This window comes from Bosea sp. 29B (assembly GCF_902506165.1).
Classification (GTDB): Bacteria; Pseudomonadota; Alphaproteobacteria; order Rhizobiales; family Beijerinckiaceae; genus Allobosea.
In genome coordinates this window covers 4,176,360-4,400,513 of record NZ_LR733817.1, presented here as the reverse complement: position 1 = coordinate 4,400,513, position 224,154 = coordinate 4,176,360, and the positions used below count along the sequence as shown (strand labels likewise).

The 224,154-nt window shown below is 67.1% G+C and carries 217 protein-coding genes, 1 tRNA gene and 1 pseudogene (2 of these 219 running past the window's edge); 105 read left to right on the top strand and 114 right to left on the bottom strand.

The window, feature by feature from the left end; all coding sequences use genetic code 11:
• The 8 genes from allE to nrdR all read right to left on the bottom strand — a co-directional run.
• A protein-coding gene (gene allE, locus GV161_RS21390) for a (S)-ureidoglycine aminohydrolase (RefSeq protein WP_152014196.1) crosses the window boundary here: on the bottom strand, positions 1 to 230 show its 5' portion. It extends 571 nt beyond the left edge of the window; only the first 230 of its 801 coding nucleotides appear in the window; the start codon lies at positions 228 to 230; its stop codon lies beyond the left edge, outside the window.
• Positions 231 to 271: 41 nt separating this feature from the next.
• A complete protein-coding gene (locus GV161_RS21385; protein WP_244624042.1) occupies positions 272 to 1,474 on the bottom strand; it encodes an MFS transporter in 1,203 nt (400 codons plus the stop codon).
• Between the two features lie 36 nt (positions 1,475 to 1,510).
• Positions 1,511 to 2,506 carry a thiamine-phosphate kinase gene (gene thiL, locus GV161_RS21380; RefSeq protein ID WP_152014195.1) on the bottom strand — a complete coding sequence of 332 codons (996 nt, stop codon included), beginning with the start codon at positions 2,504 to 2,506 and terminating at the stop codon, positions 1,511 to 1,513.
• Positions 2,507 to 2,514: 8 nt separating this feature from the next.
• Complete coding sequence (gene nusB, locus GV161_RS21375) at positions 2,515 to 2,982, bottom strand: transcription antitermination factor NusB (protein ID WP_091830088.1); 468 nt, start codon at positions 2,980 to 2,982, stop codon at positions 2,515 to 2,517.
• Complete coding sequence (gene ribH / locus GV161_RS21370; protein WP_152014194.1) at positions 2,979 to 3,476, bottom strand: 6,7-dimethyl-8-ribityllumazine synthase; 498 nt, start codon at positions 3,474 to 3,476, stop codon at positions 2,979 to 2,981. Before ribH ends, nusB begins: the two co-directional genes overlap by 4 nt.
• 119 nt (positions 3,477 to 3,595) lie before the next feature.
• Positions 3,596 to 4,243 carry a riboflavin synthase gene (locus GV161_RS21365; protein ID WP_152014193.1) on the bottom strand — a complete coding sequence of 216 codons (648 nt, stop codon included), beginning with the start codon at positions 4,241 to 4,243 and terminating at the stop codon, positions 3,596 to 3,598.
• Positions 4,243 to 5,373 (bottom strand): bifunctional diaminohydroxyphosphoribosylaminopyrimidine deaminase/5-amino-6-(5-phosphoribosylamino)uracil reductase RibD, encoded by a 1,131-nt coding sequence (gene ribD / locus GV161_RS21360; RefSeq protein WP_193219532.1) that lies wholly within the window; start codon positions 5,371 to 5,373, stop codon positions 4,243 to 4,245. Before ribD ends, GV161_RS21365 begins: the two co-directional genes overlap by 1 nt.
• Positions 5,366 to 5,863 (bottom strand): transcriptional regulator NrdR, encoded by a 498-nt coding sequence (nrdR, locus tag GV161_RS21355; protein ID WP_152014191.1) that lies wholly within the window; start codon positions 5,861 to 5,863, stop codon positions 5,366 to 5,368. Before nrdR ends, ribD begins: the two co-directional genes overlap by 8 nt.
• A gap of 261 nt (positions 5,864 to 6,124) precedes the next feature.
• Here nrdR and GV161_RS21350 point away from each other — a divergent pair, with 261 nt between their 5' ends.
• Positions 6,125 to 7,075: a hypothetical protein gene (locus tag GV161_RS21350; RefSeq protein ID WP_152014190.1), complete on the top strand. Its 951-nt coding sequence runs from the start codon at positions 6,125 to 6,127 to the stop codon at positions 7,073 to 7,075.
• 23 nt (positions 7,076 to 7,098) lie between these two features.
• On the opposite strand, the gene glyA is transcribed toward GV161_RS21350, so the two are convergent.
• Positions 7,099 to 8,397 (bottom strand): serine hydroxymethyltransferase, encoded by a 1,299-nt coding sequence (glyA, locus tag GV161_RS21345; RefSeq protein WP_152014189.1) that lies wholly within the window; start codon positions 8,395 to 8,397, stop codon positions 7,099 to 7,101.
• A 95-nt stretch (positions 8,398 to 8,492) separates the two neighbouring features.
• On the bottom strand, positions 8,493 to 8,939 hold the full coding sequence (locus tag GV161_RS21340; protein ID WP_152014188.1) for a helix-turn-helix domain-containing protein: 447 nt from the start codon (positions 8,937 to 8,939) through the stop codon (positions 8,493 to 8,495).
• Positions 8,940 to 9,006: 67 nt separating this feature from the next.
• On the opposite strand from GV161_RS21340, the gene GV161_RS21335 reads away from it, so the two are divergent.
• The gene (locus tag GV161_RS21335) at positions 9,007 to 10,215 is read left to right on the top strand and encodes an MFS transporter (RefSeq protein WP_152014187.1); all 1,209 of its coding nucleotides are present in this window, start codon (positions 9,007 to 9,009) and stop codon (positions 10,213 to 10,215) included.
• Positions 10,216 to 10,437: 222 nt separating this feature from the next.
• Entirely contained in the window at positions 10,438 to 11,631 is a 1,194-nt protein-coding gene (nhaA, locus tag GV161_RS21330; protein ID WP_244624102.1) for a Na+/H+ antiporter NhaA, read from the top strand.
• 193 nt (positions 11,632 to 11,824) lie between these two features.
• Here the strand turns inward: nhaA and GV161_RS21325 are convergent, their stop codons facing one another.
• Positions 11,825 to 12,478: a GntR family transcriptional regulator gene (locus tag GV161_RS21325; RefSeq protein ID WP_244624101.1), complete on the bottom strand. Its 654-nt coding sequence runs from the start codon at positions 12,476 to 12,478 to the stop codon at positions 11,825 to 11,827.
• Positions 12,479 to 12,617: 139 nt separating this feature from the next.
• Between GV161_RS21325 and GV161_RS21320 the strand changes: the two genes are divergently transcribed.
• The 3 genes from GV161_RS21320 to GV161_RS21310 all read left to right on the top strand — a co-directional run bounded on the left by GV161_RS21320 (position 12,618) and on the right by GV161_RS21310 (position 15,140).
• Entirely contained in the window at positions 12,618 to 13,592 is a 975-nt protein-coding gene (locus GV161_RS21320; protein WP_152014186.1) for a tripartite tricarboxylate transporter substrate binding protein, read from the top strand.
• Between the two features lie 48 nt (positions 13,593 to 13,640).
• Positions 13,641 to 14,744, top strand: coding sequence for an isocitrate/isopropylmalate dehydrogenase family protein (locus tag GV161_RS21315; RefSeq protein WP_152014185.1), 1,104 nt, complete (start codon positions 13,641 to 13,643; stop codon positions 14,742 to 14,744).
• A gap of 111 nt (positions 14,745 to 14,855) precedes the next feature.
• The gene (locus GV161_RS21310) at positions 14,856 to 15,140 is read left to right on the top strand and encodes a hypothetical protein (RefSeq protein WP_152014184.1); all 285 of its coding nucleotides are present in this window, start codon (positions 14,856 to 14,858) and stop codon (positions 15,138 to 15,140) included.
• Between the two features lie 75 nt (positions 15,141 to 15,215).
• Here the strand turns inward: GV161_RS21310 and GV161_RS21305 are convergent, their stop codons facing one another.
• From GV161_RS21305 to GV161_RS21285, 5 genes are all read right to left on the bottom strand, one after another.
• The gene (locus GV161_RS21305; protein ID WP_152014183.1) at positions 15,216 to 16,457 is read right to left on the bottom strand and encodes a L,D-transpeptidase family protein; all 1,242 of its coding nucleotides are present in this window, start codon (positions 16,455 to 16,457) and stop codon (positions 15,216 to 15,218) included.
• Positions 16,458 to 16,744: 287 nt separating this feature from the next.
• Positions 16,745 to 17,257, bottom strand: coding sequence for a winged helix DNA-binding protein (locus GV161_RS21300; RefSeq protein WP_057192211.1), 513 nt, complete (start codon positions 17,255 to 17,257; stop codon positions 16,745 to 16,747).
• 206 nt (positions 17,258 to 17,463) lie between these two features.
• Positions 17,464 to 17,904 carry a DUF6163 family protein gene (locus GV161_RS21295; RefSeq protein ID WP_152014182.1) on the bottom strand — a complete coding sequence of 147 codons (441 nt, stop codon included), beginning with the start codon at positions 17,902 to 17,904 and terminating at the stop codon, positions 17,464 to 17,466.
• A 1-nt stretch (position 17,905) separates the two neighbouring features.
• Positions 17,906 to 18,961 (bottom strand): enoyl-CoA hydratase/isomerase family protein, encoded by a 1,056-nt coding sequence (locus GV161_RS21290; protein ID WP_152014181.1) that lies wholly within the window; start codon positions 18,959 to 18,961, stop codon positions 17,906 to 17,908.
• Between the two features lie 86 nt (positions 18,962 to 19,047).
• The gene (locus GV161_RS21285) at positions 19,048 to 19,398 is read right to left on the bottom strand and encodes a hypothetical protein (protein ID WP_152014180.1); all 351 of its coding nucleotides are present in this window, start codon (positions 19,396 to 19,398) and stop codon (positions 19,048 to 19,050) included.
• A gap of 158 nt (positions 19,399 to 19,556) precedes the next feature.
• Here GV161_RS21285 and hemB point away from each other — a divergent pair, with 158 nt between their 5' ends.
• Positions 19,557 to 20,603, top strand: a complete 1,047-nt coding sequence (gene hemB, locus GV161_RS21280) for a porphobilinogen synthase (protein WP_152014179.1) — start codon at positions 19,557 to 19,559, stop codon at positions 20,601 to 20,603.
• 1 nt (position 20,604) lies between these two features.
• On the opposite strand, the gene GV161_RS21275 is transcribed toward hemB, so the two are convergent.
• The gene (locus tag GV161_RS21275; RefSeq protein ID WP_152014178.1) at positions 20,605 to 21,342 is read right to left on the bottom strand and encodes a class I SAM-dependent methyltransferase; all 738 of its coding nucleotides are present in this window, start codon (positions 21,340 to 21,342) and stop codon (positions 20,605 to 20,607) included.
• A 152-nt stretch (positions 21,343 to 21,494) separates the two neighbouring features.
• Between GV161_RS21275 and GV161_RS21270 the strand changes: the two genes are divergently transcribed.
• The gene (locus GV161_RS21270) at positions 21,495 to 22,826 is read left to right on the top strand and encodes a branched-chain amino acid ABC transporter permease (RefSeq protein WP_159650340.1); all 1,332 of its coding nucleotides are present in this window, start codon (positions 21,495 to 21,497) and stop codon (positions 22,824 to 22,826) included.
• A 20-nt stretch (positions 22,827 to 22,846) separates the two neighbouring features.
• Positions 22,847 to 24,091 (top strand): threonine ammonia-lyase, encoded by a 1,245-nt coding sequence (locus tag GV161_RS21265; protein ID WP_152014176.1) that lies wholly within the window; start codon positions 22,847 to 22,849, stop codon positions 24,089 to 24,091.
• 9 nt (positions 24,092 to 24,100) lie between these two features.
• On the opposite strand, the gene GV161_RS21260 is transcribed toward GV161_RS21265, so the two are convergent.
• Both GV161_RS21260 and GV161_RS21255 read right to left on the bottom strand, forming a co-directional pair.
• On the bottom strand, positions 24,101 to 24,400 hold the full coding sequence (locus tag GV161_RS21260; RefSeq protein WP_152014175.1) for a type II toxin-antitoxin system RelE/ParE family toxin: 300 nt from the start codon (positions 24,398 to 24,400) through the stop codon (positions 24,101 to 24,103).
• Between the two features lie 6 nt (positions 24,401 to 24,406).
• Positions 24,407 to 24,664 (bottom strand): type II toxin-antitoxin system ParD family antitoxin, encoded by a 258-nt coding sequence (locus GV161_RS21255; protein WP_152014174.1) that lies wholly within the window; start codon positions 24,662 to 24,664, stop codon positions 24,407 to 24,409.
• A gap of 190 nt (positions 24,665 to 24,854) precedes the next feature.
• On the opposite strand from GV161_RS21255, the gene GV161_RS21250 reads away from it, so the two are divergent.
• Positions 24,855 to 25,328 (top strand): RDD family protein, encoded by a 474-nt coding sequence (locus GV161_RS21250; RefSeq protein WP_152014173.1) that lies wholly within the window; start codon positions 24,855 to 24,857, stop codon positions 25,326 to 25,328.
• A gap of 114 nt (positions 25,329 to 25,442) precedes the next feature.
• Here GV161_RS21250 and GV161_RS21245 read toward each other — a convergent pair whose 3' ends face one another.
• The gene (locus tag GV161_RS21245; RefSeq protein WP_152014172.1) at positions 25,443 to 26,273 is read right to left on the bottom strand and encodes a class I SAM-dependent methyltransferase; all 831 of its coding nucleotides are present in this window, start codon (positions 26,271 to 26,273) and stop codon (positions 25,443 to 25,445) included.
• Positions 26,274 to 26,438: 165 nt separating this feature from the next.
• Between GV161_RS21245 and GV161_RS21240 the strand changes: the two genes are divergently transcribed.
• The 8 genes from GV161_RS21240 (at position 26,439) to GV161_RS21205 (ending at position 33,068) form a co-directional block, all read left to right on the top strand.
• Positions 26,439 to 27,185, top strand: coding sequence for an arginyltransferase (locus tag GV161_RS21240; protein WP_152014171.1), 747 nt, complete (start codon positions 26,439 to 26,441; stop codon positions 27,183 to 27,185).
• Between the two features lie 224 nt (positions 27,186 to 27,409).
• Positions 27,410 to 28,057, top strand: a complete 648-nt coding sequence (locus GV161_RS21235) for an RraA family protein (RefSeq protein WP_092158727.1) — start codon at positions 27,410 to 27,412, stop codon at positions 28,055 to 28,057.
• Positions 28,057 to 28,374: a UxaA family hydrolase gene (locus tag GV161_RS21230; RefSeq protein WP_152014170.1), complete on the top strand. Its 318-nt coding sequence runs from the start codon at positions 28,057 to 28,059 to the stop codon at positions 28,372 to 28,374. Before GV161_RS21235 ends, GV161_RS21230 begins: the two co-directional genes overlap by 1 nt.
• Positions 28,371 to 29,570, top strand: coding sequence for a UxaA family hydrolase (locus GV161_RS21225; RefSeq protein ID WP_152014169.1), 1,200 nt, complete (start codon positions 28,371 to 28,373; stop codon positions 29,568 to 29,570). Before GV161_RS21230 ends, GV161_RS21225 begins: the two co-directional genes overlap by 4 nt.
• An 84-nt stretch (positions 29,571 to 29,654) precedes the next feature.
• Positions 29,655 to 30,017 carry a peptidoglycan-binding domain-containing protein gene (locus GV161_RS21220; RefSeq protein ID WP_152014168.1) on the top strand — a complete coding sequence of 121 codons (363 nt, stop codon included), beginning with the start codon at positions 29,655 to 29,657 and terminating at the stop codon, positions 30,015 to 30,017.
• Positions 30,018 to 30,071: 54 nt separating this feature from the next.
• Positions 30,072 to 30,998, top strand: coding sequence for a hypothetical protein (locus GV161_RS21215; RefSeq protein ID WP_152014167.1), 927 nt, complete (start codon positions 30,072 to 30,074; stop codon positions 30,996 to 30,998).
• A gap of 357 nt (positions 30,999 to 31,355) precedes the next feature.
• Positions 31,356 to 32,375: a DUF2336 domain-containing protein gene (locus tag GV161_RS21210; RefSeq protein WP_152014166.1), complete on the top strand. Its 1,020-nt coding sequence runs from the start codon at positions 31,356 to 31,358 to the stop codon at positions 32,373 to 32,375.
• Positions 32,376 to 32,462: 87 nt separating this feature from the next.
• Positions 32,463 to 33,068 (top strand): outer membrane beta-barrel protein, encoded by a 606-nt coding sequence (locus tag GV161_RS21205; protein ID WP_159650339.1) that lies wholly within the window; start codon positions 32,463 to 32,465, stop codon positions 33,066 to 33,068.
• Positions 33,069 to 33,176: 108 nt separating this feature from the next.
• Here the strand turns inward: GV161_RS21205 and GV161_RS21200 are convergent, their stop codons facing one another.
• The gene (locus GV161_RS21200; protein ID WP_152014912.1) at positions 33,177 to 33,467 is read right to left on the bottom strand and encodes a helix-turn-helix domain-containing protein; all 291 of its coding nucleotides are present in this window, start codon (positions 33,465 to 33,467) and stop codon (positions 33,177 to 33,179) included.
• A gap of 219 nt (positions 33,468 to 33,686) precedes the next feature.
• Between GV161_RS21200 and GV161_RS21195 the strand changes: the two genes are divergently transcribed.
• Entirely contained in the window at positions 33,687 to 34,094 is a 408-nt protein-coding gene (locus GV161_RS21195; protein WP_152014164.1) for a DoxX family protein, read from the top strand.
• A 185-nt stretch (positions 34,095 to 34,279) separates the two neighbouring features.
• Here GV161_RS21195 and parC read toward each other — a convergent pair whose 3' ends face one another.
• The 3 genes from parC to GV161_RS21180 form a co-directional block, all read right to left on the bottom strand.
• Positions 34,280 to 36,526: a DNA topoisomerase IV subunit A gene (gene parC / locus GV161_RS21190; RefSeq protein ID WP_152014163.1), complete on the bottom strand. Its 2,247-nt coding sequence runs from the start codon at positions 36,524 to 36,526 to the stop codon at positions 34,280 to 34,282.
• 157 nt (positions 36,527 to 36,683) lie between these two features.
• Entirely contained in the window at positions 36,684 to 37,412 is a 729-nt protein-coding gene (gene recO / locus GV161_RS21185) for a DNA repair protein RecO (protein WP_152014162.1), read from the bottom strand.
• A 158-nt stretch (positions 37,413 to 37,570) separates the two neighbouring features.
• The gene (locus tag GV161_RS21180; RefSeq protein WP_152014161.1) at positions 37,571 to 37,954 is read right to left on the bottom strand and encodes a tautomerase family protein; all 384 of its coding nucleotides are present in this window, start codon (positions 37,952 to 37,954) and stop codon (positions 37,571 to 37,573) included.
• 117 nt (positions 37,955 to 38,071) lie between these two features.
• Between GV161_RS21180 and GV161_RS21175 the strand changes: the two genes are divergently transcribed.
• Positions 38,072 to 38,914, top strand: a complete 843-nt coding sequence (locus GV161_RS21175; protein ID WP_152014160.1) for a LysR family transcriptional regulator — start codon at positions 38,072 to 38,074, stop codon at positions 38,912 to 38,914.
• 118 nt (positions 38,915 to 39,032) lie between these two features.
• On the opposite strand, the gene GV161_RS21170 is transcribed toward GV161_RS21175, so the two are convergent.
• Positions 39,033 to 41,240: a bifunctional (p)ppGpp synthetase/guanosine-3',5'-bis(diphosphate) 3'-pyrophosphohydrolase gene (locus GV161_RS21170; RefSeq protein ID WP_152014911.1), complete on the bottom strand. Its 2,208-nt coding sequence runs from the start codon at positions 41,238 to 41,240 to the stop codon at positions 39,033 to 39,035.
• A gap of 157 nt (positions 41,241 to 41,397) precedes the next feature.
• Positions 41,398 to 41,787, bottom strand: a complete 390-nt coding sequence (rpoZ, locus tag GV161_RS21165; protein ID WP_057192190.1) for a DNA-directed RNA polymerase subunit omega — start codon at positions 41,785 to 41,787, stop codon at positions 41,398 to 41,400.
• A 157-nt stretch (positions 41,788 to 41,944) separates the two neighbouring features.
• Between rpoZ and GV161_RS21160 the strand changes: the two genes are divergently transcribed.
• Positions 41,945 to 42,388, top strand: coding sequence for a GFA family protein (locus GV161_RS21160; RefSeq protein ID WP_244624100.1), 444 nt, complete (start codon positions 41,945 to 41,947; stop codon positions 42,386 to 42,388).
• 8 nt (positions 42,389 to 42,396) lie between these two features.
• Here GV161_RS21160 and GV161_RS21155 read toward each other — a convergent pair whose 3' ends face one another.
• Positions 42,397 to 44,103 (bottom strand): ATP-binding protein, encoded by a 1,707-nt coding sequence (locus GV161_RS21155; RefSeq protein WP_152014159.1) that lies wholly within the window; start codon positions 44,101 to 44,103, stop codon positions 42,397 to 42,399.
• Between the two features lie 203 nt (positions 44,104 to 44,306).
• Between GV161_RS21155 and GV161_RS21150 the strand changes: the two genes are divergently transcribed.
• Both GV161_RS21150 and acpS read left to right on the top strand, forming a co-directional pair.
• Positions 44,307 to 45,059, top strand: coding sequence for a pyridoxine 5'-phosphate synthase (locus tag GV161_RS21150; protein ID WP_152014158.1), 753 nt, complete (start codon positions 44,307 to 44,309; stop codon positions 45,057 to 45,059).
• Between the two features lie 9 nt (positions 45,060 to 45,068).
• Complete coding sequence (acpS, locus tag GV161_RS21145; RefSeq protein WP_100963071.1) at positions 45,069 to 45,473, top strand: holo-ACP synthase; 405 nt, start codon at positions 45,069 to 45,071, stop codon at positions 45,471 to 45,473.
• Between the two features lie 36 nt (positions 45,474 to 45,509).
• Here the strand turns inward: acpS and aqpZ are convergent, their stop codons facing one another.
• On the bottom strand, positions 45,510 to 46,220 hold the full coding sequence (gene aqpZ / locus GV161_RS21140) for an aquaporin Z (protein ID WP_152014157.1): 711 nt from the start codon (positions 46,218 to 46,220) through the stop codon (positions 45,510 to 45,512).
• A gap of 382 nt (positions 46,221 to 46,602) precedes the next feature.
• Here aqpZ and lepB point away from each other — a divergent pair, with 382 nt between their 5' ends.
• The 6 genes from lepB (at position 46,603) to GV161_RS21110 (ending at position 51,083) form a co-directional block, all read left to right on the top strand.
• The gene (gene lepB, locus GV161_RS21135) at positions 46,603 to 47,367 is read left to right on the top strand and encodes a signal peptidase I (protein WP_152014156.1); all 765 of its coding nucleotides are present in this window, start codon (positions 46,603 to 46,605) and stop codon (positions 47,365 to 47,367) included.
• The gene (rnc, locus tag GV161_RS21130) at positions 47,364 to 48,095 is read left to right on the top strand and encodes a ribonuclease III (protein WP_244624041.1); all 732 of its coding nucleotides are present in this window, start codon (positions 47,364 to 47,366) and stop codon (positions 48,093 to 48,095) included. The genes lepB and rnc overlap by 4 nt, the downstream gene beginning before the upstream one ends.
• Positions 48,088 to 48,999, top strand: coding sequence for a GTPase Era (era, locus tag GV161_RS21125; protein ID WP_152014154.1), 912 nt, complete (start codon positions 48,088 to 48,090; stop codon positions 48,997 to 48,999). The genes rnc and era overlap by 8 nt, the downstream gene beginning before the upstream one ends.
• Before the next feature lie 177 nt (positions 49,000 to 49,176).
• Positions 49,177 to 49,791 carry an NYN domain-containing protein gene (locus tag GV161_RS21120; RefSeq protein WP_152014153.1) on the top strand — a complete coding sequence of 205 codons (615 nt, stop codon included), beginning with the start codon at positions 49,177 to 49,179 and terminating at the stop codon, positions 49,789 to 49,791.
• Between the two features lie 118 nt (positions 49,792 to 49,909).
• Positions 49,910 to 50,632 (top strand): superoxide dismutase, encoded by a 723-nt coding sequence (locus GV161_RS21115; protein WP_152014152.1) that lies wholly within the window; start codon positions 49,910 to 49,912, stop codon positions 50,630 to 50,632.
• Positions 50,633 to 50,693: 61 nt separating this feature from the next.
• On the top strand, positions 50,694 to 51,083 hold the full coding sequence (locus tag GV161_RS21110; protein ID WP_152014151.1) for a nuclear transport factor 2 family protein: 390 nt from the start codon (positions 50,694 to 50,696) through the stop codon (positions 51,081 to 51,083).
• A 15-nt stretch (positions 51,084 to 51,098) separates the two neighbouring features.
• Here the strand turns inward: GV161_RS21110 and smpB are convergent, their stop codons facing one another.
• Together smpB and dapA are read right to left on the bottom strand one after the other, a co-directional pair.
• Positions 51,099 to 51,572, bottom strand: coding sequence for an SsrA-binding protein SmpB (gene smpB / locus GV161_RS21105; protein WP_110492638.1), 474 nt, complete (start codon positions 51,570 to 51,572; stop codon positions 51,099 to 51,101).
• Positions 51,573 to 51,624: 52 nt separating this feature from the next.
• Positions 51,625 to 52,518, bottom strand: a complete 894-nt coding sequence (dapA, locus tag GV161_RS21100; RefSeq protein ID WP_152014150.1) for a 4-hydroxy-tetrahydrodipicolinate synthase — start codon at positions 52,516 to 52,518, stop codon at positions 51,625 to 51,627.
• Positions 52,519 to 52,698: 180 nt separating this feature from the next.
• Here dapA and GV161_RS21095 point away from each other — a divergent pair, with 180 nt between their 5' ends.
• The 5 genes from GV161_RS21095 (at position 52,699) to GV161_RS21075 (ending at position 59,114) form a co-directional block, all read left to right on the top strand.
• The gene (locus GV161_RS21095) at positions 52,699 to 54,837 is read left to right on the top strand and encodes a lytic transglycosylase domain-containing protein (RefSeq protein WP_210253494.1); all 2,139 of its coding nucleotides are present in this window, start codon (positions 52,699 to 52,701) and stop codon (positions 54,835 to 54,837) included.
• Between the two features lie 359 nt (positions 54,838 to 55,196).
• Positions 55,197 to 56,357: an amidohydrolase gene (locus tag GV161_RS21090; protein WP_152014148.1), complete on the top strand. Its 1,161-nt coding sequence runs from the start codon at positions 55,197 to 55,199 to the stop codon at positions 56,355 to 56,357.
• Positions 56,354 to 57,649, top strand: coding sequence for an MFS transporter (locus GV161_RS21085; protein ID WP_152014147.1), 1,296 nt, complete (start codon positions 56,354 to 56,356; stop codon positions 57,647 to 57,649). Before GV161_RS21090 ends, GV161_RS21085 begins: the two co-directional genes overlap by 4 nt.
• Before the next feature lie 110 nt (positions 57,650 to 57,759).
• Positions 57,760 to 58,131, top strand: coding sequence for a MarR family transcriptional regulator (locus GV161_RS21080; RefSeq protein ID WP_152014146.1), 372 nt, complete (start codon positions 57,760 to 57,762; stop codon positions 58,129 to 58,131).
• Positions 58,132 to 58,226: 95 nt separating this feature from the next.
• Positions 58,227 to 59,114 (top strand): alpha/beta hydrolase, encoded by an 888-nt coding sequence (locus tag GV161_RS21075; protein WP_152014145.1) that lies wholly within the window; start codon positions 58,227 to 58,229, stop codon positions 59,112 to 59,114.
• Positions 59,115 to 59,122: 8 nt separating this feature from the next.
• Here GV161_RS21075 and GV161_RS21070 read toward each other — a convergent pair whose 3' ends face one another.
• From GV161_RS21070 to GV161_RS21040, 7 genes are all read right to left on the bottom strand, one after another.
• Entirely contained in the window at positions 59,123 to 60,136 is a 1,014-nt protein-coding gene (locus tag GV161_RS21070; protein WP_152014144.1) for a hypothetical protein, read from the bottom strand.
• Positions 60,137 to 60,146: 10 nt separating this feature from the next.
• Positions 60,147 to 62,483, bottom strand: a complete 2,337-nt coding sequence (locus GV161_RS21065) for an OmpA family protein (protein ID WP_152014143.1) — start codon at positions 62,481 to 62,483, stop codon at positions 60,147 to 60,149.
• 210 nt (positions 62,484 to 62,693) lie between these two features.
• The gene (locus GV161_RS21060) at positions 62,694 to 64,085 is read right to left on the bottom strand and encodes a porin (RefSeq protein ID WP_152014142.1); all 1,392 of its coding nucleotides are present in this window, start codon (positions 64,083 to 64,085) and stop codon (positions 62,694 to 62,696) included.
• 515 nt (positions 64,086 to 64,600) lie between these two features.
• Positions 64,601 to 68,866, bottom strand: coding sequence for a translocation/assembly module TamB domain-containing protein (locus tag GV161_RS21055; protein WP_152014141.1), 4,266 nt, complete (start codon positions 68,864 to 68,866; stop codon positions 64,601 to 64,603).
• A gap of 275 nt (positions 68,867 to 69,141) precedes the next feature.
• Positions 69,142 to 71,112, bottom strand: coding sequence for an autotransporter assembly complex family protein (locus tag GV161_RS21050; protein ID WP_244624040.1), 1,971 nt, complete (start codon positions 71,110 to 71,112; stop codon positions 69,142 to 69,144).
• A 209-nt stretch (positions 71,113 to 71,321) separates the two neighbouring features.
• A complete protein-coding gene (locus tag GV161_RS21045; RefSeq protein WP_152014139.1) occupies positions 71,322 to 72,089 on the bottom strand; it encodes a fumarylacetoacetate hydrolase family protein in 768 nt (255 codons plus the stop codon).
• Positions 72,090 to 72,189: 100 nt separating this feature from the next.
• Positions 72,190 to 73,074 carry a DMT family transporter gene (locus tag GV161_RS21040; RefSeq protein ID WP_152014138.1) on the bottom strand — a complete coding sequence of 295 codons (885 nt, stop codon included), beginning with the start codon at positions 73,072 to 73,074 and terminating at the stop codon, positions 72,190 to 72,192.
• Positions 73,075 to 73,265: 191 nt separating this feature from the next.
• On the opposite strand from GV161_RS21040, the gene GV161_RS21035 reads away from it, so the two are divergent.
• Entirely contained in the window at positions 73,266 to 74,123 is an 858-nt protein-coding gene (locus GV161_RS21035) for a YihY/virulence factor BrkB family protein (protein ID WP_152014137.1), read from the top strand.
• A 19-nt stretch (positions 74,124 to 74,142) separates the two neighbouring features.
• Here the strand turns inward: GV161_RS21035 and GV161_RS21030 are convergent, their stop codons facing one another.
• Positions 74,143 to 75,009: a LytTR family DNA-binding domain-containing protein gene (locus GV161_RS21030; RefSeq protein ID WP_159650337.1), complete on the bottom strand. Its 867-nt coding sequence runs from the start codon at positions 75,007 to 75,009 to the stop codon at positions 74,143 to 74,145.
• 76 nt (positions 75,010 to 75,085) lie between these two features.
• Between GV161_RS21030 and GV161_RS21025 the strand changes: the two genes are divergently transcribed.
• Positions 75,086 to 76,321 (top strand): acyltransferase family protein, encoded by a 1,236-nt coding sequence (locus GV161_RS21025; RefSeq protein WP_152014135.1) that lies wholly within the window; start codon positions 75,086 to 75,088, stop codon positions 76,319 to 76,321.
• Here the strand turns inward: GV161_RS21025 and ccrA are convergent.
• Together ccrA and ubiG are read right to left on the bottom strand one after the other, a co-directional pair.
• Complete coding sequence (gene ccrA / locus GV161_RS21020) at positions 76,288 to 77,562, bottom strand: crotonyl-CoA carboxylase/reductase (RefSeq protein WP_152014134.1); 1,275 nt, start codon at positions 77,560 to 77,562, stop codon at positions 76,288 to 76,290. The two genes, GV161_RS21025 and ccrA, sit on opposite strands and share 34 nt — an antisense overlap.
• A 252-nt stretch (positions 77,563 to 77,814) precedes the next feature.
• A complete protein-coding gene (gene ubiG / locus GV161_RS21015; RefSeq protein ID WP_152014133.1) occupies positions 77,815 to 78,567 on the bottom strand; it encodes a bifunctional 2-polyprenyl-6-hydroxyphenol methylase/3-demethylubiquinol 3-O-methyltransferase UbiG in 753 nt (250 codons plus the stop codon).
• A gap of 149 nt (positions 78,568 to 78,716) precedes the next feature.
• Here ubiG and GV161_RS21010 point away from each other — a divergent pair, with 149 nt between their 5' ends.
• Positions 78,717 to 79,955 carry an aspartate kinase gene (locus GV161_RS21010; RefSeq protein WP_152014132.1) on the top strand — a complete coding sequence of 413 codons (1,239 nt, stop codon included), beginning with the start codon at positions 78,717 to 78,719 and terminating at the stop codon, positions 79,953 to 79,955.
• A gap of 135 nt (positions 79,956 to 80,090) precedes the next feature.
• Complete coding sequence (locus tag GV161_RS21005) at positions 80,091 to 80,465, top strand: hypothetical protein (protein WP_152014131.1); 375 nt, start codon at positions 80,091 to 80,093, stop codon at positions 80,463 to 80,465.
• A 57-nt stretch (positions 80,466 to 80,522) separates the two neighbouring features.
• Here the strand turns inward: GV161_RS21005 and GV161_RS21000 are convergent, their stop codons facing one another.
• Together GV161_RS21000 and GV161_RS20995 are read right to left on the bottom strand one after the other, a co-directional pair.
• Entirely contained in the window at positions 80,523 to 82,112 is a 1,590-nt protein-coding gene (locus tag GV161_RS21000) for a CYTH and CHAD domain-containing protein (RefSeq protein ID WP_244624098.1), read from the bottom strand.
• A gap of 115 nt (positions 82,113 to 82,227) precedes the next feature.
• Positions 82,228 to 83,022 (bottom strand): phytanoyl-CoA dioxygenase family protein, encoded by a 795-nt coding sequence (locus GV161_RS20995; RefSeq protein ID WP_152014129.1) that lies wholly within the window; start codon positions 83,020 to 83,022, stop codon positions 82,228 to 82,230.
• A gap of 294 nt (positions 83,023 to 83,316) precedes the next feature.
• On the opposite strand from GV161_RS20995, the gene GV161_RS20990 reads away from it, so the two are divergent.
• The 8 genes from GV161_RS20990 (at position 83,317) to GV161_RS20955 (ending at position 91,361) form a co-directional block, all read left to right on the top strand.
• Entirely contained in the window at positions 83,317 to 84,057 is a 741-nt protein-coding gene (locus tag GV161_RS20990) for a metallophosphoesterase family protein (protein ID WP_152014128.1), read from the top strand.
• 8 nt (positions 84,058 to 84,065) lie between these two features.
• Entirely contained in the window at positions 84,066 to 85,466 is a 1,401-nt protein-coding gene (locus GV161_RS20985; protein ID WP_152014127.1) for a bifunctional serine/threonine-protein kinase/universal stress protein, read from the top strand.
• The gene (locus GV161_RS20980) at positions 85,463 to 86,554 is read left to right on the top strand and encodes a phosphotransferase family protein (RefSeq protein WP_244624039.1); all 1,092 of its coding nucleotides are present in this window, start codon (positions 85,463 to 85,465) and stop codon (positions 86,552 to 86,554) included. Before GV161_RS20985 ends, GV161_RS20980 begins: the two co-directional genes overlap by 4 nt.
• 151 nt (positions 86,555 to 86,705) lie before the next feature.
• Positions 86,706 to 87,977: an acyl-CoA dehydrogenase family protein gene (locus tag GV161_RS20975; protein WP_152014126.1), complete on the top strand. Its 1,272-nt coding sequence runs from the start codon at positions 86,706 to 86,708 to the stop codon at positions 87,975 to 87,977.
• A 249-nt stretch (positions 87,978 to 88,226) separates the two neighbouring features.
• Complete coding sequence (locus tag GV161_RS20970; protein WP_201303038.1) at positions 88,227 to 89,612, top strand: beta-propeller fold lactonase family protein; 1,386 nt, start codon at positions 88,227 to 88,229, stop codon at positions 89,610 to 89,612.
• Positions 89,613 to 89,624: 12 nt separating this feature from the next.
• The gene (locus tag GV161_RS20965) at positions 89,625 to 90,080 is read left to right on the top strand and encodes a DUF305 domain-containing protein (RefSeq protein WP_201303037.1); all 456 of its coding nucleotides are present in this window, start codon (positions 89,625 to 89,627) and stop codon (positions 90,078 to 90,080) included.
• Position 90,081: 1 nt separating this feature from the next.
• Positions 90,082 to 90,597 carry a sigma-70 family RNA polymerase sigma factor gene (locus tag GV161_RS20960; protein WP_152014125.1) on the top strand — a complete coding sequence of 172 codons (516 nt, stop codon included), beginning with the start codon at positions 90,082 to 90,084 and terminating at the stop codon, positions 90,595 to 90,597.
• Positions 90,597 to 91,361, top strand: coding sequence for an anti-sigma factor (locus tag GV161_RS20955; protein ID WP_152014124.1), 765 nt, complete (start codon positions 90,597 to 90,599; stop codon positions 91,359 to 91,361). Before GV161_RS20960 ends, GV161_RS20955 begins: the two co-directional genes overlap by 1 nt.
• 67 nt (positions 91,362 to 91,428) lie before the next feature.
• Here the strand turns inward: GV161_RS20955 and GV161_RS20950 are convergent, their stop codons facing one another.
• The 7 genes from GV161_RS20950 to GV161_RS20920 all read right to left on the bottom strand — a co-directional run bounded on the left by GV161_RS20950 (position 91,429) and on the right by GV161_RS20920 (position 98,570).
• Entirely contained in the window at positions 91,429 to 92,139 is a 711-nt protein-coding gene (locus GV161_RS20950) for a DUF3108 domain-containing protein (protein ID WP_152014123.1), read from the bottom strand.
• Between the two features lie 585 nt (positions 92,140 to 92,724).
• Positions 92,725 to 93,507 (bottom strand): amino acid ABC transporter ATP-binding protein, encoded by a 783-nt coding sequence (locus GV161_RS20945; protein ID WP_152014122.1) that lies wholly within the window; start codon positions 93,505 to 93,507, stop codon positions 92,725 to 92,727.
• 86 nt (positions 93,508 to 93,593) lie between these two features.
• A complete protein-coding gene (locus GV161_RS20940; RefSeq protein WP_201303036.1) occupies positions 93,594 to 94,271 on the bottom strand; it encodes an amino acid ABC transporter permease in 678 nt (225 codons plus the stop codon).
• A gap of 10 nt (positions 94,272 to 94,281) precedes the next feature.
• Positions 94,282 to 94,947 (bottom strand): amino acid ABC transporter permease, encoded by a 666-nt coding sequence (locus GV161_RS20935; RefSeq protein ID WP_152014905.1) that lies wholly within the window; start codon positions 94,945 to 94,947, stop codon positions 94,282 to 94,284.
• Positions 94,948 to 95,029: 82 nt separating this feature from the next.
• Positions 95,030 to 95,968 (bottom strand): transporter substrate-binding domain-containing protein, encoded by a 939-nt coding sequence (locus tag GV161_RS20930; protein ID WP_244624038.1) that lies wholly within the window; start codon positions 95,966 to 95,968, stop codon positions 95,030 to 95,032.
• A gap of 139 nt (positions 95,969 to 96,107) precedes the next feature.
• Entirely contained in the window at positions 96,108 to 97,250 is a 1,143-nt protein-coding gene (gene thrC / locus GV161_RS20925; protein ID WP_152014121.1) for a threonine synthase, read from the bottom strand.
• A 552-nt stretch (positions 97,251 to 97,802) separates the two neighbouring features.
• Positions 97,803 to 98,570, bottom strand: coding sequence for an ATP-grasp domain-containing protein (locus GV161_RS20920; RefSeq protein ID WP_159650335.1), 768 nt, complete (start codon positions 98,568 to 98,570; stop codon positions 97,803 to 97,805).
• 539 nt (positions 98,571 to 99,109) lie between these two features.
• On the opposite strand from GV161_RS20920, the gene GV161_RS20915 reads away from it, so the two are divergent.
• From GV161_RS20915 to GV161_RS20905, 3 genes are all read left to right on the top strand, one after another.
• Positions 99,110 to 100,408, top strand: a complete 1,299-nt coding sequence (locus GV161_RS20915) for a GNAT family N-acetyltransferase (protein ID WP_152014119.1) — start codon at positions 99,110 to 99,112, stop codon at positions 100,406 to 100,408.
• Between the two features lie 384 nt (positions 100,409 to 100,792).
• Positions 100,793 to 101,545 carry a phage Gp37/Gp68 family protein gene (locus tag GV161_RS20910; protein WP_152014118.1) on the top strand — a complete coding sequence of 251 codons (753 nt, stop codon included), beginning with the start codon at positions 100,793 to 100,795 and terminating at the stop codon, positions 101,543 to 101,545.
• Complete coding sequence (locus GV161_RS20905; RefSeq protein ID WP_152014117.1) at positions 101,542 to 102,477, top strand: three-Cys-motif partner protein TcmP; 936 nt, start codon at positions 101,542 to 101,544, stop codon at positions 102,475 to 102,477. The genes GV161_RS20910 and GV161_RS20905 overlap by 4 nt, the downstream gene beginning before the upstream one ends.
• Before the next feature lie 54 nt (positions 102,478 to 102,531).
• On the opposite strand, the gene GV161_RS20900 is transcribed toward GV161_RS20905, so the two are convergent.
• The 3 genes from GV161_RS20900 to GV161_RS20890 form a co-directional block, all read right to left on the bottom strand.
• Positions 102,532 to 105,714: a multidrug efflux RND transporter permease subunit gene (locus GV161_RS20900; protein ID WP_152014116.1), complete on the bottom strand. Its 3,183-nt coding sequence runs from the start codon at positions 105,712 to 105,714 to the stop codon at positions 102,532 to 102,534.
• 81 nt (positions 105,715 to 105,795) lie between these two features.
• A complete protein-coding gene (locus GV161_RS20895) occupies positions 105,796 to 107,013 on the bottom strand; it encodes an efflux RND transporter periplasmic adaptor subunit (RefSeq protein WP_152014115.1) in 1,218 nt (405 codons plus the stop codon).
• A 51-nt stretch (positions 107,014 to 107,064) separates the two neighbouring features.
• Complete coding sequence (locus GV161_RS20890; protein WP_152014114.1) at positions 107,065 to 107,901, bottom strand: alpha/beta hydrolase fold domain-containing protein; 837 nt, start codon at positions 107,899 to 107,901, stop codon at positions 107,065 to 107,067.
• A gap of 128 nt (positions 107,902 to 108,029) precedes the next feature.
• Between GV161_RS20890 and GV161_RS20885 the strand changes: the two genes are divergently transcribed.
• Together GV161_RS20885 and GV161_RS20880 are read left to right on the top strand one after the other, a co-directional pair.
• Complete coding sequence (locus tag GV161_RS20885; protein ID WP_152014113.1) at positions 108,030 to 109,010, top strand: LysR family transcriptional regulator; 981 nt, start codon at positions 108,030 to 108,032, stop codon at positions 109,008 to 109,010.
• A gap of 109 nt (positions 109,011 to 109,119) precedes the next feature.
• Positions 109,120 to 110,406, top strand: coding sequence for an amidase (locus GV161_RS20880; protein WP_152014112.1), 1,287 nt, complete (start codon positions 109,120 to 109,122; stop codon positions 110,404 to 110,406).
• A gap of 130 nt (positions 110,407 to 110,536) precedes the next feature.
• On the opposite strand, the gene pyrC is transcribed toward GV161_RS20880, so the two are convergent.
• Positions 110,537 to 111,631 (bottom strand): dihydroorotase, encoded by a 1,095-nt coding sequence (gene pyrC, locus GV161_RS20875; protein ID WP_152014111.1) that lies wholly within the window; start codon positions 111,629 to 111,631, stop codon positions 110,537 to 110,539.
• A 238-nt stretch (positions 111,632 to 111,869) separates the two neighbouring features.
• Here pyrC and GV161_RS20870 point away from each other — a divergent pair, with 238 nt between their 5' ends.
• Positions 111,870 to 112,580: an orotate phosphoribosyltransferase gene (locus GV161_RS20870; RefSeq protein WP_057192133.1), complete on the top strand. Its 711-nt coding sequence runs from the start codon at positions 111,870 to 111,872 to the stop codon at positions 112,578 to 112,580.
• 30 nt (positions 112,581 to 112,610) lie between these two features.
• Here GV161_RS20870 and GV161_RS20865 read toward each other — a convergent pair whose 3' ends face one another.
• Together GV161_RS20865 and GV161_RS20860 are read right to left on the bottom strand one after the other, a co-directional pair.
• Positions 112,611 to 113,684, bottom strand: a complete 1,074-nt coding sequence (locus tag GV161_RS20865) for an ABC transporter substrate-binding protein (RefSeq protein ID WP_152014110.1) — start codon at positions 113,682 to 113,684, stop codon at positions 112,611 to 112,613.
• A gap of 116 nt (positions 113,685 to 113,800) precedes the next feature.
• On the bottom strand, positions 113,801 to 114,238 hold the full coding sequence (locus GV161_RS20860) for a MarR family transcriptional regulator (RefSeq protein ID WP_152014109.1): 438 nt from the start codon (positions 114,236 to 114,238) through the stop codon (positions 113,801 to 113,803).
• A gap of 167 nt (positions 114,239 to 114,405) precedes the next feature.
• Between GV161_RS20860 and GV161_RS20855 the strand changes: the two genes are divergently transcribed.
• Both GV161_RS20855 and GV161_RS20850 read left to right on the top strand, forming a co-directional pair.
• The gene (locus tag GV161_RS20855) at positions 114,406 to 115,986 is read left to right on the top strand and encodes an FAD-dependent monooxygenase (RefSeq protein ID WP_152014108.1); all 1,581 of its coding nucleotides are present in this window, start codon (positions 114,406 to 114,408) and stop codon (positions 115,984 to 115,986) included.
• Positions 115,983 to 116,345, top strand: coding sequence for a hypothetical protein (locus GV161_RS20850; RefSeq protein WP_152014107.1), 363 nt, complete (start codon positions 115,983 to 115,985; stop codon positions 116,343 to 116,345). The genes GV161_RS20855 and GV161_RS20850 overlap by 4 nt, the downstream gene beginning before the upstream one ends.
• Here the strand turns inward: GV161_RS20850 and GV161_RS20845 are convergent.
• The 9 genes from GV161_RS20845 to GV161_RS20805 all read right to left on the bottom strand — a co-directional run bounded on the left by GV161_RS20845 (position 116,342) and on the right by GV161_RS20805 (position 126,598).
• A complete protein-coding gene (locus tag GV161_RS20845) occupies positions 116,342 to 117,130 on the bottom strand; it encodes an enoyl-CoA hydratase-related protein (RefSeq protein WP_152014106.1) in 789 nt (262 codons plus the stop codon). The two genes, GV161_RS20850 and GV161_RS20845, sit on opposite strands and share 4 nt — an antisense overlap.
• Positions 117,131 to 117,163: 33 nt before the next feature.
• Entirely contained in the window at positions 117,164 to 118,396 is a 1,233-nt protein-coding gene (locus GV161_RS20840; RefSeq protein ID WP_152014105.1) for an AMP-binding protein, read from the bottom strand.
• A gap of 9 nt (positions 118,397 to 118,405) precedes the next feature.
• Positions 118,406 to 119,197, bottom strand: coding sequence for an ABC transporter ATP-binding protein (locus GV161_RS20835; protein ID WP_152014104.1), 792 nt, complete (start codon positions 119,195 to 119,197; stop codon positions 118,406 to 118,408).
• Between the two features lie 52 nt (positions 119,198 to 119,249).
• A complete protein-coding gene (locus tag GV161_RS20830) occupies positions 119,250 to 120,512 on the bottom strand; it encodes an ABC transporter substrate-binding protein (RefSeq protein ID WP_159650334.1) in 1,263 nt (420 codons plus the stop codon).
• A gap of 37 nt (positions 120,513 to 120,549) precedes the next feature.
• Entirely contained in the window at positions 120,550 to 121,623 is a 1,074-nt protein-coding gene (locus tag GV161_RS20825; RefSeq protein WP_152014102.1) for a branched-chain amino acid ABC transporter permease, read from the bottom strand.
• 4 nt (positions 121,624 to 121,627) lie between these two features.
• Positions 121,628 to 122,515 (bottom strand): branched-chain amino acid ABC transporter permease, encoded by an 888-nt coding sequence (locus GV161_RS20820; protein ID WP_152014101.1) that lies wholly within the window; start codon positions 122,513 to 122,515, stop codon positions 121,628 to 121,630.
• Entirely contained in the window at positions 122,515 to 124,467 is a 1,953-nt protein-coding gene (locus GV161_RS20815; RefSeq protein ID WP_152014100.1) for an AMP-binding protein, read from the bottom strand. The genes GV161_RS20820 and GV161_RS20815 overlap by 1 nt, the downstream gene beginning before the upstream one ends.
• On the bottom strand, positions 124,464 to 125,303 hold the full coding sequence (locus GV161_RS20810; RefSeq protein WP_152014099.1) for an ABC transporter ATP-binding protein: 840 nt from the start codon (positions 125,301 to 125,303) through the stop codon (positions 124,464 to 124,466). The genes GV161_RS20815 and GV161_RS20810 overlap by 4 nt, the downstream gene beginning before the upstream one ends.
• Positions 125,304 to 125,635: 332 nt before the next feature.
• On the bottom strand, positions 125,636 to 126,598 hold the full coding sequence (locus GV161_RS20805; RefSeq protein WP_152014098.1) for a nitronate monooxygenase family protein: 963 nt from the start codon (positions 126,596 to 126,598) through the stop codon (positions 125,636 to 125,638).
• Between the two features lie 337 nt (positions 126,599 to 126,935).
• Here GV161_RS20805 and GV161_RS20800 point away from each other — a divergent pair, with 337 nt between their 5' ends.
• A complete protein-coding gene (locus GV161_RS20800) occupies positions 126,936 to 127,670 on the top strand; it encodes a TetR/AcrR family transcriptional regulator (protein ID WP_152014097.1) in 735 nt (244 codons plus the stop codon).
• Between the two features lie 9 nt (positions 127,671 to 127,679).
• On the opposite strand, the gene GV161_RS20795 is transcribed toward GV161_RS20800, so the two are convergent.
• Both GV161_RS20795 and GV161_RS20790 read right to left on the bottom strand, forming a co-directional pair.
• Entirely contained in the window at positions 127,680 to 128,564 is an 885-nt protein-coding gene (locus tag GV161_RS20795; protein ID WP_152014096.1) for an SDR family oxidoreductase, read from the bottom strand.
• Positions 128,557 to 129,810: an acyl-CoA dehydrogenase family protein gene (locus tag GV161_RS20790; protein ID WP_152014095.1), complete on the bottom strand. Its 1,254-nt coding sequence runs from the start codon at positions 129,808 to 129,810 to the stop codon at positions 128,557 to 128,559. Before GV161_RS20790 ends, GV161_RS20795 begins: the two co-directional genes overlap by 8 nt.
• 207 nt (positions 129,811 to 130,017) lie before the next feature.
• On the opposite strand from GV161_RS20790, the gene GV161_RS20785 reads away from it, so the two are divergent.
• The 12 genes from GV161_RS20785 (at position 130,018) to GV161_RS20730 (ending at position 142,976) form a co-directional block, all read left to right on the top strand.
• The gene (locus GV161_RS20785; RefSeq protein ID WP_152014094.1) at positions 130,018 to 130,800 is read left to right on the top strand and encodes an enoyl-CoA hydratase-related protein; all 783 of its coding nucleotides are present in this window, start codon (positions 130,018 to 130,020) and stop codon (positions 130,798 to 130,800) included.
• Positions 130,801 to 130,805: 5 nt separating this feature from the next.
• Positions 130,806 to 132,629, top strand: a complete 1,824-nt coding sequence (locus GV161_RS20780) for an acyclic terpene utilization AtuA family protein (protein ID WP_152014903.1) — start codon at positions 130,806 to 130,808, stop codon at positions 132,627 to 132,629.
• On the top strand, positions 132,629 to 134,125 hold the full coding sequence (locus GV161_RS20775) for a biotin carboxylase N-terminal domain-containing protein (protein ID WP_152014093.1): 1,497 nt from the start codon (positions 132,629 to 132,631) through the stop codon (positions 134,123 to 134,125). The genes GV161_RS20780 and GV161_RS20775 overlap by 1 nt, the downstream gene beginning before the upstream one ends.
• A 2-nt stretch (positions 134,126 to 134,127) precedes the next feature.
• Positions 134,128 to 134,625, top strand: a complete 498-nt coding sequence (locus GV161_RS20770; protein ID WP_152014092.1) for an acetyl-CoA carboxylase biotin carboxyl carrier protein subunit — start codon at positions 134,128 to 134,130, stop codon at positions 134,623 to 134,625.
• Between the two features lie 4 nt (positions 134,626 to 134,629).
• Complete coding sequence (locus GV161_RS20765) at positions 134,630 to 136,237, top strand: carboxyl transferase domain-containing protein (RefSeq protein ID WP_152014091.1); 1,608 nt, start codon at positions 134,630 to 134,632, stop codon at positions 136,235 to 136,237.
• A 5-nt stretch (positions 136,238 to 136,242) separates the two neighbouring features.
• Entirely contained in the window at positions 136,243 to 136,857 is a 615-nt protein-coding gene (locus GV161_RS20760; protein WP_159650333.1) for a 2-hydroxychromene-2-carboxylate isomerase, read from the top strand.
• Positions 136,854 to 137,537 carry a transglutaminase-like domain-containing protein gene (locus GV161_RS20755; protein ID WP_152014089.1) on the top strand — a complete coding sequence of 228 codons (684 nt, stop codon included), beginning with the start codon at positions 136,854 to 136,856 and terminating at the stop codon, positions 137,535 to 137,537. Before GV161_RS20760 ends, GV161_RS20755 begins: the two co-directional genes overlap by 4 nt.
• Positions 137,538 to 137,957: 420 nt before the next feature.
• Positions 137,958 to 139,679 (top strand): Na/Pi cotransporter family protein, encoded by a 1,722-nt coding sequence (locus tag GV161_RS20750; protein WP_152014088.1) that lies wholly within the window; start codon positions 137,958 to 137,960, stop codon positions 139,677 to 139,679.
• An 81-nt stretch (positions 139,680 to 139,760) separates the two neighbouring features.
• Positions 139,761 to 140,696, top strand: coding sequence for a LysR family transcriptional regulator (locus tag GV161_RS20745; protein WP_152014087.1), 936 nt, complete (start codon positions 139,761 to 139,763; stop codon positions 140,694 to 140,696).
• A gap of 144 nt (positions 140,697 to 140,840) precedes the next feature.
• On the top strand, positions 140,841 to 141,551 hold the full coding sequence (locus tag GV161_RS20740) for an SDR family oxidoreductase (protein ID WP_152014086.1): 711 nt from the start codon (positions 140,841 to 140,843) through the stop codon (positions 141,549 to 141,551).
• A 29-nt stretch (positions 141,552 to 141,580) separates the two neighbouring features.
• The gene (locus GV161_RS20735) at positions 141,581 to 141,811 is read left to right on the top strand and encodes a 4-oxalocrotonate tautomerase family protein (RefSeq protein WP_152014085.1); all 231 of its coding nucleotides are present in this window, start codon (positions 141,581 to 141,583) and stop codon (positions 141,809 to 141,811) included.
• A gap of 109 nt (positions 141,812 to 141,920) precedes the next feature.
• The gene (locus tag GV161_RS20730; protein ID WP_152014084.1) at positions 141,921 to 142,976 is read left to right on the top strand and encodes a nitronate monooxygenase family protein; all 1,056 of its coding nucleotides are present in this window, start codon (positions 141,921 to 141,923) and stop codon (positions 142,974 to 142,976) included.
• A 19-nt stretch (positions 142,977 to 142,995) separates the two neighbouring features.
• On the opposite strand, the gene GV161_RS20725 is transcribed toward GV161_RS20730, so the two are convergent.
• The 6 genes from GV161_RS20725 to gcl all read right to left on the bottom strand — a co-directional run bounded on the left by GV161_RS20725 (position 142,996) and on the right by gcl (position 150,244).
• Positions 142,996 to 143,685: a DUF2161 family putative PD-(D/E)XK-type phosphodiesterase gene (locus tag GV161_RS20725; protein ID WP_152014083.1), complete on the bottom strand. Its 690-nt coding sequence runs from the start codon at positions 143,683 to 143,685 to the stop codon at positions 142,996 to 142,998.
• 99 nt (positions 143,686 to 143,784) lie between these two features.
• A complete protein-coding gene (locus tag GV161_RS20720; RefSeq protein ID WP_152014082.1) occupies positions 143,785 to 145,413 on the bottom strand; it encodes an aromatic amino acid ammonia-lyase in 1,629 nt (542 codons plus the stop codon).
• A gap of 14 nt (positions 145,414 to 145,427) precedes the next feature.
• A complete protein-coding gene (locus GV161_RS20715) occupies positions 145,428 to 146,708 on the bottom strand; it encodes an allantoate amidohydrolase (RefSeq protein ID WP_152014081.1) in 1,281 nt (426 codons plus the stop codon).
• A gap of 40 nt (positions 146,709 to 146,748) precedes the next feature.
• Positions 146,749 to 147,642, bottom strand: a complete 894-nt coding sequence (gene glxR, locus GV161_RS20710; protein ID WP_152014080.1) for a 2-hydroxy-3-oxopropionate reductase — start codon at positions 147,640 to 147,642, stop codon at positions 146,749 to 146,751.
• A 23-nt stretch (positions 147,643 to 147,665) separates the two neighbouring features.
• Positions 147,666 to 148,445 (bottom strand): hydroxypyruvate isomerase, encoded by a 780-nt coding sequence (gene hyi / locus GV161_RS20705; RefSeq protein WP_152014079.1) that lies wholly within the window; start codon positions 148,443 to 148,445, stop codon positions 147,666 to 147,668.
• Between the two features lie 23 nt (positions 148,446 to 148,468).
• Positions 148,469 to 150,244, bottom strand: a complete 1,776-nt coding sequence (gene gcl, locus GV161_RS20700; RefSeq protein ID WP_152014078.1) for a glyoxylate carboligase — start codon at positions 150,242 to 150,244, stop codon at positions 148,469 to 148,471.
• 145 nt (positions 150,245 to 150,389) lie between these two features.
• Here gcl and GV161_RS20695 point away from each other — a divergent pair, with 145 nt between their 5' ends.
• Complete coding sequence (locus tag GV161_RS20695; RefSeq protein ID WP_152014077.1) at positions 150,390 to 151,268, top strand: LysR substrate-binding domain-containing protein; 879 nt, start codon at positions 150,390 to 150,392, stop codon at positions 151,266 to 151,268.
• Positions 151,269 to 151,275: 7 nt separating this feature from the next.
• Here the strand turns inward: GV161_RS20695 and GV161_RS20690 are convergent.
• From GV161_RS20690 to GV161_RS20655, 8 genes and pseudogenes are all read right to left on the bottom strand, one after another.
• Positions 151,276 to 151,487, bottom strand: a pseudogene (locus GV161_RS20690) (2-oxo-4-hydroxy-4-carboxy-5-ureidoimidazoline decarboxylase); the annotation flags it as partial.
• 1 nt (position 151,488) lies between these two features.
• A partial coding sequence (locus tag GV161_RS20685; protein WP_159741853.1) for a transposase occupies positions 151,489 to 151,649 on the bottom strand: 161 nt, incomplete at its 3' end.
• A 33-nt stretch (positions 151,650 to 151,682) separates the two neighbouring features.
• Positions 151,683 to 151,958: a hypothetical protein gene (locus GV161_RS20680; protein ID WP_152017455.1), complete on the bottom strand. Its 276-nt coding sequence runs from the start codon at positions 151,956 to 151,958 to the stop codon at positions 151,683 to 151,685.
• 101 nt (positions 151,959 to 152,059) lie between these two features.
• The gene (locus GV161_RS20675) at positions 152,060 to 152,956 is read right to left on the bottom strand and encodes a DMT family transporter (protein WP_152017454.1); all 897 of its coding nucleotides are present in this window, start codon (positions 152,954 to 152,956) and stop codon (positions 152,060 to 152,062) included.
• Complete coding sequence (locus tag GV161_RS20670; RefSeq protein WP_159650332.1) at positions 152,953 to 153,606, bottom strand: methyltransferase domain-containing protein; 654 nt, start codon at positions 153,604 to 153,606, stop codon at positions 152,953 to 152,955. The genes GV161_RS20675 and GV161_RS20670 overlap by 4 nt, the downstream gene beginning before the upstream one ends.
• On the bottom strand, positions 153,603 to 154,457 hold the full coding sequence (locus GV161_RS20665; RefSeq protein ID WP_152017452.1) for an AraC family transcriptional regulator: 855 nt from the start codon (positions 154,455 to 154,457) through the stop codon (positions 153,603 to 153,605). The genes GV161_RS20670 and GV161_RS20665 overlap by 4 nt, the downstream gene beginning before the upstream one ends.
• 457 nt (positions 154,458 to 154,914) lie before the next feature.
• Positions 154,915 to 156,825 (bottom strand): ABC transporter ATP-binding protein/permease, encoded by a 1,911-nt coding sequence (locus tag GV161_RS20660; RefSeq protein ID WP_152017451.1) that lies wholly within the window; start codon positions 156,823 to 156,825, stop codon positions 154,915 to 154,917.
• 243 nt (positions 156,826 to 157,068) lie between these two features.
• Positions 157,069 to 157,698: a nucleoside triphosphate hydrolase gene (locus GV161_RS20655; RefSeq protein ID WP_152017558.1), complete on the bottom strand. Its 630-nt coding sequence runs from the start codon at positions 157,696 to 157,698 to the stop codon at positions 157,069 to 157,071.
• Positions 157,699 to 157,858: 160 nt separating this feature from the next.
• Between GV161_RS20655 and GV161_RS20650 the strand changes: the two genes are divergently transcribed.
• The gene (locus tag GV161_RS20650; protein ID WP_152017450.1) at positions 157,859 to 158,206 is read left to right on the top strand and encodes a hypothetical protein; all 348 of its coding nucleotides are present in this window, start codon (positions 157,859 to 157,861) and stop codon (positions 158,204 to 158,206) included.
• Positions 158,207 to 158,353: 147 nt separating this feature from the next.
• Here the strand turns inward: GV161_RS20650 and cimA are convergent, their stop codons facing one another.
• Positions 158,354 to 160,009, bottom strand: coding sequence for a citramalate synthase (gene cimA, locus GV161_RS20645; RefSeq protein ID WP_152017449.1), 1,656 nt, complete (start codon positions 160,007 to 160,009; stop codon positions 158,354 to 158,356).
• Positions 160,010 to 160,211: 202 nt separating this feature from the next.
• Complete coding sequence (gene cysS / locus GV161_RS20640; protein ID WP_152017448.1) at positions 160,212 to 161,681, bottom strand: cysteine--tRNA ligase; 1,470 nt, start codon at positions 161,679 to 161,681, stop codon at positions 160,212 to 160,214.
• 383 nt (positions 161,682 to 162,064) lie between these two features.
• Between cysS and GV161_RS20635 the strand changes: the two genes are divergently transcribed.
• Positions 162,065 to 162,394, top strand: coding sequence for a hypothetical protein (locus GV161_RS20635; RefSeq protein ID WP_152017447.1), 330 nt, complete (start codon positions 162,065 to 162,067; stop codon positions 162,392 to 162,394).
• Between the two features lie 6 nt (positions 162,395 to 162,400).
• On the opposite strand, the gene GV161_RS20630 is transcribed toward GV161_RS20635, so the two are convergent.
• Both GV161_RS20630 and GV161_RS20625 read right to left on the bottom strand, forming a co-directional pair.
• The gene (locus GV161_RS20630) at positions 162,401 to 163,096 is read right to left on the bottom strand and encodes a hypothetical protein (RefSeq protein WP_244624284.1); all 696 of its coding nucleotides are present in this window, start codon (positions 163,094 to 163,096) and stop codon (positions 162,401 to 162,403) included.
• Complete coding sequence (locus GV161_RS20625) at positions 163,084 to 163,599, bottom strand: CreA family protein (protein WP_152017446.1); 516 nt, start codon at positions 163,597 to 163,599, stop codon at positions 163,084 to 163,086. The genes GV161_RS20630 and GV161_RS20625 overlap by 13 nt, the downstream gene beginning before the upstream one ends.
• 223 nt (positions 163,600 to 163,822) lie before the next feature.
• Between GV161_RS20625 and GV161_RS20620 the strand changes: the two genes are divergently transcribed.
• Positions 163,823 to 164,389: a GNAT family N-acetyltransferase gene (locus tag GV161_RS20620; RefSeq protein WP_159650331.1), complete on the top strand. Its 567-nt coding sequence runs from the start codon at positions 163,823 to 163,825 to the stop codon at positions 164,387 to 164,389.
• On the opposite strand, the gene GV161_RS20615 is transcribed toward GV161_RS20620, so the two are convergent.
• Genes GV161_RS20615 through GV161_RS20605 form a run of 3 tightly spaced genes read right to left on the bottom strand, consistent with a single transcriptional unit; the run spans position 164,359 to position 166,714 of the window.
• A complete protein-coding gene (locus GV161_RS20615) occupies positions 164,359 to 164,892 on the bottom strand; it encodes a hypothetical protein (protein ID WP_152017444.1) in 534 nt (177 codons plus the stop codon). The two genes, GV161_RS20620 and GV161_RS20615, sit on opposite strands and share 31 nt — an antisense overlap.
• 35 nt (positions 164,893 to 164,927) lie before the next feature.
• A complete protein-coding gene (locus GV161_RS20610) occupies positions 164,928 to 165,149 on the bottom strand; it encodes a DUF2783 domain-containing protein (protein ID WP_152017443.1) in 222 nt (73 codons plus the stop codon).
• Complete coding sequence (locus GV161_RS20605; protein ID WP_152017442.1) at positions 165,146 to 166,714, bottom strand: FAD-dependent oxidoreductase; 1,569 nt, start codon at positions 166,712 to 166,714, stop codon at positions 165,146 to 165,148. Before GV161_RS20605 ends, GV161_RS20610 begins: the two co-directional genes overlap by 4 nt.
• Positions 166,715 to 166,761: 47 nt before the next feature.
• Between GV161_RS20605 and GV161_RS20600 the strand changes: the two genes are divergently transcribed.
• A complete protein-coding gene (locus tag GV161_RS20600) occupies positions 166,762 to 167,043 on the top strand; it encodes a type II toxin-antitoxin system RelE/ParE family toxin (RefSeq protein ID WP_152017441.1) in 282 nt (93 codons plus the stop codon).
• Between the two features lie 12 nt (positions 167,044 to 167,055).
• Positions 167,056 to 167,337: a HigA family addiction module antitoxin gene (locus GV161_RS20595; RefSeq protein WP_152017440.1), complete on the top strand. Its 282-nt coding sequence runs from the start codon at positions 167,056 to 167,058 to the stop codon at positions 167,335 to 167,337.
• A gap of 5 nt (positions 167,338 to 167,342) precedes the next feature.
• Here the strand turns inward: GV161_RS20595 and GV161_RS20590 are convergent, their stop codons facing one another.
• Positions 167,343 to 168,302, bottom strand: a complete 960-nt coding sequence (locus GV161_RS20590) for an MBL fold metallo-hydrolase (RefSeq protein WP_152017439.1) — start codon at positions 168,300 to 168,302, stop codon at positions 167,343 to 167,345.
• 145 nt (positions 168,303 to 168,447) lie between these two features.
• A complete protein-coding gene (locus GV161_RS20585) occupies positions 168,448 to 169,461 on the bottom strand; it encodes a fumarylacetoacetate hydrolase family protein (protein ID WP_152017438.1) in 1,014 nt (337 codons plus the stop codon).
• Positions 169,462 to 169,523: 62 nt separating this feature from the next.
• Here GV161_RS20585 and dctP point away from each other — a divergent pair, with 62 nt between their 5' ends.
• From dctP to GV161_RS20570, 3 genes are all read left to right on the top strand, one after another.
• Positions 169,524 to 170,609 carry a TRAP transporter substrate-binding protein DctP gene (dctP, locus tag GV161_RS20580; protein ID WP_152017437.1) on the top strand — a complete coding sequence of 362 codons (1,086 nt, stop codon included), beginning with the start codon at positions 169,524 to 169,526 and terminating at the stop codon, positions 170,607 to 170,609.
• A gap of 249 nt (positions 170,610 to 170,858) precedes the next feature.
• Positions 170,859 to 171,347: a MarR family winged helix-turn-helix transcriptional regulator gene (locus tag GV161_RS20575; RefSeq protein ID WP_152017436.1), complete on the top strand. Its 489-nt coding sequence runs from the start codon at positions 170,859 to 170,861 to the stop codon at positions 171,345 to 171,347.
• Positions 171,348 to 171,620: 273 nt separating this feature from the next.
• Positions 171,621 to 172,757 carry a DUF2865 domain-containing protein gene (locus GV161_RS20570; protein WP_159650330.1) on the top strand — a complete coding sequence of 379 codons (1,137 nt, stop codon included), beginning with the start codon at positions 171,621 to 171,623 and terminating at the stop codon, positions 172,755 to 172,757.
• Between the two features lie 10 nt (positions 172,758 to 172,767).
• On the opposite strand, the gene GV161_RS20565 is transcribed toward GV161_RS20570, so the two are convergent.
• Positions 172,768 to 173,397, bottom strand: a complete 630-nt coding sequence (locus GV161_RS20565; protein WP_152017434.1) for an HAD hydrolase-like protein — start codon at positions 173,395 to 173,397, stop codon at positions 172,768 to 172,770.
• A gap of 283 nt (positions 173,398 to 173,680) precedes the next feature.
• Between GV161_RS20565 and GV161_RS20560 the strand changes: the two genes are divergently transcribed.
• The 3 genes from GV161_RS20560 to GV161_RS20550 all read left to right on the top strand — a co-directional run bounded on the left by GV161_RS20560 (position 173,681) and on the right by GV161_RS20550 (position 177,625).
• On the top strand, positions 173,681 to 175,006 hold the full coding sequence (locus GV161_RS20560; protein ID WP_152017433.1) for an MFS transporter: 1,326 nt from the start codon (positions 173,681 to 173,683) through the stop codon (positions 175,004 to 175,006).
• A gap of 106 nt (positions 175,007 to 175,112) precedes the next feature.
• Complete coding sequence (locus tag GV161_RS20555; RefSeq protein WP_152017432.1) at positions 175,113 to 176,009, top strand: DUF3313 domain-containing protein; 897 nt, start codon at positions 175,113 to 175,115, stop codon at positions 176,007 to 176,009.
• Between the two features lie 182 nt (positions 176,010 to 176,191).
• A complete protein-coding gene (locus GV161_RS20550; protein WP_152017431.1) occupies positions 176,192 to 177,625 on the top strand; it encodes an aldehyde dehydrogenase family protein in 1,434 nt (477 codons plus the stop codon).
• 172 nt (positions 177,626 to 177,797) lie between these two features.
• On the opposite strand, the gene gltX is transcribed toward GV161_RS20550, so the two are convergent.
• Positions 177,798 to 179,138: a glutamate--tRNA ligase gene (gltX, locus tag GV161_RS20545; RefSeq protein WP_152017430.1), complete on the bottom strand. Its 1,341-nt coding sequence runs from the start codon at positions 179,136 to 179,138 to the stop codon at positions 177,798 to 177,800.
• A gap of 137 nt (positions 179,139 to 179,275) precedes the next feature.
• Between gltX and GV161_RS20540 the strand changes: the two genes are divergently transcribed.
• Complete coding sequence (locus GV161_RS20540) at positions 179,276 to 180,055, top strand: hypothetical protein (protein WP_152017429.1); 780 nt, start codon at positions 179,276 to 179,278, stop codon at positions 180,053 to 180,055.
• Between the two features lie 8 nt (positions 180,056 to 180,063).
• Here the strand turns inward: GV161_RS20540 and GV161_RS20535 are convergent, their stop codons facing one another.
• Together GV161_RS20535 and GV161_RS20530 are read right to left on the bottom strand one after the other, a co-directional pair.
• Positions 180,064 to 181,803, bottom strand: coding sequence for an NAD+ synthase (locus GV161_RS20535; RefSeq protein WP_152017428.1), 1,740 nt, complete (start codon positions 181,801 to 181,803; stop codon positions 180,064 to 180,066).
• A 78-nt stretch (positions 181,804 to 181,881) separates the two neighbouring features.
• Positions 181,882 to 182,175, bottom strand: a complete 294-nt coding sequence (locus GV161_RS20530; protein ID WP_152017427.1) for a Dabb family protein — start codon at positions 182,173 to 182,175, stop codon at positions 181,882 to 181,884.
• A 170-nt stretch (positions 182,176 to 182,345) separates the two neighbouring features.
• On the opposite strand from GV161_RS20530, the gene GV161_RS20525 reads away from it, so the two are divergent.
• The gene (locus GV161_RS20525; protein WP_152017426.1) at positions 182,346 to 183,218 is read left to right on the top strand and encodes an outer membrane beta-barrel protein; all 873 of its coding nucleotides are present in this window, start codon (positions 182,346 to 182,348) and stop codon (positions 183,216 to 183,218) included.
• 72 nt (positions 183,219 to 183,290) lie between these two features.
• Here the strand turns inward: GV161_RS20525 and GV161_RS20520 are convergent, their stop codons facing one another.
• On the bottom strand, positions 183,291 to 184,676 hold the full coding sequence (locus GV161_RS20520) for a 3-deoxy-7-phosphoheptulonate synthase class II (RefSeq protein WP_152017425.1): 1,386 nt from the start codon (positions 184,674 to 184,676) through the stop codon (positions 183,291 to 183,293).
• A 256-nt stretch (positions 184,677 to 184,932) separates the two neighbouring features.
• Between GV161_RS20520 and GV161_RS20515 the strand changes: the two genes are divergently transcribed.
• Together GV161_RS20515 and GV161_RS20510 are read left to right on the top strand one after the other, a co-directional pair.
• Positions 184,933 to 185,322 (top strand): RidA family protein, encoded by a 390-nt coding sequence (locus GV161_RS20515; RefSeq protein ID WP_152017424.1) that lies wholly within the window; start codon positions 184,933 to 184,935, stop codon positions 185,320 to 185,322.
• Between the two features lie 148 nt (positions 185,323 to 185,470).
• Positions 185,471 to 186,508 carry an esterase gene (locus GV161_RS20510; RefSeq protein WP_152017423.1) on the top strand — a complete coding sequence of 346 codons (1,038 nt, stop codon included), beginning with the start codon at positions 185,471 to 185,473 and terminating at the stop codon, positions 186,506 to 186,508.
• On the opposite strand, the gene GV161_RS20505 is transcribed toward GV161_RS20510, so the two are convergent.
• Positions 186,432 to 187,403, bottom strand: a complete 972-nt coding sequence (locus tag GV161_RS20505) for a LysR family transcriptional regulator (RefSeq protein WP_152017422.1) — start codon at positions 187,401 to 187,403, stop codon at positions 186,432 to 186,434. The two genes, GV161_RS20510 and GV161_RS20505, sit on opposite strands and share 77 nt — an antisense overlap.
• A 98-nt stretch (positions 187,404 to 187,501) precedes the next feature.
• On the opposite strand from GV161_RS20505, the gene GV161_RS20500 reads away from it, so the two are divergent.
• On the top strand, positions 187,502 to 187,717 hold the full coding sequence (locus GV161_RS20500; protein WP_152017421.1) for a hypothetical protein: 216 nt from the start codon (positions 187,502 to 187,504) through the stop codon (positions 187,715 to 187,717).
• Between the two features lie 6 nt (positions 187,718 to 187,723).
• On the opposite strand, the gene gor is transcribed toward GV161_RS20500, so the two are convergent.
• Together gor and GV161_RS20490 are read right to left on the bottom strand one after the other, a co-directional pair.
• Positions 187,724 to 189,097 carry a glutathione-disulfide reductase gene (gene gor, locus GV161_RS20495; RefSeq protein ID WP_152017420.1) on the bottom strand — a complete coding sequence of 458 codons (1,374 nt, stop codon included), beginning with the start codon at positions 189,095 to 189,097 and terminating at the stop codon, positions 187,724 to 187,726.
• Positions 189,090 to 190,265: an O-antigen ligase family protein gene (locus GV161_RS20490; RefSeq protein WP_159650329.1), complete on the bottom strand. Its 1,176-nt coding sequence runs from the start codon at positions 190,263 to 190,265 to the stop codon at positions 189,090 to 189,092. Before GV161_RS20490 ends, gor begins: the two co-directional genes overlap by 8 nt.
• Positions 190,266 to 190,764: 499 nt before the next feature.
• Here GV161_RS20490 and GV161_RS20485 point away from each other — a divergent pair, with 499 nt between their 5' ends.
• From GV161_RS20485 to GV161_RS20475, 3 genes are all read left to right on the top strand, one after another.
• Positions 190,765 to 191,649 carry a tripartite tricarboxylate transporter substrate binding protein gene (locus tag GV161_RS20485; RefSeq protein WP_244624310.1) on the top strand — a complete coding sequence of 295 codons (885 nt, stop codon included), beginning with the start codon at positions 190,765 to 190,767 and terminating at the stop codon, positions 191,647 to 191,649.
• A gap of 101 nt (positions 191,650 to 191,750) precedes the next feature.
• A complete protein-coding gene (locus tag GV161_RS20480) occupies positions 191,751 to 192,230 on the top strand; it encodes a tripartite tricarboxylate transporter TctB family protein (protein ID WP_091830757.1) in 480 nt (159 codons plus the stop codon).
• Positions 192,231 to 192,249: 19 nt separating this feature from the next.
• Positions 192,250 to 193,749: a tripartite tricarboxylate transporter permease gene (locus GV161_RS20475; protein ID WP_152017417.1), complete on the top strand. Its 1,500-nt coding sequence runs from the start codon at positions 192,250 to 192,252 to the stop codon at positions 193,747 to 193,749.
• Between the two features lie 83 nt (positions 193,750 to 193,832).
• On the opposite strand, the gene GV161_RS20470 is transcribed toward GV161_RS20475, so the two are convergent.
• The 4 genes from GV161_RS20470 to GV161_RS20455 form a co-directional block, all read right to left on the bottom strand.
• Positions 193,833 to 194,327: a DUF2059 domain-containing protein gene (locus tag GV161_RS20470; RefSeq protein WP_152017416.1), complete on the bottom strand. Its 495-nt coding sequence runs from the start codon at positions 194,325 to 194,327 to the stop codon at positions 193,833 to 193,835.
• A gap of 156 nt (positions 194,328 to 194,483) precedes the next feature.
• On the bottom strand, positions 194,484 to 195,194 hold the full coding sequence (gene rpiA / locus GV161_RS20465) for a ribose-5-phosphate isomerase RpiA (RefSeq protein ID WP_152017415.1): 711 nt from the start codon (positions 195,192 to 195,194) through the stop codon (positions 194,484 to 194,486).
• A complete protein-coding gene (locus GV161_RS20460; RefSeq protein ID WP_152017414.1) occupies positions 195,191 to 196,642 on the bottom strand; it encodes an NAD-dependent succinate-semialdehyde dehydrogenase in 1,452 nt (483 codons plus the stop codon). Before GV161_RS20460 ends, rpiA begins: the two co-directional genes overlap by 4 nt.
• Before the next feature lie 131 nt (positions 196,643 to 196,773).
• Positions 196,774 to 197,118, bottom strand: coding sequence for a hypothetical protein (locus tag GV161_RS20455; protein ID WP_244624308.1), 345 nt, complete (start codon positions 197,116 to 197,118; stop codon positions 196,774 to 196,776).
• 235 nt (positions 197,119 to 197,353) lie between these two features.
• On the opposite strand from GV161_RS20455, the gene gph reads away from it, so the two are divergent.
• The 5 genes from gph to GV161_RS20430 all read left to right on the top strand — a co-directional run bounded on the left by gph (position 197,354) and on the right by GV161_RS20430 (position 201,443).
• Positions 197,354 to 198,052: a phosphoglycolate phosphatase gene (gene gph, locus GV161_RS20450; RefSeq protein WP_152017413.1), complete on the top strand. Its 699-nt coding sequence runs from the start codon at positions 197,354 to 197,356 to the stop codon at positions 198,050 to 198,052.
• Positions 198,053 to 198,088: 36 nt separating this feature from the next.
• Positions 198,089 to 198,163 (top strand) — tRNA-Val (locus GV161_RS20445).
• A gap of 185 nt (positions 198,164 to 198,348) precedes the next feature.
• A complete protein-coding gene (locus GV161_RS20440; protein WP_152017412.1) occupies positions 198,349 to 199,746 on the top strand; it encodes a patatin-like phospholipase family protein in 1,398 nt (465 codons plus the stop codon).
• A 134-nt stretch (positions 199,747 to 199,880) separates the two neighbouring features.
• Complete coding sequence (locus GV161_RS20435; RefSeq protein ID WP_152017411.1) at positions 199,881 to 200,627, top strand: alpha/beta hydrolase; 747 nt, start codon at positions 199,881 to 199,883, stop codon at positions 200,625 to 200,627.
• A gap of 132 nt (positions 200,628 to 200,759) precedes the next feature.
• Positions 200,760 to 201,443, top strand: coding sequence for a DUF374 domain-containing protein (locus GV161_RS20430; RefSeq protein WP_152017410.1), 684 nt, complete (start codon positions 200,760 to 200,762; stop codon positions 201,441 to 201,443).
• A 25-nt stretch (positions 201,444 to 201,468) separates the two neighbouring features.
• Here the strand turns inward: GV161_RS20430 and GV161_RS20425 are convergent, their stop codons facing one another.
• Entirely contained in the window at positions 201,469 to 202,137 is a 669-nt protein-coding gene (locus GV161_RS20425) for an EipA family protein (RefSeq protein WP_159650328.1), read from the bottom strand.
• Positions 202,138 to 202,347: 210 nt separating this feature from the next.
• Between GV161_RS20425 and GV161_RS20420 the strand changes: the two genes are divergently transcribed.
• Positions 202,348 to 203,685, top strand: a complete 1,338-nt coding sequence (locus GV161_RS20420) for a HAMP domain-containing sensor histidine kinase (RefSeq protein ID WP_159650327.1) — start codon at positions 202,348 to 202,350, stop codon at positions 203,683 to 203,685.
• A gap of 9 nt (positions 203,686 to 203,694) precedes the next feature.
• Here GV161_RS20420 and GV161_RS20415 read toward each other — a convergent pair whose 3' ends face one another.
• The 4 genes from GV161_RS20415 to GV161_RS20400 form a co-directional block, all read right to left on the bottom strand.
• A complete protein-coding gene (locus GV161_RS20415; RefSeq protein ID WP_091830781.1) occupies positions 203,695 to 204,378 on the bottom strand; it encodes a response regulator transcription factor in 684 nt (227 codons plus the stop codon).
• A gap of 146 nt (positions 204,379 to 204,524) precedes the next feature.
• Complete coding sequence (locus tag GV161_RS20410; RefSeq protein ID WP_152017408.1) at positions 204,525 to 205,157, bottom strand: outer membrane protein; 633 nt, start codon at positions 205,155 to 205,157, stop codon at positions 204,525 to 204,527.
• A 186-nt stretch (positions 205,158 to 205,343) separates the two neighbouring features.
• A complete protein-coding gene (locus tag GV161_RS20405) occupies positions 205,344 to 205,604 on the bottom strand; it encodes a hypothetical protein (protein WP_152017407.1) in 261 nt (86 codons plus the stop codon).
• Between the two features lie 117 nt (positions 205,605 to 205,721).
• The gene (locus GV161_RS20400; RefSeq protein WP_152017406.1) at positions 205,722 to 206,102 is read right to left on the bottom strand and encodes a hypothetical protein; all 381 of its coding nucleotides are present in this window, start codon (positions 206,100 to 206,102) and stop codon (positions 205,722 to 205,724) included.
• 196 nt (positions 206,103 to 206,298) lie between these two features.
• Here GV161_RS20400 and GV161_RS20395 point away from each other — a divergent pair, with 196 nt between their 5' ends.
• Positions 206,299 to 206,877, top strand: coding sequence for a L,D-transpeptidase (locus GV161_RS20395; protein ID WP_152017405.1), 579 nt, complete (start codon positions 206,299 to 206,301; stop codon positions 206,875 to 206,877).
• Positions 206,878 to 206,974: 97 nt separating this feature from the next.
• On the opposite strand, the gene GV161_RS20390 is transcribed toward GV161_RS20395, so the two are convergent.
• Positions 206,975 to 207,277, bottom strand: a complete 303-nt coding sequence (locus GV161_RS20390) for a hypothetical protein (RefSeq protein WP_152017404.1) — start codon at positions 207,275 to 207,277, stop codon at positions 206,975 to 206,977.
• Complete coding sequence (locus tag GV161_RS20385; RefSeq protein WP_152017403.1) at positions 207,274 to 207,639, bottom strand: DUF971 domain-containing protein; 366 nt, start codon at positions 207,637 to 207,639, stop codon at positions 207,274 to 207,276. The genes GV161_RS20390 and GV161_RS20385 overlap by 4 nt, the downstream gene beginning before the upstream one ends.
• 168 nt (positions 207,640 to 207,807) lie before the next feature.
• Here GV161_RS20385 and moaA point away from each other — a divergent pair, with 168 nt between their 5' ends.
• Positions 207,808 to 208,809, top strand: coding sequence for a GTP 3',8-cyclase MoaA (gene moaA, locus GV161_RS20380; protein WP_152017555.1), 1,002 nt, complete (start codon positions 207,808 to 207,810; stop codon positions 208,807 to 208,809).
• Between the two features lie 105 nt (positions 208,810 to 208,914).
• Here the strand turns inward: moaA and GV161_RS20375 are convergent, their stop codons facing one another.
• Positions 208,915 to 209,880, bottom strand: a complete 966-nt coding sequence (locus tag GV161_RS20375; protein ID WP_152017402.1) for a helix-turn-helix domain-containing protein — start codon at positions 209,878 to 209,880, stop codon at positions 208,915 to 208,917.
• Between the two features lie 123 nt (positions 209,881 to 210,003).
• Here GV161_RS20375 and GV161_RS20370 point away from each other — a divergent pair, with 123 nt between their 5' ends.
• Together GV161_RS20370 and GV161_RS20365 are read left to right on the top strand one after the other, a co-directional pair.
• On the top strand, positions 210,004 to 210,411 hold the full coding sequence (locus GV161_RS20370; protein WP_152017401.1) for an MAPEG family protein: 408 nt from the start codon (positions 210,004 to 210,006) through the stop codon (positions 210,409 to 210,411).
• Between the two features lie 44 nt (positions 210,412 to 210,455).
• Positions 210,456 to 211,397, top strand: a complete 942-nt coding sequence (locus GV161_RS20365; RefSeq protein WP_152017400.1) for a cysteine synthase family protein — start codon at positions 210,456 to 210,458, stop codon at positions 211,395 to 211,397.
• 27 nt (positions 211,398 to 211,424) lie between these two features.
• Here GV161_RS20365 and GV161_RS20360 read toward each other — a convergent pair whose 3' ends face one another.
• Genes GV161_RS20360 through GV161_RS20345 form a run of 4 tightly spaced genes read right to left on the bottom strand, consistent with a single transcriptional unit; the run spans position 211,425 to position 214,042 of the window.
• A complete protein-coding gene (locus GV161_RS20360) occupies positions 211,425 to 212,066 on the bottom strand; it encodes a CDP-alcohol phosphatidyltransferase family protein (protein ID WP_152017399.1) in 642 nt (213 codons plus the stop codon).
• Complete coding sequence (locus tag GV161_RS20355; protein WP_152017398.1) at positions 212,053 to 212,460, bottom strand: hypothetical protein; 408 nt, start codon at positions 212,458 to 212,460, stop codon at positions 212,053 to 212,055. The genes GV161_RS20360 and GV161_RS20355 overlap by 14 nt, the downstream gene beginning before the upstream one ends.
• Positions 212,457 to 213,407 (bottom strand): phosphatidate cytidylyltransferase, encoded by a 951-nt coding sequence (locus GV161_RS20350; RefSeq protein ID WP_152017397.1) that lies wholly within the window; start codon positions 213,405 to 213,407, stop codon positions 212,457 to 212,459. Before GV161_RS20350 ends, GV161_RS20355 begins: the two co-directional genes overlap by 4 nt.
• Positions 213,404 to 214,042 (bottom strand): lysophospholipid acyltransferase family protein, encoded by a 639-nt coding sequence (locus GV161_RS20345; RefSeq protein ID WP_152017396.1) that lies wholly within the window; start codon positions 214,040 to 214,042, stop codon positions 213,404 to 213,406. The genes GV161_RS20350 and GV161_RS20345 overlap by 4 nt, the downstream gene beginning before the upstream one ends.
• Before the next feature lie 230 nt (positions 214,043 to 214,272).
• Between GV161_RS20345 and GV161_RS20340 the strand changes: the two genes are divergently transcribed.
• From GV161_RS20340 to GV161_RS20325, 4 genes are all read left to right on the top strand, one after another.
• Entirely contained in the window at positions 214,273 to 214,671 is a 399-nt protein-coding gene (locus GV161_RS20340; RefSeq protein WP_159650326.1) for a cyclic nucleotide-binding domain-containing protein, read from the top strand.
• A gap of 251 nt (positions 214,672 to 214,922) precedes the next feature.
• Positions 214,923 to 216,104, top strand: coding sequence for an extracellular solute-binding protein (locus GV161_RS20335; RefSeq protein ID WP_152017394.1), 1,182 nt, complete (start codon positions 214,923 to 214,925; stop codon positions 216,102 to 216,104).
• Between the two features lies 1 nt (position 216,105).
• Positions 216,106 to 217,128, top strand: a complete 1,023-nt coding sequence (locus tag GV161_RS20330) for a Gfo/Idh/MocA family oxidoreductase (protein WP_152017393.1) — start codon at positions 216,106 to 216,108, stop codon at positions 217,126 to 217,128.
• Positions 217,125 to 218,129 carry a Gfo/Idh/MocA family oxidoreductase gene (locus GV161_RS20325; RefSeq protein WP_152017392.1) on the top strand — a complete coding sequence of 335 codons (1,005 nt, stop codon included), beginning with the start codon at positions 217,125 to 217,127 and terminating at the stop codon, positions 218,127 to 218,129. Before GV161_RS20330 ends, GV161_RS20325 begins: the two co-directional genes overlap by 4 nt.
• Here GV161_RS20325 and GV161_RS20320 read toward each other — a convergent pair whose 3' ends face one another.
• Positions 218,130 to 219,890, bottom strand: coding sequence for a methyl-accepting chemotaxis protein (locus tag GV161_RS20320; RefSeq protein WP_159650325.1), 1,761 nt, complete (start codon positions 219,888 to 219,890; stop codon positions 218,130 to 218,132).
• Between the two features lie 441 nt (positions 219,891 to 220,331).
• Here GV161_RS20320 and solA point away from each other — a divergent pair, with 441 nt between their 5' ends.
• The 4 genes from solA to GV161_RS20300 all read left to right on the top strand — a co-directional run.
• Positions 220,332 to 221,471: an N-methyl-L-tryptophan oxidase gene (gene solA / locus GV161_RS20315; protein WP_152017390.1), complete on the top strand. Its 1,140-nt coding sequence runs from the start codon at positions 220,332 to 220,334 to the stop codon at positions 221,469 to 221,471.
• Positions 221,472 to 221,551: 80 nt separating this feature from the next.
• Positions 221,552 to 222,454 (top strand): DMT family transporter, encoded by a 903-nt coding sequence (locus GV161_RS20310; protein ID WP_152017389.1) that lies wholly within the window; start codon positions 221,552 to 221,554, stop codon positions 222,452 to 222,454.
• Positions 222,451 to 223,626: a multidrug effflux MFS transporter gene (locus GV161_RS20305; protein ID WP_152017388.1), complete on the top strand. Its 1,176-nt coding sequence runs from the start codon at positions 222,451 to 222,453 to the stop codon at positions 223,624 to 223,626. Before GV161_RS20310 ends, GV161_RS20305 begins: the two co-directional genes overlap by 4 nt.
• A gap of 109 nt (positions 223,627 to 223,735) precedes the next feature.
• Positions 223,736 to 224,154 carry the 5' portion of a TRAP transporter small permease subunit gene (locus GV161_RS20300; RefSeq protein ID WP_193219606.1) on the top strand. It continues 181 nt past the right edge of the window, so 419 of the gene's 600 nt are visible here — the first part of the coding sequence; it begins with the start codon at positions 223,736 to 223,738; the stop codon falls past the right edge of the window.

Below are 224,154 nucleotides of genomic sequence, written 5' to 3'. Positions count from 1 at the left end.
GCGAGCGTGCCGCCGCCGGGCTCGATCTCGAGCACATACTGCGCGAACTGAGCCCCCAGCACCGGGGCAGCGAGAATGCGCGCAATCGTCTTCTCGAAATGCGGTAGCCGGCTGACCAGCACGCCCTCCGGCGGCATGAAGGCGTAGTTTCTCTGCACGACGCCGCGGTTGTGACCGATCGCGCCCGCGACGGGGCGACCGGCGAACTGGGGAAGCTGGTGGGGACGCATGCGAGATCTCCTGCTGGCCGGCTCGGCCTACCCAGCAAGGATCACGACGCCACGCGCCTCTGCAAGCCTTGCCAGGCGACCAGCGCCAGCGCGATCGCGACCGGCGGGAAGACCAGCCAGTTAACGCTGGTCCAGCCGCCGGCGCTGAGCAAGCCTCCGGAGGAGAAGGAGGCGATCGCGACCGAGCCGAAGACGAGGAAATCATTGGCGGCCTGGACCTTGACCCGCTCCTCGGGGCGGTAGCAGTCGGTCACCAGCGCGGTCGCGCCGATGAAGCCGAAATTCCAGCCGATCCCGAGCAGGATGAGCGCGATCCAGAAGTGCGCGACGCTGAGGCCGGAGAGCCCGACGATCGCCGCGACCGCGGTCAGCAAGAGGCCGGCGGCCGTGACCTTCTCCTTGCCGAACCGCGCGATCAGGCGGCCGGTGAGGAAGCTCGGCCCATACATGGCGAGCACATGCCACTGGATGCCGAGCGCCGCGTCGCCGACGCTATGGCCGCAGGCGACCATAGCGATCGGCGCGGCGGTCATGACGAAGCTCATCAGCCCGTAGGCGACGAGCGCCGCGATCACCGAGGCGATGAACTTGGGCTGACGCATGATCTCGGGAAGCGGCCGGCCACCACCGGACTTCGCCTCCTTCACCGGCGGCGCGCGCAGCGCCAGCACGACGCCGATGGCTAGGAGAGCGAGCACGCCCTGGGCCAGGAAGCTCGCGGCAAAGGGCGCGGCCGGCGTCAGGTCGCGTGTCCAATAGACCGATTGCGGGCCGACCACTCCGGCGATCAGGCCGCCGATCATCACCCAGGAGATGGCGCGCGGCCGGAAACCCTCGCTCGCCGTATCGGCGGCGGCGAAGCGATAGCTCTGGACGTAGGAGCTGTAGAGCCCGCACAGAAAGGTGCCGAGGCAGAACAGCCAGAACAACCGCTCGGCCGCACCGGCCGCGGCGATACTGGCGCCGACAGCACCAATCAGCGCGCCGATGACATAGCCGTTGCGGCGGCCGAGCCGGCGCATCAGGAACGCTGCCGGAATGACGCCAGTGGCCAGACCTAGCTGCATCAGGCTGACCGGGACGGTGGCGAAGGCCTGGTTCGCGACCAGCTGCGAGCCGACGATGCCGCCGAGCGAGATCACGATCGCCGGGCTCGCACCGCCGAGCGCCTGGGCACCGGCGAGCACCAGCGCATTGCGCCTGGCGAGCGTATCGCCGTCCATCACCGGAACATGCTGGTTCATCGCAGCCGCCGCCCTTCGCGGCCGCGCGGCCGCCTTCTAAAAATGAGCGAAGGAGCCGCGTACGAAGCTTCGCGGTCGGCCCGCTTCGGTATAGCGCACGCTCCCCGCCTCGGTGGAGACGCGCCCGATGCGCGCGAGGCTGAGCCCCGCCGCCTCGGCGGCAGCAACCATAGAAGGAAATTCTCCTTCCGGGATCGCACAGAGAATTTCGTAGTCGTCACCGCCGGTCCAGGCCAGTTCCGCCAGTGCGGGATCGGCCATGACGGCAGAGCGGGCCGCGGGCGAGAGCGGCACGGCGTCGAGATCGATCTCGGCGCCGACTTTCGAGGCTGCCAGCAGCTTGGCGAGATCGCCGACAAGACCGTCGGAGATGTCCATCGCGGCCGATGCATGGGCCTGCAGGGCAGCGGCGAGCGCGGTCCGTGGCTGCGGGTGCAGATAGCGGTCGGCGAGGAAGGCGCGATCGATTTCGGAAAGCTTGGCCACCCAGGTGGGCCGATCCGGCCCATGCGCCTTCAGGCCGAGCGCGCCATCGCCGATCGTGCCGGTGACGGCGACGATGTCACCCGGCCTGGCGCCGGAGCGCAGCACCATGCGGCCGGCGGGAACGCTGCCGAAGGCAGTAATCGAGAGGGTCAGCGGGCCGGTGGTCGAGACCGTGTCGCCACCGATCAGCGGACAATCGCCCTCGCCCGCCATGGCGCCGAGCCCCTGTGCGAAGCTGGCGAGCCATCCTTCCGTCCAGCCCTTGGGCAGAGCGAGCGTCAGCACGAAGCCGTCGGGTTTCGCGCCCTTGGCCGCCAAATCGGAGAGATTGACGCCGAGTGCCTTGCGCCCGATGGAGGCCGGCGGATCGTCGGCGAAGAAGTGCACGCCGGCGACGAGCGCATCGGCGGTGACGACGAGCTCGTAGCCGCGCGCCGGGCGCAGCAGGGCCGCATCGTCGATCAGGCCTAGTCCCGCGTGGCCGGCGATCGGCGCGAAATAGCGGGCGATCAGCTCGAATTCGCCGGGAGACTGGGGTCCGGCCACGGCGCCGCTCACGCCGCCGGAGCGTCGAATTCCTCGGCGCGGACGTCGCGGGCCATCCTGTCGAGCACCGCGTTGACCATGCCGACCTCGTCGCCTTCGTAGAAGGAGCGGGCGACCGCGACATATTCCGAGATCACGGCACGGCCCGGCACGTCCTTGCGGAAGGCGAGCTCATAAGCGCCGGCGCGCAGAATGGCGCGTACCACCGCCTCGACGCGCTTCAGCGGCCAGCCGGAGGCGAGGAGATCGTCGACGGAACGGTCGACCAGACGCTGCTCACGGACGACGCCACCAAGCAGATCGCGGAAGAAAGCGATCTCGGCCTTGGGGAGCTCGATGTCCTCGACTTCCTTGCCGATCCAGAAAGCCTCGAACTCGGCCATGGCCTCGACCACGCCGCGTCCACCGACCTCCATCTCGTAGAGCGCCTGCACCGCCGACAGCCGGGCGCCGCGGCGCATCTCGGATCGGCTCATTTCGACTCCTCCGCCAGCGAGCGCTTGTAACGCAGCACCGCGAGCGCAGCTTCCGCCGCGCCGCCGCCCTTGTCCATCTCGCTGCGGTTGGCGCGGGCCCAAGCCTGCGCCTCGTTCTCGACGGTGAGGATGCCGTTGCCGAGCGGCAGGGCGAAGGCGACCGAAAGGTCCATCAGCGCGCGCGAGCTCTCGCCGGCGACGATGTCGTAATGGCCGGTCTCGCCGCGGATGACGGTGCCGAGCGCGACGACGGCCTCATAAGGGTCGACCGCCTCGTCGGCGGCGCGCAGGCCGATGACGATGGCAGAGGGGATTTCGAGCGCACCGGGAACGGTCACGACATCGACGCGGCAGCCGGCCTTCTCGAGCACGGCGGTCGCGCCGGCGAGCAGTTCGTCGGCCAGGCCGTCGTAGAAGCGGGCCTCAACCACGAGCACACGGGCATCGTCGAGCGGAGCGGCTGAGGCAGCCGAAGATTGCCGGGATCCGGCCATGGCGTCTTCCTTATGCAAGAGATGGTGCCCGTGAATATCCAAGCACCAAAGCCCTCATCCTGAGGAGCTGTTTCGACAGAAACGGCTCCTCAGGATGAGGGCTGAGCGTTGGGCCGGCTTTAGCCCCCCGGACGCGCCTCCGCAAGCCGCGCGGCATACCGCGCCATCAGATCGACCTCGACATGGACGCCGTCCCCCTTCCGGCGCTCACCCCAGGTTGTGACGCTGAAGGAGTGCGGGATCAGCAGCACGGTGAAGACGTCGTCCTCGACCGTGTTGACGGTCAGCGATGTCCCGTCGAGGCAGATCGAGCCCTTGGCCGCGATGAAGCGGGCGAGCCCCTGCGGGGCGCGGATGTGAAAGCGGGCCGTCGCACCCCAGGGCTCGCTCGGATCGGGGGCGATCTCATCGATCTTGAGGATGGTGCCGACGCCATCGACATGGCCGGTGACGAGATGGCCGCCGAGCTCGTCGCCCATCTTGAGCGAGCGCTCTAGGTTGATCTTCGTACCAGACGTCCACGCGCCGACGGATGTCTTCGCCAGGGTCTCAGCGGCCGCCTCGACCTGGAAGAGGCAGCCGGGTTCGCCATCCTCGCGCGGCTTGAGAGCCGTCACGGTCAGGCAGACGCCGGCACAGGCGATCGAGGCGCCGAGCTCGATGCCCGAAGCCTCCCACGGACAGGAAATATCGAACTGCTTCAGGCTCGGGCCCTTGGTCTGCGCGCGGGTGACGGTGCCGATGGCGGTGACGATGCCGGTGAACATCAGGCGATCCTCGTGAAAACTTCGAAACGGTCGCAGCCGACCTCTCCGGCTTCGATGACGGCGTAGATTTCGGGATCGGCGAGCAAAGCCGCAAGCCCTGGCCGAACAGCGACGATGCCCTCGGCTCCGAGCGGCTTCGGCGAGGTCGAGACGATGACCTCGTCGGCGAGGCCCTGCAGCGCCAATTGCTCGCCGATCGTCGGGCCGCCTTCGGAGAAGACACGCGTGATGCCGCGCGTCGCCAGCAGACGCAGCGCCTCGCGTAAGTCGAGATGACCATCGGCGCCGCGGGAGACACGCATGACCTCGACGCCGGCAGCGACGAGCTTCTCCTCGGCCGCGACCGGCGCATCCTCGGCGGCGATCACCCAGAGCGGCACGGTCGCCGCTCCCTGCACCAGCTTGGCGGTCAGCGGCAGGCGGAGCGATGAATCGAGCACGACGCGGATCGGCGAGCGGACTTCAAGCCCGGGCAGGCGCACGGTCAGCAAGGGATCGTCGGCAAGGACGCTGCCGATGCCGAGCATGATCGCATCATGGCTCGCGCGCAGGCGGTGCACCCATTCGCCGGACTCAGGGCATGAAATGGCGAGCCTTGCGCCCCCTGCCCCGCCGGCAAAACCGTCGGACGTGCGCGCGATCTTGAAGGTCACCATCGGCCGCCCCTCCGTCACCCGCAGGACATGGCCGCGATGGCTGCGCTGCGCCTGGTCTTCCAGCACGCCGGTCACGACCTCCAGTCCCGCCATGCGCAGCAGGGCATGGCCGAGGCCGGCGATCTGCGGGTTGGGGTCGGACATGGCCGAGACGACGCGCCGGACGCCGGCAAGCAAGGTGCGCTCGACGCACGGCGTGCCACCACGGACGGTGCGGTGCGAGCAGGGCTCCAGCGTGACATAGAGCGTGCCGCCGCTCGCCGCCGCACCAGCTTGCTCGAAGGCCATCGCCTCGCCATGCGGACGGCCGCCCGGCTGTGTGTGGCCCTCGCCGACGATCACCGGACCGTCCGAACCATCGCGCACGACGACGGCGCCGACGCTGGGATTCGGCCAGGTCCGGCCGAGCCCGCGCGCGCCGAGCTCCAGCGCCCGCGCCATGAAGGCGCGGTCGATCGCGTCCTGGTCAGGCATCGTCGCGGGCAGGCGCCGGCTTGGTCGCGGGCTCGACTTCATCGCCGCCGAGCTGGCCCAGAAGCTCCTCGAAATCGCGGGCTTCGCGGAAATTCCGGTAGACCGAAGCGAAGCGGACATAGGCGACGTCGTCGAGCGATTTCAGCCCCTCCATCACCAGCTCACCGATGGCCGAGCTCTGGATCTCGCCCTCGCCGGAGCTTTCGAGCTGGCGGACGATGCCGTTGACCATGCGCTCGATCCGCTCGGGCGCCACGGAGCGCTTGCGCAGCGCCACCTCGATCGAGGTCTGCAGCTTGTCACGGTCGAACACGGTGCGCCGGCCCGAGCGCTTGACCACGGTGAGCTCGCGCAGCTGGACGCGCTCGAAGGTGGTGAAGCGGCCGCCGCAATCGGGGCAGACGCGTCGGCGCCGGATCGAGGCGTGGTCGTCGGTCGGCCGCGAATCCTTCACCTGGGTATCGAGCGAGCCGCAATAGGGACAACGCATGAATGGGCCTCGAGGTTGACTTGAGGGACGATAGCGCCCGCGGCCCTTCATTGCCCCAGCCATGCCGTCGCAGGCCAGCGAAAAACGACCAGCCGGCGGCAAGGGAGCAAGCACGAGATCGCATGACGCTCCGGCACCGGATCGCAGCCCTCGCCAGAAAATGACGCCGGACGATTTGCCTTGCCCATGGCAGGATACCGTTCTGCGACCAGCCTGCGCCTGCCTGCCGATCCCCATCGCCTGCCAATCGGAGTTTCGCAGATGTCCAATGACACTACCGGCGACGCCTTCGGCGGCCTGGTCGTCCTGGCCTTCGACCTTCTCGACAGCGAGATCCAAAGGTCTCCCGAACGCCTCGCCGAGATCCTCAAGAGCCCGGTCGTGCTTTCGACGGCCCAGAAGGGACTGCTCAGCTTCGCGAACGCGAAACTCAAGAGCCAGACGACGCAGCTCTCGTCCGAGGACATCCAGAAGCTCCGCTCGATCGGCGACGACGTCCTGTCCAAGGCGGCGGACGAGTATTTCAAGCAGATCAAGAAGTCGTCGGCGTACAAATCGCTCGAAAAGCAGCTCGATGCCTTCAAGGAGGCGGCCAGCTCGTCGGCACTCGGCGTCTGGGTCGACCAGCACAAGGGCATCGTCTATGTCGTCGGCGCGGCGCTCGCGCTCGGAGCAGGTGCGGCCCTCTTCGTCACCAAGCCGAACAACGGTGCGGTGACGCTCGGCCTGCAGCAGCTGGAGAAGCTGAAATTCGAGGTCGTCAAGCTCGGCGCGCTCAAGCTCGGCGTCGGCGGCATCGTCTTCGACCCGACCGCCGAGCTGGTCGGCGCCAAGCTGACCGGCAAGCTGAAATGGGACCGGCTGAAGCTCGATCTTTCGCTTCAGGTGGTGACCAAGTCGGCTGCGATCGAGAAAGTCGAAGGCGAGGTCATGGTCCAGTATGGCTCGTTCGAGCTCAGCGGCATCGTCAAGAAGGACGTCGCCAAGCCGACGGTCGACCTCAATCTCAAGCTGAGCGCGACCGATGACCGTTTCAACGTCTCGGTCGCGGCGCAGGTCAAGGACGGCCAGTTCGGTGGCAGCGCCTCGGCCGGCTACAAAATCACCAAGGGGCTGGATCTCAACGCCGAACTCAGCCGGACCAACCGGGGCGATGCGCCCGGCGGCCCGGAGAACCTGTTCATGATCAAGCTGACCGGGACGTTTCCCTGAGGGGCGCCCCGGCCGCCTCCCGCTCAGTAGATCGGGAAGCGCGCGGTCAGCTCGTGGGCCTTGGCCTTGACCGCCTGCTCGACGGCGGCGTTGCCCTCCTCGCCATTGGCGGCGAGGCCGTCGAGCACCTCGGCGATCAATTCGCCGACCTTCTTGAACTCGGCGACGCCGAAGCCGCGCGAGGTCGCTGCCGGGGTGCCCAGGCGGATGCCGGAGGTGACCATCGGCTTCTCCGGATCGAAGGGGATGCCGTTCTTGTTGCAGGTGATGTGGGCGCGCCCGAGCGCGGCCTCGGCGGCCTTGCCAGTGACCTTCTTCGAGCGCAGGTCGACCAGCATCAGATGGTTGTCGGTGCCGCCGGTGACGAGGTCGAAGCCCTTGCTCTTCAGGGTCTCGGCCAGCGCCTTGGCGTTGGCGACGACGGCATGGGCGTAGCTCTTGAACTCCGGCTGCAGCGCCTCGTGGAACGAGACCGCCTTGGCGGCGATGACGTGCATCAGCGGACCGCCCTGCAGGCCCGGGAACACCGCCGAGTTGATCTTCTTCGCGATCGCCTCGTCATTGGTCAGCACCATGCCGCCGCGCGGGCCGCGCAGCGTCTTGTGCGTGGTGGTGGTGACGACATGGGCGTGCGGGAACGGCGAGGGATGCGCGCCGCCAGCGACCAGCCCGGCGAAATGGGCGATGTCGACCATGAAATAGGCGCCGACCTTGTCGGCGATCTCGCGGAAGCGGGCAAAGTCCCAGTGGCGGGCATAGGCCGAGCCACCGGCGACGATGATCTTCGGCTTGTTCTCGACGGCGAGGCGCTCCATCGCGTCATAGTCGATGATCTGGTCGACGACGCAGACGCCATAGGGCACGACCTTGAACCACTTGCCCGACTGGTTGACCGGGGCGCCGTGAGTGAGGTGGCCGCCGGCAGCAAGATCGAGGCCCATGAAGGTGTCGCCGGGCTGCATCAGCGCCATGAACACGGCCTGGTTGGCCTGCGAGCCCGAATTCGGCTGGACATTGGCGAACTGGCAGTCGAACAGGCGGCAGGCGCGCTCGATCGCGAGCTTCTCGGCGATGTCGACGAACTGGCAACCGCCGTAATAGCGCCGGCCCGGATAGCCCTCGGCGTATTTGTTGGTCATCACCGAGCCTTGAGCCTCGAGCACCGCCTGCGAGACGATGTTCTCCGAGGCGATCAGCTCGATCTCGTCGCGCTGGCGACCGAGCTCGAGCTCGATGGCACGGGCGATCTCGGGATCGACATCGGCAAGGCCGGCGCCGAAGAAGGAGTTGGAGAGGTGCTTGTCGCGCGCGGCTTCGGTCATATCCGGCTCCTAAGAATGCGGCGGCCGATCGCGGCCGATCCCCGCGCGGTCCCTATCACGCAGAGTGAGGCTGTCCAAGCGCTAGATGGACGCGGCTAAGGAGCTGCCCGGCGCGCGCCCGAACGACGGACGGAGGGGCGGTAGACGAGCTTCCGGCGCGAGGCAGCCTGCATCAGCTTGCGGAAGGTCGGGCACTCCAGATGCGAGGGTGCGGGACAGTCGGCGACATGGCGCAGGATGTCCCGCAGCGTGCGCAATTCGATCATCTGCCGCTGCAGCTCATCCGCTCTGGTGCGCAACTGATCTCGCGGAATATCGGGCCTGCCGTCGCGGCCGAACATGCCGGCGATCTCCTCCAACGAGAAGCCGGCCGCCTTGCCCATGGCGATCAGCGACAGCTTCAGCAGCACATCGGCGTCGAACTGCCGCCTGAGGCCCCGCCGCCAGAGCGAGGCGATCAGGCCGATCTCCTCGTAATAGCGCAGGGTCGAGGGCGCGACGCCCGAGCGTTCGGCGACCTCGCCGATATCGAGAAAAGTCATGCTTGACCTCAAGTCGACTTGAATTCGTACGCTCTGCCGAAAAGTTCATTTCGGCAAGAGGACCATCATGGAAGCTGTTCTCGTTTCAAGGCAAATTCCGGTTTGGCAGGATCGGCGCGCCATCGCTCTGCTGATGGCGGCATCACTCACCACCATGGCGAACGCGACGATCGCTCCGGCCCTGCCCGGGCTGGAACGGCTGTTCGCCGGCGACCCCAACGCCGCGCTGCTGACACGGCTCCTGGTACCGGCGCCCTCGCTCAGCGTCGCGCTCATTGCCCCGCTCGCCGGGATCGCCGCCGACAGGATCGGACGGCGCCGGCTGCTCTTGTTCGGCGTGATCCTGTTCGTGCTGTCGGGCTGCGCCGGGCTCGTCCTGCCCGATCTTCCGACGATCTTCGCCAGCCGGCTCGTCTTGGGGGTGGCAGTCGCCCTGATCATGACGGCGCAGACGGCGCTGATCGGCGACTATTTCACCGGCGACGACCGCAATGCCCTGACCGGCCTGCAGATCTCGGCGCGCAATCTCGGCGGCCTCGTCTTCATCCTCACCGCCGGATGGGTCGCGACGATCTCGCCGCGGCTGCCCTTCGCGATCTACGGGCTGGCCGCCGCCTTCCTGCCGCTGATGTGGCTGGTCATCGTCGACCCGCCGAGGCTCGCGCAGGCCAGCGGCGCGAAACTGGCAGGCGATCGCGGCGATTACCACCGCTGGCTACTACCGCTCGCCTTGCTGGTGCTGCTGCAGGGCACGACCAACATGATCTTCTTCATCATGCCGACGCAGCTGTCCTTCTTTCTCGACGCGCAGGGCTATGACAGCGCGATCATGACCGGCTCGGCGCTGGGCGTGCTGATGCTGTCGGGCGGTGGTTGCGCATTGCTCTACCCCCGAATCCAGCGCGCTGTCGGCTATGCCGGCATTTTCGCGCTCGGTTATGGCGCGATGGCACTGGGCTTCCTCATGCTGCTATTCGCTTCGACCACCCCTGCGATCTTCGCTGCGGTCGCCGCGATCGGCGCGGGTTATGCGCTGGTCTCGCCGAGCTTCGTCGCGTTGGCTCTCAACCTCGCACCGGGGCAGAAGCGCGGGCTCGCCGGCGGCATCCTGACCGCCTCGATCTTCATCGGCCAGTTCTGCTCGCCGCTGCTCAGCACGCCGGTGATCGCCGGGTTCGGTTACGCCAATCTGTTCGCCGGCACTGCTGGGTTGCTCGCGATCATGACCGTCACGGCCGCGCTGACCGGTGGTGCGGGCTGGCTGCGCCGGCGATAGTGCGGCGATATGGAGTGCCACCCCGCCCGCACTCTGCTTTATTCACAACCCGAAGCAGCCGACTCGCCCCTTTGGCGCAATCCTCGGCTGCAATCGAAACGACATCGGGGTGTCGCAGCAGCCGGGTGAAACGGAAACCCGCGGAAGGAGGACGGCGTGGCGCAGCAGACGGACGAGATCGAAGCTCACCATCCCGACTGGCCGCCCAAGCGCCGCTCGCCCCTGCACGCCTTCCTCGAAAGCGGAGCCGCTGCCGGTGTCCTGCTGGTCTTTTCCGCGGCGCTTGCGCTGATCATCGCCAATTCGGCGCTCGGCCCGGTCTATTTCAAGCTGCTGGAGGCGAAGGTCGCCGGCCTCTCCGTCCTGCACTGGATCAACGATGCGCTGATGGCGCTGTTCTTCCTGCTCGTCGGGCTGGAGATCAAGCGCGAGTTCATCGAAGGCCAGCTCGCGACCTGGAGCCGGCGCGCTTTGCCGGCGCTGGCAGCGCTGGGCGGCATGATCGCGCCGGCCTTGATCTATGCCACGCTCGCCCGCAGCGACCCGGAAGCCTTGCGTGGCTGGGCGATCCCCGCCGCCACCGACATCGCATTTGCGCTCGGCGTGCTCGCCATCCTCGGCTCGCGCGTGCCGGTCTCGCTCAAGATCTTCCTGACCGCGCTCGCCATTCTCGACGATCTCGGCGCGATCCTGATCATCGCCCTGTTCTATTCCGGCGATCTCTCGCTGCCGATGCTGGCTGGCGCCGCCGCCTGCCTCGCAATCCTGATCGCGCTCAACCTGCGCGGCGTCCGCCTGCTGCCGCTCTACCTCGCCATCGGCGCCCTGCTCTGGTTCTTCGTCCTGAAATCCGGCATCCACGCTACGCTCGCCGGCGTCGCGCTGGCGCTGACCATTCCGCTCGGCGGCCATGGCAAGGAGAGCGACGAGCCCGAGCATTCGCCGCTGCACACGCTGGAGCACCGGCTGCATCCCTGGTCATCCTATTTCATCGTGCCGGTCTTCGGCTTCGCCAATGCCGGCGTCTCGATCGCCGGCATGTCGCCCTCGCTCCTGCTGACGCCGGTGCCGCTCGGCATCGTGCTCGGGCTTTTCCTCGGCAAGCAGATCGGCGTCTTCGGCTTCGCCTGGCTCGCGGTGCGGCTCGGTCTCGGCACCATGCCGGCCAAGGCGACATGGGCGCAGCTCTACGGCGTCTCGCTGCTTTGCGGCATCGGCTTCACGATGAGCCTGTTCATCGGGGCGCTGGCCTTCGCGAACAGCGCCGCGCTCAACGACGCCACCAAGATCGGCGTGCTCGCCGGCTCGGCGCTGTCGGCGGTGATCGGCTATGTCGTGCTCCATCTCGCCGGCCGGCATCTGGTCAAGGAGGACGAGCTCGTCCCCGCGATCGCCCGGCAGAAGCAGACCCGCTGAGAAGCGCCCCGGCGATCACACAATCGTCGCAGCTGCGGCGGAACCATGGCGAGCCGACTGCGTTACCTTCACAGCTGTGGAGGCGGCAATGGGCTTCAGTCTTCTGGAAATCTCGATCGTGATGGCGTGCATATCGCTGCTCGGCTTCCTGATCGCCGATAACCTGGCCTGATCCGAGCCTACTGCAGGCGAGTCAGCTCGCCTGCACCAGCCGCCGTAGCCGTTCGCGGCCGGCCGCTCTGATGTGATCGCGGGCGGCAGCCTCCGCCCTGTTCGGATCGCGAGCTTCGATCGCCGAGACGATGGCGTCATGCTCGGCATGCGCCTGCCCCGCCCGATCTGCATCAAGCAATGTCGAGGAGCCGAGCAGCGCACGCGCATCGCGCAACGCGTTCAGGGCCTTCAGCAGATAGCGGTTATGTGCGGCGCCATAGAGCGCCGAATGGAAGCGCTCATTGTGACGCGCCAGCTCCTGCGGGTGGGTGAGCAGCCCAGCCTCGATCGCGTGCAGATCACGCAGCAACGCGACATCGCCCTCGGAGGCGTGACGCGCGGCGAAGGCAGCGACGGTTCCCTCCAGCACCTCGCGCATCGCATAAAGCTCGGATACCGCCTGATGGTCGAGCGTCATGACGACGAGCGTGCGCGAATCGCGGGTGAAGAAGCCCTCGGCCTCGAGCCGGCGCACGGCCTCGCGCAAGGGCGTGCGGCTCATTTCCAGGCGAGCGGCGAGATCCTCCTCGCGCAGGCGCATGCCCGGCTTGAGCTCGCCGGTATCGATCGCCTCGCGCAGACGGGCATAGGCCTGGCCCGCAAGCGAGCGCACCGGCTGGACATCGGCGAACACCGTCAAACTGCGCCCTCTCCCATTCCTCCAGGCCGGATGCCGTGATCGCCCGGCGCTGCGCCGAAATCAACGCTTGCCCGTGCGACCAAATTCAGCATACTTCGGTATACTGAAAAATCAAAACAACGTGGGAGGCTTCATGCCGCACCGGTTTCCAACGCTCCTGCTCGCAGCCGCATTGGCCGTGCTGCCGGCCATCGCCGCAAAAGCGCAGGACTGGCCGAGCAAGCCGATCACCATGGTCGTACCCTATGCCGCCGGTGGCGGCACCGACGTGATCGCGCGGGCGGTGGCGCAGAAGCTGCAGGATCGGCTCGGGGTCGGCGTCGTCGTCGAGAACCGCGCCGGCGCCGGCGGCAATCTCGGCACCACGGCCGCGGCGCAGGCTCCTGCCGACGGCTATACGGTGCTGATCAGCAATATCGGCCCGATGGCGGTCAATCCGAGCCTGTTCAAGAACCTGAAGCATGATCCGGCCGAGGTGCTGGAGCCGGTGACGCTGATCGCCAAGGCGCCGCTGCTCGTGCTGGTGCATCCTTCGGTCAAGGCCAATTCGGCCGCCGAGCTGATCGCGCTCGCCAAGGCGCAGCCGGAAGGGCTGACCTACGGAACGGCCGGCCACGGCTCGGCCAACCACATCGCCACTGCCCTGTTCGAGCTGATGGCAGGCGTCAAGCTGAAGCACGCCCCCTATCGGGGCGCCGGCCCGGCGCTGAACGACCTGCTGGGCGGGCATATCCCGATGATGTTCGCGACGCTGCCCTCGGCGATCGGCCATGTGAATGGCGGCGGCCTCAAGGCGCTCGCCGTCACCACGGCCGAGCGAGCGCCCGCCTTGCCGCAGGTGCCGACGCTCGCGGAAGCCGGCGTGTCCGGCTACGAGGCGAGCGGCTGGTACGGCGTCTTCGTGCGCAAGGGCACGGCGCAGGCGATCATCGACAGACTGCGCAGCGAGGTCGCGACCATCATCAACCTGCCAGAGGTGCGCCGGAACCTCGAGCTCGAAGGTGCCCAGCCGATCGGCAATACGCCGGCCGAGTTCGCCGCCTTCGTCAAGGCCGAGCGCGAAAAGTGGTCGAAGGTCGTCGCCGAGGCCGACATCAAGATCGAGTGACGCCTCCTCGCTCCCTTTCCCTTCCATGACATCCGGACCGACGCCGACATGACCGACGCGACATCCCCTGCCCTGCGCCTGCTCGTTCTCGAAGGCGACGGCATCGGCCCCGAGATCGCGGCGGCGACCTGCAAGGTGCTCGACGCCGCGAGCAAGCTCTTCGGCTTCGGGCTCGCCTATGAGCGGGCGGAGATCGGTTTCGCTGCGCTGAAGAACCAGGGCACGACCTTCCCCGAGACCGTGCTGGAAGCGGCAAAGCGGGCGGACGGCGTCATCCTCGGCCCGGTCTCGCACAACGAGTATCCGCCGGCCGAGAAGGGTGGGCTCAACCCATCCGGCCAGTTGCGCAAGCGGCTCGACCTCTACGCCAATATCCGCCCGGCCCGCTCGCGCGACGGTTTCGCACCGCGCTGCGGCAAGCCGCTCGACCTCGTCATGGTGCGCGAGAACACCGAAGGCTTCTACTCCGACCGCTCGATGCATCTTGGCCCCGGCGAGATCATGCCGACGCCGGACCTTGCCATGTCGTTCCGCAAGGTGACGCGGCAGGCGTCCCTGCGCATCGCCGAGAGCGCCTTTGCGCTCGCCCGCCAGCGCCGGCGCAAGGTCACGGCCGTGCACAAGGCCAATGTGCTGCGCATCTCCGACGGGCTCTTCCTGGAATGCGTGCGCTCGGTGGCCGAGCGTTATCCCGATGTCGAGTACGAGGAGAAGATCATCGATGCGATGGCAGCGCTGCTGGTGCGCGACGCCAGCGTCTTCGACGTGATCGTCACCACCAACATGTTCGGCGACATCCTCTCCGACCAGGCTTCGGAGATTTCCGGCAGCCTCGGCCTCGCCGCTTCGCTCAATGCCGGCGAGGGTCACGCGGTGGCGCAGGCGCAGCACGGCTCGGCGCCTGATATCGCGGGTCGCGACCTCGCCAACCCGGCCTCGCTGATCGGCTCGGCCGCGATGCTGCTCGCCTGGCTCGGCGAGCGGCGGCAGGCCCCCGCCCTGCTCCAGGCAGCGCAAGCGATCGAGCGGGCGATCGACCTGACGATCAAGGCGCCGGAGCTGCGCACGCGCGATCTCGGTGGTCCACTCGGAACGAGGGCTTTCGCGAGCTGTGTCGCCGCTAATCTCGCCGAAGCGGCGAAGGCGGGCTGACACCGGCGCCACCGGTCACTCTCAGGTGATCACGACGGAGCAGGAACGCATTCGCTGCTGGCGCATTGACAGGACGCGCCCTCAGCTTCGGGGCGCGGCCGGAGCCTTCAGATGCCGACTGCCGATCATTCCGTCGCCTCGATCAGGCAGCTCGCCTCCGACTTCCAGAAATGGCCTTCCCCGCAAACAGCCAAAGCGCTCGCGCAGATCGCGAAGCAGGCCAGTGCGTCCTCCGGGGAGCTCGCTCCCCATTTCGAACGCATTCACCTCGCCGCCACCGATCTGCTCAAGCCGGGAGCCAAGCCCGACCCGACCTATGCCGCGCTGCGGCGGGCGGTGGCGATCCTCGACACGGTCACGAAGGTCAAGCGACAGGCCGAAGGCGGGCTGCAATAGCCTGCCACACAAGCAAAAAAGCTCCCGGCTTTCGCCGGGAGCTCGCAACGACGAGGGCCTTGGCCGCAGCCGGGCTCAGATGTCCTGGTCGCCCTGCAGGGCAGCAACCGCCGCCGGGCCGAGACCGTCCTTGTTGTAGATGTCGTCGCGGAACTGCACGCCGCCATCCGGGGTGGCCCAGGCGGTGATGTAGACCCAGTAGCATGGCACCGGATTGGCGATACGAGCGTTGACGCGCTCGCCCGAGGCGATGGTCTCGTCAATCTTCGCGCGATCCCAGCCGGGCGTCTCCTTGAGCAGGAAGGCGATGTAGTCGCGCACGTTCTGGACGCGGATGCAGCCGGAGGAGACGAAGCGATAATCGTCGCCGAAGATGCCCTTCGACGGCGTGTCGTGCATGTAGACGCCGTGCGGGCTCGGGATGTTGATGCGCACGAAACCAAGAGAGTTGAACTCGCCGCCCGGATCCTGGCGGAAGGTGTAGCGGGTCGCCTCGTCCGAGCGCCAGTTGACGCGGTCGGGCGGAATCTCGCCGCTCGGCCCAATGATGCGGATCTTGTTCTCGGTGAGGTAGGTCGGCTCCTTCTGCATCTTCGGGATCAGATCCTTGCGGATGATCGAAGCCGGAACCGTCCAGGTCGGGTTGAAATTGACCTCGGGGATCTTGGTCTGCAGCAGCGGCGACTGGCGGTCGATCTTGCCGACGCCGGCGGCGTGGCGGGTCGCGACATGGCCGTTCTCGACCGTCTCGACCGCGGCCGCCGGGATGTTCGCCACGACATAGCGGTTGCCGAGACTGCCCGACCAGGTGCGCAGGCGCACGATATTGGTCTCGAGCTGGCGGATGCGCCGGTCGACCGGCACGTTGAGCGCCGCCAGCGTCGCGCGGTTGATGCTGCCGGTGGTCGACAGGCCCATGCGCGACTGGAAGCGGCGCATGCCGCCCTCGACATAGGAATCATAGATGTTGCTGTCGCCAGCGGAGGCGTCGAGATCGCCGGTGATGATCAGCCGCTGGCGCAGGGCGACCACGCTCGGACCACGCGAACCGACGGAAAGCCGCTCGCTGACCTGCAGGGTCGGCCAGCCGCCGCGCGCGGCGAGCGCCCGATAGGCCTCGACCGCCTGCTCGGTCGCGGCCAAAGCGGCCGGCGAGAGCATTGGCGTCGAGGAGCGCTGGACGGCGTTGCGCGAGCCGGCGTCATAGCTCTGGCGCCACTCGGCCTGCTGGGCAAAAGCCGGCAGGCTCACGCCGGCGGCAGCAGACGAGAGCAGGGCCAGAACCGTCTCGCGGCGGGTCAGGCGGATATTCGGCATCGATCGTACCCCTTGGACTTCTCGTATCATCGGAGCGGGACGCGACCCGCCCCTTCGGCCGGGCATCTGCCACGGTCGGTCGCTGGGGACGATCCCTTACCACAGTTAACAGCTCATGATGAGCGCGGCATTTTTAGGGCGGGGATGCGCCACGCTCACGCGGGTTTGATCGCTGTGGCCGAAGGGAAATCACTGTTGCCGGAAAGAAACAGGCGCACGCGCCCCGGCCGGGAGGCCGAAGCGCGCTGCGGGGGGATACCGTCGAGACCGGGCCCGTAGCCCAGCGCTCAGAGTTTGTAGCGGATCTGGTCGGTCCAGAAGCGCTCGAGGCGCAGCAGGGCGTTGTTCATCCGCTCGAAGTCGTCGGCCGCGATGCCGCCGATCTGCTCGACCGTGCGGACATGCTTGTCGTAGACGCCCTTGACGATGTGGTGCACCTCGCGACCCTTGTCGGTCAGGCTGATGCGCACCGAGCGGCGGTCGATCCGCGAACGGGCATGGTGCAGGAAGCCGAGCTCGACCAGCTTCTTGACGTTGTAGGAGACGTTCGAGCCGAGATAGTAGCCGCGGGTGCGCAGCTCGCTGGCCGAGAGCTCGGCATCGCCGATATTGTAGAGCAGCAGCGCCTGCACGCTGTTGACGTCGTCGCGGTTGCGACGCTCGAACTCGTCCTTGATCACGTCGAGCAGCCGGCGATGCAGCCGCTCGACCAAGGTGAGGGACTCAAGGTAAAGCGGCTTCACCTTGAGCTGAACCTCGTCCGACGCGGCCGGCTCCACAGTCTTTACATTGCTCTTCATGGTAATATCCCGCCTGTTGATTACCGGCCAGGATTGTCTCCCGGTCCGCTTCTGAGAGACACCATAGGCGGGGCGGATGAAAACGAGTTTAAATATCAGGATGAATCAGGGATTTACCCATTTGGGTGAATCCAAAATGAACCGCAAATCCCTTAAGCTAAAGCGATTCTTACTATGGCCCAGCGTATTCGAGGCGGGCGCAGGCTTCAGGATTCCTGGTTTTCCGCCGCCCAGGTGGCGAGGAAATAGGCCAGCATCAACGCGACATAAGTGCCGATCAGCGCCGGCGACAATGTCAGCCAGCGCGGGAAGAAGAAGCCGAGCAGCAACTGGCTGACGGCGGCGAGCAGCCAGAGCACGCCGCCCCAGGTCGCGGTCAGCCAGAGCCCGACGCCGGCGACGAGATCGAAGACAGCGAAATAGACCGTGATCGCCTGGAAGGTCAGCGGGCGCGTCTCGAAGGCAGGGCCGGGCTCGAACACCAGCCCGAGGCCGAGGATCGTCGCCCAGTGCATCAGTCCCTTGCCGATCCAGACCACCGACAGCAGACGCAGCAGCCAGACCAGCAGCAAGCGCCAGCGAACCCGGCGCTTCACCTCGCCCGCCTGGCCCGGGCCGCGCAGAACCTCGCCGTCGCGCACCGTCATCTCAGCTGCCCAGCGCCAGTTCGGCCGCACCGAGCGGAGCGAAATAGGCCGCCACCGCCGCCGGATCGAGCTCTTCCAGCGTCCGCGGCCGCCAGGACGGTGCCTGGTCCTTGTCGATCACCACCGCGCGCACGCCCTCGTAGAAATCGTGGCCGTGCGGGATGCGCGAGACGATGCGGAATTCGAGCTGCATCGCTTCCGTGAAGCCGAGCGAGGCACCGCGGCGCATCTGCTCGAAGGCGATGGCGACGCTGGTCGGCGACTTCGCCCGAATCGTGGCGAGCGTCTTGGCGGCGAAGGCATCGCCGGCCGCCGCCTTCGCATCGAGCCGGCCGAGCACCTCCGGCAGCGTCGCGGCACCAAAGCAATGCGCAATCGTCGCCCGCTCCGGCGCGAGCTTGCCCGGCCCAGGGTCGACAGCAAAACGGGCGATCGTGGCGTCGACAGGCTCGGAGCCGGTCAACGCCTCGGCGAGTTCGGCCATGCGGGCCGAGGGAACCGCATGCGTCGCCAGCCCGAGCGCCAGCGCATCGGCCTGGCCGACACGATCACCAGTCAATGCGAGATAAATGCCGGCATGGTCCGGCAGGCGCGGCAAGGCATAGGTCGCGCCGACATCGGGGAAGAAGCCGATGCCGACCTCCGGCATGGCGAAGAGCCATCGCTCGCCGGCGACACGGTGGCTGCCATGCAAGGAAAGACCGACGCCGCCGCCCATGACGATGCCGTCGGCCAGGGCGATGTAGGGCTTGGGATAGCCCTGGATGCGGGCGTTGAGGATGTATTCCTCGCGCCAGAAGGCGAGCATCTCGTCGTATTGGCCGGCCTTGCCGAGATCGTGCAGGCTGCGGATGTCGCCGCCGGCGCAGAAGGCCTTCTCGCCGGCGCCGGTGACAACGATGCGCGTGACAGTGGGATCGTGCTCCCAGGCATCGAGCGCCTTGGCCAGCTCGCGCACCATGGGAAGGTTGAGCGCGTTCAGCGCTTTCGGCCGGTTGAGCAGGACGAAGCCGGCGCTGCCGCGGATTTCACAGATGATGTCCTGTTCCTGCGCCATGTCCGCCTCGACCCAATCCGTCAGGCGGTTCTGGAAGGCGGGCCCCGGCTTGTCAACGCGAGCGCCGGCCCGGTCCCGTCCGGACTTTAGCGCACGGTGACGATGCCGCGGCCATAGCCGCCATGAGCTTTTGGCAGAGCGACGCAGACCATCGCCCGGCCATGGCTCTGCTCGATCGAGCGCAATGCCGCGACCTGCTCGGCATAGCTCTCGGTGGCGCGCAGGCCGGCGAGCGTGCCCTTGATCTCGCGCAGATTCCTGTCGAGCTTGTCCTGGCCGAGTCGCAATGACGGGCAATGCCGCTCGGCATAGTCGGCGGAGGCGAGTGCCGTCGCGGTCTGCGCTTCGATCGCATCGCGGCGCGTCACCTCGGCCCGCGCGGCAGTGGTGGCGAGCGCTCCCACCAGCATAACGACAGCAAGGAGTTCCGGCCGCATCGCATCTCTTTCCATGATCGCGGGATTGCCCGCGCCCGGCAGGCTTGCGCCGCTCTGGCCCGCTCTCGCGACTGCGACCATCGCGCCTGTTTTGGGAGCGAGCCGATGTGGTAGAGGATCGCCGGCAAGCCAATATCGCATTCACGGCGGAGGCGTCGATGACTTCCCGGGTACAGCCCCTCTCCACGCTGCAGGCCGCAACCACCACGGCGGATTCGCTCGGCCTCACTCGCCGCATGCGCCGCAACCGCAAGGCCGAGTGGTCGCGCCGGCTGGTGCGCGAGAACCGCCTGACCACCGACGACCTGATCTGGCCGATCTTCCTGATCGATGCCGCCGAGCCGATCTCGCCTGTCGCCTGGATGCCGGGTGTCGATCGTCTCAACATCGACGAAGCCGTGCGCCAGGCGGAAGCCGCGGCGAAGCTCGACGTCCCCGCGATCGCGCCCTTCCCTTATGTCGACCGGACCTTACGCGACGCGACCGGCTCGGAAGCGCTCAACAGCCGCAATCTGATGTGCCGGGCGGTCCGCGCGATCAAGGCGGCGGTGCCGGAGATCGGCATCATCTGTGACGCGGCGCTCGACCCCTATACCTCGCACGGCCATGACGGCGTGATGGAAGGCGAGCGGATCCTGAACGATGCCAGCGTCGGCATCCTCGTCCGGCAGGCGCTGGCTCTCGCCGACGCCGGCGCCGATGTGATCGCGCCTTCCGACATGATGGACGGGCGCGTCGGCGCGATCCGGGCCGCGCTCGACGCCAGCGGCCACGAGGACGTGCAGATCATGGCCTATTCGGCCAAATACGCATCGGCCTACTACGGCCCGTTCCGCGATGCGATCGGCACCAACGCCACGCTGATCGGCGACAAGCGCACCTACCAGATGGATCCGGCCAACACCGACGAAGCCATCGCCGAGGTCGCGCTCGATCTCGAAGAGGGCGCCGACATGGTGATGGTCAAGCCCGGCCTGCCCTATCTCGACATCATCGCGCGGGTGAAGGACACCTTCTCGGTACCGACCTTCGCCTACCAGGTCTCCGGCGAGTACGCGATGATCATGGCGGCGGCTAACAATGGCTGGCTCGATGGCGACAAGGCGATGCTGGAGAGCCTGCTCTCCTTCAAGCGTGCCGGCGCCGACGGCGTGCTGACCTATTTCGCGCCGAAGGTCGCCAGGATGCTGAAGGAACGCGGCTGATCTAGCTGGGCAGGCGATAGACGGAGACGTGCGAACGCGACTCCGCCGTGAAGGGCGCCCCGCTCCAGTCGGCATGCCGGCTTTCGAGTTCGAAGCTGGCCAGCTGGGCCATCAGGTCGAGTTCCGCTGGCCAGATATAGCGGTGCGGCGAGCGGAAGACCTCGACCTGCTTGCCCTCGCTGAACCTGAAATGGTGCGAAACAATCTGCTGGTTCAGCACGTCATAGGTATCGAGGCCGATATAGCCCGCCTCCGACTGCCAGACGACGGCCTGCTGCCCGGGCGGCAGCTTGCGCAGCTCGGGCACCCAGAGCTCGATCACGAAACGCCCGCCAGGTGAGAGATGGCGCGCCGCATTGCGGAAGCATTCCACCTGCTGCGCTTGCGTGAGCAGGTTCGAGATCGTGTTGTAGACGAGGTAGACGAGCGAATAGCTGCCGGGAACAGTCGCCGTCGCCATGTCGCCGAGGACGACGGGAATCGTCGCTTCATCGACCTTGGCCCGCAGCTCGGCGATCATCGCGGGCGAGAACTCGATGCCCGCCACCGGCACATTCCGCTGGCTGAGCGGCACGGCGACGCGGCCGGTCCCGATCGCGAATTCGAGTACCCTGCCGCCCTCCGCCAGTTGCGCCAGTCGCGCGACTGCCGGCTCCAGCACGTCCGGCGAGAACATCCCGGTTCCCGGGGTGTCGTAACTCACGGCCGCGTCGGCGTCCCAGATCTCGTCCTGCTGCATGCCGGATGTCCCGCTGCGTGCCCGTGCTGGCTGATGCTCCAGCGCGGATCGGATGTGCACCGTCCTGTCGATTTATCAAGCCCTGCGATTGTTCGTCCGGCACGCGCGCAGCGAGTTCCAACATCCCGGCTCTCGCGCTAGCGTGCGCCGCGATGCGCGCCCTGCTCACGTCGATTCTGCTCTGCCTCGCGCTCGCCTCCTGCGGGCGCTTCGACACCGATCAGATTCGTGCTTGCCGGCTCGCGATCCCGGCGCTGAACCCGACCGACACCGCCATCACCATCGAGGGAACCGGCAGCGGCCCGCGCACCGGCATCCTGCGGATCGTCTACCGGGCGCAGGCGCCGGACGAGCCCCCGCGGCGGCGCACCATCGACTGCATCTTCGCCGGCGAAGGCACCACGCTGCAGCGCGGCGCGCTGGCGGGCCTCGCCTCCGACGGCGTGCCGATGACCGATGCCAGCTTCCTGCTGCTGCGGCGCTTCTATCTCGAATACAAGGCGGAGCCGCCGGTCGATCCCGGCATGTCGCCTGGGGCCGACCTCCTGACCGTGCCGCCCGGCCTCGCCTATGGCTTGCAGCAGGGCCTGGCCGCCCTGCCCTCGGCCGCGATCTACGCGCTGCTCGCCAGCGCCTATGCGCTGATCTACGGGCTCAACGGCCGTATCCTCCTGACCTTCGGCGAATTCTCGGCGCTCGGCGCACTCGCCGCTGTGGTCGGCGTGGCGCTGACCCTGTCGCTTTCGGTCTCGACGCCGGTCTCGGGCCTGTTCATCGCCTTTGCCGTCGCGATCGCCGTCAGCGCGCTGCACGGCTTCGCCATGGGCCGCTTCGTGCTGCGCCATCTCGACAAGAGCAATGGCCAGCAGGTGCTGATCGCAACGATCGGGCTCGCCATCGCGCTGTCCGAATACCTGCGCCTCGCGCAAGGCGCCGAACTGCGCTGGCTGCCGCCGGTGTTCAACGAGCCGCTGCCGCTGGTGCGGGCGGAGCAGTTCATCGTCACCGCGACGCCGGTCTCGCTCGCCATGGCGGGGCTCGGCTTCTCGGCCGCGACCTGCCTCATCCTCTATCTCGCCCGCTCGTCCTATGGCCGGGCCTGGCGCGCAGTCTCCGACGATGCCAGGACCGCCTCGCTGTTCGGGGTCGATCCGCGCGCAGTGCACGACCGGGCGCTGATCATCGCCTGCGCGATCTGCGGCGCGGCCGGCGTCATCGTCACCGTGATCTATGGTGGCATGGGCTTTTCCGGGGGCTTCACGCTCGGCCTGAAGGCACTCGTCGCCGCCGTTCTGGGCGGCATCGGCTCGGTGCCGGGCGCCTGCCTGGGCGGCCTGGCCATCGCCGCCTTCGAGGTGCTGTGGTCGGCGACAATGCCGCTCGAACAGCGCGACATCGCGGTCTATAGCTTGCTCGCCGTGACGCTGATCCTGCGCCCCGGCGGCTTCTTCGGCGACGGCGCGCTGACGCCGCGCCAGGTCTGAGTCCGAGAACGGGGTAACGGATGGGCAGCGGCTTCGCGATCAGCTTCGCCGATATCGAGGCGGCTGCGCAGACCATCGCAGGCCATGTGCTGAAGACGCCGCTGATGCCGGCGCCGCGCCTCTCGGCGCTGACCGGCGCAGAGGTCTTCGTCAAGCACGAGAACATGCAGGCGACCGCCTCCTTCAAGGAGCGCGGTGCGGTCAACAAGCTGCTGAGCCTCAACGAGGACGAGAGGCGCCGCGGCGTCATTGCCATGTCGGCAGGCAACCATGCCCAGGCGGTCGCCTATCACGCCAGGCGCTTCGGCATCCCGGCGACCATCGTCATGCCGGAGACGACCCCGCTGGTGAAGGTGGAGAACACCCGCGCCCATGGCGCCGAGGTCGTGCTGTTCGGCGAGACGCTCTACGAATCCACGCAGAAGGCACGCGAGATCGCTGCCGAGAAGAGCCTCGTCTTCGTCCACCCCTATGACGACGCGGCTGTGATGGCCGGCCAAGGTACCGTCGCGCTGGAAATGCTGCGCGAGCTGCCCGAGCTCGACACGCTGCTGATCCCGCTCGGCGGCGGCGGGCTGATGGCCGGCAACGCCATCGCCGCCAAGGCGCTGAAGCCGTCGATCGAGATGATCGGCGTCGAGGCGGCGCTCTATCCCTCCTTCCACAACGCCGTGGATGGCGCCGACCTGCCAATCGGCGGGGCGACGCTGGCCGAAGGCATCGCGGTCAAGACCGTCGGCATGCAGACCCTGCCGGTGGTGAAGGCGCTGGTCTCCGACATCGTCCTGGTCGGAGAGGATCTGATCGAGCGCGCCGTCAATGCCTGCGCGACGCTGCAGCACACGCTGGCCGAGGGCGCCGGCGCCGCCGGCCTTGCGGCGATGCTGAAGGAGCCGGAGCGCTACCGCGGCCGCAAGGTCGGGCTCGTGCTCTCCGGCGGCAATATCGATGCGCGCCTGCTCGCGGCGATCATGGTGCGCGAGCTTGAGCGCGAGCAGCGCATTGCAGCCTTCCGCCTCACCGCCAGCGACCGGCCGGGCCTGCTCGGCAAGGTCGCGAGCCTGTTCGGCACGCTCGGCGCCAACATCCTCGAAGTCAGCCATGGCCGGCTCTTCCTCGACGTGCCGGCCAAGGGCGTGATGCTCGACGTCACCATCGAGACCCGCGACGAGGCGCACACCGCCGCGATCGAAGAGGCGCTGCGCCAGGAAGGCTTCGCGCCGAGGCGGATCTATCCGCGTGGCCTTGCGGGGCCGAGTGGCTGACTCGTCGGCTCAATCTGCCGGCCAGCCGAGGCGCACGAGATCGCGCGCACCATCGACGATGCGGACGATCTGAACGCCGCCATCGACCAGCCGATAGAGCACGAGCCAACGCTCGATGACGAGGCCGCGCGCGCCCTCGCCGATCTCTGGCCGAGCCATGCCGATCTCGCGGTGCTGCGATAATTTGCTTGCGCGCTGCTCAATGCGCTCGATAACCGCATCGGCGAGCGTCGCGCTGTCACGCGCGATCCAAAGCCAGATGTCGAGGAGGTCTTGCTTCGCCCGATCGGTGTAATGGACGAAGCCCATGCCGCTTCAGGCTTTCACACCCAGCCGCTCGCGGCCTTCGGCCTTGATGGCAGCCAGATCGAGTTCGCCGCCAGCGCCGCTGGAGACGCCCTCTTTCCAGGCTTGCTGGAGCCAGCGCAGCTTCTCGGCTTCCTGTTCGTCATGTTTCTCGAGCAGGCGCAACGCCTCCCGCACGACCTCGCTGGAGGAGGTATAGCGGCCGGTCTCCACCTTCGCCTTGATGAAGCGGAGCAGTTCCTCCGGCAGCGACACGTTGATGTTCATGGCCGATCTCCGATCGTTCCAGTGTGGGATCGGCCACAGGCTTTAGCAAGGTTTGTTATCGCCGAAGCCTGAGGCGTTCGCGCCAAAAACGGCGCTGCTCCTCGCCAGCGGCCTTGCGGAACCGGCTCGCTGATCAAACATTATCAGCCGGCGGGCACATCCGCCCCGCCGGAGATTGGAAAAGCAGGATATGTCGAACCCGTCCTATCGCCAGCCGCCCATCGTCGCGCTGGAGGACCGGCCGCTGCAGGATACGCGCGGCGTGCTCGGCTCGCGCATGTTCGCCTGGATCGGCGACGTCGTCGTCCTGTTCATCCTAGGCAGCATCGTCTGGTTCCTGCTCGGCATCCTCGGCATCATCACCTTCGGCCTGACCTGGCTCCTGATGGGTGGAGCGACGATCGCGGTCGCGCTGGGCTATGCCGCCATCACCATCGGCGGGCGCAAGCAGGCGACGCTCGGCATGCGCATGGCCGGCCTTCGGGTCGAGACAGCGTCGGGCGGCCGGCCTGATGCGCTGGCGGCTGCCGTGCATGCGCTGTTCTTCTATGTCGCGGCGGGCACGATCGGCTTGTGGTTCCTCGACATCGCCTGCGGGCTGGTGCGCGAGGACCGGCGCCTCGGCCACGACATCCTGACCGGGCTCGTGGTGGTGCGCGCCTGACGCATCCCGTCATGCTCGCCCTTGTGGCGAGCACCGACGTCTTGAACACCGCCTTGCGGGAAGGAAGACGCGGATGGTCGGGACAAGCCCGACCATGACGGCAAAGGCGACCAGCTAAAAGCGATAGCGCAGCAGAAGGCCGATGCGTGCCAGCGGCGGGATCAGCGAGAAGAACTGCATCGTAAAGCGCGCCGGCCAGGACATGCGGGCGATCTGGGCCGGATCGTAACCATCAGGGTCATAGGCCGTCAGTTCGGTGACCAGTTCGAGGCCCGGCACCTGCCGCTCCAGCTCGGCGGGATCGTCGAGCGACCAGCGCAGCACCGCGCCGGTCGCCTTGATCGAGGGCTGCATTGCGATCAGCTTGAGGCCGAACGGACTATAGGCGTCGAAGACGATCTCGCCGCTGCGGCAATGCCGCACCAGCCGCTCCAGCAGCAATGGCACCTCTTCCTCCGGCAGATAGAGCAAAAGCCCCTCGGCCACGATCATCGTCGGGCGATCCCGCGGCAGCCCGGCGATCCAGCCGGGCTCCGTCACCGACGAGCCGGTCAGATGATAGCCGTCGCGCGCCGGGTAGAGCTTTTGCCTGAGCGCGATGACGTCCGGATAGTCGATGTCGTACCAATCGATGCTGGCCGGCGGGTCGATCCGGAAGACGCGGCTGTCGAGCCCGCAGCCGAGATGCAGCACCAGCGCATCGTGGTGCCTTCCGAGAAAATCGCGTGCCCAGCCATCGATGGTGCTCGCGCGCATGGCGAGGCCGACCATCAGGTCGCGGTCGACCTTGAGCTTGGCGAAATCATAGTCGATGCGCGTTGCAGCCTCGGCGGCGAAGCGGTCCTTGAGCAGGGAATCGGGCAACAGGCTCTCGCCGGCCTTGGCCCAGAGCGTGATCAGCAGGGTTTCCTTCTCGCGGGTCAACGCGACCGTTTCGGTCTGCATCTGTCAGCCCCGCCTCTGGGGTCTCAGGGGTATCCCAGCAAGGGCAAGCTAGCACTGATTCAGGGGTTATCCCATGCCAAGCGGCTACCCCCGGCTTCCCGCTTGTTGCCGCCGCACCGACTGCTAAACTCAGGTCGAATTCGGCGGTTCCGGAGCCTGCCTGACGTGACACGTCCCTTGCGGGATGCCCCGCAATTCTACCTGACCTCGCCGACGCCCTGCCCCTATCTGCCGGGCCGCGAGGAGCGCAAGGTGTTCACGCACCTCGTCGGCGCGCGAGCGCGCGACCTCAACGACGTGCTCTCGCAAGGCGGCTTCCGGCGCTCGCAGAGCATCGCCTATCGGCCGGCCTGCGAGACCTGCCGGGCTTGCATCTCGGTCAGGATCGTCGTCGCCGACTTTCGGCCTTCGCGCACCTTCCGCAAAATCCTCTCGCATAACAGCGACCTGATCGGCGAGACGCTGCCGCCGCAGCCGCGCTCGGAGCATTATTCGCTGTTCCGCGGCTATCTCGACGACCGCCATCCCGATGGCGGCATGGCGACGATGTCGGCGCTCGACTTCGCCATGATGGTCGAGGACACCCATGTCGAGACCAGCCTGATCGAATACCGCCGGCGCAGCCCCGACAGCGGCTTCACCGGACGAGGCCAGGGCGACCTCTTCGCCTTCGCTTTGACCGACCGGCTGAGCGACGGGCTCTCCATGGTCTATTCGGTCTATGACCCCGCCCTCGAAGCGCGCTCGCTCGGCACCTTCATGGTGCTCGAGCATGTCGAGCGCGCCCGTAAGCTCGGCCTGCCTTACGTCTATCTCGGCTATTGGGTCGAAGGCTCGCCGAAGATGGCCTACAAGGCCCGCTTCCTGCCGCAGGAGCGGCTGATGCCCCAGGGCTGGGAGCGGGTGGGCTGATGCTGTCGGCACGTCATTCTCGGGCGCAGCGAAGCGCAGACCCGAGAATCTCAGGACCAGTTAGCTGGTTTCCGAGATGCTCAGATCAAGCCCGAGTATGACGAGAATCGCAATTTAAATCGTTTAATACGCACGCCTGCGCTGCAGAATCCGCACTTGCCCCCTGAGCCACCCTCTGCGCAAGGTGCCCGCAAGGCCGCCGGAGCGGCCGCACCGGAGGAAACATGACGGATACGCTGACCGAGCGCCTCGAACGCTGCTACACCGGCATCATTCACGACACGATGCGCGCCATGGGGCTGAAGGACTTCACCCTGCCGCCGGCGCTGCGCCCCCTGCTGCCAGGCGTGAAGCTCGCCGGCCCCGCCTTCACCGTCGAGGGCAAGACCGGCGAGTTCGATGCGCACGAGACCCTGCTCGGCTGGACCGGCCTGCTCTCCGCCGCCAAGCCCGGCCATGTCTGGGTCTGCCAGCCCAACACCGAAGAGGTCGCGCTGATGGGCGAGCTCTCGGCCGAAACGCTGAAGAACAAGGGCGTGCGCGGCTGCGTCATCGACGGACTGTCGCGCGACACCGAATTCATGGTCGAGATGGGCTTCCAGGCCTATTTCAAGGCCTATACGCCGCGCGACATCGTCGGCGTCTGGCTGCCCAAGGCGGTCGACGAGCCGATCAAGATCGGCGAGGTCTGGATCCGGCCGGGCGACTACATCCTCGCCGACCGTGACGGCGTGGTGCGCATCCCGGCCGAAATCATCGAGGAAGTCCTGGAGAAGTCCGAGACCGCGATCTCGGCGGAGAACAAGGTCCGCACCGCGATCCTCGCCGGCACCGATCCCCAGCAGGCCTATCTGCAATTCGGCAAGTTCTGATGTCCCAGCACGATCCCCGCCTGATCCTGCTCGACCCGCGCGACAACGTCTTCGTCGCGCGCACCCGCCTGCCGGCGGGCGAGCCCATCGAGACCGGCACGGGTCCGGCGGTGATCGACCGCGACATCGCGCTCGCCCACAAGATCGCCCGGCGCGCCATCGCGCCCGGCGAGAAGATCCTGAAATACGGCGCGCCGATCGGCGTGGCGACGGTCGCCATCGCCGCCGGTCACCATGTCCATGTCCAGAACATGAAGAGCGACTACACGCCGACCTATCATCTCGAGGACGAGCGCAAGGCGGGAGCGGCACAATGAGCGAGCTCAGGGGCTATCTGCGCAGCGACGGCCGCAAGGGCATCCGCAATGTCGTCGCCGTCGCCTATCTGGTCGAATGCGCGCACCATGTCGCGCGCGAGATCGCCCTGCCCTGGCGCGAGCACGAGGTCCACGCCATCGGCTTCCCCGGCTGCTACCCGAACCCTTATGCCGAGCGGATGATGGAGCAGCTCTGCACCCACCCTAATGTCGGGGCGGTGCTGCTGGTCTCGCTCGGCTGCGAGAGCTTCAACAAATACGCGCTGGAGCGGGTGGTGCGCGCCACCGGCCGGCCGGTGAAGACCATCGTCATTCAGGGCACCGGCGGCACCCGCGCCTCGATCAAGGAGGGCCGCGCCTGGGTCGAGGAGCAGCGCATCGCGCTCGACGCTACCGAGACCGTGCCGATGCAGGTCAGCGAGCTGGTGATCGGCACCGTCTGCGGCGGCTCGGACGGCACCTCCGGCATCACCGGCAATCCGGCGGCGGGCCGCGCCTTCGACCAGCTCATCGCCGAGGGCGCCTCCTGCATCTTCGAGGAGACCGGCGAGCTGATCGGCTGCGAGCACATCATGGCGGCGCGTGCGATCACGCCCGGGCTCGGCGTCGAGCTGGAGAAATCGGTCGCCAAGGCGGCGCGCTACTACGCGACGCTCGGCTATGGCTCCTTCGCCGCCGGCAATGCCGAGGGTGGGCTCTCGACCATCGAGGAGAAATCGATGGGCGCCTATGCCAAGTCGGGAGCATCGCCGATTTCCGGCCTGATCAAGCCCGGTGATGTGCCGCCGCATGGCGGGCTCTATCTGCTCGACGTGGTGCCGGATGGCGAAGTCCGCTTCGGCTTCCCCAACATCAACGACAATGCCGAGATCGCCGAATTGATCGCCTGCGGCGCGCATTGCGTGCTGTTCGTCACCGGGCGCGGCTCGGTCGTCGGTTCGGCGATCTCGCCGGTGGTCAAGATCTGCGCCAATCCGGAGACCTATCGCCGGATGAGCGACGACATGGACGTCGATGCCGGCCGTATCCTCGAAGGCCGAGCCAGCCTCGACGAGGTCGGCACCGAAATCCGCGACCTCGTCGTCTCGCTGGCGCAAGGCGGGCGGACGAAGTCGGAGGAACTCGGCCACCAGGAGTTCATCCTGACCTATAAGAGCTTCGAGCCGCTCGGCCCAGCCTGCCTGCCGGCCGCTTGAAGCTGGAAGCCATGCCAGCGTCCTTGACCCCTCCCCGGACCCGGAACTAACCTTGGGTCATCGGGGACGGGCAGGATCGAGATCATGGCGCTCACGTCACCGCGCTTTTCGAACAATGACCGCCTTAGGAAGGCCGCCGAGAACGCGCCGCCGCTGAAGCAGGGCGAGCGCGGCGATGCCGTCGCCATCATCCAGCTCGCTCTGATCGACCTCGGCATGGCGATGCCGAACTCGACCGGCCAGGGCCGCACCCTGCCCGACGGCATCTTCGGCCCGGAAACGGCGAACCGGGTGCGCAGTTTCCAGACGGCCAATGGACTCGTCGCCGACGCCATCGTCGGGCCGCTGACCATGGCGGCGCTGGAGCGCGCCATCATCGCGGTGAGCGCCCTCAATCGCCGCGCCGAAGCCGCCAAGGCGCGCACGCACAGCGCAGCGGTTCGCTAGATCGACGCGCCCCGCCCGAAGACATCAGACTGTCGGATAACCGCAGGAGAAGCCATGGTTGTCGCGATCGCACCCGGCACCGCCACGATCATCGCCAACAAGGGTGGCTCGCGTACCGACATCCATGTCGGCACCGAGCACGCTTTGCTGCATTGCACGACCAACGCTCGCCGCGCCGCCGCCGACGATCCGGCCGGGCATCCCGGCCATACCGGCCCGATGATCACCTGCACCGGCACCGTGCTGATGTCAGGCGATCCGGCCAACCGGCAGGACAAGGTCGACCTGACGACCAATTGGGAGTTCGGGATGATCCTGGTCTCCGACATCGTGGTCTACGAAGCGCTTTATGCCGGGCGGATGGCCAATGAAGGCAGCATCGCCATCAACCTCAAATCCGCCTTCGGCACCAATCCCTCGCTGGACGGCGACGGCGACCTGCCGACTGTCGACGAGATGATCTTCGACCCGAGCAATCAGGTCATCACCGACCAGACTACCGGCACCAAGGGTTTCCTGGTGACCTACAAGCTCGGCGACCATCCCAACAACCCGTTCCCCCTGCGCCAAACCAACAGCAAGGTGCCTGCGCCGAACTTCCTGCATACGGCCCGACGCGACGAAGGCTTCATCGCCTATTTCGTCGCGCGGGAACGCGGCTCGACAGTGCATCACCTGGCGCGGATCGGCTGGCATATCATCTGGCACGGCACGCTCGGCTGGACCTCGCCGACCGCCAAGCCGACCGTAAGCATGGTGACTTCACGCATCGATATCGGCCAGCCGACCACCGACGCGGTCGACAACACGGCCTTTCCGCGCTCGGCCGCCATCGCCAAGAACCCGCAGCGTCCGACCTGCAACGAGCAGGACGGCACCGCCTTCGACAGGGGGTACGGCCCGACGGCGAGCGCGCCGGTGCGGGCGGAGTCGACGACGCGCCCCAGCAACCTGCCGAGCAACTTCTTCCCAGCGCCATAAAGGTCTCAAAGCTCCAGCCCTCGTCCTGAGGAGGCCCGAAGGGCCGTCTCGAAGGGGGCTCCAGCTGGCTCTGGAACCTTCTGGGCATGCTTCGAGACGCCATTTCTGGCGAAATGGCTCCTCAGGATGAGGGCTCGATGAAATTTCGGGCAGGCCCTCAGGCGCTTCGCCGCTTCGCCGCTTCGCACCGGAATATACAGCCATTGGAATATTATATAGATAAATGCACCAATAGGTTGTATAAGCTGCTTGGAAATACATGAAATTCTTCGCCCGGCTTAAGACTAAATCAAACGGCGCTGCGGCAGGTTGCTGGGATCGGCGTCAGAATGCCGCCGGAGCCTTGTGGAAGAATCCATGCTGCAGACTCTCACCCGCCTGCCGGCAGACATGTCATCGGAGGCGCGGCGCAAGCTTCTCAACGCCGTGACGGATCTGTTCCTGCTGGACGCCGAGCCGAGCGAGGAGTCACAGGATCATTACGGCGAGATCGCGCTGCGTTCGCTGCCTCATCTCGATACGGAAGGCCGGCGCCAATACGCCGACAACGTCGCCGCCACCGAAACGCTGCCGCATCGCGTTGCGGTCTCGCTGGCGAACGATGCCGATGCCGGCGTCGCGCGGCTCGTGCTCAAGCTCTCCCCGGTCCTGACCGACACCGATCTCGCGGCCATCGCCATCAGCCAGACACAGGCGCATCTCGTGGCGATCGCCGAACGTGCCCGCCTGTCGGAAGGGGTCACCGACATCCTGGTCGAGCGCGGCGACAGCGCCGTGCTGCGCACCGTCTCGGGCAATGAAGGCGCGCAGTTCTCGGATCGCGGCTTCGATCGGCTGCTGCAGCGCGGCGGCGACGACACAGCGGTGAGCGAGGCGCTGGCGCGCCGCTCCGACCTGTCACCACAGCGCGCCGAACGCGTGCTGCGCATCGTCGAGCAGATGTCGGATCCCTCTGCGGAGACCGGCTCGCACCAGACCGCAACGATGGCGCGCCAGGCGCGGCAGCAGCGCCGAGAGGTCCGGCTGCTGATCGCCGATCTCCAGGCCGGCACGCGCAGCCTCGGCGAAGTCGTCGACATGCTGGCGGAAGAGGACCGCGCCTTCCACCTCGCCCAGGTGATCGCGACCAGCGCCGGGATCTCGAACGAGCAGGCCCTGCGTGTGCTGATGCAGCGCGACGTCAGCGGCATCGCCGTGCTGGCGCGCATACTGGAACTCGACAAGCACACCTTTCACGCCATCCTGGAACTGCGCGCACGACGCCTCTATTTCAAGGCCAAGGACATCGAGGACGATCTCAAGGGTTATGAGCAGCTCGATATGGCCACCGCCGAACGGACGATGCGGTTCCTGCGCCTCAAGACCAAGCTGAGCTGACGACCGGGTGTCGCGCCACAAAAGCGCGACAATCCCACCCTCACCTGCTATGCCATGAGCATGATCCCGGCCTTTGGCACCGCACGCATGAAGCTTCTTTCAGCCGGCGCAGCCCTGGCTGCGCTGCTCGCGGCCGGCGCCCCGGCGCAGGCGCAGGCCTTCCTGCCGCTCTCCGGATTCGGCGTCCTGCCCTCCTTCGCCTGGTCGCAGCCGACCCTGTCGCCCGGCGGCGTCAAATGGGAAGGCTCCTATGCCCGCATCTCCAGCGGCTTCCAGGTCACCAGCTCGAAGCACTACGGGACGTCAGCCGGCCCGGTGATCGGGCTGGAGGCCGGCAAGATGTGGCGCGACGGCGATTTCGTCTACGGCATCTCCGGAGCGCTCGAATTCTCCCCCGCCTTCGGCGGCTATGCCAATCCCGGTTTCAACCGCGCGACCTATACCCGCGACATCGCCGGCGCCTTCCAGGTCAAGGCCGGCGTGTTCGCGACGCCCGACGTGCTGCTCTACACCACGGTCGGCCTGGCGGCGGCCAACGAGACCTTCCGCTATGGCGCGACCTCGTTCTCGGCGCCGTTCTCGCGCTCCGACATCGCCGTCAGGCCGGAGGCGCGCGCGGGCGTCGAATGGGCGGTCACCGACAAGATAACGCTCGGACTCGAAGTCGGCGTCGTCGGGCCGGCGATGCGTTGAGGCCGCGATTCAAGGCGCTGAGAGCTTGATTCAAGCCGCTGGCGAGCTGAGTCAGCAGATTTGCATAAGTCTTTGATCAGACGCTGGATCGCGTCGCGACCCGTGCTTTCAAGCTGTCAGATTGAGCGAAGTTGCGTGCCTATCGGACCAGGCCCAGATCTCGCGAAAGACCGTGCCAAGATCGCGCGCTGACGGCGTCAGCTCATATTCGACGCGCGGAGGCACCTCCGCGTAGATCGTGCGCTTGACGAGACCATGCGCCTCCAGATCGCGCAGCTGGGTCGTCAGCATATGCTGGGTGATGCCGGGGATCGAACGGCGCAGCTCGCCGAAGCGCAGCGTGCTCTGCCCGAGCCGCCACAGGATCTCGCCCTTCCACTTGCCGGTCAACATACGCATGGCGGCATGAAATTGCTCGACCGCAGCGGAACTCGGACAAGCATCTGAATCCGCGAGGCTTTCGGCGCGCTCACTTAGGTGCGGCAACTCAACAGTCTTGTTTTCCATACTATATCACAAATTTCATCCTACTTGAGTTTTTGATCTTACCCTCGATTTACTCACGACGAAAGCGACGGACCGCCCGCCGCAGCCCTCGGGCATTCCTCGGAGACATCCATGTTATTTACGAACGTTTCGGAGGCGCCGCGTTGGCGCCGGTTCGGCCTATGGGCCGTCAAGGCGCTGCTCGCCGCCGCCTTCGCAGCCGCCGGCGGCGCCAAACTCGCCAGCATACAGCCGATGGTCGAGGTCTTCGACACGATCGGCGTCGGGCAATGGTTCCGCTATCTGACCGGGATGATTGAACTGGCCGGCGCTGCTGCGCTGCTCCTGCCCGCACTTGCCGGTTTCGCCGCCCTGCTGCTCGCGGGCACCATGGTCGGCGCCACCCTGGCGCACCTCACGATCCTGCCCGGCTCGTCGTTGCCGGCCGTGATCCTGCTTGCGCTCTGCCTACTGGTCGCCAGCGCTCATCGGAGCGGAATCGAGGCAGCGGCCAAGTCAGCGCTTCTCGGGCAAGACTGAGCCGGCCTGGCTCGCACTATCCCCGCACGATCCATTCGGAGCAATTCATGTCGCGCCTAATCACCGCCGCACTGCTGGCGTTCGCCCTGTCTGCCTGCCACACCACCGATCTCGGCCGTTCCGTCGGCTGGCCAGCGCCGCAGCGCACCGTCAGATAACGGCGTGCCGGGCACCTGCTGTCCCGCTTATCCCCCGAACTTGTTGTTCTTCGGGAAGCCCTTGGGCGGCAGGCGGCCTGCCTCGGCGCGGTGACCGAGCCATTCGAGCAATTCAGCCTGCGCCACCGTCCAGGTCCGGCTCGAGGAATCGAGCCAGGTCAGCCCGTCCTCCAGCTTGAAGACCTTGGCGTCCGACAGGCCGCCATCCTTGTAGCGCTGCAGCTTGACGCCCTTGCCGCGGCCCATCTCCGCAACCTCGGAGAGCGGGAAGCAGAGCAGCTTGCGATTCTGGCCGATGATCGCGACATGGTCGCCCTCGGCCGGCACGACGAGCATCGCCTCGACCGGTGCCTCGATGTTCAGCACCTGCTTGCCCTTGCGGGTGTTGGCGACGACATCGTCGGTCGGCACGACGAAGCCGCGCCCTTCCGTGCTGGCGACCAGAAGCTTCAGGCCCGCCCTGTAAGGGAAGGCGGCCACGATCTCGGCGCTCTCCTCCAGCTCGATCATCAGCCGGATCGGATCGCCGAAGCCGCGCCCACCGGGCAGCTTCGAGGCCTCCAGCGTGAAGACCTTGCCGTTGGTCGCCATCACCAGGATCTTGGACGTCGTCTCGCTGAAGAAGGCGGTGCGCAGACCGTCGTCCCCCTTGAAGGACAGGGTCGAGAGGTCCTGGACATGGCCCTTCAGCGCCCGGATCCAGCCCTTCTTCGAGATCACCACCGTCACCGGCTCGCGCTCGACCATGGCCTGCGTCAGGTCGATATCGGTCGTATCTGGCATGTCGGCGAAGGTGGTGCGGCGCTTGCCGATCGCCGTCTCCGGGCCGAACAGCTTCTTTACCTCGCGGATGTCCCAGGAGATGGTCTTCCACTGCTGGGCTTCGGAGGCGAGCAGACCCTCGATCTGGCCCTTCTCCTGGGTCAGCTCGTCGAACTCGGTCTTGAGCTGCATCTCCTCCAGCTTGCGCAAGGCGCGCAGGCGGGTGTCGAGGATGGCATTCGCCTGGACCTCGTTGAGCGCGAAGACCTTCATCAGCTCGATCTTGGGCTCGTCCTCCTCGCGGATGATTTTGATCACCCGGTCGAGGTCGAGATAGACGATCAGAAGGCCGGCGAGGATTTCGAGGCGCTTCTCGATCTGGCCGAGGCGGAAGCGCGAGCGCCGCTGCAAGACCTCCCGGCGATGGTCGAGCCAGGCCCGCAGCGCTTCAGCCAGGCTGAGCACGCGCGGCACCACGCCGCCGGTCAGCACGTTCATGTTCATCGGAATGCGCGATTCCAGCTCGGAGAGCCTGAACAGCGATTCCATCATCAGGTTGGCGTCGACATTGCGGGCGCGCGGCTCGATGACGACGCGGATATCCTCGGCCGACTCGTCGCGCAGGTCCGCGACCAGCGGCAGTTTCCGGTCGTTGAGCAATTCGGCGATCTTCTCGATCAGCCGGCCCTTCTGGACCCCGTAGGGGATTTCGGTGACGACGACGAACCAGGTGCCTCTACCCTGGTCCTCGACATGCCAGCGCGCCCGCGTGCGGAAGCCGCCACGGCCGGTGCGGTAGGTCTCGACCATCGACGAGCGCGTCTCGACGATGATGCCGCCGGTCGGAAAATCAGGCCCCGGCACGAAAGTCATCAACTGCTCGGACGTCGTGTCCGGATGCTGGATCAGATAGAGCGCCGCGTCGCAGAGTTCGGCGGCGTTGTGCGGCGGGATCGAAGTCGCCATGCCGACCGCGATGCCCTGCGAGCCGTTGGCGAGCAGGTTCGGGAAGGCGGCCGGGAGCACCATCGGCTCCTCGTCCTCGGCATTGTAGGTCGGACGGAAATCGACCGCGTCCTCCTCAATCCCGTCGAGCAGGAGGCGCGCGACCTCGGTCATGCGTGCTTCGGTGTAGCGGTAGGCGGCGGCGTTATCGCCATCGATATTGCCGAAATTGCCTTGCCCGTCGATCAGCGGATAGCGCTGGGCGAAATCCTGGGCGAGGCGAACCAGGGCATCGTAGACCGATTGATCGCCATGCGGGTGAAAGCCACCGATGACGTCGCCGACGATCTTCGCGCATTTCCGGTGGACGACGTCGGGGTTCAACCGCAGCAGGCGCATCGCATAGAGAATGCGGCGATGGACCGGCTTCAGGCCGTCGCGCGCATCCGGCAGGGCGCGATGCATGATCGTCGAGAGCGCATAGGCGAGATAGCGCTCCTCAAGCGCGCTCTTCAGATCGACGCGTTCGGCTTCCTCCTCCGGAGGCGGCTCGACGGGTTTGCCCATGCTTCTACCAACCTAGTTCGACACGCAGCCCAGCAGAGGGGCCGACACCGGTCCATACCTCGCAAACACGAGGGAATAAGGGCCCGAATCACTTGATGCAACGATGCAGCCGCGATGCAAGCGACGCAAAGCGCCGATGCCTGAAAACCAGCGGAAATCAGTGGATTCTCGCTGCCAGCTCCAGCAGGCGCACCCGCTCCGGCGGCTCCTGCAAGCCACGCGGCTCGTAGAGGTCCCGGCGCAGGAAAAAACCGGTCAGGGCAAAGCCCGCGGCGATCTCGGCTGGTGCCGGCCGGCGCGCGCCCTGTCCCTCGCTGAGGAAGGCCGGCAGGCTGAGAAGCCGGTCGAGATAGGGCTCGGCCGCCTTGCGGCTGACCGCCTTGCCGGATTTCGGCGAGACATGGCTCAAATCCTCACGCAGGCCGGTGACGGCGCAGCGTTCGAGCGCGAGCCCGTAGCCGAGCTCGGAGAGCATGGCGAGCTCGAAGCGCACCATCAGCGCCGGCGCGATCGCGATCTCGTCGAGATGGGCGAGCAGCACCGAGAGGCCCTCATAGAGACCGGGATGCGGATCGCGCTCCGGCAGCAGGCGCAGCAGGCCGGCGACATTGGCGAGCCCGTAGAGCGCGACCGGCTGCGCCATCAGCCGAGCGGCGTGCGAGGTCAAGAGCTCGACCTTGTATTCGCCGAGATGCTCGTCGAGCCGCGCCCGCCAGGTCAGCGAGACGAGATTGCCGGGCTGCAGCACCGGCTGCTGCTTGCTGGAGCGGCCACCGCGGACGAGGCCGAGATGGCGGCCATGGTCACGCGTCATCACCTCCAGGATCACGGCGCTCTCGCCGTGACGCCTGACGCCGATGATCGTGCCCTCGTCGCTCCACTCCATGCGGGGAGAGTTAGAGCGCGGCGCCGAACGCCGTCAATCGCGCGTCATTCTCGGGCGAAGCGAAGCGCAGACCCGAGAATCTCATGACGAGAAGGCGCTGACAGGAGCCTCCTCCGGCCTGAGATGATCGGGTCAAGCCCGACCATGACGCCCTTTGACTACGCCACGTACTGTGCGATGCCGCCGCCGAACGACCAGTCCTCGCGCTTGACCTCGACGAGGTTGATGAAGATGTCGTCGGGCTTCAGGCCCGGCTCCTTCTGCAGGTTCTCGGCGATGGCGGCATAGAGCGCCTTCTTCTGGGTGACGCCACGGGTGTTGGCGACGGTAAGCTGGATGATGACCAGCGCGTCGCTGCGATTGAAGCCGAAATAGTTGTTGTCGAAGATGAACTCCTCGGGCTCGTGCTGGTGCACCACGGCGAAAAGATCGTTCTCCGGCACCTCGAAGGTCGTGCGAAGGGCGCGATAGACGCCGTCGACGATGGCGGCGGGGTGCGAGGCCGGGCGCCCACGGCGCATCGAAATCCGGATCAGGGGCATGACAGGCTCCATATTGCGGGGGCGGTCCTTGCCGCCGACGCCTTGAAACTAGGCTTGAAATTACGATCTGAAAATCGTATTTTTGATGATATCAATAATCTCGAATTCAGATTTATCATGAGCAACACACTCGATCTCGACGGCGTTGCCGCCTTCCTGCGCGCTGCGGAGTTCAGCAGCTTCACCCGCGCCGCCGAGGCGCTCGGCACTGCGCAATCGCTGGTCTCGACACGCATCAAGAAGCTGGAGGAGGCGCTCGGCCAATTGCTGCTGCAGCGACATCCGCGCCTCGTCCGGCTGACCGCCGAGGGCGAACGCTTCCTGCCGGCGGCGCGCGACTTGATGGCGGCGCATGAGCGGGCGCTGACCTCGTTCCGACAGATACAGGAGCGCATCAGCATCGGCATCAGCGAGCAAGCTGTCGGAGCCGACGCCCCTGCCCTGCTGGCGCGGCTCGCCAAACACGACCCCTCGCTAGTCATCGGCCTGCGCATCGAGCCATCCGCCGCGCTCGACACGGCGTTCGAGCGTGGCGAGCTCGATGTCGCGGTGATCCGCCGGCTGGGCTCCGGACGCAACGGCGAGGTGCTGCGCCGTGACGCCTTCGGCTGGTTCGGCGCGCCGTCACTGACGAAGCCTGATGGCCCAGTACCGCTGGTCAGCCTGATGCCGGAATGCCGCCTGCGCCGCCACGCCATGGAGGCGCTCGACAGCGTCGGCCTGCCCTGGCGCGAAGCCTTCATCGGCGGCGGCATGGCGGCGGTTCTGGCGGCTGTCGAAGGCGGGCTCGGCGTCTCGCCACTGGCCGCCCGGATCGCACCGCGCGGGGCAGTCGACCTTGGTCCGGACTGGGGACTGCCGGCACTCGACACCTTCGAGGTCGTGCTGCGCAGCAATGTCGCGACGCCGCGTGCCAACGCCTTCGTCAGGGAGCTCGCAGCGGCGTTCAGGGCGGGGTGAGTTGGTCGTGTCCCAAACCGTCATGCTCGCCCTTGTGGCGAGCATCCACGTCTTGAACACCGCGCTGCCCGAGGGAAGGCGTGGATGGTCGGGACAAGCCCGACCATGACGGGAGTGCTTACGCCACCACCCTCTCGACCCGGCTGATCACCCGCTTCTCGCGCAGTTCGCTGATGATCGCGCTGAGGTGTTTCAGGTCCCAGACCGTCAGGTCGATGGTGACGTCGGTGAAGTCCGGCGTCGGGCGGATCATCGAGACCGCGTCGATATTGCCGTCATGCTCGGCGATAGTGGTGGTGATCTGGGCAAGCGAGCCGGGCTCGTTGATCGAGTTGAGCTGGATGCGCGCCGGGAAGCGCTGCGGGCGCTTGTCGTCGAGGTCCCAGCGCACATCGAGCCAGCGCTCGGGCTCGTTGTCGAAGGCGGCGAGCGAGGGCGACTGGATCGGATAGATCGTCACCGCCTCGCCCGGCGTCAGAATGCCGACGATGCGATCGCCCGGCACGGCGCCGCCCCCCGGCGCAAACCGGACCGGCAGGTCGCCGCCGAGGCCGCGGATCGGGATCGCGTCGGTGCCCGGCGTCTCGTTCGGCAGCTTGAACTTGAGGTTCTCGCCCTGGCGCAGTTCGAACCAGCCCTTGCCGGGCGGCGCCGCCTTGGCTTCACCTGTCGCGCGCTTCTCCGGCTCCAGATCGGGATAGACCGCCCGTACCACGTCGCCGGAGAACATCTCGCCGCGCCCGACGGCGGCGAGCACATCGTCGACCGCGGTGCGCGCAAGCCGCTTCAGTGCAGCCTTCAGCTTCTCGTCGGTGAAGGGCCGCTCGGCCCGCATGAAGGCGCGTTCCAGGATCTGGCGGCCGAGCCCGGCATATTGCCGGCGCACCGCGACGCGCGTGGCGCGGCGGATGGCGGCCCTGGCCTTGCCGGTGACCACCAGCGATTCCCAGGCCGCCGGAGGCGCCTGGCCCTCGGCGCGGGTGATCTCGACCTCGTCGCCGTTCTGCAACTCGGTGAGAAGTGGCGCGATCCGGCCGTTGATCTTGGCGCCGACGGCGGTGTTGCCGACATCGGTGTGAACAGCATAAGCGAAATCGATCGGCGTCGCGCCACGCGGCAGCGCGATCAGGCGCCCCTTGGGCGTGAAGCAGAAGACCTGGTCGTGGAAGAGCTCGAGCTTGGTGTGCTCGAGGAACTCCTCGGGATTGTCGCCCTCAGCCAGAAGGTCGACGGTGCGGCGCAGCCATTGATAGGCGCGGCTCTCGTCGGCGGCAGCGACGACACCAGCCGTTCGTCCGTCCTTGTAGCGGGCATGGGCGGCGATGCCGAACTCCGCGACGCGGTCCATCCCGTCGGTACGGATCTGCAACTCGACGCGCTGGCGGCCAGGGCCGACGACGGTGGTGTGCAGCGAGCGGTAGTCGTTCTGCTTCGGGGTCGAGATGTAGTCCTTGTAGCGGCCCGGCACCATCGGCCAGGTCATGTGGACGATGCCGAGCACGCGGTAGCAGTCTTCCGGCTTGTCGATGATGACGCGGAAGCCGAAGATATCCGAGAGCTGCTCGAAGGAGACGGATTTGCGTTCCATCTTCTTCCAGATCGAATAGGGGCGCTTGCGCCGGCCATAGACCTGCGCCTCGATGCCGCGCTCGGCCAGCTTGGTCTTGAGATCGCTCTCGATCTCACCGATGACCTTGCCCTCGCGCTGGGTCACCTCTTCCAGCCGCTTGGTGATGGTAGCGTGCGCTTCCGGCTTGATATGGCGGAAGGCGAGCTCCTCCAACTCCTCGCGCAATTCCTGCATGCCCATGCGGCCGGCGAGTGGCGCATAGATCTCGATCGTCTCCTCGGCGACGCGCAGGCGCTTTTCCGGCGGCACATAGTGCAGCGTGCGCATGTTGTGCAGCCGGTCGGCGAGCTTGACCAGGAGCACGCGGATGTCGTCGACGATGGCGAGCAGCAGCTTGCGGAAGTTCTCGCCCTGCGCTGCCTTCTTCGAGACGAGGTCGAGCTTCTTGATCTTGGTGAGACCGTCGACGAGGCGGCGGATATCGGGCCCGAACAGGGTCTCGATCTCCTCCAGCGTCGCCTCGGTGTCCTCGACGGTATCGTGCAGGACGGCGGCGACGATGGTGGCGTCGTCGAGCTTGAGCTCGGTAAGGATCGCCGCGACTTCGAGCGGGTGGGCGAAGAACGGGTCGCCAGAGGCGCGCTTCTGCGTGCCATGCGCACGCATGGCGTAGACATAGGCGCGGTTGAGCAGCTCCTCGTCGGTGTTCGGGTTGTAGCGCTTGACCCGGTCGACAAGCTCATATTGCCGCATCATGCCCATGCGGGCGCAACTCCACCGCTCAACTCGATTGGATTCGTCTCAATATCAACGATCGCGGCAGGCCGCGGCAAGATCAATCCATGCGTGACAGGCATGAAAAAGCCCGGCAGGGCCGGGCTTTAGCAGATATCGTCAACGCTTTCCGACGGCTTCAGTCTTCGTCGTCGGCGCTCTCGGTCGGCGGGACGAGCCCATCGAGGCCGCGCAGCAGATCGTCTTCGCTCATCCGATCGAACTGGACTTCCGAATCGGGGGTGGCGACATGCGACTGTGAGGTCAGCAGCGGCACGGTGTCGGCCTCCGGCTCGTCGACCTCGACATGCTTCTGCAGCGAGTGGATCAGGTCTTCCTTGAGATCCTCGGGGGTGAGCTTCTCGTCGGCGATCTCGCGCAGGGCGACGACCGGGTTCTTGTCGTTGTCGCGCTGGACGAGGATCGAGGAGCCCGAGGCGATCATGCGGGCGCGGTGGCTCGCGAGGAGAACCAGCTCGAAGCGGTTCTCGACCTTGTCGATGCAGTCCTCAACGGTGACGCGAGCCATTCGCGGCTCCTTCTGATCGTGCGCGATGCGATGGAAAGGTTGAGCGGCGCTCATACAGGGTGAAGCGGATGGATGCAAGAATTTCGCTGCTGCCACGCGAGCGCTTCGGTCATTGCTTGAATACGGCGAGCCGAGTGTCTTCGCCGGAGGCTTCGATTTGACCAGTTCCTCCCGCTCCCGCCCCCGCACTCTGTCCGGCCGGTGCCTTTGCGGCGCGGTATCCTACAGCGTCACCGACGCTTTCGACTACGCCATGAACTGCCATTGTTCGCAGTGCCGCCGGACCACGGGAGCAGCCTTCAAACCATTCGCCGGCATTGTGAGGCGAGAGCTCGACGTCACGCAGGGCACCGACGCCCTGCTGCGCTATGGCAGCGACGAAACCCATGACGTTCATTGCAGGCGTTGTGGCTCGCTGCTGTATTCCGTGGTCCGCGAGGGTGCTTTCGTCCATGTCACCCTGGGCACGTTGACCGACGCACCCAGCATCAGGCCGGCGGCGCACATCTTCGTCGGTTCCAAGGCACCGTGGTTCGAGATCACCGACGCCCTGCCGCAATATGTCGAGTTCCCGGGCGGCCCGCTCGTCGCATCCGGCTGACGACGGCGTCAAAGCCCGCGCATGCGGGCGACGAGCTCCTCGACCAGCGGCTCGCGGTGCTCCGCCTGCACCGGCACACGACCTGCCATCGCCGGCAGTTCCTCAGGTCGCTGCTCCAGGAAGCGCATGCGCATCGTCGTCGCGACCGCCTCGCCGAAGGCGATCGCCTCGCGATTGCCGATCGAGGAGAGGAAGGCGATGGTGCTGGCCGAGGCATCGGCGATCGCGGCGCGGATGATCTCCTGGTCGCGATCATTGCCGAGGCGCATGGCGAAGACGGTCGAGCATTGCGACAGGATGGTCGGGTCGAGTTCGCCGGGACGCTGCGTCACCAGGCCGAGATAAGCGCCGTATTTGCGCCCCTCCTTGGCAATGCGGGCGATGGCCTGGCGCGTCGGTGCGAAGCCGAGCGCCTGGTCCTGCGGCACATAGCGATGCGCTTCCTCGCAGAGCAGCAGGATTTCGTAGCTGCCGCGGCTCGCCATGGCGAGGTCGAAGGCGAGCCGCGCCAGGCTGGACGCGACGGCGTTGACGACCTCCGAGGGCAGCCCGGCGAGCTGGAAGACGGTGATCGGCCGGCCCCGATGCGGAACGCGGAAGACCTGGCTGATCACCGGGGCGATCGTCTCCATGCTGTTGGCATGGGCGAAGAGGAAGCCGTAGCGCGGGTCGCCGTGCAGCGTCTCCAGCCGCACCCTGAGCGCGCGCAGGGTCGGACGCGGATAGCGCAGTTCGTGGAGACCGATCAGCTCGTCGATCGCCGCGAAGAGATCGGCGAGGCGATACGGCGCGGCGAGCTCGGCTGCTCCGCTGGCTTCGGCCGGGCGACGTGCGGCGCCGAGCTCCAGCGGCCGCTTCAGCACGCTGCTGCCGAGATCGCGCGCCATGTCCTGCGGCGACACGGTGCGGTAGCGGCTGCGCGCGACGGCGATGACCTCGCGCAGGATCTCGGCCTCGTCCTCGAGCGGCGGACGGCCGCGGAAGACGATGTCGGCGAACTCCTCGAAGCGGAACAGCCAGAACGGCAGGTCGAGCGTGCTCGCATCGATCCGCGCGGAGTTCTCGGGGAAGGCGTGGGCGTATTCGTTGTGGGGGTCGAGGATCAGCACGCGCAGGTTCGGTTTGGCCGCGACCGCCTTGCGCAGGATCAGCGCGACGGCGCTCGATTTGCCGACACCGGTGGTGCCGAGCACGGCAAAATGCCGCGACAGCAGGCGCTCGATGTCGACGCTCGCCGCGACGTCCGCATCCTGCGTCAGGCTGCCGAGAACGACGCCCTTGCGCTGACCGAGGTCGTGGATGCGCTCCAGGTCGCGCGACCGGATGCGGTGCGCCGGCGCTCCGATCGGCGGATAGGTGGTGATGCCGCTGTCGAAACGCGCAGTGCCGTTCTCGCCATCAACGACCTCGCCGAGCAGCTCGACCTCGACCGCTATGGAATTGGACCCGGCCTCGTTCCAGGCCGCCTCCAGCGCACGCATCTCGTAGACCAGCCCGACGATTCGGCTGGTGCCGAGATTGATCGAGAGCAGGCGGCCGATCGCGCAGCCGTCCAGCGTGCCCGGCGTCGCCCCCGATGCGCTTGCCGCTATCGTGGCTCGCGAGCCCGAACAGGCGATCACGCGGCCGAGGGCACGGTCGGACGGCTGGTTCGCGTCGCGCCGATCGGGGGTAACCTCGCTCTCGAACTGCCGATGGTTCGCGGGAAGCTGCATGACAGGTCTGGAAACGCCTCAGGGAGATTTCGGAGGCTAGGTTCCAGGACTTAACAACAGTCACGCCGCAGATTTCGTGCATTTTCAGTCACTGCACGCATTGCGTGCATCAATTGATCAAGAACGCTGACGGTGTCGATCACATTGCTTGCCTTGAACCGTTGCCGAGTGCGGCGTAGACGGCAGATAACGGAGGGGCGACGATGACTGAGAACCGCTTGCGCCTGGGCGTGAACATCGACCACGTTGCGACCGTGCGAAATGCCCGCGGCGGCGCCCTGCCCGATCCGGTGCGTGCCGCCCTTCTCGCGGTGGCCGCCGGCGCCGACGGCATCACCGCCCACTTGCGCGAAGACCGACGCCATATCCGCGACGCCGACATGGCAAGGCTGGCAACCGAATTGTCCAAGCCGCTCAATTTCGAGCTGGCCGCGACAGCGGAGATGATCGGCCTCGCCGAGAGGTTCAAGCCGCATGCCGCCTGTCTCGTGCCCGAGAAGCGCGAGGAACGCACCACCGAGGGCGGGCTCGATGTCGTCGGCCAGGCGCAGGCGCTCGCTGCCCCGATCGCCCGGCTGAAGGCCGCGGGTTGCCGCGTCTCGCTGTTCATCGAGGCCGACGAGGCGCCGATCGCGATGGCCGCGAAGCTCGGTGCGCCGGTGGTCGAGCTGCATACCGGCACCTGGTGCCACGCCGTCGCCGACGGCCATGCCGACAAGGCCGAGGCCGAGTTCCAGCGGCTCGCCAGTGGCGCAGCCTTTGCCGCCTCGCTGGGCCTCGAAGTCCATGCCGGCCATGGGCTCGACTACGACACCGCGCGCAAGCTCGCCGGCGTTCGCGCCTTCGTCGAGTTCAACATCGGCCATTTCCTGATCGGCGAAGCGATCTTCGTCGGGCTGGAGACGGCCATCGCCGTGATGCGGCGAGCGATGGACGAGGGCCGCGCGGCCAGCTAGACCGCTGGAATGATCCTCGGCATCGGCTCCGATCTCTGCGACATCCGCCGCATCGAGAACTCGCTCGCCCGCTTTGGCGAGCGCTTCACGCAGCGCATCTTCACTCCGGGCGAGCAGGCGAAATCCGATCGCCGAGCCACGCGCGCGGCCTCCTATGCCCGTCGCTTCGCAGCCAAGGAGGCCTGCTCGAAGGCGCTCGGCACCGGCATCAGGTCCGGCGTGTTCTGGCGCGACATGGAAGTGGTGAACCTGCCGAGCGGGCGGCCGACCATGCGGCTGACCGGCGGCGCTGCGGCGCGTCTCGCGCAGATGGTACCGCCGGGCCATGAGGCGGTCGTGCATGTCTCGCTGACCGACGATCCGCCTTTGGCCCAGGCCTTCGTCGTGATCGAGGCCAGGCCGATCCAGGCCTGACCTCGGGTTGCGGATATTGCGCGGCAGGCGCCGGGGTCAGCCGGTGACCTGGTCCTGCGACTCGCCGCTCAGCCAGCGATAGAGGACGCCGCCAATTACGCCGCCGATGATCGGCGCCAGCCAGAACAGCCAGAGCTGCTGCAGGGCCCAGCCACCGACGAAAAGCGCCGGGCCGGTCGAACGCGCCGGGTTCACCGAGGTGTTGGTGACCGGGATGCTGACCAGGTGGATCAGGGCGAGGCCGAGGCCGATGGCGAGCGGCGCGAAACCGGCCGGCGCCTTGCCATGGGTCGCGCCCATGATGATGAACAGGAACATCATGGTCATCACCACCTCGGTCAGGAAGGCCGAGGCCAGGCCGTATTTGCCGGGCGAATGCTCGCCATAGCCGTTCGAGGCGAAGCCCTTGGCGAGATCGAAACCAGGCGCGCCGACCGCGATGAAATAGAGCACGGTGGCGGCGAGGATGGCGCCGATGACCTGGGCGACGATGTAGGGCACCACCTGGCCGGCCGGGAAGCGCCCGCCGGCGGCGAGGCCGATCGTGACGGCCGGGTTGAGATGACAGCCGGAGATATGGCCGATCGAATAGGCCATGGTGACGACGGTCAGACCGAACGCGAGAGATACACCAAGCAACCCGATGCCGACCTGCGGAAAGCCCGCCGCGATCACGGCGCTGCCGCAGCCGGCGAAGGTCAGCCAGAAGGTACCGATCACCTCTGCGACATAGTTTCTCGTGCTCATCTCGATTCGCCCTTTGGTTGCGATCACAGGACTGTGATCGCAGCGCAATCCAGCGTCAATCTGGCGCAGACGCAGGGGCAGGCTGCGCCGATGCAGGGCGGCAGCGCCATCACCACAGGTCGTGATGGGCCGCGCTTCCTCGCTACCCGTCGGCGGGTTGCCGGAACTGCCCTTGGCACCACCAGCAGGGATGCCTTGCGCTGGAGACACCGCCGGGGGCTTTTCGGCGCCGGCCGATGGGAGTATCGGCACGGCGGTGCCTTCGGCCGGTGAAACGGTCGCCCATCCCGCCCATATTGACTTGCCAGACCGCGCCTGCGTTGTCCGACACACGATAGTCGGCTAGACCGCGCAAGCGAAATGCAGCCAGCAGGAGCCCCGCGTGGCGAACGACGCCGAGATCAAGAACAAGACCAAGGACGAAGGCGGCATCCTCGAGACGATCAAGGTCGTCGTCCAGGCGCTGCTCATCGCCCTCGTGATCCGCACCCTGCTGTTCCAGCCCTTCAACATCCCCTCGGGCTCGCTGATCCCGACGCTGCTGATCGGCGATTACCTGTTCGTCTCGAAATACACCTACGGCTATTCGAAGCACTCGATGCCGTTCAGCCCGCCGCTGTTCCAGGGCCGGGTCTGGGCCGCCGAGCCGAAGCGCGGCGACATCGCCGTGTTCAAGCTGCCGAGCGACGGATCGACCGATTACATCAAGCGCGTCATCGGCCTGCCCGGCGACCGCATCCAGATGATCGACGGCATCCTCCACATCAACAACGCGCCGGTGAAGCGCGAGCGGATCGCCGATTTCGTCACCACCGACGCCTGGGGCCGATCCGCCCCCGTGATCCAGTATCGCGAGATCCTGCCGAACGGGGTTAGCCACAGCATCATCGAGCGTGAAGGCGACACCGGCACCTTCGACAACACCCCGGTGTTCACGGTGCCGGCCGGCCACTTCTTCATGATGGGCGACAATCGCGACAACTCGCTCGATTCGCGCGACCGCAGCGTCGGCTATGTGCCGTTCGAGAACTTCGTCGGCCGCGCCGAGATCATCTTCTTCTCGATCGACGAGGGCGCGTCGGCCTGGCGCATCTGGGAATGGCCCTGGACGGTGCGCTGGAACCGCATGTTCTCGACGATCAAGTGAGCAAGCCCACCGATAGCGGCCGCAAGCTGCCCGAGCTCTCGCGGCTCGAGGACAAGCTCGGCTACCGCTTCCGCGACCGGACCCTGCTGGAGACGGCGCTCACTCATATGAGCGCCGATCCGCGCCGGCTCGCGAGCTATCAGCGGCTCGAATTCCTGGGCGACCGCGTGCTCGGCCTTTCGGTCGCCGACATGCTGTTCACCACCTATCCGCAGGCCGAGGAAGGCGACATGTCGCGCCGCCTCGCCGACTTGGTCCGCAAGGAGACCTGCGCGGCGGTTGCGAGCGCCTGGGACGTCGGCCCGCACTTGCGGCTCGGCGAGGGCGAGATTCTCTCGGGCGCGCGCAAGAACAAGGCGATCCTGGCCGATGCCTGCGAGGCGATCATCGGTGCCGTCTTCATCGATGGTGGCTATGATACCGCGCGCAAGCTGGTCGAGGCCGGCTTCGGCGAGCGGCTGCTGACGCCGGTGACGCCCTTGCGCGACGCCAAGACCGCGTTGCAGGAATGGGCGCAGGGCCAGGGCCATCCGACGCCGACCTATGCCGAGCGCGGCCGCTCCGGCCCCGACCATGCGCCGATCTTCCGTATCGCGGTACGGATCGGCTCATTGGTCGAAGCAGAGGCCGAAGGCCGCTCGAAGCGGCTGGCCGAGCAGGCGGCGGCCGAAGCCTTCCTGCGGCGGCAGGGATTGTGGAACGAAGGGGCGGAAGCGGACCATGGCTGAGAATGACCAGCAGACCCGCTGCGGCTTCGTCGCGCTGATCGGCGCGCCCAATGCCGGCAAGTCGACGCTGCTCAACCAGCTCGTCGGCGCCAAGATCTCGATCGTCTCGCGCAAGGTGCAGACGACGCGCACGCAGGTGCGCGGCATCGCCCTCTCCGGCCCGACACAGATCATCTTCGTCGACACGCCCGGCATCTTCGCGCCCAAGCGGCGGCTCGACCGCGCCATGGTGACGAGTGCCTGGGGCGGGGCGACCGATGCCGACCTGATCGGCGTGCTGATCGATGTCGGCCGCTTCGACCATGAGGAGAACACCGCGCTGCTGGAAAGGCTCGCCCAGCTGAAGCAGCCGAAGTTCCTGATCCTCAACAAGATCGATACGATCCCGAAGGAGAAGCTGCTCGCCATCACCGCAGCGGTGAACGAGCAGTCCAAATTCGAGACGACCTTCATGGTCGCGGCGCTGACCGGCTATGGCGTCAAGGATATCCTCAGCTGGCTCGAGACCCGGCTGAAGCCCGGCCCCTGGCTCTATCCGGAGGATCAGATCTCGGATGCGCCGCTGCGCTTCCTCGCCGCCGAGATCACCCGCGAGAAGATATTCGAGCGGCTGCACGACGAGCTGCCCTATCGCTCGACCGTCGAGACCGAGAGCTGGCAGCAGCGCCCGGACGGCTCGGTCCGGATCGAGCAGACGATCTATGTCGAGCGCGAGGGCCAGCGGAAGATCGTGCTCGGCGAAGGCGGCCAGACGATCAAGGCGATCGGCCAGAAGGCGCGCGTCGAGATCGCCGAAGCGGCCGAGGCGAAGGTCCACCTCTTCCTTTTCGTCAAGGTCCGCGAGAATTGGAGCGACGATCCGGAGCGCTATCGCGAGATGGGATTGGACTTTCCAAAAAGCTGAATATTGCAGCGCTCGCACGTGAAAATGGTAAAATCTGCTCCCAATCTTGCGCGGTACGCCACATTCACCACATAAACGCCGAAGGACCGCTCGATTTGGAGCGTCAGCCTGACATTATTCGACCTAGATCCGTGCCGATTCTTATTGATCGACTCGATTTAAGCAGGAGCCATTTATATGGCAGGTGAACCGCGCATCGCGCTCTTCATCGACGGCGCTAACCTCTATGCGACGTCGAAGCAGCTCGGTTTCGACATGGACTATCGACGCCTGCTCAAGGAATTCCAGGGACGTGGCAATCTGATCAGAGCCTTCTACTTCACGACATTGGTTGAAAGCGAAGAGTACACCTCGATCAGACCGCTGGTCGACTGGCTCGACTACAACGGCTACCGCGTCGTCACCAAGGCGGCCAAGGAGTTCACCGACGCGACCGGCCGCCGGCGCGTCAAGGGCAACATGGACATCGAGCTCGCCATCGAGATGCTCGAGCTCGCCCCCCATCTCGACCAAATCTACCTGTTCTCCGGCGATGGCGATTTCCGTCCGCTGGTCGAGGCGGTGCAGCGCAAGGGCGTCAAGGTCTCGGTGGTCTCGACCATCAACACCAATCCGCCGATGGTCGCCGACGATCTGCGCCGGCAATGCGACGAATTCGTCGAACTCGCCAGCCTGATGCAGAAGGTCGGACGCGACCCAGCCGAGCGCGCGGCGCGCGCTCCCGGCGCCGGTAATCCGGGGCTGGAGCGGCGTTACGGCATCCGGCAAGGCGACGAGCCGCCGGAGGGCTGAACCTGCCCTGCCCTATCGCATTGTCGATGGAGGACCAGCGGCGTTGAGCCGCGGGCACTTGACCGCAGCTGCGGCTCGCGCAAGCTCTGTTTCCGCAACGACACCCGGAGGGCACGCCTTGGAACGCCGCAGCTTTCTCACCGGCCTCGCCGCCGGTTCAGCCTTCGTGATTGCCCGTCCGGCACTGGTGCTGGCGCAGACAGTTCCGGCTCCTGCCGCCCCGCCGCCGGTCTTCACGCTGCCGAAGCTGGCTTACGCGTATGAGGCACTGGAGCCGACCATCGATGCGCAGACCATGCGCATCCACCACTCGCTGCACCATCAGGCCTATGTGAACGGCGCCAACGCGGCCGCGGGCCAGTGGGAGGCGCTGCGGACCACGCCGATCGAGACGGTGCTCGCCGATCTCAGCGCTGCGCCCGACAATGTCCGCACCGCCGTGCGCAACAATGTCGGCGGCCACTGGAATCACAGCTTCTTCTGGGAGCTGATGACCCCGGGCGGGGCCCAGCAGCCCGGCGCGGAGCTGAAGAGCGCGATCGACGGCGCCTTCGGCTCGATGCTCGAGCTGGTGCAGAAGGTCAACCAGGCCGGCGCGACGCGCTTCGGCTCGGGCTGGGCCTGGCTCGTCGTCGACAAGGACAAGAAGCTCGCCATCATCTCGACGGCCAACCAGGACACACCGCTCGAGCTCGGCGCCAAGGCCGTGCTCGGCATCGATGTCTGGGAGCACGCCTACTACCTGAAGTACCAGAACCGCCGGCCGGAATACCTCGCCGCCTGGTGGAAGACGGTGAACTGGGACAGGGCGAACGAGAATTTCAAGAAGGCGATGGGCTGACAGACGGAACCTGCCCCGACCTTTCCCGTTACGGTTGTAATGGGGAAATGAGGGGCAGTTCATGTCGGATTACGCCAGCGAGATCGCGCGCGCCTGCTATCAAGCTTATGTCGACAAGGATCGGGCAGCGATCGAAGCCCTGCTCGACGAGGATTTCCATTTCACCAGCCCGCTCGACAATCGCCTCGATCGCGCGACTTATTTCGAACGCTGCTGGCCGAACAGCGAACGCATCCGCGCCTGCACGTTCAAGCACCTCATCGCGATCGGCGAGACGGTCTTCGTGACCTATGAGGGCGAAGGCCTCGACGGCAAGGGCTTTCGCAACACCGAGATCATGACGATCCGAAACGGCAAGATTTCCGCGGTCGAGGTCTATTTCGGCTGGTCGCTGCCCCACCCGGCGCCAGAGGGAAGTTTCGTCGAGCCTGACGGGCTGACCGCCGGATAGACCGGGATTTGGCGCCTACCCCCCCGTCTTCAGGATGCGCGCCTTGTCGCGGTTCCAGTCGCGGGCCTTCTCGGTCTCGCGCTTGTCGTGCAGTTTCTTGCCCTTGCCGAGGCCGAGCTCGACCTTCGCCCGGCCCTTGTCGTTGAAATAGACCTTGAGCGGGATGACGGTGTAGCCCTCGCGCTGGATCGCGCCCATCAGCTTGTCGATCTGGCGGCGGTGCAGCAGCAGCTTACGCGGCCGGCGGACATCATGGTTGAAGCGGTTGGCTTCGAGATATTCCGGGATATGGGCGTTGAACAGGAAGAGCTCGGTGCCCATCGGCCCGGCATAGCTCTCGCCGATCGTCGCCCGGCCGCCGCGCAGCGACTTGATCTCGGTGCCCTGCAGGGCGATGCCGGCTTCGAGTGTCTCGGTGATGGCATAGTTGTAGCGCGCCTTGCGGTTATCGGCCGCAAGCTTGTAGCGCTCTGGATCTGGCTTGCTCATCGAAACTCTCCGGCAACCGGCGCTCGCGAGACCGCGACGCCGATCACCTCACTTAAGCATTCAACAGGCCGGCGTGAACCATGGCGCTGCGGATGACGTCGCCGGTCGCCGCCGTAACCGGCATCAACGGCAGGCGGAGTTCTTCCTCGATCCGGCCGAGGCGCTTCAGGCCATGCTTGGCGCCGGCGAGACCAGGCTCCTTGAAGACGGCGTCGTGCAGTGGCACCAGCCGGTCCTGGATCTTCAGCGCGCCGGCATAGTCGCCCTTGAGGGCGCAAGCCATCAGGTCGGCGCAGAGCTTGGGCGCGACATTGGCGACGACCGAGATGCAGCCATGGCCGCCGGCAGCCATATAGGCCAGCGCAGTCATGTCCTCGCCCGAGAGCTGGATGAAATCGGGGCCGAGCACATGGCGCTGCAGCGAGACGCGCGCGAGATTGGCGGTCGCGTCCTTCACGCCAGCGATGTTCTTCAGCTCGTAGAGGCGCGCCATCGTCTCGACCGACATGTCAACCACCGAGCGCGGCGGGATGTTGTAGATGATGATCGGAATGCCGATCGCATCGTTCACCGCCTTGAAGTGCTGATACATGCCTTCTTGCGTCGGCTTGTTGTAATAGGGCGTGACCACGAGCACGGCCTGGGCGCCCGCCTTCTCGGCGTGCTTTGCCAGCGAGATCGCCTCGGTGGTGTTGTTCGAGCCGGCGCCGGCGATGACCGGCACCCTGCCCTTGGCCTGGTCGAGGACGATCTCGGTGACGCGGCCGTGCTCGTCATGGCTCAGCGTCGGGCTCTCGCCGGTGGTGCCGACCGGAACCAGCCCGGTCGAGCCGCTCTCAATCTGCCAGTCGACCAGGGCGCGTAGCGTCGCTTCGTCGATCTTTCCGCCCTTGAACGGCGTCACCAGCGCGGGCATCGAACCGGTGAGTGGCGCATGCTTGGTCATGGACGGTCCTGAAAACGACAAAGTTCAGCGTGAAACGGGCGACAGACATAGCCTTTCAGCTGCAGTCCGCAAAGCCGGCAACCCATCAAAAATCGTGGCGGCATGGTTAGGACTTCATAAAGCTCCCTGCGGGAGCATGGCCTACTGCTACGATCCGGCTTGCTTGGGGGGATGCCTCACATGGCGATATCGCCGGGCCGACGGTTCTTTGGAGCCGGCCTGACGCTCATTCTGGTGACTGCCGGACCCTGCTCCGCGGGCCCTGACGGCTCGCATCCATTGCAGATCGAGCGCCTGGCGCGCGTCAATACGAGCGACGATACCGGACCTGCGAGCGTCGATGTCGGCGTGACGGCCTCGCTCGCGCCGCAGACCGAGCCGCCCGTATCGCCCGTGCCACCGGCCACGATCGTCCGGCCGGAAGAGCGCATCGACCTCGAACCGCTGAAGAAGGCAGTCGCAGCCTACCGCGCCGGCAAGCTCGAGGATGGCGATGCCATCGCCCGCGGCATCGACGACAAGGCGGTGCGCGGCATGCTGGAATGGGTGGCGCTGCGCAGCCTGTCCAATGTCGTCAGCTTCGAGCGCATCGCCGAATTCCTCGACGCCTTCCCGAACTATCCCGGCACGACGCCGTTCCGCCGGCGGGCCGAAGCGGCACTGGTCAACGACCGGCGCTCACCCGAGATCGTCCGCGCCTTCTTCCATGGCCGCGAGCCGATCAGCCCGGCCGGGCGCGTTGCACTCGCCCGTGCGCTGGCCGCCGAGGGCCGCCAGGACGAAGCGCTGGCGCTCGCGCGCCGGACCTGGCTCAAGGACCATCTCGGCGCCGGGCTCGAAAAGATCGTGCTCGACAATTTCGGCGACAAGCTGACCACCGCCGACCACCGCTTGCGCACCGAACGCTATCTCTTCGCCGGAAAGAGCGAGGAAGCGCTGCGCAATGCCGCCCGCGTCTCGCAGGACTATGTCGCCCTGGCCAAGGTCCGGCTCGCCAGCGCCAAGGCCAAGGGGCCGATCGCGCAGAAGCAGATCGACGCCGTGCCGGCGCCCCTCAAGAAGGACATCTCCTTCGCCTTCCTGCAGGCGCAGCAGGCCCGCCGCTCCGGCAAGCCGGCCGATGCCGCCAAGGCGATCGCCGAGGTGCCGCGCGATCCGGCCGTGCTCGGCGACGGCGATGGCTGGTGGGAGGAACGTCGCCTGATCGCCCGCAAGCTGCTCGACGAAGGCGACGCCAAGGGCGCCTATGCGGTCGCCTCCGGCCATGGCGCCGAGGACACGGCCGAGCGCATCGACGCCGAATGGCATGCCGGCTGGATCGCCCTGCGCTTCGAGAAGGATGCCGAGCGGGCAGCGAAGCATTTCGCCGAAGCCGCCAAGATTGCGGAGACGCCGATCTCGGTGGCGCGCGCCGCCTATTGGCAAGGCCGCGCTGCCGATGCGCTCGGCAAGGCCGACAACGCGAAGACCTTCTACAGCCGCGCCGCCGAGCACCCGGTCGCCTATTACGGCCAGCTCGCCCGCGCCCGGCTCGGGCTCATCGATCTACCGGTCCGGCGCACCATAGCAGCGCCGCTGGCGCATCTGCCCGGCTTCAAGGCCGCGAAGCTGCTCTATGCGATCGAGGCGCCCGATCTCGCCGGGCAATTGCTGATCGACCTGTCGCAGCGCCTGCACGATGCCGCCGCGCTCGAGGCGATCGCCGACATCGCCCGCCAGCGCGGCGACGCCAAGACGCTGCTCACCATCGGCAAGATCGCGTTGCAGCGCGGCTTCCCGCTCGACGAGGCCGCCTTCCCGACCTTCGGCGTGCCGGAATTCCCGTCGGTGGGCGATCCGATGGAGCGTGCCATCGTCCACGCCATCGCCCGTCAGGAGAGCGCCTTCGATCCGGCTGCGGTCTCGCATGCCGGTGCGCTCGGCCTGATGCAGATGATGCCGGCGACGGCGCGCGAGACGGCGCGGCGGGCGCAACTGCCCTTCGAGCTCGACAAGCTGACGAAGGACCCGCTCTATTCGGCCAAGATGGGCGCGGCCCATCTCAACGACCTGCTCGGCGACTGGCGCGGCTCCTATATCCTGACCTTCGCCGCCTACAATGCCGGCTCGGGCAATGTGAAGAAATGGATCGCAGCCTATGGTGATCCGCGCACGCCCGAGGTCGACGCCGTTGACTGGGTCGAGCGCATCTCCTTCACCGAGACGCGCAATTACGTCCAGCGGGTGATGGAGAACCTGCAGGTCTACCGCCAGCGCCTCAACCAGCGCACCGCCTATATGATCGACTACGATCTGAAACGGGGCGGCAAGCGGGATTGAGCGCCCCCCTCTCCTTGCGGGAGAAGGTGGCCCGAAGGGCCGGATGAGGGGTCGCGCAGACCTTTCCGTCATGGTCGGGCTTGTCCCGGCCATCCACGTCTTCCTTTGGCAAACGCGGTGTTCAAGACGTGGATGCTCACCACAAGGGCGAGCATGACGGAAAGGTCGCGCGCGCCCTCACCCCTGCCCTCTCCCATCCGGGAGAGGGGTTCCCCCCTGTCTCATCGCCCTTGCCTCTCGACCAACGCCTTGCGCTTCGCTGCGTCACGGCCCCTCTCCTCGCAACAATCATCCCTGCCATTTGCAATATTTGAAACTTTCAAGTATCTGCCTCTCCAAACGACAAGGGAGGAGTTCAGATGCTGCCGGACATTGCCGCGCATGCGCCGACTTTGCAGGCTTGGCGCCGCGACCTTCATGCCCATCCCGAAACCGCTTTCGAGGAAGTCAGGACCTCGACCTTCGTCGCGGAGACGCTGGCCTCCTTCGGCATCGCCGTCCATCGGGGCCTCGGCGGCACCGGCCTCGTCGGCGTGATCGAGGGCGCCGCGCCCGGCCCGACCATCGGCCTGCGTGCCGACATGGACGCCCTGCCGATGGAGGAGGAGACCGGGGCCGACTACCGCTCGACCGCGCCCGGCCGCTTCCATGGCTGCGGCCATGACGGCCACACGGTCATGCTGCTCGGCGCTGCCCGGCACCTCGCGGCCAATCCGCCCAAGCGCGGCAAGGTCCACCTGATCTTCCAGCCGGCCGAGGAAGTCGGGCTCGGCGCCAAGCGCATGATCGAGGACGGGCTGTTCGAGCGCTTTCCTTGCTCGGAGGTCTATGCCCTCCACACCATCCCGCTCTATGCCGAAGGCACCGCCGCGGTGCGGCCCGGCCCGACGCTCGCCGGCATCGCCGCCTTCGAGATCAGGATCGACGGCGTCGGCGGCCATGGTGCAGCCCCCCACACCACGATCGACCCACTGCAGGTCGCCGCACGGCTCGCAACCGAGATTTCCTCGATCGTCGGTCGGCATGTCGATCCGCTCGCGCCGGCGGTGATCAGCCTCGGGCGGCTCACGGCCGGCACGGCGCCGAACATCATCCCGGCCTCGGCCGAGCTCAGCGGCACGATCCGCACCTATGACCCGGCGGTCGAGGCGTTGATCCTGAAAAAGCTCGACGCGATCTGCCAGGGTTTCGCGGTGATGTCGGGCTGCACGATCGCCTGCACGCAGGCGGCGAGCTGCCTGCCCTGCGTCAACGATCCCCGCGCCGCAGCCGCCGCGGCGTCTGCCGCCGGCGAGGTACTCGGCACGGGTAATGTCCATACAGACATGAAGCCCCTGCCCTTCTCCGACGATTTCGCGCTGATGCTCGATCAATGGCCGGGCGCCTACATCTTCCTCGGCCAGCCTGGGGCGATGTGCCACCACCCGACCTTCGATTTCGACGACCGCCTGCTGCCTGTCGGCGCCAGCATCCTAGCCCGCATCGCCGCGCGCCAGACCATGGAAGGGGCGAGCGAATGACTGCCGCCACGATTGAATCCGCCCAGCCGCGCTCGGCCTCGATGGTCCGGCGCGCCGTCATCTCCTCGGTGATCGGCAACGGGCTCGAATGGTACGACTTCCTTGTCTACGGCTTCTTCTCGACCATCATCGCGCAGGTCTTCTTTCCGAGCGCCGACCCGTTGGTCTCGGCGCTGCTGACGGCGGCGACCTTTGCGATCTCCTTCCTGGTCCGGCCGGTCGGCGGCGTGCTGCTCTCGACCTATGCCGACCGCTTCGGCCGCAAGCCGATCCTGACGGTGATGATCCTGATCATGGGATTCTCGACCGTGCTGATCGGTCTGACGCCGAGCTATCAGACGATCGGCATGCTTGCGCCGATCCTGGTGATCGTCGCGCGCATCCTGCAAGGCATCTCGGTCGGCGCCGAATTCGCCAGCGCCACCGCCATGCTGGTCGAATACGCCCCGCCGCGGAAGAAGATGCTCTATGGCAGCTTCCAGATGTGCTCGCAGGCGCTGGCGCTCGCGCTCGCTGCCTTCTCCGGTTATGCGCTTTCGACGCTGATGACGCCAGAAGCGCTGCAGGACTGGGGCTGGCGCATTCCCTTCCTGCTGGGATCGCTGATCACACCGCTCGGCTTCTATATCCGCCGCTTCGTCGATGAGTCGCCGGAATACGAGAAGGATAGCGGCCCGAAGGTCAGGCAGACGCCGTTCCTGACCGTGCTGGCCGAGCATCGCAGCGCCCTGCTGCGCAGCTGCGCCATCATGATCCCGGGCACCGCCTCGAATTATGTCTGGTTCATCTTCCTGCCCGGCTATGTCGTGCGGCAATTGAAGCTGCCCTTCACCAGCGCGATGCTGAGCTCGCTGATCGGCGGCATCCTGCTCTTCCTCTTCGTCCCGATCATGGGCCAGCTCGCCGATCGCTGGCATCCGCGCCGCGTCTGGCTCTGTGGCATGCTCGCTTTCGCGCTGCTGTCCTATCCACTGCTCGCCTATGTCGTGGCGGTGCCGAGCTTCGAGCGGCTGCTGATCGTGCAGGCGATCTGCGCCCTGCCGATCGCCGCGATCTGGGCGCCGACGCCGGGGCTGCTCGCCGGAATGTTCCCGACCACGGTCCGCTCGACCGGCATGTCGATCGCCTACAACATGGTGGTGCTGCTGTTCGGCGGGCTCGCGCCCTTCACCCTGACCTGGCTGGTGGCCAAGACCGGCTCGGACATGGTGCCGTCCTACTACCTCATCGCCTGCACATGCCTGGCGCTGATCGCGCTCTGGCAGGCCGATCGCGGCGAAGTCAGGCGTTGAGCCGAAGCTGCGAAGTCGAGTAGGACGGTCGTCAGCCGCTGCGAAAGAGGAGCATCGACCTGCGCGAACCGTTCCTGACTTTCCGGCTCGACCAGCTCAACCAGACCGCGATGGCCAGGGCCTCGAAGGTCTACAAGGCCGAGCTCGGCCTCAGCATCCGAGAACTCCGGGTGCTCCGGACGATCGGCGACGAGCCCGGCCTGTCCTCCGGGGCGCTGGCGGAAGCGAGCCTGATCGAACAGACGCTGGTCTCCAAGCATCTGCGCAAGCTCGTCGATGGCGGCTATGTCCGGCGCGAGCTCGAAAGTGAGGATGCGCGGCGGGTGTCCCTGCGCCTGACGACGAAGGGCGAGAGCGTCAGGCAGGAGGCCGACCGTCTGGGCGAGGTGATGGAGCAGGATTTCCTCTCCGCGCTCACGCAGGAGGAACTCGACATCTTCAATCGCTGCATCGCCAAGCTGAGGAATTGGGGCGCGTCGTAGAGCGCCGCAGCCGGATCACAGAGCTGGGCCCCGCTTTCGTCGACCCCACCGCCATGGTTAGGTGCGGGACGCCCGCCTGCTTCCCCGAGTCCCGCATGAATTCCGATACCGGCTTCCGCTCCCTCTTCATCAGCGCCCGCGACGGGCTGAAGCTGCATATCCGCGAGTATGGGCCACAGACGGCCCCGAACCTCCCGATCGTCTGCCTCGCGGGGCTCGCCCGCACCTCCGCCGACTTCCACGAGCTCGCATTGGCGCTGGCGGAAGACGGGCCGCGGCGGGTGCTGGCGCTCGACTATCGCGGCCGCGGCCGCTCCGACTACGCCAAGGACTGGCACGACTACGACATCCGCGTCGAACTCGACGATCTCATGCAGGTTCTGGCAGCGACCGGCGTCGAGGAGGCCGTCTTCGTCGGCACCTCGCGCGGCGGGCTTTTGACCATGGCACTGGCCGCCGCACGGCCGACCGCAATTCGCGGCGTCGTGCTCAACGATGTCGGGCCGGTGATCGACGCGCGCGGCTTGCTGCGCATCCGCGGCTATGTCGGCAAGCTGCCGACGCCGCGCAGCTTCACCGAAGGCGCCGAGATCCTGAAACGGCTCTCGGACCAGCAATTCCCGCTCTTCGGCGAGGCCGAATGGGAGATGATGGCGCGCCGGACCTGGACCGAGCGCAATGGCGCGCTCGTACCGGACTATGATCTGCGCCTGCTGAAGACGCTGGAGGAGCTCGATCTCGAAGCGCCCCTCCCGGAGCTCTGGCCCTATTTCGCCGCGCTGAACCATGTCCCGGTGCTCGCCATCCGCGGCGAGAACTCTGATCTCCTGGCGGAGAAGACGCTGGAGGAGATGGGGCGGCGCCATCCGCATTGCGAGACCTTCACCGCGCCCGGCCAAGGCCATGCCCCCCTGCTCGGCAGCAAGGACATGGTCCGCCGCATCGGCAAGCTGATCGCGAAGGCGGAAAAGCAACCGGGCTGAGAAACGCCTCAGCGCTTCTTCTTGCGACGCTTCGCCTTGACCGCCCGCGAATGCTCGGTCTCGCCGCCGCCGACGAGGATCTTCGCCTCGGCCTGCCATTGCTCCGCGACATCGCGGCCCTGGAAGCCGGTGTGATGGGCGAGGAAGCGCAACTCGTCCGGTCCCAGCGCGGAGATCTGGTCGAAATGCCAGATGCCGAGCGTATTCAGCGTCTCGGCGATCGCCGGGCCGATGCCGTCGATCAGGCCGAGATCGTCCGGCTTGCCGCCACGCGCCCCCGGCAGGAGATTGCCCGGGCGCTTGCCTTCGAGTGCCGCTCCGGAGAGCGGGATCGCCGTCACCGGCTCGACCGTCGTCGCGGTTCGTGCCAGCGCAGCCGCCTGGGCCACCCAGTCCTCACGCTCGATCCGCCCCGGAAAGGCCAGATAGGTGCCGACCCACTCGACGTTTTCAGGGGTCCAGGCGGCGATCTGGCTGAAGTGCCAGATGCCGAGCGCATGCAGGCGCGTCTCGTTCTGCGGGCCGATCCCCTTGATCAGCTTGAGATCGTCGGCCTGCCCGCCGCGGGCAGCGGCAAAGCCGGCCGGGCGCTTGCCAGCGATCCCATCCTCGCCCTCGACCTTCGGCATGGGAGCGGGTTCGCCCGTCGCTCCCTCGCTGACCTTGGCCAGTGCAATCGGTGCGGGAAGAGCCGGAGCAGGCTGCGGCAAGGCGAGGCGCGGTGCCGGCGGAGCGAGCGCCGGGAGCGCCTCGCCTTCGCCAGCGAACAGGCTGCCGATCAGGCAACCGGCGGCATAGGCGAGCAGATAGAGCAGCGCCGTCTCGATCCAGAACGCCACCTGATCGTTGACCAGCCGAAGCCAGACCAGCGCCGCCAGCGCGGCCCAGAGTATGGCGAGGCCGATGACCGGGCCGCTGGCGAAACCACGCGGGCCGCCGCGGCCGGTCAGCCAGCCGAAGACCAGGCCCATCGCGAAGGCCGCGAGGAGAAACCAGGCGAACTGGGTCGCGAGATAGAGCATCGCTCCCTCCTTACTTCGCCACGGTGAACTGGACGCGGCGGTTCTTCACCCGCGCTTCCGGATCGCCATGGGCCACCAGCGGCCGATCGGTGCCGTAGCCCTTGACCTCGAGCTGGGCTGGACCGATGCCACGACGGATCAGCTCCTCGCGGACCCGCAGCGCCCGCCGGCTCGACAGATCGAGATTGTTGAAGCCGCTGCGTTCGCCGTCGAGATTGGCATGGCCCTCGATGGTGACACGCGAGATCGGGCACTGTTTGAGGATGGCGGCAGCCTCCGTCATCGCGCGCTCGGTCACCGGATCGAGCGTCACGACCGCCGTACCTTGGCCGAACATCACGTAGTAGCGCTGGGTCAGCGCATCGAGCTCGTTCTGGCAATTGCTCGGCGGATCGATCACGCAGCCGGTCTGGCGCATGCCGATCTCGGCCTTGCCGGAGAAGCTGTCCGGCAAGCCGCTGGCCAGATTGGTCTGGACCTCGTCGCGGATCAGCGCGCGGCAGGTCAAACCGCGGACATTGACCTCGCGATCGACCACGCTGGCCGAACCCAGATCGAGACGCAGCAGGTCCTGGACTGCCCCGCGCGCCGCGACCCCGAATCCGGTCGGCGCCGCCGGCAGGATCTCGGTCTCGTCACTGATGCGGCCTCGCAAAGGCGAGGCCTCGATCAAGGCAGCGATCGCGTCCTTGGCCGCAGCGTCGGGCAGATAGCCGCCCAGATAGCCGCCGGACTTGTCGATCGAGGCGCTGAAGCCATAGCTGCGCAAGGTGAGCGCCGGCCGGCCCGAAAGCGAGAGCCCCGCCGGCAGCGCCTTGCCCTTCAACGCATCCTCCAAGACCTGCCAGCCGGCCTTGTCCGCCGCGGCGCCGGTGAGGCTGAGCGCGGAGCCCGCCAGCGAAGCACTGCCCTGCGCCATCCGGCCGAGGAGTCCGAGGGCGAAGCGGGTCGCCTCGCCATAGTCGGGACCGCCGCGCGGACCAGCTTCGATCACAGTCCGATCGACGACCTCGCCGCCGGACAACGCCGCGCGCGCCGCCTCCAGTGCGGCCGCCTTGGCCGCGGCGTCGGGCGCGGCACCAGACAGGACGATGCCGTTTTCGGACTTCTCGGCCCGCCATTGCAGCGGCCGGGGTGCTGCCGGCGGCGCAGCTTGCGGCTCGGTGACTGCAGCCGGGCCAGGCGTGGCGGGGACCGGATTGACCGGAGCCGATGGCTGGCTGGCCGGCGCAGGTGTGCTCGGTGTCACCGGCGCGCTCGGCGGCACGTCGACCGACGGAGCGGGCGCCGGCTCGCTCTTTGGCGCCGGCGGCGGAGGTGGCGGGCAGGTGACGCTGGCGAGCGCAACCGAATCGGGACCGTCACCTTGCGCGATGTTCAGCTTCAGCGCCTCGCAGGCCTCGTAACCGTCCGGTCCCTGTCCGGAGATGCGATAGGCGGCGCCGTCGAGCTCGACCTTGCCGCTGCGCAGACGAGCGAGATCGGCGACGGCACGCGCCACCCTGCTCGCAAAAGCGGGCGGCTCGCCGGCAGCCTGCAGCATGCGATCGTTCACGGCACCGGCCGAGGGGAAAGCACGGCCGAGCAACGCAGCGATCTCGCGACGCGCCGCATCTGAGGGATAGTAGCCGGCGACCGTGACGGCGCCGGATGCGCTCTTCTCGGCGCTCCAGCGATAGGGGCTCACCGTCGCCGGGCTGAGCGGGCAGTCGACGCGCGTGAAGCCTTTCGGCGACGCGCTGGCAGCGCCCTCGCGCAAGGATTGGAAGCTCTGCGGCGTCGCCGCCGTGCCTTCGACGCAATAGCGGGAATCGTCCAGCGCGACCTTGCCGGTGGAGAGCTGGCCGAGATCGCGCATCAGCAGGGCTGCGAGCTCGGCGAAACCGACCGGGGCCCCGAAAGAGACCTTCTGCTGGTCATCGACCTTCAACCCCGGGTCCAGCCCCCGCGCCGCCGCCAGCGTTGCCATGGCCGTCGCCTCGTCGGGCACGAAGCCGGACAACGTCACGAGATTGCCCTGCCGCGTCGCCGACCAGCTATAAGGTCTCTGGGCGATGACCTGCGTCAGCCCACCGAGCACGCGCCGGACGCCGAATTCCGATTGCAGCTGAGCCAGCGCCTTGCTGGCGCCATCGGCCGTGACGGCCTCGCCATCCAGATAGACGTCGCGCCCGCTGACGCGGACCGAGACGCTGCGCGCGCCCGAGGCAGACCCGGCCACCGCGCTCGCCGCAAGCGCCCTCGCCTCGATGTCGCGACGTACGGGCTCGGTGTTCAGCGCATTGGCGGCCGCCCAGACCAAGGACAGCGGAACAAGCCCCCAGAGCCACCCGGCCTGCCGCGCCATGCCGAAATCCCCGCCTTGCCCAAGGGTCGTCGGCGTCGAATCCCGCCGCCTGCAACCCGTTCCAATCACGCCCTATCGCGATCCCAAGTCAAGCAAGGGACCGCCCCGCCCTTGCGACGATCAGACGGGTTTTTGCGCTGCGAACGCCAGCCCAAAACGAAAGAAGCCCCGGGTTTCCCCGGGGCCTCCCTTGAACGATCGGATGATCGATCAGAAGTCGCGCTGGATGCGGAGGCGACCAGCCCAAGCGTCGTCGCTCTTGATGCCGAAGCCAGCGACGCGAGCGCCGTTGTTGTCGACCGGGAGAACGCGCGAGGCGAGCTCGGTGCGGGTGTAGAGAACCTCGACACCGATATCGAGACCCGAAACCGGCGACCAGATCAGGTTACCGGCAACGATGAGCTCCTTCGGATCAAGCGAGCGAACCGGAGCGCCAGCGGCATAGAAGCCGGCGGCCTGGACGTAGCCCAGCTTGATCTCCGAGTACGAGCCGTAGAGCTCCGAACGCAGCTGCGGGGTCCAGAAGTGACGCAGACCGGCAACGACCGACCAGCCAGTCGACTTCTTGGTGTTGCCGAGCACGCCCACGCCGATATCGCCGATCACGAGCTGGTTGGCAGCGAGCGCGGACGTCTGGCGGCCCGAGCCGTACTGACCACCCCAGCCGAGGTAGCCGAGAGCGCCGTCAGCATAGGCGGCCTGCAGGAACAGGTGATCGCCAGCCGCAAGCATCGGCAGGTTGATCTTCACGCCGCCCTGGATGGCATAGCCGTACTCGTCAGCGCTGGCCTGGGTGAGGAGGCCGGCAGCGTTGACAGTCGAGACAACCTTACGCTGGGTAAGAGCACCCGACAACTGAGCCGAACCCCAGCCCTGATCGACGCGCAGCGAGGCGACGATGTCCGGGAAGTCCTGACCGCCGAGGACCAGACCCGCGCCGGTGAAGCGGCCGAAAGCGCCGTTCTCACGCTGGCCGGTGCCGGTGTTGCGATCCTCGAGCGACACGGTGGCCGAGAAGCCCGAACCGAAGGTGGCGGTGTAAGCCAGCAGGTTGAGGCGCGAGTCAGCCGTACGGATCGTCGAGAAGCCGAAGTCGTTCGCGTAGAAGTCGAAGAACGACTGGGCGCGACCGGCGGTGATCGGGCCGAACTGGATGAAGGCCAGATCGAGGTTCGAAGCCGTGCCAGCGCCACCGGCGCCGTTGCGAGCCTGCCCCGGGGCGATGATGCCCTGGTTGCCGCCGAGGGTGCCGGCGTAGAAGCCCGAGCTGTTGGTCAGCTCGTAGCGGAAGAACGTACGCAGCGTGCCGTAGGCGGTCGCGGTGCGGGCGTCGACGTTCAGGCGGCCGCGAGCGCGGGTGCCGTAGGCGTCCTGGCCGCTGCCGTAGCGAGTGCCGACCGTGTACTCAGCACGGACACGACCACCGACGCGCAGGCAGGTGTCGGTGCCCGGGATGTAGAAGAAGCCCGCGCCGTAGGCGGAGCAAACGCGAACGTATTCGACCGGAGCGGCCTTCCGCGAAGGAAGGTCGGCGGCCTGAGCCCCGGCAACCGCGGCGATGCCGGCGGCGGAACCGAGGAGGAGGCTCTTTACGAGCTTCATTTGATAACCTCCAAAAGAGTTTCGAGACCCTCGGGCGTCGGCGTGTTCCTAACCGGTGGCCCCAGGAGACCTGTCCGGCGAACCCGCCTATCCCGGTCTTTCGCCCGCGTCCCCGAACCGTTCGGAGGCGAAGACGAAAAACAGCGACCGGGAACGTCCCGCCGCACAGCCACCATTACGAATGCCCGGCCGCCGATCAACCATGATCACGCCACAGTCCCCGTCGAGGACCCGCTTTACCCCCTGGTGTTGCAGCGAGGCCACGCTTTGACCGGCGAACTTAAGAGAGCGTTAACCGAACAGGGCTGTTTGCGAGCTTCCCGGGCCGCCTTGCCGGCGAATCTCGTGCGTCCGGGCCCGCCCCTGAGTCGCCTGACAGCGCCGCGTACCAGAACGAATCTCACCGTCATTCCGGGGCAGGCCGAAGCATGAGCCCCCCCGGAACACGACGTCCGTCTGAAAAGGCGCCGTCATTCCGGCCGAAGCGAAGCGGAGCGCCGGAGCAAACGCGGGCTTCAGTATTCCCACTCGGCTCCGACGCCGACCGCGGCGCTGCCGTCGGCATTGGTCTCGGCCTGGAGCTTCAGGCGGCGGGTGACGTCGATGCCGACCGAGACGCCGCTGTCCTCGGGCTTGGCTCCGGCCTTCACACCGAGGGTGATGTTGTCGGAGATCGCGCGGGAGACGCCGACCGTCGGGCCGCCCGGCCCCACCTGCACATCGAGATTGTCGACGCCGAGCGAGCGGCGGATGCGCTCGAAGACATCGTCGCCGCCGGCGCCGGAGAATTGTGCAGCGGTCTGGGCGAGTTGCAGCGCCTGGAAAGGCGAGAGCGAGCCGGAGGCGCGAGCGAAGAGCAGGCGCGACAACACCTCGTCAGGCGGCAGCTCGGGCGAGGAGGTGAAGGTGAACTCGGGTGCCGAGGCCTCGCCGGAGACAATGATCCGCGCGGTGACGTCGGCGGCTCTGGTCTCTGCGACGAAGTCGAGCGTCGGCATGACGTCGCCGGAGAAGGTGACGCGGCCCTTGCTGAAGTCGAGGCGCTGGCTGGCGAGGTTGAGTCGCCCGCGCCTGAGATCGAAGCCGCCGGTCAGGGCCGGCGCGCCGGAGGTGCCGCCGACACGCAGATCGCCGCCGAGCTCGGCGTCGATGCCGCGCCCGCGGATGAAGACGCGCCCCGGAGCCGAGACGGTGATGTCGAGCACGGCGTCGAAGGCCGGCGCGCGCGCGCCCTTGCGGCTCGCGACGGCGCGGGCCTTGCGCTCGGCGGCGAGGCGGGCCGCCGCCTGGCCCTTGGCGTTGACATGGCGGATGCCGTCGACCGGCCGCGAGCTCGACGGCAGGCGATCGGGCACCGAGACCTCGATGGTGACGACATCGACGCGCCCGGCAATGCGAGGCCGCTGCGCCAGCGGGCCGGCGAGGTCGAGGTTGAGATCGGTGACCGCCCGGACCAACCCGCTGTCGACGAGCTGGGCGCGCTTGCCCTCGATGCGAATCGTGCCGGGGAAACCGGCCTCCGGATCGAGCTTGACGTTGCCACGGGCCGAGAGCGTGCCGCCGCCCGGCGTCTGCGCGGCGAAGCGCTCAATGACGAGCTCGGACCCGTTGGCGGCGACACGCGCCTCGAGCCCGGTCAGCTTCACGCCCTGGAGCGCATCGCTGAAGCTGCCGCCGGAGAGCGTCGCGCCGCCGGACAGGCGCGGTGCCGAAAGCGTACCGCCGGCGCGCAGGTCGAGCGCGAGCTGGCCGGTCAATCGCCGGCCGTCGGCTGCGAGCTGGGCGTTGGCGAGCTGGGCATCGGCGCGGCCCTGGATGGAAAGATCAAGCGCCCCCTCCCCGCCGAGCGGCGCCGTGCCCCTGGCCGTCAGGTTGACGAAGCGGCCGGCATTCAGGCTGGCGTCAAGGCTGGTGTGGCGGCCGTTGAGCGCGCCCTGCCCCGAAATCTCGATCGGCGGCAAGCCGGCGGAGCGCGTCTGCGGCGCGACGAGGCGGGCGATGCGGACCCGCCACGGACCGGTCGGCGCCTCGGGCGTGCCCTTGATCGTGGCTTCCGCATCGAGCGTGCCGGAGAGATCGAGCGTCGGCGACGCCAGGCGCGCGGCCGAGAGCGGCACGTTCTGCGCGGCAAAGCGCAGATCGAGCGCCTTGCCGGCCTGGCCGTCCAGGGTGATCCGACCGCCATCGAGCGCGATGGAAAGATCGCGGATGGAAACGCCGCCGTCGATCGCGATGAAGCTCGCCGGCTTGGCCAATGCGATCCTGCGGCCGTCGCGGGTCGCGGTGAAGCTGGCAAGATCGAAGCGCAGGGGATCGGCGACCGAGAGCCGGCCCTTGGAGGCGAGCGAGAAGCCGCGCGCCGTGGCGTCGAGGCTGATGTCGCTGGCCTCAGTGCCACCCTTCGAGGCGAGGCGGATCGCGCTCACCGCCTCGCCGGCGATGATGGCGCGATCGACCTGGACCGTGCCATTGATCAGCGGCTTGCGCAGCGCATCGACGATGGCGATGTCGGCATCGAGCCGATCAAGCGAAACGCTAGGCGCGACAAGTTTCTGCGCGCTGGCCTTCAGATCGAGATTCTGGCCGCCGGTGGGCCGCGCCAGCTTCACGTCGGCCTCGATCCGGCCGCCGAGCTTGGCGAGCGCCAGCGCCGAGAGATCGTCGAGATTGCGGGCGGCGAGCTTGAGATTGCCCTCGGCCAGATTGGAGGCGTCGAGATCGAGCGCGCCGTTCAGCGTGACCGAGCCGATCGCGATATCGAGCTGCGGCAGCGCCCAGCCACCCGGATCGCGCTTGGCGAAACGCAAGGCACCTGTCGCGGGGCGGCCATTGACTTCGCCGGAGAGCCTGGCGTCGCCGGAGAGCGCGCCCTGCAGGTCGCGCAGGGTCGCATCGAGCGCGAGGCGCGGCACCGGCCGGCCGAGTGCGGTGGCGTTGCTGATGCCGGCCTTCAGCGTCGCACCCAGCTTGTCGAGCGGGCCTGTCAGTGTCGCATCGAACGCGCCCTGCCCCGACAATTTCGGATCGGCCCGGCGCAGATCGGGAATGGCGATGTTGGCCTTCAGGCTCGAGCCCTGCGCGCCGAGCGCGCCATCGGCCGTCGCCGCGACATGGGTTCCGGCGATGCGCAGGCCGTTGACGACGAGCCCGCCGCTGCCGGGCACCCGGATCTCGCCGCCGAGCGAGAGCTTGCCAGCGAGCAGCCGGTCGAGCGCCTCCTGGCCGAGCGTCAGCGATTCGGCGCCGCCATCGAGCTTGACGGCGTAGAGGCGCTTCTTCGGCTCGGCGTCGACATCGGCGCTCACGGCAGCGGAGCCCTTGAGCGTGCGGCCGGCCAGCGTGCTGAGCCGGGAGAGATCCGGCAGTCGCGCCTGCACCTTGCCGAGGATGTGAGCCGGATCGAGGCGGCCGGCATAGCCAAGCTCAGCTCCGCCAAAGGCGAGCTTCAGTGTCTCGAATTCGCCACCTCCGCCCTCGGAAGCGGTGCCGCGCAAGGTGAAGCGCAGGCGATCGCCGATGAAGCGCGCCAGGCCGGGATCGGCGAGCGCGACACCGGAGGCTTCGCCATCGGAGACCAGCACGGTGCGCGTCGCCGGATCATTCAGCGCGCCTGTCGGCGTCGCGGTGAAGGTGAAATCGAGCTTGCCGAGCTTGCCCATGGGAACGCTCGCGCCCTCCGCTTCCAGGCTGGCATTGATGCGGGGCCCTGCCGCCGGCCCGCGGATCGTCGCATCGAAGGCGAGCTTGGCGATCTCGGCGCCGGAGGCGACGGTGCGCCCTTCCGCATTGGGACGGGCGGCGGCGGTGACCTTGAAGTCGAGGTTCTTGTCGGCGCCGTAGAGGCCGTTCACGTCGAGCCGGGCCAGCGCCGAGACCAGCGCCATCTGGTCCACAGAGACGGCACCGCTATCGGCCAGCCCCACAGTGCCGTCGAGCCGGGTCGCCCCCTCGAAGACCGGCGCGACCGGTGGCGGCATCAGGCCGGCGATGCGCGAGTCGAGCGCGAGCAGAAGCCGCCGGCCCGCGCCCTGGCGGGAAAGGTCGGCCGTGCCGTTGGCGCCGATGGTCGAGCCGGCGGTAAAGGCGAGCGTCGCGCGGAAGCGGTCGAGCGGGCCATCACCGGTGAGGTCGAGCTTGACCGGCGGGCGGTCCGGCAGGTCGGCGATGGTCGAGATCAGGCCGCCGGCCGGCTCGTCGAGCTTGACCGCAAGCTGGAGCTGCGTCGATTGCGGCACGAAGCGCAGGTTGACGTCGAGCGTGCCGCCCATGTCGAGCCGGCGCCCGGCAAGCCGGAAATCGAGGCCCTCGTTCGGCGGGCCGAGGCGGGCCGCACCGGTCGCCGACAGCCTGGCAGGCGCCCCGATCACGGTCGGGCCCAGCGCGAGCTCGCCGAGCTGGAAGGCCTCGACGATCACTTTGAGCGGCAATTCCGGCAGGATCAGCGAGTTGTCGGCCGGCGGCGGGGCGCCCGGTTCCGGCAGCGGCCTGCGCAGGATCTCGAGCTTGCCGATCTCCAGCCGGTTGACCTCGAGCCGGCGCAGCAGCAGCGCCGAGCGGGTCCAGATCAGCCGGGCGCGATCGAGTCTGAGCCAGGGGCCATCGCGGTCGGAGATGACGATGTCGCGGATGGTGGCATCGGAGGAGAGTGCTCCGTCGACGGCGCCGATCGAAACCTGGCTGCCATCGGTCGAGAGTGCCTTCGAGATCAGGTCGGCCAGGACGCCGCGCTCGCCGGCGTTCTGGGCGAAGCCGCCGAGGCCGGTGAAGACGACCACCGCCACGGCGATGACCAGGGCGCCCAGCCCGGCGAGTAGACGAGGGATACGGAAGGAAGCAATGGCCCGACGGGGCTTCCCGTTGCCGGCGAGGGGCTCAAGCCCTCCCTCCGCGTGCGGTGGGGAGGGTTGGGTGGGGGGCAGTGCCGCTTGGTGAGAGTCGAAAGACGTCCCGAGCCCTGCTTTCCGGCCCCCCATCCCTAACCCTTCCCCACCGCAAGCGGGGGGAAGGGAATGAACGCGCTCGGCGAACAATCGCATGAGGGAACGGAGCTTGCCCATCAGAAGGCCTGCCCGATGCTGATATAGAGCGCGACCGGCTTGTCGCCCTTGCGCGGATTGAGCGGCGCGGCGACGTCGAGCCGGATCGGTCCGATCGGCGTGTAGTAGCGCAGGCCGAGGCCGGCCGCGTACTGGATCTTCTCCTTGAAACTCGGGAACTGCGACGCGAAGGCCATGCCGGCGTCGAAGAAAGGCACGATGCCGATCGTGTTGGTGATCTTGATCCGTGCCTCGACCGAGGCCTCGAACAGGCTGCGCCCGCCGGTCAGGTGATTGAGCGGGCCGAGCGGCGAGAGCGTGCGATAAGCGTAGCCACGCACCGAGCCCCCGCCACCGGCATAGAAGCGCCGGGTCGCCGGCACTTCATCGAGGTCGGCGCCGGCGATCGAGCCCAACCCGATCCGGCCCGCGAGGACATAGCGGGCGTCTTCGTCGAGCGCATAATAGCCGGAGATCGAGGCCTTGCTCTGGATGAACGGCGCATCGGTGTCGCCGAACGCGGCATAGGGCGTGACCGAGGCGGCGACCCTGATGCCGCGAGTCGGGTCGAGCTGGCTGTCGGTCGAATCGTAGCGCAGCGAGAGCGGCACGCCGACCAGCATGTAGTCGACCTGCCCGAGCACGTCGCTGGTCTGGCCGCGTTCGGCCTCGATGCCGGCCTGGATCGAGAAGACGTCGCTGAAACGGTGGCGGATAGCCGTCGTGATATTGGCGTAGCGCGCGGTGTAGCCGCCATAGCGGTTGGTGCCGATGCGCTCGCGCACGCCGCTGGCGTCGATCAGCAGATCGTTGCGGCTGCCGCCGAGCGCCGGCTTGAGGAAGCTGGCGGAAAAGCGGGCACCGAGATCGGTCGGCTCGAAATCGCCGAAGCGCTGAATCTTGGTGCCGTCGATGCGCGGCGCGAAGAAGACGGAGGCTTCGAGCCGCAGGCGCTCGGCGCCACCGAACAGGTTGCGATGCTCCCAATAGGTCTTCACCGCCGGGCCGTCAATCGTCGAATAGCGTGCCGAGAAGCCGAGCAGGCGCTTGGGCCGCTCGTTGACCTCGACGAAGATCGGCAGGTTGCCGGCCTGGTCCAGCCCCTTGCCCTCGCGGATGCGGACCGAGCCGACGGCGGGAATCGTCGCGATCGACTTGCGCGTGTCGGCCAACGCCTTGGGCGAATAAGGCTCGCCCGGCTCGAGATAGATGAAGGAGCGGATCACCTCGGGCGGGATATCGCCGGTCTCGGTGATCGAGACGTCGCCGAAGCCGGCGACCGGGCCGGGATCGACGAGGACCGAGACGTCCATGATCTTCGCGGCGTGGTCGACGACCGGGCGAACCTCGACGACGCGAGCGAGCGGGCGGGACTTGCTGCGCCAGTAGTCGACCAGCGCCGCCTGCGCCGCCCGGATCGAGGACGAGGTCGCCGGTGCACCGGGCACGAGGCCGGAAACCTTGCCGGGATCGGGAATCACCGCTTCGGGATCGCGGCGCCCGCTCGGCACGATATCGACATTGCGCAGCGAGAATTGCGGGCCGGGGTCGACCGTGACCACGACCGGCGCCGGGGCACGGTTGCGGTAGCGCTCGGCGGTGGGCGCGAGCCCCGGCGGCGGCTCGCCGGCCTGCGTCACCGCGATGCCGTCGACCGCGATCGCGACCTGCGCGTTGAAATAGCCCTGGGCCCAGAGCGCATCGATCAGCGGGTTGATATCGGCGGCGGCGCGGCGCGCCAGGGTCTCGCCGTCCGGCGGCGCATCCTCGCGCAGGCGATAGAGCAGCGAGGCGTCCTGCAGGCTGCGCTTCAGCGCGCTGGCATCGGGCACGTCGCCAAGCTCGAACTTCAATTCATAGGGCAGCGTGGTTTCGCTGACCGGCGGCGGCTTGTCCTTGCTGCCGAAGAGGTTGAAGACGTCGAGCGACGACAGGTCGAAGGCGCGGGCCGGCGAAACCTCACCGGCAAGCATCGCCGCGAAAGCAACCAAGCCTCCGCCGGCAATGCCAATCCTGCCCCTTCGCCATGACCGCATCAAACCTCCAACGCAACCCAACTAGAACGCAGCGAATGCGTTGATTTTGTGATCGCGCCTCCGATTGATCACAATTCGACGCTCGGGATCAGGCTACCGTCAACCGAAAACCTGAACGAATCGTTGGCCATCCGGACATTGTCGAATGGCCGGGATCGCTGCCCTCAGTCGCCCTGCTCGGCCAGCGCGAAGGAGATCGCCGTGACCGGGTCGAGCCGGGCGATGACCGGGCCGACGGTCGGCGCGAGCACGCCGCCGCAGAGGCTGCCGGTGGTGATGATCTGACCGGCCTTGAGCGGGCCGAGCGGGCCCTCGACCGAGCGGTTCGCCCAGGCGAGCGCGGTGACCAGCGGATCGCCATTGGCATGCAGGGCCTGGCGGTCATAGAGCACGTCGCCATCGAGCTCGACCGTGCAGGTCAGCGCCGGGACGTCGTCGAAGATGCTGAAGGGAACTTCGGGGCCGAGCAGATAGCCGCCATGGCCCATCGCGTCGGCGAGCCAGAGCGGGAACGGCACATTGGTCCAGTCGGCGATGCGGCTCTCGACGATCTCGATGCCGACGAGAGCGGCGTCGCAATGGTCGATCAGCTCCTCGCGGGTATAGGGCCGGCCGGGGCGCAGCGGCATGTCTCGGCCAAGGCGGACGGCGAGCTCGATCTCGACGCGCAACTCGGCGCCATGCACGCCGCGATAGGTGTCACCGGACTTGAGATAGGGCCCCTGCATCAGCCCGGCCATCGGCCGGCCGCCCTCGCCGAGAGAGACCTTCCAGCCGGCGAGCGGATAGCCCATGCCCTGGTTGACCTCGGCCTGAGCGGCGAAGCCGGCATCGACATCGGCGGGAACCGGCAAGGTCGCGATGTCGACCAGCTTGTGGCCGCGGCGGGCGGCGATGAAGGCGCCAGCAAGATTGTCGGTCGTCACAGCCATGGTCGTCTCGTCCCTGTCGCCAGCGAGCAGGTTCCTGCCGGCTCATGCTCTCTGGCTACAGCATCGACCGGCTTCCGGGAACCCAGGATCAGACCAAGGACTATTTGCGGCTGGCGAGCACGACGCCGAGCACGGCGATCGCCATGCCAAGGAGCTGGATCAGGCTCAGCGTCTCGCCGAAGAGAATCCAGGCCTCCACCGCCACCGCCGGCGGCACGAGGTAGAGGAAGGTCGCGATGCGCGAGACCTGGCCGCGGCGGATCATCACGAGATAGAGCCCGATCCCGCCGAGCGAGAGTGCCAGAACCGACCAGGCCAGCACCAGTCCCATGGTCAGGTTCCACTCGATCCGCATCGGCTCGAGCAGGAAGGCGAAGGGCAGCGTGAACAGGAAGGCGGCGATGTACTGCACCGCCGTCACCGTGCGCAGGTCGCCCTCGACGATGCGGGCCTTCTGCCAGAACGAGCCGAAGGTGACGGCGAACATGCCGACGACGTTGACGATAACCGGCAGCGCAATGGCGGAAAGCGCCTCGGGCGCGACGCCGACAAGCTTCGGCTCCAGCACCAGCGCGATGCCGACGAAGCCGAAGACGATGCCGAGCCAGCGGATCGGCGAGATACTCTCGCGCATGATCAAGGGCGCGAACAACGCGGTCAGGACCGGCTGCAAGCCGGCGATCAGGCCGGAGACGCCGGCCGGCAAGCCATGGCGCACCGCCCACCAGACGCCGCCCAGATAAACGGCGTGCAACAGGATACCGGCGACGATGCAATCGAAGAGGGCGCGCCGCGTCTTCGGCCAGGGTGCACCGAGGGCGACGGCGAACACGGCGAGCGCCAGGCCGGCACAGCCGAAGCGGACCGAGAGAAAGGTCAAAGCATCGGAATAGCGGGCCGAATAGCCGGCGACGATCCAGCCGCTCGACCAGAGGAAGACGAACAGCGCCGGCGACAGACGCAGGAAGAGCGGAGAATCGAACATGGCGCAGGCCTCGTCCGGCCGCTGATACGCTGCGAGAGACGCATTGTCGCCGCATGTGGACGCCGTGGCGGCATGTTTTGGGCGCGTTCTTCCCTTTTCCCCCCTGTGGGAGAAGGAGACACAGCGCGCCCCTGTCTTGCCAGAAGCCCCGAACCAGCGACAATCACCGCCCTGCCCCGCCCGAGACCTGCATGTCGCTGCGCTCAGTCCCCGCCCTCGCCTTCGAGCGCTTCATCGCCCATGACGGCTGGGCGATCGCCAGTCACATCGCGCTCTCGGTGCTGATGTCGCTGTTCCCGTTCCTGATCCTGGTCACCGCGCTCGGCGGCTTCTTCGGCTCGCAGGCGGCCGCCGACGAAGCCGCGCAATTGCTGCTGGAGGCCTGGCCGCGCGAGGTGGCGGAGCCGATCGCGCGCGAGGTCCGCTCAGTGCTGACGGCTGTGCGCAAGGACGCGCTGACGCTCGGTGCGATCCTGGCGCTGTATTTCTCCTCCTCTGGCGTCGAGGCGGTCAGGATCGGGCTCAACCGCGCCTATGAGGCCTATGAATGGCGCAGCTGGTGGCGCACGCGGCTGGAATCGATCGTCTATGTCGTCGGCGGCGCGGTCTTCATGCTCGCCTTCTCGCTGCTGGTCGTGCTCGGCCCGCTGATCTGGCGCGGCATCGTCGGCTTCGCACCGGCGCTTGCTCCGCTCGGCTTCCTGCTCGCCTTCCTGCGGATCGCGGGAGCGACCGTGCTCGTCGTGCTGGCGCTCAGCGTCGCCCACAAGCTGCTGCCGGCCCGCGCCCCGCATATCCGCGCGATGTGGCCGGGCATATTGATGACGCTGGTGGTCTGGCTGATCGGCGGTGTCGGCTTCGGCTGGTATCTCGATTCCTTCGCCGGTGCCTATGTCACCACCTATGCCGGCCTCGCCACCGCGATGATCGCGCTGGTTTTCCTGTACTGGCTCGCGGCGATCTTCCTCTATGGCGCCGAGCTCAACGCCGCGATCGCGCTGCACCGGGCGCCGGAGAAGTCGAGCGGCGACGTACTGAGCGGGTTGTGAGCAGCCGGCCCACGCCGCCTCAAGGCGTGAGCGCAGCGAGGCTCTCGCGATAACGGCGGCTGCCGGCGAAGCTCTCGCCGGTATCCGTCTCGACATCGAAATCACCAGAGAGCTTGCCGGCGACGCGCCGGATGCGGGCAGTATTCACCAACCTCGTGCGATGGATGCGGGAAAAGCCGAGCGGGCGAAGCCGCTCCTCCTCGCCCTGCAGGGTCGCGCGGATCAGATGGCGCCTGCCGCTCGCCAGGCAGTATTCGACATAGTTTCCCGCCGAGACGACCGCGACGATCTCCTTCGGCTCGAGCCGCAGGTTGATCGTCCCGTCGCGCAGCCAGAAACCTGCGGGCACAGCAGCTGCGACCTGCGGCTGCGAGCGCCGCCGCCAGAGCTCGAACAGCCAGAACACCGCGGCGAGCAACAGATAGACGAGGACGTCCTTGCGCAGCTCGTAGAACAGGTTGCTGCCGGAGAATCCGAAGCTGTAGCCGCCGGCGCCGGCGACCCAGTAGCCGAGCTTGCGGAGCAGGACCATGCCGCCGACATGCAGCGCCGAGAAGGCGAGGATCGCGCCGGCATGAAGCGCCGCGAGCTGCCAAGGCCGGCTTGTCCGCGTCAGCGAGATCAGGACCAGCCGCTGGACCAGCAGCGCCAGCGCGAGAATCACAACGGCGCTCGACGCTTCCCAGAGCAAGGGCTGCCAAAGCGGCACGGCGCGGCCGACGCGGGCAAGATCGTGCGAGGTCGAGAAGGCGTTGACGAGGCAGGTCGCGGCCGTGCCGAGCGCGATCGCCAGAAAAGGCAGCCAGCCCGGCAGGCGGCCCGACCCTCCATTCGTCACGGCCGCGTCGCCGCTCGTCCCGACACGCTGGTTTTCGTCACGCAGCATCGGCTGCTCGTCCCGCACCGTCTCGACCTTTGCACAGGCATGCCGGCCTGCTCGGGGCGAGCAAGGGATAGCGGCCATGACTGCGCAAACGAGTCAATCTCCACCACAGAACGCCGAGCGCCGGCTCGATCTCGACTGGATCAGGATCGGCGCCTTCGGCCTGCTGATCCTCTACCATACCGGCATGCTCTATGTGTCATGGGGCTTCCATGTGAAGAGCGCTCATCTTCTGCGTGAGCTCGAACCGGTGATGCTGCTGCTCAATCCCTGGCGGATGGCGCTGCTCTTCCTGGTCTCGGGCGCGGCGACGCGTTTCATGCTGGGCAAATACGAGGTCGGGGCCCTGGCGCGGCGGCGCACCGCGCAACTGCTCATTCCCCTCGTCTTCGGCATGCTGGTGGTGGTGCCGCCGCAATCCTGGGCGGAGATCGTCGAGAAGCTCGGTTACTCCGGCAGCTATCCCGACTTCTGGATCGGGCACTATCTCGCCTTCGACCAAGGCTTCTGCCGGATCGAGAACGGCAGGCAGAGCTGCCTGATCCTGCCGACCTGGAACCATCTCTGGTTCGTCGCCTATCTCTTCCTCTACACCATGGCGCTCGCCGGCTTGATTGCGCTGGCGCCCAGCCTACCGTTGCGTGGCGAGCGCCGGCTGGAGCGGTGCCTGCCCGGTATGCTCCTGCTGCTCGGGCCTGCACTGCTGCTCGGGCTCAACCGCTTCCTGGTCTTCCCGGCTGCGCCGCCGAACCACATCTTCATCGGCGACTGGTACCAGCACGTCCTCTACGGCTTCTGCTTCCTGTTCGGCTTCCTCGCCGCGCGTTCGCGGGTGCTGGCAGAGCGGACCGAACAACTGCGCTGGCTGGCGCTCGTCCTCGCCGTCGCGGCCATCATCGCAATGCTCTGGCTACGCGCGCAGCCGCCGGGCGAACTGCGCCGGCTCGCCGGCCCCTTCGTCTACGGGCTCGACCAATGGTGCTGGATCGTCGCCATCCTCGGCTTTGCCCGCCGGCACCTTTCACGGCGCGACGGGCCGGTGCGACGCTACCTCGTCGAGGCGGTGTTCTGCTGGTACATCGTGCACCAGACCGCGATCATTCTCGCGGCGCATTGGCTCAAGCCGCTCGCGCTGCCGGCCGGGCCAGAGGCATCTCTGGTTATCGCGATCGCGGCGCTGAGCTGCGCCGCGAGTTACGAGATTACACGGCGGATCGGCTGGCTCAGACCGCTATTCGGGATCGCTGCGGACAGGCGCAAGCGCCTGCCCGCGTCGGGCCTTCAGCCCTCCAGCGCTTCGGCCACGTCCTCATAGGTGCGCAGGCCGGTGCGCGGGGCATAGACCAGCACGGCCATGTTGCCCGGCGCGTGCTCGTTCTTCCACATCTTGTGGTGGGCGAGCGGGATCTTGTCCCAGGGGAAGACCTCGGACATGCAAGGATCGACCCGGCGGTCGATGACGAACTGGTTGGCGGCGGAAGCCTGCTTGAGATGAGCGAAATGCGAGCCCTGCACGCGTTTTTGCCGCATCCAGACATAGCGGGCGTCGAAGGTGATGTTGAAGCCCGAGGTGCCGGCGCAGAACACCACCATGCCGCCGCGCTTGGCGACGAGGCAGGAGACCGGGAAGGTCGCCTCGCCGGGATGCTCGAAGACGATGTCGACGTCCTTCTTGCCGGTGATGTCCCAGATCGCCTTGCCGAACTTGCGGGCTTCCTTCACCCAGGCATCGTATTCAGGAGAGTTGACCGTGGGCATCTGGCCCCAGCAGTTGAAGTCCTTGCGGTTGATCACGCCCTTGGCGCCAAGGCCGAGCACATAGTCGCGCTTGGTCTCGTCGGAGATCACACCGATCGCATTGGCGCCCGAGGCCGCGCAGAGCTGCACGCCGAAGACGCCGAGCCCGCCCGAGGCGCCCCAGATCAGGACGTTGTCGCCCGGCTTGATCGTGTGCGGAGCGTGGCCGAACAGCATGCGGTAGGCGGTCGCCAGCGTCAGCGTGTAGCAGGCCGATTCCTCCCAAGAGAGGTGCTTCGGCTTCAGCATCAGCTGGCGCGACTGCACCCGGCAGAACTGGGCGAAGGAGCCGTCCGGCGTCTCGTAGCCCCAGATGCGCTGGGAGGAGGAGAACATCGGGTCGCCGCCATTGCACTCCTCGTCGTCGCCATCGTCCTGGTTGCAGTGGACGATGACCTCGTCGCCGACTTTCCAGCGCTTCACCTTGGAGCCGACGGCCCAGACGATGCCGGAAGCATCGGAACCGGCGATGTGAAGGGAGCCCTTGTGCACGTCGAAGGGCGAGATCGGCTGGCCGAGGCCGGCCCAGATGCCGTTGTAGTTGACGCCGCCGGCCATCACGAGGAGCAGCACCTCCTCCTCGCCGATCGACCAGGTCGGGACGACCTCGACCTTGAAGCTATCCTGCGGTGGGCCATGGCGCTCGCGGCGGATCGTCCAGGCGTACATGTTGGCCGGGACATGGCCGAGCGGCGGCAATTCGCCGAGCTCGTAGAGATCCTTCAACGCGGGCTTCGCAACGGGTTGCAGCTGTGCCATCGGCTCATTCTCCCCAAGAGCATCATGGTTTGGGGTCCCTTCGACCCCAAACCATGATGCTCAATTCTCTAGTTCAGAGCGGATTCACGCGAAAAACCGGTTCCCACTTTTTCGCATCCGCTCTGTCGCCACGCCTCTGATCCGGTGGCGTTGCCGGCATCATGCAGACCAATGCTGCGCTGCGCCATACTCCTATCGAATTATGCCGCAGCGCAAAAAACAAGGGGGAAAGCGGAAGGTTCCGGCAGAACCTCAGCCGGCCCTCCCCGCCGCCAGCATGTAGTTGACGTCGAGATCGCGCGAGCGCGACCAGCGATCGGCGAGCGGGTTGTAGGCGACGCCCTCGCGAGCGAAGACCGAGAGCCCGCCAGCCCCGATCGCTGCTTCCAGCTCGTCCGGCGTCACGAACTTCTCCCAGTCATGGGTGCCGCGCGGCAGCCAGCGCAGGATGTATTCGGCGCCGACGATGGCGAGCGCATAGGATTTCAGCGTGCGGTTGAGCGTCGCCATGACGAGCAGACCGCCCGGCTTCACCGCCGCACAGCAGGAGGCAACGAAGGCCTCGACATCGGCGACGTGCTCGACCACCTCCATGGCGAGCACGATGTCGAAGCGCGCGCCGGACGCGACCACGGCCTCGATCGTCTCCTCGCGATAGTCGACGCCGATGCTGGCCTTCTGCGCATGTGCCCGCGCCACGGCGATGTTGGTCGTCGCCGGGTCGAGCCCGGTGACCCCGGCGCCCAATCGCGCCAGCGGCTCGCAGAGCACGCCGCCGCCGCAGCCGATATCGACAACACTCAGCCCGTCCAACGCGCGCAGCGACTTCGGATCGCGGCCGAAGCGCTCGCAGGCGAGATCACGGATGAAGGCGAGGCGCACCGGATTGAACTTGTGCAGCACCGCCATCGGCCCTTTCGGATCCCACCAGCTCCTGGCCAGCGCGTCGAAGCGCGCGACCTCGGCCGGGTCGATGGTGGAGCCTTCGCGAGCCGCTGCCGTCATCGCCTTTGATACCCTGTTTATGCCCGTGCCGACCATGGCTGCATTGACACCGCCCGCACCTCCCGTCATCTACACGCGCCCTTCGCTAGGCGCGAGGGGACGTTTCGTCCCGGCTCGGCCGGGTGCAGATTAGAGAGCCTTTAGACGCTATGGCCCGTCTGGTGATGAAGTTCGGCGGCACATCGGTCGCCACTGTCGAGCGCATCAAGAACGCGGCCCGCCACGTCAAACGCGAATTCGACGCCGGAAACCAGGTCGCGGTCGTCGTCTCCGCGATGTCGGGCAAGACCAACGAGCTCGTCGCCTGGTGCAAGGAAGCGTCCTCCGTCTACGACCAGGCCGAATACGACACCGTCGTCGCCTCGGGCGAGCAGGTCACCTCCGGCCTGATGGCGATTGCGCTGCAGGAGATGGGCCTGCCCGCCCGCTCCTGGCAGGGCTGGCAGATTCCGCTCTACGGCTCGGACGCGCATGGCTCGGCCCGGATCGAGGGCGTCGACGGCGCCGGCATCCTCGCCGGCTTCGACCGCAACCGCGAGATCGCGGTCTGCTCCGGTTTCCAGGGCATCAACCCGCGCAGCCACCGCATCGTCACGCTCGGACGCGGCGGCTCGGACACCAGCGCGGTCGCGCTGGCAGCCGGCCTGAAGGCCGATCGCTGCGACATCTACACCGATGTCGACGGCGTCTACACCACCGATCCGCGCATCGTCCCGAAGGCGAGGCGGATGGACAAGGTCTCGTTCGAAGAGATGCTGGAAATGGCCTCTCTCGGCTCGAAGGTGCTGCAGGTGCGCTCGGTCGAGATCGCCATGGTCCAGCGCGTGCCGACCTATGTGCGCTCCTCCTTCGACGACCCAGACAATCCCAATCCAGGCACCCTCATCTGCGACGAGGACGACATCGTGGAACAGCAGATCGTCACCGGCATCGCGTTCTCGCGCGACGAAGCCCAGATCACGCTCCGGCGCGTGGCCGACAAGCCCGGCGTCGCCGCGGCGATCTTCGGGCCGCTGGCCGACGCCAACATCAATGTCGACATGATCATCCAGGTCGTCTCCGACGATCAGGCGACCACCGACATCACCTTCACCGTGCCGACCGCCGATTACGAGCGCGCCAAGGGCCTGCTCGAATCGAAGCATGAGGCCATCGCCTACCAGACGCTGCAGGGCGCGACGGACGTGGTGAAGATCTCGGCGATCGGCGTCGGCATGCGCAGCCATGCCGGCGTCGCAGCACGCGCCTTCCGGGCGCTGGCCGAGAAGGGCATCAACATCCGCGCGATCACCACCTCCGAGATCAAGTTCTCGGTGCTGATCGACGCCGCCTATACCGAGCTGGCGGTGCGCACCCTGCACTCGCTCTACGGGCTCGACGCCGCCTGAGAATGGCCAGAATTCCTGGCGGCGCTGCCCTGTTTGCGCCGCCGGATGGTCACGAAATGACCTGATCGCTTCCAGTCTCTCGTCCCATCACTGGTGTTCAATCGTCCTTTCCGCAACCGATGGAAGGACATGCCCATGCGTATGATCACGATCGCTGCCTTTGGTGCCGCGGCCATCCTGGCCGGAGCGGCCAATGCCCAGGCACCGTCGACGGAGCGCCCCTCGGCAAAGCCACCGACCTCGTCGCAGGAAGCGCCGGCGAGCGCGCCGACGATCACCTCGGTCAAGGTCGTCGAGATCGACGAGCTTCCCGAAGCGAGCAAGGCGCAGGTAAATCAGCTGGTGGCGACGCGCACCGCGGCCGAACTCGAGAAGCTGCGGCAGGCCATCGAGAAGGCGCCGGCTGCCAAATCCGCAGTCGAAGCCAAGGGCTTCTCGACCCGCGACGTCGTCCTGGCCCAGGTGAGCAACGAGGGCGAGCTGACGATCGTCACCAGGAAGACCAGCTGATCGGACCGAAGCCGATCCGCGTGCCAATCATGAGCGCGCGGCAGCACGCCGAACGGTCTAGCTCCAGAAGGGGCTGGCCGCTTCGAATCTGCGCCAGCGCCGCTTGAGCTTGCGGCCGGCTTCGATGGTATGGCGGGATTGCCAGCCATGGATAGCGCCGGCGGCGAAATGCAGATCCGACCCGGGCGCCTTGCCCCCGCGCAATTCGGCGAGGAGGTGCTGCGTCGTCGCCGCATCGTTGGCGAGACCCAGCGCCTCCTGCAAGCGCGACAACCGAGCCAGGTACCGTCGCGCCGCCGCGCCGTCATGCAGCGGCAGGAAGAACTCGGCAGTGTAGCGCAGCTTCTTCAAGGCCAGCCGCAATTCGTGACGCCCCTCGGGCCGGAGGCTGCCGAAGCCGCGGCCGCGTTTCAGCGCCTGGCGATGCGTTCGCGCCAGCACCCGCCCGGCGAAATCATCGGCCGGCTCGGCCAGCACCGCCATGGCCTCGCTGGGAAGGCCGCTGCGCCAGCCGCGGCGCTCGATCAGGGCGCCGAAGGACAGCAGGAACCGGCTGGTCTGCGGATTCGCCAGCCGCTTTGCGATATCAGCGTAGCTTTTCGTCTGGTGCGGCTCGGCAGCCTTGCACAGAAGCGACAATCCGGCATCATTCAGGCTATCGGCTTCGATATCCGGCACGGTCTGGGTGATGAAGACATCCCAGTTGCGGGCCGGTCCCAGCACATGGCCGAGGCGCTTCGCCTCCCGCCCGATCGGCTCGAATGCGGGCGATGCGACCTCGCGTTTCAGCACCGACAGCGCCGAGCGCAGGCGACGCAGCGAGACGCGCATCTGGTGCACGCCTTCCGGCCCCGACTGCGTGACAACGGGCGCGAGATTGCCGAGAAGCTGCTTGTGGGTATTGGCGAGGATTGCGGCGATCGCCGCATCGGCATTGTCGTGCTCGCCGATCTCGACCGGCTTGGCCTTCACCGCCTGCGGCAGGCGCGCGAATGCGAGCCCATAGCCGCGCGCCGACTTGCTCTGCGTCGCGAGCTGCAGCGGCGCGACATCCAGCATGGCCAGCCCGAGCTCGTAGAGCGCCGCCGCCTCGCCTTCCTTCAGTTCGAGTTCGACCTCGCTGACCTGCAGGGTCTTCTCGCCGGCTTCGATCGTACCGTCGTCGAAGGCGATCTCGATCAGCGCGCCGGCATAGTCGAGGCGGCGCAGGCGCCGCCTGATGCGCGTGGCGAAAACCGGCGCGAGCTGCCCGGCCGACAGGCTGGCGAGCGGCTCGCCGATCTCGGCGAGCGGCAGCAGAGCGAGATCGAGCGCAGCATCGGGCAGCGCGACCTCCCATTCGTCGCGCGCCAGCGGGTCGCCCGAGCCCGACCGCTTCAGCGTCTGGACATGGCGCTTGCCGCTGCGGCGTACGCGCAGCGCCAGACCATTGCGGTCGAGCAGACGGTCGGGCGTGTCGTAATAGACCGCATCGAGCCGGCGGGTGACGCCCTGGTTTCGGGCATGGCGTGCGATCAGGTCGGCGCCACGAAGCGTCTCCAGCGCGTCCGGCGAAGCGGCCAGCTTCAGTTCGATCTCGCGCGGCGGCTGCTTCTGCGGCTCAGAGGCCGCGACAGCGTCGAGTTGGGCGGCATCGTCTCTCGGCACGGCGTCCAAGGCTTCTCTCCACTGGGCAGTGCGTGAGCCGCGACAGTAGCTGCGCAGGCAGTAGCTTGTCACCACTTCGCCCGAGGACCGAGCCCCGGGCGAAGTGGCGCAGGCGTCAGAGTGCTTGCCGGATCGCGGCCTCGACGGGCGAATAGGCGCCGTCTTCCCGATCCAGGCGGAGCGGCTCGCGCGGCAACAGCGGCGGCTGCGCCATGAAGCGCGGCGTCTCGCCGCGATGCGGCTGAGCGGAATGCACCAGCAAAGGATGGCAGAGATAGACCGTGCCGGCCTGCCCCGTCGCCAGCACCTCCTCGCATCCGGCGCTGCCGGCGAAGCCGTCGGCGGCCAGTTCGCGCAGCGACAGGCCGGCCTCACCCGCCGGCGCGAGCTGGCGAGCGATGTCATGATGCGAGCCCGCCCTGATCCGGGTCGGCGCATCGTACTCGCCGACATCGGAGAACAGGAAGAGCATCAACAGCGCCCTGCCCTTCGAGGCGATGTTGACGCGCCAGTTCATGAAATCCGGATCGTCGAAGCCGAAACTGACATCGACATGCCAGCCGGCATCGCCGGGATCGTCAGGAGAAGGAAAGCGCACCGGGAAGGTGCCCATGGCGCGACAAGGCAGCCAGCGGCCGGCCCCGACGAGCTGGTCGAAGGCGCCGTGCAGCACCGGCGTGCTCGCCGCCGCGACGAAGGGGGCGTCCGTGTACATGCCGAGCCGGATCACCGGCTTGGTCCAGCCCGACGGATCGTCGGGATCGCGGCCGAGATCGCGCCAGAGGATGGCGCGGGCTTCCTCGGCCAGCGCAGGTGGGAAGGCATGGTCGAGCCGAACGAAGCCGCGCTCGACGAAATGGGCGATCTGCGCGGCGTCGAGGACGCGCGCACCGAATTCAGGGTGGGTCATTGATGGATGTCTTTCGATATCGGCCAGCCGAGGCGCCCGCCACGCGAGCAGGCTGGCAAGGGACCTTCGGACGCAGGGAGCGTCCGTTTGCGGTGCCGAGGCGCGAAACGCGCGCCGGGCCGCAGGCAGGTCAGGCGAGATCGAAGACAGCGAACATCATCATGGTGCGGGCAGTATCGCAGCCGCACTTCTTGCGATCAACCCGTAAGCGGCCGCCTGAGCCGAAAGGCGCGCTGGCCAAGCCGGCTGCGGCGCTGTCACGATGCGCATCCCGGATTCGGGCCTGGACACTGAATGCGGATCGCCATCCTCTCCGACATCCATGCCAACCGCGAGGCGTTCGAGGCGGTGTTGGCGGCCGTGCGCCGGCTGGCGCCGGACCGGCTGGTGCTGCTCGGCGACATCGTCGGCTACGGCCCAGATCCCGGCTACTGCGTCGATGCAGCGCGCGAGCTCGTCGCGGCCGGCGCGATCTGCATTCGCGGCAACCATGACGAAGCCGCCGTGCACGGTCCTTCCGGCATGACGCCGAACGCGCATGAAGCGGCACTGTGGACGAGGGCGCAACTCTCGGCCGAGCAGACTGCCTTTCTCGCCGACCTGCCTCTGACGGCGGAACTCGACGGCGTGCTCTTCGTCCACGCCAGCGCCCGCGATCCCGCCGCCTGGCATTATGTGCGCGATCTCCGCAGCGCCGAGGCCTGCCTTGCGGCGACGGACACAGCGACGGTGGTCTGCGGCCACACCCATCTGCCGACGATTTTCTATGCGAGGGCCGGGCGCGAGCCGGTGGCGTTCATCCCCCTGCGCGACGTGCCGGCACCGCTCTCGGCCGTGCACCGGCATGTCGTCGTGGTCGGCGCCGTCGGCCAGCCGCGGGACGGTGATCCGGCCGCGTGCTTCGCCTTGCTCGATACGCAGGCGCGCGAAGTGACCATGGTCCGCGTGCCCTATGACACGCAGGACACCGCGCGAAAGATCAAGGCGGCCGGCCTGCCCGACTGGCTCGGCCTGCGCTTGCAGATCGGACGATAGGAGACAGGATGGAGCGGCCTCAGACCGGCTCGGTCATCGACGGCTTCACGCTCGGCGAGCGGCTGAAGGCCGGCGGCATGGCGACGCTCTGGCGCGCCATGCACCCGGATCATCCCGGGCCGCTCGTCGTGAAGATCCCGGTGCTCGACCCCGGCGCCGATGTCTCGGCCATTGTCGGCTACGAGACGGAGGTGCTGATCCACAAGCGCCTGTCGGGCCCGCATGTGCCGTGCTTCGTCGCCTCCGGCGACCTCTGCCGCATCCCCTTCATCGCCATGGGCTTTGTCGCCGGGACAAGCCTGGCGGATCGGATCAAGCAGGCACCCCTGCCTTTCGCGGAGGTCCAGCGCATCGGTATTGTGATCGCGACGGCGCTGGCCGACTTGCACCGGCAGAACGTGGTCCATCTCGATCTCAAGCCAGAGAACGTGATCCTGATCGAGACGGGCGCAGTGCTGCTCGATTTCGGCCTCGCCCGTCATGCCGAACTGCCGGACCTGCTCGGCGAGGAGAGTTCCGAGCCGATGGGGACATCAGCCTATATCGCGCCGGAACAGGTGCTGGGCGAGCGCTCAGACCCGGCGAGCGATCTTTTCGCCCTCGGCTGCCTGCTCTACCAGATGGCCTCCGGCGAGGAGCCGTTCGGGCGGCCGAAGACCGTGCCCGGCATGAAACGGCGGCTCTATCACGCGCCCAAGCCCTTGCGCGCCGTCAATGAGCAGGCACCGGCCTGGCTCGAGGCGATCATCGCGCACTGCCTCGAGGTCGATCGCGGCCGGCGCTATGCCGATGCGACCAAGCTCGCCTTCGACCTGCGCCACCCCGAGCAGGTCACCGTCTCGCGCAAGCGCCCACCCACCGGGGAACGCAGCCTCGGCAAGCGGCTGGTCGACCTGTTCCAGAAGCGCGACGAGGCCGAGGTCACCGGCGTGCCGACGGTGGCGCGGCGCAAAGCCGGGCCCTCGATCGTGCTGACCGCCGTTGATCTCTCGGAAGGGCTCGATGCGCTGGCCGCGGCGATCCTGGCCGAGACCAGCCGGCTGCTGGCGACCCGGCCGGATTCCGCCGTCGCCTGCCTGACCGTGCTCAAGACCGAGATCATCGGCGAGACCAGGACAGTCGATGCGGAAGGGCGCTCGCTTTATATCGGCCGACTGGTGGCACTGAAGGACTGGGCCCGGCCGCTGCATCTGCCGGAGGACCGCGTCAGCTATCACGTCATCGAGGCGGTCAGCGCCGCCGATGCGATCCTGCGCTATGCCGAGCACAACGACATCGACCATATCGTGCTCGGCGCCCGCTGCTCCTCGACACTGCGCCGCCATCTCGGCAGCGTCTCGGCCAAGGTGGTCGCCGAGGCGTTGTGCTCGGTCTCGGTGGTGCGGGTGAAGGCTGGGGCGGAGGCATGAGCGATGTCGCGTTGACCTCCCCGCCCTCGCCTTCGAATATGCCGGTCATGCCGGCTGCTCCTTCCGCCCCGCCCGAGTTCGATCCCGCCCGGCTGGACGCCTTCCTGCGTTCCGCCCTGCCCGGCCGCGCCGAAGGCCACATGGCGATCGAGCGGATCAGCGGCGGCCAGTCGAACCCGACCTTCTTCGTCTCCTATCCCGACGCCGGCACGCGGCTCGTCCTGCGCAAGAAGCCGCCGGGGCCGCTTTTGCCCTCGGCCCATGCGGTCGAGCGCGAATACCGCATCCTGAAAGCGCTCGCCGGCTCGGCCGTGCCGGTTCCTCCGGTGCTGCTGCTGCACGAGCCGGACGATGTCGTCGGTACGCCGTTCTACCTGATGGAGCGGCTGGAGGGACGCGTCTTCCACGACACCTCCCTGCCGGGCATAGCGCCGGCCGAGCGGCGCGCCATGTATTTCGCCATGGCAGAGGCACTGGCGGCCCTGCACGGCTTCGACTGGCGCAGCGCCGGCCTCGGCGATTTCGGCAAGCCCGGCAACTACTACGCCCGCCAGCTGGCGCGCTGGGGCCGGCAATGGCGCGAGACCCGGACGCGCGACATCCCGGCGATCGACCGGCTGATCGACTGGCTCGGCGCCAATCTCGACGAGACGCCGGACACGACCATCGTTCATGGCGATTTCCGATTGGGCAACCTGATGTTCGCGCCCGATACGCCGAAGATCGTCGCCGTGCTCGACTGGGAGCTCTCGACCCTCGGCCATCCGCTCTCCGACATTGCCTTCTCCTGCCTGCCCTGGCATTCGACGCCATCGATGTATGCCGGCATCGTCGGGCTCGATCGCGAGGCGCTCGGCATTCCCACACAGGACGAGTACATCACCCGCTATTGCGCCGCCGCCGGGCGGGCCGACGGGCCGGGCCGCTTCCATCTCGCCTTCTCGCTGTTCCGCTTCGCCGTCATCCTCGACGGCATCGCGGCAAGAGCGAAGACGGGAAACGCCGCGGCCGAGAATGCGGTGGCGGTCGGCGCGATGGCGGAGAGTTTTGCGCATCGGGCGGACGCGTTGATCGAGGGCGCGGCGTGAGGATTGCGCTGCGCCTTGCCGTCATTCTCGGGCGGAGCGAAGCGCAGACCCGAGAATCTCGGGACGAGAAGGCGCTGCATGGCGCCTCTTCCGGCCTGAGATGCTCGGGTCAAGCCCGAGCATGACGCCTTAGGTTTTAGGAGAGAGCACCATGGATTTCGCCTATTCGGCCAGGGTCGAGGAGCTGCGCGCCAAGCTGCAGGGCTTCATGGACGCCCATATCCAGCCGGCCGACGCCGCCTGGAAGCATGAGGTCGAGGTCGGGCGCTATCCCACCGCGCTGATCGACGATCTCAAGGCCAAGGCGAAGGCGGCAGGGCTATGGAACCTCTTTCTGCCGGCACTCAAGGCCGACGAACCCGGCACGCGGCTGAGCAATCTCGAATACGCCCCGCTCGCCGAGATCATGGGCCGGATCTACTGGTCCTCGGAGGTGTTCAACTGCAACGCCCCCGACACCGGCAACATGGAAATCCTGCACATGTTCGCGACGCCCGGGCAGCGCGAACGCTGGCTGAACCCGCTGCTCAATGGCGAGATCCGGTCATGCGTCGGGATCACCGAGCCGGGTGTCGCCTCCTCCGATCCGACCAACCTGCAGACCACCATCATCCGCGACGGCGACCATTACGTCATCAACGGCCGCAAATGGTGGACGACCGGGGCGCTGCACCCCAACGTGAAGTTCTGCATCGTCATGGGCCTGTCCGATCCGCGCCCCGAGGCCGATCCGCACAAGCGCCACAGCATGATCATCGTGCCGATGGATTCGCCCGGCCTCAGCGTGATGCGCAACCTGCCGCTGCTGAACCATTATTCGATCGAGGGCCACACCGAGACCGACTTCACCAATGTTTGTGTGCCGGCGGCGAACCTGCTCGGCGAGGACGGCGCTGGCTTCGCGCTGGCGCAGGCGCGGCTCGGGCCGGGACGCATCCACCATTGCATGCGCTCGATCGGCCAATGCGAGGTCGCGCTCGAGCTGATGGTCGAGCGCGCGCTGGAGCGAAAGGCCTTCGGCCGCAACCTTTCCGACTACGCCAATGTCCAGGACTGGATCGCCGAGGGGCGGATGGAGATCGACCAGGCCCGCCTGCTCTGCCTGCGCGCCGCCTGGATGATGGACAAGCATGGCAACAAGGCCGCGCGCACCGAGGTCTCGGCGATCAAGGTCGCGGCGACGCGGCTGCAGACGAAGATCGCCGACCGGGCGATGCAGGTCTTCGGCGCCGGTGGGCTCTCGAACGATACGCCGCTCGCCTTCATCTACAGCTGGGGCCGGGCCCTGCGCTTCATCGACGGGCCGGACGAAGTCCACCTGCGCACCATCGCCCGCGCCGAGATCAAGAAGCGCAAGGAGAGCGGGCGGAATGCGTTTGCGGAGCAAGGGGTGGTGCGGCCGTTCGTGAAGCCATCAAGCTGAACGCCGGCGTGGGGCCCGTCACGCACTCGGACATGGCAAGACCGCTTGCGGAAACTGCAGACCGAGCCGGCGATGCAGGCTTTAGCGTCTGCGAGCCTTCCAACGACACACCGCCGGACACCACCGGCTCCTGGGCCGAGCCCAGCGCTTCATCTGACGGGCCGGACTATCACGGAAGCGTGAGGCCCGTTTCGTCAGCGGAATAATTGAGCCTGCCGTGCATCTCACCTGCTCAACCAGGAGCAGGGCATGTCCAGCAGTCATTCGATCGAGCCGAGCCGTCGTGCGGTACTTCAGGGAGCCGCGGCGGCCGCGCTCAGCCCGGTCATTGCAAAAGCGCAGAGCAAGACCGGGGAGGCGGGGCCGCACGCCGGTGACCGAGTCTTCCTGACCAATGAAGATTCCAACACGCTGAGCGTGATCGATCCGGTGACGGACGAATTGCTGCCGACGGTCAATCTGACCAGCTTCGACGAGGATCCACGCCCTCCCTTCCGTTTCGTGACGGGCAATGTCACCCCGACCCATGGCGAGATGATCCAGAAGCCGCTCTACCACGGAGCGATCTCGATCCATGGCTGCGTGCCATCGCCCGATTCCCGGATGTTCGCGACAGCCGGGCGTGGGACAAGCAATCTCTATCTCGTCGACACCGCCAAGCTGAAGGTGATCGGCAACCAGCCGAACCCCCAGGCAGGCCCGACGACCTCGCCGAACATGCTGACCTCTGGCGTTGTGGTCGGGCGCGAGCCGCATGAGCCGACCTTCACCAGGAACGGCAAGGAGGTCTGGGTCGCGCTTCGTGGCGAGAACAAGATCGCCGTCGTCGATGTCCAGCGCGCCGTCGCCGAATCCGCCGGCGAACTCGCGCGAGGCGGCGCGATCCGCCGATTCATGCCTGTCGTTCCCGGTCCGGCGATGACCTGGTTCTCCAAGGATGGCGCGATCGCATTCCTGATCTCGCAGAAGATGCCCCGCATCGAGGTGTACAACGTCAAGTACGACGCGCAGGGCTTCTCGACGACCGAGCGCAAGACGGTGATCGACACCTCGGCCCAGGATCGCTTCGGCTTTGCGCCGTTCGTGAAGATCGCGCCCGATGGCCGCGAGTTCTGGATCTCCCAGAAGCTGGCCGATTGCCTGTCGGTCTACGAAGCCGGAGGCGAGCACCGCCTGCTCGACCATGTACCGCTCGGCGAGCGGGCCCGGCCCAACCATGTCGAATTCGTCCGCAATGAGCGTGGCAGCGTCGCCTACGCCACCTTCGCGCGGGTCGATGATGACGGTCCGGAAGGGCGGACATCGAGCCGGATCGCGATCATCGACCGGTCGGCACCCACCGGGAAGCGACGCGTCGTCGGCCACTTCTTCAGCCATGGCCGCGAGGCGCACGGCATCTGGACCGATCCTTCCAATACGAAGCTCTATGTCGCCCATGAGCTTGACGAACTGCCCGGCTCGCCAAATGCCGGACAGACCGTCTGCAGCGCCTTCGATGTCAGCGAGCCCATGCAACCGCGCCTCATCAAGCAGATTCCGCTTGGAACGCTCGACCTGCCCTCCGGCAAGCTGCGCAACAAGAAGTCGATCAATCTGGTCTACGTGCGCCCTGGTGCGCGCAGCGAAACCGCGTGACGGGAGGGCAGGATGAGATTTCTCCTGGACAGCATCAGAGCCAAATCCGCGACCGGCGCCACGCCCATTCACGATCACAGCCAGCATCGCGGCGCCATGCCACCGCCATCGCCCTCGAGCGGGAAGCCGGCCGCGGACAAAGCCGCGTCGTTGGCTCCGGCCGGCTATGATGCCTATCTGCGCGACATGCATGTCGGCATGGAGAAGATGATGCAGGACATGCATGCTGACCCGCCGTCCGGCGATCCCGACATCGATTTCCTGGTGATGATGGTCCCTCATCACTGGGGCGCCGTCGAGATGGCGCGGTTGGTACTGCGCGACGGGCGCGACCCGCTCGTCCGCGAAATCGCCGAGGCTATCCTCGCCGGGCAGCAGACCGAGATGCAGGGCATGCGCGGGCGTCTCGAAGCCCTGCGTCGCGGCGGGGATGGCTATCCTTCGCTCAGCGGCAATCGCGGCCCCTGACATGCTTGGCAGCGTGTCCGACCTCGAGATCGAGGCCCAGATCCCGGCCCTGCGGCGGTTCGCGCGCTCGCTCGCGCGCAACCCGGACGAGGCCGACGAGCTGGTGCAGGACACGCTGCTCCAGGCCTTGTCGCGCTGGCGACAGCTGAAACGGCCAGGCAGCATCAGGGCCTGGCTGTTCCAGATCCTGTTCAACCTGCACCGCGCCCGCGGACGCAGCCGCCAGCGCGAGCTCGCGCGGTTTTCAGATGAAACCGCCGCGGATCACCCCGATCCCGCCGGCGACCAGAGCCATGCTCTCCACCTCCGCGACGTGCTCTCCGTCTTCGAGCGCTTGCCCGAGGATCAGCGGATCGTACTGGAATTGGTGACGATGGCGGACATGACCTATGAAGAGGTGGCCAGGGTGACGGATGTGCCAGTCGGAACCGTGATGTCGCGCCTGAGCCGTGCCCGCGAGCGCCTGCGCTCCGAACTCGACGGTGGCACGGTCACCCGGCTTCGGAGGCTGAAATGATGCCCGGCTCACATCCGATCGGCGACGACGATATCCAGGCCTTCATCGACGGACGGCTCGCGCCGGCCCGCCAGCGCGAGGTCGAGGCGTTCCTGGCTTCGGAACCAGCGTTGCGAAGCCGCATCGAGCAATTTCGGGCAGACGCGCAAGCACTGCGGGCGGCGGCACAACAGCGACCGCTAGAGCCCATTCCGGCGTCCTTGCGCTTGAGCGAGATTCGACGCCGCAGCGCAGCCCGGAATCGAGGCTTCTACCGACGGCTGGCGGCTGGCTTCTGCATCTTCGCTTTCGGCGCGGCGCTGGGCCTGTCCTTCCCGCAGCATCAGCCGGACACATCGTCGGTCCGGCCGCAGATGAGCGATGCCGTCGTGGCGTTTCGTGCCTTTGCTGGTCGCGACAACGATGCGGTCGAGGTCCCCGCCGCCCAGACCGCCGTGCTGAAAAGGCTGATGTCCGATCATCTTAGGCAGGATATCGCGATCCCCGACCTGTCGGGCCTCGGACTGGCGTTTCGCGGCGGGCGATTGCTCGCCAGCGACGAGGGCCCCGGCGGCATGTTCGTTTATCGCGAGCCCAATGGCGGCGAGATCGCGCTCTATGTGAAGACGCTCGCCACCCCTCGCAAGGCGCCGCTGGCATCGCGGCAGGACGGCGACCTCGTCGCCTATTTCTGGTTCACCGGCGAGCTCGGCTATGCGGTGCTCGGATCGTCCAGTTCACCTCTCGTCAAGCGCGCTGCCGAGCGGTTGAGTGAAGCTCCATAGTGGCTGGTGCGGCAATAACCGCGCTTCCGACCCAAAACGGGAAGCGGATCAATCAGGCAGCCGCTCGTCAACGCTGGGCTTCTGCCGGAGGTCCGGCGAGCTGGACCGCGACCGTGCCGAACCAGCGCGTCTCGACCTCGAAGCGCAAAGGCAGCGGAAATTCGCCGCCTTCGCGCAGCGCGATCAGGACCGAGCCCTTCAAAGGCTGCATCGCCGCCTCGCGATCATCGTCATGCCGGAAGCCGGCGATCGTCCGGACGGTGAAACCGCAACTCAGCCCGCGGCCGTTCAACGGGCCCTGGTCGCTGACCTGCACCCTGGCCGAGGAGGTCATGACCGCGACCGAGCGGCGGCGGCCGTCATAGATCGCCGTCGAGCCGTCGCAGCTTTCCGTCTCCGCCACCTTCCTGAGCATGCCGGCGACGCCGGAGAGCGAGTCGACCGTGCCGCGGATCAGCTCGGGCGGGATGGCCTCGCGGTCCTCGTTCGACGGCTCCTGCCGCCGGATCGTCGGCACGCCGCGCGGATAGTGCATCTCGCTGACATAGGCACGGCCGCGCCATGAGCCGTTCGCAGCGTAGAGCCGCGGCTCGGGACCGCTGCGACCCCAGCGGCCTTCGACCTTGCCGGATTGCTCGGCCGCCCCGACGAGCTGGGCCGCCCGGTAGGGCCGCGTGCGGATCTCGATGCGATAGCCGGCGCGATCCAGCATCGAGGTCACCTCGATCTCGCCCAGCGTGACCCCGCCCAGCACCGTGACATCGTACCGAAGGCGCATTTCGCGCGCCGAGGCAGCCGAGGACGCGGCGCAGGCGATCAGGGCGCCTGCCGCGATGGCCGCTGCGTAAGCTCGCCTCGATGCGATACCGGTCAAAGGACTGTCCTCTCGCCGCGCTTAGACACCATCGTCATCGTTGGGGACGTTCCGTAGCCTCGCAGCCCCTCGACATCGTCGCTGTCGAATTCGCATCCGCACCATCCCGTGCAGGACCGCCTGGTCCCCTTCCCTCCGCATGACCGCCCGGCGTTACAGAGCCATGGCCGAGGCGACGCGCCGTTGTAGCGTGAACGACGAGAGACCCGCCATGCACGAAGGCGCGACGCGTTGCAGATCGCAGATCGGGCGATGCAGGGCCTCAGTGCCGGCGGGCTTTCGAACGACACGCGCCTGCGCTTCATCGACTCCTGGGCCGAACGCTACGCCTTGTCGCAAGGCCGGGCGCCTGCGCACATCACCCGCGCGCAGATCGAGACGCGCAAGGAGAGCGGGCGCCGCGTGTTCGCGAAACAGGGATGGCACTGCCTTGGGCGAAGCCAGCAATGTCCTCAGCCAAGCCTGCGCCACCATGTCAGGCAAGCTGGATCAACGGCTGAAGATGCCGTGAAAGCGCCCGAGGAAGCTGCGCAGGCGCTCGCTTTCGGGATTGTCGAAGACTTCGGACGGCTTGCCCTCCTGCGCGACTCGGCCCTGGTCGAGGAACAGGACGTGGTGCGACACCTCGCGGACGAAGAGCATCTCGTGGCTGACCAGCAGCATGGTCATGCCGGATTCGGCGAGCGCCTGCATCACGCCGAGCACCTCGGCCACCAGCTCCGGGTCGAGCGCCGAGGTGACCTCGTCGAAGAGCAGCAGACGTGGCTGCATGGCGACAGCTCGGGCAATCGCGACACGCTGCTGCTGGCCGCCAGAAAGCTGGTAGGGATAATGGTCGCGGCGCTCGCCGAGGCCGACGCGACCGAGCCAGTGGTCGGCGATCTCCCTCGCCTCCGCGGCGCTCCTGCCCTGCACCTTGGTCAGCCCGAGCATGACGTTCTGGCCGGCGGTCAGATGCGGGAACAGATTGAACTGCTGGAAGACCATGCCGATGCGGGCGCGCTGGGCCGAGATCTTCGTCTCGCTCAGGCGCTTGCGGGTTTCACCCGCCATCCGGTAGCCGATCGGGTCACCGTCGAGCAGGATCTCGCCGCCATCGTGCTCCTCCAGCAGGTTGACGCAGCGCAGGAAGGTGGTCTTGCCCGAGCCAGAGGCGCCGATCAGCGAGACGACCTGCCCCTGCCTGACGGTGAGGTCGATGCCCTTCAGCACTTCGATCTGACCGAAATGCTTGCGGACATTGGTGGCCTGAAGCAGCGCAGTCTCGGTCATCGGCAGTCGCGTCCCGTTCAGATCAATCCAGGAGTTCCAGAGCATGCTTCACGCGAAAAACCGGTTCCCACTTTTTTGCAGCATGCTCAGTAGCGCAGATAGGAGGTCTTGCGTTCGAGCAGCGCGCCAAGCTGCGCCAGCGCGAAATTGATGATGAGGTAGAGCACCATCGTCAGCAGGTAGAATTCGACGATCATGTAGTTGCGCGCCATCTGCTGCTGGGCCGAGAGCAGCAATTCGACGACGCCGATGATCGAGAGCAGCGTCGTGCCCTTGACGATCTCGAGCCCGGTGTTGACCCAGGGTGGTAGCATGCGCCGGAAGGCCTGCGGCAGGATCACGTAGTACAGGCGCTTGCCGAAGGTGAGGCCGATCGCCTTGGCCGCCTCCATCTGTCCGGCCGGCACGGATTCGACCGCGCCGCGGAAGTTCTCGGCAACATGGGCGGTGGCGAAGGCGCCGAGCGCGATGACGCCGGCCCAGAAGGCGGCGACATTCACGCCGAACAAGGCGAGCCCGTAATAGGTGAACAGGATCAGCACGAGCACCGGGATGCCGCGCATCAGGTCGACATAGAGCCGGGACAGCAGCTTCAGCCACCACCAGCCATAAGACAGCGCGACCCCCATCAGGATGCCGCAGACCGTCGCCATGACGATGCTCAGAGCCGAGCTGAGCAAGGTGACGCCGAGACCGGAGAGCAGCGAGGCGCGAGCCTGCCAGGCCTCGAACCAGAAGGTGCCGGGAGCCATCGAGAAATCCATCGCCGGCTCCCTAGCGGATCGAGGCGTAGCGGCGCTCGACCATGCGCAGCAGGATGGCGATGAGATAGGCGGTGGCGAGATAGAGCGCACTCGCGGTCAGCCAGACCTCCATGACCCGGAAGGTGTTGGCGTTGATCTGCCGGGCGACGAAGGTGAGCTCTGGCACGGCGATCGCAGCGGCGAGCGAAGTATCCTTGAACAGCGAGATCAGGTTGTTGCTGACCGCCGGTAGGGTGATCCGGAACATCACAGGCAGCACGACATAGGCCTGGCGCTGCCAGGGCCGCAGGCCGATCGCCTTGGCCGCCTCGACATATTGCTTCGGGATCGAGGACAGCCCGGCGCGGAAGACCTCGGACATGTAGGCGCCGGCATAGAGCGAGAGCGAGAGCACGAAGCTCTGGGTCTTGTTCAGGAAGTTGATGTCGAATTCGGGCAGGCCGAAATACAGGAAGAAGATCAGCAGCAGCAGCGGCGTGCAGCGGATGAACTCGACATAGGCCCAGACCGGACCTGAGAGCCATTTCCTGCCCGAAAGCCGGGCGTAGGCGGTGAGGATGCCGATGATGCAGCCGATCGCCAGCGAGATCACCGCCAGCCAGAGCCCGAGCAAAAGCGCGTCGGTCAGCTTGTCCCAGTTCCGCGCGATGACGGACCAGTCGAAATGGTAGTCGATCATGGCTGTCGCGAAGGTCCCGAAAGCGGCGGGCCGGGTGTCCGGCCCGCCATCGCCACGTTGCGATCAGGCGAATGCGGGATCAGGCGAATTCCTGCGGGAAGCCGACCTTCGGGATCGGCAGCTCGATGCCGAACCACTTCTTGTAGGAGGCGGCGAAATAATCGAAATCGACGCCCATCATCGCCTCCTTGTAGACCGTGTTGACCCAGTTCAGCCAGGTCGGGTCGCCCGGCTTGACCGCCGAGGCATAGGAGTTCGGCATCCAGCCGAAGCCGGAATCGACGAAACGGCCGGGCGCCTGCTGCATCAGCCAGCGCATGGCCGACTGGTCCTGCATCGAGGCGTCGATGCGGCGGGCATTCAGCGCCTGCATCGCCGCGTCCGGGCTGTCGAAGGCATCGACCTTGGATCCCGGCAGCGCCTTGTGGATCCATTCCTCGAGGAAGACGTTCTGCATGCCACCGACCGCGACCTCCTTGCCGGCCGCCTTCAGCTCCTCGTAGTTCTTGTACTTGCCGCCGCGGGCCAGCATCAGCAGGCCGACGCCTTCGCGATAATAGGGAATGGTGAAGTCGACCTGCTGGGCCCGGCCCGGCGTCACCGTCATCCATTGCACGACGATGTCGACCTTGTCGGTGATCAGGCTGGGGATGCGGGCGTCGGAGCCCTGCAGCACGAACTCGACCTTCTCGTAGTCGTCGAACAGACCCTTGGCGAGCAGCCGGGCAAGGTCGATGTCCATGCCGACCAGCTTGCCGCTGGCGTCCTGGAAGTGCCAGGGCGGGTTGGTGCTGCCGGTGCCGACGATCAGCTTGCCGCGCTCCTTGACGGCGTAGAGCTTGCTCTTGGCCACTGTCTGGGCCTGGGCGGAGGCAGGGGTGAGCAGGCCGGTCGCCGCCGCGCCGATCGCAGCCCCGGCAAGCCCAAGGCCGAACAGGCTGCGGCGCTCCAGCATCAGGGCCGCCTCGTCTTTCGGGGGAGTGGCGCCGTCCAAAGTTCCGTCGTCATGAATGCCCATCACGAACTCCCCTCTTTTGATCCACGTTCCCTGCAGACTTCGGCCCGCAGCAGCATGAACGTGGCAAGAAAAATGCCGCCTGCAAAGCCGAATTATGCATCCTGACGCTAGGGAATATCCGGCAACCTTCAGGCAACCTTCAGACCGCCTGCAGGGCAGCCTCGCAAAGCCCGGCGACAGCCGCGATATCGGCGGGATCCGCGACCCTATGGGTCCGCACCGGCATCTCCTGATAGGCCTTGCCGTCCTTGAAGCCGTGCCCCGTCACCATGCAGACGACGCGCGAACCGGGCGGCAGGGCGCCCTGCGCCAGCAGGCGCGGCAGCGCCGCGATCGGGCTCGCGCCGGTCGGCTCGGCATAGAGGCCTTCGCTGCGGGCCAGCAGCCGCATCGCCTCGCGCAGCTCGTCGTCGCCGACCGCGATCGCCAGGCCGCCGCTCTCGCGGACCAGCTTCAGCGTATAGGTGCCGTCGCGCTCATAGCCGATCAGCGGGTCGCTGATGCCCGACGCGATGGTCTGCGGCGTGCCCCAGGCCGTCACCTCCGCGGCCCCGGCCTCGAAGGCCTGCACGATCGGTGCGCAGCCTTCTGCCTGCACGGCGATCAATCTGGTCGTCGCGCCGGCATCGGCGATGCCCTGCCGGACGCCCTTGACCAGCGGGCCGCTCCCCGTCGGCACCAGCACATGGCTCGGCGCGCCGCCGAGCTGCTCGACCAATTCGGTGCCGACGGCGGTCAGGCCGGCGACGGCATAGGGGTTGATGAAGGTGGTGGTCAGGTTGGCGAAGCTGTGCTTCTCGGCCAGGGCCAGCGCGAGATCGTATGAGCGGCTGTAATGGCCTTCGACCAGCAACAGGATCGCACCATAGGCCGCGATCTGCGTCACCTTCCCCAGCGGCGTATGGGCCGGCACGATGATCACGGCCGGGATGCCGGCCCGCGCGGCATAGGCGGCGGTCGCCGCTCCGGCATTGCCGGAGGAGGCGCAGACGACCTTGCCGACCCCGAGCGCGAGCGCCCGGCCCATGGCGGCGGCAACGAGCCGGTCCTTGAACGAGCCGGAGGGGTTGCGGGTCTCGTCCTTCAGCCAGATCTCGCCCGAGAAGCCGGGCAGCGCCGCCTCGATCCGGCGGGCGCGCAGCAGCGGGGTGACGCTCTCGCCGAGGGAGACACGCGGCGTGTCATCGTCGCCGACCGTCTCCAGGATGCCGCCGCAGGCCTTGCAGCGATAGAGCAGCACCGGCGGGTAGGCCGTCGCGCAATCGACGCAGCGCAGTTCCATCGCGAGCACTCCCCCAGGCTGTCGGCCGGCCGCCCTGCCCCCGCAAGGCCGCCACGGCGTCAGCCTAGACCGAAAACGCCGGCCGGCACCGCTCCCGTTTGCGATGGGCCGCCCTGCGTGCCTGTCTCGCTGCGATGCCGGTCAACCTCCCGCCGCGCTCAGGCATCATCGCCACGGCCGGCGAGACTGCACAGCCTCGCAGCCCCTCGGCGTCGTCGCTATCGAAGTCGCGCCCGAGCATCCGCATCATCCCGCACAGGACCGGCAGGTCCCCTTCCCTCCGCGTGACCGCCCGGTGTCATAGGGCCGAGGCGATGTGCCGTTGTAGCGCGGACGAGGAGAGCCCCGCCATGCACGAAGGCGCGACGCGTCGCAGTCGCGGATCGGGTTATGCAGGGCCTCGGTGCCGGCGGGCTCTTCGAAAACGTGACGCCGTCCTTCATCGACTCCTCTGGCCGGGCGCCTCGCTCCATCGGCGGGCCGAGCACCTGCACGCCAGCGCCCCCGCCGAGATCAGGAAACCGACGGCAACACGCTGGCAGCGACGTCCGGTCAGTACGGCGTGACGTTCGCCGGGATCGTCACAATGGTCTGATCCCGCGGCAGAGGCGGACCGGCGGGTTTCGTTCTGCCCAGCATTTCGAGGAGCGGCAGCAACGGATCGCGGGCGAGTTCAAGAATGACGCGCCGCTCCAACCAGTTGAGCCGCCAGGGCAGCACGGCCGCCTTGAAGAGGCGGCCGCGATTCCTCAACTCCAGCCCGTCCGCCAGCCCCTTGCCCAGGGGCTCCTTCGTCAAGGCCGCCCGGACGAAATCCAGGCCCGCGAGCGCCATGACGTCCATCCGGAACCAGAAGCGCGGATTGCTCTCGATGAAAAAGACCTGGCCATCCGTTCGTTCGCGCAGGTCGAACCCGATCACCCCATCGAGCCGAAGATGCGCCGCGACGACCCGGCTGAAAGCATCGACATTGGGACGTCGAACGAAACGAATACCATGGCGCGCAAAGGTGTAGGCCACCTGGCCCGTGATCTTTCCGCGCTCGCACAGATAGAAGACGCAGAGATCCCGGCCGGGGATGAAGTCCTGTACAAGGATCGGGCTGTAGGCGATCCGCCCGCGCAGATCCTCCGGCCCGTTGATCCTGCGTACCCCCCATCCGCCATCGAGGTTCGTCGGCTTGACGATGAAGGGGTAGCTCAGTTCTCCCGTCGCGGCGGCGGCGCGCAGCTCGGACCAGGTCTCGAAGAGTTTCGTGCCCGGCACGGGCAGTTCGAGGTCGCGGCAGAGCCGATGAAAGGTCAGCTTGTTGTTCAGCAAATCGAATGCCTCCCCGGCAGGAACAGGAAAGCACGGTGTCTCGAACCTGTCCGGATAGGTCGCAAGAAAACGCGTGGTATGGCCGCAAGTCGGGAGGATGCAGGAGATTTGATGATCTTTCGCGTATCGATCGATCGCGGACGCCTCGCTAGGACCGGCAAGTGCGAACGGTTTTCCCAAATCATGAAAGGCATAGCAGTGTCTGGAATGCTTGAGCCAAGCCCCATCACCAGTTCCGATGATATGAATATCGTCGAAATATGAGGATACTGCCTTCAGTATCCTATACTCCATCCGAAACCTATCCGCCAAAAGGACTGCGCGGCCGCTCATTGCTCGACCTCCCGCTGCGGGCGCCAAATGAGAATGGAGCACATCTCAAAATTCTTTTCGTTTATCGTATCTCCCCATATTTGCCTGCTTGTCACCCCGCCGCAACCGATCTGCCCACGAACCAATAGTGTTAAGCCGATTGATCTCTGGAAGGCGCGAAGCCTTCGTAGATCATGTGACAACGCATTCGGTCCTTGGGGTCGCCGGTGGACGAAGCCAATCCTCTCGACAGAATGGACAGGCAGTCGGGCACGGTGTGGCGCGGCGACCAAACCTCCCGCCTGCCGCGTTCCTCCGGGGCAGTCCGAGGCCATCCTGCCCCAAGGCTGGACCAGGCTGAGAGGCTTGAATCGGAGATCGTCACCGCTTCGGATTTCGCGCGGTATCAGGATGACTGGGACGATCTCGTCCGCCGCGCCCTGATCCCAAACGTCTACATGCACCCCGCCGTCGCGCTCGCAGCCGAGCGGCATGGTGGGCGGCCTGTCATCGTTGCGCTGGCCTGGCGGATATCCGGGCTCCGGCGCGTGCTCGTCGGCGCCTGGCTTCTGGGCGAGTTCGCGGAGCGGCGCGGCTTCTTCAAGGTTCTCGATACGGCGCTGAACCGGCTCGTCTTCGCGGGGACGCCCGTCGTCGATGCGAGCCTAGCCCCGGATGTTCTCGACAAGCTGCTGGACGCCATCGCCGATCAGCCGAACCTTCCCGGGACCATCGTCGCGTCTGATCTGAATGCTGACGAGCGATTGCTGCCCTGCCTGCGCGACGTTCTCGCCCGGCGGCGCTCCCGCGCAATGGTGGTGGGACGGCGGCGGCGAGCCATTCTGACGCGTCAAGCCGACGGAGAAATCTCAGGGCATCAGGAAGCCTCCGCGAAGCAGAGGCAGAGTTTCCGCAGGAGAAGCAGACGCCTGGCGGAGGCCGGCATCGAGCCTGTCGCCCTGGCGCGCGGCTCGGAGATCGCGGAGGCGTTCCGGGCCTTCCTCGAGATCGAGGCGAGCGGTTGGAAGGGCCGGATGGAGCACAGCGGCTGGGCGATACGGCTCGATCCGGCGCTGGAGCCGTTCGCGACGGAGATGATCGACGGTCTGGTGCGAGCCGGATGCGCGAGCATCGAGGGCTTGCGGCAGGGCGAGCGCTGGATTGCCTTCTCGATCTGGCTTCGCTCCGGTTCACGCGCCTTCGGCTGGAAGATGGCCTATGACGAGGCGTTCGCCAGCTTCGGGCCCGGGCGCCAACTCTCGGAACAGGTGACGGCGACATTCCTGTCCGATCCCGCGCTGGCGAGCTTCGACAGCTGCAATGGCTCGGAGACCTCGTTTCACGCCGCGATCTGGCCGGAGCGGCTCGAACTGGTCGACATCGTCATCGACGCCCGCCGCGGCGGCTCCGTTTCGGGCACGCTCTTCATGATCGTCGAACTAGCCTATCGTCGCGGACGAAGCTGGCTGAAGGCCGCGCGCGATACGGTGCGCGCGTCTTGGCGCGGCTTGCGCCCGGGAAAGTGACCGCGCTGCGGGTTGAGCCCTTTCGCGACATGGCGGTAGCGCGGCCTCCGGTGAACATGGCCCTGTCTCGATGCGATGCCGGTCAACCTTCCGCCGCGCTCAGGCCTCAGCGCCGTCGCCGCGGAGCCTGCGTAGCTCTGCAGCCCCTCGGCGTCGTTGCTGTCCAAGTCGCGCCCGAGCATCCGCGTCATCCCGCACAGGATCGGCTGGTCCCCTTCCCTACGCGTCGTCGCCCGGCGCTACTGCGCCGAGGCGATGTGCCGTTGTAGCGCGGACGACGAGAACCCCGCCATGCACGAAGGCGCGACGGGCCGGGGGACATTCGTTAACCTTTTGCTCACCATGATAATTGCCATCATGTTCTCTTTATGTTCTAGGTGACATATGGCGCAGGACACATCGATCGAGTGGACCGACGCTACGTGGAACCCGGTCACCGGGTGCACGAAGATCAGTCCCGGCTGCGATAACTGCTACGCGGAACGGTTCTCGGAGCGCTTTCGCGGCGTGCCTGGAAACGCGTTCGAACACGGATTCGATTTGACGCTCCGGCCCGAACGCTTGGAGCAGCCACTCGGTTGGCGGCAGCCGAAGATGATCTTCGTGAACTCGATGTCCGACCTGTTCCACAAGGATGTGCCGGACAGTCTCATCTCGAAAGTGTTCGACACCATGGAACTGGCGAATTGGCACACGTTCCAGATGCTGACTAAGCGGTCGTCACTGATGCGGGATTTTCTTCGCCGTCGGTACGGAGACGGCCGAGGCCCACTGCATATCTGGTGTGGCGTATCCGTCGAGGACGGTGCCCGCAAATCGCGCGTTCGACACCTTCAAGACACGCCGGCCGGTACCCGCTTCCTGTCGATCGAGCCTCTGATTGGGCCGATCGGGCCGCTGGACCTCAATGGGATCGATTGGGTTATCGTCGGAGGCGAGAGTGGCCCCCGTGCCCGTCCAATGGACCCGGAATGGGTCCGTGAGGTCCGCGACCAGTGTCAGCAAGCCGGCGTAGCGTTCTTTTTCAAACAATGGGGGGGATTCCGGCCCAAATCTGGAGGTCGGACCCTAGACGGCCGCGAGTGGAGCGAGTTCCCTGCAACTAACGTAACGGGATGCAGAGTCGCCGCCGAATGAGCAGCAAATCAAGCGACGGCAGCGTAGGTCCTTGGGCCCGCGAAAAGCTGGGCGCACTCGGGGAATACCTCGATTTCTACACGAAGGTGCTCAAGAACCAGCACTGGCTGAGGGGCACCATCTACATCGACGCGTTTGCCGGTCCGGGACGATCAAAAGTCCGGCAGGTGCCCAAGGCTTCCAACCCACAACCCGAGAATTTCTTCGACGACGTTGTCCCAATGGTCGAGGCCGTGGAAGAAGCTGGCGAGTTCCTGAAGGGCTCGCCGCGGGTCGCGCTCGACATCGCCAACCCATTTAGCAGCTACACCTTCATCGAGCGTAACCCGGTCCGCGTCGCCGAATTGAACGCGCTCGCGGAGGAGTACGGGGACAAGCGTCGCATCATCGTCCGTGAAGGCGACGCATCGACGGAACTGCTCGCGATCCTAGCCTCCAAAGGCATTTGGCGATCATATCGCGGGGTGGTGTTCGTCGACCCATTCGGCATGCACATCCCGTGGTCGACACTCGAGGCACTGGCCAAGACCAGGGTATTCGAAGTCATCATCAACTTTCCACTCGGTATGGCCATTCAGCGGTTTCTGGTCAGGACTGGCGACGTCCCCGCCAACTGGGCCGCAACATTGGACGAGTTCTTCGGTTCACCGGATTGGCGCGAACACGCCTATGAGGCGAAAGACGACCTCTTCGGGTCGAGCACGACCAAGTTGGACGACAGCGGGAAACGCCTGCTCTCTTGGTATCTTCAGCGGCTCAAGGACACCTTCGGCCACGTGTCGCCGGCGCGGCTAATCCGCAACACTAAAGGCGGGCATCTCTACTACCTCATATGGGCAGGCCCTCATCCGAAAGGACTCGACGGCGCAAAACACGTCCTCGGGAAAGGTGACGAGATTAAAGCATCGCGAAAAAAGCCCGCCGATCGATAAGAGAAGGCCATTCCGGCAGGGGTCGCGGCCACCCGCAACCCCGCCGGCCACTCCTCACGCCGCCTCAGCCATCTCCCCCTTCTCCTCCACCCCATGCTGCCTGAGCGGCTTGTTCCCCGACAACTTCCGCATCAGCACGTAGAAGACCGGCGTCAGGAAGATGCCGAAGGCGGTGACGCCGATCATGCCGGCGAAGACCGCGATGCCCATGGCCTGGCGCATCTCGGCGCCCGCCCCGGTCGAGAGCACGAGGGGCACCACGCCCATGACGAAGGCGAGCGAGGTCATCAGGATCGGCCGCAGGCGCAGGCGGCTGGCCTCGATCGCGGCCTCGACCGGCGTCCTGCCCTCGAATTCGAGCTCGCGCGCGAATTCGACGATCAGGATGGCGTTCTTGGCCGATAGTCCGACCAGGACGACGAGGCCGATCTGGGTGAAGACGTTGTTGTCGCCGCCGCTCCACCAGACGCCGGCCATCGCCGCGAGCAGGCCCATCGGGATGATCAGGAGGATCGCCACCGGCAGGGTCAGGCTCTCGTATTGCGCTGCCAGCACCAGGAAGACGAGCAGGATCGCGACCGGGAAGACCAGGATGGCGGAATTGCCGGCCAGGATCTCCTGATAGGTCAGCTCGGTCCATTCGAAGGCGAAGCCCTTGGGCAGGGTCTCGGCGGCGATGCGGGTGACGGCGTCCTGCGCCTGGCCCGAGGAGAAGCCCGGGGCCGGGCCGGCATTGATGTCGGCGCTGAGGAAGCCGTTATAGCGCATGGCGCGTTCGGGGCCGGCATCGGTGCGCACGTTGAGCACGGCCGAGAGCGGGACCATCTCGCCCGAATTCGAGCGGACCTTGAGCTTGCCGATATCCTCCTGATAGGCGCGGTAGGGCGCATCGGCCTGGACGCGCACCGTGTAGGTGCGGCCGAACTTGTTGAAGTCGTTCACATAGGACGAGCCCAGATAGATCTGCAGCGTCTCGAAGACATCGGTGACGGGAACGCCGAGCTGGCGCGCCTTGGTGCGGTCGATGTCGGCATAGAGCTGGGGCACGTTGACCTGGAAGCTCGAGAACATGCCGGCGAGCTCGGGCGCCACGGCGGCCTTGGCCATGAAGGCCTTGGTCGCCTCGTCGAGCGCCTTGTAGCCGAGGCCGGCCCGATCCTCGATCTGCAGCTTGAAGCCGCCGATGGTGCCGAGGCCCTGGACGGGCGGCGGCGGGAACATCGCGATGAACGCCTCCTTGATGCCGGCGAACTCCGTGTTGAGCTGCATGGCGACGGCGTTGCCCGAGAGCGAAGGGTCCTTGCGCTGGTCGAAGGGCTTCAGGCCGACGAAGACGATGCCGGCATTGGACGAATTGGTGAAGCCGTTGATCGACAGGCCCGGGAAGGAGATCGCGTTCTCGACGCCGGGATGCTTCAGCGCGATCGCGTCCATCCTGCGGATGACGTCCTCGGTGCGGTCGAGCGTCGCCGCGTCGGGCAGCTGGGCGAAGCCGACGAGGTACTGCTTGTCCTGGCCCGGCACGAAGCCCGACGGCACCTTCTGGAAGAGCATGACGGTCAGGCCGACGAGGCCGGCATAGACCACGAGCATCACGGTCTTGCGGCCGAGGATGCGGGTGACGCCGCCGCCATAGGCTTCGGAGCTGCGGTTGAAGAAGCGGTTGAAGCCGCGGAAGAACCAGCCGAACAGGAAGTCCATGCCGCGGGTCAGCGCATCCTTGGGGGCGTCATGGCCACGCAGCAGCAGTGCGGCGAGCGCCGGCGACAGGGTCAGCGAGTTGATCGCCGAGATCACCGTCGAGATCGCGATGGTGAGCGCGAACTGGCGGTAGAACTGGCCGGTCAGGCCGCTGATGAAGGCGAGCGGGACGAAGACTGCGACGAGGACGAGCGCGATCGCAATGATCGGGCCGGAGACCTCGCGCATCGCCTTGTAGGTGGCTTCGCGCGGGGACAGGCCGTTCTCGATGTTGCGCTCGACGTTCTCGACCACGACGATGGCGTCGTCGACGACGATGCCGATCGCCAGCACGAGGCCGAACAGCGAGAGCGCATTGATCGAGAAGCCGAAGAGGTACATCACCGCAAAGGTGCCGACGACCGAGATCGGCACGGCGACGAGCGGGATGATCGAGGCGCGCCAGGTCTGCAGGAAGACGATGACGACGAGCACGACCAGCGCGATCGCCTCGAGCAGCGTCGAGATCACCGCCTTGATCGAGGCGCGAACGAACTGGGTGGTGTCGTAGACGATTGAGTAGTCCACGCCCTCAGGCATGTTCTGCTTGATCTCGCGCATCGTCTCCTGGACGCGGTCGGCGATGGCGATGGCGTTCGAGTTCGGCGCCTGGAAGACCGGCACGGCGACGGCCGACTTGCCGTTGAGCAGCGAGCGCAGCGCGTATTCGGCGGCGCCCAGTTCGATGCGGGAGACGTCCTTCAGGCGCACCACCGCGCCGCTCGCGGCAGTCTTGACGATGATCTCGCCGAACTCCTCCTCGCTGGCGAGGCGGCCTTGCGCATTGACCGAGAGCTGCAGATCGAGCCCCGGCCCGCTCGGCGAAGCGCCGATGACGCCGGCAGCAGCCTGGACGTTCTGGGCCCGGATTTCGCGGACGATGTCGGAGGGCGAGAGGCCGTGCTCGGCAACCTTTTGCGGGTCGAGCCAGACGCGCATCGAATAGTCGCCCGAGCCGAAGAGCTGGACCTGGCCGACGCCGTCGATGCGCGCCAGCCGGTCCTTGACGTTGAGGACGGCGTAGTTGCGCAGATAGGTCATGTCGTAGCGGCCGTTCGGCGAGGTGATGTGCACCACCATCGTCAGGTCCGGCGAGCTCTTGATGGTGGTGACGCCGAGCCGGCGCACCTCCTCCGGCAGGCGCGGCTCAGCCTGCGAGACCCGGTTCTGGACCAGCTGCTGAGCCTTGTCCGGGTCGGTGCCGAGCTTGAAGGTGACGTTCAGCGTCATCACGCCGTCGGTCGTCGCCTGGCTCGACATGTAGAGCATGCCCTCGACGCCGTTGATCTGCTCCTCGATCGGCGTCGCCACGGTCTCGGCGATGACGCGCGGATTGGCGCCGGGATATTGCGCGCGCACCACCACGGTGGGCGGCACGACCTCGGGATATTCCGAGATCGGCAGGGCCCGCAGCGCCAGCAGGCCGGCGAGGAAAATCAGGACGGAGAGGACACCGGCGAAGATCGGCCGGTCGATGAAGAACTTCGAGAGGTTCATGGGGGTGCCCCTTCAAGGCGGCGACCCCGCCGGTCCCGAAGCGGCCGGCGGGGCGATAGAACTGGGATGGGATCGCGCGCCTTAGCGCTGCGCGAGCTCGGTCGTGGGCTTCTTCAGTTCGGAGCGCTCGGCCATCGGCACCTGCTCGGGGGCGACGGAGGCGCCAGGGCGGATACGCTGCAGGCCGTTGACGACGATCTGCTCGCCCGCTTCCAGCCCGCTGGTGACGATGCGCAGGCCCTCGGCAGCGGTGCCGAGGGTGACCTCGCGCCACTGGGCCTTGTGGTCCTTGCCGACGACGAAGACGAACTTCTTGTTCTGGTCGGTGCCGACAGCCCGCTCGTTGATGACCAGCGCCGGTTCGGACTTGGCCTGGCCCATGCGCAGGCGCACAAACTGGCCGGGCATCAGCGCGCCGTCCTTGTTGTCGAAGATCGCCCGGACGCGGACCGTACCGGTCGCGGCGTCGATGCCATTGTCGACGAAGTTGAGATGGCCGGAGACCGGCGCAGCCTCGTTCGCCGCGGTCGTCATCTGCACCGGGATGCGCTTGAGGTCGCGCGGCTTGCCGGGCTCAGCCGGCAGCGTCGCCAGCGCCTTCAGCAGCGAGCCCTCATCGGCGTTGAAGCCGGCATAGACCGGATCGACCGAGACCAAAGTCGTCAGCAGCGGCGCATTGGCACCGGCGGCGACGAGGTTGCCGACGGTGACTTCCAGTCGGCCGATGCGGCCGCCGATCGGGGCGCGGATCTGGGTGTAGTCGAGGTTGAGCCGCGCCGACTGCAGCGCGGCGCGGGCGGCGCGCTCGTTGGCCTGCGCCTCGCGCAGCGCATTCAGCCTGGTGTCGAGGTCGCGCTGCGAGACGTTCTGCGTCGACATCAGCTTCTGGCCGCGCTCATGCTCGCCCGCAGCGAGCGCAACGCGCGCCTCGGCGGCGAGCAACTGCGCCTGGGCACGCTCGAACTCGGCCTGGTAGGGCGCCTGGTCGATGCTGACGAGCAGGTCGCCCTGCCTGACCAGCGCGCCTTGCGAGAAGTGCACCTGCTCGACCACGCCGGAGACGCGCGAGCGGATTTCGACACGCTCGATCGCCTCGAGCCGGCCGGAGAACTCGGCCCAACTGACCAATTCGCGCTGCTCGACCGTGGCGACCGAGACCGGGGTTGCGGCCGGCGCGGCGGGGGCCGTGTCGCCCTGCGCCGTGTTCGAGCCGTGGACAGCGACGGCGAGAGCCGCGAGCGAGACGCCGGCAGCCAGAGTAACGCCCAACAGGGCATGACGGATCGTTCCCAGAATCATGGGTTCATTCCTTCGTGGAGAGAGATCGAAAGAGCGGGGGCGATGCAGCCGCTAGGACGGCGCGGTCGCGGTGAAGAACTCGCTGACGTGGTGACAGGCCGCGCACAGGCAGGTGCCGTCGCAGGGCCCTTCGGCGAAGGCGTCCGGCCAGCGGCTCGGACCGCCGACGACGCGGATGGTGGTGTCGACGCCGGCTGCCTTCAGCCGGTGGGCATAGTTGATGCTCTCGTCGCGCAGCAGGTCGTCCTCGGCCGTGACGATCAGCGCGGGAGCGAGCCCGGTCAGCCTGACGGCATTGACCGGGGCGGCGTAAGGATGAGCCGCCTTCTCGGGCGAGCCGAGATAGGCGTGCCAGCCGTCGGCCCAGCGGCAGCCGACCGGGCCAGCCTCGGCATTGCGGAAGGAATAGGTGCCGAGGCAGGAATCGAGCATCGGCGAGAACAGGATCTGGCCGGCGAGCGGCGGCCCGTGCCGATCGCGCGCCATCATGGCGAGCGCCGCGGCGAGATTGCCGCCGGCCTCCTCGCCCGCCACATAGAGCGGCGCGTTCTTGCCGACCCAGCGCGCCTTGTCGCGGGCGATCTTCTCGAGCGCAGCATAGGAGGCTTCGAGCGCCTGCGGGAACGGATTGGCGGGGGCGAGCGGATAAGGCAGCGAGATCACGATCGCGCCGGCCTCGGCCAGCGTGGTCGCGACAGCTTCACCGGAAGCAAGAGTGCCGCTGTCAAACGTGCCGCCATGCAGATGAACGACGAGGCCCGCCTCGTCCGGCACGGCTGCGGGCGCATAGAGCCGCCCGGCGAGCTTGTCGCGCCCGACCGCGACGCTCTGCTCGCGCCAGAAGACGGCGCGGCGATAGCGGCTTTCGGGGACGGACGGAGCGAGCATGGCGGTGACGCCTGACGAATGTTGCGGTGCATCACGATTTAGGTGATGCTCTCCGCTTAATAAACTGCCGTTCTGCTCCTACATTATTTCCATATGGAAACAATCGACGGATCATCCGGAGCCTCGACATGGATCAGCTCAACGCCATGCGCGCCTTCGTGCGCGTCGTCGAAGTCGGCACCTTCACCCGCGCCGCGGAACTGCTCGACCTGCCCAAGCCGACCGTGACCAAGCTGATCCAACAGCTCGAAGGGCATCTGCACGCGCAGTTGCTCAACCGCACGACGCGCCGCGTCACCGTGACGATGGATGGCGCCGCCTATTACGAGCGGGCGCTGCGCGTGCTCGGCGAGATCGACGAGCTCGACCAGAGCATGACCTCCTCGCAGGCCCGGCCGAGCGGGCGGCTACGCGTCGATGTCAGCGCCTCGTTCGCCACCGACATCATCCTGCCGGCCCTGCCCGGCTTCCTTGCGCGCTATCCCGAGATCCAGATCGACATGGGCCTGTCCGATCGGCCAGCCGACCTGATCGGCGAGAATCTCGACCTCGCCATCCGTGCCGGCGCGATCGACGACCAGAGCCTGATCGCCCGCCGCATCGGCGAGATGATGCTGATCACCTGTGCGACGCCGGGCTATCTCGCCAAGCACGGCACGCCGCGGCACCCGCGCGATCTGGAGGATGGCCATCTCACGATCGGCTATCGCCGGGCCGGCACCAGCCGCATCATGCCCTTCACCTTCGCCAGCCCGAAGGAGACGATCGAAATCCAGGGCGACCATGTCGTCTCCCTGAACGACGGCACCGGCTATGTCGCCGCCGGACTGGCGGGGCTCGGCGTCATGCAGGTGCCGACCTTCATGGCGATGGCGCACATCGCCTCTGGCCGGCTTGTGCCGATCCTGACCGATTGGTGCACCAAGCCGAAGCCGCTGCACATTATCTATCCGCCGAACCGCCATCTCTCCAACAAGGTCCGCGTCTTCGTCGACTGGCTTGCCGAACTATTCGCCCGGAACGCGCTGCTTCAAGGCAAGCCGCTGTTGCCCTGCCCTGGTGGCATCGCCGCGGAAGCGCTCGCCCATCAGCCCGAGCAAGCGGCCTAGCCCCACGCAAGGCCGGGATGACGGGCCGGCGGTTCCATCACATCGCGAACTGGCCTAACCAGATGCGCCGGCACCCGCCGCGCGCCCACCCACCAGCCAGGTCCGCCCGATGTCCCGCAGCGTCCGCGACAAGCTCGAAGCCAATCTCGCCCGCATCGGCGACGGCACCCCGGTGTTCACCAAGCTCCTCACCGACACGGCGCGCGTCGAGGCCGACGCCGCCGATCGCCGCCGCGAGGCCGGGCTGCAGCTGAGCGCGATCGACGGCACGATCGTCTCGGTCAAGGACCTGCTCGACGTGAAGGGCATCACGACCTGGGCCGGCTCGAGCGCACTGAAGGGCGCAGCCCCCGCGGCTCAGGATGCGCCCTCGGTGGCGCGACTGCGCCGGGCCGGCGCAGTGATCATCGGCAAGACCAACATGACCGAGTTCGCCTTCTCCGGCATCGGCCTGAACAACACCTTCGGCACGCCGGGCAGTGCCGTCGACAAGGCGCGCATCCCCGGCGGCTCCTCCTCCGGCGCGGCGGTCTCCGTGGCGGAAGGCTCGTCGGAGCTGACGGTCGGCACCGACACCGGCGGCTCCTGCCGGATCCCTGCCGCCTTCAACGGCATCACCGGGATGAAGCCGACGCATAAGACGGTTCCCGACGAGGGCTGCTTCCCGCTGGCGCCGAGCCTCGACTCGATCGGCCCGCTGGCCAAGGATGTCGCCGGCTGCGCGCGCCTGCTCTCGGTGCTCGCCGACCGGCCCTTCGACCTCGCGGACGGGCTCTCGCCGGCCCGTATCCGCCTCGGCGTGGCGCGCGGCGGCTTCCTGGCCGAGGCCGATCCGTCCGTCGCCAAGGCCTATGAGGCGGCGATCGAACGCGTGACGCGGCTCGGCATCGCGGTCGAGCCGGTCGATCTCGACGGGTTCTACAAGGAGATGCTGGCGATCGCTCCGGTGCCGCTCGTCACGATCGAGGCCGCGGCGGTACATCGCGACCTCATGGCCAGCAAGGCCGATTCCTATGACCGGCGCGTTGCGGCCCGCATCGCCATCGGCGTGCCGTGCAAGGCGGCCGACTACATCATCGCCATGGAAAAGCGCCGCTCTCTGATCGCCAGGTTCGCGGCTCAGCTCGACGGGCTCGACGGCTTCCTGGCGCCGACCGTGCCGATCGAGGCGCCGACGATCGCGGCAATGGAGGCCGGTGACGAGGCCTTCTTCAACGCGAACCGGCTGATCCTGCGCAACCCGGCCTTCGGCAACCTGTTCGACCTGTGCTCGATCTCGCTGCCGATGCCGCTCGGCGACAAGCTCTCTGGCGGATTGATGCTGAGCGCGGTCGCCGGACGGGACCAGCAACTGCTCAACATTGCGAAGTTGATCGAGCCGGCTGCGGCGGGCTGAGCATCAGCGCGCGGACGTACCTTCCCGTCATGGTCGGGCTTGTCCCGACCATCCACGTCTTCGCTTCATAGAGCGCAGGCTGTGTTCAAGATGTGGATGCTCGCCACAAGGGCGAGCATGACGTCGAGGTTCAGCCCCTGACCTCGCCCAGCGACCAGGGCAATTCCTCGCCGCCACGGAAGATGACGACGTCTTCCTCGCCGACGGCCACGGTCGGCGAGACCCGGCAGGGCCGCTTCTCCAGCGTGATCGTGCCCTCGTTCAGCGGCAGCCCGTAGAAGCGCGCGCCGTTCTCCGAGGCGAAGGCCTCGAAATGGGCAAGTGCGCCCTCGTCGTCGAAGACCTGGACATAGGTCTGGAGGGCGGTGGCGCCGCCGAAGACGCCGGCCGAGCAGCATTCGGCCTGCTTGGCGCTGCGCAGATGCGGGGCGGTGTCGGTGCCGATGAAGAAATTGCCGTCGCCGGAGGTGACAGCCTTGCGCAGAGCGAGGCGATGGCGCTCGCGCTTGGCGACCGGCAGGCAATAGAGATGCGGCCGGAGCCCGCCCTGGAAGATCGAGGTGCGGTTGATGATCAGGTGATGCGGCGTCACCGTGCCCGCCGCCCGGCCGGCATGAGCGCGCACCAGCTCGACCGTCTCGGCCGTGGTGACGTGCTCGACCACGACCTTGAGGCCCTGATGCCGCTTCAGCAGCGGCAGCATCTCGGTCTCCATGAACACCGCCTCGCGGTCGAAGATGTCGACGGCCGGGTCGGTCGCCTCGCCATGGACGAGGACCGGCATGCCGACCTTTTCCATCCGCTCCAGCACCGGGGCGAGCTTCGGAATATTGGTGACACCATGATGGGAATTGGTCGTGGCGCCCGAGGGATAGAGCTTGGCGGCAGCCCAAACGCCCTCGCGGAAGCCGCGCTCGATCTCGTCCGGATTGGTCGAGTCGGTGAGATAGCAGGTCATCAGCGGGGTGAAATCGTTGCCCTCCGGTCGTGCCGCGAGGATGCGCTCGCGATAGGCGAAGGCCGCGTCGACTGATGTCACCGGCGGCACCAGGTTCGGCATGATGATGCCGCGTTTGAACTGGGCGGCGGTAAAGGGCAGCACCGCCTTCAGCATGGCGCCGTCGCGCAGATGGACATGCCAGTCGTCGGGACGGCGGATCGTCAGGGTCTGCGTCGGGGTGGCCGCCTTGGCTTCCGTGCTGCCGAAGAGTTCCGTAACGCTCATGACCTGCCCCTGTGCTGACCTGCCCGCCAAACGAATCCGCCGGCGAGCTGGCCTTCCATAGCCGCCTTGGCGGGGCCGCGCGAGCACATCGAAACAATCCTGCCGGGGACAGTGCACAGCGGGGATTGACCTTCACCGGCAACCTGTCGAGAAGGGGCCGTTTGCGAATTTGACACGAGCCGCGCCAACGCCTGCAAACGGCGAAGGATGGCGCGCGCTGGCCCTGGAGAACGAGACCATGCCCAATCTCTACATGCCGGTCGACCGGGACACCATCGCGCTCGAAGCGGCCAAGATGCTGCTGGAGATCAAGGCGGTCCACTTCTATAGCGACAAGCCCTTCATCTTCACCTCCGGCTGGGCGAGCCCGGTCTATATCGACTGCCGCAAGATCATCTCCTTCCCGCGGTTGCGATCCTCGCTGATCGACTTCGCCGCGACCACCATCGTGCGCGACATCGGCTATGAATCGATCGACATCGTCGCCGGTGGCGAGACGGCCGGCATTCCCTTCGCCGCCTGGATCTCCGATCGCCTGTCGCTGCCGATGCAATATGTTCGCAAGAAGCCCAAGGGTTTCGGCCGCAATGCCCAGATCGAGGGCGAGGTCGTCGAGGGCGCACGCACGCTGCTGGTCGAGGACCTCGCCACCGATGGCGGCAGCAAGGTCAATTTCTGCAAGGCGCTGCGCGATGCCGGCGCCAAGGTCGATCACTGCTTCGTGCTGTTCTACTACGACATCTTCCCGCAAGGGCGCGAGATGATGAAGGAGATCGGCGTCGGCCTGCACTATCTCACCACCTGGTGGGACGTGCTCAAGGTCGCCAAGGCGAGCGGCCATTTCGAGCCGAAGGTGCTGGACGAGGTCGAAAGCTTCCTCAACGAGCCGGCCAAGTGGTCGGCCGCGCATGGTGGCATCTCGGACTTCAACCAGGCCAAGACCGGCTGAGGACGAAAGCCCGGCCGGCTGGGCAGGTTCTCAGCCGGCGTGCAGGACCCTGAAGCGATCGGGCGCCACCGGGTCCCGGTCAACCACCTGGATCGGTGGCCAGGCCCATTGCCAGACGCCGATGCCCGGCACGCGCGAGAAGCCGATCCGCCCGCGCGTGCCCTCGACCGACACCTCGGACCAGGCTTGCGCCAGACGTCCCGGCTCGGTGCCGTGGGACCGCAGCATCGCGGCAAGAACAGCGATCGTGTCGTAGCCCTCGAAGGCGACGAAGGACGGCGCCTGCATCAGCCGCTCGCGCAGCGCCGCCTCGACCCGCAGCCCGAGCGAGGGGAGTTGCTCCGGCAGATAGCGCAGGAACGGGATCGCTGTGCCCTCCTTGCCCAGCAACGCCAGCCATCCCGGCAGCTCCGGCGGCCCGGCCGGCGCACCGATCAGGAGGCCGCCAAGGCGCGGATCGCTGTAGATGGCCTTGACGATCGAGACCGCTGGCTCGGGATGGCCAACCAGGAGCAGCAAGGCCGTGGCACCCTTATCGACAGGTTCGTCGCATAGCGCGGCGGGCGTGAGCGAGCCCATGCCGAACTCGATCACGCTGCCGCCCTGCGGCGCAAGGTGATCCCGCAGGATGCCGGTCCCGGAGGCCCAATAGACGCTCGGCACGGTTGCCACGGCGATCCGCCGATGGCCCGCATCGAGCAGGAAGTCGGCATAGAGTCGCCAGCCGCGGGATTGCGCCGGGGCGATGCGCGCGACCCAATCCGTCGGCTGCTCGGTGAGCGCATCGAGCACCGCCGAGGAGCAGAGGAACGGCAGCCCTAGGGCATCGGCCCTCGCCGCAGCGGCGCGGGCGACGACGCTGTGGTACTCCCCGGCCAGGGCAGCGACGCCCAGGCCAGCCAGTTCATCGACGGCGGCCACCGCCTTCTGCGGATCGGCCGCGGTGTCGCGTACGATCAGCTCGAGGGGCCTTCCGTTGATGCCCCCGGCACCGTTGACCTCGGCGGCGGCGAGCTCGAGCCCGGCGAGAAGATGCTGGCCGGCCTCGACCCAGCCAGGCGGCGACAGCGGCGCCAGGGCGCCGATCCGGATGGGCGTGGTCATGCGTCGGCATCTCCCGGGAGACGTTTCAGCCGCACTATGCCGGGAATGCGCGCACGGACGTCAGTAGCGTAAGCGCAGCGCGCCCGAGATTGCATCGCATAGGCATTCGGCAACGTTCATGCCTTGTCCGGCTGCAGTATCCTCAGAATACGGGCGAGCTCAGCCAGATCGCCCTGCGCCAACAGGGTGAGCTCGGCCGGCGGCCGGTGATAGGCCGCCGTCAGCTCCTGCACGGTCGCCCTGCCCTTTTCCGTCACCCGCACCAGCTTCACGCGCCGGTCGGCAGTCGAGGCAACGCGCTCGGCCAGTCCAGCCCGCTCCAGCCGGTCGACCAGCCAGGTCGCGGTCGAGGGATCGCAGCTCCATTCCTTCGCCAGCGCGCCCATCGGCTTGTCGTCAGCGAGGAGCGAGAACAGGGCGCGGGAATCGTTCGGCGTCAGCCCCCGCTCCTGCTGGGCCAGCAGTCGCTCGGGCGCCGAGCGCATCAGGAAGCCGAACATCAGCCGCCAGGCCTCGGCGGCCCCGGCTGCCTTGTCTTCGGAATCCGGTGTCATCGCATCGCGTGTCATCGGTCAGGACCTTGGTGTCTTGACATAATTTGATATGTCAAATATTTTGAATTATCAAATTAATTATCATCTGCCCACCTCGCGGTGCCGCAAGGAGCCTTCGCCCTCCTGCCGCAGATCGCGAAGGCTTTGTCATTCCAGAGGAAACCATCATGAGCACCAGCACTGGCGTCCTTATTGTCGGCGGCGGCCTGAATGGACTCGCGGCCGCCGCGCTGCTCGCCCACCATCGCATCGACTGCATGGTTGTCGAGCGTCATGCCGGAACCTCGATCCAGTACAAGTTCACCGGGATCTCGCCACGCAGCATGGAAATCTTCCGCGGCCTCGGGCTGGAAGCGGAAATCCGCGCCCGGCGCACCGGCGACCAGCAAAGCGGCGGCATCGCCCGGGCGAGAAACCTGGCCGATCCCGAGGTCCAATGGAGCGAGATCGGCTGGCCCGACGCCACGCCTTACAGCCCGACCCAGCCTGCGACCTGCGACCAGAACGTGCTGGAGCCGATCCTGCGGCGCCATGCGGAGCGGCTCGGCGCGACCATGCGCTTCAACACCGAGTTCGAGAGCCTCGAACAGGACGAACGGCAGGTCCGCACCCGGATTCGCGACCGGGCCAGCGGAGCCGAGGAGACCGTCGTCGCCGATTATCTGATCGTCGCGGACGGCGCCGGCGGCTCGCTGCGCCAGCGTCTCGGCATCGGCGTGAGCGGTCCTGGCGTGCTGCAACACTGGATGAACCTGATCTTCGACACCGACCTGCCGCCGACCCTCTATGGCAAGCGCTTCACCTCCTGCTTCGTCACCGACCTCAACGCCACGCTCACCCCACGCCGCGAAGGGCGTTGGCTGCTGGCGCTGCAGTATTTTCCCGAGAATGGCGACAGGCCGGAGGATTTCGACGCGCACCGCTGCCGCGAGCTGGTCACTCAGGGCGCCGGACGCCCGGAGGTCAAGGCCGAACTGGTCGATGCGCGCCCCTGGGCGCTGGCCGCCCAGATCGCCGAGCGCTTTCGCGAAGGCCGTTGCTTCCTTGTCGGCGATGCGGCGCATCTGATGCCGCCAACCGGCGCCTTCGGCGGCAATTCCGGCATTCACGATGCGCACAACCTCGCCTGGAAGCTGGCTCTGGTCATGCGCGGTGAGGCGCGGCCGGAATTGCTCGACAGCTATGACATGGAACGCCGCCCGGTGATCGCAGCCACGCTGGCTCAGGCGCTCGCCCGGCTCCAGGCCTGGTTCCGGGACCCGGCCGGGCGCCTGCCGAAGCCGCCGCCGATCGTCGCCGATTACGACGTGATCTTCGGCCAACGCTACGATGCCGGCGCCATCCTTCATGAGGGCGCGCCGCCCGAAACGCCCTTCGAAGCTTTCGCGGCGCTGTCCGGGCAGCCAGGGACGCGCGCGCCGCATCATCAGATCGAGCATCGAGGCGAGACGCTTTCGCTGCTCGACCTGTTCGACAGGGATTTCGTTCTGCTCAGCCGCGATCCGGCCTGGCGCGCGGCTGCCGAGGCGATTCGAACCGAATGCAGCCTGCCTCTCGCCAGCTGGGGCACTGGCGCGGAGGACTGGCCCGACAGCTATGGCATGGGCGGCAGCGGCGCCGTTCTAGTTCGCCCGGACGGCATCGTCGCATGGCGGACGCTGGAGCCGGTCGACGATCAAAAGGCCACGTTGCGCGGCGTCCTCGATCGAATCGGCCTGCGCGCCGATGCTGACGGAGACGCTCGATGAAGCCTCCTGCGACGCTCCTCGCCTTTCTCGCCATCGAGATCCTGCTCTTTGCCGGGGCTTCGCTGATCCATGCCGGTATCCTGGTCGGCGGTTATGAGCATAGCCAGGCCAGCGCGGCGGAAGGCGTGATCGGAGCCGTGCTGGCGCTCAGCCTTGTCCTTTGCCTGCTGCGCCAAGCGATAATGCGTACCACCGCCCTCGCCGTGCAGGCTTTCGCGCTGCTCGGCACGCTGGTCGGCGTCTTCACCATAATGGTCGGGGTCGGGCCGCAGATGGCAGCGGACAAGGCCTTCCACGGTCTCCTGCTGGTCGTGCTCGTCGCCGGGCTGGTTGCCGCCTGGCGCGCAGCACGCCGCTAGAATTTCGGCGGCCGGCGCTCGAAGAAGGCGGCGATGCCCTCACGGAAATCCGCCGTGCCGGCATTGGCGACGAAGTTCTGCTTCTCAAGATCGAGCTGCGCATCGAAGGAGCCATGCGTCGCGGCCTGGACCAGCGCCTTGCTCGCTTTTTGCGCGCCGACGCTGCCGCGGGCGAGTTTTTCCGCCATGGCGCGGGCGGTCTCCATCAGCTCGCCAATCGGGACGACCCGATTGACGAGACTCAGCTGGAGTGCGGTTTCGGCGCTCACCGCCTCATTGAGCAGCACGAATTCCAGCGCCCGGCGCGGGCCGAGCAATTGCGTCAGCGTCCAGGTGGTGCCGCCATCGGGATTGGTGCCGAGCTTGGTATAGGCCGAGAGGAAGCTCGCATCCTCTGCCGCCACCACGAGATCGCAGGCTAGCGCGAGCCCGACGCCGCCGCCGGCGACCGGGCCCTGCACGGCGGCGATCACCGGCTGCGGCATCGCCTTGATCAGGCGCATGAGCGTATGGAAGCGGTCGATCAGCGTCGTCGCGGTCTGCGGCGCGCCCGGAAGGTCGGCCTGGAAGCGGGCGAGATCGCCGCCAGCCATGAAGGAGCGCCCTGCCCCGGCCAGGATGACGGCGCGGATCGATGCATCTGCCGCGAGGCCCGAGAAGGCGGCGACCAGCGCATCGGCCATCGCCTCGTCGAGGACGTTGAGCACCTTGGGGCGGTTCATGGTCACAATGAGGACCGGCCCGTGCCGCTGCGTGATCACCACCTCGCCTGCCGCATCGCTCATCGTGCTGTCCTCATCTCGCTTGCGCCGCAAGTCTCAACCTGGCGCCCTGGTATCGTCGATGACCTTGCCATCGTTCGGCAATGTCCCCGGCGCAACCAACTCGACCGCGCCGCTCAGCTTGAAGGCGTCGCGCACCGAGGCTTTCACCGCCTCGGCCAAGCCGGGGCTCGGCAAAGCGAGTTCCGCCTTGAAGCACATCGCATCGGCCTCACCGGCGCGCGTCACCACCAGCCGGCAGCGACCGAGCTCGGGATGGCGCGCGGCGACCGCCGCGACCTGCTCGGGCCGGACGAACATGCCCTTGACCTTGGCCGACTGGTCGGCTCGGCCGAGCCAGCCGCGGATGCGCTGGTTGGTGCGTCCGCAGGGAGAGAGCCCGGGCAGCGTCGCGGTGAGATCGCCGACGGCGAAGCGGATCAGCGGCTTCTTCGGATCGAGGATCGTCACGGCGATCTCGCCGACCTCCCCCTCCGCCACCGGCTGGCCCGTGCCGGGCCGCAGGATCTCGACGATGATGTCCTCGTTGAGGACGAGGCCTTCGCGGGCCGGGGTCTCATAGGCGATGATACCGCATTCGGCGGTGGCGTAGCACTGATAGGCGTCGATGCCGCGCTCGCGGAATTCGGCCTGCAGCGAGGACGGGAAGGCCGCGCCGGAGACCACCGCCCGCTTCAGGCAGGAGAGGTCGCGCCCGCGCGCCGCGCCGAGATCGAGCAGGATCTTCAGGAAATCCGGCACGCCGGCATAGAGCGTCGGCCGGTAGGCCTCGATCAGGTCGAGCTGGGCGTCGCTATTGCCCGGCCCGGCCGGGATCACGGCGCAGCCAAGCACGCGGGCGCCGGCATCGAAGCACCAGGCGCCGGGCGTCAGGTGGTAGGAGAAGGTGTTGAGCACGATGTCGCGCCAGCCGGCGCCTGTCGCGGCGAGCGCCCGCGCGACGCGCCAGGGATCATCGTCATGGCTCTCGGGCTCGAAGATCGGTCCCGGCGACATCATCAGCCGGCGATAATCGCTGGGGCGGCCGGGCAGCAAACCGCCGAAGGGCAATTTCGCGCGCTGCGTCGCCGGCAAGTCGGATTTGCGCAGCACCGGCAGTTTGGCGAGCGCCGCCCGGTCGGTGACGGCTTCGGGATCGACGCGGCGCAGATGCTTCCGCCAGGCTGGCAGCCGCTGCGCTGCCGCAACCACCTGCGGCAGGCGCCGGAACAGATCGGCCTCGCGGCGCGCGGGCGCGCGGGTTTCCAGGCGGTCGTAGTGCTTGGCCATGATGATCTCTCAAGCCAGCCAGCGCTTGCGCCGCCGGTAGTGCTTGACCGCGTGGTAATCGACCTTCTCGTGGCCGCCGAGATAGGCGTCGGCGACGTCGGGATTGGCGCTCAGCACCGCGGCCTCGCCGCTCATCAGGATGCGGCCGTTCTCGATAAGATAGCCGTATTGGGCGATCTCCAGCGCCGCCGTCGCGTTCTGCTCGACCAGCAGCACGGCGACGCCGTCACGCTCGTTGACGTTGCGGACGATGTCGAAGATCTCGTCGACGAGGAAGGGCGCGAGACCAAGGCTCGGCTCGTCGAGCATCAGCAGGCGCGGCTCTGTCATCAAGGCGCGGGCGATCGCCAGCATCTGCTGCTCGCCGCCGGAGAGATAGCCGGCCTCCGCCTTGGCGCGCTGGGCGAGGCGCGGGAAGGTCTCGAACATCCGGTCGATCAGCGCCGTGACATGGCCGCGCTCGCGATGCATGGTCGCCGCGGCGATCAGGTTCTCCTTCGGCGTCAGATGGCCGAAGACGCGCCGGCCTTCCAGCACATGGACGATGCCGAGGCGGACGCGATCGGGCGGATCGACCGCCAGGATCGAGCGGCCCTCGAAGCTGATTTCGCCGCGCGTGACCGCGCCGCGCTCGGGCTTGAGCAGGCCCGAGATCGACTTCAGCACCGTGCTCTTGCCGGCGCCGTTGGCGCCGAGCACGGCGACGAGCCCCTTCTCGGGCACCTCGATCGAGACGCCGCGCACCGCGAGGAAGACCTGATCGTAGACGATCTCGATATTGTTCAGCGCCAGCAGCGTCATCGGCCCGATCCGAAAAGGGGCGGTGCGGAGGACCCGCGCCGCCCGAGCAGAGTCATTTCCCGGACTTCTTGAACTCTTCCGAGTTCTTGCGGATCTCCTCCCAGACCACGTCCTGGTTGGCCGAGTACCAGTCGGTGATCGGCACGAACCTGGCGCCGTCCCAGCGCGCGATCCGGCCCATGCCGCCGCCCTGGTGGTCATCCTTGGTGATCGTGGTCGGCGGCAGCAGGCCGTCGGCGGTGAAGTTGGTGATCGAGCGCAGGCCTTCGTTGAGCCAGGGGCCGGTGACCGGGCCGTTCGGCGCCTTCTCGGCCGCCTTGCGCACGCCCTCGACCATCAGCGTCGCCATCTGGACACCGTAATTGTAGTAGGCGGTGCCGACCTTGTTCTCGGGTCCGGCGCCTTTGCCCTTGCCGACGACGTCGGCGAGGATGTCCTTGATCACCTTGGGCTCGCGGCCACCGACGCAGGGCTCGACCTTCATCACGCCCTTGGCCGCCTCGCGCCCGACCACATCCATGTCGGATTCAGAGAGCCAGACGCTGCCGGAGACCCGGTCCATCGGCAGGCCGTTGCGGATCGCCTCGGTCAGCGCCACCGTCTGGCCGACGCCGGCGCCCCAGAAGATCACGAAATCGGGCCTGGCCCGGCGCACCTGCGGCCAGATCGCCGACTGGTCGTTGCCCGGCGGCGTATAGGGGAAGGCGGTGAGTTCGTAGCCTTCCTTCTTGGCGAGCACGTTGAGGATCGGCAGCGGCTCCTTGCCGAAGGGCGTGTCGATGTGGACGAAGACGATCTTCTTGCCCTTGAGGCTGCCCTTCTCGGTCTTCTTGAACTGCTCGATGATCAGGCCGGCCTGGGTCCAGTAGTTGATCGAGAGCGGCAGCACATAGGGGAAGGCGCTGCCATCGGCGGCATCGCTGCGACCGGAATAGGCGGTGATCATGTTGATCTTGTCTTCGAGCGCGCGCGGCACGAGCGCGCGGGCTACCGGGGTCGAGAGCGGGTCGATCAGCACGGCGCCCTCGCGCTTGCCGCGCTCATAGGCCTCGATGGCGCGCGGCAGGTCGTTGGCATGGTCGGTGATGTCAGCGACGATCTTGTAGCCACCGACGCCGCCGCGATCGTTGACCAGCGTGAAGTAGTCGCGCTGGCCCTGATTATATTCCGAAGTGACGAAGGTGTAGATGCGGGTGAAGTCCTGCGGCAGCGTGAAGCGGACGATCTTCTCCTGGGCGAAGACCTGCACCGGCAGGGCGAGCGGCGCGGCCAGCGCAGCCGAGCCGGCGATGAAAGAACGGCGATCGAGCGACATCCTGTTTCCTCCAGCCCTGTCGTTGATTGAGGCACCGTCACCGCTGGGCATGGCGGAACGGCCAGACGAGCAAGTAATTGCGGAAATTGGCGTAGATCTTGGCGAGGCCGAGCGGCTCGTAGAGCAGGAAGCCGATCACCAGCGCGCCATAGGCCATCAGCGGCAGATGGGCGCGCAGGTCGATCGGCAAGGACCAGCCGAACGTGCCCGCTGTGAAGCCGAGCAGGTTGTTGAGCAGGATCGGCGCAAACAGGATCAGCGCCGTGCCGAAGAACGGGCCGAGCACGCTGCCGAGCCCGCCGACGATGATCATCGCCAGGATCTGGATCGAGAGCTCGATATGGAATTGGTCGGGCGAGATCGCCCTGAGATAGGTCACCGCCAGCACCGAGCCGACGACGCCGCCGATGAAGGACGAGACCCAGAAGGCGAGCAGCTTGTAGCGGAAGGTCGAGATGCCGAGAATCTGGGCGGCATAGTCCTTCTCGCGCAGCGCCGCCAAGGCCCGGCCGAAGCTGGTGCGCCGGACGTTCAGCATGAACAGCGTGATGACGAGGCAGACGCCGAAGGCGAGGTAATAGGTCGGCAGGTCGCCCTGCAGGGATATGCCGAGGAAGCGCACCGGCGGCACCTGCAGCGTCGCGAGCGAGCCGCCGCTGATTACCGAGGAATGCGAGATGACGAAGTCGACGACGTACTGCATGGCGAGCGTCGCCATCGCCAGATAGATGCCCTTCATGCGCAGGGCCGCGCCGCCGAACATCGTGCCGATGGTGGCGCTGAGCAGGCCGCCGGCGATCATCGCGATCTCGAGCGGCACGCCGAGGCGGACCAGGTGCACCGAGCCATAGGCGCCGATGCCCATCACCGCGCCGTAGCCGAGATGGATCTGGCCGGACCAGCCCATCAGCAGGTTGAGGCCAAGCGCCGCCGAGGTCCAGATCAGCCAGGGCAGCAGGTAGCCGGAGACATAGAGCCGGTCGAACAGGAAGGGCGCCGCCAGCAGGATTACGATGACCGCGATGATCAGGCCGCGGTCGAAGCCGAGCGGAAACAGCTGGCGCTCGTCCTGATAGCGCGTGTGGCGGATGCCGGCGCGACGATAGAACACGGCGTCAGACCCTCTCGATATGGTGGCGGCCGAACAGGCCGTGTGGCTTGAGCAGGAGCGTCACCAGGATGATCACGGCCGCGACCACGTCGCGCGAGCCGCCGCCGACCAGCGGATCGAGGACGCCGGTGGCGAGGCTCTCGGCCACGCCGACGATGACGCCGGCAACGAGCACGCCCGGGATCGAGTCGAGCCCGCCGAGGATGGCGATGGCGAGCGCCTTGATCAGCAGCAGCGAAAGTGACCAGTCGATGCCCTGCGTGCTGCCCCAGAGCACGCCGGCGGCGGTAGCGGAGACGGCGGCAAGCCCCCAGGCGACGGCGATCGCACGCTCGACCCTGATGCCGACCGACCAGGAAGCGGTCTGGTCGTCAGCGACGGCGCGCATCACCACGCCGAAGCGCGAGTTGAAGAAGAACAGCGAGAGCAGGATCAGCAGCAGCGAGATCGAGCCGCCGATCATCGTGGAGCGGTTGAGCAGGAGCTCTCCGACGAAGAGCGGCTGCTGCGGCATGCCGATGTCGAGGCGCTTCACTGCGGCGCCGAAGATGCCCGGCAGCAGGCCACGCAGCATGATCTCGACGCCGAGCGTCAGCATGATCGTCATGATCACCGGCTGGCCGATCATCCGGCGCAGCGCGATGCGCTCCATCAGCAGGCCGAAGCCGAACATGCCGACGAGCGCGGCCGGGATCGCGAGCCAGATCGGCAGGCCGACGAGGGTGGCGAGCGCCCAGGTGACATAGCCGCCGGTCATGGCGATCGCGCCCTGGGCGAGATTGGCGGTGCCGGAGGTCTTGTAGATCAGCACGATGCCGAGCGAGACCAGCGCGTACATCAGGCCGACGAAGACGCCGTTGGTCGAGAGTTCCGCGAGCAGGATCCAGTCCATCAGGCGACGACCTCACTGATCTTGAGCGTCCGCCGGATCACGCCGCGCTCCCCGTTTTCGTAGGCGATGGTGGCGTCGAAGACGGTCTCGGAGATCCCGCCATAAAGTGCGTCGATCAGCGAGGCGTAGGTCGTCTCGATGACGTTGCGGCGCAGCTTGCGGGTGCGGGTGATCTCGCCGTCGTCGGCGTCGAAATCCTTGTGCAGATTGGAGAAGCGCCGGACGCGCAGGCCGTTGGGCTGGGTGCCGTTGACGTGCCTCACCACCTGGCCGATCAGCGCCTGCACCTCCGGCTTCTGCGAGAGCTCGGCATAGGAGGTGTAGGAGATGCCGCGCTCCTCGGCCCAGTGGCCGACCGCGTCGAAATCGATGCAGACGATCGCGGTGAGCTGGTCGCGCCCGGCCCCGATCACCGCGACATTGCGGATATAAGGGCTGAACTTCAGCCGGTTCTCGATGAAGTTCGGGATGTAGCGCTCGCCCGAGGCGGTGCGCACGACCTCGCTGACGCGGCCGAGCACGACGAGCTGGCCATCCTCGTCGATGCGCCCGGCATCGCCGGTGTGCAGCCAGCCATCGACCAGCGCCTTGGCGCTGCTGTCGGGGTCGTCATAGTAGCCGTCGACCACCGACGTGGAGCGCACCAGGATCTCGCCGCTGTCGTCGATCCTGATCTCGCTACCCTCCATCGGGCGGCCGACCGTGTGGAGCTTGACCTGCCCTTCGGTCTGCGCCGCCGTCAGCGCACAGGTCTCGGTCTGGCCGTAGAACTGCTTCAGCTTGATGCCGAGCGCGCGGAAGAACAGGAACGTGTCCTCGCCGAGCGCCTCGCCGCCGGTGAAGGCGCGCTCGGCCCGGCCAAGCCCGAGAAGGTCGCGCAGCGGCGCATAGACCAGCACGTTGCCGACCGCGTCGAGCAGCTTCTCCTTCAGCGTCAGCGAGCCCCCGGACAGGCGCTTGCGCTCGAAGCCGACGGCGCGCTCCATCGTGGTCTCGAACAGCCAGCGCTTGAACGGCGTCGAGTTCTTCATGCCGACCTGGACGCGGGTCAGCATCTGGTCCCAGGCGCGCGGCGCGGCGAGATAGAAGGTCGGCGAGACCTCGCGCAGGTCGCGCATCACCGTCTCCTGGCGTTCCGGGATGTTGATCGTCGCCGCCATCATCATGCCGGCGCCGAGCGTGAAGACGAAGTCGCCGACCCAGGCGGTGGGCAGATAGGCGTAGAGTTCCTCGTGCTTGTGGAAATAGCCGCTCGCGCCGGCATTGAGCAGGCCGCCGGTGACGTTGCGGTGGCGCAACGGGATGCCCTTGGGCAGGCCGGTCGTGCCCGACGAATGCAGCAGCACCGAGATGTCGTCGGCCCGCGGCCCGTCGACGAAGCGCCGGAGGAGGTCGGGTTCGCGTGCCAGCCGCGCGCGCCCCTTTTCCACGAGCGCATCGAGAGACATCAGCCCGGGCTGATCGTAGCCGTCGAGGCCGCGCTCGTCGTCATAGAGGATGGTGGCGACACGGCCGGTCGCGTCGCGGAGCTGCAGCAGCTTGTCGACCTGCTCCTGGTCCTCGGCAATGCCGACGGGCGGCGCGCCATGCCGGGTCGCGACGATCAACTCTTCCAGCGGCACATCCGGGAAGACCGGCGACGGAAAGGCACGCAGCATGTTGGCGGCGAGCATGGCGTAATAGAGCCGCGGGCGGTTGTCGCCGATCACGGTCATCGCGGCGCCGGCGACCAGCCCTGCCTCCTCGAGACCAGCCGCCATGGCGGCGATCTCCGCGAAGACCTCGCGCCAGTTCTGCTCCTGCCAGATGCCGTAGCGCCGCTCGCGGAAGGCGACGCGGTCGCCGAACTCGGCGGCGTTGCGGGCGAGCGCTGCGATCAGCGTCGCCGGCTCGCCATTGGCCGCGACCGGCCAATGGGCACCCTCCCCGATCTTGCCCGGAGCCACCGTCATGCCGCGCTCCCGGCCTGATGGCGCTTGGCGGCGCGCTCGCCGAGATAGGCGCTGACCACGCTCGGATGCGAGATCGCCGCCTGCGGCTCGCCTTCCGAAATCACCTCGCCATAGCTCAGGACGACGACGCGGTCGCAGATCGAGGTGACCACGTCCATGTGATGCTCGATGATCAGGGTGGTGACGCCGTGCGCCTCACGCGCGTCGAGGATGAAGCGGGCGATGTATTCCTTCTCCTCCTGGTTCATGCCGGCCATGGGCTCGTCCAGGATCAGCAGGCGCGGCTCGGCGACGAGCGCGCGCGCCAGCTCGACGCGCTTTTGCAGGCCGAGCGGGATGACCTCGACCGGCTCGTCGCGGATGTCCTGCAGCTGCATGAACTCGATCATCTCTTCGACGACACGCCGGTGCGCCAGTTCCTCGCGCTCCGCCCACCACCAGTAGAACAGCGCCCCGAGCGCGCTCGGCTTCATGTGGGTGTGGCGGCCGATCAGGATGTTGTCGAGGACGCTCATGCCCTTGAACAGGGCCAGGTTCTGGAAGGTGCGGGCGACGCCGCGGGCGGCGACGCGATGCGGCTTCAGCGCGGTGATGTCCTCGCCGAACAGGCTGACCTTGCCGGCATTGGGCGGGTAGAAGCCGGTAATAACGTTGACCATGGTGGTCTTGCCCGAGCCGTTCGGGCCGACGAGGCCTAGAATCTCGCCCTGCCGGACGTCGAGCGAGACGCCCTTCAGCGCCCGCAGGCCACCGAAGACGCGCTCAATCCCGGTGCAGGACAGCGCGACGGGCGCGCCTGCGACGCTCGCGGCGGAGCGGTATTGAATCTCATTCATTCGAGACACCCGGAACGGCCGGCTGGAAGGCCGCACTCGACGACCCCAACCGCGACATCTGCGGGCACCCGGCGCGCATATGGCGCCGCCGCGCGAACGGCGTTGACTCCCACGGCATCCTCCCCGCTGCGCTGGCTTGTTGGCTCAATATGCGTCAGCTCGATACAGCTAATGAATAGAATTCATCTTGTGCTGTCAACTCTTTCGCCGACCGGATTCCACCCTGTCGGCAGCTGCGAATTTTCGCACGAGTCCGCCCGAAGTACCCCTTTCGCGCCAACCAGCCACACCATTCGACACCCGTCCCCGATCCCCAGCTCAATGAACCCGGCTCAGCCCACCGGCTGATCAGCCACCCGGCACGACAGGCGAGCGGCACCAGCCAGCGCGCCCTCGTATTCATCAGCCAATCGCCGGCAAAGATCGGCTGCCGCAGGCAGGTCATCGATCGTGCCGACGCCCTGCCCCGCCGCCCAGATATCGCGCCAGGCCTTGGCTTCCGTCGCGCCGAAATCATAGCTCGCAGGCTTGCTGAAATCGTCGGGATCGCGCCCCGCCGCAACGATGCTCGGGCGCAGGAAATTTCCGTGCACGCCGCTGATCGCCGGGGTGTAGACGATGTCGGCGGCCGATGCGTCGAGCAGCATGGACCGCAGCGCCTGCGGCGCCATGCTCTCCTTCGTCGCCATGAAGCGCGTGCCGAGATAGGCCATGTCCGCACCCGCCATCCGGGCCGCCGCGACCTGGGCACCAGTGCTCAGCGCCCCGCCGAGCACCAGCGTGCCGTCGAAGATGCGGCGGATATCGGCCAATGCCGCAAAGGGATTCAGCGGCCCGGCATGACCACCGGCCCCGGCCGAGACGGCGATCAGCCCGTCGACGCCCGCGTCGGCCGCCTTGGCGGCGAAGGCGAGATTGATCACGTCATGGAAGACCAATCCGCCATAGCCATGCACGGCCTTGATCAGGTCGCGGTTGAGACCGAGCGAGGTGATGACCAGCGGCACCTTGCGCTCGATCACGACTGCAAGATCGGCCTCCAGCCGCGGGTTGCTGCGATGGACCACCAGGTTGACACCGAAGGGCGCGGTATCACCCGCTCCGCCCAGTCGCTCCGATATCTCATCGAGCCAGTCGGCGAAGCCGGCCGTGGTCCGCTGATTGAGCGCCGGAAAGCTGCCGACGACGCCATTGCAGCAGCAGGACACGACAAGGTCCGGTCCCGAGATCAGGAACATCGGCGCGGCGATGACGGGAACGCGCAGGCGTCCGGCGAAAGCGGCAGGCAACTGCAAGGATCCCTCCCCTGACAACACGACACTTCCCGGTCCGCGCCCGGACGCCAACACAATGAACGCGACTTAGCAGCCCTTCCGCGAGCCTCCTCACCTGCGAAACCCGACATGGCCATCCAGTCCGAATACGCAGCGACAGCGTCTCGGCCGGCCTTCCGGCGTACCTCGCGTTCCTGCTTGCGGCGCGATAGTGATGAATGATATTTATTAGGGCAATGCCGGGACGCGACTGAAGCGTCACGACGCAGGCAGCGACGACCCGGCGTTGCGCAAACCCCTCGACAGGCTCTACGAGGCCCGCCAGCGCGCCGCCGCTTCGCCTCAGCAAGGATCATCGATGCCGCCCCGCAATGCCCTGAAGCGCCAGGTCAACCGGCTCCCGCCCGAGCGGCGCATCTCCGACATCATGGCCGCGGCCAAGGAGGTCTTCGTCGAGAAGGGCTATAACGACGCGCTGATCACCGACATCGCGCTGCGCGCCGGCGTGGTCGAGGGCAGCATCTACCGCTTCTTCGCCAACAAGCGCGAATTGCTGGTCAAGGTCGTCGAACACTGGTTCGAGGAGATGCTGCGCGACGATGCCGAGCAGTTCGCCGCAGTGCGCGGCAGCTGGAACCAGATCCGCTTCATCGTCTACACCCACCTCACCTCGATCCACCGCGACCCGGCGCTGTCGCGCCTGATGTTCCAGGAGATCCGGCCGGCACCCGATTATCGCGGCTCGCATCTGTTCGAGCTGAACCGCGCCTACACCAATCGCCTGGTCGACGTGGTCAAGGTCGGCATTGCCGCTGGCGATCTGCGGCCCGAGACCTCGCCGAGCCTGGTGCGCGACCTGGTCTTCGGCTGCATCGAGCATCGCACCTGGGCCTTCCTGCGTGGCGAAGGCGATTTCGACCCGGCCGAGATGGCTGACGCAATCACCAATCTGGTGCATCACGGCCTGGCGCTCGACAGCGAGGCGGCTTCCCCGATGGAGAGCGTGGTCGCCCGGCTGGAGACGGCGACGGCCCGGCTCGAAGCTGCGGCCGGGATTGTCCCGGCGAAGCCCGCTTCCGCTCGGCCGCGCTGAGATCATCACCTACCCGCCAGTGCTGCCCGGGCCATCGAAGAAGGCCGGGCGCGGGATCGTCCAGGTCTCGCCCCAGAGTTGCGCGCCGCCGGCGACGTGGAGCACCTCGCCGGTGACATAGGCCGCGGCCGGGCCGCAGAGATAGGCGCAGGCCTCCGCGACCTCCCAGGTCGTCGCGGTGCGCATCATCGGATTGGAGCGCGGATAGGCCTTGATCTGCTCGGGAGCATAGACGCGCCAGCCCGGCGTCTCGATCGCGCCCGGCGCGATGCAGTTCACCCTGATGTCGAGCGGCGCCCATTCGACCGCCAGCGCCTGGGTCAAACCGACTACGCCGGCACGTGCCGCGATGGTATGGGCGACGCCGTGCAGGCCCTGGCGCGTCACCACCACGATCGAGACGATACTGCCCGGCCGCTTCGCGTCGCGCCAGCGCCGGGCGGCCTCCTGCATCATATACCAGGTGCCGTTGAGATTGGTGTCGACGACGGCATTCCAGCCCTTCGTCGAGAAATCGATCGCGGCCTGCGGGAACTGGCCGCCGGCGCTGTTGACGAGGATGTCGATGCCGCCGAATTCGGCGGCGATCCAATCGTGCAGCGCCACGATCGTCGCGGGATCGCGGACATTCACTGTCCTGCCCGCAGCCTTCAGCCCCGCGGCGCGCATCGCCGCAGCCGCTGCCTCCAGCCTGCCCTCGTCGCGCCCGGCGATGATGACCTGCGCACCGATCCGGCCGAGCAGCCAGGCAGTGGCCCGGCCGATGCCACCGGCGCCGCCCGAGATCAGGACGGTTTTGCCGGCGAAGGCCTCCGGCCCGTAGACCGTCAGCAACACGGCGAGATCGGCATCGTCCAGGCCGAGCTCGCTGGCATCGATGACCGGCTCAGCCATGGCGGTCCATCCCCTTCAGCAATTCGCCGGCGATGATCATCTTGCGGACTTCGGTGGTGCCGGCGCCGATCTCGAGCAGCTTGGTGCTGCGGAAGAGCCGGTTGATCTCCGATTCCCAGATATAGCCGGCGCCGCCATGGACCTGCACGGCCCTGTCGAGGACATCGTGGCAGGCCTGCGCCGCATACATCACCGAGGCCGCGGTCAAGCGATGGATGTCGCCGCGCCCGCCGCCGCCGACTTCGAGCGGCGCAGCCTCGGCCAGCGTGCGATAGCTGAAACTGCGCATGGTCTCGACCAGCACATACATCTCGGCCAGCATCGACTGGACCATCTGGAAGGCGCCGATCGGCTTGCCGAACTGCTTGCGCGTCTTGGCGTAGTCAATCGAAAGGTCGAGCGCCCGCTCGGCGACGCCGAGGCAGAGCGGCGAGATCATAGCCCGTTCGAGGTCGAGCCCGCTCATCACGATGGCGACGCCCTGATTCTCGGCGCCGACGAGATTGGCGGCCGGGACGCGGCAATCCTCGAACAGCAGCTCCGCCGTCTGGCTGCCGCGATAGCCCATCTTCACCAGCTTCTGCGCAACCTTGAAGCCGGGAAAGTCCTTCTCGACGATGAAGGCGGAGATGCCGTGGGCGCCGCGCTCCCTGTCGGTCTTGGCGTAGACCAGGAGCACGTCGGCAACCGGGCCGTTGGTGATGAAGATCTTGCTGCCGTTGAGGATGTAGTGATCGCCCTCGCGGCGCGCCGTGGTGCGCATCGAGCCGAGCGCGTCGGAGCCTGCCCCCGGCTCGGTCAGGCCGAGCGCGCCGATCGTCCTGCCGGAGCAGAGATCGGGCAGATATCTCCGCCGCTGCTCCTCATTGCCATTGCGATAGATGTTGTTGGCGCAGAGGTTGTCATGGGCGACGACCGAGAGCGCCATGGCGTGGTTCCAGCGGCTGAAGCCCTGAAGCACCAGTCCGGCCTGAAGCAGGTCGAGCCCCGCCCCGCCATATTGCTCGGGGATGGTCGCGCCGAGGAAGCCGCTGGCGCCGATATGCCGGAAGGCCTCGTCCGGCCACCACTCCTCGTCGTCCATGCGTTGCGACAGCGGATAGAGCTCGGCGCGGGCATAGCGGTCGGCGCCGTCGAGGATCGCATTCTGCTCCTCGTCGAGACCGAAGGCATTGGCGCGGTTGCTACCGTTCACGGCGTTCACGTTGATCTCCTCCCTCGCCTCGTCACGCAGCGGTGCGAGCATCGCACCATTCGGTGCCTCGATCTTATTGAGCCTATTTCATCAGTGACGCGCAACACTGTCAACGCACGGTTGCCTCAGCAAAATCAGATAATCCATTTGAGCACTGTTTCACATACCCTGGCTCGGGAACGGCTATTGACAGCTCAAATGAATTGAAATCATTTATTGAGCGAAGGCTCCCTCAGCGAGCCGCGCAGGGATGGAACCGTGAGCGAAGAGGTCATCACCCGACGCGAAGGCGCGGCGCTGGTCGTCACGATCAATCGCGAGAGCCGCCGCAACGCCCTGAACGAGGCGGTTGCCGAGGGCATCGTCGCCGCACTCGACCAGGCCGAGGCCGATCCCGAGGTGCGCGCGGTCATCCTGACCGGCGCCGGTGACAAGGCCTTCTGCGCCGGCGGCGACCTCAAGCCGAACACGGACGGAACGCCCTTCACCATCGAGGCGGCCGATCCCCGCCACTACGTCGCCGGCCTGCTGCGCCGGATGGATGCCTGCCGGCTGCCATTGGTGGCGCGGGTCAACGGCCATGCGCTGGCTGGCGGCTTCGGCCTGATCTGCGCCTGCGATCTGGTCGTGGCGCGCGACGACGTCCTGCTCGGCGTGACCGAGGTCAAGGTCGGGCTCTTCCCGATGATGATCCTGCCCTATCTGATGCGGGTCCTGCCCTATCGCCGGCTGATGGAGCTCTGCCTCACCGGCGAGACCATCAAGGCGGGCGATCCGGAAGCTGGCGCGATCGTCAACTACGCCGTGCCGGCTGATGAGCTCGATGCGAAGACCGCGTGGCTGGTCGGCCGGCTTGTCGACAAATCGCCGACCGGCATTCGCCTGGGCAAGCAGAGCCTCGCCAAGATCCGCGAGATGTCGACCGATACGGCGCTCGAATACGCCCAGTTCATGCTGGCGAACATGGCTCGCACCGAGGATGCGCGCGAGGGCTTCGCTGCCTTTGCGGAGAAGCGTACCCCGGCCTGGACCGGGCGGTGAGCGCCATGAAGGAGAGCATCCGCATCGGCTGCGGCGCCGGCTTCTGGGGCGACAGCCCGGAGGGGCCGCGCCAACTCGTCCGGCAGGGCGGTATCGACTATCTCGTGCTCGACTATCTGGCCGAGATCACCATGTCGATCCTCGCCCGGATGAAGGCGAAGAACCCGGCGCTCGGCTATGCCACCGACTTCGTCTCGCTGGTGATGAAGCCGCTCGCCCGCGAAATCGCGCAGAAGCGCATCCGCGTCGTCACAAATGCCGGCGGCGTCAATCCGGAAGCCTGCCGCGACGCGTTGCTCGCCGCCTTCAAGGAGGTCGGCGTCGAGCTCAAGGTCGCGATCGTCACCGGCGACGACCTCTCGGGCGAAGCCGAGCGCCTGCGCGCTGCCGGCGTCATCGAGATGTTCTCCGGCGCGCCCTTCCCCGACAGGATCGCCAGCATCAACGCCTATCTCGGCGCCTTCCCGATCGCCGCCGCGCTCGCGGCGGGCGCCGATGTCGTGGTGACCGGGCGCTGCGTCGACTCGGCCGTGGTGCTCGGCCCGCTGATCCATGAATTCGGCTGGACGGTCGAGGATTACGACCGGCTCTCGGCGGGGAGCCTCGCCGGCCATATCCTCGAATGCGGCGCGCAGGCGACCGGCGGCATCGTCACCGATTGGCGCGAAATCGCCGGCGACTGGGCCGATATGGGCTTCCCCTTCGCCGATTGCCGCGCCGATGGCAGCTTCGAGATCGGCAAGCCCGAGGGCACCGGCGGGCGCATCAGCCCTGCCACCATCGCCGAGCAGGTGGTCTACGAGGTCGGCGATCCCGCCGCCTATATGCTGCCCGATGTCACTTGCGACTGGTCGCAGGTGACGCTTGAGGCGTCCGGCCCGGATCGCGTCCGAGTTGCCGGTGCGCGCGGACGGGCGCCGTCAGCAAGCTACAAGGTCAGCGCCACCTATGCCGACGGCTATCGCTGCGCGGCGACGATGATGATCGTCGGCGATGATGCTGCCGAGCGGGCGGAAGCGGTTGCCAAGGCGATCCTTGCCCGCTGCGGCCGATTGATCCGCGCGGCCGGTTTCCCTGATTTCGCCGAAACATCGGTCGAGACGCTTGGTGCCGAGGCGAGCTATGGCGCCGGAAGCAGGGCGCGGGCGACGCGTGAGGTCGTGCTCAAGATCGGCGTGCGCCATCCTTCCAAGGAAGCGCTGCAGATATTCGCCCGCGAGATCTATCCGGCCGCGACCGCGATGGCGCAGAGCCTGACCGGCTTCGCCGGCGGCCGGCCCGAGCCGCAGCCGGTGATCCGGCTATTCTCCTTCCTGATCGACAAGGCGCAATTGCAGCCGACCGTCAGCTTCGACGAGACGAACCTGCCGGTGCCGGCGCATATCCCTGTAGCGGCCACGAACGCCCCCTCGCCTGCCAGCGCAGGCGCGGATGTTTCGGAGGTCGCTGGCGAGACAGCCACCGTCCCGCTCGTCGCCCTCGCCTTCGGCCGCAGCGGCGACAAGGGCGACATCGCCAATATCGGCGTGATCGCGCGCGATGCCGCCTTCCTGCCCTGGCTGCGCCGCGCGCTGACGCCGGAGGCAGTCGGCAGGCACTTCGCCCACCATGTCCAGGGCAAGGTCGAGCGCTTCGACTGGCCGGGCCTCGGCGGCTTCAACCTTGTGATGCATCGCGCGCTCGGCGGCGGCGGCATCGCCTCGCTGCGGCATGATCCGCAGGGCAAGGCGATGGCGCAGGTGCTGATGAGCCTGCCCGTGCCCGTCCCCGCCGCCTGGCTTGCGCCGGGCGGCCCCCTTCACGGCCTCAAGATCACAGGCGACGCATGATGACGGCTCCGGACGACAACCCGCCGTTCCGCAAGGTCCTGATCGCCAATCGCGGCGAGATCGCCTGCCGGGTGATCCGGACGCTGCGCGAGATGGGCATCGCCTCGGTCGCGATCCACCACCCGGTCGAGGCCCGCGCCCGGCATGTGCGCGAAGCCGACCAGGCGATCGAGATTTCCGGGGAAACGCCGGTCGCCGCCCATCTCGACATCGCCCAGATCGTCGACGCCGCGCGCGCGGTCGGCGCCGATGCGATCCATCCGGGCTATGGCTTCCTCTCCGAGAACGCGCGCTTCGCCCGCGCGGTGGCCGAAGCCGGAATCACCTTCATCGGACCTGACGCCGACACGATCGCGCTGATGGGCGACAAGATCTCGGCACGCCAGTTCGCCGCCGATCACGGCGTGCCGGTGGCGCCCTCGGTGATGCCGACGCAGGACCTTGCCGAATTCACCCGCCAGGCGACGCAGATCGGCTTCCCGCTGCTGATCAAGGCGGCTGCGGGTGGCGGCGGCAAGGGCATGAGCATCGTGCGCTCTGCCGACGAGCTCGAAGGCGCCGCCCGTCTCGCCGCGAGCGAGGCTCAGCGCTATTTCGGCGACGGCCGCGTCTATGCCGAACTCTTCGTCGAGCGGCCCCGCCATATCGAGGTGCAGGTCTTCGGCGACGGCAAGGGTGGCGCGATCCATCTGTTCGAACGCGAATGCTCGGTGCAGCGCCGCTTCCAGAAAATCATCGAGGAGGCGCCGGCCGCCAACCTGCCGGCAGGCTTGCGCGACGAGATCTGCGCCTCGGCCGTCCGCCTTGCGGCAGCGGCGAACTACCGCAATGCCGGCACGGTCGAATACATCCTCGGCGCCGATGGCCGCTTCTTCTTCCTGGAGATGAACACGCGCCTGCAGGTCGAGCACCCCGTCACCGAAATGATCACCGGGCTCGACCTCGTACGCCTGCAGATCGAGATCGCCGCCGGACGCGACCTGCCCTTCGCGCAGGAGGACGTAACGGCGAGTGGCCATGCCATCGAATGCCGGATCTGCGCCGAGGATCCCGAGCACGACTTCCTGCCGGAGACCGGCACGATCCTGCATCTCGATGCGCCGCAGGCCGCTTACTTGCGCTTCGAGAACGCGCTCGATCGCGGCCAGCGCGTCACCGCCGATTTCGACCCGATGCTGGCCAAGCTCGTCGCGCATGGGCCGGACCGGGCCGGCGCGACGCGGCGCGCCATCGCGGTGCTGCACGATTTCGCTTTGCTCGGGGTCAAGACCAATATCGACTACCTCGCCCGCGTGCTCGGCCACCCCGCCTTCGCCGCCGGCGAATTGCACACCGGCTTCATCGTCCAGCACAAGGCGGCGCTCGCCGCCGGCGAGCCGGATGATGCGACGCGCGACAAGGTCCTGATCGCCGCGGCAATCGGCCTGCGCGATTTCCGCGATCTCATCCTCGGCGTGCCCGAACCACACGCCTCGATCGGGCCCTGGAGGAACTGAGCATGGTCCTCAAGCTCGATCTCGACGGCACCGTCCACCACGTCACGATCCTGGCGCGCCGGCCGCATCTGGTGCTCTCTGTCGACGGCCGCCGGCATGTCGTGGAAAGCCTCGACGAGGCCGGCGATGGCAGCCACCGGCTGACTGTCGACGGCGAGCCGGTCGCCTTCGCCCGCGCTGGCAGCGCCGATGGCGCCATCATCCGCCTGAATGGGCGCAGCTTCGCGCTGCGCCGGCTCGATGCCGCAGCCGAAGCCTCCGGCGGCGGCGGCGCGAACGTCGTGCGCGCGCCGATGCCGGGCACGGTCATCGTGGTCCACAAGCGCGTCGGCGACAGCGTCCAGCGCGGCGAGACCATCGTCACGATCGAAAGCATGAAGCTGCAGATGAAACTCGATGCGCCGCGCGACGGCGAGATCGCCGAGATCGCGGCGCGCGAGGGCGAAGGCTTCGACAAGGACGCCGTTCTCGCCCGTCTCGCGGCTCCGGCGGAAGGCTGACCCGATGTCCAGACTGCAATCCTCGATCAACACCGCCTCCGCCGATTTCCGCCGCAACGAGGCGCATAACCGCCGCCTCGTCGCCGAGTTCAAGGCAAAGCAGGAGGCGGCGCGCCATGCCCGCCCGCAGCGCGACCTCGACCGGCTCGCCCGCCAGCAGAAGATGCCGCAGCGCAAGCGCATCGAGATGCTGCTCGACCCCGGCACACCCTTTCTCGAACTGTCCTCGCTCGCGGCCAACATGGCCTATGGCGGGGAATCGCCCTCGGCCAGCTCGATCGTCGGCATCGGCATGGTCTCCGGCCGCGAGGTGATGATCCGTGCCGACGACCCGACGGTGAAGGGCGGGGCCTGGTATCCCCTCACGGTCAAGAAGATCGTCCGCGCGCTCGACATCGCCATGGAGAACCGGCTGCCGGTCGTCCATCTCTGCGATTCCGCCGGCGGCTTCCTGCAATTGCAGTCGGAGCTGTTCCCCGACCGCTACATGGGCGGGCGGATCTTCCGCAATCAGTCCATGCTGTCGAAGATGGGCGTGAAGCAGCTCGCCCTCGTCTTCGGCCATTGCACGGCCGGCGGCGCCTATATCCCGGGGCTCTCCGATTACAGCGTCATCGTGCGCGGCACCGGCGCGGTCTTCCTGGGCGGCCCGCCTCTGGTGAAGGCGGCGACGGGCGAGGACGTCACGGTCGAGGAACTCGGCGGCGCCGAGATGCACACCAGCGTCTCGGGCACCTGCGACTATCCCGCCGACAGCGAGGAGCACGCCATCGAGATCGGCCGTGACATCGTCTCGCAATGGGACCGGCTACCGCGCTGGGAGGCGCAGCGCGAGGTGCCGGAGGAGCCGTTCTACGACCCCGCCGAGATCTATGGGATCGTGCCCGACGACATCAAGAAGGCCTTCGACATGCGCGAGATCATCGCCCGCGTCGTCGACGGCAGCCGCTTCCATGAATACAAGCCGAACTATGGCACGACCTTGGTCTGCGGCTTCGCCAACATCTGGGGCTTCAAGGTCGGAATCCTCGCCAACAACGGCGTGCTCTTCAACGATTCCTCGATCAAGGGCGCCCATTTCATCGAGCTCTGCAACCAGAACAACACGCCGCTGGTCTTCCTGCAGAACATCACCGGCTACATGGTCGGGCGCGAATACGAGCGGCGCGGCATCACCAAGGACGGCGCCAAGATGATCATGGCGCAGAGCTGCTCGCGGGTGCCGAAATTCACGGTGATGTGCAACGGCTCGTTCGGCGCCGGCAATTACGGCATGTGCGGGCGCGCCTTCGACGGGCGTTTCCTGTTCTCCTGGCCGAACCACCAGATCGGCGTGATGGGCGGCGACCAGGCGGCGAACACACTGGCCGAGGTCAAGGCCAACCAGATGAAGCGCAATGGCGGAACGGTCGACCAGAGCGAGATTGATCAGCTCTGGGAGGAGACGCGCAAAGCCTATCAGGAGCAGCTCTCGGCCTATTACTCGACCTCGGAACTCTGGGACGACGGCATCATCGACCCACTCGACACCCGCAATGCGCTCGGCGTGGCGATCTCGGCCTCGCTGAACGCGCCGCTCGGCCCGCCCGGCTACGGCGTCTTCCGGTTCTGATGGCCATGCCGGGAACGCTCCGCCTCTATCTCGATTTCGCCTCGCCCTATTCCTATTTCGCGCTTCGTCCGCTGGCGCGGCTGGCCGAAGAGCACGGCCGAGTGCTGGAACTCAGGCCGATCCTGCTTTGGGCGGTGTTCAAGCAGCAGGGCGTCGTCAACCCGCTGGAGACGCCGGCGCGGCGGCGCTATTTCCTCGAGGACGTGACGCGCTCGGCCGAATTCTTCGGCCTGCCGTTCCGGGTCCCCGATCCACTGCAGATCTCGGCCCATCTCGCCGGCCGGCTCCACCATGCCTGGACCGCGACGCGGCACCAGGACGGGCTACGACTGGCGACCGAGATCTTCGAGGCCTTCTTCGCCAGGGCTGAGAGTATCGCCGACCCGGCCGTGCTCGCCGACCTGCCGTGCCTAGCCGGCGAGACGCCGGAGGCGATCCGCGCCATGATCGACGGGGCCGAGGGCCGCCAGCGCCTTGGCGAGGCGATCGACGAAGCCGGCGCGGCTGGCGTCACCGGCGTGCCCTTCGTGACGCTGGACGGCGAGAGCTTCTTCGGCGCCGACCGCCTGCCGCAGATCGCCTGGCGGCTGCAGCATGGCGCGAACAGGAGGGTGCGATGAGCGACGACAGGCTCGCCGGGGCGTTGAAGGCGACGCCCTTCATCGACGCCAATGCGCCGGCGATTCGCGCCTTCGTCGACCGCCATGCCGGCACTGGCCCCGACCGCTACCGCGCCGTGCGGCTCTATTACGCCGTCCGCGACGCGATCCCCTACGACCTCCGCTATTTCGGCATCGAGCGCGACATCTTCGTCGCCTCGCGCTGCCTGGAGGCGAAGGGCTCGTTCTGCGTGCCCAAGGCGGTGACGCTCGCCGCGGTCTGCCGCGCAGCTGGCATTCCGGCGCGCGTCGGTTTCGCCGATGTACGCAACCACCTGGCCTCGCCGCGCATCCTCGAACTGATGGGCACCGACGTCTTCCGCTGGCACGCCTATACGCTGCTCCATTTCGAAGGCCGCTGGGTCAAGGCGACGCCAGCCTTCGACCTTGCCTTCTGCGCCCGCTTCGACGTCGAGCCGCTCGATTTCGACGGCAGCGTGGACTCGATCTTCCAGCCCTTCGATGCAACCGGCCGGCAGCACATGGACTATGTGCTCGACCGCGGCGACCATGACGAGATGCCGTTCGAAGCCTTTCGCGAGGCAATGCAGGAAGCCTATCCTCGCCTGATCACGGCGATGGCGGCCGAGCGCACCGCCCTCGCGAGCAAATCCCAGTCGAAGCCTGCTCCGGCCGCTTAGAGCATTCGGATTTTGCTCGGACCCACACCGCCATCCTGGACCAGCGGCGAAGCCGCGCAGCTCCGGGATCCATCGTAAGGCTCCGGAGTCCTGCGATGGATCCCGGGCCGAGCTTCGCTCGCCCAGGATGACGAGGGTGGTTCCGTGGAAAGTCAGCACGCGCTAGTCGTCAGCGCAGACCGTGACCGCAATTCTTCCACACTGACCGGCTAGGAAGAAGGCTTGCCAGCGTTGTCGTGGATCGCCACGGCCGCTGGCTGTTGTGCTTTTGAGCGTGCGACGACCGTCTTCCATCTCACAGCGCACGCGTAAGACGTAGACCATTTCCGCCGTCGATTTTATAAGACGGCTAACGAATTTGGCGGCATAATCCGTCGCTTGACCTCTCCGATTCCCGCCTGAAGGAGCGCCCTCCCCACGATGAACGCCGCCGAGAGCACAACCGCCATCCTGATCCACCTCGCCGGTTCGGTGGCGCTGCTGATCTGGGCGGTCAGGCTGGTGCGGACGGGCGCGACGCGGGCCTTCGGCCCCTCGCTACGGCAGGGTCTGGCGCGCTTCGCCGGCAACCGCGTCTCGGCGATGGCGAGCGGGGCGGTGGTGACGCTGATCCTGCAGAGCTCGACGGCGACGACACTGCTGCTCTCCTCCTTCGCCGGCCAGGCGCTGATCGGCCTGCCCATGGCCTTCGCCGTGCTGCTCGGCGCCAATGTCGGCACGGCGCTCGCCGCCTTCCTGGTCTCGTTCGAGCTCGGCTGGCTCTGGGGCGCCTGCCTTTCCGTCGGCGTCGCGCTCTACCTCGCCAACGAGGCGATGAACCGCGCGCGCAATATCGGGCGCCTGATCGTCGGCATCGGCCTGATCCTGCTCTCGCTCGCCGAACTCAAGACCGCCTCGGCGCCGCTGGCGCAATCGCCCGTGTTCCGTTCGGTGTTCGAGGCGCTGGCGAGCGAGCCGCTGCTCGCCGTCGCGATCACGGTGGCGGCGACCTGGCTGACCCATTCCAGCCTCGCCATCGTCCTCCTGATCGCCTCGTTCTGGGCCGGCGGGCTGTTCCCGGCGCCGACCGCGCTGATCCTGATCGTCGGTGCCAATCTCGGCAACGCGCTGGTGCCGGTGCTCGACCAACTCGGCGCGCCGGTGGTGCAGCGCCGCGTCGCGCTCGCCAACCTGCTGACGCGCATCCTGATCGCACTCGTCGTGATTCCCTTCGCCAGGCCGCTCTCGGGCTGGTTCTCGGCGCTGTCGCACGATCCCTCGCGCCTGGCAGTCGAGATCCATCTGGCGCTGAACATCATCGGCGCCATCGCCTTCCTGCCCTTCGTCCAGCCGATCGCGGCACTGGTGACGCGTCTGACCCCGGCCAAGCCCGAAGAAGCCGAGCAGCGCATCCGGCCGCTCTATCTCGACGCCGGCCTGCTCGACAGCCCGCCCGAAGCCCTTGCCAGCGCAATGCGCGAGACGCTGCATCTGGGCGACCGCGTCGGCGCCATGCTGAAGGACCTGCAGACCCTGCTGGAGCAGGACAAGCTCGCCCTCTCGCGCGAGATCGCGGCCGCCGATGACGGCGTCGACACGATCCACGAGGCGATCAAGCTCTATCTCGTCAAGCTGTCGCGCCGTCCGCTCGGCGAGGAGGACAGCCGGCGCCTGTTCGAGATCATCACGGCGACCACCAATCTCGAGCATATCGGCGACATCATCGACAAGAACCTGCGCGAACTCGCCGAGAAGAAGATCCGCAAGCGCTACCGCTTCTCCGAGGAAGGCCTCGCCGAGATCCGCGATTTCCACGCGAGGGTCAGCCATAGCCTGCAGCTTTCGCTCAATGTGCTGGCCACGCGAGACATCGGCCTTGCCCGCCAGCTCTTCGACGAGAAGAGCGCGATGCGCGTCGCCGAGCGCATCGCGACCGAGAAGCACTATGAGCGCCTGCGCAGCGGGGTGACGCAGTCGCTCGAGACCTCCTCGATCCATCTCGACGTGCTGCGTGACCTGAAGCGCATCCATGGCCACATCACCTCGATCGCCTACCCGATCCTGGAAGCGGCCGACGAGCTGAGCGAGACCAGGCTGCGCAAGGCTGAGGAGCAGCCTGCCGACGAGCGCTACGGCCTCGCTCTGCCGCACAAGCCGGCCTAACGAGGCGTACCTGGCCCGGCCCGCCGGCGCTTGACAGCCTGCCGGATTGACCGAGCTTAAGGCCTGAGGCTCGGGGGCATCATGGACCGCATCGACGCGATGAAAGTGTTCATCGCCGCACTGGACGAGGGCAGCCTCGCCGGGGCGGGACGCCTGCTCGGCCGCTCCCCGGCCGCCGTCAGCCGGGCCGTTGCCTTCCTCGAACAGCAGGCCGGCGCTCCGTTGCTGCATCGTACAACCCGCTCGATTCGGCTGAGCGAGACCGGCGAGCGCTACGCCGCTGCCTGCCGCCGCATCCTCGCCGAGCTGCAGGAGCTCGACGCAGTCGGCGCCGGCGAGCAAGCCGCCCCGCGCGGCACCTTGACCATCACGGCGCCGCCGATCAGTGGCGAGGAGATCCTGCGCCCGATCATCGATGCCTTCGTCGAGGCCTTTCCGGCCGTCTCGGTCAACCTCGTCCTGCTCTCGCGTGGCGCCAACCTGGTCGAGGAAGGCATCGACATTGCCTTGCGTATCCTCGACCTGCCGGATTCGGCAATGACGGCCATCCGCATCGGCGGCGAGGTCCGGACGGTGGTCGCAGCCTCGCCGCGCTATCTCAGCCAGCACCCGCGCATCGACGAGCCGGGAGACCTGGCCAGGCACAGCATCATCGCCTGCACCGATTTCGGGCGCGATGCCTGGATCTTCCCGCCCGTGAAAGGCGGCTCCGTGTCCCGCTCCGTCCAGTTCAGGCCGCGGCTCACCGTCAACAGTGTCAGGGCAGCATTGGGGGCTGCGGTCGGCGGGCTCGGCGTCACGCGGCTGTTCACCTACCACGTCGCCGAGCGCGTGCAGGACGGTTCGCTCCAGCTCCTGCTGCGGGATGCCGAACCGCCGCCCCGCCCCGTCAACCTGGTCATGCCGCAGGGCCGTTCGAACGTCCCCAAGGTCCGGGCCTTCCTCGACTTCGCCGTGCCGCGCTTGCGGGCCGACTTCGCGCGGCTCTCGGCCGCGTCGGGCGTGATGAGTTCCTGAACCATCCATTCTTCCGCGTGACGTATGAATGCCTGCCGTACAGCAGGCATTCAGCCGCGGCGCGAAACACTCCAGATTCCTCGTCATCAGGCCCAAAGCCGGGCAGCGGCACGTCCGCTCGCTGCCGAAGCAACGAGGATCATCATGAGCAACGAACGGAAGGTCGCTATCGTCACCGGCGCCTCGCAGGGCATCGGCGCGGCGCTGGTCAAGGGTTTCCGCGACCGCAATTATCGGGTCGTCGCGACATCGCGCTCGATCACGCAGGCCAGCGACCCGGACATTCTCGCGGTCCCCGGCGACATCGCCGATCCGGCGACGGCCGAGGCGGTCGTCCGTGAGGCGATCGCCCGCTTCGGGCGCGTCGACACGCTGGTCAACAATGCCGGCATCTTCATCGCCAAGCCCTTCACCGACTACACGGCAGAGGATTTCCAGAGAAAGATCGCGACCAATCTCGCCGGCTTCTTCCACGTCACCCAGCAGGCCGTGGCCGCGATGCTGAAGCAGGGCTCCGGCCACATCGTCAGCATCACCACGAGCCTGACCGACCATGCGGTCGCGGGCGTTCCGACCGTGCTCGCCAACCTGACCAAGGGCGGCATCAATTCGGCGACCAAGGCGCTGGCGGTCGAATACGCTACCCAGGGCATCCGCGTGAACGCGGTCTCGCCCGGCATCATCAAAACCCCGATGCACGCGCCGCAGACGCATGAGTTCCTGGCGGGACTGCACCCGGTCAAGCGCATGGGCGAGGTCCGCGACATCGTCGATGCCGTGCTCTTCCTGGAAAGCGCCGGTTTCGTCACCGGCGAGATCCTCCACGTCGATGGCGGCCAGAGCGCCGGCCACTGACCTGCAAGTCGAATCAGAAGGAGGCACCCATGCCGATCGTCACAATCCAGGTTACCCACGAGGGCTCCGGACCCGGCCGCTCCTCGGTCACCTCCGAGGAGAAGGCCAGGCTCATCGCCGGCGCCAGCCAGCTCCTGCTCGACGTGCTGAACAAGCCCCTCGATGCGACCTTCGTCATCATCGAGGAGGTCGAGCTCGACAACTGGGGCTGGGGCGGCCTGCCCGTCCCGGAATACCGCAAGCGGCGCGCCGCGGGCTGAACAGGGTTCCGCTCAATCCTGCACCGCGGATGCGCTGACCTTCGCCTTGAAATCGACGGGCTGCGGCAGACATTGGCCGCTGCCCGTTCGGCCCTTGTGAGGAATGACCATGACCAGCACGGCACAATCGCGACTGCTCGACCTGTTCGGCATCGAACTGCCGATTATCCAGGGACCGATGGCCCTCGCCTCGACACCCGAGATGGTCATCGCCGTCAGCGAAGCCGGCGGGCTCGGCTCGCTGGCCGGCGCGCAATACAACGAGGCGGGCCTGCGTGCCGCGTTCGACACAGTGCGGGCCGGCACGCGCCGGCCGATCAACGTCAACTTCTTCTGCCACACTCCCCCGGCCGCCGATCCTGCCCGGCAGGCCGCCTGGCTGAAGCGCCTCGACGGCTACTATGCCGAGGCCGGGCTCGACCCGGACATGCCGAAGACGCCGAGCGGGCGCACGCCCTTCGACGCAGGCCTGGCGGGCGTGGTCGAGGAGTATCGCCCCGAGATCGTCAGCTTCCATTTCGGCCTGCCGGCGCCGGAGCTGTTCGACCGCGTGAAGCGCACCGGCGCCAGGATCATCGCCTCCGCCACGACCGTGCCGGAGGCGCGCTGGCTGGCCGAGCACGGCGTCGACGCGGTCATCGCCATGGGGGCCGAGGCCGGCGGTCATCGCGGCATTTTCCTGAACGACCGGATCTCCGAGCAGGTCGGCACCTTCGCGCTGGTGCCGCAGGTGGTCGACGCCGTCCCGATCCCGGTCATCGCCGCCGGCGGCGTCACCGACCGGCGCGGCGTGGAAGCCGCCTTCGCCCTCGGAGCGGCGGCCGTCCAGGTCGGCACCGCCTATCTGTTCACGCCCGAGGCCAAGATCTCGCCGATCTACCGCAAGGCGCTCGGCATGAGCGAGCGGCCAACCGCGCTCACCAACCTGTTCACCGGCCGGCCGGCGCGCGGCATCGTCAACCGCGCCATGACGGAGCTCGGCCCGATCTCCGAGCTCGCGCCGGCCTTCCCGACCGCCGGCACGGCGCTGGGACCGCTGCGCAGCGCCGCGGAGGCTGCGGGCCGCGACGACTTCACCCTGCTCTGGGCCGGCCAGTCCTACCCGCTCGCCAGGCCGATGTCGGCGGCGGCGCTGACCCGAATGCTCGCAGGGCTGGACGGTTGATGGAAGCCGTTGCGCGCGCTTAAGCCGATAACCTGCTGCGCTCGGCCTCGACCGGCGGACAGTTCGCACCCCACCGCGCGAGCGCGCTGCGTCCCGCCTCGGTTAGCGCGTAGACGCCGCGCTCGGCGCGCTCGAACCAGCCATAGACGTTGCGGTGCAGGATCTTCTGGGCATCGGGACAGGACGGCTTGAGATCGCGCGGGCGCTGCGGCGCCGCGCTCATCGCCACGGCGCAGGCGAGCGCCTGCTGGCGATAGGCGGTCATGATTGGCCGGCGCGTGCTGCCGCCAGCGGCGGGATCGCCCTTGCGCCGCCGGTGCTCGTCGACCAGCCGCGAGCGGGCCTTGGCGTTCTTGCGCGGCGTCGGCGCGGTCGGCGAGACCAGAACCTCGACGCGCCCCGTGCTGCTGACGCCGAGCAGGCCGAAGCCGAGCCGGCGGCAGAGATCACGATAGCGCGGATCGCTCTCACGGCCCTTGCCCCTGGCCGAGAGTTGCGCGGCCAGCCAGATCTCGTCGCCGAGGCGCAGCCGGTCGACGCCCTGCAGGATCAGCTCCAGGTTGAAGGCCAGCTTCAATTCGCCGATCACCACCACCGTCGGATCGCCCTCCCGGATGCCGACGAGGTCGCAGCGACCGATCTCTCCCTTCACGGCATAGCCGAGCTCCTCGAGGAAGCGCTTGACGGGCGGGTAGAGGGTGGTTTCCACGCAGGCTCTCCGGACGACTCGTACCATGATGGTACCAAGACGTTTCGAAGTGGCGAACGCGGGACGCTGCGCCCGGCCGAAGCCGGGCGCGTCCGAACCTTACTCCAGCGGGCCGACCGCGCTCTCGACCGCTTCGACGATCGAGCCGGAGCGCAGCAGCGCCAGCGCCTGGTTGATCTCGGTGGCGTACCAGCGGTCGCCCTGGAGCGCGGGCGGGATGACCGCGCGCACCGCATCGAGTGCGGCGCGGCTGCCCTTGGCGATCGGATAATCCCTGGCGAGATCGTCGACGAGGCTGAGCGCCTGGCAGGCCATCAGGATCTCACAGGCGAGGATCTGCTCGACATTTTCGACCACGGTGCGGGCCTTGCGGGCGCACCAGGTCGAGTTCGAGACATGGTCCTCGGCATTCGACTTGCCGGGAATCGAGTCGACCGAGCCGGGTGTCGAGAGGTGGCGGTTCTCCATCACCAGCGCCGACATCGAGCACTGCACGGTGGCAAAGCCGGTGTTGAGGCCACGCTTGCCGGCGAGCAGGTTGCGCGGCAGGCCGTAGCTCATAGTCGGATCGATCAGGCGCGCCAGCCGGCGCTCAGAGATCGAGCCGAGATCGGTGGCGGCGATGGCGAGCAGGTCCATGGCCTGCGCGACATAGGCGCCGTGGAAATGGCCGGCCGAGATGCAGACATAGCCGTCGCCGTCCTTGCAGATCAGCGGGTTGTCGGTGGCCGAGTTGATCTCGGTGGTCATCACGCGGGTGACGAACTCCATCGCCTCGCGCACCGGCCCGTGCACCTGCGGGCCGCAGCGGATCGAGTAGACGTCCTGCACGCGCGGCGGCGCCTTGCTGCCGGGAGCGCGGGCCTCGTCAGGGAAGACAAGCTGCCGGGCCGCCTCGCCGCAGCGCTTCGAATCGCCGGCGATGCGCAGGATGTTGCGCGCCGTCGCCGCCTGGCCGGGATGCGGACGCGCCTTGTGGACGCGCGGGTCGAAGGCGGCGAGCTCGCCGCGGATGCATTCCAGCGTCAGCGCGAGCGCGATGTCGGCATGCTTCAGCAGCCGGCGCGCATCCTCCATCGCCAGCACGCCGACGGCGAGCGAGACGGTGGAGCCGTTGATCAGAGCCGAGGCATCCTTGGCCGCGAGCGGGAACTCGGTCGAGAGCCCGGCGCGCTGCAGCGCCTCGCGCGCCGGCATGCGCACGCCCTTGTAGATCATCTCGGCTTCCGGGAAGCCGCAGATCGCGCCCGACATATGGGCGAGCGGTGCAAGGTCGCCGGAAGCGCCGACCGAGCCCTTTGACGGGATCACCGGGTGCAGGCCGGCATTGAGGCATGCGAGCAGGCGCTCGACCACCTCGACGCGCGGCCCGGAATAGTTCGAGGCGAAGGCGTTGGCACGCAGCAGCATGGTGGCGCGGGTCGCATCCTCGCTAAGCGGCTCGCCGATGCCGGTCGCATGCGCATAGACGGTGTTGCGCTGGTAGTCGGTCATCTCCGACATCAGCACGCGCTGGTCCTTGAACAGGCCGACGCCGGTGTTGAACGAATACATGAACGGCGCATCGTCGCTCATGAAGTTCGTGTCGATATAGTCGCGTGCCTCGGCGATGCGCTCGCGCGCCTCGGGCGCCAGCGTCGCGGCGGCGAAGCCGGCCTCGCCGTCGGCGCGCGCGACGCGCACCACCTGCTCCGCGGTCAGTGTCGTTCCGTCGATCGCGACGCTCATGGTCGGTCTCCTGCTCAGGTCCTGAAGGTTTCGGGGGAAGCGGTGCGCAGGAAGTCGACGAGCACGTCGACCGCCATTTGCACGTCGGCGGCCTCGACCGCCTCCGCCGGGTTGTGGCTGATGCCGCCGGCGCAGCGCATGAACAGCATGCCGAACGGGCAGAGATTGGCGATGGCGAGGCCATCATGCCCCGCTCCGCTCGGCAGCCGCAGCGGCGCGACGCCGCGCGCCGCAACCGACTTCTCCAGCGCCGCGACGATCGCCGGCGAACAGACCGCCGCGTCCTCCTCGTAGAAGGCGACGATCGTCGAGCTCACATTGCGATAGGCGGCGATCGCCTCGAAGGCGCGCTTGAGGTCGCGGACGGCGGCATGGCGCGCCTCGTCCGAGGGGCTGCGCAGGTCGAGCGAGAATTCGGCTCGCGAGGCGATGACGTTGACCGCGCTCGGCGCGATGGCGATGCGCCCGACCGTGGCGACCACGTCGCGCCGCATCGAGGCGACCCGCTCGACCGCCAGGATCATCTCCGCGGCGGCGGCGCAGGCGTCGCGGCGCAGGTTCATCGGCACCGTGCCGGCATGGCCGGCGACGCCGTCGATAGTGATGGTGAAGCGGCTGGCGCCGCTGATCGCGGTGACGACGCCGACCGGCAGGTCGCGCTCCTCCAGCACTGGTCCCTGCTCGATATGGACCTCGACATAGCCGAGGATACCGGCCGGATCACGGCGGATGCCGGGGATGCCCGCCGGGTCCAGGCCGAACTGCGTCAGCGCCCGGCGCAGCGAGACGCCGTCGGAATCGCAGACTTCGAGCACGGCGGGATCGAAGCGACCGGCAACGGCGCGCGAGCCGTTCAGCGTCACCGGGAAGCGCACGCCTTCCTCGTCGCCGAAGGCGAGCACCTCGATCGCGAAGGGCAGCTCGATCCCTTCAGCCCGCAGTCGCCTGATGGCCTGGATCGCAGCGACGACGCCGAGATTGCCGTCGTATTTGCCGGCGTTGCGTACCGTGTCGATATGCGAGCCGAGCAGCAGGGTCGGCAGGCCCTCGCCGCCGCCCTCGCTGCGGCCGACGAGGTTGCCGATGTCGTCGACATGGGTCGCAAGGCCCGCCTCCTTCATCCAGGCCTCGACCTGGCCGATGGCCTGGCGATGCTCCGGCGTCAGGAAGAGCCGCGTCAGCGCGCCCTGGTCGCTGGAGAAGCGCGCGAGATCGTCGAGGCGGCGCATGACCTCATGGCCGTCCGGCGCCGCATTGGAACGGTCGTCATGGGATGCGTTCTGTAGAAGTGTCATGATGCACGTCCCCCTCGACCGGCGCCCTCGCCTGCCCGGATCAGGCCTTCGCGTCCTGGCCGATCTCGAAATTCGCCAGCGTCTCCAGCGCGCGCACCATGCCGGAATGATCCCAGGCGCCGCCGCCATGGGCCGCGCAGGCGTTGAACAGTTCCTGCGCCGTCGCGGTGTTCGGCAGGGAGACGCCGAGCGCGCGTGCCGTCGACAAGGCGAGGTTCAGGTCCTTCTGGTGCAGTTCGATCCGGAAGCCCGGCGCGAAGGTGCGCTTGATCATGCGCTCGCCATGCACCTCCAGGATGCGCGAGGAGGCAAAGCCGCCCATCAGCGCCTGGCGGACCTTGGCCGGATCGGCGCCGGCCTTCGCAGCAAAGAGCAGCGCCTCGCCGACCGCCTCGATGTTGAGCGCGACGATGATCTGGTTGGCGACCTTGGTGGTCTGGCCGTCGCCATTGCCGCCGACGAGGGTGATGTTCTTGCCCATCAGGTCGAAGAGCGGCTTGACCGTATCGAAGGCGCCCTGCGGCCCGCCGACCATGATCGATAGCGTTCCGGCCTTGGCGCCGACCTCGCCGCCCGAGACCGGCGCGTCGAGATAGTCGCAGCCGAGCGCGTTGATCCGCCTGGCGAACTCCTTGGTCGCCACCGGCGAGATCGAGCTCATGTCAACGACGATCTTGCCGCGCGACAGGCCCTTGGCGACACCGGTCTCGCCGAACAGCACATCCTCGACATGCGGGGTGTCCGGCACCATGGTGATGATGATGTCAGCGTTCTGCGCGACCTCGGTGGCGGAGGCGCAGGAGCGGCCGCCGGCGGTGGTCAGCTCCTGCGGAACCTGCGTGCGGCTGTAGAGATGGACCTCATGCCCACCCTTGATCAGCTGGCCCGCCATCGGCGCGCCCATGATGCCGAGCCCGATGAATCCGATCTTCATGACGTGTCCTCCGATCCTTCGCGTCAGCGAATTGCGTTCTTGAGCCAGCCGAGCCCCTCGACCGTGCCGGCCTTGGGCTTGTATTCGCAGCCGATCCAGCCGGCGTAGCCGAGCCGGTCGATGAGCCCGAACAGGAAGCCGTAATTGATCTCGCCGGTGCCGGGCTCGTTGCGGCCGGGATTGTCGGCGAGCTGCGTATGGGCGATGCGCGGCAGCAGCTTCTCGATCGTCGCGGCCAGCTCACCTTCCATGCGCTGCATGTGATAGATGTCGTATTGCAGCTTGAGATTGTCGGAGCCGGTGGCGTCGATGATGGCGATGCCCTCGGCCGAGCGGTTCACGAAATAGCCGGGGATGTCATAAGCGTTGATCGGCTCCATGATCAGCAGGATGCCCTCCCGCTTCAGCGCCGCCGCCGCGAAGGAAAGGTTGTCGACCAGCGTCTGCGCCGCCTTGTCCCGCTCGACCCCGGCAGGCGCCAGGCCGGCGAGGCAGTTGACCATCGTGCCGCCGAGCGCCTTGGCATAGTCGATCGCCTTGCCGACGCCGTCCTGGAACTCGCCGACGCGATCGGGATGGCAGGCGATGCCGCGCTCGCCCTTGTCCCAGTCGCCGGCCGGCAGGTTGAACAGCACCTGGGTCAGGTCGTTCCTCTTGAGTCGATCGGCGATGTCGTCCTTGGCAAAGGCATAGGGGAAGAGGAACTCGACGCCCTTGAAGCCGGCCTTGGCGGCGGCGTCGAAGCGGTCGAGGAAGGGATGCTCGTTGAAGAGCATCGTCAGGTTGGCACAGAACTTCGGCATGGCTTGGAACCTCCCGGTCGATATCAGTCGAGCAGCGCGATCGCGGTCGGCGCGTCCTCGGCGGCGAGCGCGAGGTCCTCGAACTCCGTCACCTTGTCGATGTCCGTCCCCATCGCGACATTGGTGACGCGTTCCAGGATGATCTCGACGACAACAGGCACGCGGAACTCGTCCAGCATCGCCTTGGCCCGCTCCAGCGCCGGCAGGATGTCCTGCGCCTGTGTGACCCGGATCGCCTTGCAGCCGAGCCCTTCGATGACCTTGACGTGGTCGACGCCGTAGACTCCGAGCTCGGGCGAATTGAGGTTCTCGAAGGACAGCTGCACGCAGTAGTCCATGTTGAAGCCGCGCTGCGACTGGCGGATCAGCCCGAGATAGGAGTTGTTGACGAGGACATGGATGTAGGGCGTCCGGAACTGGGCGCCGACCGCCAATTCCTCGATCAGGAACTGGAAATCATAGTCGCCGGAGATCGCCACTACCGGCGTGCCGGGCGTCGCGGCGCAGACGCCGAGCGCTGCGGGAATCGTCCAGCCGAGCGGCCCCGCCTGCCCGCAATTGATCCAGCCTCGCGGCTTGTAGACATGCAGGAACTGGGCGGCAGCGATCTGCGACAGGCCGATCGTGCTGACATAGGTGGTGTCGCGGCCGAAGGCCTTGTTCATCTCCTCGTAGACGCGCTGCGGCTTGATCGGGCTCTCATCGAAATGGGTCCGGCGCAGCATGGTGCGCTTGCGCTCGCGGCATTCCTCGACCCAGGCCGTCCGATCCCTGAGCTTGCCGGCGGCGCGCCATTCCGTGGCGACCTCCACGAACAGCTCCAGCGCCTTGCCCGCGTCCGAGGCGATGCCGAAATCGGGCGTGAAGACCCGGCCGATCTGCGTCGGCTCGATGTCGACATGGGTGAAGCTGCGGCCCTTGGTGTAGACCTCGACATTGCCGGTGTGGCGGTTGGCCCAGCGGTTGCCGATGCCCAGGACATGGTCCGAGGCGAGCATGGTGGCGTTGCCGTAGCGATGGCTGGTCTGCAGACCGGCCATGCCGACCATCAGCGGGTGATCGTCGGGGATCGTGCCCCAGCCCATCAGGGTCGGGACGACCGGCACGCCGGTGACCTCGGCGAATTCGACCAGCAGATCGGAAGCATCGGCATTGACGATGCCGCCGCCGGCGACGATCAGCGGCCGCTCGGCCGCGTTCAGCATGGTCAGCGCCTTCTCGATCTGGGCGCGGCTCGCCGCCGGCTTGTAGACGGGCAGCGGCTGGTAGGTATCGGGGTCGAACTCGATCTCGGCGGTCTGGACATCGAAAGGCAGGTCGATCAGCACCGGGCCGGGGCGGCCACTGCGCATCAGGTGGAAGGCCTGCTGGAAGATGCCGGGGACCTGGCCCGGTTCGCGCGCCATCACCGCCCATTTGGTCACGGGTTTGGCGATCGACTCGATGTCGACGGCCTGGAAATCCTCCTTGTGGAGGCGGGCACGCGGCGCCTGGCCGGTGATGCACAGGATCGGGATCGAGTCCGCCCAGGCCGAATAGAGCCCGGTGATCATGTCGGTGCCGGCCGGCCCCGACGTGCCGATGCAGACGCCGATATTGCCGGCTTCGGCGCGGGTATAGCCCTCGGCCATGTGCGAGGCGGCCTCGACATGGCGCGCCAGGATGTGGCCGATGCGGTTGCGCGGCCTCATTGCGGCGTAGAACGGGTTGATCGCGGCGCCCGGGACGCCGAAGGCCTGCTTCACGCCCTCCAGCTCCAGGATCAGCACGGCGGCTTCGGCAGCGGTCATCTTCGGCATGGCCTACCCTCCCGATCGGCGCATCGGCGCCTTGTTGTCGGGAGAGGAATGGCAGCGGGAAACCAATCGGTCCAATATATTGTTCGTTCTTATCTATATGTATGAGATATAGATGAGAACCTGATCATCGCCGCGGGAGCCCGGGATGGAACTGCGTCACCTGCGCTACTTCGTGGCCCTGGCCGAGGAGCTGAGCTTCACCGCGGCCGCCCAGAAGCTGAACATCTCGCAGCCGCCGCTGAGCCAGCAGATCCGCGATCTCGAGCATGAGCTGAAGACCGAGCTGTTCCGCCGCAGCAGCCGGCAGGTCGAGCTCACCGTCGCTGGCCATGCCTTTCGCCGCCATGCACTCGCCATCCTGGCGCAGACGCGGCAGGCGGCGGCGCAGGTCAGGGCAATCGGACAGGGCCGGGCCGGGATCATCCACCTTGCGACGACGAATTCGGTGCTTTTGAGCGGCCTGTCACTGGCTATCGCCGAATTCCAGCGCATGCATCCGGATGTCGAGATCACCATCGACGAGATGCCGCCGCAGGAGCAGGTCGCGGCGCTCAAGGCGCGGCGGGTCGACATCTGCTTCCTGCGCCTTGCTCCCGACGATCGCGACCTCGTCATCCGCCGGGTCTGGAGCGAGCGGATCGGCCTTGCTGTTCCCGCCGGCCATAAGCTGGCGGGAAAGAAAACGACCACGATCCTGGACTTGAAGGACGAGGACTTCGTCTTCTACCGGCTGCGCGATTCCGCCTTCGCCGCGCATCTGCAATCCTTCTGCGCACACCTCGGCTTCCTGCCGAAGATCGTGCAGCAGGTGGTCGAGTCGATGTCGATCGCCAGTCTGGTCTCGGCCGGGCTCGGCATCGGCTTCGTGCCGGAATCGGTCGGCAGGCAGGGCCTGCCCGGCCTGCGCTATCTGCGCATCACCGGCCCCTGCCCGGTCGCTGACGTCCATGCCGTGACGCAAGAGGACGCCGAGCCCATCATCGACCAGTTCATCGCCTTCGCCACGCAGGCCAAGGCGAGCTGAGCGGCCTCTAGCCGGCGGGCAGCAAGTCTCTCAGCCGGATCAGTGCGATCTTTTCGACTTCAGCGAGGGCGGTGGCGAACTCCCGCTCCGGCGTGCTGGTCAGGCGCTGCTCGAACGCGGCGAGGATGTCGGCCTTGCTCAGCCCCTTGACCGCCAGGATGAAGGGGATGCCGAAGCGGGCCTTGTAGGCCTCGTTCAGCGCGGTGAAGCGGGCGCGTTNCTCTTCAGGCCGCCGAACTCCTTGCGCCAACGGTAATATGTGAACGCCGTCACACTGATGGCCCGGATCGCCTCCGCGACCGGGCGCCCCTGGGACAACAGCACGTCGACCTGGCGCAGCTTCGCGACGATCTCTTCAGGCTTGTGCTTCTTCTGCGGCATCGCGGCATCCTCCAAAGGCTCAAAAAGCCTACTTCAGCGAGGGCCACTTTTCAGGGGGCAGGCCAGCCCGGCGAGTGCGATCAGCACCAGCGAGACTGCGCCGACGATATGCGAGGGCAGCACCCTGTCGAAGGGGAAGGCATAGCCTGTGGCGCTGGCCGCGAAGGCGGTTGAGAGGTAGATGCCGTTCCAGCGCGGGCTGAGATGCCCCTTCAGCAAGGCCATCGTCATCGGAAAGCCGGCGACGATGGCGACGAGGCTGAGCCAAGTGTGAAAACCGACCAGCGTGGTTGGATCGAGCACGAACATGGCAAAGCCCCCCGCTTCAACCGCAGCGAGCCCACAGCCAGGCTCTGCAAGCCATACTGCCAATCTCGGGGCATGCTGGCGAGAGGCTTATGGAAAAGTTCTCAACTGAGCGGCTCGGCAGCCGCGGCCGGCGCGGCTGCCGCATCGGCGCGCTGCTGCCGGGCCGTGGCGAAATAGGAACCGGCGACGATCAGTGCGAAACCGACCAGCAGGGCCAGAGACAGCGGCTCGCCGAGCACGAGCACCCCGAGCAGCACCGCCACGGCGGGATTGAGGTAGGCGATCACCGTCGCCCGCGCCGCGCCGACCTCGGCGATGAGCGCGAACAACAGCTGGAAGGCCAGCGCCGTGCAGAAGACGGCCAGGGCGATCACCGCGAGACTGGCATCGAGCGTGATCCGAGCGGGCCAATGGGCCGGGACGAATGGCAGGTAGAGAACCGAGGCGACGATCAGCGACGCGACGACCACTGCACTCGCCTCGGCATCGGCGAGCTTGCGCACAACAATGATCGGCCCGACGGCATAGCCGAGCGCGCTCAGCCCCAGCGCCAGCGCCGGCCAGAGTTCGACCGGCTGTTCATCGAAGCCGAGCAGCGCGATGACGCCGGCCAGGCCGAGGCCTAACCCGACGAGCCGTCCGGTCCCAAGCCGCTCCTGAGACAGTGCGACGCCCAGGATAGCGGCGATGATCGGCGTCAGCGCGATGATCAGGCCGGCGAGCGAGCTCGTCACCCGCGTTTCGGCGAAGCCGATCAGGAACCACGGCCCGCTGATCTCGACGAGCGTGTAGAGGATCAGCCAGCCGGGTCGGCGGAAACCCGCCATGACGCCGTTGCCGCGCAAGACGAAAGGCGCCAGCACCAGCGCGCCGATGGCGGCGCGGCCGAAGGCGACGATGATCGGGTGATAGTCGGTGACGGCGACCCGGATCAGCAGATAGGGCACGCCCCAGATCACGCCGAGGGCGAGGAACAGCAGCCAGGCTTTCCGGCTCATGCCAGCGTGCCTTTCCGGAACAGGGCGGTCAGCCAGCGGCCATCGCGGCCCTCGAACGAATGCGACCAGCGCAGATCGAGGCCGAGCGCGGCCAGAATCGCGATGATCTCGGAGCGCGGCCACAGGGCGACGTAGTACGCGTTGCCCTTCGAGCCGATTTCGGCGGTCTCGCCCTGCCCTTCCCGGAGCGCGAGCAGGAAGACGCCGCCATCGCAGATCGCCTCCGCGATCCTGGCGAAGACGGAGGGCAGGGCTTCGCGCTCGACATGCTGGAGCACGTGAAGAGCGACAACGCCATCATAGGGGCCGCCGAGTGAATCACGGATGACGTCGAGGCGCTCGGCTCGGCGGCCGCGTCCCGCATGGAACTGCACGAAAGAGTCCGCCCCATCGGTGCGCCTGACGGCGAGCCCCCTCTCTTCGAGCCAGTCGGCGTCCCAGCCCGGCCCGGAGCCGATTTCGAGCAGGCGGCTGCCCGGCGGGACGAGCTTAAGCAACTCGACCAGTGCCGGCTGGTCGCCCGCCTCCGGCTTGGGGGCCGTCGTTTCCGCGTAGTCGTCGGCGCAGCCCTCATAGCCGGCGAGGGTCGAAATGTTGGAGGCCGAGCGGCCCATCTTCCTATCCCGATTGGGCGTGTCCGACGCAGTCATGCCCCACTCCCGTTGCCGTTGTGCTCCAGCGGAATCCATATCTGCAGGCCGCCAAGCCCGGTGCCCGGATCGAAAGCGTCGTTGTGAAATTCGAGCACGGGGCCGTTTGCCGCATTGAGCCCAGCGGCAGGCAGCGCCTCGTTCCAGATCGCCGTGTAGGTATCGAAGATCGTCGAGATATGGTCGCGATGCTCGAAGACGGCATAAGTCCGAGGTTCGGTCTCCAGATAGGCCAGCGGCTTTCGCGGCGGAGCGGCCGAGATCACCTCGGTGGCGCACATATACTCGAAGCAGCCATCCTCATCGGGCGCGCGGCAGACGCCGATCGGTATGCCCGGAGCCTTGTCGGCGACGTCGGCATAATGGTCGCACATGAAGGCCTGCCATTGCGCCGGTATCCCGATCGCCGATTCATAGGAGCACGGAGCGGACTGACCGACGAGGCGCAGCCGACCGAGGTCCCGCACGGTCGGGACAGGGGTCCGGGCGCGCCCGTTCGTCAATCGCAGCGGCGCGACGAGGCCGAGCTTGTCGGTGCTGCCGCTGTTGCGGACCTCATCCGGCGTGGCCCCGAACTGATCGCGGAAGGCGCGGGTGAAGGCCTCGTGCGAGCCGTAGCCGAATTCGAGCGCGACGGAGAGGATGTCGGGGGCACCTGCAGCGAGGCGCTTGGCCGCCTCGCTCAATCGCCGTGCCCTGAGATAGGCCATCACCGGCCAGCCGCTCGCGGTTCCGAAGGCATTGGCGAGATGCGAGCGCGAGACGTTGCAGGCCGCCGCGATCGAGCTCAGCGTCAGTTCCCGGCTGGAATTGCGCTCCATCACCCAAAGTGCCTTGTCGGCAAGCGACATGCTCCGGCTCCTCCCGCGAGAGCCCCGTGCATATCATCCGCTTCAGGCGGTCGCTTGATCGATCGTCCACAACCTCCAGCGCTTCTTCTGGAGCCGCCGCCCCGGAGACTTGCTCCGGGGCGGGTCTTATTCAGTGGCCGATGCCGGTCAGGGCGGCGATGGCCAGAAGCGTATAGCCGAGCGCCAGAAGGGCGTAACCGGCGATGATCATGGTCGGGCTCCGGTTGGGGCCGCGCGCCTCGTTATGTCGGGCGCTGCGAGCGCCTGGATTGCGGACTGGACGGAGAAAGAAGCTGCGACGCCGTAGCGGCGTGCACGCCGGAAAGAAACAAGCGACGACCCGAAGGCCACCTCGGCCGGGGTGCCCCGGCCTGTGCTAGCGTCATAAATTCGATATGCGCGATTTTGAGCGGGAATCAACGACGCCGCGAAGAATTTCTCCGCGCGGGCCAAGACCTCACTGCGTCAGGCTGACCCTGACGCTCTCGCCCTCTTCCTGGGTCGCCCGCTGCAGCGTCGCCTTGGCCTCGTCGACCTGGCGCTGGCGGTTCCAGAGCGCGGCGTAGACGCCGTCGGCGGCCAGCAGTTCGCGGTGGTGGCCGCGCTCGACGATCAGCCCCTTGTCGAGGACGATGATCTCGTCGGCGTTGACCACGGTCGAGAGCCGGTGGGCGATCACCAGGGTGGTGCGGCCCTCGCTGACCCGGTCGAGCGCGTCCTGGATCTCCTTCTCGGTGAAGGAATCAAGCGCCGAGGTCGCCTCGTCCAGCACCAGCACCGGCGGCCCCTTCAGGATGGTGCGGGCGATGGCGACGCGCTGCTTCTCGCCGCCCGAGAGCTTGAGGCCGCGCTCGCCGACCGAGGTCTGGTAGCCCTCTGGCAGCGACTTGATGAAGCGGTCGATCTGGGCGAGCCGCGCGGCGTCCTCGATCTCTCCTTGAGTCGCCTCGGGGCGGCCATAGCGCAGATTGTATTCGATGGTGTCATTGAACAGCACCGTGTCCTGCGGGACCATGCCGATCGCCGAGCGCAGGCTGACTTGCTGGACCTCGGCGATATCCTGGCCGTCGATCAGGATGCGGCCGGCTTGCGGCTCGTAGAAGCGGAACAGCAGACGCGAGATCGTCGACTTGCCGGCGCCTGAGGGGCCGACGATCGCGATCGTTTTGCCGGCGGGCACCTCGAAGGAGACCCCGCGCAGGATCGGCCGCTCCGGCACATAGGCGAAGTGGACGTCCTCGAAGGTGACGGTGCCGGCGCGGACGTCAAGCGGCTGGGCGCCTGGCTTGTCCTGGATCTCCGGGTCGCGGCCGATCAGCGAGAACATCTGCTCGATGTCGAGGGTCGCCTGCTTGATCTCGCGATAGACGGTGCCCATGAAATTCAGCGGTATGTAGAGCTGGATCAGCATGGCGTTGATCAGCACGAAGTCGCCGACGGTGTTAGTGCCGGCCTGGAAGCCACGCACGCACATCACCATCGAGATGGTGAGGCCCGCCGCGAAGATCGCGGCCTGGCCGAAATTGAGCCAGGCGAGCGAGGTGTAAGCCTTGATCGAGTTGCGCTCATAGCGCGCCATCGAGACGTCGTAGCGGGCGGTCTCGCGCGCCTCGGCACCGAAATACTTCACCGTCTCGTAGTTGAGCAGCGAGTCGATCGCCTTGGCGTTGGCGTCAGTGTCGGACTCGTTCATCTGGGCGCGGATGGCAATGCGCCATTCGGTGGCCTTGATGGTGTAGGCCATGTAGCCGACCACCATCACGACCAGCACGACGACATAGCGCCAGTCGAACAGCCAGAGCAGCACGGTGATGATCAGGGTGACCTCGATGATCACCGGCACGAGCTGGTTGAGGCCGAGGCGGACCATCTCCTCGATGCCGTTGCGGCCGCGCTCCAGGACGCGGGTGAGCCCGCCGGTCTTGCGCTCGAGATGGAAGCGCAGCGAGAGATGGTGGAGATGGCCGAAGGTCTGCAGCGCCAGCGTCCTGACCGCATGCATGAACACCGGCGCGAAGATCGCATCGCGCAACTGCACGAAGGCGGCCGAGCCGACGCGGGCAAAGCCATAGATCACGGTCAGCGCCAGCGGCGCCCCGACCAGGAAAGGCAACCAGTTCGATAGCGAGGTCGGGTTGTTGGCGAGCGCATCCGTCGCCCATTTGAAGGTGAAGGGCACGCCCATCAGCACGAGCCGGCCGATCACCAGCAGCACGAAGGCGGCGACGACACGCTGGCGCAGATCGGCCCGCTCCGGCGGCCAGAGATAGGGCCAGAGCGCCTGGAAGGTGGCGATGAAGCCGGAGCCGGGCTGGAGCACGGCGGCGCGCGCGAGGGGCGCCGGGACCGGTGTGGCAGGCGAGGACATTGAAATGCTTCCAAATGGAACCGCCGATATAGGCGGATTCTCCGGGGAATGCAGGGGGTGGGAGAAGAAATCGCCGAAGTCGCTTGTGCGATGACGGCGACAGCGAGAACAACCTTGTCATCCCGGACGCAGCGCAGCGGAGATCCGGGATCCATTCCGGAGCCTTCCCGAGAGAGGTTCCGGAATAAATCCCGGGTCTCCCTCCGGTCGCCCGGGACGACTCGCGCTTGATTTTGAAGCCGATCAGGGCGCGGCGGCGCCATTCCGCCAAATGATATCGGCCCGCCGGCTGTTCTCGACCACCAGCCGCGCATTGGGCAGATCGTTGCCCTCGACCCAGGCCCGCGCTGCCTCTTCGCTGCGACCGAGATCGGTCCAGCGAGCGAGCAGCCGGCGCTCCAATTCGGCCATCGGCACATCGATGAAGATCGTCAGGTCGAAGAGTGGTGCGAGCTCCGACCAGGGCGCCTGGTCGAGCAGGAGGTAGTTGCCCTCGACCAGCACGAAACGCGCATCGGCCGGGATGATCGCCGCACCGGCGCGAGCAAGATCGGCCCGCCGATCAAAGAGCGGCACCGCCACCTCCCCCTCGTCCGACCGAACGCGCCGCAGCGTCGCTTTGAGCCCGGCGCAGTCGAAGGTCTGCGGGGCGCCCTTGCGATGGCGCAGCCCCATCGCATCGAGCACCGCATTGTCGAAATGGAAGCCGTCCATCGGCACCTGCGCCGCTTCGCCTGCCGGCAGCGCTGCGAGCAAACGCTCGCTCAGCGTCGACTTGCCAGCGCCCGGAGCGCCGGCGAGCCCGACAACGATGCGGCGCCGGCCGCGCGCGCGCTCGACGATCCCCGTGGCGATGTTCTCGGCTGTCCGCATGCTCAAAAAAACCGGATTCTTCCATGTACCGCGCCGAATTCACTGCCTGCAGTCGGCCGCTACCGCCACCAAGCGGCACCGATCAGGCCTTGTTCTCGTCGCAACTGCGATGTCAGACTGGTCTAAAGCCTTTAAAGGCTGAAGCCTGGAGACGACGCCCATGACGCTTGGACACATGACGCTTCGACGCATCCTTCCCGCCACCTGCGCACTCGCGCTGCTGCCGACCGTGCCAGCGCTCGCGCAATCGCGCCCACCGGCGCAGATCAAGATTACCAATGCCCGCACCGTGCCGCTGGAGTCACTGGAGATCACGACCACAGGCGAGCAGGCCCGGCTCGTCGGCAAGCTCGCCAAGCCGCTGGCGCCCGGCAAGAGCATCATGATCAAACTCAACAAGCCGGCCGGCTGCAGCTACTACCTGCTCGGCAAGTTCAGCGACGAGAGCGAAAGCGACAATGACGGCATCGACCTCTGCAAGGAGAAGTCGCTGCGCTTGACGGAGTGAGTTCTCTCCCTTCTCCCCTTGGGGGAGAAGGTGGCAGCGCGAAGCGCTGACGGATGAGGGAAGGACAGGCAAGCGACTAACCGCTTCACCCCGTCGAACCGCCCTCATCCCCTGCCGGACCTTCTCCCCCGAGGGGAGAAGGATGCTTTAAGCCGTCGCGCCTTCGCGCATCAGCTTGTAGGTGATCGAGTCGACCAGCGCCTGGAACGAGGCGTCGATGATGTTGGCGCTCACGCCGACCGTGGTCCAGCGCTCGCCGGTCTCGTCGGCGGATTCGATCAGCACGCGCGTCACCGCGTCGGTGCCGCCCTGGAAGACGCGGACCTTGTAATCGACCAGCCTCAGGCCACCGATCAGCGACTGGTAGCGGCCGAGATCCTTGCGCAAGGCGAGATCGAGCGCATTGACCGGGCCGAGCGCGCTTTCGGCGACCGAGATCAGCGATTCCTCGCCGACCTTCACCTTGACGATCGCCTCGGAGAAGGTGACGAGCTCGCCCAGCGCATTGTAGCGGCGCTCGACATTGGCGGTGAAGCGCTCGATCTCGAAATAGGCCGGCAATTCGCCGAGGATGCGCTTGGCGAGCAGATAGAACGAGGCATCCGCGCCCTCGAAGGCATAACCCTGCGCCTCCTTCTCCTTCAGCTCCTCCAGCACGCGCGAGAGCCTCGGATCGTCGCGGCCGATGGTGACGCCGATGCGCTCCAGCTCCGCGACGAGGTTCGACTTGCCGCCCTGGTCGGAGACCAGGACTTTCCGGACGTTGCCGACCAGATCGGGCGCGACATGCTCGTAAGTGCGCGGGTCCTTCAGCACGGCCGAGGCGTGAATGCCGGCCTTAGTGGCGAAGGCGGAGGCGCCGACAAAGGGCGCATGGCGGTTCGGCGCCCGGTTCAGCATCTCGTCGAGCGCGCGCGAGACATGGGTGAGCTCGCCGAGCTCACCCTCGTCGACGCCAAGCGCGAAGCGGCGATTGTAGCGCTCCTTCAGCTTGAGCGCGCCGATCAGCGTGACGAGGTTCGCATTGCCGCAGCGCTCGCCGAGGCCGTTCAGCGTGCCCTGGATCTGGCGCACGCCCGCCTCGACCGCGGCGAGCGAATTGGCGACGGCGCAGCCGCAATCGTCATGGGCATGGATGCCGAGATTGTCGCCCGGCACGACCTTCGAGACCTCGGCGACGATCCTCCCGACCTCGTCCGGCAGCGTGCCGCCATTGGTGTCGCAGAGCACGACCCAGCGCGCGCCGGCCTCATAGGCGGTGCGGGCGCAGGCGAGTGCATAGTCGGGATTGGCCTTGTAGCCATCGAAGAAGTGCTCGCAATCGAGCATCACCTCGCGGCCGGCCGCTTTTGCGGTAGCGACGCTGTCGCGGATGCCGTCGAGATTGTCCTCGAGCGAGATCTCGAGCGCGACATGGACGTGATAGTCCCAGCTTTTGGCGACGAAGACGATGGCGTCGGCCTTCGCATCGAGCAGCGCGGCGATGCCGGGATCGTTGGAGGCAGAGCGCCCTGCCCGCTTGGTCATGCCGAAGGCGGCGAACTTCGCGCGCTGCGTCGGCTTCTGCGCAAAGAAGGCGGTGTCGAGCGGATTGGCGCCGGGATAGCCGCCCTCGACATAGTCGATGCCGAGCTTGTCGAGCATCGCCGCAACCGCGCGCTTGTCGTCGAGCGAGAAGTCGACGCCGGTGGTCTGGGCGCCGTCGCGCAGCGTCGTATCGAAGAGGTGGATGCGGGCGAGCGTCGCTTCGCCGCCTTTGCGCGGCGCAGCCTCGGCCAGCGTGGCGGGAGCCCCGACGCTCATCGCCTCACCCGCAGCCGGTAACGCAACACCTTCGGCATCACCATGGCGAGCATGACGAGCTTCATCGCGATCGAGAGCGAACCACGCTTGCGGATCTTCGGGGTCTCGGTGGTCATTGTTCTTGGTCTTCTTTCAACGGGCTAAGGCAACGCCGCGACACGGCAACAGGTTCGCAGAAGGGCATTCGCTGGGAGGTGAAGGCTCATCGCTTCACCTCCCAGCTGGTAATCAGCTCGCCGGTGGCCGGGTCCTTGCCGTCCATGAGCACGATGCCCATCGCGACGAGTTCGTCGCGAAGGCGATCGGATTCGGCGAAATTCTTCGCCTTGCGGGCAGCGAGACGGGCGGCGATCGACGCCTCGACCTTTGCCCGCAGGACATCATCGATCTCGGCCACGGGCACCTCCGGCAGGGCGATGCCGAGCAAGGCAAGGCTCGCCTTCAGCCCGGCATGGTCACCCGCCTTGCGCAGGGCGTGCAGCTCGGCAAGCACCTGCGAGGTGTTGAGATCATCGGCCAGCGCTTCGATCACGCCGGCAGGGACCTGCCCGGCCTCCGCCGCTCCGGCAGCAGCAGCCCAATCTGTCAGCGTCTTCTCCGCCTCCTCCAGCGCCTTCACCGTCCAGTCGATCGGCTGGCGGTAATGGGTCTTCAGCATCGCAAGGCGCAGCACCTCGCCGGGCCATGTCCGCCCGCCGAAAGTGTCGGTCGCCAGCAGCTCGTTGATGGTGACGAAGTTGCCGAGCGACTTCGACATCTTCTCGCCTTCGACCTGCAGGAAGCCGTTGTGCATCCAGTAGTTCGCCATGCGCGCAGCACCGCCTGCCGCGCCGAAGGCGCAGCAGCTCTGGGCCAGCTCGTTCTCGTGATGCGGGAAGACGAGATCGATGCCGCCGCCATGGATGTCGAAGACGTTCCTGGCGGGATCGTCGCATGTGAGGCCGCCGCCGAACGGCTCGAGCAGCGTCTTCATCGACATGGCCGAGCATTCGATGTGCCAGCCGGGGCGGCCGGGCGTCTTGATGCCGGCCGGCGAGGGCCAGCCCGGATCGATCCCGGCGCGGCTCGGCTTCCACAGCACGAAATCCATCGGATCCCTTTTATAGGGAGCGACATCCACTCGTGCCCCGGCCTCCATCTCGTCGAGCGAGCGGCGGGCGAGCGAGCCGTAGCGCGGCGCGTTTTTCAGGCCGGCGACGGCGGGCACATGAAAGAGCACATGCTCTTCGGCGACATAGGCGACGCCGCGCGCAATCAGGCGCTCGATGATCGCCTTCATCTCCTCGATATGGCCGGTGGCGCGCGGCTCGTCATCCGGACGCAGATTGCCGAGCGCATCGACATCGGCGTGGAACTGCGCCGTCGTCGCCTGCGTGACCTTCGCGATCGCCTCGTTCAGCGGCAGATCGGGAAAATCGCGCGCGGCGCGGGCGTTGATCTTGTCGTCGACGTCGGTGAGGTTGCGCGCATAGCGAACATGGCCCTCGCCATAGAGCTGCCGCAGCAACCGGTAGAGCACGTCGAAGACAATGACCGGCCGGGCATTGCCGATATGAGCGTAGTCATAGACCGTCGGGCCGCAGACATACATGCGCACGTTCTGGGGATCGACGGGGGTGAAGACCTCCTTCGTCCGCGTCAGCGTGTTGTAGAGCCTGAGGGTCGGCTGCATCGAAGTGGTATCCTGACGAGAAGGCGACAAAAAACGGCTTGTCCTGGCCGCTGGCCGGGGCGCTGTCTGTCTTTTCGTTGGGACGAGGACGTGAGCAGCCGGCCAGCGAAAGCTAGCGGCAAATAATGCAGGTAATGGCGAGGGCTCGCGTCATTCTGTCGTGATGCCTGTCATGTGCGCTTACGTCAAGTGGCAGCTTGGCAACGCTCGCGCGCCATCGCCCTGCCCTCCCACGATTTCCGCTCTCATCGCCGCAATGCCGCCACAAGCGGAAGACGGTTTGCGCGCAACGAAGATTGCCGTGGGTTCACGCGGTCTTAACCATTTGGAACCAGTTTGAGATGTCGGACGTTCGAACCCGATCGAAGCTCAGGGACACCATCATGCGCCGCGCCGTTGCTCTGGTCGGGCTCGTCGGGATCATCGGCGCCGGAATGTCGCTGGCCCTGCTGCCGGCGACCGGAACCGTCGCCGCCCCCAAGGCCGAGCGCACCTACCTGATCCCGGCCGGAGACGGCTATGGCGTCGCCGACTGCATCGCCAGCAAGTCGGAATGCGGCCAGATCGTCGCCGACGCCTGGTGCGAGTCGCAAGGCCACCGTATCGCCACCGCCTATGGCCTGGCCGCCCGCGAGGACGTGACCGGCTCGACACCCCGCCCCGCCAATGTCGCGCAGACCGAGTTGCCGCTGACGATCACCTGCGGCGGTTGAGCCGACCTATCCGTCTTGGCGCTTTCCAAGGCGATGAGCTTCCCACCAATCGCATTGCCACTCTTCGTAGCCGAGGAGCAGGCCCTGACGGCGCTCCCGCGCCGCATTCCAGCCCTCCCTACCGGGGTCATCGAAAAGCTGGATGTAGGCGTCTATCCGCCACTGCTCGTGCGGCAAGGCAACATAAACGTGCCTGATGCCGTCGAAGCGCTCGCCGTCTGAGGTGCGAGGCTTTGGAAACGGTCTATCGACGATGCGCCTGACTAGCCGGCCATCAGCGACATAGGGGTCGAAACGCGCCATCCACTCATCAAACCAATCGGCGGGATAGGCATCAGCAAACACTGCGAGCGGCTTCCTGCCCTCCAGCATAAGCGCGAGCTCGTATTCGGTATGGATGAGATAAGGAACTTCTCGAAGCCCACTCCACGGAACGATCTGCACCGGGCCGAGATCGCGAGGAAATGGCGGGCCCGTCAATCGCTGGAGCGCATCAAGATCCTCACCATCAAGTTCATAGATACCGCTGAAATCCGGATCTTCTCCGTCCTCGAATCGAAGTACTCCGCGAAGAGCGTCAAGGTCATCGATCGAGACGCGCGCCTCCAGAATGGGGCAATCCGTCACCGGGTCGCGTGCTCGCAAGATGAAGCGCTGGGCACCGCAGTCCGCAGGCGCCCCGCCAATACTCATCTCACCCATTCCGAGCATTTCGGCACGTCGCCGCTGCTGCCCCAGGGCATGATCGGCACGCTCGAGGTCGAGTTCTGCGGCGAGCCGTCGATCAGCTTGTCGGTGTAGACCATGTAGATCAGCACGTTGCGCTTGGTGTCGCAGCCGCGCACGATCTGCATCTTCTTCCAGATCAGCGAGCGGCGCTCGCGGAAGACGACATCGCCCTGCGAGGCCTTTTCCTTGAAGCGGATCGGGCCGATCTGCCGGCAGGCGAGCGAAACGTCGGAGACCTCCTCGGCGACGCCGAACATGCCGGAGACACCGCCCTTCTCAGGTACGGTATAGTGGCAGGCGACGCCCTCGACGACGGGATCGTCGACGCCGTAGACGGCGAGCTTGTCGTCCGGGGTCAGCATCTTCCAGACCGTCGACTTCTTGAAGATCAGGTCCTCCTGCGCTGCGGCCGGCACAGCGACGCCGGCAAGGGCAAGCACCGCCGAGGCAGCGAGAAGACAACGACGAAAGCTCATCCAGATTCTCCTCGGCATGGTCCGCAAAAGTGATCCCACTTTTGCGACAAGAACATGCCCAACTTCATTATCTTGCGCGAATTCTTTTCGTCCGGCTGGTCCAGCCGGACGAAAAACGCGCGAGAGCGTTCCCGAGGGACGGCGGGCAGGATATGGGATGGCGCGCGGTCCCGCACTAGTGCAGGCGCGCGTAATCTTCGAACGACACGACAGGACGACGACCATGCTGCCGGTGCTGGGAACCGAGCGCCTCCTGCTGAAACCGCGAACCGAAGCCGATCTCGACTTCATCGCCACGCTCAATACCGACCCGCTGGTGATGCGCCATATCGCGGCGGTCGGGGATCCAGCGATGGGGCGCGAAGGCGTCGCGGCGCGCAGCTTCCTGCATGTCGCGCGCGGGCTCGGCTACTGGACAGTGTTCGCCCGTACCGACGAAAGCGGACCGCTCGGCTATGTCGGCCTCATCCCTGACGGCGACGATCTGGAACAAGCGCAGATCAGCTATCGTTTCGCCACGCGCCATTGGGGACAGGGTTTCGCCCGAGAGGCCGTGGGGCGGCTACTCCGCTACGCCTTCGTGACGCTCGACCTTCCCGAGATCCTGGTGGTCACGCATCCGCAGAACGTCGCATCGCTGCAACTCGCCGCGCGACTCGGCTTCGAAGCCGACACGGTGCGGGACGCGCCGACCATCGGCGATCCGCCGGTAGCGGCCGCCTGCTTTCGCCAGACTCGGGCCGCCTGGCGAAAAACCGCTCAGGCGGCGATCGGCTTGAACGCCAAGTAGTAGGCCGCGATCGCGCCGATGAAGCCGAGCCCGGTCAGGACGAGCTTCAGCCGGGTGAAGCCGCTGGCGATGGCGACGGTGCCGTCGTCGAGGGTCGGGAACCGATCGAGGAGGCGCGCGATGGCGAGGTTTTCGACGATGTCGCAGAGCCCGCCAAAGAGCCAGCCACCGCCGCACAAGGCTGCCACCCACCAAGGGTAACCGCGCATCGACAGACCGGTGATAATCAGCGCGCCGACGACCGTGTAGACCAGCGCGAAGGCGAGATCGGCCGGCAGCAGCTTGTTGCGGTAGATCGCGCGGCGCTCAGGGCCATAGAGCGAGAACAGCTTCTCGACATCCGCCTTGGTGAAGCCGTCGAAATCGCTCTCCAGGGCCCGGTCGACCTTGAGGCTGCGCGCCCACAGCCAGGAGAGCAGCAGCGTCAGCACCACCAGCGCCGGCCCCCAGAAGAAGAAGCCGAGCGGAATCAGGGTGGAGTAGAAGGTCGGAAGGTCTTCCATCGGGCGGAGGGCTCCGGAGGCGTCGTGCGCCGACCCTAGCCTGCCTCGTGCGCCAGCGCCACGGCTTCGCGCAGCACCTGTTCGTCGCCGATATGATTGGCGAGGATCAGGACGAGGCGGGCATTAAGCGCGGCGCTTGCGCGCTCATCGAGGTCGCGATGCGCCTGGGCGAGCAGGCGGAAGGCGGCGTCGGGATCGGCGAAGCGCGATTCGCGCGCGAGCTTGCTCGCAGGCGACGTGGTGGCCGCTGCATTCATCCCCTGCCCTCCATCCGCGCGATCGCGGCTTCGATCGCGGCCCGATTCGGCTCGCGGAACCGGGCGGCGACATGCCCGTCTGGCCGCAGCAGCACGGCTGCACCCTGCTCCAGGGCATAGCGCTGGCGCAGGGTGCCATCGCCAGCAGCCGGCTCGATCGCGAGGACGTCGGCGGGCGCAATCTCCGCCGCGCCCTCACCGATCAGGATGGCCTGCCCCGCCGCGAAGGCCTCGCTCAGCCAGCTATGAAGAGCACCGGCCAGCGGCGCGTCGAGGAAGGGCGCGCCCGGCAGCAGGCCGCCTTCCCAGCCATCATCATCAACCGAGAGCGGCGAGCCGGCATAGGCGCTGGCCACCGAAAGCCGGCCGGAATTGACGAAGCGCTTGGCGAAGCCGGTCAGCGGCGCCAGCGACAGCGCCGCCTCGCGCAAGAGGCGCTCGCCCGGCGAGCGCGGCGCGATGAAGTCGGTCGCCCGTGTCGAGTTCAGGATGTTCTCGTCGGCGGCGGCGACGCGCTCGCTGTCATAGCTGTCCAGCAACGAGGCCGGGCTCCTGCGCTGCGTGACCAGCGCCAGCTTCCAGCCGAGATTGTCGGCGTCCTGGATGCCGGAATTGGCGCCGCGCGCGCCGAAGGGCGAGACCTGATGGGCAGCATCGCCGGCGAAGACCACGCGGCCATGCAGGAAGCGGTCGAGCCGGCGGCACTGGAAGCGATAGACCGAAACCCATTCGAGCGCGAAGTCGGCATGGCCGAGCATGCGTTCGATCCGGGGCCGCACGATCTGCGGCTGCTTCTCATGCTCGGGATCGGCATCGGGGCCGAGCTGGAGGTCGATGCGCCAGATGTCGTCAGGCTGCTTGTGCAGCAGCGCCGACTGACCGGAATGGAAGGGCGGATCGAACCAGAACCAGCGCTCGGTCGGGAACGGCGCGGTCATCTTCACATCGGCGATGAGGAAACGGTCTTCGAAAGCCTCGCCGCGGAACTCCAGGCCGAGCAGGCCGCGCGTCGGCGAACGCGCGCCGTCGCAGGCGACGAGCCAGTCGGCGTGCAGGGAGTAATCGCCGTCCGGCGTGGCGATCGTCAGCTTGACGCCGTCATCACGGTTGTCGACGCCGCTGAGGCGGTTGCTCCAGCGCAGATCGACCAGCGGCTCGGCCAATACCGCGTCGACCAGCGCCGCCTCGACATAAAACTGCTGGAGATTGATGAAGGCCGGCTGCTTGTGGCCGCCCTCGGGCAGGAGGTCGAATTCATAGAGCTCGGCATCGCCGCGAAAAACCCTGCCCTTCTGCCAGGTCACGCCCTTCTCGACCATCGCCTGCGCCAGCCCGAGCCGATCGAAAATCTCGAGCGTGCGCTTGGCGAAGCAGATGGCGCGCGAGCCCTCGCCGATCCGGTCGGCATCGTCGATCAGCACGACCGGAACCTGCCGGCGCGCCAGATCGAGCGCCAGCGTCAGCCCGACCGGGCCGGCGCCAACGATGACGACGGGGCGGCGGGCGGGCGTGGCAACGTCTTGGTCCGGGCTGCGGCGATAGGCGAAATGGCGAAAGGGCTGCATCAAACCAGCTCCTTGACTGGTACGCGATACGTATCATAACTTAAGTTATGATCCTGGGCTTTACCGACAGGGATACGGAGCGCTTGTTTCGCGGCGAAGCCTGCGCCGCCCGCTGGCGAGCGATCGAAAGGATCGCACCGCGCAAGCTCGATATGCTCGACGCCGCCGTGACCGTCGGCGATCTGCGCTCGCCGCCGGGCAACCGGCTCGAGGCGCTGAAAGGCGACCGCAAGGGGCAGTGGAGCATCCGGATCAACGACCAATGGCGGCTCTGCTTCCGCTGGGACGGCGACGGCCCTGAGGCGGTCCAGATCGTCGACTATCATTGAGAGGAGATCGTCATGGCGCGAGTGAGGACCCATCCCGGCGAAATCCTGCGCGAGGAGTATCTGGAGCCACTCGGAATGAGCGCACGGGCGCTCGCCAAGGCACTCGACGTGCCCGGCAACCGGATCAGTGACATCCTGCGCCAGCGGCGTGACGTCTCCGCCGATACCGCGATCCGGCTCGGCCGCTTTTTCGGAACCGACCCGCGCTTCTGGCTCAACCTGCAAACCGCCCACGACCTGTCCAAGGCCGAGACCGAGCAGGACTACTCCGCGATCCATCCCCACGCTGCCTGACCGCCCTAACCCCGCAGGTCCAGCCACATCTGGCGGTCGCGCTCGTCGGTCCAGATGCGGGGATGGTCGAGGCCCCCGGCCTCGTCATAGGCGCGGGTGACGTTGAAGGGCAGGCAGTGCTCGAAAATCACCCAGTCGCCATAGGACGGCTTCAGCGTCTCGTGGACGCGCTCGAAGGTCTCGCGCAGCGAGCGACCTTCGGCGACATGGCCTTTCACCGCCTCGAACAGGTCGGAGAGGAAGGCGCGCGTGCCCTTGATGCCGTCGGCGACCATCGCCCGGTTGGTCAGCGCCGCGCCGCGGCCCGGCACCATGGCGGCGGGGGCGAAGGCGGCGAGCGCATCGAGCGTCGTCGGCCAGTCGGTGAAATGCGCGTCGCCGCAATAAGGCGTCGCGCCATATTCGACGAGGTCGCCGGCGAAGATCACATTGGTGTCGGGCATCCAGGCGACGATGTCGCCGGCAGTGTGGCCGCGGCCGAGCTTCATCAGCCGGACCTCGCGGCTGCCGAGCCAGATCGAGGCGTTGTGCGAGAAGGTCGTGGTCGGCCAGGTCAGTCCGGGGCGGATCGAGTCGGCACCCTGGAATAGCCGCGGAAAACGGCCGATCTCGCTTGCCTTGTCCTCCTCGCCGCGCTCGACGATCATCGCCCGCGCCGCGTCTGAGCAGACGATCTCCTTTGCGCCATAGGCGGGCGCGCCGAGCACGCGCACGGCATGATAATGCGAGAGCACGACATGGCTGACCGGCTTGTCGGTGACCTCGCGCACCCTTGCGATGACCCGCTCGGCCATGGTCGGCGTCGCCTGCGCATCGAAGACGAGGACGCTGTCGTCGCCGACGACGATGCCGCTATTGGGGTCGCCCTCGGCGGTATAGGCGTAGACGCCCTTGCCGATCTCGTCGAAGGAGACCGTCTTCTCGCCGAGATCGGCGGTGGAAGCGAAAGCGGGGCCGTCGGACATGGATCTACCTCGTAAGCTTGTCGATACTGGTGTCATGCTCGGGCTTTACCCGAGCATCTCAGGTCGCAAGGGGCGCTGAGAAGCGCCTCCTCATCAGGAATTTCTCGGGCCTGCGCTTCGCTTCGCCCGAGAATGACGGCGCGGCTCACCCCGCATGCGGGAGGATGTCCTGCTCGATCGCGCCGAAGATCGAATGGCCGGCGGCGTCCTTCATCTCGATGCGGACGCTGTCGCCAAAGTGCAGAAAGGAGGTCTTGGGCGCGCCGTGCCGGATCGTCTCGACCATGCGCTGCTCGGCGATGCAGGCATAGCCGAGCCCGCCTTCCGCAACCGGCCTGCCCGGCCCGCCATCAGCGTCGCGGTTCGAGACCGTGCCGGAGCCGACGATCGTGCCGGCGACAAGCGGGCGGGTCTTGGCGGCATGGGCGATCAGCACGCCGAAATCGAAGGTCATGTCGATGCCGGCCTGCGGCTTGCCGAAAGGCTTGCCGTTGACCTGGGCGAGCAGCGGCAGGCTGAGCTTGCCGTCCTTCCAGGCAGAGCCAAGCTCGTCGGGCGTCACCGCCACCGGCGAGAAGGCCGAGGACGGCTTTGATTGAAGGAAACCAAAGCCTTTGCCCAATTCGTTGGGAATCAGATTCCGCAAGCTCACGTCATTCACGAGCATAACGAGGCGGATCAGCCCCCTCGCCTCCTCGGCCGTGACGCCCATCGGCACGTCGCCGGTGACGACCGCGATCTCCGCTTCGAGATCGATGCCGTAATCCTCGCTCGCGAGCTTCACCGCCTCGCGGGGGCCGAGGAAGGAATCGGAGCCGCCCTGGTACATCAGCGGGTCGGTCCAGAAGCTCTCGGGCATCTCGGCGCCCCTTGCCTTCCGGACCAGCTCGACGTGATTCACATAGGCCGAGCCATCGACCCACTGATAAGCACGCGGCAGAGGCGAGGCGCAGTGATGCTCGTGGAAACGGAAGGACGGCACCGAGCCATGCTCCAGGCTCTCGGCGAGATCGGCGAGGCGCGGCGCGCAGCGGCTCCAGTCGTCGAGGGCCCCCTGCAGCGTCGCGACGACCGGGAAGGCGTCGGTGGCGCGGGTCAGGTCGCCGGAGACGATGACGAGGCGGCCATCCCGGCCGTGCATGAGGGATGCTAGTTTCATCTCTTTTCAATCCTCGCCGAACAGTGATGATGGCAGCAAATCTGTCCCCGGGAGGAAAGTCCATGCAACGCCGTACGTTTTTGAAGAGCGGTGCGCTCGCCGCGGCCGCCGCGCCGATCGCGATGCCCGCGATCGCTCAATCGATGCCCGAAGTGAAATGGCGCTTGACCTCGAGCTTCCCGAAGCAGCTCGACACGATCTACGGCACTGCCCAGCAGTTCGCGAAGTTCATGGGCGAGGCGACCGACGGCAAGTTCCAGATCCAGACCTTCTCCGCCGGCGAGATCGTACCCGGCCTGCAGGCGCTCGACGCCGTCACCTCCGGCACGGTCGAATGCGCGCATACGCCGACCTATTTCTACGTCGGCAAGGAGCCGGCGCTCGGCCTCGGCACCGGCATCCCCTTCGGCCTCAACGCCCGTCAGCAGCATAGCTGGTGGTTCTTCGGCGGCGGCGAGGAGATCGTGAACGGGGCGCTGGCCAAGTTCAACGCCTACTCGATCCCCTGCGGCAATTCCGGCTGCCAGATGGGCGGCTTCTTCCGCAAGGAGCTCAAGACGGTCGACGACCTCAAGGGCCTGAAATTCCGGATCGGCGGCATGGGCGGGGCGGTGCTGGCCAAGCTCGGCGTGGTGCCGACGCAGATCGCGGCGGGCGACGTCTACCCGGCACTGGAGCGCGGCACGATCGACGCGGCCGAGTTCGTCGGCCCCTATGACGACGAGAAGCTCGGCTTCGTGAAGGTCGCGCCCTATTACTACTATCCCGGCTGGTGGGAGGGTGGCGCCATGCTCCACCTCGTCATCAACCAGGAGCAGTGGAACAAGCTGCCCAAGCACTACCAGGCTATCCTGCGCAACGCCTGCGAGGCCGCCAACAACTGGATGCTGGCCAAGTACGACTTCGTCAATCCGGGCGGCCTGCGCAAGCTGATCGCCCAGGGCGCGCAGCTCAAGGCCTTCCCGCAGCCGATCATGGAAGCCTCGCTCAAGGCGGCGGAAGAGTACTACGCGGAGACCTCTGCCAAGAGCGAAGCCTTCAAGAAGGGCTATGAGTCGATGGTCGCCTTCCGCGGCGAGAACCTGCTCTGGTGGCAGGTGGCGGAGCTGTCCTACGACGCCTTCATGAACCGGCTGCGTTCGCGCTGACCGCCAGCAATCGCTCCGGAGCGCGCGGGCGGCGCGCTTCCGGGGCCGATGGCCTCGCCGGGAGACATCCGGCTCACGCATGGGCAGGCGCAGTCCCGATCCGCTGGCAGAAGCTTGGACGAACCGCGGCCTGCAAGCTCATCGTTGTTCCTCCCATGGCGGCGGCTTTGACAGGCGCTGCCGTTCGGTAATGATCGTGCCGCAGCCTCTGCGGCTTTCTTTCACTCCAGTTAGTTACAAGTGCAACTAATGTCAACGAAGCAAAAGCCTGCCGACCGCGCCCTGCATCTCGAGCAGTTCCTGCCCTATCGGCTCAACGTCGTCGGCTTTTTCGCCAGCCGCGCGCTCGGCCGCGTCTACGGCACGCGCTTCGGCATCGGCATCCCGGAATGGCGGGTGATCGCGCAGCTCGGCGAATTCGGGCAATTGACCTCGCGCGACATCGGCGAGCTCTCGCAGATGCACAAGACCAAGGTCTCGCGGGCCGTCTCGGAGCTCGACAAGCGCGGGCTGGTGACGCGAGCTGAGAATCGGGCTGACCGGCGCGAGGCCTTCGTCGCCCTCACTGCCGCCGGCCAGCGCATCTACGCCCAGATCGTGCCGCTGGCACTCGCCTTCGAAGAACGCTGGATCGAGGGGATCGCGCCGGAGGAGCTGCGCGTCTTCGAACGCGTGCTGGCGGTGCTGACCGAGCGCGGCCGCCATCTCGCCGGCGCCTACCAGACCGAGGAAGCCTGATCGCGCAAGCGTTATCGAGGCCTGATTTGCCGCCCGGGGCGCGATATGCGATGCGCTGAGGTGAATAGACGGTGCGTCGAATCGCCGTTTCGACCCGGCTGACGCGCGCCTCCTTAGTTCCGTCGCGTTTCTAGCATGTGCTCTGCCGATGCGGGCGGTCACTGCCTGCACCGGACGAGTCACAGGGATAGCACTCTGCCTTCGATGATTTTCGCTTCGCTCCGACGCGCTCTCGCTCCGGCGCTGGCTTTCGCCGCGCTGACGAGCGCAGCCGTGGCGCAGTCGCCGGCTTGCGACAACTGGCGCGCCGAGCTCTCCAACCTGCAGGGCCAGCGCGGCGGCGATGCCCGCGCCGCCCAGGCGGCGCAGCGCGTCGCCGGCCAGCTGGGGCAGCTCTCCAACCAGTACCGGGCGATGGGCTGCGATCGCGGCGGCTTCCTCTTCTTCGGCGACGCCCCTCCACCGCAATGCGGCGGCATCCGCGCCCAGCTGGGCGCGCTGCAGTCGCAATATGCGCAGCTTCAGCAGCAGGCCCAGAGCGGCGGCATCGAGCAGCGCCGCGCCCAGCTCGCCGCGCTGATCAACAACAACTGCCGTGCGCAGCCGCGCGGCTTCTTCGAAACGATCTTCGGCATCGAGCCGCGCCGCGGCGAGATCGATTCCACCTTGCCCGAGCTCGACCCCGACGAGCCGCGCGAGCCGACCGAGGGCGGAGCGCGTCAGGGCGGGCCTTATTCGGTCTGCGTGCGCAGCTGCGACGGCTACTTCTTCCCGCTCGCCAATAGCCCGGGCGGCCGCGAGAGCCAGGACGAGATGTGCCAGTCGCTCTGCCCCGGCACCGAGACGCTGGCCTATGGCATGAGCACCGGCGGCGACATCCAGAACGCGGTGGCGCGCAGCAGCGGACAGCCCTACTCGTCCCTGCCGAACGCGCTGAAATACACCCGCAGCTTCGACGCCTCCTGCACCTGCCGGGCCCAGGGCCAGAGCTGGGCCCAGACGTTACAGAACGCCGAGCAGATGCTCGAGCAGCGCAAAGGCGACATCATCGTCACCGAGCAGCGCTCGCAGGAAATGTCTCGGCCCAAGCCCGAGCAGCCGCAGCGCGGCAAGAAGGGCGTCGCCAATGCGCCTGCGGCGGAGGCCAAGCCGGCCACCCCGGCCGGCCCAGCCCCGACCGTGCTGCAGGCTGCCCCCGGCGACGAACCGACGCCGGATACCAATGTGCCGACCGCCAGCACCGAATCCGCCGGCGTCGGCCCGCAGCGGATCGACGGCGAAAAAACGCTGCAGCAGGGCGACGGCCTGAAGCGCGAGAGCAAGAGCGTCACTGGCGAACGGCGCACCGTGCGGATCGTCGCGCCGAACCTCGCGCCCAATCTCGGCGTCGGAGCAACCGCACGGCCGTGATCGCCTCGGCTCAGGCGGTCAGCTTCGCCAGCAGCTGCCCATAGTCGTCGAAGATCAGGTCGGGCCCGCGCGCCCGCAGGGACGCGCCGGAGTTGTAGCCGAAGGTCACCGCTCCCGACGCGATGCCGGCTCGCCGCGCCGCGTCGATGTCACGGATTTCATCGCCGATTGCGACCGTCTGCTGCCGCTGAACTCCAGCCCGCCGGATGATGGCCTCGAACTTGGCGCTCTTGCCCCAGAGCGACGCACCGCAGCCGAAATGGCTCACATGAGCCGAGGCTCGGCCGAGCGTACGACGAATGACCGCTTCGCTGTTCGAGCTGGCGATCGCGATCGTGACATCGCTCGCAGCCAGGCGCGCGAGCATCGACTCGGCCCCGGGAAAGAGCGCCACCGCATCCCCGGCTTCGGCGCTCAGCTTGCGCATGTGCATCGCGATTGCTGGCATCTTCCACAAGGGAACGCCGAGGCGGGCAATGATCTGGCGCGAATCGAGCCCGCGAAGCTCGTCAGCCTCACTCTCGGCAACCTCGCGGAAGCCGAACTGCCGTGCGGTCTGGTTGAGCACCGAACAGAACCACGGAAAGCTGTCGGCCAGCGTTCCGTCATAGTCGAAGATCGCAAGAGAGTAGGCAGGCATCGCGGAGACCGATCTTATGGGCTCGGGTGATTGCCGCAGGCTTCATGCACGCGTCAATACGGGCCTCCATCGACGCCGATTGATCTGTGGTCGCCGCAGACCACCACTCTCTTTCCCGACATCCGGATGCCCGTGGCCATAAAGTTCCCGCGCAGGCCATGCACCAGAAGCAACTCAGACCAAATCTCTCCTCGCTGACCGGCGCAGAGCGCTAGGCGTAGACCAGCGTATTGCTGCCGGCGCTCGCTACTGCTCGCGCCGCCTTCAGAACGCGGAGCGAGCCATGTCCGATCCAGCAATCGCCACGCCTGCCCCTCAGGGCCTCGACGTCGCCGATACGGCGCGACGCCTGAAGGCGATCTTCATCGGCTCGGTCGGCAACCTCGTCGAATGGTACGATTTCTACGCCTACACCGCCTTCGCGCTCTATTTCGCGCCGAAGTTCTTCCCCTCGCATGATCCCGTGGTGGTGCAGCTCAACGCCGCGACCTTGTTCGCCGCCGGCTTCATCGTGCGCCCTATCGGGGGCTGGCTGTTCGGCCATATCGCCGATCGCTACGGACGGCGGCTGTCGCTGACCGTCTCGGTGCTGATGATGTGCTTCGGCTCGCTGATCATCGCGTTGACGCCGACCTATGAGACGATCGGCTTCGCCGCGCCGGTGCTGCTGGCGCTGGCCCGGATCATCGAGGGCCTGAGCCTCGGCGGCGAATACGGGGCGAGCGCCACCTATCTCACCGAGATCGCCCATCCCGATCATCGCGGCTTCTATTCGAGCTTCCAGTACGTGACGCTGATCGGCGGGCAGCTCACCGCCATCCTGGTGCTGCTGCTCCTGCAGAACGTCTTCCTGACGCATGAGCAGCTGGTCGACTGGGGCTGGCGCATCCCCTTCGTGATCGGCGCGATGCTGGCCGTCACCGCCATGTTCATGCGCCGGCACATGCACGAGACGGAAGCCTTCGCCGAAGCCAACAAGATCAAGAAAAAGGAAAGCTCGCTGCGCGGCCTGCTGAAATATCCGCGTGAGGTCGCGATCGTGGTCGGCCTGACCGCCGGCGGCACCGCCGCCTTCTACACCTTCACCACCTATATGCAGACCTTTGTGAAGCAGACCGTCGGCCTTTCCGACATCACCACCACCTATGTGATCGCGGGCTCGCTGATCTTCGCCTCGCTCCTGCAGCCGATCTACGGCTTGATCTCCGACCGGATCGGCCGCAAGCCGCTGCTGATCTTCTTCGGCGTCGCCGGGACGCTGCTGACGGTGCCGATCCTGACGACGCTGGCGCAGACCAAGTCGCCCTGGGTCGCCTTCCTGCTGATCTCCGGCGCCTGGATCTTCGTCGCCGGCTACACCTCGATCAACGCGGTGGTGAAGGCGGAGCTGTTCCCGACCTCGATCCGCGCCACCGGCGTCGCCGTACCCTATGCGCTGACCGTCTCGATCTTCGGCGGCACCGCGCCGGCGATCGCCCTGTTCTTCAAGCAGCAGGGCCACGAGCAATGGTTCTACTACTATCTCTCGGCGGTGATCTTCATCTCGCTCCTGGTCTATTCGACCATGCGCGACACCAAGCACGAGACCGCAATGGACCGGCACGAGTGATCACGAAGCTCCGCCTTCAGGATCGCATCGGCAGTCGATAGCAGCGCAATACTGCGGCAACGCCACGTCCCCAACCTCGCCGGCACCGATAGCGGCGGCGAGGTCGATGACCGTGATAAGCTATTTGCCGGCTGTTCCACTGCAGAGCCCCACATGGGGCTCGGCGCTTCTGGGCTACAGAGGCCCTTGCCTATCCCTGTCGCTGGCACTGGCCGCCGCCGGCTGTGCGTCCGTCCCGCCCAAATCGGCCGGCACCCTCTCGACCTACGGGAATCTCGGCGAGGAGAAGGGCAAGCTGTCGAAGTCCCACACCTATGTCGACGGGTTGGCCCTTGTCGGCGCGAAGACGGCCCGGATCGTGCCGACGAGCTTTTCCGCGAGCGCCCGCCAGGCCGTGAAGACGCCGGCAGATCGGGCGCTGGTCAGCAATGTGCTCGACCGGGAGCTCTGCATCGCGCTGAGCGACAAATACGAGATGGTGCCACCGACACAGCAGGCCGACCTCACCGTCCGGGCGGTGATCACCGACATCGTGCTGACGGACAAGACGATGGCGGGCGTCTCGACTGCCGTAAGCCTGGGAAGCGGTTTCGTCTTGCCGGTGAGCATTCCGCGCCTTCCGGTCGGGCTGGGCGGACTCTCGGTCGAAGCGGAGGCGATCGATCGCAAAGGTGTCCAGCGAGCGGCAATGGTCTGGGGACGCGGCGCCAATTCGATCCAGAACACGCCGCTGGTGTCCGAAGTCGCCGATGCCTATGGCCTGGCCACGAAATTCGGCAGCGAGTTCTCGCAGATCCTGGTGGAAGGCGAGGAGAAGGACGGGATCGACCTCTCCCTGCCCTCCCGCCAGAGCGTCAAGTCCTGGTTCGGCGGCGAGCACAAATACCCTGCCTGCGAAGCCTATGGCAGAGCGCCGGGTCTGAAGGGCGTGATCGGCGGCCAGTTCGGTGCGCCGCCCGAATGGACCGACAAGCAGGAGGCGAAGACCACTCCCGCTCCCTGATCCGCCGACATTTGTCTCGCCACCTCCCCGCGCCCGGCATTCCCCCTATTCGCAGGCCGCGCGGTGACAGCCGCAGCCTTGCGCTGCTACGCTGTATCCCTCTCGACATAGCGATCGCAGCCAGACGGGTCGGTGACCGCCCGCACGCAAGGCGATTGCCCGCAGCCAGCGAGGAAAAGCCAATGTCCCATGCCCTTCAATTCTACATCGACGGCGCCTGGGTCGATCCCGCTGGCGGCCTGAAGACGCTCGACGTGATCGATCCCTCCACCGAGGAGGCCTTTGCCCAGATCGCGCTCGGCAGCCAGGCGGATGTCGACCGGGCGGTCGCCGCAGCGCGCGCCGCCTTCCCCGCCTTCGCCGCGACCTCGAAGGAAGAGCGCCTGGCGCTGATGCGCCGCCTGCTCGAAGCCTACAAGGCCCGCTATGCCGAAGTCGCCGACACGCTGTCGCGCGAGATGGGCGCGCCGAAGGAGCTGGCCCACCGGGCGCAGGCCGGGATGGGCACGGCCCATCTGTCGAAGATGATCGAGACGCTGGAGAATTTCGAGTTCGAGGAGCTGCGCGGCTCGACCCTGATCTCGAAGGAGGCGATCGGCGTCGTCGGCATGATCACGCCGTGGAACTGGCCGATCAACCAGATCATGTGCAAGGTCGCGCCCGCGCTCGCCGCCGGCTGCACCATGGTGCTGAAGCCCTCCGAGATCGCGCCGCTCAACGCCATCATCTTTGCCGAGGCCATGCATGAGGCCGGCGTGCCCAAGGGCGTGTTCAATCTCGTCAACGGCGATGGGCCGACCGTCGGCGAGGCGATCGCCCGCCACCCCGGCGTCGACATGGTCTCCTTTACCGGCTCGACCCGCGCCGGCATCCTCGTCGCCAAGGCGGCGGCCGATACGGTCAAGCGCGTCCATCAGGAGCTCGGCGGCAAGTCGGCCAACATCCTGCTCGACGATGTCGACCTGAAGCGGGCGGTGAAGCTCGGCGTCGAGAGCGTGATGCGCAATTCCGGCCAGTCCTGCAACGCGCCGACGCGGATGTTCGTGCCGGCTGAGCTGCACGAGGACGCACTCGCCATCGCCAGGGAGACGGCCGAGCCGCTCAAGGTCGGCGCACCCTCGGCGGAGAGCGTCTTCCTCGGACCGGTCGTCAGCGAGGTGCAATACGACAAGATCCAGCGCCTGATCGAGAGCGGCATCAAGGAAGGCGCAACCCTGGTGACCGGCGGGCCCGGCCGGCCGGAGGACCTCAATCGCGGCTATTATGTCCGCCCGACCATCTTCGGCGGCGTCACCGACGAGATGACGATCGCCAGGGAAGAGATCTTCGGCCCTGTGCTGTCGATCCTGCCCTATGACAGCGAAGCGGACGTGATCGCGCGGGCGAACGACACGCCCTACGGCCTCGCCTCCTATATCCAGTCCGGCTCGCTGGAGCGGGCGCGCAAGGTCGCGGCGCAGATGCGCTCGGGCAATGTCTACATCAACTACCCGGCCTGGGACGCCGGCGCGCCCTTCGGCGGCTACAAGCAGTCCGGCAACGGCCGCGAATACGCCGATTTCGGCCTCGAGGAGTTCCTCGAAATCAAAGGCACGGTCGGCTACGCGGCGGCGTAGCGCGGGCGGCGTCTTCACAAAAACCGCGCGGTCATCCCGGGCTTGACCCGGGATCCATTCCAGAACGCTTCCGATCAAGGTTCAGGCATGGATCCCGGCTCTACGCTTCGCTCCGGCCGGGATGACTCGCGCATTTACGATGAAGCGCAGCGGGCTCCGGACATGCCTCGGCTCACGCCGCTTCGCCTGCGAGCCGCTTCAGCGCCTTCTCGCGCCCGATCAGCGGCAGCAGCGCCGCCAGCTCGGGGCCATGGTCGAGGCCGGTCAGGGCCTGGCGCAGCGGCATGAACAGCGCCTTGCCCTTGGTGCCGGTCTGCGCACCGACCGCCTGAGTCCAGGCTTTCCAAGTACTCTGATCGAACGGTTCGGCCGGCAGCAGTGCAGCCGCGGCCGCCGCGAACGCCTTGTCGGCGATATCAGTCTCGATCGGCCCCTCGACGATCCTCCACCAGTCCTTGGCAGCCGAAAGCCGGGCGAGATTGCCGCGCACGGCGAGCCAGAACGGCTCGCTGGCGGGAATGCCGAGCTCTCTCAGCCGCTCCTCGACCGCAGCGAAATCGAGCTGGTGCAGCGTGCGGGCGGAGAGCGTCTCCAGCTCGTGCTCGTCGAACTTGGCCGGCGCACGCGAGACATGGGCAAGATCGACCAGCCCGGCGAGCTCGTCGAGGCTCGACACGGGGCGGACCGCATCCGACGAGCCCGTGAGCACGGCGAGCGCCGCGACCGCCAGCGATTCGATCCCGGATTCGCGCAAGCCCCGCAGCGAGAGATGGCCGAGGCGCTTCGACAATCCTTCGCCGCTCGCGGTGGTCAGCAGGTTGTGGTGGCCGAAGGCCGGCAGCGTCCCGCCCAATGCCTGCATGATCTGGATCTGCACGGCGGTGTTGGTGACGTGGTCCTCGCCGCGGATGACATGGGTGATGCCCATGTCCAGGTCGTCGACGACCGAAGGCAGCGTATAGGGATAGGTGCCGTCCTCACGCACCAGCACCGTATCGGAGAGCGAGGCGCAATCGACATGCGAGGGGCCGCGGACGAGATCGTCCCAACCGACCTCCTCCCAATCGAGCAGGAAGCGCCAATGGGCTTTACGGCCCTCGGCCTCCAGCCTGGCGCGCTCCTCGGCAGTCAGCTTCAGGCCGGCGCGGTCGTAGACGGGGGGCAGACCGCGGGCGAGCTGGCGCTTGCGCTTGCGGTCGAGCTCGTCGGCGCTCTCATAACAGGGATAGAGGCGGCCAGCGGCGCGCAGCTTGTCTGCCGCGGCGTCGTAGAGCGCGATCCGTTCAGACTGCTTGATGCTGGCGTCGGGAATGACGCCGAGCCAGGCGAGATCCTCGGCGATCGCCTCGGCGAACTCCGGCTTCGAGCGCGCCTGGTCGGTGTCGTCATAGCGCAGCAGGAAGCGCCCGACATGCCGCTTGGCGAAGAGCCAGTTGAACATCAGCGAGCGGGCATTGCCGATGTGGAGATAGCCGGTCGGCGACGGGGCGGTGCGGACGAAGGGTGTGGTCATGACCGGCCGCTTGTCGCGCGGGAATGGCGCGAGGGCAAGGGCATCTCACGGCGCTGGCGGAAGCAGATCGACAAGCGCCCAGATTGACGCAAGGTTAGAGACGACGGGACGGTCGATATCTGCGCTGGGAGGCGAGGATGAGCATCACGGCTTCAGTCGGGCTTGGCGGCAAGAACACGGTTCCGGACACGCGCCTGGTCCAGGCGATGATCAACCCCCATACGGCGGCGCTCGGCATCGATCTGCTCGACGTCGACGGCGATTGCGGGCCGCTGACCCGAGGCGGGATCAAGCGCTACCAGCAGGTCTTCCTGAAGATGACCAGCCCGGATTCCAAGGTCGACCCGGGCGGCAAGACCTTCCTGCACATGGCCAACAATCCAGCGCCTGCCGGCGTCGTGGTCAGCGCCTCGCGCCTGCCAATCAAGCTCAAGGCCGGCGACTTCCTGCAGGTGCCGGTGGTGATCGATCCGGCCGACGGCACGGTCCAGGACGCCTACACCGCCTTCGAGTATGAGATCTTCGACAAGGGCGCCCGCATGGTCGGGACCGACTATGCCTTCGGCGTGCCCAATGACATCGAGGTCTGGCCGAATGCGCAGGTCCGGATCGGCGTAACGCTAGACGCGGGCCTGCTCGCCCATGAGCAGTTCCATTACGATGTCGGCTTCGTGGTCTGCCGCGCACTGGCGCACCAGCTCACCATCGCGCGCGCCCCGACGATCGGCGGGCTGATCACGCAGCTCACCAGCCTCGTCGACCTGCACATCAAGCGCCGGGTCAAGCTGATCCAGCGCCGCTACGACGTCGACACCCAGCATGGCGCCAATGCCAAGTACCAGCGCATCTGGCTCGACCGCATGACAGCCTGCATCGCCAATCCGGCAGCGAACCAGATCGGCGGCTTCTGGCTGTAGCGGAGCCGTCAGAAATCGAAGCTCTCGCCGCCGGCCTTGCCGACGCCCCTGACCAGTGACCGGTCGGGCTCATGAGCCGGCTCGCCGGGATCTCGGAAGCGGTTGACGATCGGGTAGCGCCGGTCGCGGCCGAAGTTCTTGCGGGTGACCTTGACGCCCGGCGCCGCCTGGCGGCGCTTGTACTCGGCGAGATAGAGCAGCCGCTCGACCTTCTGCACGGTCTCGATATCGTGGCCGCGGGCGACGATGTCGGACAGGCGCATCTCGTGCTCGATCAGGCAGGCGAGAATGTCGTCGAGCACCTCATAGGGCGGCAGCGAATCCTGATCCTTCTGGTTCTCGCGCAGCTCGGCCGAGGGCGGCTTGACGATGATGTTCTCGGGGATCACCTCGCCGTCCGGGCCGAGGCTGCCCGCCGGCTTCCAGCGGTTGCGCAGGGCGGACAAGCGGAAGACCTCGGTCTTGTAGAGGTCCTTGATCGGGTTGTAGCCGCCGTTCATGTCGCCATAGAGCGTGGCGTAGCCACAGGACATCTCCGACTTGTTGCCGGTCGTCACCACCATCGGCCCGAACTTGTTGGAGATCGACATCAAGAGCGTGCCGCGCACGCGGCTCTGCAGATTCTCCTCGGTGATGCCGCGATTGGTGCCGGCGAAGAGCTCGGCCAAAGCGTGCTCGAAACCCTCGACCGGCTCGGCGATCGGCACGATCTCGTAGCGCACGCCGAGCGCGTCGGCGCATTTCTTGGCGTCGTCGAGGCTCTCCTGCGAGGTGAAGCGATAGGGCATCATCACGCAGCGCACGCGCTCAGCGCCCAGCGCATCGACCGCCATGGCGGCGCAGATGGCGGAATCGATGCCGCCGGAGAGGCCGAGCACGACGCCGGGGAAGCGGTTCTTCTCGACATAGTCGCGCAAGCCCAGCACGCAGGCGGCATAGTCAGCCTCGTCGCCGCTCTCGATAGCGGCGACCTCACCCGGCAAGCAGCGCCAGCCATCGGGCCCACGCTCCCAGTGCGTGATCGCAATCGCCTCGCGGAAGGCCGGCAATTGATGAGCGAAGCTGCGGTCGGCATTGAGGACGAACGAGGCCCCCTCGAAGACGAGTTCGTCCTGGCCGCCGAGCTGATTGAGATAGACCAGAGGCAAGCCGCTCTCGACGACGCGGGCGACGGCGACGTTGAGGCGCTCCTCGATCACGCCGCGACGGAAGGGCGAGCCGTTCGGGACCAGCAGGATCTCGCCGCCGGTCTCGGCGATGCACTCGACGACCTCCTCGCCCCAGATGTCCTCGCAGATCGGAATGCCCAGGCGGACATGGTTGCGGAAGACGACCGGGCCGGGCAGTGGGCCGGGCTCGAACACCCGCTTCTCGTCGAAGACGCCGTAATTGGGCAGGTCGACCTTGAAGCGCACCGACTGGATCAGGCCGCCATCGAGCAGCGCATAGGCGTTGTAGAGCTTGCCGTCCTCAAGCCAGGGCAGTCCGACGAGCACTGCCGGGCCGCCGTCAGCGGTCTCGCGGGCAAGGTCCTCGCAGGCCTTGCGGCAGGCATCCTGAAAGGCCGGCTTCAACACCAGGTCCTCCGGCGGATAGGCCGAGAGGAAGAGCTCCGGGAACATCACGAGCTCGGCGCCGCCGGCAGCCGCCTCGCGGCGGGCGGCGCGCACCTTCTGCGCATTGCCAGCGACATCGCCGACGATCGGGTTCAGCTGGGCGAGCGCCAGGCGGAGAGAGGTCGCGGTCATGATCTCGATGTAGCTTGCGGCCCGCGCGCCAGCAACAGGCCGGCGTCCGGCCCGCCCCTGCGTTTTCGCGAGGTCAGGTCAGCGGACCGTCGAGCGGAAATCGGCTGACCAGCGCAGTTCGCGCAAGGGCCGCACCGCCTTCGTCGTCTCGTCGTAGATCGGATGCGCCTTCCAGGCGGCGAGCCCGGCCTCGTCGGCAAACTCGCCGTAGACGACGATATCGGCGGCATCGCCGATCGGATCGATCCTGGCATTGGCCGCAACCTCGAAGGCGAGTGCGTGCGGGATTTCACCCAGCCGGCCCAGCAGGCGCTGGACCGTTTCGAGATCCTCAGCCCGCTTGACCGTGAAGAACACGATATGCCGGATCATCCGCCCTCCTCCGGCCAGCCCAACCGGGCTCACCTCTCAATGCGGACGATCTCTTTTCAGAGCCCTACGAGATCAGCAACCGCATTAACCCGACATTAGGGTTAACCGCGCATGAATCGTCTCCGGGCCGTTGCAACCGCTGCTTCGGCCGCTGCTCGGAGAGACACGCGATGCGTGCTGCATCAATCGCCGCCCTCGCCCCCGTCGTCGCGATGGCCTGCACGCTGGCGCTGCCGCAGGCGGCGCAGGGCGCCGACTATCTCAGGGGCTCGCAGATCGAGCAGCCGGTGGAGGCGGCGCCGATGTTCGGCGGAGGCCGCTTCGACTGGTCCGGCTTCTATTTCGGCGGCGGCGCGGGCCTGAGCGAGACCAAGTTCAAGCCGGGCGAAGGCCTGCGTGCTCTCGCCAACTCCGCCTTCCGCAACACCGATCTCGTCGCCGAACGCGACATGGGCTCGTTCATCAACGACCTGCCCGACAAGCGCGACAGCGGCACGCAGTTCTTCGGCATCGCCGGCTACAATTATCTCTTCGACGATGTCGTCCTCGGCATCGAGGCGGACTACACCCGCTCGGGACATGAATACCGGGTGACCGACTTCATCTCGCGGCGCAGCACCATGTCGAGCGGCCGTGTCTACGACTGGTCGATGGCGACCGACCAGGCGGCCAAGCTCAACGACTATGCCACGCTGCGCCTGCGCATGGGCTGGGCCTATGGCCGGATCATGCCTTTCGCCACGATCGGCGCGGCGCTCGGCCGCTTCAACACGACCTCGACGATCGATGCGGACATCGCGATCGTCAACAATGCCGGCCAGGCCAGTGAAACCCGCACGCGTGGCGCGGGCTACCCGCTGCGTGTCGGCAACATCAAGAACAACACCTATGCCTTCGGCCTTGCCGGCGGCGTCGGCGTCGACTGGGCCTTGACCGACAATTTGTTCCTGCGAGCGGAGTACCAGATCGTCCGCTTCGCCGAGATCGAAGGCACGACGACGACGGTCAACACCGGCCGCATCGCCGCCGCGCTGAAGTTCTGACGAACACAATCCTCCAAACGACAAGGGCCGCAGCACTGCTGCGGCCCTGTTTCGTTGGCGGTACTGCCGGTATCACTCGGCCGCTTCGACCTCAGGCCGGGTGCGGCCGGAGCGCTCGCGCTTGACCAGCTCGGCGACGAGGAAGGCCAGCTCCAGCGCCTGCTCGGCATTGAGGCGCGGATCGCAGACCGTATGGTAGCGGTCGTTGAGATCGGCGTCGGTCATGCCGCGGGCACCGCCGGTGCACTCGGTGACGTTCTTGCCGGTCATCTCGAGATGCAGGCCGCCGGCATGCGTGCCTTCAGCCTGATGGACGGCGAAGAAGTTCTTCACCTCGGTCAGGATCAGGTCGAACGGCCGGGTCTTGTAGCCGCTCGCCGCCTTGACCGTGTTGCCGTGCATCGGATCGCAGGACCAGACGACGTTGCGCCCTTCCCGCTTGGTGGCGCGCACCAGAGCCGGCAGGTGGTCGAAGACCTTGTCGGCGCCGAAGCGGCCGATCAGGACGAGGCGACCAGCCTGGTTCTGCGGATCGAGCGCATCGATCAGCTTGAGCAGCTCGTCCGGCTTGAGGGACGGGCCGCATTTCAGGCCGATCGGGTTCTTGATGCCGCGGAAGTACTCGACATGGGCGTGGTCGAGCTGACGGGTGCGGTCACCGATCCAGACCATGTGGCCGGAGGTGGCGTACCAGTCGCCGGTCGTCGAGTCGGTGCGCGTCATTGCCTGCTCGTAGCCGAGCAGCAGCGCCTCGTGGCTGGTGTAGAAATCCGTCGTACGCATCTCGGGATGCGTCTCGGGATCGACGCCGATGGCGCGCATGAAGTCGAGCGACTCGGTGATGCGGTCGCCCAGCTCCTGGTAGCGATGCGACTGCGGGCTATCCTTGACGAAGCCGAGCATCCAGCGATGCGCGTTGTCGAGATTGGCATAGCCGCCGGTGGCGAAGGCGCGGATCAGGTTCAGCGTCGCCGCCGACTGCCGGTAAGCCTCGAGCTGCCGGCGCGGGTCGGGAATCCGCGACTCCGCCGTGAACTCGTTATCGTTGATGATGTCGCCCTTGTAGCTCGGCAGCTCGACATCGCCGATCTTCTCGTTCGGCGCCGAGCGCGGCTTGGCGAACTGGCCGGCGATACGGCCGACCTTCACCACGGGCGAGCCGCCGGCGAAGGTCAGCACCACCGCCATCTGCAGGAACAGCCGGAAGAAATCGCGGATGTTGTCGGCCGAGTGCTCGGCGAAGCTCTCGGCGCAATCGCCGCCCTGAAGCAGGAAGGCCTCGCCGGCCGCGACCTTGCTCAACGCCCGTTTGAGCTTGCGCGCCTCGCCTGCAAAAACCAGCGGCGGAAAGCCGGCGAGCTGCTGCTCAACCGCCTTCAAGGCTGCCTGATCCGGATATTCCGGCATCTGCTGGACGGGCTTTGCCCTCCAGCTCTCGGGCGTCCACCGCTCGGACATGGGTCTTGCTCCTGATTTCACGCATCGCGCCTGCGTTAACCTCATCTTGGCGCGAAGGGGGGCCTATACACCCGCAGATGGCCGCTGGCCACCGTTACGGCAAGGGCGGCATGCCGCGCCTCCCGCCGCGGCGTGAAAGCATGAATCAAATCAGGCAGTTGGCGTGTCGCCCTGCCGTCTCGATTCAAGCCCCTGAGAGGCCGATTCAACAGGTTCGGATCCTGATTCAACCAGATCCGGCAGAACAGGACGCCCCATGCCTAAGCGCATCGTTTCCTCGAACCGCGTCTACAAGAGCCGGCTGCCCTTCGCCCAGGCGACGATCGCCGGCGATTTCATGTTCGTCTGCTGCGTCGGCGCGGACCTGCAGGGCAAATACGCGACCGGCGATGCCAGGCGGCAGACCCAGCAATGCATCGACAACATCAAGGCCCTGCTCGAAGAGGCCGGGGCGAGCCTGAAGGACGTGGTGAAGTGCACGGCCTACGTCACCGACCGCGCCTATTGGCAGCCGATGAACGAGGTCTACTTCGCCAATTTCGCGGAAGAACCGCCGCACCGGGTCTCCTGCATCGTCAACGGGCTGGGCTCGCCCGATTGCCTCGTCGAGATCGACGCGACCGCCTATCTCGGCAAGGAGGGCTGAAGCAGAGCAGGCTTTGATGCGCTGTTCGCATCAACCTCCCCAGCATTTGCATTTCACACCCGCCTGCAAAGGCCATTGTCTCCCTCGCGCGGCGCGGCCGAAGATAGCCACGCAACCAACAACGCCGGTCGCGGCGACGGGAGGAACCATGAGACGTCACGTTCTGGCGGCCGCTTTCGGCCTGGCCTGCGGCCTCGGTACGGCGCAGGCCCAGCAGACGCAGGAGCCGATCTCGCTGCGCGGCATGGGCTCCTTCCATGTCGGCGGCAAGCTGGTCGAGATCTCGGGCCGGCCGGTGAAGGATGTGGTGTTCACGCCGGGCGGCACGCCCGCCCGCGTCGACCCCAACGGCACCTACCAGACCGGGCAGATGTATGTGCAATATTTCCTGCCGCAGAACGAGAAGGGCTCGGTGCCGCTGCTGCTCTGGCATGGCGGCGGCATGACCGGCGTCAATTACGAGTCGACACCGGACGGCCGCCAGGGCTGGCTCGAATTCTTCCTGCGCAAGGGCTGGTCGGTCTACAATTCCGACGCGGTCGAGCGCGGACGCTCGAGCTGGGCGATGTATCCCGAGGTCATCCCCGGCGAGCCGCTGTTCCTGACCACGGCGAACCCGTTCGAGCGCTTCCGCATCGGCGCCGGCGGCGGCTACGACGCCGACCCGGCCAAGCGCAAATACCTGCCGGGCAGCCAGTTCCCGGCCGAGGGCTACGACAATTTCGTCAAGCAGATCGTGCCGCGCTGGACCTCGACCGACCAGATGATCATCGACGCCTATATCGCCGAGGTCGACAAGGTCTGCCCCTGCGTGATCTCGTTCCACAGCCAGTCCGGCCAGTTCGGTTTCAAGGTGGCGCAGGCGCGCCCGGACAAGGTCAAGGCACTGATCGCGGTCGAGCCGGCCGGCATCGGCGATCCGGCCAAGGCGGCGGCGCTGAAGGATGTGCCCGTGCTGATGGTGTTCGGCGACTATATCGAGCAGGACGCGCGCTGGCCGACCATCCGCAAGACCGCGACCGATTTCGGCGACAAGATCACCGCAGCCGGCGGCTCGGTCGATGTGATCAACCTGCCGGCCGTCGGCATCACCGGCAACTCGCACATGCTCATGATGGACAAGAATAATCTGGCTGTCGCTCAGCTGATCCAAGACTGGCTGGCGAAGAAGGGGTTGACGAAATAGGCTCGGGCTCGCGCGCCTGCTCCAGCAGCCAGTCGCGAAACAGGCTGATCTTGCGCGCGGTCCGGCGCCTTGCCGGGTAGGTCAGCCAGTAGTCGTTGCCGCCGGGAAGCATCAAGTCGAAGGGCTGGACCAACAGCCCTTCGCAGAGTTCGCGCAGGAAGAAGATCGGCGAGCACATGGCTGCGCCGTTGCTGGCGAGCGCGGCCGTGACTTCGAGCTGCTGCACGGCCAGATCGAAGCCTGCCTCCACCGGCGTCGCCTCGGAATTGACCCCCGCGGCGGCGAACCAGCGATCCCAGGCCTCGGTCTTGCCGATGCGCTTCACGTGCAGGAGGTCCGAGGGTTGCGGCGGCCGGCCAAGATCGCGGAACAGGTTCGGCCCGCAAAGCGGAGTGAACTCGCTCTTCATCAGCCAATGCGCCTCGAGCCCCGGCCACTGGCCGCCACCTCGGTGGATGGCGACATCGCAATCGTCGCGCTGCGGATCGTGCGGACCGACCTGCGTGACCATTCGCACCGCCAGCCCCGGATTGGCGCATTGGAACAGGCCGAGGCGCGGCACCAGCCAGTTCGAGGCGATGGTCGGCAGCGCCTGGATCGAGAGCACGCCTTCCGCCGTCTCGGTTACGGCGGCGAAGGCCGCGCGCAGGCCGTCAAAGGAATCCATCACCGACGACGCCAGGCGCTCGCCCGCCTCGGTCAGGACGACGCGTCGCGCCTGACGCTGGAACAGTGGCAGGCCGAGCCGCTCCTCCAGCAGCTTGATCTGATAGCTCACCGCAGCCTGCGTCATACCGAGCTCGGCCGCTGCGCGGGTGAAGCTGCCATGGCGCGCCGCCGCCTCGAAGGCCCTGATCGCGCTGAGAGGCGGCAGGCCTGTCACCAGATCATTCATCAGCTGACCTTATGTGTGTGGCGCCAAATCCAGTTTGTCCGCGAAGCCGATCGAGAGCATCCCTGGGCGCAATCGACATCTACCCCGGGAGCCGCATCATGTCGGCCGAAGTTAGCAGAAATAATGGATATGTCAGCCTTATGCCGGCACTGCGCGCGGTTCTGGCTCGCATTCGTCAGTTCCAGCGCAACCGGCTGGTCGCACTCGACAGCCATCTAGACCAGGAGGGCCTGAGCCCCCATATGGCGCGCGACGTCGGGCTCAGTGACGCAAGCCTGATTTATGACAGCCGCCGCGCCGACCGCGGCAGCTGATGTCCGTTAGAGCGCGCTCTTGCGCGGTGTGCGCATGGTGACGAGCTCTTCGGCCGCGCTCGGGTGCAAGGCGACGGTGCGGTCGAAATCGGCCTTGGTCGCGCCCATGGTGACGGCGATGGCGACCGACTGGACGATCTCGCCGGCATCGTGGCCGAGAACGTGGACGCCGATCACCTTGTCGGTCTGCGCGTCGACCACGAGCTTCATGTAGATGCGCTCGTCGCGGCCGGAGATCGTCGCCTTCATCGGCCGGAAGCCGGCCTCGAAGATGCGCAGCTCACGCCCCGTCGCCAGCGCCTGCTGCTCGGTGAGGCCGACGCTGCCGAGCTCCGGCGTGGTGAACACCGCGGAGGCGACGAGCGCGTGATCGACCGTCCACGGCTTGCCGCCGAAGGTCGAGTCGGCGAAGGCGTGGCCCTCGCGGATCGCGACCGGGGTCAGGTTGACGCGATCGGTGACGTCGCCGACCGCGGCGATCGACGGGACGTTGGAGAGCGAGGCGGCGTCGACCAGGACTTGGCCGGCCGGGCCGAGCTTGACGCCGGCGGCTTCGAGGCCGAGCCCAGCCGTGTTCGGGCGGCGGCCGGTCGCGACCAGCACGACATCGGCGTCGATCGGCGTACCATGGGCACAATGGGCCCGGCGCGTGCCGTCAGGCAGCAGTTCGATGCGATTGACCGTACAGCCGAGGCGCAAGCTGATCCCGGCATGGCCGAGCGCATCGCGCAGACGGGTGCGCAGATCCTCGTCGAAGCCGCGCAGGACATTGTCGCCGCGATGCAGCAGCGTGACGGCAACGCCGAGCCGAGCGAAGACGCTGGCGAATTCGAGCGCGATATAGCCGCCGCCGATGACGAGCATGCGCCTGGGCAGGCTCGGCAGATGGAAGACCTCGTTCGAGGAGATGCCGAGTTCGCCGCCGGGGATCGGCGGATCGAAGGCCGGATGGCCGCCGGTTGCGACCAGGATATGGCGGGCCCGGATCGTCTGCCCGCTCTTTAGCAGCTTGACCTCATGCGGCCCGGTGACGACGGCACGCTCCTCGCGGATTTCGACGCCGGCACCGTCCAGGCCCTTTCGATAGAGGCCGGAGAGCCGCGTCACCTCCCTGGCGACGGCATCGCGCAGGGTCGGCCAATCGAATTCCGGCTTGCCGACGCTCCAGCCGAAGCCGGCGGCATCCTCGAATTCGTCGGCGAAGCGGCTGGCGTAGACGAACAGCTTCTTGGGCACGCAGCCGCGGATGACGCAAGTGCCGCCGATGCGGTCCTCCTCGGCGATCATCACGCGGGCGCCATGGCCTGCGGCGATGCGGGCGGCGCGCGTGCCACCCGACCCCGCTCCGATGACGAAGAGATCGACGTCGAACTCAGCCATGGCTTTCTCCCTGCCGCGAGGCGGCATTTATTCCAAACCAGAGAATGGCGGCGCCAAGCCCCGCGATCCACCAGCCCTGCCAGGCGCCATGCCCGACGGTGGCGATCGAGAAGGCTGCCGCGAACAAAGCGAGGCGCGGCGCCAGCTCAGCCGGCGGCAGGCGCCGCAGCTGCGCGAGCAGCAGCAGCCCGGCGAGCGTCAGCAAGCCGGCGCCAATCACGCCGGTCTCGGCCCAGGCCTGCAGCGGCATGTCGTGCGGATGGCCGACCCCCAGCAGCTCCCGCTCCGCGGCGGGAACCTCGGCCGCTACCGGGTGGTTACGCATGACGGCCGATGTGCCGAAGCCGGCGCCGGCAACCGGCCGGACTCGCACCACCTCGCCAAAGCTCTGCCAGATATCGATGCGCGCCTGCCCGGTCATGCTGTTGAAGCGATCGAGAATGATGGAGGGCAGCCAGCGCTGCGCCGTCACGCCCAGCACGGGGGCGAGCGCCATGGTGGCGACGAAGGCGAGCGCCGCCGCCGTCAGCGCAAGGCGCGGGGCGAGCGCAGCGCAAGCCCAGCACAGCACCAGAACCGCGAGGCCGAGCCGCACCGAGGCGCTCTCCGAGCGGACGGCGAAGACAGCGACCACAAGCATGAGCAGCACGGCCAGCAGCCGGTCAGCCCAATGAGCGCCCGGTCGCGACCAGAGCCCGTGGACCGTCGGCACCGCCAGCAGGAAGCAGGTGATCGCCGGGCGATTGAAGACGAAGGCCATCATCTTGCCGGAGCCCAGCGCGGCGCGCTGCGAGAGGCCCGAGGCGAGCTCGATCATCGAGAGGATGGCCGCAGCGATGATCATCAGGGCGAGTGCGCGCAATAGCAGCGGCGTCGGCCGCCATTGCCCGGAGGCCGCGATCGTCAGCGCGAACACGATCGGCAGGACCAATTCCGCCCAGGCCTGCAGGGATACGGAGGCCTTGTTGCTCCAGCCGATCGAGACCAGCGCCCAGGCGAGGAATGCGGCGATCGCCAGAGCCAGGGGCGTGGCCAAGAGGGCGCGCAAGCGCGCAAACGCCGCCACCGCCGGCTCGGCCAGCAGCCCCGCCCCCAGGAAAGCCGCGGCGGCAAGGCCCAGCATCAGCGGGGCCGAGCGGTTCGCCAGCCACATGGTGAGCGGCAGCAAGACCAGGCAGACCGCACCGGCAGTGCGAAGGGCCCGAACCGCCGCAGACTCGCTTGCTCGCGCGGACGGAGCGGCAGGCAGCGCTTTCGAGGCAGTCGAACTGGCTGGCGGAGAAATCTGACTCATGCGCTGCGGCTTACGCGATGCGGGAAGTGTCGCCTAGAGGCTGAGGGGCAGCCGGACATGACCTGGACGAGATCGCCCGAACCCGTCCCGAGCTGTTCCAACTCCATCGGGACCTACGACCTTCGGCGATGTCACCGGCCGCCTCTCGTCGAATTTTCCTGCGTGCACAGGCCCCTCAAGCGAAACATCTTGACTTGTGATTATGCAATCAGGCGCAATTGATCCGCGGTCCGATGCGGTGCCACTGGCGAGCGTCGACAATCGGTGCGCAAAGCGCGCCACTCGGGAGGTAACTATGCTCACGTCCTTCTTCAAGCGCGGGGCCGTGGCCGCCGTCGCCCTCGCCGGCCTTACCACGGCTGCCTTCGCGCAGATGGAACTGAAGATCATGGCCCCGGCTGCGCCCGGCGGCGGCTGGGACGGCACGGCGCGCTCGATGCAGCAGGTGCTGATGGCTGCGGGCATCTCCAAGAGCGTCCAGGTCAACAACGTCACCGGCGCCGGCGGCACGATCGGCCTCGCCCAGCTGATCGGCGCCAAGGGCGACGGTCACCAGCTGATGGTCAACGGCTTCGTCATGGTCGGCGCCATCCTGCTCAACAAGTCGCCGGTGAACCTGACCCAGGTGACCCCGATCGCGCGCCTGACCGCCGAAGCCGAGGTCATCGTCGTCCCGACCGATTCTCCGCTGAAATCGGCCAAGGACCTCGCCGAGCGCCTCAAGGCCGACCCGGCCAAGGTGACCTGGGCCGGCGGCTCGGCCGGCGGCACCGACCACATCCTGGCGGCCCTGTTCGCCCAGGCCGTCGGCGCCGACGCCAAGAAGATCAACTACATCCCGTTCTCGGGCGGCGGCGAGGCACTGGCCGCGATGCTCGGCGGGCGCGTCACCGCCGGCGTCTCCGGCTATGGCGAGTTCGAAGGCCAGATCAAGGCCGGCAAGCTGCGTGTGCTCGCCGTCTCCTCGGCCAAGCGCCTCGAGAACGCGCCGGATGCGCCGACGCTGAAGGAGCAGGGCATCGATCTCGAGCTGCTGAACTGGCGCTCGGTCGTGGCACCTCCGGGCCTGTCGGCCGACCAGACCAAGGCGCTGATCGAAGCCACAGAGAAGATGGCTAAGTCGAAGGAGTGGCAGGAGATCCTCAAGGCTCGCGGCTGGGACGATTCCTTCCTCGCCGGCGCCGCCTTCGACAGCTTCCTGAAGGAAGAGATCGCTCGCGTTTCCAAGGTCATGACCGAGGTCGGCCTGGTCAAGTGAGCTGGCCACAGCACAGCTGAATGCGGGGCCGGGAAACCGGCCCCCTTTTTTCCTCTCGCCCTCCCCGGCTTCCAACATGCCGGGCAACGACGGATCACCCGATGAGCCAGGAGCCTCTCGCGCACCGACCGGACAAGCCGGCCCTCCTGGTCGGCGTGCTGCTGCTCGCCGTCGCGGCGATCGTCGGCCATGACGCCTCAACCCAGACGATCACCTCGAATTACGGCCTCGGGCCGACGGCGATGCCCTATGTGATCTGCGGAGGGCTCGTCCTTCTCGGGCTGGCGCATCTGTTCGTCGCCTTCCGCGAGGGCCTGCCCAAGCCGGAAGCGGCCGACAAGAGCGCCCTGCTCTGGATCGCGGCGGGCCTTGTCGGGCTGATCGCCTCGATCGGCCTCGGCGGCGGCTTCGTGCTGGCGACCACGCTGATCTTCGCCTGCACCGCTCGCGGCTTCGGCCGCCGTGCCTTCCTCGTCGATGCGGCCATCGGCTTCGTGCTCGGCCTGATCATCTTCCTGGTCTTCGCCAAGCTCCTGACGCTGATCCTGCCGTCGGGTCCGTTCGAGCAGCTCTTCCTCTGACGCCGAAGGCGGGTAAATCATGGACACTCTCCTTTCCCTGCTGAACGGCTTCTCCGTCGCTCTCGCACCCTCGAAGCTGCTGTTCTGCCTGGTCGGCGTCTTCCTCGGCACTGCCGTCGGCGTGCTGCCCGGCATCGGACCGGCGCTGACCGTCGCTCTGCTGCTGCCGGTCACCTTCAAGCTCGACCCCGCCGGCTCGCTGATCATGTTCGCCGGCATCTACTATGGCGGCATGTATGGCGGCTCGACCACGGCGATCCTGCTCAACGCCCCGGGCGAGAGCGCCTCGCTCGCGACCGCGCTCGAAGGCTCGAAGATGGCCAAGGCCGGCCGCGGCGGCCCGGCCCTCGCAACGTCGGCGATAGGCTCCTTCGTCGCCGGCCTGATCGCCACGATCGGCCTCGCCTTCCTGGCGCCCTGGCTGGTCGAGGTCGCGGTCAAGTTCGGGCCGTGGGACTATTTCGCGCTGATGATCGTCGCCTTCGTCACGGTGTCGGCGACCTTCGGCGATTCTCCGCTACGCGGCCTGACCAGCCTGTTCCTCGGCATCACGCTCGGCCTGGTCGGCATCGACAAGCTGACCGGCCAGGCGCGCCTGACCTTCGGCGTGCCGGAGCTGCTCAACGGCATCGAGGTGACGACGCTCGCCGTCGGCCTGTTCGCGGTGGGCGAAGCCTTCTACGTCGCCTCCAAGCGCTTCCGCGAACCTGAGGAGATCATCCCGATCAAGGGTTCGCTCTGGATGAGCAAGGAGGACTGGAAGCGCTCCTGGGCGCCGTGGCTGCGCGGCACCGCCTTCGGCTTCCCGATCGGCGCCCTGCCGGCCGGCGGCGCCGAGGTGCCGACCTTCCTCAGCTATTCGACAGAGAAGAGGCTGTGCAAATATCCGGATGAGTTCGGCAAGGGCGCGATCGAGGGCGTCGCCGGCCCCGAGGCCGCCAACAACGCCTCGGCCGCCGGCACGCTGGTGCCGCTGCTGACCCTCGGCCTGCCGACTTCGGCGACCGCCGCGATCATGCTCGCCGGCTTCCAGCAATACGGGCTCAACCCCGGCCCGCTGCTCTTCGCCGAGAAGCCCGATCTGGTCTGGGGCCTGATCGCCTCGCTCTTCGTCGCCAACGTCCTGCTGGTGATCCTGAACCTGCCGCTGATCGGGCTGTGGGTGAAGCTGCTCGCCGTGCCGCAGCCCTGGCTCTATGCCGGCATCCTGGTCTTCGCGACCATGGGCACGCTCGCGGTCAACGGCTCGCCGGTCGAGCTCATGATGCTCTTCGCCTTCGGCTATCTCGGCTATCTGATGCGGCGCTACGACTATCCGGTCGCGCCAATGGTGGTCGGGCTGATCCTCGGGCCAATGGCGGAACAGCAATTGCGCCGCGCCCTGCAGATCAGCCTGGGCGACCCGATGATCCTGCTGGAAAACCCGATCTCGGCCACCCTCCTCGGCATCGCCTTCATCGCCCTCGTCGCGCCCTTCGTGATGAATGGGCTGAACAAGTTCAAAGCGGCAGAGGACTGAGGGCTTACGCCGCCAACCGATACAAAAAAAGGCCGCCGGTTCTCACCGGCGGCCTTTTTTACAATGAGGAAGCTTTCCCAGGCTCAGAGCTGGTGGCCGCGCTTGCGCATCTCGGCCTGGAAGAGGTCGAAAAGCCGGTTGCTGGTCGCGGTGCTCCAGGGCTGCAGCAGCCCGAATATCTCGTCGATCACCTGCGGACGATAGGAATTGTAGCGCTGGCCGACCGGCGAGTTGAAGAAGGCGGCGACCTCCTTGAGGTCGGCTTCCGTCATCTTGTTGGCGAAGATCCGGGCCGAGGAATCGACGATCTCGTCACGGCGCAGATCGGCCTCGGCCTTGAGCGCGGTCAGGACTTCATCCATGTCCTTCTTCAGCTCGGGGCGGGTCGAGCCGATGTTCTGGCGGACGCCGCCGACGAACTCGGCATAGATCGACTCGAAGGAGCCCGACAGGCCGGAGGAGATCACGACCTCGCGGGCAGCCTTGAGATGCTCCGGCGTCGGCACCTGCTGCGCGAGCGCGGGCACGGCGAACAACGCCAGCGACAGAAGTGCACCTGCCAGGCTGTGACGGATCATGCGGTTACCCCTTCGTCGATCGCGCGCCAGGCGGCGATGTCCATGTGTTCCGGCGCGGCAACGACCTTGACTGGCGCAGCCGCCGGCCGCTCTTAGAGCATGTGCAGCCAAAGTGGAAACCACTTTTGCGGCCAGAGTCTGTCGCTCGACAAGCCGTCAGTGGCGCTCAGCCATCGGATCGCCGAGGACACGCACGCCGTCGGCTCCGGCGAGGAAAGCTGCGGTGGCCAGGCCAAGGAAGAGGCCATGCTCGACGACACCGGGGACCTGGTTCAGCGCCAGCGCCAACACCTCCGGAAGCTCGATCCGGCCAAGATGCGCGTCGAGGATGTAATGGCCGCCATCGGTCAGCAGCGTCGACCCGTCCGGGCGCTTGCGCAGCTTGATCTCACCATGCGCGCCCGACGAAGCGATGGCGGCTGCGACCGCCCGGCGCGTCGCCCCCAAGCCAAAGGGCACAACCTCGATCGGCAGCGGGAAGCGGCCGAGCGTCTCGACCTGCTTGCCGGTGTCGGCGATCACGATCATGCGCTTCGACGCGGCGGCGACGATCTTCTCGCGCAGCAGCGCAGCACCGCCGCCCTTGATCAGTCGCAGGGCGTTGTCGAGCTCGTCTGCACCGTCGATGGTGAGATCGAGCTCAGGCGTCTCGTCGAGCGTCGACATCGGGATCGAGAGGCTCAGCGCCTGCGCCTGCGTCACCTCGGAGGTGGCGACGCAGATCACCTTGAGCCCGGCACCGACCTTGGCGCCAAGGCCGTCGACGAAATGCCTGGCGGTCGAGCCTGTGCCGAGGCCGAGCCGCATGCCCGGACGCACCAGCTCCAGCGCCGCCAGCGCAGCCGCCTTCTTCAGATCCTCGCTCACGCCCCGAGCCCGCCCATCAGCATGTACTTGATCTCGACGAATTCCTCGATGCCGTGGAGGGAGCCCTCGCGGCCGAGGCCGGATTCCTTGACACCGCCGAAGGGCGCAACCTCGGTGCCGAGAATGGCCGAGTTGATGCCGACCATGCCGTATTCGAGCTCCTCGGCGACGCGGAAGGCCCGGCCGAGATCCTTCGTGTAAAAGTACGCTGCCAGACCAAACGGCGTATCGTTCGCCATGGCGACGACCTCGTCCTCGCTCGTGAAGCGATAGACCGGCGCGATCGGCCCGAAGGTCTCCTCGGTGGTGACCAGCATCTTGGTCGTCACGCCGGAGATCACCGTCGGCTCGTAGAAGGTGCGACCGAGCGCGTGACGGCGGCCGCCGACCATCACCTTGGCGCCATTGGCGACCGCGTCGGCGACATGGCGCTCGACCTTCTCGACCGCGCGCTCGTTGATCAGCGGGCCCTGCACGACGCCGACCTCGACGCCGTTGCCGACCTTCATCCTGGCGACCTCGCCGGCGAACTTCGCGACGAAGTCGTCATGGATGCCGTCCTGCACGAAGAGCCGGTTGGTGCAGACGCAGGTCTGCCCCATGTTGCGGAACTTGGCGATGATCGCGCCCTCGACCGCCTTGTCGAGATCGGCATCGTCGAAGACGATGAAGGGCGCATTGCCGCCGAGCTCGAGCCCGACCTTCTTCACCGTCGTGGCCGCCTGCTGCATCAAGAGCTTGCCGACCGGGGTCGAGCCGGTAAAGCCGATGAAGCGCACCGCCGGATGCGAAGTCATCACGCCGCCGATCGCCTGGGCATCGCCAGTGACGATGTTGATGACGCCCTTGGGAAAGCCGGCGCGCTCGGCCAGTTCGACCAGGGCGAGCGCGGTCAGCGGTGTGTCCGGCGCCGGCTTAACGACGAAGGTGCAGCCTGCGGCGAGGCCCGGCGCGCATTTGCGGGTGATCATCGCCGCCGGGAAGTTCCAGGGCGTGATCGCGGCGCAGACGCCAACCGGCTGCTTCGCCACGATGATGCGCGAATTCGGGAAGGGCGAGGGAATGGTCTCGCCATAGATGCGCTTGGCTTCCTCGGCGTAGAACTCGACGAAGGAGGCGGCATAGGCGACCTCGCCGCGCGCCTCGGCCAGCGGCTTGCCCTGCTCGGCCGTCATGACCTGCGCCAGGTCCTCCTGGTTCGCCATGATCAGTTCGAACCATTTGCGCAGGATGAGCGAGCGCTCCTTGGCCGATTTCTTCGCCCAGGGCTTGAAAGCGCGCGAGGCGGCCTCGACCGCAGCGGTGGTCTCATCAGCGCCGAAGCGCGGCACCTTGGCCAGAATCTCGCCGGTCGCGGGATTATCGACCACGTCGACGCCCTCGCCGATCCAGGCGCCGTCGACATGGCACTGCGTGCGCAGCAGCGAGGGATCCTTGAGCGTCAGCATGCGAGCCTCCGGCGTGGTGAGCGGGTCGCCGGGGCTCTAGCACGCGGCGCAAGCGCTTGCCGATAGCAAACGCCGCATCGCCGCCGTGAATAAATTGCAGTTACCGTTTCGCCACCAGCCCGGCGGCGGGGCTACTTCACCATCGGCGTGCAGACGACCTTGTCGTCGAAGACGTAACAGACACTGAGCTCGCCGGTGCGGACATTGGCGCGGAAGATGCCGCCTTCACGCTCATGGCGCGAGGGCACGAGGACATAGTCGCTCGGCGCCTGCGGGCCGGCCCCCTCGCCCGCCGGGAAGCAGACGGTGACGCCGACACCGCCCTCCTTGAGCTGGAACTGGCAGGCCCCGACCTCGCCGGTCGCCTTGTCGATGCGATAGACGCGGTTGAGATCGGTCTGCGGCGCCGGCGCGAACTCGTAGGGCGCGGCAAGCGCCGCGCCGAAAGCCGGCAAGAGGAACAGGCCGGCGCCCAGCGCCCGGGCCAAGGAACGGCCAATGGAGCTTCTGGAACAGCTCGACAGTTTCGGCACCGCTACGATCCCCTTTGACGATTCGTCCGCACCCTATCATGCCGGCCGAGCCGTATCATCGCGATTGCGGCAGGGTCACGACGAGATGACATCGCTGTTGCGCAAGCGCCCCGCCGGTAGGCCTTGCCAAGCCGCGCCGGCCGGCCTTTATGCGGATGGCCACGTCACAGGATGGATCATGTCGCTTCCCCCGATCGTCGTCTTCGATCTCGACGGCACGCTCGCCGAGACCGCCCCCGACATCATGCGCACGCTCAACGTCATCCTCGAACAGGAGGGCCTGGCAGCCCTTCCGGTCGAGCGGGCGCGCGAACTGGTCGGCGCGGGAGCGCGCGCGCTGATCGAGCGCGGCTTCAAGGTCAGCGGCCGGCCGCTCGATCCCGAGACGCTGGAGCAGTTGTTCCAGGAGTTCCTGACGATCTATGCCGCCGGGACCGCCAACTATAGCTATGTCCATGACGGCGTCGTCGCGGCGCTCGACGCGCTCGCTGCCGATGGCTTCGTCTTCGCTGTCTGCACCAACAAGCCGATCCTGCATACGAAGCTCTTCCTCGATGCGGTCGGCCTGACCGAGCGCTTCGCGGCAGTCGCAGGGCGCGACAGCTTCGCCTTCTGCAAGCCCGACCCGCGCCATCTCACACAGACGATCGCACAGGCCGGCGCCGATCCGGCCCGCGCGGTGATGATCGGCGATTCGCGCACCGATGTGGACACGGCGCGCGCGGCCGGCATCCCTGTGGTCTGCGTGCCCTTCGGCTATACCGACGTGCCGGTCGAGGCGCTCGCGCCCGACCTGGTGATCCAGCACTTCAGCGAGCTGCCGCAGGCGGTGCGGCAACTGACCGGCGGCGAACCCGCCCTCGCTACTCATTCTTGACGGCGACGGCGCACCCCACTAGGAACAGCGCGGTCCGGGCGGCTAGCTCAGCGGTAGAGCACTCCCTTCACACGGGAGGGGTCACAGGTTCGATCCCTGTGCCGCCCACCATTTCCACAAAACTGCCCCGCAATGAGCCGCGCTATCCTGCGCAGGATCAGCCGTTGTGCGTTGGGTTGCGTGCCCCGCGCTTTCTGAATTGACGGCGGCAATGCTCGGACAATGAGCGGTGACGAAACGTCCTGCGCTCGCGGGACATCAGGCGATTCGACGTCGCGCGGCGGAAAGCGCGCGACATGGCGGTTGCCCCCACGCAGAGGACAAATCCGATCGGCTCGCCTTCCCGGCAAGCGGTGGCGAATCTGTTCCTCCTCACGCTGCTAGGCCTCTGTCTCGCCGCCTGCGCCAGCCCGAGCAACCCGCCTTCGAACCTGCGCCGCCCCCTGACGATCTCGGCTGCCCGCTCGTTTGCCTCGGCGAACGAAGGCGGCTCCACGGCGGTCGTGGTCGCCCTTTCCGGCGGCGGCGCGCGCTCAGCCGCCTTCGGATACGGCGTTCTGTCGGCGTTGGCGGAGCAGCGTGCGCCCGACCATGCCGGCCGCTCGCTCGCCGACGAGATCGTCGCGGTCGCGGGCGTCTCCGGCGGCGGCATCCTCGCCGCGCATTTTGCCCTGCATGGCCCGCAGGGTCTGCCAGCCTTCCGGCGTGACTTCCTCGACCAGGATCCGGAAGGCGCACTGCGCACCAGCTTCACGCCGGTAAACCTGCTGCGCGGCTATCGCGGCGGCATCAACGACCTCTCGGGCCTCGCCGACTGGCTCGACACACATCTCTATCATGGCGCAACGCTCGGCGACCTCGACCAGCCCGGGCGGCCAAGGCTGCTGCTGCATGCGACGGAACTCTACAATCGCGCGCCCTTTCCCTTCGACCGCGACAGCTTCCAGGCGATCTGCAGCGACTATGACGCGTTTCCGCTCGCCCATGCCGTCGTGGCCTCGTCGGCGGTGCCGGTGCTGTTCGCGCCGGTCGTGCTCGAGAACTTCAATCCGACCTGCCCATCCGCCGGCGGCAGCCGCGCGCCATCGGCGGGGCGCTCCGCCTTCGCCCGGCATCTCGGCGCGTCGCAGGCGCGCTATGCGCGCGAGCCGGAGCTGCATTATCTCAAGCTGCTCGATGGCGGCCTCGTCGACAATCTCGCAGTGCGCAACCTGATCCGGGCCATGAACGGGCCGGCACCGGCGCTCGTGTCGGCGACGGCCGCGCAGCGGCTGCGCCGCGTTATCATCATCGTGGCCGACGCGTCGATGCGGGTCGGCGGCGAGATGTCCCAGGCGATCGACGGCCCGGACGCACCGGAGACGATCACCGCCTCGGTCGACGCCATGATCGACAATGCGAGCCGGGCCAGCCTCGACGCGCTGGATCGCGAGGCTGCGAGCTGGCGAGAGCGGCTGGTCCGCTGGCGCTGCGCCCTCGCGGCCTCGCAGCCGCCGTGCGGACAGCTGCAGGTCGCGATCGTGCGCTTGTCCCTGTCCGACCTTCAATCGCCCACGGAACGAAGCCGCATCCTGCAATTGCACAACAAGCTGACGCTGAAGGCCGAGGAGGTCGATTTCCTCGCCGGCCTCGGCCGCCGGATCCTGTCGGGCAACCCCGATTGCCGCCGGGCGATCAAATCTCCACTCCCCTGACGAATGGCCATGAAACCGGCTGCACATCTCGTGCAATGTAGCCACCGAATCCTAGGCGGCAGGCGCAGGCGCGACACGGTGACGGTGGCGCGCGCAGTTCTGCGCCGCTTCAGGTGAATGGGTGACTTAACAACATGATCGGATATCAGCAGCGTGTCCTGCGCGCCCTCGGCGTGCTTGCGGTCCTATGGTCGTTCGCCATCCCGTCACCCGGCCGGGCGGAGACGCCGATCACGGTCAAGGGCGGCGAGACCATCACGATCGCCGGCGTCCGCAGCATCCTCATTCGCGCTCCGCATCCCAAGGGCAGCGTGATCCTGCTGACAGGCGGCGATGGCCGTCTCGAGGTCGGCAGCGGCGCGCGCTTCGGCAAGGCCGGCGACAACATCCTCATCCGCAACCGGGACGCCTTCGTCGCGCAGGGCTACAATGTGCTGCTCGCCGAGATCGGCACCAACCTCTCGGCCGCGGTCGACCACATGGCCGCGATCAAGCGCCCGGTCATCGTGATCGCCACCAGCAAGGGCACACAGCGCGCCGCAGAGGGGATCGTGGGCGGCGCCATGCCGGACAGGCTGGTGCTGACCTCGGGATTCCTGAGCAAGGCATCGGGTCCCGACGATACCGTCCAGAGCATCCTGGGGACGCCGAACCGGCTGCCGCGCACACTCGCGCTGCATCATCGCGAGGATCGCTGCCGCTGGACGCTGCCCGCCGGCGTCGCGCCGTTCCAGGCCTGGGCGGGCGGGCGCGTCCAGGTCGAATGGATGAGCGGCGGGCAGGCGGACGAGGGCAATCCCTGCCGCGCCAGCGGGCATCACGGTTTCGCGGGGCAGGACGAGGAATTCGTCACCCGCATCGTCAAGTTCATGGTGCGCTGACGCTTTTTTCGCTGCTGCGCGCGTTTTTTCCGCTCGATCGCACGGAATGCACGCTGCGGCCGCAGGGCCGCGCAATGTTGGAGCAAGCCGACGCGCCGATCCCTCCACCGGAATCACCGTGGAGATCGGATCATGCGATTCGGCAATGGGCAATCTGCGGCGTTCGCCGGCCGCGCCCTGCACGCCTACCTCGCCTTCGTCCAGCGGACGACGCGCTTCAAGCAGGCGATCCCCGGCGTCAGGCCGTGGGAGCGCAGCCGCGAACCCTTCATCGCCCTGACCTGGCACGGCCAGCAGATGCTGAGCCTTGCGGCGCTCGACGGCGCGGCCGAGGTCGCGATCCTGACGTCGCTGCACTTCGACGGGACGGTGGTCGCCTCGGTGGTGGAACGGGCGGGCTTCCGCGCCATTCGCGGCTCAGGCGCCCAAAGCCCCCTCAAGATCAAGACAAAACGCGCCATTCCTGCCTTCTTCGAGATGCGCGAGGCGCTCCGCGAAGGCACCAGCCTCGTGCTCACGGCGGACGTCCCGAAGATCGCACGCGTCGCCGGCAAGGGGGCGATCCAGCTCGCGCGCGCCACCGGCCGGCCGATCTACCTCTTCGCGGCGGTGACCAGCGCCCGGGTCGACCTCGACAACTGGGACAGGGCCAGCATCGCCCTGCCCTTCGGCCGCGGCTGCGTGCTCTGGTCGGAGCCGCTCTATGTCCGCCGGGCCGCCGATGAGCGCGAGATGGGCCTGATCGCGCTGGACATCTCGACCCAGCTCGACGAGCTCCATGCCACGGCGCATCGCCTCCTCGACCGTCGCCGCTAGGGCAACGATCCTGCTTATCGGGAATTCAGCGACCGGGCGCGGCGCATTCGGCCGGCGTGGCGCAGATCATGCCGGGCGGGCGCAACTGCTCCTGCGGCCCCGCCGGCTCGATGACGATGCGGCTGAGATCGCCGGAGAAGCGCAGGCCGAGACCGGAGGAGATCAGCACGATCCGCGCCCGGGACGAGGCCAGAATGGTGGCGTTGGCGCCGGCGAGGAAATGGGCGCTGCCGCCGAGGCTGGCATAGGTGCCGAAGACGTCCTCGTGCCGGTCGAGCCCGTACACCAGCATGATCACCCGGCCGTAATCGGCGCCGAGCCCGATGCCGACCGACAGCGCCGACCAGGTCACCGGCGTCGGGATCCCGTCGGAAAAGCGCAATTCGCCGCTGCCATGGCGCCCGCCGAGCACGAAGGAGCCGCTGAGCTCGCCGCCGATGATGTAGGCGTTCGGCTCGCCGAAGAGCGCGAGCGAGCGCTCGATCGGGATGCTGACCGTCTTGGAGGCCGCGTCGAACACGCTTTCGACCAGCCTGGAGATGTCCTGCCGCGAGGTCGTCGGCAGCTGGCCGGCCCGGACCTCGCCCTTCGTCACGGCCCCCTGCCCGAGAGCGAGTTTCGGCACGAAGGCCAGCAGCGCGGCCAGCACGAGGCAAAAGCCCGGCCACCTCGATATGGCGCGCAGCGCATGCATCAGGCCGGCAGCTCCGGAAGAGAGTTGAACGGCAATGGCGATACGGTCCATGCAGAGACAGGAATGGGCGAGAGCCCGGTTCCGCAAGCCATACCCGCATCGAGGTCCCGTGACGACTCGCAACGTTGCACCAGTCCTGCGCCAGGCTCGCCCCGCGAACCGGCCGCTCGAGTCCTCGCGCCGGTCGCGGCATGGCGGCGAGGCCCTGCCATGACCTCCCTGTCTCGCGCGCTCACCATCCGCCTGTCGCTGCTCGGCATCGTCCTGTTCACCGCCTTCATCGGCGCCGTCATCGCATTTGCCCTGATCACCGAGGATCCCGGCGTCCTGCGCAATGACGTCACCTCCCAAATTATCCAGCAGAGCGTGCGCGCCCCCTCCGGCAACGCCGTGCAGGTCGAAAAGACCGCGGGATTGTCCCGGATCGAGCGTGCCAGCTCCTCGCTCTGGTATCTCGTCTCCGATGGACGTTCCCTCGTCGAGTATGCGCCAGAATTGCGGCCGACCCTGCCGATCGACATCCGGCTCGACGGGCCGACCATCGCCGCGCAGATGCGGATCGGCGGCGAGAACGCGCTCGCCTTCGACGTGATCGAGAAAGACGGCAGCAGGATCATCGTCGCCACCCGCGGCGGCCAACCGGGCTGGGACCTGATCCTCGGCTATTATCTGCGGGCGATCGCAGGCTCGGCGCTGGCGATCTCGGTGGTCTTCGGCCTCCTGATTGCCGGCGCGATCGCGATGTCGGTATCCTATATCGGCGATCGCCTGCGCAGCGCGGCCGAAGCCGCGGCCAGGATCGACCCGAAGGCGCCGCGCGGCCTGCTGCCGACCGAGCAGATCCCGATAGAGCTGATGCCGCTGACCACGGCGCTCAACGCCGCGCTCGACAAGATCGCCGGCAACATGGAGGTGCAGCGGCGCTTCATGAACAATGTCGCACATGAATTGCGCACGCCGCTGACCGTGATGCGCGGCCGGATCGACGCGCTGCCGAACGACCAGATGCGGCTCGCGCTCACCACCGATGTCAGCCGGCTGACCACGATCGTCTCGTCGATGCTGCAACTTGCCCGGCTGCACAGCACCGAGCTGCCGTTCGAGGCGATGCAGCTCAACGGCATCGCCCGCGCGGTGCTGGCCGATCTCGCGCCGCTGATCCTGAGCAACGGCGCCGATGTCGCACTGGAAGAGGAAGGGGAACGCCGCGTGCTGATCGAGGCCAACGAAGCGACGGTGCGGGCGGCGATCGCCAATCTCGTCGACAACGCATTGCGGCATGCGCGGGCGAAATCGACGATCCTGGTCAAGGTGATCGACGGCGCAGTGCTCGAGGTCGCGGATGACGGGATCGGCATCGAGCCGTCCGACCGCCCGCAAGTGACCGAGGCGTTCAACCGGATGTCGCCGAACTCGACCGGCGCCGGCCTCGGCCTGACCATCGTGCGCGACATCATGGCCGCCCATGGCGGCACGCTGACCATCCTCGGCCGGCCGGGCGGCGGCACGATGGTGCGTCTCGTCTTCCCGCCGCGGGCGAGTGATTGAGGGGCCGCGCTACAGCGCCAGCTCCGACACCCGCAGCATGTAGCCGATGCCACGCAGCGAGGTGATCTCGACCCTGGCGCCGGCCTCCTTGAGCTTGCGCCGCAGCCGCGAGATCTGCGCTTCCAGGGTGTTGGATTCGATCAGGTCGTCGAAGCCATAAACCGCCTCGATCAGGACGTCGCGGGTGACGACGCGGCCGACACGCTGGACCAGCGCCTCCAGGATCAGCGCCTCACGCCGGCGCAGATCGAGCATCTCCGAACCGACGCTGGCGCTGCGTCCTTCGAGGTCGAGCGAGAGATTGCCGGCGGTGATCACCAGCGAGCGTTTGGGATTGCGCCGGCGCAGGATGACGCGCAGGCGCGCCAGCAGCTCCTCCGGCTCGAAGGGCTTGACCAGATAATCGTCCGCTCCGGTGTTCAAGCCTTCGATCACGTCGGCTTTTGCGTCGCGAGCGGTCAGGACGAGGAAGGCGGGCCGCGGCTCGGCGGAATTCAGCGCCTTGACGATCGAGAGGCCGTCGCCGTCAGGCAGGCGCCGGTCGACGATCACGATGTCGAACGGAGTCGAGCGCAAGGCGGCAAGCGCCGCGTCGATCGTCGTCGTGCGATCCGCGATCAGTCCGGCATTGGTGAGGAGCGAGGACAGGAAAGCCATCAGTTGTGGCTCGTCCTCGACGATCAGGGCGCGCATGAAAAAAGGGGGTCAGGGTGCACGGATGGAACGTGATGCCGGAGTAGGGGCGAAATATCCAGACGCATCACGCTCCATCCATGCCAGGGCGCGGCCATGAGGCCGCAGGGCAGACCGGGCCGGTTTCCCGGCCCGGGATTTCGACGTCAGAAGCGGTAGTTCAGGCCGGCCTTGACGAGATGCTCGTTGACGCCGACGCGGGTACGGCCATTGGCGAACTGGAAGTTCTGCTTGCCGAGCGAGACGTAGTTGTATTCGAGCTTGGCGGAGAGATTGTCGGTGATGCCGTATTCGGCGCCGGCGCCGACGACATAGCCGACTTTGCTCTTCTCCTTCGAGACCAGGCCGTCGCTGGCCTTCAGGCTGCCATAGGCGACACCGCCGAGGCCGTAGACCAGCACGCGGTCGAAGGCGATACCGGCCCGGGCCTTGAGGGTGCTGACATAGCGCATGTCCGCACTGGTTCCGCCGGTGCGCTTGGCGCCCTTGCCGAAACCGTTCATCGACATGTCAGCCTCTAGGCCAGCGACGAGGCCGCCCATCTGGAGATTGTAGCCGACCTGACCACCGAGCAGGACCTCGCTGCGGTTCTTCTTGCCGATACCCTGAAAGCGGTCGAAACTGGCGCCGCTATGGACGCCGACATAGACGCCGTTCCAGTTGTAGGCGCGCGGCTGGGAATAGGCCGGCTGGTATTGCTGCACGCGCGCGGGCCGGTCGGCCGCAATGGCCGGGACCGCTAGCAGGCCAAGACCGACCATCGGGATGATACGCTTCATCAAAGGCTCCTTGCGGCGGCTTTGGTTGCCGCCGACGCATCAGGCTTGCGACCGCGCATCCGGGCATCGGAGCGGGTCAGCACGGCGCAGATTGCGTGCGAAGATTACAGCAACGTTGCCCGTGAAATGGGCACGCCCCGGAACAGGCTGGCGGAGTCGAGGGCGCGGTGCTGCGAACGAGCGCGTTTAGTTCTTTGTCACGCGCAGTTGCGCGCCGTTCGCCCATTCGGCCAGCGGGGCGGTCGCCATGAACTGCTCAATCGCGAGCAGGGCGATGTCGCCGGAATGGCCGGAGCGGCGCAGCCCGAGAATCAGGCGCGCCAGCCATTCGCGATGCGGATTCTCGAAGGGTCCATAGATCGGGCCGACATGCCGCCAGGCCTCGTGAAAGGCTGTTCCGAGGGCAGCGAGCTCTTCAGGCCCTGCATTGAGTTGGCAGGCAGGCATGGCGAACCTCCCGTCATTTTGCAGAGCGGACCAGAGCCGGCCCGGCATTGCAATCGGAAGTTGCCCCTCAATCTGAAGACTAGGCGAATGATCGGTTAACGGCAACCGGACAAGCCGTCAGAGGCTGCTCACGATCTCGCGCGGATGACGGGCGGCGAAGGCGCGGGCCGAATCGCGGAAAGCCACCCAGGCGGGCAATGGCACAGAGCCGACATCGTTGGACGGAGGAAGTAGCGAGCGGGTGCACTCGTCGATCGCAGCATCGGGGTCGATGCGCGCCGAGCGACAAAGTGCGCGCGCGATCCGGATGATGCGCTGTTCCTCGTGGTCTTCGGGAATCATTGGTCGGCAGGCCTCGATATCGTCGCCATCACAACGCGAGCCTGACGACGAGGTTCCGCACTCCCGCAGACGTTGCCCGATCCCGTTCCGGCCACATTTTGCCGCGGGGGACTTTTCTGCGACGCCGCGTTTTCGTCCGAAAATCGCCCAAATCACCGCAAGCAGACATCCAGACGCCTACGCCTGTTGCAGCCCCGCAACGGGCGCCTTCAAAGCTCGAAAGGTCGCGTCGATGTGAACGTCGATCGATTGAACCGCAGCCGCTGCTCTGCCAGAGATTTGGGGAATTGTTGACGTTTTTCCGTCACCTTTCCTCGTGCCCGCCATCCTGCAATCCCCTTCCGAGGTCGCAATGCTCCGCTCCTTCCGTTTGGCCCTGATCGCCGGCACGGCCGTCGCGGCCACGGCGACCGCCGCCGTCGCCGAAATCGACCCGCTCACCCGTCAGCCGCTGGTCACCTATGTCGACCCTGCCAAGGCGCAGGCGACCGCGATCCCGCGCGAGGTCGTCTCCTTCAGCGGCACCTACCGCCCCGGCACGATCGTGATCAACACGAGCGAGCGCCGCCTCTATTTCGTCCTGCCCGATGGCAAGGCCGTCCGCTACGGCGTCGGCGTCGGTCGTCCGGGCTTCGACTGGGCCGGCTCGCAGACCATCACCCGCAAGGCCGAATGGCCGGGCTGGACCCCGCCGTCGCAGATGCTGAAGCGCCGTCCCGACCTGCCGCGCTTCATGCCCGGCGGCCCGGAGAACCCGCTCGGCGCCCGCGCCATGTATCTCGGCTCGACCCTCTACCGCATCCACGGCTCGAACGAGCCGGAGACGATCGGCCAGGCGGTCTCCTCAGGCTGCATCCGCATGCTGAACGAGGACGTAATCGACCTCTACGAGCGCGCCAAGGTCGGCACCCGCGTCGTCGTCGCCCGCTGAGCAGCGACACGCTTCAAGGATTGCGTAAGGCCGGCGTTTCGCCGGCCTTTTTCTTTGGCGCGAATAGCCGATTTTCAGTGTTGCCCGCGCGTGCCCGCTAACTCAGATTGTTGCCCCAGATCATGAACGACGCGGAGAAGGTGACGAAGCCCATGGCCGCCAGGACGAGCGCGCAACGACGGATCCGTGCCTTGCCGTGGTTCAAGCCGGTCAGCAGTGCTGCCAGCGTCCAGAGGCCCGTGAATCCCAGAAGCGCCAGGGTATAGACCGGGCCAGAGAGGTCATAGCCGCCTCCTCCGATCGATGGGTGTTCTGAAGAACTGGGGCTGAGGTTCCAGATCAGAATGCCCACGACCACGGCGAAGACGGTAATCCAGGCGTATAATCCCCTGTCTTTCACCGCCGCAGCCGCTCCCGCGACAGGCCCTTCGCGGCGAGCTCGTCGAGATACGCTTGCATCTTCGCCTCGCCGTCGCGGCCGAGCTCTCGCAGATAGTCCCAGCCATAGATACCGGTGTCGTGCATGTCGTCGAAGGTCAGGCGGACAGCGTAATGGCCGACTGGCTCCACTTTCAGAATCTCGACCTCGCGCTTGCCCGGCACGGTCTGCTTCTGCGTCGGACCATGGCCCTGGACCTCAGCCGACGGGCTCTCGACCCGCAGCAATTCGGCCGGGAGCGCATGGCTCTCACCACTCTCGAAGGTGATGTGGAGCGTGCGGCGGTCCTTCGACAGACGGATCTCGCTCGGCCAATCTGACATCTTCGTGTTTCTCCAGAACGGCTTGCGACCATCAGCCCGCTTGACCGCGGGCTTGCCGCCGACAATGCTCGCTTCCTATATCAGAGCAACGGCAGGCGCACTGCGCCGCAAGACCGCGATCGCCCGAGGATTTCAGCCGCCGTGCTGCATGACCCGATCAAGCCCTTGATGCGTGCGCCGCTGACCGATCCGTTCGGCCGCGACATCTCCTACTTACGCATCTCGGTGACGGATCGCTGCGATTTCCGCTGCGTCTACTGCATGTCCGAGGACATGGCCTTCCTGCCGAAGCGCGATTTGCTGACGCTCGAAGAGGTCGACCGCGTCGCCACTGCCTTCGTCTCGCGTGGCACGCGCAAGCTGCGCATCACCGGCGGCGAGCCGCTGGTCCGGCGCGACATCATGAACCTGTTCCGCTCGCTCTCGCGCCATCTCGCCTCGGGCGCGCTCGACGAACTCACCGTGACCACCAACGGCTCGCAGCTAGCCCGCTATGCGCAGGAGCTGGCCGATTGCGGCGTGCGCCGCGTCAACGTGTCGATGGACACGCTCGATCCCGACAAATTCCGCAAGATCACGCGCTGGGGCGACCTGTCGAAGGTGCTCGCCGGCATCGAGGCGGCGCGCGCGGCTGGCCTGCGCGTCAAGATCAATGCGGTGGCGCTGAAGGGCGTCAACGAGGACGAGATCGAAGGGCTGATGCAGTGGGCCCACGGCCTCGGCATGGACCTGACGCTGATCGAGGTGATGCCGCTCGGCGAGATCGAGCCGGCCCGGCTCGACCAGTTCCTGCCGCTCTCGATGGTGCGGGCCAAGCTGATGGACCGTTACACGCTGACCGACGATCCGTACCGGACCGGCGGGCCGGCGCGCTATGTCCGGGTCGCCGAGACCGGCGGGCTGGTCGGCTTCATCACGCCGATGACGCATAATTTCTGCGAGAGCTGCAATCGCGTGCGGCTGACCTGCACCGGCACGCTCTATATGTGCCTCGGCCAGGAGGATGCGGCGGACCTGCGCGCCCCGATCCGCGCCTCGGCCGACGACGCCCTGCTCTACCGGGCGATGGAAGAAGCGATCTCGCGCAAGCCCAAGGGCCACGACTTCGTCATCGACCGGCGCCAGCCACGCGCCGCGGTCGGCCGGCATATGAGCGTGACCGGGGGCTAGAGCATTTCCGGCGAACACGGGTTCGCCTGAAGTGCCCTATCTCTTTGTTTTCACGCAATTCCGGACGCAAAACCGCTGCGCACTTTTGCTGGAATTGCTCTAGCCTTACGACCGCATCTCGGCCCGCAACTCCCGGACGCCGTGGCCCAGCCGGCGCCGCAGCAAGCTCCGCAAGGTCGCCGTGTCGGCATAGCCGACTTCTCCCGCGACCCTGTCCAGACTCTGCCCGATCGAGACGAGATGCCGGGCACGCTCGACCCGCATGTCCTGAAAGAAGGCGAGTGGCGACTTCCCGAGCACGGCCTCGGTGCGCCGCTGCAGGGTTCGCGTGCTGACCGCCAGCGCGCTCGCCGCCTCCTGGAGCGAGAAGCCGGAGGCCAGATTGGCGCGTGCCCAGCGCTCGAAGCGCTCGATGAGAGGGTCGGCATGGGCGAGATGGTCGGGGATGATGTAGCGCGCCTGCGACGAACGCTTGTCGATCAGCATGAAGCGCGCGACGAGCGCCGCCATTTGCGGACTCGCCTGACGCACCAGCCATAGCGCCAGGTCGAGATGCCCCATCATCGCCCCCGCCGTGACCAGGTGGTCGGACGGAATGAGCATGCGTGAATCGTCCAACCTCACCTGCGGATAGCGCTGGCGGAACAAGGGCGCGAGCGACCAGGTCGTCGTCGCCTCGCGTCCGTCGAGAACCCCGGCCTCCGCCAGCAGGAAGGTGCCGATGCAGGCCCCTGCCATGCCCGCTCCACCGGCCTGCCAGCCGCGCAGGTGAGCGAGCCCCTCGGCAACGTCAGGCCGCCCCAGCGCCTCGACCAGCCGCTCCGGCTGCTTAGCGTTCAAGGCCGGCACGATCACCCAGTCCGGCTTGCGGGCCGGATCCGGCAAGGCGACGCTCGCAGCCAGCCCCAGCGCGGTGCGCACCTGCCCCCTGACGCCGACAAGCTGCACATCGAACAGGGGCTGATCGATCCCCTGCATCACCGCCAGCTCGTTCGCGGTCGAGAAGGTGTCGAGCAGTACCGTCAAGCCGGTATCGAAGACGCCGTCGAGGACGAGTATCGTCAAGCGCATGGCGCAAATGACCTCAAGATTGTCATTTGCGACGATAGTGGCTGCACCTGCACCGGTCTAGCGTCCGCTCACAGTCCTCGTCGGACTGCCACTCGCCCTATCGATGTAATCAGGGGACGCGCCATGAAGCTCACGCCGGAACTCTATTGCCTGACGCTGACCGCCGCCGCGACGGTCCTGATGTGGATCCCCTATATGCTTGCGCGGATCACGACGCGTGGCCTCATGGCAGCGATGGCCAATCCGGACCCGTCCTTTGCGCCGGACCCGGCCTGGGCCGAGCGTGCCCGGCGGGCGCATGCCAACGCCGTCGAAAACCTCGCGGTGTTCGCGCCACTGGTTCTGATCGCGGCCCTGGCCGGGGTCAGCACGGCGGCGACGGTCTTCGCTGCCAAGCTCTATCTGGCAGCGCGGCTGGTCCATTACGTGGTCTACGCCGCCGGCATCCCGATCGTCCGGACGATCGCCTTCGCAGCCGGCTTCGGCGCGACGCTCGTCTTCGTCGGCGCACTTCTCGGCCAGGCCGGCTAGCGCACGTCCAAGACGCCTTCCCACCGACAATCTGCGAGACATCGATGAGCCATCCGCCCGCCACCATTCTCGACACGATCGGCAACACGCCGCTGCTGGCGCTGCGCACTATCGTCCCGGCCAGTGGCGCCCACATCCTGCTCAAGCTGGAGGCCCGAAATCCGACGGGCAGCATGAAGGATCGCATGGCGCTCGCGATGATCGAGGCGCCGGAAGCCGATGGTCGGCTGAAGCCGGGCGGCGCGGTCGTCGAATACACCGGCGGCAGCACCGGCGTCTCGCTGGCGCTGGTCTGCGCGGTCAAGGGGCATCCGCTCCACCTCGTGACTTCGGATGCCTTCTCGAAGGAGAAGCTCGATCATATGCGCCTGCTCGGCGCGAAACTGACCATCGTGCCGAGCGAAAGCGGCAAGCAGACCGCGAAGCTGACCAGGGACATGATCGCCGAGGCGCATCGCATCGCCGGCGAATTGGGCGCCTACATCACCGCCCAGATGGAAAACACCGACCAGCTTGCAGCCTATGCCAGGCTCGCCGATGAGATCTGGGAGCAGACCGGAGGCCGGCTCGACGGCTTCGTCCAGAGTGTCGGGACGGCGGCGGCGCTGCGCGGCATCTCGGAGACGCTGCGCCGCCACGACGGCAAGATCCGCTTCGTCGCGGTCGAGCCGGCGGAATCGGCCGTGCTATCAGGCGGGCCTTCGGGCGCGCACAAGATCGACGGAATCGGCGCGGGCTATGTCGTGCCGCTCTGGCATGAGGGCATCGCCGACGAGATCGAACAAGTCTCGACGGAAGAGGCCCGGGCGATGGCGTTTCGCCTGGCGGCCGAGGAAGGCCTGTTCTGCGGCACCTCGACCGGCGCCAACGTCACGGCCGCGCTGCGGCTGGCCGAACGGCTCGGGCCGGACGCCACCGTCGTCACCATCATGTGCGATACCGGCATGAAGTACCTGAAGACGTTCTCGCAGGAGCTGGACCACTGAGCGCGCCCGCACCGGAGCCAGGCAGGCTCAGCGGGCGCGCAAGCCGCGCACGATGTTCGCCGCCCGCCTGAGAGCAGTCACGGCAGTACCGACCGCGATCAGCCAGAGCGCGATGACCAGCACCTCGTTCTGGCCCCGCCAAAGCGGCTCCAGCAGGGAGAGGAGCGCCGCCGCCGTGATCGTCGCCATGCGGTGCTGCTTGGCCATCGGGCCGGAGAAATCGGCCGGCAGCCCGCAATTGCGGCCGAACTCGCGGGTATAGGCGGTCAGCACCGCAAAAGCGGCCGCCGCCCAGCCCAGAGCCGGGGCGCCGATCCCGTAGCCGACGCCAGTGAGGATGAGGATATCGGCGACCCGGTCGGGGAACTCGTTCCAGAACGGCCCGTCGGCGGCCTGCTTGCCGCCTTCGATCGCGACCATGCCGTCGAAGAGATTGCAGAGCAGCCTGAGTTGGCAGAACAGGGCCGCAGCAAGCAGCAGCGCAATGCGCGGCCCGGGAGCCGCCCCGCCCGCGAGCCAGAAGGCGGCGCCGGCGACGGCCGCCATCGCCATGCTCGCCATCGAGATCTGGTTCGGCGTGATGCCGCTGGCGCTCAGCCGGCGCGCGATGGCCCGAGCCCAGCCGGTGTCGCGGCTCGAAAGCGGTCGGCGGTCGTCACTCTGCGCCATGGTTCATCGCCTTCCTGATCCGCCACAGCGAAAAATTGTAGAGCGCCGCATAGCTGGTCGCGACCGTGAGCGGGACGGCGATGGTCCTGGCGATCTCGGGCGTGCCGCCGATCGTGTGGATGAGGGTCAGCAGACTGGCGGAAACCAGACCGGCGATCACCGGCGGCGCCAGCAACGCGGCCAGGCCGGAAAAACGGCTGGCGAGATACTCGATGCCCCGTTTCAGCAGCAGGGTGATGAGAGCGGACAACGTGCCCTGGATCAACCCGGCGAGAAGCGGCGCCGGCATCGGATGGGCGCGGTTGGCGAAAGCCGCCCAGCTGCCCATGGCGAGGAAGGCGAAGCCGACATGCACGATGCTGCTTCGCATCAGGCGCGCGAGCGGCGGGCTCACGTGGTCGACCAGCCATAACGGACGAGGTGGAAGAAGATCGGGGCGGAGAACACCACCGAATCGAGCCGATCGAGGAAGCCGCCATGGCCGGCGATCAGATGGCCCCAATCCTTGATGCCGCGATCGCGCTTGATCGCCGACATCACGAGCCCGCCAAAGAAGCCCATCAGCACGATGACCAGCGCCAGGAAGGCGGCCTGCAGCGGCGTGAACGGCGTCATCCAGGACAGGGCCGCCCCGACTGCCGTCGCGCTGAGCGCGCCGCCGATGAAGCCTTCGACCGTCTTGGACGGCGACAGCCTGGGCGCGATCTTGGTGCGGCCGAGCAGCTTGCCCCAGACATATTGCAAGACATCGCTCATCTGCACGACGATGACGAGGAAGGCGATCAGCAGGACGTTCCGGCCCTGAAAACCGGGGATGTCGAGGCTGAGCAGCGCCGGCACATGCGAGATGCAGAAGACGCAGATCATCAGCGCCCACTGCACCTCGGCGATGCGCACGAGAAAATGCTCGGTGTCGCCGCGCAGTGACGCGATGATCGGCATCAGCAGGAAGGCGTAGACGGGAATGAAGATCGAATAGAGACCGTACCACTCGGTCCAGATCAGATAGAACTGCACCGGCAGCACGACGAAGAAGCCGGCCGCAAGCGCCCAATGATCAGCGCGGCGCGTGTCCGTCAGCGTAATGAACTCGCGCAAGGCTGCGAAGGAGCAGAAGCCGAAGAGCAGCGTCACGCCGGTCTTGCCGCCGATCAGCGCCAGGCCCATCAGCACGATCATGACCCACCAGGCGCGGATGCGATCGTTCAGGTTCTCGACCATGGCGTTCGAGCCATCCGGCGACAGCCGGCGCTGCAGCAGGTAGCCGATCGTGGAGGCCACGATCAGGACGCCGAGCAGACCGGCCAGCACGGCGAGGAGATCGGGATGCGGCATCGTCATGGCGCGCTGGCCTTCGGTGACAGAGCGAGCAGCGCCGCTTGCGCTCTCGCCAGGAAATCCTGTTTCGTCTCGGTCTCGGCAAGGGTGAGAGCGGCGCCGAAGGTGACGGTGCAGACCAGCGGCACCGGCACGAACTCGCCCTTCGGCATGACGCGGTTGAGATTGTCGATCCAGACCGGCACGAGCGCCACGTTCGGGCGCGCCTGTGCCAGATGGAACAGCCCGCTCTTGAACGGCAGCAGCGGCACCTCCGTGGTGTTGCGCGTCCCTTCCGGGAAGACGATGAGCGAGGCGCCGGCATCGAGCGCTTCGGTCATCTGGACGATCGGATCAGCCGTTCGCGTCGCGGGGTCGCGGTCGATCAGGACAGCGTTGAAGACGTCGCGGCCGATGAAGCGACGCAGACCGCTCTTCAGCCAGTAGTCGCTGCCGGCGACCGGCCGGGTCGAAAAGCGCATGCGCCGCGGCAGCACGGTCCAGATCAGGACGAAATCGCCATGGCTGGCATGGTTGGCGAAGTAGATGCGCTGCTCATCGGTCGGCGCGACGCCGTCCCAGCGCCCGCGCACCGCCGTGATGAAGCGGGCGAAGAACAGAATGAGCGCGCCAGCCAGGCCAGCTCCGATGTCGCGCATTCCCCCACCCGTTAGCCAGCCTGACGATGACGTATCGTTCATCTCGAACGCTGTCGACATTGCAGGGGTCTGAGGCACATTCGAAAGCCGGTCGCGGGCTTGCGTTCACCACCTTTTGGGGGAGCCTCCAAAGACCCCGTATCTGTCGGCTGCGAGCTGCTGGATCGATTGGAGCGTCCTGGTTCCTGCGCTACAGTAAGCCGCCACCGATCAGAGAGCGAGTTCGAGCGATGAACGAGCATTCCGCCGCGGCTAGGCCTGCTCCTGCACCCATGGACTTTCGCCAGCTCGCGCGCGGTCTGGGAACGGTGATCACTTACGCCGCCGGGGACGTGATCTTTCGCGAGGGCGACGAACCCGCCCATGCCTACATCGTTCTTTCCGGCAGGGTCGAAGTCAGAAGCCGCGGCAAGCTGATCGAAGAGGTCGGAGAGGGGCGAGCCTTCGGCATTATCTCGCTCATCGACAACAAGACGCGATCCGCCACTGCAAAAGCGGCGGAGTCATCCGAAATCGCCCTGGTCACGTCGAAGCAATTCCGGTTCATGGTCGAAACGACACCGAATTTCGTCTGGTATGTGCTGTCGGAAGTCGTGGACCGGCTGCGAGCAACCAATTCGGCGTTGTGACTGCAGCCTCGCGCGACGCGGGCAATAAACGTCCAGCTTCAGCGCCAAGCTGGATAAAGCGGCTTGACCACTCATAGTGGCCGCCCTGTGCTGCATTCCTGCCGACCGGCAGAGGTCGATCCTGCCGTGGCCACGCAATGCTCCCGTCTTACGCAACCCTCCCCCTGCTTTCGTCGCATCTTGCCGGCTGCATCTTGTGTACTAGTATACCGGCAAGGCCGCAGCAAAGCAGGCCGCCATAGGGAGGTACCATGACCCATCCGACACGGCGCGGCGTGATCGCCGGCGCTTCCAGCCTCGCCGCGCTCTCTGCCGGCGGAGCCTTCGCCCAGAGCGCGCCTGCAAGCCCGGTGATGCTCAACATCATCGACGTCGCCGGCAATCTGCAGCTGACGCAGGCTTCGATCGAGAAGTTCGCCAAGGACAATCCGAAGCTGATCTCGCGCCTGAACTTCTCGCGGGCGCCCTCGCCCGAATTGCCGGCCAAGCTCAAGGCGCAGCAGGACGCCAACCGCGTCGACATCGACATGGTGCTGACCGGGCCGGGCGCGATGTCAGACGGCATCCAGCAGGGCCTGTGGGTCGATGTCTGGAAGTCGCACACCGCGAGCCTGCCCAAGGCCGAGGAGATCTATCACGAGCAGGCGCTGATGATGCAGCGCAATTTCGGCCAGAACGAAGGCGTCGCCGTCGTCTATTCGCCCTCCGGGCCGCTGTTCGAATACATGGCCGACAAGCTCAAGACGGTGCCGAAGACGGCCGAGGAATTCCTCGCCTATGTGAAGGCGAACCCCAACCGCTTCACCTATGCCCGCCCGCTCAACTCCGGCCCCGGCTGGACCTTCCTGCAGGGCATGCCCTACATCCTCGGCGACAGCGATCCGACCGACCCGATGAACGGCTGGGCCAAGACCTGGGCCTATCTCAAGGAGCTCGGTACCGCGATCGACTATTATCCGACCGGCACCGCCGCGACGATGAAGGAGCTCGGCGACGGCACGCGCGACTGCATCGTCTCGACGCTGGGCTGGGACATCAACCCGCGGGCGCTGGGCATCGTGCCGAAGGAGGCGAAGGTCTTCACTCTCGCCAACACGCACTGGATCCCCGACACGCAGTTCATGTGCATTCCGAAGGGTGTCGCGGCAGACAAGATCGCGGTGATCCTGGCGCTGATGTCGCATCTGCTGAAGCCGGAATCGCAGGCGGCGACCTATGACAAGGGCTATTTCTATCCCGGCCCCGCGATCAAGGGCGTGACGCTGGCGATGGCGCCGAAGGAGAGCCAGGACGTGCTGAAGGAATTCGGCCGGCCCGAATATGACGGGCTGATCTCAAGTCTGCCGACCCGCCCGCCATTGACGCCCGCGCGCCTGGTCGCCGCCTTCCGGCGCTGGGACCAGGAGATCGGCGTCGGCCACGCGCCGAAGTAAGATGCGCTTTTCTGCCATCGGCCTCGACCACCGCCATATCTACCATATGGTCGGTGGCCTGCTGGAGGCCGGCGCGGAGTGCGCCGGCTTCGATCCTGCGACCAGCGATCCGCGCGTGCTCGCCGGCTTCCGCGAGCGCTTCCCGCAACTGCGGGAGGCGCCGGCTGAGGCGCTGCTCGACGATCCCACGATCGACCTCATCGTCTGCGCCGGCATCCCCTCGGAGCGGGCCGGCCTCGCCGTCAGGGCGATGCAGGCCGGCAAGGACGTGATGGTCGACAAACCCGGCGTCACGACCTTCGAGCAGCTCGCCAAGGTCGAGCAGGTCGTCGCGGAGACGGGCCGCATCTTCTCGGTCTGCTTCTCCGAGCGCTTCATCGTCCCGGCCACCATCGTCGCCGGCAAGCTGATCGCGGACGGTGCGATCGGACGCGTCGTGCAGACGGTCGGCCTCGGCCCGCACCGGCTCAACCGGACGATCCGGCCGGACTGGTTCTTCGACAGGCGCTATTTCGGCGGCATCCTCACCGACATCGCCTCGCACCAGATCGACCAGTTCCTGCATTTCACCGGCTCGCCCGATGCCGAGATCGCCGCCTCCGGTACCGGCCATTTTGGCGTGCCGGATCTGCCCGATTTCGAGGATTTCGGCGAGATCCTGCTGCGCAGCGACCGGGCGAATGGCTTTATCCGCGTCGACTGGTTCACCGCCGACGGCCTGCCGAGCTGGGGCGACGGCCGGCTCACCATCCTCGGCACCGAGGGGACGATCGAGCTGCGCAAATATGTCGACATCGCCGGCCGGCCCGGCACCGACCATGTCTTCCTGGTCGACAAGGCCGGCACGCGCCATATCGACGCCTCGGGCGAACCGCTCACCTATTTCCGCAACCTGATCGCCGACATCGCGGACCGCAGCGAGACGGCGGCGACACAGCGGCACATGTTCACGGTCTGCCGGCTCGCTTTGCATGCGCAAGATCGGGCCGTGCGCCTGCCCGTCAGAGGAACCGAGGCAAAGTGACACGCAAGCTCGGCATCGCCGTCATCGGGCTGGGACCGGCCGCCCTGCCCCATTCGCGCAGCCTGATCGATCTGGCTGGCAGGGTCGATGTCCGCTACGTCGCCAGCCGCTCGCAGGAGCGGCTCGACGCCTATCGCGCCCAGTTCCCTTTCCCCGGCAGCACCGACATCGACGCGGTTCTGGCTGACGAAACCGTCGAGGCGGTGATCGTGCTGACGCCGCCGGCGAGCCACCGAGATGTCGGTGTCCGCTGCCTTGCCGCTGGAAAGCATGTGCTGGTCGAGAAACCGCTGGAGCTGACTGTCGCGCGCAGCGAGGAACTCGTCGCGGCGGCGCGGCGGGCCGGCAAGGCCTTCGGTGTCGTGCTGCAGCACCGCTTCCGGCCGGCGAGTCGGCGGCTCAAGGCGGCATTGGATGGCGGCGAGCTCGGCAGCGTCGAGGCTGCCCTGCTGCAGGTTCCGTGGTGGCGGCCGCAGAGCTATTACGATGAGCCCGGCCGCGGCACGATGGCGCGCGACGGCGGCGGCGTGCTGCTGACGCAGGCGATCCACTCCTTCGACCTGTTCCGCTCGCTGGTCGGGGTATCCAAGGTCGTCGCTGCGCAGGTGCATACTACCGCGCTGCACAGGATGGAGACCGAGGACTATGTCGGCGCCCTGCTGGAAACGGGGAACGGCGCGCCGGCGACGCTGGTGACCACCACCGCCGCCCATCCCGGCCACCCCGAGCGCATCGAGATCATCGGCAGCAGGGGCCATGCGGCGCTGGTCGGCGGGCGTTTGCAGCTATCCTTCCTCGACGGCCGCTCGGAGGTGGTCGAGGCCGAGGGCAATACCGGCAGCGGCGCCAACATCATGGACTTCCCGCATGACGCCCATCGCGCCGTGATCGCCGACTTCATCGACGCGATCGAGGAAGGGCGCGATCCGGTGGTGACAGGTGAGGAAGCCTTGACCTCGCAGCGCTGGATCGACGCGATCCTGGCGGCAGGCCGCGGCTGATCACGCCATCCGATAGGCCATGCGCACGCCGCCCCAATGGCGGCCGGCGACGCGCAGCGGCGCGTCGACCTCGCGCATCAGCTGGACGCCCGCGCTGCCCATGTCGCGCTGATAGGACTGGATGATGAAGGGCCGCGCCGAGCGAGCGGCGGTGATCCCGGCCCGGTCATCGAAGATGCGCCGATCGCGGCTATAGGCGGGGTTCCAATCCGGATCGCCCGGCCGTTGCGGCCGCGAGTATTCCGGGTGGTGCACCGGGACATAGCCGTTGCGGTCGATCGGCAAGGTGAAGACGAGGCGCGGATCGCTCGCCTTGGCCTGCTCCATCACCGACGGCAGGATCGCCTGCAAGACCGGCAGCGCCCGGTTGGCGAACTGGCGCGGATTGGAGTCCGGAACGGGCTGATAATCGGTATCGAACAGGTCCTCCTCGCTGAGGCGGCCGGTGCGCAGCGCCGATTCGAGCAGAGCGGCGACCCGATGTGCGAATTCCTGAGCCTGCTCGATCAACGGGCGATAGCTTTCCTCGATCTCGGCGAGCCGCCGATGCAGCGCCGCATGCGCCACCTCCTCGCCGCGCTCGAAGGCGATGTGGAGGCCGAGATCGCTGCGCGCCATCACCCGGCACGGCAGCGGCGGCAGGCCCTCGACTGCGATCGTGCCGCGCATCCGCGGCCTCAGTTCGGAATTGGCAACCGACAGCAGGGCGCCGCCAAAGCCAAGGTCGATCGTCTGCCCGGCGACGATGCGCTCGCCGAATTCGAGCCTGACCGGACACTCGGCCGGGAAACGGTCGTGCTGGCGCCGATCGGCGAAGACGGTGTGGCGCAGCGTCGGCACGAAACGCTCCAGCAAGCCTTCCGCCTGGCGCGCGCCTTCGGCGAGCGCCCGCCTGGCATCGATGTTCTCCTGCGCGGCTGCGAGCGCGACACGGTCGACCTCGCTGACGCGGTCACGCACCGTCTCGATGAAGCGGGCGGTCGCCTCGGCGCTGCGCGACAACTCAGCCGCGGCCGCCGCCTGCTCGTGCGAGGCCTCGCCGACGGTCGCCATGACCGGATTGACCTCGCCGACGAGGCGGAAGGCGTCGGTGACCACCGCCGCCGAGCCCTGCGCCGTCTGATTCAGCCGATCGACCTGATTGCGGATATGGTCGACCGCCTCACGCACGCCGAGCGAAAGCGACTTCACCTCCTGCGCGACAACGCCGAAGCCCTTGCCGGCCTCGCCGGCGCGAGCCGCCTCGATCGTCGCGTTGAGGGCGAGCAGATTGGTCTGGCGGGCGATTTCCGCGATGGCGTCGACGATCGAACGAATCTCGCCGGTCGCAGCCGCGAGCCCGTTGATCATCGCCGTCGCCTCCGCGGCACGTTCAGCGGCGTTGTCGAGCATGTCGCGGGCGCCGGACATGGCAGCTCCGACGCGTTCGGCCGCCTCCGACACCTGCAGCGTCGCAGTTGCCAACGCCGACGAATTATCGCTTGCCTGCAGGGCAGCGTCACGCAGCTCGGCCATGCCGCCGCGAATCTCGCGGGATCGGATTTCCGAACGCTCGGAGCAATGCTCGGCCTGGTCGAGCCCGTCATTGAGACGACGCATCGCAGCGACGACGTCGCTCTCCAGCTCGTTGATCGCCTCGCTGATCGAAGTCTCGGCGGGACCGGGAAGCTGCTGTGGCGCCTCGGCCACGGCCTGCAACGCAGCTGGCGCGGCAGCGGGGCCGGCACGGCCCAACAGGCGCCAGACGGAACGAGCAAGCATAGGCATTCCCGGGGCGAGACAGGATGCAAGAGCATGCGCCGACAGGGTTAACAAACCCCTGCGGCCGGGCACCGGCCAATCGCTTGAAAGACCGGGAGATCCCCTTCCCCCCGCTTGCGGTGGGGAAGGGTTAGGGATGGGGGGCCGCAAAGCTGGGCGCGACCGTCCTTCGATGTTGCGCCGAGCGGCACTGCCCCCCACCCAACCCTCCCCACCGCAAGCGGGGGGAGGGCCAGCGCCCGACATGGACCGCAAGGCCTTCCTCAAGCGATGCCCTTGTGGCCGGGCACTCGATGCGCGGATGTTCCGGTGCTCCGGCCGCCGCCCTGCCCGCGGCGCAGATGCGCTCACCTGCCGGGCAGGATGGACCGCCATCGTCCGCCCGCCTAGATTGCAGGCAGTTTCAACCGGCGACACAGCCGGGCTCTCCAGGGACGTTCGATGAGTTCATCGCATTACGACGTGATCGTCGCCGGCGTCGGTGCGATGGGCTCTGCCGCCTGCTGGCACCTGGCCAAGCGCGGGCTCAAGGTGCTCGGTCTCGAGCGTTTCGACCTCGGCCATGCCATGGGCTCCTCGCACGGGCTGACGCGGATCATCCGCCTCGCCTATTTCGAGGGCTCGCATTATGTGCCGATCGTCAAGCGCGCCCATCAGCTCTGGCAGGAGACCGGCGATGCGGCCGGGCTGAAGCTGCTGCACGTCACCGGCTCGCTTGATCTTGCGCCCGAGGGGCTCGGCCCGGTCGAGTCCTCGCTGCAATCCTGCCTCGACCATGATCTCGAGCACGAAATGCTCGGCCGCGACGAGATCATGCGCCGCTTCCCCGGTTTCCATTTGCCGGAAGGGTACCTCGGCCTCTGGCAGCCGGACGGCGGCTTCGTCGCCTCGGAGAAGGCGATCTACGCCCATGTCGGGCTGGCGCAGTCGAAGGGCGCGGAGATCCGCACCGGCGAGCCGATGCTCGACTGGCAGCCGACCGCCGATGGCGGCGTCACTGTCCGCACGGAACGAACCACCTATTCGGCCGGGCGGCTGGTGATCACCTCGGGCGGCTGGATCACGGACGCGGTGCCGCAGCTCGCGCGCTCGATGACGACGGTGCGCCAGGCGATCGGCTGGTTCACCACGCGCCGCCCGGAGCTGTTCCGCGAAGGTGCTTTTCCCGTCTTCATCCTCAGCGCCGAGGAAGGCACCTTCTACGGCTTCCCGCTCTACGAACATCCCGGCTTCAAGCTCGGCGGGCCGCATTTCGCGCGCGAGCCGATGGATCCGCGCCAGCCGGACCGGACGCCGAGCCCCAACCAGGTCAGGCTGATTCGCGAATGCCTGGCGCGCTACCTCCCCGACGCCAATGGTGACCCGCTGACGGTGAAGGGCTGTGTCTACACTGTCTCGCCCGACGAGGACTTCGTCATCGACGCCGTGCCCGGCGTGCCGCAGGCGGTGTTCGCCTCGGCCTGCTCCGGCCACGGCTTCAAATTCGCCAGCGCGATCGGCGAGATCCTGGCGGATCTCGCCACCGCCGGCCGCTCCGCCTTCGATCTCTCGCCCTTCTCCCTCTCCCGCTTCGACGCCTGAACCGTCGATCCGCCGCGACGCCTTGTCGTTTGGCCGAGATCGGCCGAGCGGACGGCGCGCGAAGCCTGACAGGACCCGCCTTGGCCACCGCCGCCCAGAACCGCCGCGGAATCATCGCCATGCTGGCGGCGATGACGCTCTTCTGCTGCAACGACGCTTTGGTGAAGCTCGCGCGCGAGGCCTTCCCCGCCGGGCAGGCGCTGGCGCTGCGTACAGCGTTCGCCATTCTGGCCGGCGTCGCGCTGGTGGTGTTCATGGGCGACTGGCGCAAGCTGCCGCTCGGACTGAGGCCGCTGGTGCTCATGCGCGCAATCGTCGAAGCGCTGGCCGCACTGACGTTCAACTGGGCGCTGGGGCTGCTGCCACTCGCCAACATCACGGCGATCGTGATGGCCTCGCCCCTGCTCATCGTCCTCTTCGCCGCAGTGCTGCGGATCGAAACCGTCGGCTGGCGCCGAATGCTGGCACTGGTGGTCGGCTTCATCGGCGTGCTGATCGTGATGCGCCCGGGCGCCGACGGCTTCAGCGCGGCCGCCTTGGTTGCGCTCGCCGGCACAGGTCTCGTCGCCATCCGCGACCTGACCACCCGCTTCATCAGCAGCGAGATCCCCTCGACGGTGATCTCCCTGACCGCGATGGTCTTCGTCGGGGCGCTGGGCCTCGGCATGGGCCTGGTCGAACCCTGGCAATCGCCCTGGCGGATCCAGACCATCTATCTCGGCCTGGCGGCGCTGCTGGTGACGGCAGCCAGCTTCTGCATCATAAGCGCCTTCCGCAACACCGATGTCGGCGTCGTCGCGGGCTATCGCTACTCGGTCGTTCTCGTCGCCGTGCTGATCGGCTGGCTGGTCTGGGGCGACACGCCGGACGGCATCGCCTACGCGGGAATCGCGCTGATCGTCGGCAGCGGCCTCTACACCCTGCATCGCCAGCGCGCCCGCCCCGATTCGCAGCTGAAGCCCGAGGGCGACAAACCGCTATGACAGCGAAGCCGACCCTCACCGTCCTCGTCGCGATCTCGACGCTGCAGCCGATCGCCCTCAACATGCTGGCGCCGGCGACCCCAGCGCTCGCCCGCAACTTCGCCACCAGCTATGCGACGATCCAGCTGACGCTGACCCTCTTCCTGGTCGCGGTCGCGCTGACGCAGCTGATCGTCGGGCCGCTCTCCGACCGGTACGGGCGCCGGCCCTGCGTGATCGCCGGCACAGCCGTGTTCGCAGCGGGTTCCGTGCTCGGAGCCCTGGCGGACAGCGCGGGCATCCTGCTGTTCGCGCGCGTGCTCGAAGGCGCCGGTTCCGGCACGACCTTCGCCCTGGCACGCGCCATCATCCGCGATACGGCGGGCCGCGACCAGGCGGCACGGCAGATCGCGACCGTCACCATGGTCATGGTGGTGGCTCCGATGATCACGCCCTATCTCGGCGGCCATATCGAGACCAATCTCGGCTGGCGCATGATCTTCTGGTCAATGGCCGCGGCGGCCGCGATCGTGCTGGTCCTGGTCGGACTGCGCCTGCCCGAGACGGCACCGAATGTCGGCGTGCGGACCTCGCTCACCGGCATCTTCCGGGCTTTTCCGGAGCTGGCGCGCGACCGCAGCTTCATCAGGAACGTCGTCGCGCTGGCGATGACGTCCGCCGCCTTCTTCGCCTTCATCGCCGCAGCGCCGTTCATCGTCGTCGAGACGATGGGGCGCGGCTCCGACACTTACGGCGCCTATTTCATCATCAACGCCTTCGGCTACATGGTGGGTAATTTCACCATGTCCCGATTGGTGCTGCGGCACGGCACGGCGACGATGGCCTGGATCGGCCTGATCATCTCCTTCGTGGCGATCACCGTCGCCTTCGCGATCGCGCTGACGCCATGGTGGACGCCGCTGACGCTGTTCCTGCCGCTCGCCATCAGCGCCATCGGCAACGGCTTGACGCTGCCCGGAGCGACCGCTGCGGCGCTTTCGGCCCGGCCCGAGCTCGCGGGCTCGGCAGCCGGCCTCGCCGGCGCGATCCAGCTCGGCTCGGGCGCGCTCGCGACCGTGGTGATCAGCTCGCTGGTCGCGCATTGGCCGCCAGCTCTGATGGCGATGATGTGGCTGATGCTGGTCGTCGCTTTGCTGGCCTTGCGCAAAGAGCCGCGTAGGCGAAAGGACTGATCCACAGCGCCTTGCACGCAGCAATGTTGTACGGCATGTAGCATTGGTATAACCGCCCTTCGCAAACTGCATGATGCAGCCACAATCCACGAGGTCAGGGAGGACTGAGGTGGACGCACCCCTCGCTTTGAGCCGCGCTATCGATACCCTCAACCGCAAGATCGGTCAGTGGGTCGCGTGGCTGATCCTCGTCGCCGTCATCGTCTCCGCCGTCAACGCGATCATCCGCAAGGTCTTCAACGTCTCATCGAACTCCTGGCTCGAGCTCCAATGGGTGCTGTTCGGCGCCGTGTTCCTGCTCTGCGCCTCCTGGACGCTGCAGGTGAAGGAGCACATCCGCATCGACATCGTGAACAACCTGCTGCCGAAGCACGTGCAGCAATGGATCGACCTGATCGGCCATCTCCTGTTCCTGCTGCCGTTCTGCGCACTGATGGTCTACCACTCCGGCCCGTTCTTCATGCGCTCCTACCAGGTCAACGAGCAATCGCTCTCGGCCGGCGGCCTGCCGCAATGGCCGGCCAAGGG

Coding starts and splice junctions, on each gene's coding strand:
- GV161_RS20790 (WP_152014095.1), bottom strand. CDS start 129,810: ATGCTCGCACCGCTGCGTGACGAGGCGAGGGAGGAGATCAACGTGAAC.
- GV161_RS21035 (WP_152014137.1), top strand. CDS start 73,266: ATGTCGCTGCGCTCAGTCCCCGCCCTCGCCTTCGAGCGCTTCATCGCC.
- GV161_RS21230 (WP_152014170.1), top strand. CDS start 28,057: ATGTCCCAGCACGATCCCCGCCTGATCCTGCTCGACCCGCGCGACAAC.
- glxR (WP_152014080.1), bottom strand. CDS start 147,642: ATGAAGATCGGATTCATCGGGCTCGGCATCATGGGCGCGCCGATGGCG.
- nusB (WP_091830088.1), bottom strand. CDS start 2,982: ATGAGCCGATCCGAGATGCGCCGCGGCGCCCGGCTGTCGGCGGTGCAG.
- GV161_RS20810 (WP_152014099.1), bottom strand. CDS start 125,303: ATGAATGAGATTCAATACCGCTCCGCCGCGAGCGTCGCAGGCGCGCCC.
- GV161_RS20425 (WP_159650328.1), bottom strand. CDS start 202,137: ATGCATGCGCTGCGCGCCATATCGAGGTGGCCGGGCTTTTGCCTCGTG.
- GV161_RS20350 (WP_152017397.1), bottom strand. CDS start 213,407: ATGACGATGCCGCATCCCGATCTCCTCGCCGTGCTGGCCGGTCTGCTC.
- GV161_RS20415 (WP_091830781.1), bottom strand. CDS start 204,378: ATGCGCGCCCTGATCGTCGAGGACGAGCCACAACTGATGGCTTTCCTG.
- gltX (WP_152017430.1), bottom strand. CDS start 179,138: ATGACCACACCCTTCGTCCGCACCGCCCCGTCGCCGACCGGCTATCTC.
- GV161_RS20625 (WP_152017446.1), bottom strand. CDS start 163,599: ATGAGCTTTCGTCGTTGTCTTCTCGCTGCCTCGGCGGTGCTTGCCCTT.
- GV161_RS20930 (WP_244624038.1), bottom strand. CDS start 95,968: ATGGGCATTCATGACGACGGAACTTTGGACGGCGCCACTCCCCCGAAA.
- GV161_RS20730 (WP_152014084.1), top strand. CDS start 141,921: ATGACCAGCACGGCACAATCGCGACTGCTCGACCTGTTCGGCATCGAA.
- ubiG (WP_152014133.1), bottom strand. CDS start 78,567: ATGACGGCAGCGGCTCGCGAAGGCTCCACCATCGACCCGGCCGAGGTC.
- GV161_RS20950 (WP_152014123.1), bottom strand. CDS start 92,139: ATGCGCCTTCGGTACGATGTCACGGTGCTGGGCGGGGTCACGCTGGGC.
- solA (WP_152017390.1), top strand. CDS start 220,332: ATGAGTTCATCGCATTACGACGTGATCGTCGCCGGCGTCGGTGCGATG.
- GV161_RS21065 (WP_152014143.1), bottom strand. CDS start 62,483: ATGGCGCGGCAGGCCGGGTGGCTCTGGGGGCTTGTTCCGCTGTCCTTG.
- GV161_RS20795 (WP_152014096.1), bottom strand. CDS start 128,564: ATGGCTGAGCCGGTCATCGATGCCAGCGAGCTCGGCCTGGACGATGCC.
- GV161_RS21005 (WP_152014131.1), top strand. CDS start 80,091: ATGCGTATGATCACGATCGCTGCCTTTGGTGCCGCGGCCATCCTGGCC.
- gcl (WP_152014078.1), bottom strand. CDS start 150,244: ATGCCGAAGATGACCGCTGCCGAAGCCGCCGTGCTGATCCTGGAGCTG.
- smpB (WP_110492638.1), bottom strand. CDS start 51,572: ATGAGCAAGCCAGATCCAGAGCGCTACAAGCTTGCGGCCGATAACCGC.
- GV161_RS21085 (WP_152014147.1), top strand. CDS start 56,354: ATGACTGCCGCCACGATTGAATCCGCCCAGCCGCGCTCGGCCTCGATG.
- GV161_RS20535 (WP_152017428.1), bottom strand. CDS start 181,803: ATGACCGCGACCTCTCTCCGCCTGGCGCTCGCCCAGCTGAACCCGATC.
- GV161_RS20980 (WP_244624039.1), top strand. CDS start 85,463: ATGAGCGATGTCGCGTTGACCTCCCCGCCCTCGCCTTCGAATATGCCG.
- GV161_RS20335 (WP_152017394.1), top strand. CDS start 214,923: ATGACCCATCCGACACGGCGCGGCGTGATCGCCGGCGCTTCCAGCCTC.
- GV161_RS21200 (WP_152014912.1), bottom strand. CDS start 33,467: ATGCGTATGTTGACCGGCAAGTGGAAGGGCGAGATCCTGTGGCGGCTC.
- GV161_RS20595 (WP_152017440.1), top strand. CDS start 167,056: ATGGCGCGAGTGAGGACCCATCCCGGCGAAATCCTGCGCGAGGAGTAT.
- GV161_RS21365 (WP_152014193.1), bottom strand. CDS start 4,243: ATGTTCACCGGCATCGTCACCGCCATCGGCACCGTCACCCGCGCGCAG.
- cimA (WP_152017449.1), bottom strand. CDS start 160,009: ATGAGCGTCGGGGCTCCCGCCACGCTGGCCGAGGCTGCGCCGCGCAAA.
- GV161_RS20460 (WP_152017414.1), bottom strand. CDS start 196,642: ATGCTGACGCTCAAGGATCCCTCGCTGCTGCGCACGCAGTGCCATGTC.
- GV161_RS20970 (WP_201303038.1), top strand. CDS start 88,227: ATGTCCAGCAGTCATTCGATCGAGCCGAGCCGTCGTGCGGTACTTCAG.
- GV161_RS20865 (WP_152014110.1), bottom strand. CDS start 113,684: ATGACCACGCCCATCCGGATCGGCGCCCTGGCGCCGCTGTCGCCGCCT.
- dctP (WP_152017437.1), top strand. CDS start 169,524: ATGCAACGCCGTACGTTTTTGAAGAGCGGTGCGCTCGCCGCGGCCGCC.
- GV161_RS20680 (WP_152017455.1), bottom strand. CDS start 151,958: ATGTTCGTGCTCGATCCAACCACGCTGGTCGGTTTTCACACTTGGCTC.
- era (WP_152014154.1), top strand. CDS start 48,088: ATGGCTGAGAATGACCAGCAGACCCGCTGCGGCTTCGTCGCGCTGATC.
- GV161_RS20630 (WP_244624284.1), bottom strand. CDS start 163,096: ATGGGTGAGATGAGTATTGGCGGGGCGCCTGCGGACTGCGGTGCCCAG.
- GV161_RS20360 (WP_152017399.1), bottom strand. CDS start 212,066: ATGGCGCAGAGTGACGACCGCCGACCGCTTTCGAGCCGCGACACCGGC.
- GV161_RS20480 (WP_091830757.1), top strand. CDS start 191,751: ATGAGCCAGGAGCCTCTCGCGCACCGACCGGACAAGCCGGCCCTCCTG.
- GV161_RS20820 (WP_152014101.1), bottom strand. CDS start 122,515: ATGGACTGGATCCTGCTCGCGGAACTCTCGACCAACGGCGTCTTCGTC.
- GV161_RS20520 (WP_152017425.1), bottom strand. CDS start 184,676: ATGTCCGAGCGGTGGACGCCCGAGAGCTGGAGGGCAAAGCCCGTCCAG.
- GV161_RS20900 (WP_152014116.1), bottom strand. CDS start 105,714: ATGAACCTCTCGAAGTTCTTCATCGACCGGCCGATCTTCGCCGGTGTC.
- GV161_RS21030 (WP_159650337.1), bottom strand. CDS start 75,009: ATGCTGCGTGACGAAAACCAGCGTGTCGGGACGAGCGGCGACGCGGCC.
- GV161_RS21315 (WP_152014185.1), top strand. CDS start 13,641: ATGACCGACGCGACATCCCCTGCCCTGCGCCTGCTCGTTCTCGAAGGC.
- GV161_RS20440 (WP_152017412.1), top strand. CDS start 198,349: ATGGCGGTTGCCCCCACGCAGAGGACAAATCCGATCGGCTCGCCTTCC.
- GV161_RS20365 (WP_152017400.1), top strand. CDS start 210,456: ATGAGCCATCCGCCCGCCACCATTCTCGACACGATCGGCAACACGCCG.
- GV161_RS20485 (WP_244624310.1), top strand. CDS start 190,765: ATGGAACTGAAGATCATGGCCCCGGCTGCGCCCGGCGGCGGCTGGGAC.
- GV161_RS20590 (WP_152017439.1), bottom strand. CDS start 168,302: ATGTCCGACGGCCCCGCTTTCGCTTCCACCGCCGATCTCGGCGAGAAG.
- GV161_RS21195 (WP_152014164.1), top strand. CDS start 33,687: ATGTTATTTACGAACGTTTCGGAGGCGCCGCGTTGGCGCCGGTTCGGC.
- thrC (WP_152014121.1), bottom strand. CDS start 97,250: ATGGAACTGCGCTGCGTCGATTGCGCGACGGCCTACCCGCCGGTGCTG.
- GV161_RS20695 (WP_152014077.1), top strand. CDS start 150,390: ATGGAACTGCGTCACCTGCGCTACTTCGTGGCCCTGGCCGAGGAGCTG.
- GV161_RS20330 (WP_152017393.1), top strand. CDS start 216,106: ATGCGCTTTTCTGCCATCGGCCTCGACCACCGCCATATCTACCATATG.
- GV161_RS20850 (WP_152014107.1), top strand. CDS start 115,983: ATGAAGCCTCCTGCGACGCTCCTCGCCTTTCTCGCCATCGAGATCCTG.
- GV161_RS21300 (WP_057192211.1), bottom strand. CDS start 17,257: ATGAAGAGCAATGTAAAGACTGTGGAGCCGGCCGCGTCGGACGAGGTT.
- GV161_RS20860 (WP_152014109.1), bottom strand. CDS start 114,238: ATGACACCGGATTCCGAAGACAAGGCAGCCGGGGCCGCCGAGGCCTGG.
- GV161_RS20910 (WP_152014118.1), top strand. CDS start 100,793: ATGGCGCAGGACACATCGATCGAGTGGACCGACGCTACGTGGAACCCG.
- GV161_RS21285 (WP_152014180.1), bottom strand. CDS start 19,398: ATGCGGCCGGAACTCCTTGCTGTCGTTATGCTGGTGGGAGCGCTCGCC.
- cysS (WP_152017448.1), bottom strand. CDS start 161,681: ATGCAGCCGACCCTCAGGCTCTACAACACGCTGACGCGGACGAAGGAG.
- GV161_RS21335 (WP_152014187.1), top strand. CDS start 9,007: ATGGAAGCTGTTCTCGTTTCAAGGCAAATTCCGGTTTGGCAGGATCGG.
- GV161_RS20610 (WP_152017443.1), bottom strand. CDS start 165,149: ATGAATGCAGCGGCCACCACGTCGCCTGCGAGCAAGCTCGCGCGCGAA.
- GV161_RS20965 (WP_201303037.1), top strand. CDS start 89,625: ATGAGATTTCTCCTGGACAGCATCAGAGCCAAATCCGCGACCGGCGCC.
- ccrA (WP_152014134.1), bottom strand. CDS start 77,562: ATGGCACAGCTGCAACCCGTTGCGAAGCCCGCGTTGAAGGATCTCTAC.
- hemB (WP_152014179.1), top strand. CDS start 19,557: ATGACTTCCCGGGTACAGCCCCTCTCCACGCTGCAGGCCGCAACCACC.
- parC (WP_152014163.1), bottom strand. CDS start 36,526: ATGGGCAAACCCGTCGAGCCGCCTCCGGAGGAGGAAGCCGAACGCGTC.
- GV161_RS20760 (WP_159650333.1), top strand. CDS start 136,243: ATGCCGGGAACGCTCCGCCTCTATCTCGATTTCGCCTCGCCCTATTCC.
- recO (WP_152014162.1), bottom strand. CDS start 37,412: ATGGAGTGGAGCGACGAGGGCACGATCATCGGCGTCAGGCGTCACGGC.
- GV161_RS20600 (WP_152017441.1), top strand. CDS start 166,762: ATGATCCTGGGCTTTACCGACAGGGATACGGAGCGCTTGTTTCGCGGC.
- GV161_RS20675 (WP_152017454.1), bottom strand. CDS start 152,956: ATGAGCCGGAAAGCCTGGCTGCTGTTCCTCGCCCTCGGCGTGATCTGG.
- GV161_RS20740 (WP_152014086.1), top strand. CDS start 140,841: ATGAGCAACGAACGGAAGGTCGCTATCGTCACCGGCGCCTCGCAGGGC.
- GV161_RS20305 (WP_152017388.1), top strand. CDS start 222,451: ATGACAGCGAAGCCGACCCTCACCGTCCTCGTCGCGATCTCGACGCTG.
- GV161_RS21170 (WP_152014911.1), bottom strand. CDS start 41,240: ATGATGCGGCAATATGAGCTTGTCGACCGGGTCAAGCGCTACAACCCG.
- GV161_RS20755 (WP_152014089.1), top strand. CDS start 136,854: ATGAGCGACGACAGGCTCGCCGGGGCGTTGAAGGCGACGCCCTTCATC.
- hyi (WP_152014079.1), bottom strand. CDS start 148,445: ATGCCGAAGTTCTGTGCCAACCTGACGATGCTCTTCAACGAGCATCCC.
- GV161_RS21175 (WP_152014160.1), top strand. CDS start 38,072: ATGAGCAACACACTCGATCTCGACGGCGTTGCCGCCTTCCTGCGCGCT.
- GV161_RS21040 (WP_152014138.1), bottom strand. CDS start 73,074: ATGTTCGATTCTCCGCTCTTCCTGCGTCTGTCGCCGGCGCTGTTCGTC.
- GV161_RS20955 (WP_152014124.1), top strand. CDS start 90,597: ATGCCCGGCTCACATCCGATCGGCGACGACGATATCCAGGCCTTCATC.
- GV161_RS20340 (WP_159650326.1), top strand. CDS start 214,273: ATGAACGAGCATTCCGCCGCGGCTAGGCCTGCTCCTGCACCCATGGAC.
- GV161_RS20500 (WP_152017421.1), top strand. CDS start 187,502: ATGTCGGCCGAAGTTAGCAGAAATAATGGATATGTCAGCCTTATGCCG.
- GV161_RS21225 (WP_152014169.1), top strand. CDS start 28,371: ATGAGCGAGCTCAGGGGCTATCTGCGCAGCGACGGCCGCAAGGGCATC.
- GV161_RS21080 (WP_152014146.1), top strand. CDS start 57,760: ATGGCCAGGGCCTCGAAGGTCTACAAGGCCGAGCTCGGCCTCAGCATC.
- GV161_RS20530 (WP_152017427.1), bottom strand. CDS start 182,175: ATGATCCGGCATATCGTGTTCTTCACGGTCAAGCGGGCTGAGGATCTC.
- GV161_RS20575 (WP_152017436.1), top strand. CDS start 170,859: ATGTCAACGAAGCAAAAGCCTGCCGACCGCGCCCTGCATCTCGAGCAG.
- GV161_RS21060 (WP_152014142.1), bottom strand. CDS start 64,085: ATGAAGCTCGTAAAGAGCCTCCTCCTCGGTTCCGCCGCCGGCATCGCC.
- ribD (WP_193219532.1), bottom strand. CDS start 5,373: ATGCCTGACCAGGACGCGATCGACCGCGCCTTCATGGCGCGGGCGCTG.
- GV161_RS20670 (WP_159650332.1), bottom strand. CDS start 153,606: ATGACTGCGTCGGACACGCCCAATCGGGATAGGAAGATGGGCCGCTCG.
- GV161_RS21295 (WP_152014182.1), bottom strand. CDS start 17,904: ATGACGGTGCGCGACGGCGAGGTTCTGCGCGGCCCGGGCCAGGCGGGC.
- GV161_RS20660 (WP_152017451.1), bottom strand. CDS start 156,825: ATGTCCTCGCCTGCCACACCGGTCCCGGCGCCCCTCGCGCGCGCCGCC.
- GV161_RS20650 (WP_152017450.1), top strand. CDS start 157,859: ATGACGCTTGGACACATGACGCTTCGACGCATCCTTCCCGCCACCTGC.
- GV161_RS21180 (WP_152014161.1), bottom strand. CDS start 37,954: ATGCCCCTGATCCGGATTTCGATGCGCCGTGGGCGCCCGGCCTCGCAC.
- dapA (WP_152014150.1), bottom strand. CDS start 52,518: ATGACCAAGCATGCGCCACTCACCGGTTCGATGCCCGCGCTGGTGACG.
- GV161_RS21120 (WP_152014153.1), top strand. CDS start 49,177: ATGGCAGGTGAACCGCGCATCGCGCTCTTCATCGACGGCGCTAACCTC.
- GV161_RS20770 (WP_152014092.1), top strand. CDS start 134,128: ATGGTCCTCAAGCTCGATCTCGACGGCACCGTCCACCACGTCACGATC.
- GV161_RS20815 (WP_152014100.1), bottom strand. CDS start 124,467: ATGACGGTGGCTCCGGGCAAGATCGGGGAGGGTGCCCATTGGCCGGTC.
- GV161_RS20515 (WP_152017424.1), top strand. CDS start 184,933: ATGCCTAAGCGCATCGTTTCCTCGAACCGCGTCTACAAGAGCCGGCTG.
- GV161_RS20975 (WP_152014126.1), top strand. CDS start 86,706: ATGGATTTCGCCTATTCGGCCAGGGTCGAGGAGCTGCGCGCCAAGCTG.
- GV161_RS20615 (WP_152017444.1), bottom strand. CDS start 164,892: ATGGAAGACCTTCCGACCTTCTACTCCACCCTGATTCCGCTCGGCTTC.
- GV161_RS20635 (WP_152017447.1), top strand. CDS start 162,065: ATGCGCCGCGCCGTTGCTCTGGTCGGGCTCGTCGGGATCATCGGCGCC.
- nrdR (WP_152014191.1), bottom strand. CDS start 5,863: ATGCGTTGTCCCTATTGCGGCTCGCTCGATACCCAGGTGAAGGATTCG.
- aqpZ (WP_152014157.1), bottom strand. CDS start 46,220: ATGAGCACGAGAAACTATGTCGCAGAGGTGATCGGTACCTTCTGGCTG.
- GV161_RS20960 (WP_152014125.1), top strand. CDS start 90,082: ATGCTTGGCAGCGTGTCCGACCTCGAGATCGAGGCCCAGATCCCGGCC.
- GV161_RS20505 (WP_152017422.1), bottom strand. CDS start 187,403: ATGAATGATCTGGTGACAGGCCTGCCGCCTCTCAGCGCGATCAGGGCC.
- GV161_RS21255 (WP_152014174.1), bottom strand. CDS start 24,664: ATGAACATCAACGTGTCGCTGCCGGAGGAACTGCTCCGCTTCATCAAG.
- gph (WP_152017413.1), top strand. CDS start 197,354: ATGTCGCTTCCCCCGATCGTCGTCTTCGATCTCGACGGCACGCTCGCC.
- GV161_RS20605 (WP_152017442.1), bottom strand. CDS start 166,714: ATGCAGCCCTTTCGCCATTTCGCCTATCGCCGCAGCCCGGACCAAGAC.
- GV161_RS21275 (WP_152014178.1), bottom strand. CDS start 21,342: ATGCAGCAGGACGAGATCTGGGACGCCGACGCGGCCGTGAGTTACGAC.
- GV161_RS20830 (WP_159650334.1), bottom strand. CDS start 120,512: ATGTCGCTCGATCGCCGTTCTTTCATCGCCGGCTCGGCTGCGCTGGCC.
- GV161_RS20565 (WP_152017434.1), bottom strand. CDS start 173,397: ATGCCTGCCTACTCTCTTGCGATCTTCGACTATGACGGAACGCTGGCC.
- GV161_RS21095 (WP_210253494.1), top strand. CDS start 52,699: ATGGCGATATCGCCGGGCCGACGGTTCTTTGGAGCCGGCCTGACGCTC.
- GV161_RS21235 (WP_092158727.1), top strand. CDS start 27,410: ATGACGGATACGCTGACCGAGCGCCTCGAACGCTGCTACACCGGCATC.
- GV161_RS20475 (WP_152017417.1), top strand. CDS start 192,250: ATGGACACTCTCCTTTCCCTGCTGAACGGCTTCTCCGTCGCTCTCGCA.
- ribH (WP_152014194.1), bottom strand. CDS start 3,476: ATGGCCGGATCCCGGCAATCTTCGGCTGCCTCAGCCGCTCCGCTCGAC.
- GV161_RS20840 (WP_152014105.1), bottom strand. CDS start 118,396: ATGGCCAAGCACTACGACCGCCTGGAAACCCGCGCGCCCGCGCGCCGC.
- GV161_RS21045 (WP_152014139.1), bottom strand. CDS start 72,089: ATGGCTGTGACGACCGACAATCTTGCTGGCGCCTTCATCGCCGCCCGC.
- GV161_RS20940 (WP_201303036.1), bottom strand. CDS start 94,271: ATGGATTTCTCGATGGCTCCCGGCACCTTCTGGTTCGAGGCCTGGCAG.
- GV161_RS21215 (WP_152014167.1), top strand. CDS start 30,072: ATGGTTGTCGCGATCGCACCCGGCACCGCCACGATCATCGCCAACAAG.
- GV161_RS20800 (WP_152014097.1), top strand. CDS start 126,936: ATGCCGCCCCGCAATGCCCTGAAGCGCCAGGTCAACCGGCTCCCGCCC.
- GV161_RS21070 (WP_152014144.1), bottom strand. CDS start 60,136: ATGCTCTATCTCGCGACCCAGTTCGCCTGGTTTCTCCTCGCGGCCTTC.
- GV161_RS20870 (WP_057192133.1), top strand. CDS start 111,870: ATGCCCAATCTCTACATGCCGGTCGACCGGGACACCATCGCGCTCGAA.
- GV161_RS20655 (WP_152017558.1), bottom strand. CDS start 157,698: ATGCGGACAGCCGAGAACATCGCCACGGGGATCGTCGAGCGCGCGCGC.
- GV161_RS21320 (WP_152014186.1), top strand. CDS start 12,618: ATGCCGCACCGGTTTCCAACGCTCCTGCTCGCAGCCGCATTGGCCGTG.
- GV161_RS21150 (WP_152014158.1), top strand. CDS start 44,307: ATGACTGAGAACCGCTTGCGCCTGGGCGTGAACATCGACCACGTTGCG.
- GV161_RS21250 (WP_152014173.1), top strand. CDS start 24,855: ATGTCGAACCCGTCCTATCGCCAGCCGCCCATCGTCGCGCTGGAGGAC.
- GV161_RS21090 (WP_152014148.1), top strand. CDS start 55,197: ATGCTGCCGGACATTGCCGCGCATGCGCCGACTTTGCAGGCTTGGCGC.
- pyrC (WP_152014111.1), bottom strand. CDS start 111,631: ATGAGCGTTACGGAACTCTTCGGCAGCACGGAAGCCAAGGCGGCCACC.
- GV161_RS21110 (WP_152014151.1), top strand. CDS start 50,694: ATGTCGGATTACGCCAGCGAGATCGCGCGCGCCTGCTATCAAGCTTAT.
- GV161_RS20835 (WP_152014104.1), bottom strand. CDS start 119,197: ATGACGCTGCTGGCGCTGAACAATATCGAGATCGTCTACGATCAGGTC.
- GV161_RS21385 (WP_244624042.1), bottom strand. CDS start 1,474: ATGAACCAGCATGTTCCGGTGATGGACGGCGATACGCTCGCCAGGCGC.
- GV161_RS20765 (WP_152014091.1), top strand. CDS start 134,630: ATGTCCAGACTGCAATCCTCGATCAACACCGCCTCCGCCGATTTCCGC.
- GV161_RS20895 (WP_152014115.1), bottom strand. CDS start 107,013: ATGATTCTGGGAACGATCCGTCATGCCCTGTTGGGCGTTACTCTGGCT.
- GV161_RS20410 (WP_152017408.1), bottom strand. CDS start 205,157: ATGAAGCGTATCATCCCGATGGTCGGTCTTGGCCTGCTAGCGGTCCCG.
- GV161_RS20885 (WP_152014113.1), top strand. CDS start 108,030: ATGGATCAGCTCAACGCCATGCGCGCCTTCGTGCGCGTCGTCGAAGTC.
- GV161_RS20435 (WP_152017411.1), top strand. CDS start 199,881: ATGATCGGATATCAGCAGCGTGTCCTGCGCGCCCTCGGCGTGCTTGCG.
- glyA (WP_152014189.1), bottom strand. CDS start 8,397: ATGACCGAAGCCGCGCGCGACAAGCACCTCTCCAACTCCTTCTTCGGC.
- GV161_RS20385 (WP_152017403.1), bottom strand. CDS start 207,639: ATGTCAGATTGGCCGAGCGAGATCCGTCTGTCGAAGGACCGCCGCACG.
- GV161_RS21265 (WP_152014176.1), top strand. CDS start 22,847: ATGGGCAGCGGCTTCGCGATCAGCTTCGCCGATATCGAGGCGGCTGCG.
- gor (WP_152017420.1), bottom strand. CDS start 189,097: ATGGCTGAGTTCGACGTCGATCTCTTCGTCATCGGAGCGGGGTCGGGT.
- GV161_RS20510 (WP_152017423.1), top strand. CDS start 185,471: ATGAGACGTCACGTTCTGGCGGCCGCTTTCGGCCTGGCCTGCGGCCTC.
- GV161_RS20945 (WP_152014122.1), bottom strand. CDS start 93,507: ATGACCGAGACTGCGCTGCTTCAGGCCACCAATGTCCGCAAGCATTTC.
- GV161_RS21310 (WP_152014184.1), top strand. CDS start 14,856: ATGCCGACTGCCGATCATTCCGTCGCCTCGATCAGGCAGCTCGCCTCC.
- GV161_RS20775 (WP_152014093.1), top strand. CDS start 132,629: ATGACGGCTCCGGACGACAACCCGCCGTTCCGCAAGGTCCTGATCGCC.
- GV161_RS20720 (WP_152014082.1), bottom strand. CDS start 145,413: ATGAGCGTCGCGATCGACGGAACGACACTGACCGCGGAGCAGGTGGTG.
- GV161_RS21290 (WP_152014181.1), bottom strand. CDS start 18,961: ATGGCGCAGGAACAGGACATCATCTGTGAAATCCGCGGCAGCGCCGGC.
- GV161_RS20780 (WP_152014903.1), top strand. CDS start 130,806: ATGAAGGAGAGCATCCGCATCGGCTGCGGCGCCGGCTTCTGGGGCGAC.
- GV161_RS20345 (WP_152017396.1), bottom strand. CDS start 214,042: ATGCGCGACATCGGAGCTGGCCTGGCTGGCGCGCTCATTCTGTTCTTC.
- GV161_RS21025 (WP_152014135.1), top strand. CDS start 75,086: ATGACTGCGCAAACGAGTCAATCTCCACCACAGAACGCCGAGCGCCGG.
- GV161_RS21305 (WP_152014183.1), bottom strand. CDS start 16,457: ATGCCGAATATCCGCCTGACCCGCCGCGAGACGGTTCTGGCCCTGCTC.
- GV161_RS20430 (WP_152017410.1), top strand. CDS start 200,760: ATGCGATTCGGCAATGGGCAATCTGCGGCGTTCGCCGGCCGCGCCCTG.
- GV161_RS21270 (WP_159650340.1), top strand. CDS start 21,495: ATGCGCGCCCTGCTCACGTCGATTCTGCTCTGCCTCGCGCTCGCCTCC.
- GV161_RS20890 (WP_152014114.1), bottom strand. CDS start 107,901: ATGCTCGCTCCGTCCGTCCCCGAAAGCCGCTATCGCCGCGCCGTCTTC.
- GV161_RS20620 (WP_159650331.1), top strand. CDS start 163,823: ATGCTGCCGGTGCTGGGAACCGAGCGCCTCCTGCTGAAACCGCGAACC.
- GV161_RS20905 (WP_152014117.1), top strand. CDS start 101,542: ATGAGCAGCAAATCAAGCGACGGCAGCGTAGGTCCTTGGGCCCGCGAA.
- GV161_RS20845 (WP_152014106.1), bottom strand. CDS start 117,130: ATGAGCGATGCGGCAGGCGAGGTGGTGATCACGCAGCGGCACGGGCCG.
- GV161_RS20995 (WP_152014129.1), bottom strand. CDS start 83,022: ATGACCCACCCTGAATTCGGTGCGCGCGTCCTCGACGCCGCGCAGATC.
- GV161_RS21205 (WP_159650339.1), top strand. CDS start 32,463: ATGAAGCTTCTTTCAGCCGGCGCAGCCCTGGCTGCGCTGCTCGCGGCC.
- GV161_RS20880 (WP_152014112.1), top strand. CDS start 109,120: ATGTCCCGCAGCGTCCGCGACAAGCTCGAAGCCAATCTCGCCCGCATC.
- GV161_RS20560 (WP_152017433.1), top strand. CDS start 173,681: ATGTCCGATCCAGCAATCGCCACGCCTGCCCCTCAGGGCCTCGACGTC.
- GV161_RS20525 (WP_152017426.1), top strand. CDS start 182,346: ATGCGTGCTGCATCAATCGCCGCCCTCGCCCCCGTCGTCGCGATGGCC.
- rpoZ (WP_057192190.1), bottom strand. CDS start 41,787: ATGGCTCGCGTCACCGTTGAGGACTGCATCGACAAGGTCGAGAACCGC.
- GV161_RS20420 (WP_159650327.1), top strand. CDS start 202,348: ATGACCTCCCTGTCTCGCGCGCTCACCATCCGCCTGTCGCTGCTCGGC.
- GV161_RS21075 (WP_152014145.1), top strand. CDS start 58,227: ATGAATTCCGATACCGGCTTCCGCTCCCTCTTCATCAGCGCCCGCGAC.
- GV161_RS20745 (WP_152014087.1), top strand. CDS start 139,761: ATGGACCGCATCGACGCGATGAAAGTGTTCATCGCCGCACTGGACGAG.
- GV161_RS21260 (WP_152014175.1), bottom strand. CDS start 24,400: ATGGGCTTCGTCCATTACACCGATCGGGCGAAGCAAGACCTCCTCGAC.
- moaA (WP_152017555.1), top strand. CDS start 207,808: ATGCGTGCGCCGCTGACCGATCCGTTCGGCCGCGACATCTCCTACTTA.
- GV161_RS21210 (WP_152014166.1), top strand. CDS start 31,356: ATGCTGCAGACTCTCACCCGCCTGCCGGCAGACATGTCATCGGAGGCG.
- GV161_RS20375 (WP_152017402.1), bottom strand. CDS start 209,880: ATGCGCTTGACGATACTCGTCCTCGACGGCGTCTTCGATACCGGCTTG.
- GV161_RS20990 (WP_152014128.1), top strand. CDS start 83,317: ATGCGGATCGCCATCCTCTCCGACATCCATGCCAACCGCGAGGCGTTC.
- GV161_RS20750 (WP_152014088.1), top strand. CDS start 137,958: ATGAACGCCGCCGAGAGCACAACCGCCATCCTGATCCACCTCGCCGGT.
- GV161_RS20665 (WP_152017452.1), bottom strand. CDS start 154,457: ATGTCGCTTGCCGACAAGGCACTTTGGGTGATGGAGCGCAATTCCAGC.
- GV161_RS20735 (WP_152014085.1), top strand. CDS start 141,581: ATGCCGATCGTCACAATCCAGGTTACCCACGAGGGCTCCGGACCCGGC.
- acpS (WP_100963071.1), top strand. CDS start 45,069: ATGATCCTCGGCATCGGCTCCGATCTCTGCGACATCCGCCGCATCGAG.
- GV161_RS21245 (WP_152014172.1), bottom strand. CDS start 26,273: ATGCAGACCGAAACGGTCGCGTTGACCCGCGAGAAGGAAACCCTGCTG.
- GV161_RS20985 (WP_152014127.1), top strand. CDS start 84,066: ATGGAGCGGCCTCAGACCGGCTCGGTCATCGACGGCTTCACGCTCGGC.
- GV161_RS20855 (WP_152014108.1), top strand. CDS start 114,406: ATGAGCACCAGCACTGGCGTCCTTATTGTCGGCGGCGGCCTGAATGGA.
- GV161_RS21350 (WP_152014190.1), top strand. CDS start 6,125: ATGTCCAATGACACTACCGGCGACGCCTTCGGCGGCCTGGTCGTCCTG.
- GV161_RS21155 (WP_152014159.1), bottom strand. CDS start 44,103: ATGCAGCTTCCCGCGAACCATCGGCAGTTCGAGAGCGAGGTTACCCCC.
- GV161_RS20715 (WP_152014081.1), bottom strand. CDS start 146,708: ATGACACTTCTACAGAACGCATCCCATGACGACCGTTCCAATGCGGCG.
- GV161_RS20320 (WP_159650325.1), bottom strand. CDS start 219,890: ATGCTTGCTCGTTCCGTCTGGCGCCTGTTGGGCCGTGCCGGCCCCGCT.
- GV161_RS20550 (WP_152017431.1), top strand. CDS start 176,192: ATGTCCCATGCCCTTCAATTCTACATCGACGGCGCCTGGGTCGATCCC.
- GV161_RS20555 (WP_152017432.1), top strand. CDS start 175,113: ATGACCGTGATAAGCTATTTGCCGGCTGTTCCACTGCAGAGCCCCACA.
- GV161_RS20585 (WP_152017438.1), bottom strand. CDS start 169,461: ATGAAACTAGCATCCCTCATGCACGGCCGGGATGGCCGCCTCGTCATC.
- GV161_RS21010 (WP_152014132.1), top strand. CDS start 78,717: ATGGCCCGTCTGGTGATGAAGTTCGGCGGCACATCGGTCGCCACTGTC.
- GV161_RS21220 (WP_152014168.1), top strand. CDS start 29,655: ATGGCGCTCACGTCACCGCGCTTTTCGAACAATGACCGCCTTAGGAAG.
- GV161_RS20370 (WP_152017401.1), top strand. CDS start 210,004: ATGAAGCTCACGCCGGAACTCTATTGCCTGACGCTGACCGCCGCCGCG.
- GV161_RS20395 (WP_152017405.1), top strand. CDS start 206,299: ATGCTCCGCTCCTTCCGTTTGGCCCTGATCGCCGGCACGGCCGTCGCG.
- GV161_RS20540 (WP_152017429.1), top strand. CDS start 179,276: ATGAGCATCACGGCTTCAGTCGGGCTTGGCGGCAAGAACACGGTTCCG.
- GV161_RS21340 (WP_152014188.1), bottom strand. CDS start 8,939: ATGACTTTTCTCGATATCGGCGAGGTCGCCGAACGCTCGGGCGTCGCG.
- GV161_RS20405 (WP_152017407.1), bottom strand. CDS start 205,604: ATGCCTGCCTGCCAACTCAATGCAGGGCCTGAAGAGCTCGCTGCCCTC.
- GV161_RS20470 (WP_152017416.1), bottom strand. CDS start 194,327: ATGATCCGTCACAGCCTGGCAGGTGCACTTCTGTCGCTGGCGTTGTTC.